General features: G+C 62.0%; 191 protein-coding genes, 5 tRNA genes, 2 pseudogenes and 2 riboswitches (2 of these 200 only partly in view). Of the genes and pseudogenes, 103 read left to right on the top strand and 95 right to left on the bottom strand.

The annotated features are described in order from the left end of the window. Window positions 1–482, bottom strand: partial view of an ABC transporter substrate-binding protein gene (locus AB5Y91_RS17820; protein WP_368170436.1) — the start only. Its footprint begins 493 nt before the window's first position; 482 of the gene's 975 nt are visible here — the first part of the coding sequence; it begins with the start codon at window positions 480–482; its stop codon lies beyond the left edge, outside the window. Between the two features lie 432 nt (window positions 483–914). On the opposite strand from AB5Y91_RS17820, the gene nrdD reads away from it, so the two are divergent. From nrdD to AB5Y91_RS17795, 5 genes are all read left to right on the top strand, one after another. Beyond that, the gene (gene nrdD, locus AB5Y91_RS17815; RefSeq protein WP_368170416.1) at window positions 915–3,032 is read left to right on the top strand and encodes an anaerobic ribonucleoside-triphosphate reductase; all 2,118 of its coding nucleotides are present in this window, start codon (window positions 915–917) and stop codon (window positions 3,030–3,032) included. Window positions 3,033–3,071: 39 nt separating this feature from the next. After that, window positions 3,072–3,368 (top strand): hypothetical protein, encoded by a 297-nt coding sequence (locus tag AB5Y91_RS17810; RefSeq protein WP_240455275.1) that lies wholly within the window; start codon window positions 3,072–3,074, stop codon window positions 3,366–3,368. Continuing rightward, window positions 3,365–3,880: an anaerobic ribonucleoside-triphosphate reductase-activating protein gene (nrdG, locus tag AB5Y91_RS17805; protein ID WP_368170415.1), complete on the top strand. Its 516-nt coding sequence runs from the start codon at window positions 3,365–3,367 to the stop codon at window positions 3,878–3,880. Before AB5Y91_RS17810 ends, nrdG begins: the two co-directional genes overlap by 4 nt. A 250-nt stretch (window positions 3,881–4,130) precedes the next feature. Beyond that, window positions 4,131–4,301 (top strand): YqaE/Pmp3 family membrane protein, encoded by a 171-nt coding sequence (locus tag AB5Y91_RS17800; protein ID WP_025327864.1) that lies wholly within the window; start codon window positions 4,131–4,133, stop codon window positions 4,299–4,301. 165 nt (window positions 4,302–4,466) lie between these two features. Further along, window positions 4,467–4,862, top strand: a complete 396-nt coding sequence (locus AB5Y91_RS17795) for an energy transducer TonB (RefSeq protein WP_368170414.1) — start codon at window positions 4,467–4,469, stop codon at window positions 4,860–4,862. A 62-nt stretch (window positions 4,863–4,924) separates the two neighbouring features. Here the strand turns inward: AB5Y91_RS17795 and AB5Y91_RS17790 are convergent, their stop codons facing one another. The 5 genes from AB5Y91_RS17790 to slyA all read right to left on the bottom strand — a co-directional run bounded on the left by AB5Y91_RS17790 (window position 4,925) and on the right by slyA (window position 9,321). Next, window positions 4,925–5,284 carry an MliC family protein gene (locus AB5Y91_RS17790; protein WP_111909957.1) on the bottom strand — a complete coding sequence of 120 codons (360 nt, stop codon included), beginning with the start codon at window positions 5,282–5,284 and terminating at the stop codon, window positions 4,925–4,927. Between the two features lie 109 nt (window positions 5,285–5,393). Beyond that, a complete protein-coding gene (locus AB5Y91_RS17785) occupies window positions 5,394–6,266 on the bottom strand; it encodes a beta-1,6-N-acetylglucosaminyltransferase (protein WP_303809191.1) in 873 nt (290 codons plus the stop codon). A gap of 485 nt (window positions 6,267–6,751) precedes the next feature. Continuing rightward, complete coding sequence (locus AB5Y91_RS17780) at window positions 6,752–7,780, bottom strand: DUF2955 domain-containing protein (protein WP_163153503.1); 1,029 nt, start codon at window positions 7,778–7,780, stop codon at window positions 6,752–6,754. A gap of 10 nt (window positions 7,781–7,790) precedes the next feature. Beyond that, window positions 7,791–8,846 carry an HlyD family secretion protein gene (locus tag AB5Y91_RS17775; RefSeq protein WP_368170435.1) on the bottom strand — a complete coding sequence of 352 codons (1,056 nt, stop codon included), beginning with the start codon at window positions 8,844–8,846 and terminating at the stop codon, window positions 7,791–7,793. A 1-nt stretch (window position 8,847) separates the two neighbouring features. After that, a complete protein-coding gene (slyA, locus tag AB5Y91_RS17770) occupies window positions 8,848–9,321 on the bottom strand; it encodes a transcriptional regulator SlyA (protein ID WP_042040713.1) in 474 nt (157 codons plus the stop codon). A gap of 218 nt (window positions 9,322–9,539) precedes the next feature. Between slyA and AB5Y91_RS17765 the strand changes: the two genes are divergently transcribed. Genes AB5Y91_RS17765 through AB5Y91_RS17750 form a run of 4 tightly spaced genes read left to right on the top strand, consistent with a single transcriptional unit; the run spans window position 9,540 to window position 14,702 of the window. Then, window positions 9,540–10,850, top strand: a complete 1,311-nt coding sequence (locus AB5Y91_RS17765; RefSeq protein WP_042649492.1) for a 2-hydroxycarboxylate transporter family protein — start codon at window positions 9,540–9,542, stop codon at window positions 10,848–10,850. A gap of 22 nt (window positions 10,851–10,872) precedes the next feature. Then, window positions 10,873–12,423, top strand: a complete 1,551-nt coding sequence (locus tag AB5Y91_RS17760) for an NAD-dependent malic enzyme (RefSeq protein ID WP_368170413.1) — start codon at window positions 10,873–10,875, stop codon at window positions 12,421–12,423. Between the two features lie 17 nt (window positions 12,424–12,440). Next, a complete protein-coding gene (locus AB5Y91_RS17755) occupies window positions 12,441–14,006 on the top strand; it encodes an ATP-binding protein (protein WP_368170412.1) in 1,566 nt (521 codons plus the stop codon). Window positions 14,007–14,009: 3 nt separating this feature from the next. Continuing rightward, window positions 14,010–14,702, top strand: coding sequence for a response regulator (locus AB5Y91_RS17750; RefSeq protein WP_042649489.1), 693 nt, complete (start codon window positions 14,010–14,012; stop codon window positions 14,700–14,702). A gap of 77 nt (window positions 14,703–14,779) precedes the next feature. On the opposite strand, the gene AB5Y91_RS17745 is transcribed toward AB5Y91_RS17750, so the two are convergent. Then, a complete protein-coding gene (locus tag AB5Y91_RS17745) occupies window positions 14,780–15,667 on the bottom strand; it encodes a DMT family transporter (protein WP_368170411.1) in 888 nt (295 codons plus the stop codon). 96 nt (window positions 15,668–15,763) lie between these two features. On the opposite strand from AB5Y91_RS17745, the gene AB5Y91_RS17740 reads away from it, so the two are divergent. Continuing rightward, window positions 15,764–16,558 carry a helix-turn-helix transcriptional regulator gene (locus AB5Y91_RS17740; RefSeq protein WP_368170410.1) on the top strand — a complete coding sequence of 265 codons (795 nt, stop codon included), beginning with the start codon at window positions 15,764–15,766 and terminating at the stop codon, window positions 16,556–16,558. A gap of 60 nt (window positions 16,559–16,618) precedes the next feature. On the opposite strand, the gene AB5Y91_RS17735 is transcribed toward AB5Y91_RS17740, so the two are convergent. After that, on the bottom strand, window positions 16,619–18,136 hold the full coding sequence (locus AB5Y91_RS17735; protein ID WP_042649486.1) for an aldehyde dehydrogenase family protein: 1,518 nt from the start codon (window positions 18,134–18,136) through the stop codon (window positions 16,619–16,621). A gap of 227 nt (window positions 18,137–18,363) precedes the next feature. Here AB5Y91_RS17735 and AB5Y91_RS17730 point away from each other — a divergent pair, with 227 nt between their 5' ends. The 18 genes from AB5Y91_RS17730 to AB5Y91_RS17645 all read left to right on the top strand — a co-directional run bounded on the left by AB5Y91_RS17730 (window position 18,364) and on the right by AB5Y91_RS17645 (window position 36,599). Beyond that, window positions 18,364–20,019, top strand: a complete 1,656-nt coding sequence (locus AB5Y91_RS17730) for a sigma-54-dependent Fis family transcriptional regulator (RefSeq protein ID WP_368170409.1) — start codon at window positions 18,364–18,366, stop codon at window positions 20,017–20,019. Between the two features lie 317 nt (window positions 20,020–20,336). Next, the gene (locus AB5Y91_RS17725; protein WP_368170408.1) at window positions 20,337–21,617 is read left to right on the top strand and encodes a GGDEF domain-containing protein; all 1,281 of its coding nucleotides are present in this window, start codon (window positions 20,337–20,339) and stop codon (window positions 21,615–21,617) included. A gap of 130 nt (window positions 21,618–21,747) precedes the next feature. After that, window positions 21,748–22,158, top strand: coding sequence for a VOC family protein (locus AB5Y91_RS17720; RefSeq protein ID WP_368170407.1), 411 nt, complete (start codon window positions 21,748–21,750; stop codon window positions 22,156–22,158). 102 nt (window positions 22,159–22,260) lie between these two features. Then, window positions 22,261–22,950, top strand: a complete 690-nt coding sequence (gene phoB / locus AB5Y91_RS17715) for a phosphate regulon transcriptional regulator PhoB (RefSeq protein ID WP_041206225.1) — start codon at window positions 22,261–22,263, stop codon at window positions 22,948–22,950. An 8-nt stretch (window positions 22,951–22,958) separates the two neighbouring features. Continuing rightward, window positions 22,959–24,254: a phosphate regulon sensor histidine kinase PhoR gene (gene phoR, locus AB5Y91_RS17710; RefSeq protein WP_111909968.1), complete on the top strand. Its 1,296-nt coding sequence runs from the start codon at window positions 22,959–22,961 to the stop codon at window positions 24,252–24,254. Between the two features lie 289 nt (window positions 24,255–24,543). Beyond that, on the top strand, window positions 24,544–25,518 hold the full coding sequence (locus tag AB5Y91_RS17705; RefSeq protein WP_025327848.1) for a PstS family phosphate ABC transporter substrate-binding protein: 975 nt from the start codon (window positions 24,544–24,546) through the stop codon (window positions 25,516–25,518). 165 nt (window positions 25,519–25,683) lie between these two features. Next, on the top strand, window positions 25,684–26,493 hold the full coding sequence (locus AB5Y91_RS17700; RefSeq protein ID WP_042648620.1) for a M48 family metallopeptidase: 810 nt from the start codon (window positions 25,684–25,686) through the stop codon (window positions 26,491–26,493). After that, window positions 26,481–26,987: an N-acetyltransferase family protein gene (locus tag AB5Y91_RS17695; protein WP_368170406.1), complete on the top strand. Its 507-nt coding sequence runs from the start codon at window positions 26,481–26,483 to the stop codon at window positions 26,985–26,987. The genes AB5Y91_RS17700 and AB5Y91_RS17695 overlap by 13 nt, the downstream gene beginning before the upstream one ends. Before the next feature lie 110 nt (window positions 26,988–27,097). Next, entirely contained in the window at window positions 27,098–28,000 is a 903-nt protein-coding gene (locus tag AB5Y91_RS17690) for an ROK family protein (protein ID WP_368170405.1), read from the top strand. Window positions 28,001–28,041: 41 nt separating this feature from the next. Further along, window positions 28,042–28,767, top strand: a complete 726-nt coding sequence (locus tag AB5Y91_RS17685) for a copper homeostasis protein CutC (protein WP_025327844.1) — start codon at window positions 28,042–28,044, stop codon at window positions 28,765–28,767. 181 nt (window positions 28,768–28,948) lie between these two features. Beyond that, on the top strand, window positions 28,949–29,560 hold the full coding sequence (locus tag AB5Y91_RS17680; RefSeq protein WP_368170404.1) for an FKBP-type peptidyl-prolyl cis-trans isomerase: 612 nt from the start codon (window positions 28,949–28,951) through the stop codon (window positions 29,558–29,560). 145 nt (window positions 29,561–29,705) lie between these two features. Beyond that, complete coding sequence (locus tag AB5Y91_RS17675) at window positions 29,706–30,587, top strand: ABC transporter ATP-binding protein (RefSeq protein ID WP_111909971.1); 882 nt, start codon at window positions 29,706–29,708, stop codon at window positions 30,585–30,587. Window positions 30,588–30,672: 85 nt separating this feature from the next. Beyond that, window positions 30,673–31,686, top strand: coding sequence for an ABC transporter permease (locus AB5Y91_RS17670; protein ID WP_368170403.1), 1,014 nt, complete (start codon window positions 30,673–30,675; stop codon window positions 31,684–31,686). Beyond that, window positions 31,683–31,982 (top strand): DUF2845 domain-containing protein, encoded by a 300-nt coding sequence (locus AB5Y91_RS17665; protein ID WP_139438182.1) that lies wholly within the window; start codon window positions 31,683–31,685, stop codon window positions 31,980–31,982. Before AB5Y91_RS17670 ends, AB5Y91_RS17665 begins: the two co-directional genes overlap by 4 nt. A 481-nt stretch (window positions 31,983–32,463) precedes the next feature. Continuing rightward, window positions 32,464–33,483: an amino acid ABC transporter substrate-binding protein gene (locus AB5Y91_RS17660; protein ID WP_106886125.1), complete on the top strand. Its 1,020-nt coding sequence runs from the start codon at window positions 32,464–32,466 to the stop codon at window positions 33,481–33,483. 67 nt (window positions 33,484–33,550) lie between these two features. After that, window positions 33,551–34,738 (top strand): amino acid ABC transporter permease, encoded by a 1,188-nt coding sequence (locus AB5Y91_RS17655; protein ID WP_234571033.1) that lies wholly within the window; start codon window positions 33,551–33,553, stop codon window positions 34,736–34,738. Window positions 34,739–34,747: 9 nt separating this feature from the next. Further along, window positions 34,748–35,842: an amino acid ABC transporter permease gene (locus AB5Y91_RS17650; protein WP_368170402.1), complete on the top strand. Its 1,095-nt coding sequence runs from the start codon at window positions 34,748–34,750 to the stop codon at window positions 35,840–35,842. Between the two features lie 13 nt (window positions 35,843–35,855). Continuing rightward, on the top strand, window positions 35,856–36,599 hold the full coding sequence (locus AB5Y91_RS17645) for an amino acid ABC transporter ATP-binding protein (protein WP_005328952.1): 744 nt from the start codon (window positions 35,856–35,858) through the stop codon (window positions 36,597–36,599). Window positions 36,600–36,701: 102 nt separating this feature from the next. On the opposite strand, the gene AB5Y91_RS17640 is transcribed toward AB5Y91_RS17645, so the two are convergent. Then, window positions 36,702–36,917, bottom strand: coding sequence for a DUF1107 family protein (locus tag AB5Y91_RS17640; protein ID WP_163136583.1), 216 nt, complete (start codon window positions 36,915–36,917; stop codon window positions 36,702–36,704). Between the two features lie 196 nt (window positions 36,918–37,113). Here AB5Y91_RS17640 and yfcD point away from each other — a divergent pair, with 196 nt between their 5' ends. The 3 genes from yfcD to AB5Y91_RS17625 all read left to right on the top strand — a co-directional run bounded on the left by yfcD (window position 37,114) and on the right by AB5Y91_RS17625 (window position 39,428). Then, window positions 37,114–37,614 (top strand): NUDIX hydrolase YfcD, encoded by a 501-nt coding sequence (gene yfcD / locus AB5Y91_RS17635; RefSeq protein WP_368170401.1) that lies wholly within the window; start codon window positions 37,114–37,116, stop codon window positions 37,612–37,614. Between the two features lie 252 nt (window positions 37,615–37,866). After that, window positions 37,867–38,340 (top strand): peroxiredoxin, encoded by a 474-nt coding sequence (locus AB5Y91_RS17630; RefSeq protein ID WP_368170400.1) that lies wholly within the window; start codon window positions 37,867–37,869, stop codon window positions 38,338–38,340. 122 nt (window positions 38,341–38,462) lie between these two features. After that, the gene (locus tag AB5Y91_RS17625) at window positions 38,463–39,428 is read left to right on the top strand and encodes a calcium/sodium antiporter (RefSeq protein ID WP_111909978.1); all 966 of its coding nucleotides are present in this window, start codon (window positions 38,463–38,465) and stop codon (window positions 39,426–39,428) included. A gap of 75 nt (window positions 39,429–39,503) precedes the next feature. Here AB5Y91_RS17625 and AB5Y91_RS17620 read toward each other — a convergent pair whose 3' ends face one another. Continuing rightward, window positions 39,504–40,652: a type III PLP-dependent enzyme gene (locus tag AB5Y91_RS17620; RefSeq protein WP_163153472.1), complete on the bottom strand. Its 1,149-nt coding sequence runs from the start codon at window positions 40,650–40,652 to the stop codon at window positions 39,504–39,506. A 507-nt stretch (window positions 40,653–41,159) separates the two neighbouring features. Continuing rightward, window positions 41,160–41,275: riboswitch (glycine riboswitch) on the top strand. Between the two features lie 249 nt (window positions 41,276–41,524). Between AB5Y91_RS17620 and AB5Y91_RS17615 the strand changes: the two genes are divergently transcribed. Then, a complete protein-coding gene (locus tag AB5Y91_RS17615) occupies window positions 41,525–42,901 on the top strand; it encodes an alanine/glycine:cation symporter family protein (RefSeq protein WP_368170399.1) in 1,377 nt (458 codons plus the stop codon). A gap of 119 nt (window positions 42,902–43,020) precedes the next feature. Here the strand turns inward: AB5Y91_RS17615 and AB5Y91_RS17610 are convergent, their stop codons facing one another. Together AB5Y91_RS17610 and AB5Y91_RS17605 are read right to left on the bottom strand one after the other, a co-directional pair. Beyond that, entirely contained in the window at window positions 43,021–43,737 is a 717-nt protein-coding gene (locus tag AB5Y91_RS17610) for a protein ligase (protein ID WP_368170398.1), read from the bottom strand. A gap of 100 nt (window positions 43,738–43,837) precedes the next feature. After that, window positions 43,838–45,235, bottom strand: a complete 1,398-nt coding sequence (locus AB5Y91_RS17605) for a nucleobase:cation symporter-2 family protein (RefSeq protein WP_368170397.1) — start codon at window positions 45,233–45,235, stop codon at window positions 43,838–43,840. 243 nt (window positions 45,236–45,478) lie between these two features. On the opposite strand from AB5Y91_RS17605, the gene AB5Y91_RS17600 reads away from it, so the two are divergent. Beyond that, the gene (locus AB5Y91_RS17600) at window positions 45,479–46,618 is read left to right on the top strand and encodes a diguanylate cyclase (RefSeq protein ID WP_111909983.1); all 1,140 of its coding nucleotides are present in this window, start codon (window positions 45,479–45,481) and stop codon (window positions 46,616–46,618) included. Between the two features lie 27 nt (window positions 46,619–46,645). Here AB5Y91_RS17600 and AB5Y91_RS17595 read toward each other — a convergent pair whose 3' ends face one another. Both AB5Y91_RS17595 and AB5Y91_RS17590 read right to left on the bottom strand, forming a co-directional pair. Continuing rightward, entirely contained in the window at window positions 46,646–46,894 is a 249-nt protein-coding gene (locus AB5Y91_RS17595; RefSeq protein ID WP_025327828.1) for a DUF2498 family protein, read from the bottom strand. 133 nt (window positions 46,895–47,027) lie between these two features. Then, entirely contained in the window at window positions 47,028–48,407 is a 1,380-nt protein-coding gene (locus AB5Y91_RS17590; protein WP_163147743.1) for an MATE family efflux transporter, read from the bottom strand. A 120-nt stretch (window positions 48,408–48,527) separates the two neighbouring features. Here AB5Y91_RS17590 and AB5Y91_RS17585 point away from each other — a divergent pair, with 120 nt between their 5' ends. Further along, window positions 48,528–49,385, top strand: coding sequence for a helix-turn-helix transcriptional regulator (locus AB5Y91_RS17585; RefSeq protein ID WP_368170396.1), 858 nt, complete (start codon window positions 48,528–48,530; stop codon window positions 49,383–49,385). Window positions 49,386–49,440: 55 nt separating this feature from the next. Continuing rightward, complete coding sequence (locus AB5Y91_RS17580) at window positions 49,441–51,135, top strand: NAD-dependent malic enzyme (protein ID WP_368170395.1); 1,695 nt, start codon at window positions 49,441–49,443, stop codon at window positions 51,133–51,135. A gap of 74 nt (window positions 51,136–51,209) precedes the next feature. Here the strand turns inward: AB5Y91_RS17580 and AB5Y91_RS17575 are convergent, their stop codons facing one another. The 4 genes from AB5Y91_RS17575 to AB5Y91_RS17560 form a co-directional block, all read right to left on the bottom strand. Then, entirely contained in the window at window positions 51,210–52,283 is a 1,074-nt protein-coding gene (locus tag AB5Y91_RS17575) for an OmpA family protein (RefSeq protein ID WP_368170394.1), read from the bottom strand. A gap of 229 nt (window positions 52,284–52,512) precedes the next feature. Beyond that, on the bottom strand, window positions 52,513–53,514 hold the full coding sequence (gene ompA, locus AB5Y91_RS17570) for a porin OmpA (protein ID WP_368170434.1): 1,002 nt from the start codon (window positions 53,512–53,514) through the stop codon (window positions 52,513–52,515). 416 nt (window positions 53,515–53,930) lie between these two features. Beyond that, complete coding sequence (locus AB5Y91_RS17565; RefSeq protein WP_368170393.1) at window positions 53,931–54,953, bottom strand: OmpA family protein; 1,023 nt, start codon at window positions 54,951–54,953, stop codon at window positions 53,931–53,933. 308 nt (window positions 54,954–55,261) lie between these two features. Continuing rightward, a complete protein-coding gene (locus AB5Y91_RS17560) occupies window positions 55,262–55,855 on the bottom strand; it encodes a hypothetical protein (RefSeq protein WP_368170392.1) in 594 nt (197 codons plus the stop codon). A 258-nt stretch (window positions 55,856–56,113) separates the two neighbouring features. Between AB5Y91_RS17560 and AB5Y91_RS17555 the strand changes: the two genes are divergently transcribed. Both AB5Y91_RS17555 and AB5Y91_RS17550 read left to right on the top strand, forming a co-directional pair. Next, window positions 56,114–56,380 (top strand): DNA-binding transcriptional regulator, encoded by a 267-nt coding sequence (locus AB5Y91_RS17555; RefSeq protein ID WP_005298604.1) that lies wholly within the window; start codon window positions 56,114–56,116, stop codon window positions 56,378–56,380. Window positions 56,381–56,575: 195 nt separating this feature from the next. Beyond that, window positions 56,576–57,937 carry a sodium-dependent transporter gene (locus AB5Y91_RS17550; protein WP_368170391.1) on the top strand — a complete coding sequence of 454 codons (1,362 nt, stop codon included), beginning with the start codon at window positions 56,576–56,578 and terminating at the stop codon, window positions 57,935–57,937. Window positions 57,938–58,006: 69 nt separating this feature from the next. On the opposite strand, the gene AB5Y91_RS17545 is transcribed toward AB5Y91_RS17550, so the two are convergent. Both AB5Y91_RS17545 and AB5Y91_RS17540 read right to left on the bottom strand, forming a co-directional pair. Beyond that, complete coding sequence (locus AB5Y91_RS17545; protein WP_368170390.1) at window positions 58,007–58,870, bottom strand: patatin-like phospholipase family protein; 864 nt, start codon at window positions 58,868–58,870, stop codon at window positions 58,007–58,009. Between the two features lie 33 nt (window positions 58,871–58,903). Further along, window positions 58,904–60,460: a sensor domain-containing diguanylate cyclase gene (locus AB5Y91_RS17540; RefSeq protein WP_163147747.1), complete on the bottom strand. Its 1,557-nt coding sequence runs from the start codon at window positions 60,458–60,460 to the stop codon at window positions 58,904–58,906. A 210-nt stretch (window positions 60,461–60,670) separates the two neighbouring features. Between AB5Y91_RS17540 and AB5Y91_RS17535 the strand changes: the two genes are divergently transcribed. The 4 genes from AB5Y91_RS17535 to AB5Y91_RS17520 all read left to right on the top strand — a co-directional run bounded on the left by AB5Y91_RS17535 (window position 60,671) and on the right by AB5Y91_RS17520 (window position 67,872). Then, a complete protein-coding gene (locus tag AB5Y91_RS17535) occupies window positions 60,671–61,723 on the top strand; it encodes an efflux RND transporter periplasmic adaptor subunit (RefSeq protein WP_163153455.1) in 1,053 nt (350 codons plus the stop codon). Continuing rightward, window positions 61,723–64,860 (top strand): efflux RND transporter permease subunit, encoded by a 3,138-nt coding sequence (locus tag AB5Y91_RS17530; RefSeq protein WP_368170389.1) that lies wholly within the window; start codon window positions 61,723–61,725, stop codon window positions 64,858–64,860. The genes AB5Y91_RS17535 and AB5Y91_RS17530 overlap by 1 nt, the downstream gene beginning before the upstream one ends. A 94-nt stretch (window positions 64,861–64,954) precedes the next feature. Then, a complete protein-coding gene (locus AB5Y91_RS17525; protein ID WP_106886146.1) occupies window positions 64,955–65,326 on the top strand; it encodes a hypothetical protein in 372 nt (123 codons plus the stop codon). 101 nt (window positions 65,327–65,427) lie between these two features. Beyond that, complete coding sequence (locus AB5Y91_RS17520; RefSeq protein ID WP_111909993.1) at window positions 65,428–67,872, top strand: YgiQ family radical SAM protein; 2,445 nt, start codon at window positions 65,428–65,430, stop codon at window positions 67,870–67,872. A gap of 121 nt (window positions 67,873–67,993) precedes the next feature. Here AB5Y91_RS17520 and AB5Y91_RS17515 read toward each other — a convergent pair whose 3' ends face one another. The 4 genes from AB5Y91_RS17515 to AB5Y91_RS17500 form a co-directional block, all read right to left on the bottom strand. Continuing rightward, window positions 67,994–69,955 carry a hypothetical protein gene (locus AB5Y91_RS17515; RefSeq protein WP_368170388.1) on the bottom strand — a complete coding sequence of 654 codons (1,962 nt, stop codon included), beginning with the start codon at window positions 69,953–69,955 and terminating at the stop codon, window positions 67,994–67,996. A gap of 558 nt (window positions 69,956–70,513) precedes the next feature. Then, window positions 70,514–71,347 (bottom strand): hypothetical protein, encoded by an 834-nt coding sequence (locus AB5Y91_RS17510; protein ID WP_111909995.1) that lies wholly within the window; start codon window positions 71,345–71,347, stop codon window positions 70,514–70,516. 2 nt (window positions 71,348–71,349) lie between these two features. Further along, window positions 71,350–72,957 carry a hypothetical protein gene (locus AB5Y91_RS17505; RefSeq protein WP_111909996.1) on the bottom strand — a complete coding sequence of 536 codons (1,608 nt, stop codon included), beginning with the start codon at window positions 72,955–72,957 and terminating at the stop codon, window positions 71,350–71,352. 17 nt (window positions 72,958–72,974) lie between these two features. Beyond that, window positions 72,975–74,531 carry an OmpA family protein gene (locus AB5Y91_RS17500; protein ID WP_111909997.1) on the bottom strand — a complete coding sequence of 519 codons (1,557 nt, stop codon included), beginning with the start codon at window positions 74,529–74,531 and terminating at the stop codon, window positions 72,975–72,977. 666 nt (window positions 74,532–75,197) lie between these two features. Here AB5Y91_RS17500 and AB5Y91_RS17495 point away from each other — a divergent pair. The 4 genes from AB5Y91_RS17495 to aqpZ all read left to right on the top strand — a co-directional run bounded on the left by AB5Y91_RS17495 (window position 75,198) and on the right by aqpZ (window position 78,183). Then, window positions 75,198–75,437, top strand: a complete 240-nt coding sequence (locus AB5Y91_RS17495) for a hypothetical protein (protein WP_111909998.1) — start codon at window positions 75,198–75,200, stop codon at window positions 75,435–75,437. Window positions 75,438–75,486: 49 nt separating this feature from the next. Beyond that, entirely contained in the window at window positions 75,487–76,395 is a 909-nt protein-coding gene (locus tag AB5Y91_RS17490) for a Gfo/Idh/MocA family protein (RefSeq protein WP_111909999.1), read from the top strand. Between the two features lie 263 nt (window positions 76,396–76,658). After that, entirely contained in the window at window positions 76,659–77,180 is a 522-nt protein-coding gene (gene ruvC / locus AB5Y91_RS17485) for a crossover junction endodeoxyribonuclease RuvC (RefSeq protein ID WP_106886154.1), read from the top strand. A gap of 316 nt (window positions 77,181–77,496) precedes the next feature. After that, complete coding sequence (gene aqpZ, locus AB5Y91_RS17480; RefSeq protein WP_025327805.1) at window positions 77,497–78,183, top strand: aquaporin Z; 687 nt, start codon at window positions 77,497–77,499, stop codon at window positions 78,181–78,183. A gap of 120 nt (window positions 78,184–78,303) precedes the next feature. On the opposite strand, the gene AB5Y91_RS17475 is transcribed toward aqpZ, so the two are convergent. After that, entirely contained in the window at window positions 78,304–79,002 is a 699-nt protein-coding gene (locus tag AB5Y91_RS17475; protein WP_368170433.1) for a lytic transglycosylase domain-containing protein, read from the bottom strand. 309 nt (window positions 79,003–79,311) lie between these two features. Here AB5Y91_RS17475 and AB5Y91_RS17470 point away from each other — a divergent pair, with 309 nt between their 5' ends. Continuing rightward, the gene (locus AB5Y91_RS17470; RefSeq protein WP_106886156.1) at window positions 79,312–79,770 is read left to right on the top strand and encodes a GNAT family N-acetyltransferase; all 459 of its coding nucleotides are present in this window, start codon (window positions 79,312–79,314) and stop codon (window positions 79,768–79,770) included. On the opposite strand, the gene AB5Y91_RS17465 is transcribed toward AB5Y91_RS17470, so the two are convergent. After that, entirely contained in the window at window positions 79,761–80,312 is a 552-nt protein-coding gene (locus tag AB5Y91_RS17465; protein WP_368170387.1) for a DUF1439 domain-containing protein, read from the bottom strand. The two genes, AB5Y91_RS17470 and AB5Y91_RS17465, sit on opposite strands and share 10 nt — an antisense overlap. A gap of 96 nt (window positions 80,313–80,408) precedes the next feature. Between AB5Y91_RS17465 and cls the strand changes: the two genes are divergently transcribed. Beyond that, complete coding sequence (cls, locus tag AB5Y91_RS17460) at window positions 80,409–81,890, top strand: cardiolipin synthase (protein ID WP_106886158.1); 1,482 nt, start codon at window positions 80,409–80,411, stop codon at window positions 81,888–81,890. Between the two features lie 107 nt (window positions 81,891–81,997). After that, entirely contained in the window at window positions 81,998–83,266 is a 1,269-nt protein-coding gene (locus AB5Y91_RS17455) for a DUF945 family protein (RefSeq protein ID WP_368170386.1), read from the top strand. A gap of 74 nt (window positions 83,267–83,340) precedes the next feature. Here AB5Y91_RS17455 and purU read toward each other — a convergent pair whose 3' ends face one another. Next, the gene (gene purU / locus AB5Y91_RS17450) at window positions 83,341–84,177 is read right to left on the bottom strand and encodes a formyltetrahydrofolate deformylase (RefSeq protein ID WP_005326970.1); all 837 of its coding nucleotides are present in this window, start codon (window positions 84,175–84,177) and stop codon (window positions 83,341–83,343) included. 209 nt (window positions 84,178–84,386) lie between these two features. Next, window positions 84,387–84,546: riboswitch (FMN riboswitch) on the top strand. A 104-nt stretch (window positions 84,547–84,650) separates the two neighbouring features. Here purU and ribB point away from each other — a divergent pair. Both ribB and AB5Y91_RS17440 read left to right on the top strand, forming a co-directional pair. Next, window positions 84,651–85,304 (top strand): 3,4-dihydroxy-2-butanone-4-phosphate synthase, encoded by a 654-nt coding sequence (gene ribB, locus AB5Y91_RS17445; RefSeq protein WP_368170385.1) that lies wholly within the window; start codon window positions 84,651–84,653, stop codon window positions 85,302–85,304. A gap of 223 nt (window positions 85,305–85,527) precedes the next feature. Then, entirely contained in the window at window positions 85,528–85,770 is a 243-nt protein-coding gene (locus AB5Y91_RS17440; RefSeq protein WP_025327798.1) for an Lpp/OprI family alanine-zipper lipoprotein, read from the top strand. 132 nt (window positions 85,771–85,902) lie between these two features. Here AB5Y91_RS17440 and AB5Y91_RS17435 read toward each other — a convergent pair whose 3' ends face one another. Together AB5Y91_RS17435 and AB5Y91_RS17430 are read right to left on the bottom strand one after the other, a co-directional pair. After that, complete coding sequence (locus tag AB5Y91_RS17435) at window positions 85,903–86,751, bottom strand: tetratricopeptide repeat protein (protein ID WP_290027643.1); 849 nt, start codon at window positions 86,749–86,751, stop codon at window positions 85,903–85,905. Then, entirely contained in the window at window positions 86,748–87,470 is a 723-nt protein-coding gene (locus AB5Y91_RS17430) for a 4'-phosphopantetheinyl transferase superfamily protein (protein ID WP_368170384.1), read from the bottom strand. Before AB5Y91_RS17430 ends, AB5Y91_RS17435 begins: the two co-directional genes overlap by 4 nt. 276 nt (window positions 87,471–87,746) lie before the next feature. Between AB5Y91_RS17430 and AB5Y91_RS17425 the strand changes: the two genes are divergently transcribed. The 3 genes from AB5Y91_RS17425 (at window position 87,747) to AB5Y91_RS17415 (ending at window position 90,304) form a co-directional block, all read left to right on the top strand. Beyond that, window positions 87,747–88,235: a C40 family peptidase gene (locus AB5Y91_RS17425; RefSeq protein ID WP_025327795.1), complete on the top strand. Its 489-nt coding sequence runs from the start codon at window positions 87,747–87,749 to the stop codon at window positions 88,233–88,235. A 152-nt stretch (window positions 88,236–88,387) separates the two neighbouring features. Continuing rightward, complete coding sequence (gene rlmF / locus AB5Y91_RS17420; protein WP_368170383.1) at window positions 88,388–89,329, top strand: 23S rRNA (adenine(1618)-N(6))-methyltransferase RlmF; 942 nt, start codon at window positions 88,388–88,390, stop codon at window positions 89,327–89,329. Window positions 89,330–89,581: 252 nt separating this feature from the next. Then, the gene (locus tag AB5Y91_RS17415) at window positions 89,582–90,304 is read left to right on the top strand and encodes a MaoC family dehydratase (protein WP_163153423.1); all 723 of its coding nucleotides are present in this window, start codon (window positions 89,582–89,584) and stop codon (window positions 90,302–90,304) included. 63 nt (window positions 90,305–90,367) lie between these two features. Here the strand turns inward: AB5Y91_RS17415 and AB5Y91_RS17410 are convergent, their stop codons facing one another. Then, complete coding sequence (locus AB5Y91_RS17410; protein WP_106886165.1) at window positions 90,368–91,366, bottom strand: DUF481 domain-containing protein; 999 nt, start codon at window positions 91,364–91,366, stop codon at window positions 90,368–90,370. 19 nt (window positions 91,367–91,385) lie between these two features. Continuing rightward, complete coding sequence (locus AB5Y91_RS17405) at window positions 91,386–92,303, bottom strand: L,D-transpeptidase family protein (RefSeq protein ID WP_368170382.1); 918 nt, start codon at window positions 92,301–92,303, stop codon at window positions 91,386–91,388. Window positions 92,304–92,676: 373 nt separating this feature from the next. Between AB5Y91_RS17405 and AB5Y91_RS17400 the strand changes: the two genes are divergently transcribed. Beyond that, window positions 92,677–92,766 (top strand) — tRNA-Ser (locus AB5Y91_RS17400). 483 nt (window positions 92,767–93,249) lie between these two features. Here the strand turns inward: AB5Y91_RS17400 and AB5Y91_RS17395 are convergent. The 4 genes and pseudogenes from AB5Y91_RS17395 to AB5Y91_RS17380 all read right to left on the bottom strand — a co-directional run bounded on the left by AB5Y91_RS17395 (window position 93,250) and on the right by AB5Y91_RS17380 (window position 98,380). Next, window positions 93,250–94,311, bottom strand: a complete 1,062-nt coding sequence (locus AB5Y91_RS17395) for an NAD(P)-dependent alcohol dehydrogenase (RefSeq protein WP_368170381.1) — start codon at window positions 94,309–94,311, stop codon at window positions 93,250–93,252. A gap of 100 nt (window positions 94,312–94,411) precedes the next feature. Next, window positions 94,412–95,605 (bottom strand): MFS transporter, encoded by a 1,194-nt coding sequence (locus AB5Y91_RS17390; RefSeq protein ID WP_368170380.1) that lies wholly within the window; start codon window positions 95,603–95,605, stop codon window positions 94,412–94,414. Window positions 95,606–95,637: 32 nt separating this feature from the next. Beyond that, window positions 95,638–97,050, bottom strand: a pseudogene (locus tag AB5Y91_RS17385) (cyclophilin-like fold protein). A gap of 193 nt (window positions 97,051–97,243) precedes the next feature. Continuing rightward, window positions 97,244–98,380, bottom strand: a complete 1,137-nt coding sequence (locus AB5Y91_RS17380) for an alpha/beta hydrolase (protein WP_368170379.1) — start codon at window positions 98,378–98,380, stop codon at window positions 97,244–97,246. 207 nt (window positions 98,381–98,587) lie between these two features. Here AB5Y91_RS17380 and AB5Y91_RS17375 point away from each other — a divergent pair, with 207 nt between their 5' ends. Further along, window positions 98,588–99,472 carry a LysR family transcriptional regulator gene (locus AB5Y91_RS17375; RefSeq protein ID WP_111910013.1) on the top strand — a complete coding sequence of 295 codons (885 nt, stop codon included), beginning with the start codon at window positions 98,588–98,590 and terminating at the stop codon, window positions 99,470–99,472. A 454-nt stretch (window positions 99,473–99,926) separates the two neighbouring features. Continuing rightward, window positions 99,927–100,769, top strand: coding sequence for an SPOR domain-containing protein (locus AB5Y91_RS17370; protein WP_368170378.1), 843 nt, complete (start codon window positions 99,927–99,929; stop codon window positions 100,767–100,769). A gap of 23 nt (window positions 100,770–100,792) precedes the next feature. On the opposite strand, the gene AB5Y91_RS17365 is transcribed toward AB5Y91_RS17370, so the two are convergent. Then, window positions 100,793–104,230 carry an ATP-binding protein gene (locus AB5Y91_RS17365; RefSeq protein WP_368170377.1) on the bottom strand — a complete coding sequence of 1,146 codons (3,438 nt, stop codon included), beginning with the start codon at window positions 104,228–104,230 and terminating at the stop codon, window positions 100,793–100,795. 248 nt (window positions 104,231–104,478) lie between these two features. On the opposite strand from AB5Y91_RS17365, the gene AB5Y91_RS17360 reads away from it, so the two are divergent. Together AB5Y91_RS17360 and AB5Y91_RS17355 are read left to right on the top strand one after the other, a co-directional pair. Further along, window positions 104,479–104,554 (top strand) — tRNA-Gly (locus AB5Y91_RS17360). A gap of 57 nt (window positions 104,555–104,611) precedes the next feature. Then, window positions 104,612–104,685, top strand: a tRNA-Cys gene (locus AB5Y91_RS17355). Between the two features lie 72 nt (window positions 104,686–104,757). On the opposite strand, the gene AB5Y91_RS17350 is transcribed toward AB5Y91_RS17355, so the two are convergent. Continuing rightward, the gene (locus tag AB5Y91_RS17350; protein WP_368170376.1) at window positions 104,758–105,051 is read right to left on the bottom strand and encodes a hypothetical protein; all 294 of its coding nucleotides are present in this window, start codon (window positions 105,049–105,051) and stop codon (window positions 104,758–104,760) included. A 214-nt stretch (window positions 105,052–105,265) separates the two neighbouring features. Here AB5Y91_RS17350 and AB5Y91_RS17345 point away from each other — a divergent pair, with 214 nt between their 5' ends. After that, window positions 105,266–105,466, top strand: a complete 201-nt coding sequence (locus tag AB5Y91_RS17345) for a YbfA family protein (RefSeq protein WP_025327782.1) — start codon at window positions 105,266–105,268, stop codon at window positions 105,464–105,466. A 192-nt stretch (window positions 105,467–105,658) separates the two neighbouring features. Here AB5Y91_RS17345 and AB5Y91_RS17340 read toward each other — a convergent pair whose 3' ends face one another. The 4 genes from AB5Y91_RS17340 to AB5Y91_RS17325 form a co-directional block, all read right to left on the bottom strand. Then, entirely contained in the window at window positions 105,659–108,871 is a 3,213-nt protein-coding gene (locus AB5Y91_RS17340; protein WP_368170375.1) for a transporter substrate-binding domain-containing protein, read from the bottom strand. 161 nt (window positions 108,872–109,032) lie between these two features. Further along, the gene (locus tag AB5Y91_RS17335) at window positions 109,033–109,800 is read right to left on the bottom strand and encodes a class III extradiol ring-cleavage dioxygenase (protein ID WP_368170374.1); all 768 of its coding nucleotides are present in this window, start codon (window positions 109,798–109,800) and stop codon (window positions 109,033–109,035) included. Between the two features lie 246 nt (window positions 109,801–110,046). Further along, on the bottom strand, window positions 110,047–110,517 hold the full coding sequence (locus AB5Y91_RS17330; protein ID WP_106886177.1) for an FKBP-type peptidyl-prolyl cis-trans isomerase: 471 nt from the start codon (window positions 110,515–110,517) through the stop codon (window positions 110,047–110,049). A gap of 152 nt (window positions 110,518–110,669) precedes the next feature. After that, entirely contained in the window at window positions 110,670–111,824 is a 1,155-nt protein-coding gene (locus AB5Y91_RS17325; protein ID WP_368170373.1) for a Na/Pi cotransporter family protein, read from the bottom strand. A 296-nt stretch (window positions 111,825–112,120) separates the two neighbouring features. Between AB5Y91_RS17325 and AB5Y91_RS17320 the strand changes: the two genes are divergently transcribed. After that, window positions 112,121–112,576, top strand: a complete 456-nt coding sequence (locus AB5Y91_RS17320) for a hypothetical protein (protein ID WP_290071627.1) — start codon at window positions 112,121–112,123, stop codon at window positions 112,574–112,576. A gap of 94 nt (window positions 112,577–112,670) precedes the next feature. Here AB5Y91_RS17320 and AB5Y91_RS17315 read toward each other — a convergent pair whose 3' ends face one another. The 4 genes from AB5Y91_RS17315 to AB5Y91_RS17300 all read right to left on the bottom strand — a co-directional run bounded on the left by AB5Y91_RS17315 (window position 112,671) and on the right by AB5Y91_RS17300 (window position 118,998). Beyond that, window positions 112,671–114,020: an APC family permease gene (locus AB5Y91_RS17315; protein ID WP_162520059.1), complete on the bottom strand. Its 1,350-nt coding sequence runs from the start codon at window positions 114,018–114,020 to the stop codon at window positions 112,671–112,673. A 396-nt stretch (window positions 114,021–114,416) separates the two neighbouring features. After that, on the bottom strand, window positions 114,417–115,796 hold the full coding sequence (locus AB5Y91_RS17310) for an APC family permease (protein WP_106886180.1): 1,380 nt from the start codon (window positions 115,794–115,796) through the stop codon (window positions 114,417–114,419). 207 nt (window positions 115,797–116,003) lie between these two features. Next, complete coding sequence (gene gabT, locus AB5Y91_RS17305) at window positions 116,004–117,302, bottom strand: 4-aminobutyrate--2-oxoglutarate transaminase (protein ID WP_368170372.1); 1,299 nt, start codon at window positions 117,300–117,302, stop codon at window positions 116,004–116,006. A gap of 232 nt (window positions 117,303–117,534) precedes the next feature. After that, the gene (locus AB5Y91_RS17300) at window positions 117,535–118,998 is read right to left on the bottom strand and encodes an NAD-dependent succinate-semialdehyde dehydrogenase (RefSeq protein WP_368170371.1); all 1,464 of its coding nucleotides are present in this window, start codon (window positions 118,996–118,998) and stop codon (window positions 117,535–117,537) included. 309 nt (window positions 118,999–119,307) lie between these two features. On the opposite strand from AB5Y91_RS17300, the gene puuR reads away from it, so the two are divergent. Further along, complete coding sequence (gene puuR, locus AB5Y91_RS17295) at window positions 119,308–119,919, top strand: HTH-type transcriptional regulator PuuR (protein ID WP_111910023.1); 612 nt, start codon at window positions 119,308–119,310, stop codon at window positions 119,917–119,919. Between the two features lie 49 nt (window positions 119,920–119,968). After that, on the top strand, window positions 119,969–121,246 hold the full coding sequence (locus AB5Y91_RS17290) for an FAD-binding oxidoreductase (protein WP_234691624.1): 1,278 nt from the start codon (window positions 119,969–119,971) through the stop codon (window positions 121,244–121,246). Between the two features lie 457 nt (window positions 121,247–121,703). On the opposite strand, the gene AB5Y91_RS17285 is transcribed toward AB5Y91_RS17290, so the two are convergent. The 5 genes from AB5Y91_RS17285 to AB5Y91_RS17265 all read right to left on the bottom strand — a co-directional run bounded on the left by AB5Y91_RS17285 (window position 121,704) and on the right by AB5Y91_RS17265 (window position 126,119). After that, on the bottom strand, window positions 121,704–122,897 hold the full coding sequence (locus AB5Y91_RS17285; protein WP_368170370.1) for a transporter: 1,194 nt from the start codon (window positions 122,895–122,897) through the stop codon (window positions 121,704–121,706). Between the two features lie 62 nt (window positions 122,898–122,959). Next, complete coding sequence (locus AB5Y91_RS17280; RefSeq protein WP_106886186.1) at window positions 122,960–123,619, bottom strand: hypothetical protein; 660 nt, start codon at window positions 123,617–123,619, stop codon at window positions 122,960–122,962. Between the two features lie 7 nt (window positions 123,620–123,626). After that, window positions 123,627–124,304 carry a C39 family peptidase gene (locus AB5Y91_RS17275; RefSeq protein WP_106886187.1) on the bottom strand — a complete coding sequence of 226 codons (678 nt, stop codon included), beginning with the start codon at window positions 124,302–124,304 and terminating at the stop codon, window positions 123,627–123,629. A gap of 54 nt (window positions 124,305–124,358) precedes the next feature. After that, window positions 124,359–125,453, bottom strand: a complete 1,095-nt coding sequence (locus AB5Y91_RS17270) for a hypothetical protein (RefSeq protein ID WP_253264985.1) — start codon at window positions 125,451–125,453, stop codon at window positions 124,359–124,361. Between the two features lie 87 nt (window positions 125,454–125,540). Further along, window positions 125,541–126,119, bottom strand: coding sequence for a hypothetical protein (locus tag AB5Y91_RS17265; RefSeq protein WP_368170369.1), 579 nt, complete (start codon window positions 126,117–126,119; stop codon window positions 125,541–125,543). Window positions 126,120–126,488: 369 nt separating this feature from the next. Between AB5Y91_RS17265 and AB5Y91_RS17260 the strand changes: the two genes are divergently transcribed. Then, window positions 126,489–127,790 (top strand): sigma-54 dependent transcriptional regulator, encoded by a 1,302-nt coding sequence (locus tag AB5Y91_RS17260; protein ID WP_106886188.1) that lies wholly within the window; start codon window positions 126,489–126,491, stop codon window positions 127,788–127,790. 134 nt (window positions 127,791–127,924) lie between these two features. Here AB5Y91_RS17260 and ybaL read toward each other — a convergent pair whose 3' ends face one another. Then, window positions 127,925–129,556: a YbaL family putative K(+) efflux transporter gene (ybaL, locus tag AB5Y91_RS17255; RefSeq protein ID WP_368170368.1), complete on the bottom strand. Its 1,632-nt coding sequence runs from the start codon at window positions 129,554–129,556 to the stop codon at window positions 127,925–127,927. 361 nt (window positions 129,557–129,917) lie between these two features. Then, on the bottom strand, window positions 129,918–131,699 hold the full coding sequence (ggt, locus tag AB5Y91_RS17250; protein ID WP_368170367.1) for a gamma-glutamyltransferase: 1,782 nt from the start codon (window positions 131,697–131,699) through the stop codon (window positions 129,918–129,920). A gap of 115 nt (window positions 131,700–131,814) precedes the next feature. Here ggt and AB5Y91_RS17245 point away from each other — a divergent pair, with 115 nt between their 5' ends. After that, on the top strand, window positions 131,815–132,429 hold the full coding sequence (locus AB5Y91_RS17245) for a GDSL-type esterase/lipase family protein (RefSeq protein ID WP_368170366.1): 615 nt from the start codon (window positions 131,815–131,817) through the stop codon (window positions 132,427–132,429). An 82-nt stretch (window positions 132,430–132,511) separates the two neighbouring features. On the opposite strand, the gene rdgC is transcribed toward AB5Y91_RS17245, so the two are convergent. Further along, window positions 132,512–133,423 carry a recombination-associated protein RdgC gene (gene rdgC / locus AB5Y91_RS17240; protein ID WP_106886192.1) on the bottom strand — a complete coding sequence of 304 codons (912 nt, stop codon included), beginning with the start codon at window positions 133,421–133,423 and terminating at the stop codon, window positions 132,512–132,514. Window positions 133,424–133,603: 180 nt separating this feature from the next. Here rdgC and AB5Y91_RS17235 point away from each other — a divergent pair, with 180 nt between their 5' ends. The 3 genes from AB5Y91_RS17235 (at window position 133,604) to AB5Y91_RS17225 (ending at window position 139,118) form a co-directional block, all read left to right on the top strand. Beyond that, window positions 133,604–134,032 carry a GNAT family N-acetyltransferase gene (locus tag AB5Y91_RS17235; RefSeq protein WP_106886193.1) on the top strand — a complete coding sequence of 143 codons (429 nt, stop codon included), beginning with the start codon at window positions 133,604–133,606 and terminating at the stop codon, window positions 134,030–134,032. Window positions 134,033–134,136: 104 nt separating this feature from the next. After that, on the top strand, window positions 134,137–135,363 hold the full coding sequence (locus tag AB5Y91_RS17230) for an exonuclease SbcCD subunit D C-terminal domain-containing protein (protein WP_368170365.1): 1,227 nt from the start codon (window positions 134,137–134,139) through the stop codon (window positions 135,361–135,363). Then, window positions 135,360–139,118: an AAA family ATPase gene (locus AB5Y91_RS17225; RefSeq protein ID WP_368170364.1), complete on the top strand. Its 3,759-nt coding sequence runs from the start codon at window positions 135,360–135,362 to the stop codon at window positions 139,116–139,118. Before AB5Y91_RS17230 ends, AB5Y91_RS17225 begins: the two co-directional genes overlap by 4 nt. A 69-nt stretch (window positions 139,119–139,187) precedes the next feature. On the opposite strand, the gene AB5Y91_RS17220 is transcribed toward AB5Y91_RS17225, so the two are convergent. The 5 genes from AB5Y91_RS17220 to cysK all read right to left on the bottom strand — a co-directional run bounded on the left by AB5Y91_RS17220 (window position 139,188) and on the right by cysK (window position 144,000). Beyond that, window positions 139,188–139,733: a cytochrome b gene (locus AB5Y91_RS17220; protein ID WP_111910031.1), complete on the bottom strand. Its 546-nt coding sequence runs from the start codon at window positions 139,731–139,733 to the stop codon at window positions 139,188–139,190. 275 nt (window positions 139,734–140,008) lie between these two features. Next, window positions 140,009–140,518: a PTS glucose transporter subunit IIA gene (gene crr, locus AB5Y91_RS17215; protein WP_005325875.1), complete on the bottom strand. Its 510-nt coding sequence runs from the start codon at window positions 140,516–140,518 to the stop codon at window positions 140,009–140,011. A gap of 43 nt (window positions 140,519–140,561) precedes the next feature. After that, window positions 140,562–142,289, bottom strand: a complete 1,728-nt coding sequence (gene ptsI / locus AB5Y91_RS17210; protein ID WP_234691719.1) for a phosphoenolpyruvate-protein phosphotransferase PtsI — start codon at window positions 142,287–142,289, stop codon at window positions 140,562–140,564. A gap of 44 nt (window positions 142,290–142,333) precedes the next feature. Next, window positions 142,334–142,591 carry an HPr family phosphocarrier protein gene (locus tag AB5Y91_RS17205; protein ID WP_005303128.1) on the bottom strand — a complete coding sequence of 86 codons (258 nt, stop codon included), beginning with the start codon at window positions 142,589–142,591 and terminating at the stop codon, window positions 142,334–142,336. Window positions 142,592–143,031: 440 nt separating this feature from the next. Continuing rightward, window positions 143,032–144,000, bottom strand: a complete 969-nt coding sequence (gene cysK, locus AB5Y91_RS17200; RefSeq protein WP_368170363.1) for a cysteine synthase A — start codon at window positions 143,998–144,000, stop codon at window positions 143,032–143,034. Window positions 144,001–144,163: 163 nt separating this feature from the next. On the opposite strand from cysK, the gene AB5Y91_RS17195 reads away from it, so the two are divergent. From AB5Y91_RS17195 to AB5Y91_RS17185, 3 genes are read left to right on the top strand one after another with little or no spacing between them, the layout of a single operon-like run. Then, a complete protein-coding gene (locus tag AB5Y91_RS17195) occupies window positions 144,164–145,006 on the top strand; it encodes an AAA family ATPase (protein WP_368170362.1) in 843 nt (280 codons plus the stop codon). Next, window positions 145,007–146,170, top strand: coding sequence for a VWA domain-containing protein (locus AB5Y91_RS17190; protein WP_368170361.1), 1,164 nt, complete (start codon window positions 145,007–145,009; stop codon window positions 146,168–146,170). Window positions 146,171–146,225: 55 nt separating this feature from the next. Then, on the top strand, window positions 146,226–147,347 hold the full coding sequence (locus AB5Y91_RS17185) for a beta-ketoacyl-ACP synthase III (protein WP_368170360.1): 1,122 nt from the start codon (window positions 146,226–146,228) through the stop codon (window positions 147,345–147,347). Between the two features lie 71 nt (window positions 147,348–147,418). On the opposite strand, the gene tsaA is transcribed toward AB5Y91_RS17185, so the two are convergent. Beyond that, window positions 147,419–148,123 carry a tRNA (N6-threonylcarbamoyladenosine(37)-N6)-methyltransferase TrmO gene (gene tsaA / locus AB5Y91_RS17180; protein WP_263684347.1) on the bottom strand — a complete coding sequence of 235 codons (705 nt, stop codon included), beginning with the start codon at window positions 148,121–148,123 and terminating at the stop codon, window positions 147,419–147,421. 209 nt (window positions 148,124–148,332) lie between these two features. Between tsaA and AB5Y91_RS17175 the strand changes: the two genes are divergently transcribed. Beyond that, complete coding sequence (locus tag AB5Y91_RS17175) at window positions 148,333–149,325, top strand: NAD-dependent epimerase/dehydratase family protein (RefSeq protein ID WP_368170359.1); 993 nt, start codon at window positions 148,333–148,335, stop codon at window positions 149,323–149,325. Window positions 149,326–149,396: 71 nt separating this feature from the next. On the opposite strand, the gene AB5Y91_RS17170 is transcribed toward AB5Y91_RS17175, so the two are convergent. The 4 genes from AB5Y91_RS17170 to cydD form a co-directional block, all read right to left on the bottom strand. Beyond that, window positions 149,397–149,783, bottom strand: coding sequence for a DUF488 domain-containing protein (locus tag AB5Y91_RS17170; protein ID WP_368170358.1), 387 nt, complete (start codon window positions 149,781–149,783; stop codon window positions 149,397–149,399). 9 nt (window positions 149,784–149,792) lie between these two features. After that, entirely contained in the window at window positions 149,793–150,164 is a 372-nt protein-coding gene (gene rcsF, locus AB5Y91_RS17165; RefSeq protein ID WP_005325859.1) for an Rcs stress response system protein RcsF, read from the bottom strand. A 156-nt stretch (window positions 150,165–150,320) separates the two neighbouring features. Further along, on the bottom strand, window positions 150,321–152,066 hold the full coding sequence (gene cydC / locus AB5Y91_RS17160) for a cysteine/glutathione ABC transporter ATP-binding protein/permease CydC (RefSeq protein ID WP_368170357.1): 1,746 nt from the start codon (window positions 152,064–152,066) through the stop codon (window positions 150,321–150,323). Beyond that, complete coding sequence (gene cydD / locus AB5Y91_RS17155; protein WP_368170356.1) at window positions 152,059–153,828, bottom strand: cysteine/glutathione ABC transporter permease/ATP-binding protein CydD; 1,770 nt, start codon at window positions 153,826–153,828, stop codon at window positions 152,059–152,061. The genes cydC and cydD overlap by 8 nt, the downstream gene beginning before the upstream one ends. Before the next feature lie 201 nt (window positions 153,829–154,029). Here cydD and AB5Y91_RS17150 point away from each other — a divergent pair. Both AB5Y91_RS17150 and AB5Y91_RS17145 read left to right on the top strand, forming a co-directional pair. Further along, window positions 154,030–154,103: transfer RNA gene (locus tag AB5Y91_RS17150), tRNA-Gly, on the top strand. Window positions 154,104–154,207: 104 nt separating this feature from the next. Then, window positions 154,208–154,282 (top strand) — tRNA-Gly (locus tag AB5Y91_RS17145). Between the two features lie 121 nt (window positions 154,283–154,403). Here the strand turns inward: AB5Y91_RS17145 and arcA are convergent. Then, a complete protein-coding gene (arcA, locus tag AB5Y91_RS17140; protein ID WP_010673581.1) occupies window positions 154,404–155,123 on the bottom strand; it encodes a two-component system response regulator ArcA in 720 nt (239 codons plus the stop codon). Between the two features lie 385 nt (window positions 155,124–155,508). On the opposite strand from arcA, the gene AB5Y91_RS17135 reads away from it, so the two are divergent. Then, the gene (locus tag AB5Y91_RS17135) at window positions 155,509–155,907 is read left to right on the top strand and encodes a DUF3293 domain-containing protein (protein ID WP_368170355.1); all 399 of its coding nucleotides are present in this window, start codon (window positions 155,509–155,511) and stop codon (window positions 155,905–155,907) included. Window positions 155,908–156,022: 115 nt separating this feature from the next. After that, window positions 156,023–156,502, top strand: coding sequence for a putative 4-hydroxy-4-methyl-2-oxoglutarate aldolase (locus tag AB5Y91_RS17130; protein ID WP_025327745.1), 480 nt, complete (start codon window positions 156,023–156,025; stop codon window positions 156,500–156,502). Window positions 156,503–156,506: 4 nt separating this feature from the next. On the opposite strand, the gene AB5Y91_RS17125 is transcribed toward AB5Y91_RS17130, so the two are convergent. Next, window positions 156,507–156,983, bottom strand: a complete 477-nt coding sequence (locus tag AB5Y91_RS17125; protein WP_111910040.1) for a hypothetical protein — start codon at window positions 156,981–156,983, stop codon at window positions 156,507–156,509. 167 nt (window positions 156,984–157,150) lie between these two features. On the opposite strand from AB5Y91_RS17125, the gene AB5Y91_RS17120 reads away from it, so the two are divergent. Then, complete coding sequence (locus AB5Y91_RS17120) at window positions 157,151–157,540, top strand: META domain-containing protein (protein ID WP_111910041.1); 390 nt, start codon at window positions 157,151–157,153, stop codon at window positions 157,538–157,540. A gap of 83 nt (window positions 157,541–157,623) precedes the next feature. Here the strand turns inward: AB5Y91_RS17120 and aceK are convergent, their stop codons facing one another. Next, window positions 157,624–159,351 carry a bifunctional isocitrate dehydrogenase kinase/phosphatase gene (gene aceK, locus AB5Y91_RS17115; RefSeq protein WP_368170354.1) on the bottom strand — a complete coding sequence of 576 codons (1,728 nt, stop codon included), beginning with the start codon at window positions 159,349–159,351 and terminating at the stop codon, window positions 157,624–157,626. Between the two features lie 194 nt (window positions 159,352–159,545). Here aceK and AB5Y91_RS17110 point away from each other — a divergent pair, with 194 nt between their 5' ends. The 6 genes from AB5Y91_RS17110 to AB5Y91_RS17085 all read left to right on the top strand — a co-directional run bounded on the left by AB5Y91_RS17110 (window position 159,546) and on the right by AB5Y91_RS17085 (window position 167,696). After that, window positions 159,546–160,235, top strand: coding sequence for a tRNA/rRNA methyltransferase (locus AB5Y91_RS17110; RefSeq protein ID WP_368170353.1), 690 nt, complete (start codon window positions 159,546–159,548; stop codon window positions 160,233–160,235). Window positions 160,236–160,498: 263 nt separating this feature from the next. Next, entirely contained in the window at window positions 160,499–162,958 is a 2,460-nt protein-coding gene (gene thrA, locus AB5Y91_RS17105; RefSeq protein ID WP_368170352.1) for a bifunctional aspartate kinase/homoserine dehydrogenase I, read from the top strand. 40 nt (window positions 162,959–162,998) lie between these two features. Beyond that, window positions 162,999–163,967: a homoserine kinase gene (gene thrB, locus AB5Y91_RS17100; protein ID WP_368170432.1), complete on the top strand. Its 969-nt coding sequence runs from the start codon at window positions 162,999–163,001 to the stop codon at window positions 163,965–163,967. Beyond that, complete coding sequence (thrC, locus tag AB5Y91_RS17095) at window positions 163,964–165,238, top strand: threonine synthase (protein WP_368170351.1); 1,275 nt, start codon at window positions 163,964–163,966, stop codon at window positions 165,236–165,238. Before thrB ends, thrC begins: the two co-directional genes overlap by 4 nt. A 118-nt stretch (window positions 165,239–165,356) precedes the next feature. Beyond that, window positions 165,357–165,758 (top strand): SgcJ/EcaC family oxidoreductase, encoded by a 402-nt coding sequence (locus tag AB5Y91_RS17090; RefSeq protein WP_368170350.1) that lies wholly within the window; start codon window positions 165,357–165,359, stop codon window positions 165,756–165,758. Between the two features lie 360 nt (window positions 165,759–166,118). Beyond that, a complete protein-coding gene (locus tag AB5Y91_RS17085; RefSeq protein WP_368170349.1) occupies window positions 166,119–167,696 on the top strand; it encodes an ATP-binding cassette domain-containing protein in 1,578 nt (525 codons plus the stop codon). Between the two features lie 305 nt (window positions 167,697–168,001). Here AB5Y91_RS17085 and AB5Y91_RS17080 read toward each other — a convergent pair whose 3' ends face one another. After that, window positions 168,002–170,023, bottom strand: a complete 2,022-nt coding sequence (locus AB5Y91_RS17080) for a BCCT family transporter (protein ID WP_303805901.1) — start codon at window positions 170,021–170,023, stop codon at window positions 168,002–168,004. 245 nt (window positions 170,024–170,268) lie between these two features. On the opposite strand from AB5Y91_RS17080, the gene AB5Y91_RS17075 reads away from it, so the two are divergent. From AB5Y91_RS17075 to AB5Y91_RS17035, 9 genes are all read left to right on the top strand, one after another. Beyond that, complete coding sequence (locus tag AB5Y91_RS17075; protein ID WP_368170348.1) at window positions 170,269–170,628, top strand: hypothetical protein; 360 nt, start codon at window positions 170,269–170,271, stop codon at window positions 170,626–170,628. Between the two features lie 345 nt (window positions 170,629–170,973). Further along, complete coding sequence (locus AB5Y91_RS17070; RefSeq protein ID WP_025327732.1) at window positions 170,974–171,237, top strand: DUF2282 domain-containing protein; 264 nt, start codon at window positions 170,974–170,976, stop codon at window positions 171,235–171,237. 61 nt (window positions 171,238–171,298) lie between these two features. Then, the gene (locus tag AB5Y91_RS17065; RefSeq protein ID WP_368170347.1) at window positions 171,299–172,141 is read left to right on the top strand and encodes a DUF692 domain-containing protein; all 843 of its coding nucleotides are present in this window, start codon (window positions 171,299–171,301) and stop codon (window positions 172,139–172,141) included. Further along, on the top strand, window positions 172,134–172,886 hold the full coding sequence (locus AB5Y91_RS17060; RefSeq protein WP_368170346.1) for a putative DNA-binding domain-containing protein: 753 nt from the start codon (window positions 172,134–172,136) through the stop codon (window positions 172,884–172,886). Before AB5Y91_RS17065 ends, AB5Y91_RS17060 begins: the two co-directional genes overlap by 8 nt. After that, the gene (locus AB5Y91_RS17055; protein ID WP_368170345.1) at window positions 172,883–173,338 is read left to right on the top strand and encodes a DoxX family protein; all 456 of its coding nucleotides are present in this window, start codon (window positions 172,883–172,885) and stop codon (window positions 173,336–173,338) included. The genes AB5Y91_RS17060 and AB5Y91_RS17055 overlap by 4 nt, the downstream gene beginning before the upstream one ends. Before the next feature lie 62 nt (window positions 173,339–173,400). Further along, complete coding sequence (locus AB5Y91_RS17050; protein ID WP_368170344.1) at window positions 173,401–173,865, top strand: GNAT family N-acetyltransferase; 465 nt, start codon at window positions 173,401–173,403, stop codon at window positions 173,863–173,865. 192 nt (window positions 173,866–174,057) lie between these two features. Then, window positions 174,058–175,353 carry a methyl-accepting chemotaxis protein gene (locus tag AB5Y91_RS17045; protein WP_368170343.1) on the top strand — a complete coding sequence of 432 codons (1,296 nt, stop codon included), beginning with the start codon at window positions 174,058–174,060 and terminating at the stop codon, window positions 175,351–175,353. 161 nt (window positions 175,354–175,514) lie between these two features. After that, the gene (locus AB5Y91_RS17040) at window positions 175,515–176,072 is read left to right on the top strand and encodes a DUF3332 domain-containing protein (protein WP_368170342.1); all 558 of its coding nucleotides are present in this window, start codon (window positions 175,515–175,517) and stop codon (window positions 176,070–176,072) included. A gap of 87 nt (window positions 176,073–176,159) precedes the next feature. Beyond that, the gene (locus tag AB5Y91_RS17035; RefSeq protein ID WP_368170341.1) at window positions 176,160–177,533 is read left to right on the top strand and encodes an HD-GYP domain-containing protein; all 1,374 of its coding nucleotides are present in this window, start codon (window positions 176,160–176,162) and stop codon (window positions 177,531–177,533) included. Between the two features lie 73 nt (window positions 177,534–177,606). On the opposite strand, the gene AB5Y91_RS17030 is transcribed toward AB5Y91_RS17035, so the two are convergent. The 3 genes and pseudogenes from AB5Y91_RS17030 to mobA all read right to left on the bottom strand — a co-directional run bounded on the left by AB5Y91_RS17030 (window position 177,607) and on the right by mobA (window position 180,124). Then, window positions 177,607–178,683 (bottom strand): FUSC family protein, encoded by a 1,077-nt coding sequence (locus AB5Y91_RS17030; RefSeq protein WP_368170340.1) that lies wholly within the window; start codon window positions 178,681–178,683, stop codon window positions 177,607–177,609. A 157-nt stretch (window positions 178,684–178,840) separates the two neighbouring features. Next, window positions 178,841–179,498 (bottom strand): annotated as a pseudogene (gene mobB / locus AB5Y91_RS17025) (molybdopterin-guanine dinucleotide biosynthesis protein B); the annotation flags it as partial. Next, window positions 179,495–180,124: a molybdenum cofactor guanylyltransferase MobA gene (gene mobA, locus AB5Y91_RS17020; RefSeq protein WP_368170339.1), complete on the bottom strand. Its 630-nt coding sequence runs from the start codon at window positions 180,122–180,124 to the stop codon at window positions 179,495–179,497. The pseudogene mobB and the gene mobA, both read right to left, overlap by 4 nt. Before the next feature lie 268 nt (window positions 180,125–180,392). Between mobA and AB5Y91_RS17015 the strand changes: the two genes are divergently transcribed. Beyond that, a complete protein-coding gene (locus tag AB5Y91_RS17015) occupies window positions 180,393–182,102 on the top strand; it encodes an NAD-dependent malic enzyme (protein WP_368170338.1) in 1,710 nt (569 codons plus the stop codon). Between the two features lie 103 nt (window positions 182,103–182,205). Here AB5Y91_RS17015 and AB5Y91_RS17010 read toward each other — a convergent pair whose 3' ends face one another. Next, window positions 182,206–183,354, bottom strand: coding sequence for a Hint domain-containing homing endonuclease (locus AB5Y91_RS17010; protein ID WP_368170337.1), 1,149 nt, complete (start codon window positions 183,352–183,354; stop codon window positions 182,206–182,208). 295 nt (window positions 183,355–183,649) lie between these two features. On the opposite strand from AB5Y91_RS17010, the gene AB5Y91_RS17005 reads away from it, so the two are divergent. The 3 genes from AB5Y91_RS17005 to AB5Y91_RS16995 all read left to right on the top strand — a co-directional run bounded on the left by AB5Y91_RS17005 (window position 183,650) and on the right by AB5Y91_RS16995 (window position 186,868). Then, window positions 183,650–184,888 carry a uracil-xanthine permease family protein gene (locus AB5Y91_RS17005; protein WP_162520060.1) on the top strand — a complete coding sequence of 413 codons (1,239 nt, stop codon included), beginning with the start codon at window positions 183,650–183,652 and terminating at the stop codon, window positions 184,886–184,888. Window positions 184,889–185,310: 422 nt separating this feature from the next. Then, window positions 185,311–186,051 carry a dienelactone hydrolase family protein gene (locus AB5Y91_RS17000; RefSeq protein WP_368170336.1) on the top strand — a complete coding sequence of 247 codons (741 nt, stop codon included), beginning with the start codon at window positions 185,311–185,313 and terminating at the stop codon, window positions 186,049–186,051. 250 nt (window positions 186,052–186,301) lie between these two features. Further along, complete coding sequence (locus AB5Y91_RS16995) at window positions 186,302–186,868, top strand: YSC84-related protein (protein ID WP_106886231.1); 567 nt, start codon at window positions 186,302–186,304, stop codon at window positions 186,866–186,868. Window positions 186,869–186,940: 72 nt separating this feature from the next. Here the strand turns inward: AB5Y91_RS16995 and AB5Y91_RS16990 are convergent, their stop codons facing one another. From AB5Y91_RS16990 to AB5Y91_RS16920, 15 genes are all read right to left on the bottom strand, one after another. Then, complete coding sequence (locus tag AB5Y91_RS16990; RefSeq protein WP_368170335.1) at window positions 186,941–187,951, bottom strand: beta-propeller fold lactonase family protein; 1,011 nt, start codon at window positions 187,949–187,951, stop codon at window positions 186,941–186,943. Between the two features lie 97 nt (window positions 187,952–188,048). Then, window positions 188,049–188,657, bottom strand: coding sequence for a LysE family translocator (locus AB5Y91_RS16985; protein ID WP_368170334.1), 609 nt, complete (start codon window positions 188,655–188,657; stop codon window positions 188,049–188,051). Between the two features lie 129 nt (window positions 188,658–188,786). Further along, window positions 188,787–192,107, bottom strand: coding sequence for a mechanosensitive channel MscK (mscK, locus tag AB5Y91_RS16980; protein WP_262110941.1), 3,321 nt, complete (start codon window positions 192,105–192,107; stop codon window positions 188,787–188,789). A 148-nt stretch (window positions 192,108–192,255) separates the two neighbouring features. Then, window positions 192,256–193,668: a pyruvate kinase PykF gene (pykF, locus tag AB5Y91_RS16975; protein WP_025327713.1), complete on the bottom strand. Its 1,413-nt coding sequence runs from the start codon at window positions 193,666–193,668 to the stop codon at window positions 192,256–192,258. A 380-nt stretch (window positions 193,669–194,048) separates the two neighbouring features. Next, a complete protein-coding gene (locus AB5Y91_RS16970; protein ID WP_163135381.1) occupies window positions 194,049–195,179 on the bottom strand; it encodes a cupin domain-containing protein in 1,131 nt (376 codons plus the stop codon). 152 nt (window positions 195,180–195,331) lie between these two features. Continuing rightward, a complete protein-coding gene (gene purB, locus AB5Y91_RS16965; protein WP_111910240.1) occupies window positions 195,332–196,702 on the bottom strand; it encodes an adenylosuccinate lyase in 1,371 nt (456 codons plus the stop codon). 190 nt (window positions 196,703–196,892) lie between these two features. Further along, window positions 196,893–197,504, bottom strand: coding sequence for a high frequency lysogenization protein HflD (gene hflD, locus AB5Y91_RS16960; RefSeq protein WP_041205352.1), 612 nt, complete (start codon window positions 197,502–197,504; stop codon window positions 196,893–196,895). 23 nt (window positions 197,505–197,527) lie between these two features. Continuing rightward, a complete protein-coding gene (mnmA, locus tag AB5Y91_RS16955; protein WP_163154137.1) occupies window positions 197,528–198,634 on the bottom strand; it encodes a tRNA 2-thiouridine(34) synthase MnmA in 1,107 nt (368 codons plus the stop codon). 260 nt (window positions 198,635–198,894) lie between these two features. Further along, a complete protein-coding gene (locus tag AB5Y91_RS16950; protein WP_368170333.1) occupies window positions 198,895–199,362 on the bottom strand; it encodes an NUDIX hydrolase in 468 nt (155 codons plus the stop codon). Beyond that, window positions 199,359–200,306 carry a pseudouridine synthase gene (locus AB5Y91_RS16945; protein WP_368170332.1) on the bottom strand — a complete coding sequence of 316 codons (948 nt, stop codon included), beginning with the start codon at window positions 200,304–200,306 and terminating at the stop codon, window positions 199,359–199,361. Before AB5Y91_RS16945 ends, AB5Y91_RS16950 begins: the two co-directional genes overlap by 4 nt. Before the next feature lie 131 nt (window positions 200,307–200,437). Continuing rightward, on the bottom strand, window positions 200,438–201,205 hold the full coding sequence (locus tag AB5Y91_RS16940) for a PTS sugar transporter subunit IIA (RefSeq protein WP_368170331.1): 768 nt from the start codon (window positions 201,203–201,205) through the stop codon (window positions 200,438–200,440). Then, on the bottom strand, window positions 201,206–201,511 hold the full coding sequence (locus AB5Y91_RS16935) for a PTS fructose transporter subunit IIB (protein WP_368170330.1): 306 nt from the start codon (window positions 201,509–201,511) through the stop codon (window positions 201,206–201,208). 226 nt (window positions 201,512–201,737) lie between these two features. Next, on the bottom strand, window positions 201,738–203,144 hold the full coding sequence (gene uhpT / locus AB5Y91_RS16930; protein WP_368170329.1) for a hexose-6-phosphate:phosphate antiporter: 1,407 nt from the start codon (window positions 203,142–203,144) through the stop codon (window positions 201,738–201,740). A gap of 448 nt (window positions 203,145–203,592) precedes the next feature. Further along, window positions 203,593–205,500 carry a fructose-specific PTS transporter subunit EIIC gene (locus AB5Y91_RS16925; RefSeq protein WP_368170328.1) on the bottom strand — a complete coding sequence of 636 codons (1,908 nt, stop codon included), beginning with the start codon at window positions 205,498–205,500 and terminating at the stop codon, window positions 203,593–203,595. An 875-nt stretch (window positions 205,501–206,375) separates the two neighbouring features. Continuing rightward, window positions 206,376–206,789, bottom strand: coding sequence for a hypothetical protein (locus tag AB5Y91_RS16920; protein ID WP_234678303.1), 414 nt, complete (start codon window positions 206,787–206,789; stop codon window positions 206,376–206,378). Window positions 206,790–206,887: 98 nt separating this feature from the next. Between AB5Y91_RS16920 and AB5Y91_RS16915 the strand changes: the two genes are divergently transcribed. Continuing rightward, window positions 206,888–207,760 carry a LysR substrate-binding domain-containing protein gene (locus tag AB5Y91_RS16915; protein ID WP_368170327.1) on the top strand — a complete coding sequence of 291 codons (873 nt, stop codon included), beginning with the start codon at window positions 206,888–206,890 and terminating at the stop codon, window positions 207,758–207,760. A 545-nt stretch (window positions 207,761–208,305) separates the two neighbouring features. Here the strand turns inward: AB5Y91_RS16915 and AB5Y91_RS16910 are convergent. Together AB5Y91_RS16910 and AB5Y91_RS16905 are read right to left on the bottom strand one after the other, a co-directional pair. Next, entirely contained in the window at window positions 208,306–208,587 is a 282-nt protein-coding gene (locus tag AB5Y91_RS16910; protein ID WP_368170326.1) for a hypothetical protein, read from the bottom strand. 130 nt (window positions 208,588–208,717) lie between these two features. Beyond that, the gene (locus tag AB5Y91_RS16905) at window positions 208,718–209,932 is read right to left on the bottom strand and encodes an ROK family protein (RefSeq protein ID WP_368170325.1); all 1,215 of its coding nucleotides are present in this window, start codon (window positions 209,930–209,932) and stop codon (window positions 208,718–208,720) included. Between the two features lie 119 nt (window positions 209,933–210,051). Here AB5Y91_RS16905 and AB5Y91_RS16900 point away from each other — a divergent pair, with 119 nt between their 5' ends. The 4 genes from AB5Y91_RS16900 to AB5Y91_RS16885 all read left to right on the top strand — a co-directional run bounded on the left by AB5Y91_RS16900 (window position 210,052) and on the right by AB5Y91_RS16885 (window position 218,314). Next, window positions 210,052–213,330, top strand: a complete 3,279-nt coding sequence (locus tag AB5Y91_RS16900) for a DUF5107 domain-containing protein (protein WP_368170324.1) — start codon at window positions 210,052–210,054, stop codon at window positions 213,328–213,330. Between the two features lie 81 nt (window positions 213,331–213,411). Next, window positions 213,412–214,863: a sugar porter family MFS transporter gene (locus tag AB5Y91_RS16895; protein WP_368170323.1), complete on the top strand. Its 1,452-nt coding sequence runs from the start codon at window positions 213,412–213,414 to the stop codon at window positions 214,861–214,863. Continuing rightward, complete coding sequence (locus tag AB5Y91_RS16890; RefSeq protein ID WP_368170322.1) at window positions 214,860–215,717, top strand: aldose 1-epimerase; 858 nt, start codon at window positions 214,860–214,862, stop codon at window positions 215,715–215,717. The genes AB5Y91_RS16895 and AB5Y91_RS16890 overlap by 4 nt, the downstream gene beginning before the upstream one ends. 275 nt (window positions 215,718–215,992) lie before the next feature. Next, window positions 215,993–218,314 (top strand): Ig-like domain-containing protein, encoded by a 2,322-nt coding sequence (locus tag AB5Y91_RS16885; RefSeq protein WP_368170321.1) that lies wholly within the window; start codon window positions 215,993–215,995, stop codon window positions 218,312–218,314. 111 nt (window positions 218,315–218,425) lie between these two features. Here AB5Y91_RS16885 and AB5Y91_RS16880 read toward each other — a convergent pair whose 3' ends face one another. The 3 genes from AB5Y91_RS16880 to AB5Y91_RS16870 all read right to left on the bottom strand — a co-directional run bounded on the left by AB5Y91_RS16880 (window position 218,426) and on the right by AB5Y91_RS16870 (window position 221,789). Then, window positions 218,426–219,241: a hypothetical protein gene (locus AB5Y91_RS16880; RefSeq protein ID WP_368170320.1), complete on the bottom strand. Its 816-nt coding sequence runs from the start codon at window positions 219,239–219,241 to the stop codon at window positions 218,426–218,428. 100 nt (window positions 219,242–219,341) lie between these two features. Next, window positions 219,342–219,632 carry a hypothetical protein gene (locus AB5Y91_RS16875; protein ID WP_368170319.1) on the bottom strand — a complete coding sequence of 97 codons (291 nt, stop codon included), beginning with the start codon at window positions 219,630–219,632 and terminating at the stop codon, window positions 219,342–219,344. Window positions 219,633–219,887: 255 nt separating this feature from the next. Beyond that, window positions 219,888–221,789 carry a PTS fructose transporter subunit EIIC gene (locus AB5Y91_RS16870; protein WP_368170318.1) on the bottom strand — a complete coding sequence of 634 codons (1,902 nt, stop codon included), beginning with the start codon at window positions 221,787–221,789 and terminating at the stop codon, window positions 219,888–219,890. A 674-nt stretch (window positions 221,790–222,463) separates the two neighbouring features. On the opposite strand from AB5Y91_RS16870, the gene AB5Y91_RS16865 reads away from it, so the two are divergent. Further along, window positions 222,464–222,613: a hypothetical protein gene (locus AB5Y91_RS16865; protein ID WP_106886253.1), complete on the top strand. Its 150-nt coding sequence runs from the start codon at window positions 222,464–222,466 to the stop codon at window positions 222,611–222,613. A gap of 99 nt (window positions 222,614–222,712) precedes the next feature. Here AB5Y91_RS16865 and AB5Y91_RS16860 read toward each other — a convergent pair whose 3' ends face one another. Both AB5Y91_RS16860 and manA read right to left on the bottom strand, forming a co-directional pair. Beyond that, on the bottom strand, window positions 222,713–223,801 hold the full coding sequence (locus AB5Y91_RS16860; protein WP_368170317.1) for an alpha/beta hydrolase: 1,089 nt from the start codon (window positions 223,799–223,801) through the stop codon (window positions 222,713–222,715). A 164-nt stretch (window positions 223,802–223,965) separates the two neighbouring features. Beyond that, window positions 223,966–225,165 (bottom strand): mannose-6-phosphate isomerase, class I, encoded by a 1,200-nt coding sequence (manA, locus tag AB5Y91_RS16855; RefSeq protein ID WP_368170316.1) that lies wholly within the window; start codon window positions 225,163–225,165, stop codon window positions 223,966–223,968. Between the two features lie 129 nt (window positions 225,166–225,294). On the opposite strand from manA, the gene AB5Y91_RS16850 reads away from it, so the two are divergent. Further along, a complete protein-coding gene (locus AB5Y91_RS16850; protein WP_162520191.1) occupies window positions 225,295–226,170 on the top strand; it encodes an AraC family transcriptional regulator in 876 nt (291 codons plus the stop codon). A gap of 190 nt (window positions 226,171–226,360) precedes the next feature. Continuing rightward, window positions 226,361–227,614 (top strand): NADP-dependent isocitrate dehydrogenase, encoded by a 1,254-nt coding sequence (gene icd, locus AB5Y91_RS16845; protein ID WP_106886257.1) that lies wholly within the window; start codon window positions 226,361–226,363, stop codon window positions 227,612–227,614. An 84-nt stretch (window positions 227,615–227,698) separates the two neighbouring features. On the opposite strand, the gene AB5Y91_RS16840 is transcribed toward icd, so the two are convergent. Both AB5Y91_RS16840 and AB5Y91_RS16835 read right to left on the bottom strand, forming a co-directional pair. Further along, window positions 227,699–227,875, bottom strand: coding sequence for a hypothetical protein (locus AB5Y91_RS16840; RefSeq protein ID WP_106886258.1), 177 nt, complete (start codon window positions 227,873–227,875; stop codon window positions 227,699–227,701). A 325-nt stretch (window positions 227,876–228,200) separates the two neighbouring features. Next, on the bottom strand, window positions 228,201–228,220 hold the 3' portion of the coding sequence (locus tag AB5Y91_RS16835) for a D-serine ammonia-lyase (RefSeq protein ID WP_368170315.1). 1,312 nt of this gene lie beyond the right edge of the window; the window shows 20 of its 1,332 coding nt (coding positions 1,313–1,332); its start codon lies beyond the right edge, outside the window; the stop codon is at window positions 228,201–228,203.

The raw sequence follows: 228,220 nt of genomic DNA, 5'->3' as shown, positions 1-228,220 counted from the left end.
CTCGCATCGAACAGCACCAGCGCCTTGCCCAGCCCCCCCATCAGCTGGCTCATCTCGCTGATGTTGCGCTTGAGCAGAGGCCGCTCCAGCACGCCTGTGATCTGGGGATGGCCGACCAGCCCCTTGGGGCGGGGATTCTCGTTCATGCCGAGAAACACCACAGGGGTGCCCAGGGCGGCGATGGGGCGGGCGAGGGCGTTGATGGCGTTGTCATCGCCGAGCACCACCAGGGCCGGCTTGCGCGCCTGATAGGCCGCCATCCCCTGGCTGACGAGCTGCTCACGGGTCTGGTGAGGCTGACGCTTGGTATCCAGGTAGAAGTGGCTGATGTGGTGCTCGCCCTTGAGGTGCTTCTTCAGGCCGGCGCTATAGCTCTGATCCCACAGATTGGCCTGATGGTAGCTGCTGATCACCAGGATCTCGGCGGCCATCAACTGGAGCGGGAAAAGGGCTATCAGGAGCAACACCTTGGTCACGTTCATCTTCCATTGGCAGGACACTGCACCCATTATGTGCGTTCCGGCTCCTTGATGCCTTAGTCAATTGTTGTCAGATGGTGCCATTCTTTCTTGGCACCCCTCATCGGGCGCCAGCCCGCACCCCGTCTGGGATGCACGAAAATAGCCTCTTTTGGCGCTGGTTGTGAACTGCGCCACTCCTTCCAAAACCTGTCCTGGATCAAGAAACGGGCAATCGCTTTGGGGCCTAATAGCTACCACATATAGGGGTTATCATAAAAAAAACACCCATATATAGTGTTATCAAGCTGTGCATAAGTCGTCTCTCTCTCAGCGTCAGCCCGGGCCTCTCACGCCTCGGCTGAATGCATGTGCGCCGGGGATAGGGTGTGGAGAAGGGGACTCAACAAGGGTGAGCCCAGGGTGGCTGCCAGGCCTTTAATGCGGGGAAAATCGATGAAACCGGTAGTGATCAAACGTGATGGATGTCGCGCACCATTCAATGGCCAGCTGATCGCCGAGGCGGTGAGCCGGGCGGCGGAAGCGGTCAATCAGGCCAATCCGGCGCTGGCCGAGCGTATCTCAAGCGCGGTCAGTCAGGAGCTGGAAGGGCGGGGTGAGGTGGATATCCACGAGATCCAGAACCGGGTCGAGAACCACCTGATGGCTTCCGACGACAAGGCCATCGCCCGCGCCTACATCGAATACCGTCACGACCGGGATCAGGCTCGCGAGGCCCGCGGCCGGCTGGCCCAGGAGATCCGTGGCCTGGTGGAGCAGACCAACGCGGCTTTGCTCAACGAGAACGCCAACAAGGACTCCAAGGTGATCCCGACCCAGCGTGACCTGCTGGCGGGCATAGTCGCCAAGCACTACGCCATCAGCCACATGCTGCCCCGCGAGGTGGTGCAGGCCCACGAGAGCGGCGATCTGCACTTCCACGATCTCGACTACTCCCCCTTCTTCCCCATGTTCAACTGCATGCTGATTGACTTGCAGGGGATGCTGACCCACGGCTTCAAGATGGGCAATGCGGAGATAGATACCCCCAAATCCATCAGCACGGCCACCGCCGTGACCGCCCAGATCATCGCCCAGGTGGCGAGCCACATCTATGGCGGCACCACCATCAACCGCATCGACGAGGTGCTGGCACCCTATGTGACCATCAGCTGGCAGAAGCACCGTGAAGTGGCCGAGGAGTGGGGTATTGCCGATGTGGGCGCCTATGCCATGGCCCGTACCGAGAAGGAGTGCTACGACGCCTTCCAGTCCCTGGAGTACGAGGTCAACACCCTGCACACCGCCAACGGCCAGACCCCCTTCGTTACTTTCGGTTTCGGCCTAGGTGACAGTTGGGAGTCGCGGATGATCCAGGGGGCCATCCTCGGCAACCGCATCGCCGGCCTTGGCAAGAACAAGAAGACCGCCGTCTTCCCGAAACTGGTGTTCGCCATCAAGGATGGCCTCAACCACAAGCCGGGGGATCCCAACTACGACATCAAGCAGCTGGCGCTGGAGTGTGCCTCCAAGCGGATGTACCCGGACATACTCAACCATGACCAGGTAGTGAAGGTGACCGGCTCCTTCAAGACCCCCATGGGCTGCCGCTCCTTCCTCGGCGCTTATGAGGAGAATGGCGAGCTCATTCATGAAGGGCGCAACAACATAGGGGTGGTCAGCCTCAACCTGCCGCGCATCGCCCTCAAATCCCGTGACGAGGCGGATTTCTGGGACAAGCTGGATGCGGCCCTGCGAGTGGCCAAGCAGGCGCTGATGTACCGCATCGAGCGACTGGATGGCGTCAAGGCGCGGGTCGCCCCCATCCTCTATATGGAAGGTGCCTGCGGCGTGCGGCTCAAGGCCGACGACAACGTCAGCGAGATCTTTAAAAATGGCCGCGCTTCCATTTCCCTGGGCTATATCGGGGTGCACGAGACCATCAACGCCCTGTTCGGCACGCAGACTCATCTGTTCGATAGCGATGTGCTGCGGGAGAAGGCCATCGCCATCATAGCGCGGCTCAAGGCGGCCACCGACGAGTGGAAGGAGGAGACAGGCTACGGCTTCAGCCTCTACTCCACCCCGAGCGAGAACCTCTGCACCCGCTTCTGTCGCATCGACGCCAAGGAGTTCGGCGTGGTGGCCGGGGTGACCGACAAGGGTTACTACACCAACAGCTTCCACCTCGATGTGGAGAAGCAGGTCAACCCCTACGACAAGCTGGAATTCGAGGCGCCCTATCCGCCCATCGCCAGCGGCGGCTTCATCTGCTACGGCGAGTACCCCAACATCCAGCACAATCTGGAAGCGCTCGAGAACGTCTGGGACTACAGCTATGACAAGGTGCCCTACTACGGCACTAACACTCCCATCGACGAGTGCTACGACTGCGGCTTCACCGGCGAGTTCGAGTGTACCTCCAAGGGCTTTACCTGCCCCCGCTGCGGCAACCACGACCCCGCCAAGGTGTCGGTGACCCGCCGTGTCTGCGGCTACCTCGGCAGCCCGGATGCGCGCCCCTTCAACGCGGGCAAGCAGGAAGAGGTCAAGCGCCGGGTCAAGCATATGTAAATCGCTAAAGACTCCCTGTGATACAGGGAGTCTTACTTTATGAAGGTTGAGCTCATGTTTCTAAAACCGATGTCGGAAAAAATGCTGAGGCAATGGGTAGCGCGAGACACTTGGCATGAAGCGCATATTAATGACACCCAATTTTTCTATCGTTTTATTCATGCCTATGTGTCAGAGCATGGCTACGCACTAGATGAAGAATTGCTGCGGGATAAGATCTTGTTCATGTTGAACCGGAGTGAAGATCAGTATTTCCAGACACTTGCTAGTGAAAGAGTCCGTTTTATGAGTGATCTGCTGGAATACCTCAAATACACCCAGAACCTTCAATCATGAATTATCACCAATACTACCCGGTCGATGTGGTGAACGGCCCCGGCACCCGGGCTACCCTGTTTGTCTCGGGCTGCGAGCACCAGTGTCCGGGTTGCTACAACCAGAGCACCTGGCGCCTCGATGGAGGCAAGCCGTTTGATGAGGCGATGAGCGATCGCGTCATTAGCGACCTCAACGACACGCGCATCAAGCGGCGAGGTCTGTCGCTCTCCGGCGGCGATCCGCTTCACCCTGCCAATGTGCCCCAGGTGCTGGCGCTGGTGAAACGGGTGCGGGCAGAGTGCCCCGGCAAGGACATCTGGTGCTGGACCGGCTACCTGCTTGGCGAGCTCATCCCGGCCCAGCGCGAGCTGGTCGCCCTGCTGGATGTGCTGGTGGACGGCAAGTTCGAGAAGGAGCTGGCCGACCCCGGCCTGCTCTGGCGCGGTAGCAGCAACCAGATCATCCACGATCTCAACGCCTGGCGTGAGCAGGAGTACAAAAGCCGGATCCCCTGCCAGCTGCTGGCGTGACGATAGCGGCAACCAGATCATCCACGACCTCGACGCCTGGCGGGATCGGGAGCACAAGAGCCGGATCCCCTGCCAGCTGCTGGCCTGATGATTGCGCTTCCTGGGTGCGCCGACCTCCGTCAGCTGAACCCTGGCTCAATCCCGGGTGAGAAAGGCGCGAAAGGTGTCCGCTGTGGTTTGCAGTTGTGGGCAAGGCTGTTTATGGTTAGCCCATCCGAATCACATGACATCTTTCATGAGGAACCATGAGATGAACAATCTGCTCAAGATCCTGCTGGCCATCTTCCTGCCGCCGGTCTGTGCCTTTATCCAGGTGGGGCTCAGCCTGCACTTCTTCATCAACATAGTGCTGACCCTGCTCGGCGGCCTGCCCGGCATGGTCCACGCGCTCTGGCTGGTGGTCAGCGACAAGCGCGCCTGAGTCATCCCCATGCGAACAAGGCCAACCCCAGGGTTGGCCTTTTTATTGCGTGCGAGACTCGTCTGCCAGATGGGGGATTCCTGAATGAGGCTGATTGGTTGACACTGCCCCCTGGTCAAGCCGACCGTTCAAGGAGCCGAGCGGTCACAAGACAAGGAGTGTTGCATGGGTTTGAAGATAGCGCTGCTGGGGGCCGCCCTGATGCTGGGTGGCTGCGCCAGCCCCAGTCCCACCGTGAAGCTGAATCAGCCGCCACGGGAGGTCTCGGAGGAGGAGCTGTGTCTCTACTGGGTGCAGGAAGGGGAGGTGACGCAGTTCAACCTGCCCCTCAAACGGCCTATGAAGGCGCCGGTTGAGGGGTTCGTGGATATTCGCTACCTCATCGACTCCAATGGCAATCTGTTCAGCCCCGAGATACTGGCGGCGGAGCCGGCTGGGATGCTGGAGCTGGCCGCCCTGACGGCACTGTCAAAGATGCGCTATCGGGTCGCCGAGCAGAATCCGGAGGCTATCCCCGTCCAGGTGGTGCAGCGCTTCCGGCTCAAGGGGACGCCCCAATGACAAAGACCCCGGCCTTGGCCGGGGTCTTTGTCATTGTGCGGGGGAGCTGTTGCTGTCGGGGCTTATTGCTCCTTGCAGTCGTTGTAGCGGCTCTGCCATTCCCCGGCTTCATCGCGCATCTCCACGAAGCCTTCCTTCCCCTTGTTCCACCAGACCACCTCGTGATCGTCGGTGTAGCGGGCCCCGGAGGCGGAGACAGCCTGAGGCAGGGTGTAGTCCTTGCCATCGGGCAGGGAGAGCTTGACGAAGTTCAGGCTCTCGTCCGAGAGGGAGAAGTAGCGCACCTGCACCTTCTGGTTCTGCTCGCACAGATAGGTGACAGGATCGCCCCCTGTGACCCCCAGCTTGCCAGCGCCCAGATCGCAGCCGCTCAGCAGGGTCAGGGTACCCAGACCCAGTAGTGCCAAATTGGCCTGTTTCATGTTGTCTCCTTAATCGGCGTCATATGGCATTGAGCCTAACAGTTTGGGCCAGCGTCGCAATCTTGATGAGTGCTGGCCGCGTCGGTAAGTGTCCGGATGCATCTATGAGTCAGGCCGGTACGGGCTGGCGGATGTCCGGTGTGGCGAGGGGGCACATCATGGCGCGCTCCAGTATATCCAGGATGTCGCTGTCTATGGTCTCGTCAAACTTGCGGGCGAACAGGTGCTCGCTTTGCTGCAGGGCGTCAGCGTCATCCACCGTGTAGTCGCGCGGGCGCAGCTTGATGTCACCCATGGGGATCCAGTCGATGGCGCGTTTGTCATCGTTGACTATCTGGCCCTGATAGCTGGTGTTCATGATCACCGTCTGGAAGAAGCCCTCGTCGGCGATCAGGGTGTGGCGGTAGAAGGCCTTGAAGCGATCGACCTCCGGGCTGTGGCTGACGAACTCACAGAAGGCCCGGCTCAGTATCATCCACTGGTTGCCAATATAGGGGGTCACATTGTCCAGATAGGGGCGGGTCTTCACCGGCTCGCACAGCAGCTCCTGGGCGGTTTCGGTCACATAGTGATCGATGCGGTGCAGGGTGTCGGGCCTGTGCTGGCGCTGATCCGCGACCTTGAGGAAATCCTTGCCCCTGTGCTCGCGCAGGAAGTCGTGAATGTCGCGCTGGGATCTCAGCGGGAAGTCCTGGGCGCTCAGGTTGATGAAGAACTCCCACTCCTGGTTCTGCTCCAGCAGCGCCGCTATGCCGCGCAGCTCCGCATCCACCAGGCTGTAACCGCCCCAGAGCGCATTCTTGCTGGGCAGCATGGCGGCGTTGGGGTAATCGGCCAGAAAGTCGGCTATCTCCTGCTGCAGCTCGGGGCCAGAGCGCTTGTCCACGTGGATCAGGTAGTGGTTGCTGTGGTGGTAAATCGCCTTGAACAGGCGCTTGAACTGATCGGGATAGCGATGAACCAGAATGAGGTAGGCAATCATGTCTATGTGTCCTGTGTGGGCGGCAGGGCGGCGCCAACCAGAACACAGCCTCAGGCCGCAGGCTTGATGCCGGTTCTCGTGGTCTGGCCGCTGTCGCAGAAAACGGATGGATGCAGATAACAACAGTGAGAGCCGGCTGCGACAGGGAGGGATGCGCCTTATGGCATCGGGTCGATACAGCGGGTCTGGCGACATCAGGTTGAGGGTGAGAGGTGGGCAAGGGCTGCCCTGGCTGGCGACTCTTTTGCATGACAAGCCTGTCATCAGGTGCAGAGCGCAATCGGCCGGTGAGTGAGGGGCCACAGTAGCACGGTTCCGGCCAGGTTCGGCATTTATCGCCTGTGCGGCAAAATCCTCACTCAATGGAGCCAAGATCAGCTCTCCATATTCACCGCAGTCTCATAGGCCAGCACCTTTGCCACAAAAAAACGCCCCGCAGGGTTGCGGGGCGAAAGACAGCACATCCTTGGCCATTGGAAAGGGGATCAATAACCGAATCGGGTCGCCTCGAAGCGGTTGAGCAGACGGTGGATGAGGTAGCAGGCCAGCAGGGTGGCGACGATGGCGAACATGATGCTGCTCACCCGGTAGAGGGCGCTGAACACCAGATCGTTGCCCGGGGTCAGGTACTGGCCAAACAGTATGCCGAGGGTGGTGAGGGCGCCGAAGCCGACCCCGGAGCCGCTCGCCTCCTTCACATGGGCATGGCTGAACAGCATGGCCCCGAGCCAGAGCAGGGGGGTGACCAGCAGCAGCAGACCAGACCAGTCGTAGAGCACCAGCTGGCCCAGGATACCGAAACTTACCCCCAGCAATGTGCCCATGGCGCGCTTGCGGGCGTAGCTCAGGGCCCCGTCCCAGTGCATGGGGAAGAGCACCAGCAGTGTGGTCGCCTGGGCGGACATGGAGTCGCGCAGATCGAACAGCTGGAATACCAGGAACGACAGGGTGGCGATGCTGGCACCTAGCAGGGCCTCGTGGCGCATCCGGTGGGGCGCCTTGGGAGAGGGGGCGGGGGCGGGCCGCGCCTCCACATCCGGGATCAGGGCCGTCATCAGGTAGGCGATGAGCACCGACAGTATGCTGGCCCAGAGGTTGCTGAAGATGAGATCGTTCAGATCGGTTCCGGGATAGCTGGCAAAGTGCAGCATGATGCTGAGGCTGAGCACGCCGTTGGCGCCAAACAGGAAGAGGCTGCCCCGGGACATGGCGGCGAAGCGGTAGAGGAACAGCAAAAAGACCAGGGGGGTCATCAGCCCGGGATGACCGCCGAACAGGCCGCCCAGCAGGCCGACCTCCAGCCCGCACATGGCGGCGGAGGCGATAAGCTGGCGGGCGGCGTGGCCGTTCATCACCGGGATCATGCCGAGCAGCAATACCGGGGTGACGGTGAAGAAGACCCCGTTGCTCCAGCCGAAGATCTTGCACAGTACAAACCCCAGGGTGCAGCCGAAGGCGATGCGCAGACACTGGCGCAGCTCGTTGGCGGTGAGGGGTCTGTGCCACAGGTTCATGGTCGTCATCTCAGTAGATGTAGTGCAGCAGGCTGAGCAGGCGGATCTGGCCGCGGGCAAAGAGCGCGCTCAGGGCGTTGTCCGGCAGCAGCTGGACGGTGGCGCGGGCCCCGGCCGGCAGATGGGCGGGCAACTGATCCAGGGTCAGGTGCAGGCGCAGTCGCTGGGCATCCCGCACCCAGCGATCGGACTCGATGGGGTTGGCCAAGAGGCCGTTGGCGTCGAACTGGCCGGCGCTGACCCCGGCGTCCAGGCTGGCGACCCGGGCGGCATAGAGGCGGCCGGGCTCGCCGTCGAAGGCGACCAGCGCGCGGCTTTCCGGGGTGATGTTGCGCAGGCTCTTCTCGCGAAAATCGGCGATCACGTCCACCTGCTCCGAGACCAGGGCCAGCAGGGGAGAGCCCGCCGTGGCCACGCTGCCAGGCTTGAGCTGCAGGTTGGTGATGATGCCATCCTGGCTCGCATGGACCTGGCTGTAGGTGAGGTTGAGCTCTGCCTGGGCGAGGCGGTTGCGCGCCTGGCGCAGCAGCAGGTTGTCATCACCGGCCAGGCCACGGTTGACGCGAGCCTGCTCCATGCGGGCCTGGCTGGCCAGCAGGTTGGCACGGGCGGTGCGGGCGGCGCTGTCTGCGTCATCTTTCTGCTGCTCAGACACCATGTGGCGGCGATAGAGGGTATCGATGCGCTCGGCCTCCCGCTGTTTCTGGGCGGTCTGGGTCTGCAGCGAGCTGAAGTCGGCGGCGGCGGCGTTCAGGGTCGCATCCAGCTGGCGATTCTGTTGCTCGGCCTGATCCAGGGCGAGTCTGGCCTGCTCGACCGCGAGCTCGAAGGGGGCCGGATCCAGCATGAACAGCAGATCCCCCTGTTTGACGTGCTGGTTGTTCACCACGGCAACCTCGACCACCTTGCCGCTGACCTGGGGCGCCATCTTGGTGACGACCCGGGTGGCCATGGCCTGGGGGGTGAGGGGCATCTTGATGTCGGCCAGCAGGAAGTAGCCGAACACCAGGATGAAGCAGGCCATGGCCCACTTGATCCAGCGTTTGAATTGTTGATCCGGGGTCATCTTATTCTCTCTCTTCATGCTGGGCACCGATCTTGCCGAGGGCATTGGCGGAGATGCGGTGCACTATCTCTTCAAACTGGGCCAGCTCCTGCTGGCTGATGCCTGCCAACAGATCCCGGCGGACCTCCATGATGCGATCCTCGATCTTGTCGAGCAGCGCCTTGCCGGCCGGGGTCAGGGTGACGATGCGGGCGCGCTTGTCCTGGCTGCAGCAGTGGCGCTCGATCAGCGCCAGCTCTTCCAGCTGACCCAGGGTGCGCATCAGGGAGGGCAGCTCTATCTCCAGCGCCTCGGCCAGGGTCTTCTGGCTGAGGTGGCCGCCGAGGCGGCTCAGCTTCCAGAGCGCGGTCCAGCGCGGATGGGTCAAACCCAAGGGGGCCAGCTCGATATCGGCCACGGTGCGCCACAGCCGGTGCAGTCGCCCCAGCTGTTCGGCGAGGGAGAGCTCGCGCAACATCTCCAGATCCTTTTTCATGGCAGATACCTCACATACTTAGCCTGCTAAGCATTATATTTATTTCGCAGGCTAAGTAAAGTGTGATTCAGCTCACATTCAGTTTCGGGGGCTGGGGACGCGGGGAGGGCAATGGTGCTTAAGGTTTCAATGTTTTTATATGGCTTTGCAGGCCCGCTAACCGACAGCGCAGGAGGGGATACGTAGAGTGGCGCCACACCACAAGCTGGAGCATAACAATGAAAAACCTCTCTACCCCCGAAGTACAGATGAAGGGCGCCTGGAGCGACCAGCAGATCGCCGGCATGCCCATGATGATCTTCCTGGGGCTTGCCACCTGCGTCCTCTACGCCGGCTGGAACGGCTCCCTGCCGCTCGGCATGGTCGGCGCCCTGGCGCTGATGTTCGTGCTCGGCACCCTGCTGAGCGAGCTGGGCGAGCGGATCCCCCCCATAAGGGAATACCTGGGGGGCGGCACCATACTCGCCATCTTCGGCGGCGCCGCGCTGTTCGAGTACCGGATTCTGCCGGTCGAGGCCGGTGAGGTGATCACCCGCTTCATGAAGGAGGGGGGCTTTCTGAACTTCTTCATCGCCAGCCTGGTGACCGGATCTGTGTTCGGCATGAGCGGCGCCCTGCTGAAAAACGCCGCCATGCGTTACCTGCCGGTGATCCTGGGGGGCGTGGCCCTGGCGCTGCTGAGCGTCGGCCTGGTCGGCTCCCTGATGGGGTACGGCTTCAAGAATGCGGTGCTGCTCATCGGTCTGCCCATCATGGGTGGCGGCATGGGCGCCGGCGCCGTGCCCCTGGTGGAGATCCTCTCCGGCCCCTTGCAGATGTCCAGCGCCGACCTGCTGTCGCGCATGGTGCCCGCCGTGGTGATCGCCAACACCCTGGCCATACTGGTGGGCTCCCTGCTGGCGCGCCTCGGTCGTCGTTACCCCTCCCTGACCGGCAACGGCAAGCTGATGGTCAAGGAAAACAGCCAGAGCGTGGCCGACGAGCAGGCCGAGGCGCCGACCTTGCAGAGCCTGGGTCTCGGGCTCTTCATCAGCTCCAGCATGTTCGTGCTGGGCTCCCTGCTCGGCAACTTCATCCCCATGCACCCCTTCGCCCTGATGATACTGGCGGTGGCCTTTATCAAGGTGAGTGGTGTATTGCCCCGTCGTTATGAACAGGCGGCCGCCGACTGGTATCAGTTCGTGGTGAGCAACCTCACCCCCTCCCTGCTGGTGGGCATAGGGGTGGCCTACACCAGTATCCCCGAGCTCATCGGCGCCTTCTCGGTCAACTACTTCATCATGGTGCTGACCACTGTGGTCGGCGGCGCCCTGGGGGCGGCCCTGGTGGGGCGCATGATAGGTTTTTATCCCATAGAGGCGGCCATCACCGGCGGCCTGTGCATGGCCAACATGGGGGGCACCGGCGACGTGGCCGTGCTGTCGGCAGCCCAGCGCATGAAGCTGATGCCCTTCGCCCAGATCTCTTCTCGCCTCGGCGGGGCAGTGATGCTGATCCTGGCCACCGCCCTCATCTCTCTGCTCGCGTGACGACCGGATACAGGAAAACGACATGAACGACATCATGATGGGCACCAGCCTGCCCTATGCCGAACGCAAGCGTCAGGGGCTGATGGGGCGCATGCCCCACAAGGAGGAGTCCCTCTCCCAGCAGCGCCGCCGCATCTACCGCCTGGTCTCGGCCATGCAGAGCCCCTTCGATCAGCACCTGCTGCTGCGCCAGTTGCAGGAGGACAACCCTGTGCTGTTTTACGATCTGGTGCGCCACCACCTGCCGGAGCTGCTGCCCATCATCTACACCCCAGTGGTGGGCGAGGCCTGCCAGCGCCACAGCGATCTCTACCTGCGCAGCCACGGTCTCTACCTCTCCTGGCACGACAGGGACGAGCTGGACGCCATCTTCGCGGCGGTGGAGCAGGAGGTGGACGTCATCGTCATCTCCGACGGGGAGCGGGTGCTGGGGCTCGGCGATCTCGGCATCGGCGGCATGGGGATCTGCATCGGCAAGCTGGCGCTCTACAGCGCCGCCGGTGGCATCAACCCGGCCCGCACCCTGCCCCTGTGCGTGGACGTGGGCACCAACAACCCGGCCCTGCTGGAGGATGACTCCTACCTCGGCTGGCAGGCCCCGCGCATCGACGGCGAGACCTACTACCACTTCATGGACAAGGTAGTGGCGGCCATTCGCATGCGCTGGCCCCAGGTGGTGCTGCAGTTCGAGGACTTCGCCGGCAAGCATGCCGCCAACCTGCTGGCCCGCTACCGGGACGAGCTCTGCATGTTCAACGACGACATCCAGGGCACGGCGGCGGTCGCCTCCGCCTGCGTGCTGGCGGGGTTGCAACAGGCGGGAAGCACCCTTGCCGACACGCCGGTGCTCATCGTCGGCGCGGGCTCGGCGGGCTGCGGCATCGCCGCCATGCTGGCCCGGCTGGCGGGCAGTCCAGAGCAGGTGCAGTTGTTCGATCAGGACGGCCTGGTCTGCCTGGACAGGGCCAACCTGACCCCCTCCCAGCAGCCCTTCGCCCGCCCGGCAGAGGAGGCCTGCGGCTCCCTGCCCGAGCTCATCGCCCGGCTGAGGCCCGGGGTGCTGATCGGGGTGAGCGGCCAGGGCGGACTCTTCACCGAGCAGGTACTTGGCGCCATGGGGGAGGCGTGCGAGCGCCCCGTCATACTGCCGCTCTCCAACCCGACCCGCAGCGCCGAGGCGACCCCGGAGCAGGTGTGGCGGGCCACGGGCGGGCGCGCCCTGCTCGCCACCGGCAGCCCCTTCGCCCCGGTCGAGGTGGCTGGGGAGGCGCGGGTGGTCTCCCAGTGCAACAACGTCTATGTCTTCCCGGGCATTGGCCTCGGGGCCTGCGCGGTCAAGGCGCGGCGCATCAGCGATGGCATGTTGCTGGCCGCGGTGCGGGCTGTGGGTGCCTATCCGCTGGTGACGGGTCGGTTGCTGCCCCCTATCGAACAGGTGGGAGAGGTGGCCCGCGCCGTGGCCAGGGCCGTGGCCCTGACCGCCCGTGAGGAGGGGTTGGCGGATTTTGACGGTGATCCCGCGCCGCTCATTGACCAGACCTGGTGGCGCCCGCACTATTGGTCCGCCTCCTGAGCTTGCAAGGTTAATCGATGAAACTGCGCCACCAACTGGTCACCCTCTCCCTCGGGCTGTCACTGCTGCTGATCCTGATCCTGGGTGGCCTGCTCGCCCTCTTCATCCGCCACCTGCTGGAGAGCAATCTGGAGGAGAAGGGGAGCGATCTGGCCCGGGTGCTGGCGGCGGACAGCCGGGTGGTGGAGGCCCTGCAGCAGGGCAATGATCCCGGCCTGCGGGACTATGTGCAGGGGATCTGCAGCCGCACCGATGCCGCCTACATGGTGGTGACCGACGAGCATGCCCGCCGCCTGAGCCATCCGTCGCCCGAGCTGGTCGGTGCGACCTTCCGTGGCGATGACATCTGGCCGGCGATCCAGGAGCGGCGCAGTTACTGCTCCAGGGACAAAGGCACGCTCGGCCCGGCCATCCGCTGCTTCTCGCCCGTGATAGGGGCGGACGGACGCGCCATAGGGGCGGTGGCGGTGGGCTATCTGATGCGGACTGTGGAGGGTATCTATCTGGAGCGGATAGCCCTGCTCATCAGCGCCATCGGTGCCGTGCTGGGCTGCGGCCTGCTGCTGGCGCTCTGGTTGCAGCACCGGCTGCGTCGCACCCTGCTGGATCTGGAGCCGGAGACCATAGTCAACCGCTTCGCCCAGCAGGATCTGGTGCTGGAGGGCATCTCGGAGGGGATAGTGGCCCTCGATGGCAACCATCGCATCAAGATGCTCAACAGCGCGGCCTTCTATCAGCTGCGGCTACCGGGCACCGGTCGCCACGCCCTGCTGGGGCAATCCCTGGCCGAACTGGCCCCCAGCCTGTTGCCCGCCCTGAACCAGCAGGGGGGGGTGAACTTCACCGTGCAGGGGGAGGCCTTCGTCGGTCACTGGCAGGATCTCAGCGGCCGCGAGCCGGGCCGCATGCTGATCTTCAGCCGACCGGATGGCACCGGCAGCCTCGGGATGCAGGTGACTCACTTGCGCCAGTATGCCGAGATGCTGCGGATCCAGACCCACGAGTTCGCCAACAAGCTGAGCAGCCTCTCCGGCCTGCTGCAGCTCGGTCACGTGGATCAGGCGGTGGAGCTGATCCAGCAGGAGAACGAGGCCTGCCAGACCATGTTGCAGGATCTGCTGCGCTCCATCGAGAACAAGCCGGTGGCCGGCCTTATCCTCGGCAAGTTCAGCCGGGCGCGGGAGCTGGGGGTCGAGCTGGTGCTGGATCCCGGCTCGGCCCTCGGGGAGTACCCGGCCGAGGTGTCGGCGGATCTCATCACCTGCATCGGCAATCTGCTGGACAACGGTATCAGGGCCGCCTGGGCGAACCGCCAGCGGTGCGCGCCCCGGGTGCTCATCTCGGTGGATGACTTCGGGCGTCGGCTGGTGATCGAGGTGGAGGACAGCGGCGAAGGGGTGGACGAGGCGCTGGCGGATCACCTGTTCGACTATGGGATCAGTCGCCAGACCGGCGATCATGGCGTAGGTCTCTTCCTGGTCAAGAAGACGGTGGCCCGCCGTGGGGGTGTGATAGAATGGCGCCGCACCGCCGAGCAGACCACCTTGTTCGGTATCTATTTGAATAAAAACCAATTGGTGTGAGTCATGAAGCCAATTTTCACTCTTGTTATCGAGGACGACGAGCGGATCGGCGCCATCCTGGCGGAGCTTATCTCCTCGACTCCGGGCTACTCCCTGCTGGGGCGGGCCGAGAGCCTGGCCCAGGCCGATCTCATGATGCGTGCCACCGAACCCCAGTTGCTGGTGGTGGACATCTCCCTGCCGGACGGCTCGGGTCTCGAGTGGGTGAACCGGCTGCGCAGCCACAATCGGGAGGTCTTCGTGGTCATGGTGACCGCCTCCTGCGACGTGGAGACCATACAGCAGGCCCTGAATCTCGGAGTGCAGGACTACATCATCAAGCCGCTGCGGCTGTTTCGCATCCAGCAGAGCCTGGACGAGATCCTGACCCTGCATCGCCGCCTGTGCGAGCGCGGCCTGCTGGAGCAGAGCGATCTCGATCGCCTGATGGGCAAGGGGCGGATTCAGCCGAGGGAGGTGCGCGACACCCCCAAGGGCATAGACGCCATCACCTTGCGCCAGGTGCTGGAGCTGCTGGCGGGGGAGCCGGACACCGCCTTCTCCACCGATACGGTGGCGCTGCGCCTGTCACTCAGCCGCACCACGGCGCGCCGCTACCTGGAGTTTCTGGAGTCCGAAGACAAGCTGGACGTGGATCTCAACTACGGCCAGCGCGGTCGCCCAGAGCGGCGCTACCACTGGCGCCGGAGCAGCTGAGGCCGCTCTAACCCGCTGATGAAAGAAGGGAGCCCGAGGCTCCCTTCTTTCATTGCGCAGCAACGGCGTTCGCCAGCTTATGCCCCTTCCACCAGGGCGGGGCGTGCCCTCGGCTTGAACTGGGAGATCATGACGCCGGTCAGGATCAGGCCGCCGCCTATCAGGTGATGGCCATGGATGGGCTCCCCCAGGGAGATGACGGCGATCAGCGCCGTGCACAGGGGCATCAGGTTCATGAACACAGAGGTGCGCTCCGCCCCCATGGCGGCGAGGCCGCGCATCCAGCAGTAGGCCGCCAGCAGGGAGGAGGCGAGCCCGGCGAACAGCACCAGACCCCAGCCTTCGGCGGGCACCGCCAGGGAGTCAGCACTGAGGGCGACCGGGATCAGCAGCAGCACCGCCAGCAGGATCTGCAGATAGAGGTTGAGCCAGGGGCCGAACGGCAGTTGCCAGCGGCGGATCAGCAGGCCATAGAGCGCATAGCTGGCGGAGCCCAGCAGCATGAGGCCATCCCCCGGATTGATGCCGTCGTGCAGCAGGGCCAGGGGGTTGCCCTGACCCAGCAGCCAGAACACCCCGAACAGGGAGAGGCTCATGCCGAGCAGCGCCTGCTTGCCCGGACGTTGGCCGAAGAAGAGGGCGCTCTGCAGCAGGGTCAGCAGCGGTATGAGGGAGCCGATGACCCCCATGTTGGTGGCCGAGGTGCTGTGGGCGGCGTAGTAGGCCAGGCACTGATAGAGCACCATGCCAAGGGCCGCCAGCACCAGCAGCTTGCCGAGCCAGGGGCGGATCTCGGCGCGGCGGCGCCACAGTTGCGGCAGGCAGAAGGGGGAGAGCGCCAGGGCGGCGATCACCCAGCGGTAGAAGGAGATGGCGGCGGGATCCAGCACACCGGCGGCGGCCTTGGAGACCACGGTATTGGCGGCCCAGATCAGGATGGCGAGCAGGGGGAAGAGAAAGGGCATAGGCACTCCTTGATACGATGACGAGAGTCTAGCCTTGTCTTGAACGATGCAAGTAGCGTAAATAAGACATGTCATAACCGCTTTGGGACAATCTTCATGGGCAGCCTCACCCTGGCCGAGCAGGATCGCCTGCTGGCCGACCCCAACCCCCTCTATTTTCGCTACCGCCAGATTCAGGGGGGCAACGCCTGCGCCGAGCATACCCACCCCTGGGGCCAGCTCAGCCTCATCAGCCTGGGGGTCATGGTGGTGGAGGTCGAGGGAGAGCGACTGGTGGCGCCGGCCGACTACCTCATCTGGGTGCCGGCCAACCTGCCCCACAGCGCCTTCAACGAGCAGACCCTGGATTACACCTCCATCTACGTGAGCCACGCGCTGGCGCCGCGCCTGCCAAGGGAACCCCAGCTGCTGGAATTGACCCCCTTGCTGCGGGCCCTGCTGGAGGACTTTACCCAGCGCCGGGTCGGCCATCTGGAGGACGAGTGGGACGCGCGCCAAGGGGAGCTCTTCATCGAGAAGCTGGCCCGCACCCGCTGCCAGCCGAGCTACCTGCCCCAGAGTCGCGATCGCCTGCTGGCCCCGCTGCTGGCCGCCCTGCACGCAGCTCCCGAGGACAACCGCACCCTGGCTGAATGGGCCAAGGTCTTGCACAGCACCGAGCGCACTCTGGCGCGGCGCTGCCAGAAGGAGCTGGGCATGAGCCTCGGCCAGTGGCGCACCCGGCTGCGCATGGTCAAGGCGCTGGACTGGCTGCGGGGGGAGATGCCGGTGCAGGAGATAGCCTGGCGCCTCGGTTACACCTCGACCTCGGCCTTTATCGCCATGTTCAACCGGGAGCTGGGCTGCTCCCCCCAGCGTTATCGCCAGCAGCTGGGCCAGCCAGGGGGTTGATGAGCCTGGTGGAAAAAGAGAGGGCGCCCATGGGCGCCCTTGTCATCAGAGGTGGCAGGTTCAGAAGAAGCCGAGGGGGTTGATGTCGTGGCTCACCAGCAGGTTCTTGGTGTTCTGGTAGTGATCCAGCATCATCTTGTGGGTCTCGCGGCCTATGCCTGACTTCTTGTAGCCGCCGAAGGCGGCGTGGGCCGGGTAGGCGTGGTAGCAGTTGACCCAGACCCGGCCAGCCTGGATGCCGCGCCCCATGCGCCAGGCCAGGTTGCTGTCCCGGGTCCAGAGACCCGCCCCCAGGCCATACTGGGTGTCGTTGGCAATGGCCAGGGCATCCGCCTCGTCCTTGAAGGTGGTGACCCCGAGGGCCGGCCCGAAGATCTCCTCCTGGAACACCCGCATCTTGTTCTGACCCGAGAAGATGGTGGGCTGGATGTAGAAGCCCCCCTCAAGGCCGCTCACTTTGGCCGGGCCGCCGCCTATCAGCATCTTGGCCCCCTCGCCGCGGCCAATCTCCATGTAGCTCAGTATCTTGTCGAACTGCTCCCGGGACGCCTGGGCGCCCACCTGGGTCGTGGTGTCCAGGGGGTTGCCCTGCACTATTGTGCGGGCGCGGGCCAGCACCCTGTCCATGAAGTCGTCATAGATGCTGGCTTGCACCAAGGCGCGGGAGGGGCAGGTGCACACTTCGCCCTGGTTGAAGAAGGTCATCAGCATGCCTTCCACCGCCTTGTCGATGTAGCTGCTCTCATGCTGCATCACATCGGCAAAGTAGATGTTGGGGGACTTGCCGCCGAGCTCGACGGTGGAGGGGATCAGCTTGTCGGCGGCGCAGCGCAGTATATGGGCGCCGACTTCGGTCGAACCGGTAAAGGCCAGCTTCTGGATCCTGTCGCTGGTAGCCAGCGCCTGACCCGCCTCGGCGCCGAAGCCATTGACCACGTTGACCACGCCGGGGGGCAGTATGTCCTTGATGAGATCCATCATCAGCATGATGGTGACCGGGGTCTGTTCGGCGGGCTTGAGCACGCTGCAGCAACCGGCCGCCAACACAGGAGCCAGCTTCCAGGCTGCCATCAACAGCGGGAAGTTCCAGGGGATGATCTGGCCGACCACGCCTATGGGCTCCTTGAAGTGGTAGCTGACGGTGTGCTGATCCAGCTCGGCGGCCGAGCCCTCCTGGGCGCGGATGCAGCCGGCGAAGTAGCGGAAATGATCCACCACCAGCGGCAGGTCGGCGGCCAGGGTCTCGCGCACCGCCTTGCCGTTCTCCCAGGTCTCGGCGACGGCGAGCACCTCTATGTTCTGCTCGATGCGATCGGCGATGCGCAGCAGCAGGTTGCTGCGCTCGGTGACGCTGGTCTTGCTCCAGCTGGCAAAGGCCTTGTGGGCGGCATCCAGCGCCAGCTCTATGTCGGCGGCGTCGGATCTGGCCACCTCGCAGAACACCCGGCCATCCACCGGCGAGACGTTCTCGAAATAGCGGCCGGCGCGGGGGGCCACCCAGTCGCCACCGATGAAGTTGTCGTAACGGGACTTGAAGCTGACCAGGGCGCCTGCCTGACCGGGAGCGGTGTAAATCATCTCATCATCCTTATGTGTGTGGTCCTGACCGGCCGGGGCCGGTGACCAGCTGCTATCGCAAGGGCCGTGCCAGAGGGTCTGACCAGAGGGACGAAAGTTAATAAAACGTTATCAAACGGGGTGCGGCGGCGTATCTTGATTAACCAGTGACCCCGGTCGTGGCGATGAGACTGTGCCGTTTCTGGACAGTGGTCGTGACACTGTGCCCTTTGTGAACAGGAGGCGTGATGAGCGAGTTACCTCAGTCCAGTCCCAGCCCGATCCAGCGCTCCTGGCAGCGCTGCCTGCATCAGGGCCTGCTGCGCCAGCAGAGCGCCGAGCTGGACTTGCTGCCCCAGGGGGAGCTGTCGGCCCGCCAGGAGCAGCACAGAACCCTTATCACCTGCTTCCAGCGCTTCGTGTTGCCGCTGTTTGCCCAGTTGCTGGCGGGCAGGCCCTGTCGCCTGCTGCTGTGTGACGGTGAGGGGGCCATTTTGGCCGCCAGCGGTGACGATGGCTTCGCCCGCCACGCCGAGCGGATCTTCTTGCGCAGCGGTGCCCGCTGGGGGGAGGCGAGCAAGGGCACCAATGCCATAGGCACAGCGCTCGCCGAGCAGAGCGAGGTGCAGGTGCTGGGGGCCCAGCACTTCTTCGCCCAGCACAGCTTCCTCAGTTGCAGCGCCTGCCCCCTGCTCGGGCCGGACGGGCAATTGCTCGGGGTGCTCGACATCTCCACCGATGCGGCCCACCACGACGGCGACATGCTGGGCACTGTGCGGCTCCTGGCGATGACCCTGGAAAACGCCCTGCTGGCGCGTCAGCCGGGCTGGCTGGTGGATCTCGATCCCCAGAGTCTCTGGTCCGCCCGCCTGCTGCTGGGAGAGGGGGGCGAGCTGCTCGGGGCCAACCGGGCCGGACGGCTCTGGCTCGGCCAGCACCCGTTTGACGGCAAGCAGCTGCTGCGGGATCGCCGCGGCCTGCGGCTGGAGCCCGAACCTGTGGTGATTCAACCCGAAAACCAGCCCCAGCCAGCCGTTACCGCCGGGGTGCCCCTCAAGATGCTGGAGCGGGGCATCTCCCTGCTCATCGAGGGGGAGACCGGCAGCGGCAAGGAGCACCTGGTGCGTGCCCTGCACAGTCAGTCGAGCCGACGGGACAAGCCCCTGGTGTGCGTCAACTGCGGCGCCCTGCCCGCCGAGCTGGTGGAGGCCGAGCTGTTTGGCTACGTGGGCGGGGCCTTCAGCGGCGCCCGCAGCCAGGGCAGCCAGGGTTATCTGCGCGCCGCCCACGGCGGCATCCTGATGCTGGACGAGATCGGCGAGCTGCCGCTGCTGGCCCAGACCCGGCTGCTGCGGGTGCTGCAGGAGCGCAGCGTGACGCCGGTTGGCAGCCACAAACCAGAGCCGGTGGACTTCTGGCTGGTCAGCGCCAGCCACCGGGATCTTACGGCCATGGTGCAGGATGGCGGCTTTCGCGAAGACCTCTATTACCGCATCTGTGGCTGGCGCCAGCAGCTTGCGCCGCTGCGGGCCTGGCCCCAGGGCGAGCGCCTGGGGGTGATCCGGCGCCTGCTCTCGGAGATGGACCCGGCCCTGCAACTGACGCCGCAGGCGGAGCGGCAACTGCTGGCCCATCCCCTGCCCGGCAACGTGCGCCAGCTCAAGCAGGCGCTGGAGGTGGCCTGCGTGCTGGCGGAAGGGCAGGGCTGGATTGAACCCGCCCACCTGCATCTGCCCGAGGTGGCCGCCATGCCGGCTCCCCGGGGCGCCACCACCTTGCGCGAACAGAGCCGGCTGCGGGTGCAGCAGACCCTGACGGAGTGTGGCGGCAACGTGAGCGAGGCGGCGCGCCGCCTTGGCATCAGCCGCACCACCCTCTACCGGGCGCTGCGGGAAGAGGGATAGGGGTGTTGCCGCACCGCTTGCTTGTGTAGACTGGGGCTCTGCGATGATTTTTCTTTATTTTTCCATGGCATGGAGCGCTCAGTGGTGAAAGGAATGATGACATCGGGAACCCGTTTCCCCAGGAGCTGGCGTCCGCCTCTTGCGGTGCAATGCCGACAGGATACAGCCCGGCGGATGGCAGGCGACGCCCTGTACACGGGCTGATCCGACCAATGCCCCGGCGCCCATGAGGGCGCGTGTAATAACCTTGGATCTGGATCAGCACGGTGCAGAATTACAAGGTGTAGAGTAAAAGCTCTTTTTCAGGTGTGATCGCCATGACCCCATCCTATTCCCGCGTGACCAATATGTTGTTCTGGAGCCTGCTGCTCGGCAGTCTGCTGGCCATACTGGTGTTCGAGTTCGGGCCAGAGCGGCGGCTGGACATCCTGAGCCAGGCCAGCCTGGCCGCCAGGGCCCAGGATGATCGCGCCCATGGCGGCCAATCAGTCACCACACTGATCCCTGGGGGCGACAAGCCCGCCATCGACTGCAAGCTGCGTGCGGGCCACAGCTCCCCCTTCTGTGAACTGATCCTGACCCTGTCAGCCCCGGAGTGGGGGCTGGATCTCTCCCACTTCAACGGCGTGCGGGTCAAGCTGAGGGTGGAGGGGAGCGAGCCGCAGAGCTGGCGCCTCTATCTGCGCAACTATGATCCCGCCTACTCGATAGCCGGGGACGAGATCTCCCACAAGTTCAACGAGGTGCTCTTTCGTCCCGACGATTACGGCCGCATCCAGGACGTCCCCCTCAAGGTGTTCGCCCCCAGCTCCTGGTGGGTGCAGCAGTACCGGATCCCGCTGGCGCAGCAGGGGGCGGATCTACACCATGTCTATGCCATCGAGCTTGCCACCGACGACAGGATGCAGCCGGGGGACTACAGGTTGATCCTGGAAAAGCTGGAGTTCTATGGCCGCTGGGGCAAGCCGGGGGACTTCTACCGCCAGCTGCTGCTGGGCTGGCTGATATACGGAATACTGCTGTTTCTGACCCAGTACCTGCTGATGGGGGACAAGCTGCGCAAGGCTCGCGAGGCGCGGCTGGCGGCGGAGGCGCTCAGCCAGAGCCTGTCCGAGCAGTACCGCCGCACCGAGGAGGAGGCCCGCTACGATCCCCTGACCGGGGCCCTCAACCGGCTCGGTGGCGAGAAGCTCTTGAGCGAACTGGGGGAGATGCCGCTCTCCTTCATCTATATCGACATAGACCACTTCAAGGGGGTCAACGACACCCACGGCCACCCCATGGGGGACGAGGTGCTCAAGCACATGGTGAGCGAGCTGCTGCGCCATTGTGACAGCCTGTGCCGCCTGGTGCGCTGGGGAGGAGAGGAGTTCGTGCTGGTCTGCCTGCACCATGAGCAGGCGAGGGCAGAGCGGCTGGCCGAGCGGCTGAGGGGGGGGCTGGAGGCCTACAGGGAGTGGCCCCTCGGGCTCAGGATCACCGCCTCCTTCGGGGTGGCGGAGCGGCGCGGGGACTCCCTTGAGCTGACCCTCAAGCGAGCGGACGAGGCGCTCTATCAGGCCAAGGAACGGGGTCGCAACCGGGTCGAGGTGGGCTAGGGTGCAGCCCTGCCCACCGACTAAGGGCCTTGCCTTCGCTAAGGTGATTGCGGCTGGAGCCCCGGCCTCCCAGCCGTTATGATGCGCGCCAGCCGGGGCGCGGGCCCCCTCATCAGTCAAGGAGTTTCCCATGTCCCAACACCTAGGTGCCCTGACCCTGCTGGTGGCCGACTACGATCAGGCCATTCGCTTTTTTACCGAGGGGCTCGGATTTGAGCTGCTGGAAGACACGCCCCTCGACGAGCCGGGCAAACCGGGCAAGCGCTGGGTGCGGGTTGCCCCTAAAGGTGCCCCAGGGTCGGCCCTGCTGCTGGCCCGGGCCGCCAATGCGCAGCAGCAGGCCGCCATCGGCCAGCAGGGGGGCGGCCGGGTCTTCCTGTTTCTCGAGACCGACGATTTCTGGGGCGACTACCAGCGCATGCAGCAGTACGGCGTGCATTTTTGTGAACAGCCCCGCCACGAGCCCTATGGCACTGTGGTGGTGTTCGAGGACATCAGTGGCAACCGCTGGGACCTGCTGCAATGCATTGCTGCCAACTGAATCTGAAAACGTTTATCATCCCGCCTGTCATAAAGTCATAAAAGTGTCACAGAAAGTTCTAATAATTGGCGCACCCATCTTCACAGAGGAGAGAGAAGGGATATGGCTAAGCGAATTCTGGTGGTCGAGGACGAGGCACCAATCCGCGAGATGCTCTGCTTCGTGCTCGAGCAAAAAGGATATGAGACGGTTGAGGCAGAAGATTATGCCGATGGACTGGCGAAGGTGCGTGAACCTTACCCCGAGCTCATCGTACTGGACTGGATGATGCCAGGCGGCAGTGGCATCCAGTTCATCAAGCAGCTCAAGCAGGACGAGGTGACCCGCCAGATCCCCGTGGTGATGCTGACCGCCCGTGGTGAGGAAGAGGACAAGGTGCGCGGCCTCGAGGCGGGCGCCGACGACTACATCACCAAGCCGTTCTCTCCCAAGGAGCTGACCGCCCGTCTGCACGCCGTGATGCGCCGGGTCTCCCCCACCTCGGTGGACGAGGTGATCGAGGTGCAGGGGCTCAAACTGGATCCTGTCTCCCACAGGGTCAGCGCCGAGGAGAAGGCGCTGGACATGGGGCCGACCGAGTTCAAGCTGCTGCACTTCTTCATGACCCATCCCGAGCGGGTCTACAGCCGCGAGCAACTGCTCAACAACGTCTGGGGCACCAATGTGTATGTGGAAGACAGGACGGTGGACGTGCACATCCGTCGCCTGCGCAAGGCGATCGAAGAGACCGGGCACGACAGATTGATCCAGACGGTGCGTGGAGCCGGATACCGCTTCTCAACCCGTCTCTAGGGGATAACATGTTGCAACCTTACGCCTGGCGGCGACAGTTGTGGCGAATGGCGTTCTTCTACGCCCCCTTCGTCTTGGTAGGTTGGTTGATAGAACACCTCTCCCTCTGCCTGCTGGTGGCGACCGTGCTGCATCTGGGCTGGCACTACCGCTTCCAGAAGCGGCTGTCGGACTGGCTGTGGCACGATCGCAGCCTGGTACCGCCCCATGGCAGCGGCAGTTGGGAATACATCTTCAATGGCATTTACAAGTTGCAGCAGCGCCACCGTGCCCGGCGCCGCGAGCTGGCGGGCCTCATCCGCCGGTTTCGGGAGGGGGCAGAGGCCCTGCCCGACGCCGCCGTGGTGTTTCGCACCGACGGCAGCATCCTCTGGTGCAACCGGCTGGCGGAGCAGCTGCTCGGTTTTCGCTGGCCCGAGGATGCCGGCCAGCACATCGGCAACCTCATCCGTCACCCCGGCTTCGTCGCCTACCTCGGCAAGGGGCAGTATGACGAGCCGTTCGAGATGAGCTCCCCCATCAACGAGGAGAAGTTTCTCGAGTTTCGCATCATGCCCTATGCCGAGGATCAGGCCATGCTGGTGGTGCGGGACGTGACCCGGCTGCGCAGCCTCGAGAAGACCCGCAAGCACTTCGTCTCCAACGTCTCCCACGAGCTGCGCACCCCGCTTACCGTGCTCAAGGGGTACCTGGAGATGACCGAGGAGCCGCCGCCCCCCGCCATGTGGGCCAAGGCGCACAAGGTGATGATGGAGCAGACCATTCGCATGGACAACCTGGTCAACCAGCTGCTCACCCTGTCGCGCATCGAGGCGGCCCCGACCGTGGATCTCTCCCATCTGGTGGACATGCCCGCCATGCTGGGGCTGCTGGAGCAGGAGGCGCGGGCCCTGTCGGGAGAGAGTGCCCATCAGATCGAGTTTCAGGTGCAGTCCAATCTGTTCGTGAAGGGTGACAGGGACCAGCTGCGCAGCGCCGTCTCCAACCTGGTCTACAACGCCATTCACTACACCCCGGCCGGTCGCAAGATCACTGTGGAGTGGCGCAAGCAGGGGGCCATGGCGCTCTTTGTGGTGCAGGACCAGGGGGAGGGGATAGCCCCGGAGCACCTGGCGCGGCTCACCGAACGCTTCTATCGGGTCGACAAGGCGAGATCCCGCCACACCGGCGGCTCCGGCCTTGGCCTCGCCATCGTCAAGCATGCCCTGAGCCATCACGATGCCCAGCTCGAGATAGAGAGCCGGGTCGGCCAGGGCAGCCGTTTCAGCTTCCTCATTCCTGCCAGGATGGTGGTGGTAAAATAGTCTTTATTGACAAATGGTTAGCAATAAAAAAGGGGGCGGCGAGAGCGGCCCCCTTGGCATTTGTTCCGCGCTGGGCCCATGTCATCAAAGTGTCATATAAATTCCATAAATTTGTCACTGCCAGGTCAGATACTGGCGCCGTCTTAAGAACAGACCCAGCGTCACCTTGGGAAAGAGGGGACGGATAAAACTCAACAAGCTGACTGACGCAGTCAGCTTGATCACCGCAAGACAGTGTTAATCGGCGCCATGTATTGGCAATTGCCTTCTGTAACTTTGGAGAGATTGGATGAAACTCAACAAACTGGCTGGTGTAATCGGATTCACCGCAGCAACCCTGTTTTCTGTCAGCGCCCTGGCTGCCGGTGTGGATAAAGATCTGCCGGATTACACCCCGACCAGTGGCATCTCGGGCAACCTGTCCTCTGTCGGCTCGGACACCCTGGCCAACATGATGACCCTGTGGGCCGAAGAATTTAAGCGCGTCTACCCCAACGTCAACGTGCAGATCCAGGCCGCCGGTTCTTCCACTGCCCCGACCGCACTGACCGAGGGCGTCGCCCAGTTTGGCCCCATGAGCCGTGCCATGAAGGCCGGTGAAGAGGAAGCATTCGAGAAGCGCTACGGCTACAAGCCGACCGCCATCCGCGTCGCGGTCGATGCCCTGGCGGTGTTCGTGAACAAGGACAACCCCATCAAGGGGCTGACCATGGAGCAGGTTGACTCTGTCTTCTCCAGCACCCTCAAGTGCGGCGAAGCCAAGGCCGCCACCAAATGGTCCGATCTGGGTCTGGATGGCAACTGGTCCAGCAAGGATCTGCAACTGTTCGGTCGCAACTCGGTCTCCGGTACCTATGGCTACTTCAAGGAGCACGCCCTGTGCAACGGTGACTTCAAGAGCGGCGTGAACGAGCAGCCGGGCTCCGCCTCAGTGGTGCAATCCGTCTCCGCTTCCCTGAACGGCATAGGTTACTCCGGCATCGGCTACGTCACCTCAGGCGTGCGTGCCGTACCGCTTTCCAAGGATGGCAAGACCTTCGTTGAAGCGACCGCAGAGAACGCCTTGACCGGCAAGTACCCGCTGTCGCGCTTCCTGTACGTTTACGTGAACAAGGCTCCGAACAAGCCGCTCTCCCCGATGGAGCAAGAGTTTGTGAAGATGATGCTCTCCAAGGCCGGTCAGACCATAGTGGCGAAGGATGGCTATGTGCCGGTTCCCGCCAAGATTGTTCAGGCCGACCTGAAGAAGCTGGGTATCATGTAATCCCGCTTTCGCACTCTATACAGACGAGCCTCCAAAACGAGCCCAAGCGGGCTCGTTTTTATTTTGGCGCCACGGGATCTTTTTGGTCGCATGGGGTGGCGCCTGGCTTGCACCGGACGGCGGCATTCCCGAGAATAGGGCAACTTCACGGTAAAGGACCCTCTCATGCGTGCATCTTCCCTGTCCAAATTCGGCCTGGCGGCCTTGTGTAGCGCCCTGCTGGCCAGTTGTGCCCAGTCGCCGACCGGCCGCAGCCAGATGCTGCTCTTCTCCCCCCAGCAGATGAACCAGCTGGGGGCCGACTCCTTCGAGCAGATGAAGAAGCAGGAGAAGGTAAGCAAGGATGCCAAGGTGAATGCCTATGTCTCCTGCGTGGCCAAGGCGGTCACCGCCCAGGTGCCTGCCAGCTATGGCATCACCAGCTGGGAGGTGGTGGTGTTTGACTCCAAGGAGGTCAACGCCTTCGCCCTGCCCGGGGGCAAGATCGGCGTCTACAGCGGCCTGCTCAAGGTCGCCAAGAATCAGGATCAGCTCGCCACCGTCATCGGCCACGAGCTGACCCACGTGCTGGCACAGCATTCCAACGAACGCCTCTCCCGGGATCAGCTGACCGGCATAGGGCTGGCGGTGGCCGATGCCGCCATCGGCAGCAGCCAGGGGGGGGGGGCCACCATGGCGGCGCTCGGGCTCGGGGTTCAGGTGGGGATCGCCCTGCCCTATGGCCGGGCTCAGGAGAGCGAGGCCGATAGGTTGGGGCTGGATCTGATGGCTCGCGCCGGCTTCAATCCGGCCGAGGCGATTCCCCTGTGGCAGAACATGAGTGCCGCAGCCGGGGGCAAGGCACCGCCCCAGCTGCTCTCTACTCACCCGAGCGATGAGAACCGCATTACCGAGTTGCAGGCCCAACAGGCTCAGGCAGAGCCCCTGTATCGGCAGGCCCGTGCCGCTGGGTTGACTCCCCAGTGCAAGGCATAACACTGCGTCTGGCCCGTCCCGCCGATGCTGCCGCCATGACGGTGATGCAGCGGGCCAGCTGGCTGGCGGCCTATGGCGGCGTGCTTGGTGAGGATCTGCTGGCCCAGCTGGCGGTCACCGAGCATCTGCAGATCTGGCGCCGCCGGCTCGCCGAACCGGCCCCCATCCCCATGCTGCTCTGTCAGGACGAGGTCGTCATCGGCCTGCTCTATTGGCACCCTGTCCATGAGGAGGGGCTGATGACGGCGCGCATCCGGGCGCTCTATCTGCACCCGGATCACTGGCGTCGGGGCCATGGCAAGCGGCTGTGGCAGGCGGTGGCGGTGCAGATGCGCCGTGCCGGTTGCGAGTGCGTCAGGCTATGGCTGCTCAATGGCAATCATATCGGCGAGGGGTTCTACCTGCGTCGCGGCTTCGTGTTTGACGGCCAGGAGCGCACCCTGACGAGCCTGGGACAACCCTGTCTGCAGCGGCAAATGTTCCGTTTGCTTTGAGCTGGCTCCCGTTTTTCGCCCATGGTCACTTTATTTTTTTGGCGAATTAATACAATGTGCCCCATCTGGACAGACTGAGGTGACCCGATTCACCGGCAAGGGAGTGTGGCATGTATTACGGATTTGATATTGGTGGCACCAAGGTTGCCTTCGCGGTGTATGACGGTGGCCTGAACCTCTGTCACGAAGAGCGCATGAGCACCCCCGGCAATGATTACGAGGGGCTGTTGCAGCTGATCCTGACGCGGGTCGAGGCGGCGGACGCCCGCTTCGGCGCGAAAGGCGCCGTCGGCATCGGGTTTCCCGGCATCATCAATCGCCTGGATGGGAGCATAGTGGCGGCAAACCTGCCCGCCATTCATGGTCGTCATCTGGGAGCGGATCTGGCCGCACGACTGGCACGCACCGTCAGCGTCGACAACGACGCCAACTGCTTCCTCTGGTCCGAAGTGCACCAGGGGGCCGCCGCCGAGGCCGAGAGTGCGCTGGGAGTGACCATTGGCACCGGCATAGGTGGCGCCGTCTATCTGGCGGGCAAGCTCATCCAGGGCCGCAACTGGCTGGCGGGGGAGATAGGCCATTACCCGCTGCCGGCCACCATATTGATGAAGTATCCCGACCTGCCCCGTCCCCGCTGCGGCTGCGGCCGCCTGGTCTGTTTCGAAACCTATGCCTCGGGCACCGGCCTGGAACGGCTCTATCACCACTTCAACGGCGAGCGCGCCAGTGGTCACCAGATAGTCGCCCGTGCCGAGGCCCGGGAATCCGCGGCGCTCTCGGCCATCGACTGCTGGCTGGAGATCCTGGCCGCCGGGCTCGCCACCGCCATCTCGGTGATAGACCCCGAGGTGGTTGTGCTGGGGGGGGGCCTCAGCGCTCTGCCCGCCCTGTATGAAGAGCTGCCCAAGCGTCTGCCCGGCCACCTGCTGCCCGGCGTCGCCCTGCCGGCGATCCGCCAGGCCCGCTTCGGCGGCGCCGGTGGCGTGCGTGGCGCCGCCCTGCTGAATTTATGAGATCAGGCACTGGGTCTGATCTCCCCGGATAAGGAGTCATCATGACCCGTCTTGAAATCTGCATCGACAACCTGGAATCCCTGTTCACCGCCCAGCAAGCCGGGGCGGATCGCATCGAGCTCTGCTCTGCGCTGGGGCTGGGCGGTCTCACCCCCTCCTATGGTTTCATGCAGCAGGTGGCGCGCCACGCCACCATTCCCGTCTACGCCATGATCCGCCCCCGTGCCGGGGATTTCTGCTTCAGTGCCGCCGAGTTCGAACTCATGTTGCTGGACATCGCCGCAGCCCGGGCAGCAGGCTTGCAAGGTGTGGTGGTGGGTTTGCTGGACGAGGGGGGCAGGGTGCCTGCCGCCCAGTTGCAACAACTGGTCGAGGCGGCCGGTCCCCTGGGGGTCACCTTCCATCGCGCCATCGATCTCAGCTCCAACTGGCGCGCCGATCTGGAGACCATAGTGGCAGCCGGCTGTGAGCGTATTCTGAGCTCCGGCCATGCCCCGACCGCACTGGCGGGTCTGGAGACACTGCAGGCGATGCAACAGACCCTGGCGGGCCGCGCCAGCCTGATGCCCGGCGCCGGGGTCAATGCGGACAACGTGCGCACCATACTCGAGTTCACCGGGGTGAGCGAGGTGCACATGTCCGGCATGGGCTGGCGCGGCGGCATGGTGCCCCACGGAGTGAACATGGGCACCTCGGACGACGGCCGGGTCAATATCACCGACGGCGCCAAGGTGGCAGCGGTGCGGGCTCTGCTGGATCGCGCCTGAGTCAGGGTGTTGTTGGGTCGTCTCCTCTCCCTTCTCCCCTCGCGGGAGAAGGGCCGGGGATGAGGGGGATGTGAAGTCTCTCCCACGGGCGGGGAAATCAGGACGGCAGCCGGCAGCACCTCGCCAAAAAGTCTGATATTATCTCGACTCTTTTACTCTCAGGACCCGGAGCAACATCTCAATGTCCCAATACGACTCTATCGAACAGAAGGCCAGCTATGGCATCGGCCGCAACATGGGTGATCAGCTGGCGCAACAAGCCTTCGCCGGTCTGGATATCCCTGCCCTGCAACAAGGTCTGGCAGATGCCCTGAATGGCCTGGAGTTCGCGGTCAGCCGTGACGATATCAATGATGCCTTCCAGGTCATCACCGCCCGCATGCAGGAAGAGCAGGAAGCCGTTGCCAAGGCCGCCGCCGCCGATGGCGAAGCCTTCCTGGCCGACAACGCCAAGCGTGCCGAGGTGAAAGTGACCGACTCCGGTCTGCAATACGAAGTCATGGTAGAAGGCAACGGCGCCGTGCCGGTGGCCGGTCAGTCCGTGCGCGTGCACTACCACGGTACCTTCACCCACGGTGGCGTGTTCGACAGCTCGGTCGCTCGCGGCCAGCCTGCCGAGTTCCCGGTCACCGGCGTCATCGCCGGTTGGGTGGAAGCGCTGCAGATGATGCCGGTTGGCTCCAAGTGGAAGCTCTACATTCCGCAGGATCTGGCCTACGGTGCCCGTGGCGCCGGCTCCATCCCGCCCTACTCCGCACTGGTATTCGAAGTGGAGCTGCTGGACATCCTGTGATCCGGCTGGCGTGATGCAAACGGCGACCCCTGGGTCGCCGTTTGTTTTTGCGCGCCGCCACGCCCTGGTGGATGAGCCATGGTCTTCTCGGGAGATTTGGATATAGTCAGGACGTCGCACTCTCGGCCACCCAGGGAGACAGGCCATGGCTGCCATCATTGAAGTCGTCGATCTCATCAAGCACTTTCCCGGTGTCAGGGCGGTGGACGGACTCAGCTTTGCCATTCCCGCCGGTAGCTGTTTCGGCCTGCTTGGTCCGAACGGGGCGGGCAAGACCACCACCATAGAGCTGCTCGAGGGGATCCTCACCCCGGACAGCGGCCAGATCCTGTTTCATGGCGCCCCCCGCGGCCCCGACTATCGCTCCCGCATCGGCATCCAGTTCCAGCACACGGCGCTGCAGGATTTTCTGACGGTGCGCGACACCCTGCGCCTGTTCGCCAGCCTCTATCCCAACCCCCTGCCACGGGAGCTGCTCATCGAGCTGTGCGCCCTTGGCGAGTTCATCGACAGGGACAGCCGCAAGCTCTCCGGCGGCCAGCGTCAGCGCCTGCTGCTGGCCCTGGCCCTGCTCGGCGACCCCGAACTGCTGTTTCTGGACGAACCCACTACAGGGCTGGATCCCCAGGCCCGTCACCACTTCTGGCAGCGGATCGAGGCGATCAAGGCCCAGGGCAAGACGGTGGTGCTCACCACCCACTACATGGACGAGGCGCAGCAACTGTGCGACCGCATCGCCATAGTGGATCACGGTCATCTGCTCAGCCTGGACACGCCGGCGGCCCTGCTGGCGAGGCACTTCGACGGCGTGCTGGTGCGCCTGGCCGATCACCCGGCCCTCGCCAGCCTGGGTTATCCGCTGCTGCCCCACGGGGACCAGGTGGAGCTGAACTGCCCCGACGTGGCGGCCTTGCTGCCACGGCTGCTGAGCCTGGGGGTACCGCTGACCGGCATGCAGGTGCGCTCCCCCAATCTGGAAGATCTCTTCCTGCACCTGACCGGCCACAGCCTCCGGAGCGGCGCATGAAAAATCCCATCAAGCGCAGTGTCGTCGCGCTCTGTTACCCGCAAGCCTTGTTATCTCGACGGGGTTCGAGCCCGAGGAGGGGAACATGAAGGGAGCATTCAAGCGCATAGGTGCGCTCTTTTACGCCCGCACCCTGGAATTCGTGCGCGACAGGGCGGCCCTGGTCTGGAACCTGCTTTTTCCGCTCTTGCTGGTGATCGGCTTCTCCCTCATCTTCTCCGGCCCTCCCAAGCCGCTGGTGCAGATAGGGGTGGTGGGGGAGCTGACGACGGCCTATCAGCCCCTGACCCATATCCCGCTGCTCAAGCTCATCCCCTATGACGACGAGGCGAGAGGCGTCCTCAAGGTGCGCCACCATCAGCTGGACTTGCTGCTGTCACCGGCGCGCGGCCACTACTGGGTCAACCCGGACGCCCCCCAGGGGGCCATGGCCGAATACCTGCTGCGCCAGGCGGTGCAGGAGCCCTTGCAAAGAGAGGCCCAGAGCGGACGGGCCATCCGCTATGGCGACTGGTTGCTGCCCGGGGTGATCGGCATGAACCTGATGTTTTCCGGCCTGTTCGGGGTCGGGTTCGTCATAGTGCGCTATCGCAAGAACGGTGTGCTCAAGCGCTTGCGAGCGACCCCGCTGTCGGCGGCCGAGTTTCTCTGTGCCCAGTTGCTGTCGCGGGTGCTGATCACCCTGGTGGTGAGCCTGCTGGTCTTCCTGGTGGCTTACTGGCTGCTGGATGTGCCCCTGCTCGGCTCCGGCTGGCTGCTGCTCTTCATCGCCCTGGTCGGCGGGACCGCCATGGCCTCCCTCGGGTTGCTCATCGCCGCCCGCATTCAGAACGAGGAGCTGGCGAGCGGTTTGCTCAATCTCATCAGCTTGCCCATGATGTTCTTATCCGGCGTCTGGTTCTCGCTGGAAGGGTCTCCCCCCTGGTTGCAGGCCGTGGCAGCCCGCTTGCCCCTTAGCCAGATCATAGAGGCGGCCCGCGCCGTCATGCTGGAAGGGGCGGGCTGGCAGGCGGTGGCGGGGATGCTGGCCCAGGTCATGGTGTTTGCCCTGGTGTGCATCACGCTAGGGGCGGCATTATTCAAATGGAGCGCAAAATGAAGCCAATACTGTGGTTGCTGCTGGTGGCGACGCTGCCGGTGGATGCCGGCACCCTGCGCTGCAAGAGTGCCCTGCTCACCGAGGGGGACACCACGGCCGAGCTGCTGATCCGCTGCGGTCAGCCGATGCTCAAGGAGGATCTGACCCGCTACGAGGAAAACGGCTTCGGGGCGCGGATGACGGTCAAGTATGCCGAGCGCTGGACCTACAACTTTGGCAGGAGCGAATTCATGCAGTTCGTCACCGTCGAAAACGGCGTCATCACCGAGATTGAAGACGGTCCCCGCGGCGGTTGAGCCGCGTACCGACCTCGGGTCGGTGCCCCGAACTTGAGGCCCCTTATCCCGGCCTCGCTTCCCGCCAGAAGGCTCCTCTTGGTACCTGATTATCCCCCCGCCATAGCACCAGATCGACGCCGCCCAATATTTGTTCACTTCCACCCGTGTTGGGGCTTGCCGAGAGAAAAGTGAGCCTGATGAGTCAGTTGGAGTCCGATTTCGCTGCCCCATCCCGGTGCGTCCCATTTTTTTGTGAAAATAATCCTCACAGTGGGAATGGCTTTTAACAGCAGGCTATTTGGTGAATAAGGGTCTACTTTTGATTCTGAGAGTGCATATCGCCCCGCGCGAACATTTTGTGCTGTTGCACCACTGTTGTGCCGGGTTGCACCGATTGACAGGTTTTTAAGGCGCTGGATAAGCTGCAAAAAAGCAGGGAAACGATGGCATCTTGCTCGGTTTGGGTGCCAATTCGAATCAAACCACAGGGAAGAGTGACATGAAGCAGATACACAAGGCGGGTATGGTGATAGTGCTGTCGCTGGCGGCAGCCAATGTCTGGGCAGAGGGTACTCTGGATGCCGTGAAGAAGAAGGGGTTCGTGCAGTGCGGGGTCGGTGATGGCCTGCCCGGGTTCTCCAACCCGGACGCCAAAGGCACCTGGACCGGGCTGGACGTGGACGTGTGCCGGGCCGTCGCCGCGGCCGTGCTCGGGGATGCCGGCAAGGTCAAGTATGTCTCCCTCACCGCCAAGGAGCGTTTCACCGCCCTGCAATCCGGCGAAGTGGACTTGCTGTCGCGCAACACCACCTGGACCCTGACCCGGGACGGCTCGCTGGGCCTGACCTTCGCCGGGGTGAACTACTACGATGGTCAGGGCTTCCTGGTCAACAAGTCTCTGGGCGTCAAGAGCGCCAAGGAGCTGGACGGGGCCGCCGTCTGCATCCAGTCCGGCACCACCACCGAGCTCAACCTGGCGGATTACTTCCGCGCCAATGGCGCCATGAAATATACCCCAGTGGTGTTCGACACCTCGGATCAGACCGTCAAGGGCTTCGAGGCGGGGCGTTGCGACGTGCTGACCTCGGATCAATCCCAGCTCTACTCCCTCAAGATCAAGCTGACCAAGCCGGAGGATGCCGTGGTGCTGCCCGAGGTCATCTCCAAGGAGCCGCTGGGCCCGGCTGTGCGCCAGGGTGACGAGCAGTGGTTCAAGGTGGTGCGATGGAGTCTTTACGCCATGCTCAACGCCGAAGAGGCCGGTGTGACCAGCGCCAACGTGGACGAGATGCTCAAATCCACCAACCCGGACATCCGTCGCCTGCTGGGGCTGGAAGAGCCCAAGGGCGCCGTGCTGGGGCTGGATGACAAGTGGGCTTACAACATAGTCAAACAGGTCGGCAACTACGGCGAGTCCTTCGATCGCAACGTCGGCGCCGGCTCCCCCCTCAAGATCGACCGCGGCATCAACGCGCTCTGGAACAAGGGTGGCCTGATGTATGCCCCGCCCATCCGCTAAATAGACTGCAGTCGGGGGGCCTGGCCCCCCATTTCCCCCTTGCCCTGGCTTTGTCGGAGTCATCCTCATGGCGATACAAGCATCAAACCATAGGAAAGAACAGGGCCGCTGGTGGTATGACGCTAAGGTGCGGGCGCAGATCTTCCAGTGCCTGGCCATTGCGGCCGTTCTCGCGTTTCTGTTCTACATCATCAACAATGCCCTGACCAATCTGGCAACCCGTGGCATCACCACAGGTTTCGATTTTCTGGGCAACACCGCCGGGTTCGGCATCTTGCAGAGCCTGATCCCCTACGACGAGACCTATACCTTCGGTCGCACCTTCGTGGTCGGCCTGCTCAATACCCTGCTGGTCTCGGTGCTCGGCATCCTGTTTGCCACCCTGCTCGGTTTCGTGCTCGGGATAGCGCGCCTGTCCCGCAACTGGCTGGTGGCCAAGATAGCCACCGTCTACATAGAGACCTTTCGCAACATTCCGCTGCTGCTGCAGATCTTCTTCTGGTACTTCTCGGTGCTGCGCACCCTGCCGTCTCCCCGTGAGAGCGTGGAGCTGGGAGGGCTCGCCTTCTTGAACGTGCGGGGCTTCTATCTGCCCAAACCCTTGTTTGAAGAGGGATTTGGCTATGTGATCTGTGCCCTGCTGCTGGCAGTCGTCCTGAGCTGGGGGCTGAGCCGTTGGGCAAGGCGCCGTCAGGCGCTGACCGGCAGGATCTTCCCGTTCTGGCGCTGTGTGGCCGCTCTGGTGATCCTGCTCCCCGCCATCGCCTTCCTGCTGGCAGGCAGCCCGCTCTCCTGGAGTGTGCCCATACTGCAAGGCTTCAACTTCCGGGGCGGCTTGACGGTACTGCCCGAACTCGCGGCGCTGCTGCTGGCGCTCACCATCTATACGGCGGCCTTCATCGCCGAGATAGTGAGATCCGGCATACTGGCCATCAGCAAGGGGCAGACCGAGGCCGCTTCCGCCCTCGGGCTCTCGCCCACCAAGACGCTGCGGCTGGTGGTCATTCCCCAGGCGATGCGGGTCATCATTCCCCCGTTGACCAGCCAGTATCTGAACCTCACCAAGAACTCCTCGCTGGCCACCGCCATAGGTTATCCGGATCTGGTCTCTGTGTTCATGGGCACCACCCTCAACCAGACCGGGCAGGCCATCGAGGTGATCGCCATGACCATGGGGGTCTATCTCATCATCAGTATCACCACCTCAGTCCTGATGAACATCTACAACCGCAGGATGACGCTGGTCGAGCGCTAGGGAGCTGTCATGTTTGTGAACGAGTTGCAGGAGGCGTTGCCGCCTCCCAATCATCGCCGGGGGCTGGTCGCCTGGATCAGGCAGAACCTCTTCCCCAACTGGTGGAACGGCCTGCTGACCCTGGTGCTGGCCTATCTGCTGCTGCCACTGCTCTGGTCGGCGCTGGACTGGGCTATCTTCTCCGCCAACTGGCAGGGGAGCAGCCGTGCCGACTGCGTGCAGGGTGGTGCCTGCTGGGTCTTTATCGAGAGCCGCCTGGGGCAATACCTCTACGGCTTTTACCCGGCCGACCAGTATTGGCGCATCAATCTGGCCTTCGCCGGTCTGGCCGTGCTGCTGGCGCTGCTGATCTGGCCGCGTACTCCGCGCAAGGGCTGGCTGGCGCTCTTCACCCTGCTGGTGTTCCCTGTCATCGCCTTCGTGCTGATCCACGGCGGGGCGGGTCTCGAGGTGGTGGAAACCAACCGCTGGGGCGGCCTGATGCTGACCCTGGTGCTGGCGGTGGTGGGCATAGTGGTTGCCCTGCCATTCGGGATCCTGCTGGCGCTGGGGCGCCGCTCCCACATGCCGGTCATCTCCAGTCTCTCCACTGTCTACATCGAGTTCTGGCGGGCTGTGCCGCTCATCACAGTGCTCTTCATGGCCTCCGTCATGCTGCCGCTGTTCATGACCAGCGAGGTGGAGCTCGACAAGCTGCTGAGGGCGCTCATCGGCATCATTCTGTTCCAGGCGGCCTATGTGGCCGAGGTGGTCAGAGGGGGGCTGCAGGCGATCCCCAAGGGGCAGTACGAGGCGGGTGAGGCGCTGGGGCTCTCCTACTGGAAGGTGATGGGACTGGTCATCATGCCCCAGGCCCTCAAGATCACCATTCCCTCCCTGGTGAACACCTTTATCTCCCTGTTCAAGGACACCAGCCTGGTGCTGATCATAGGGCTGTTCGATCTGCTGGCCATCTCCAAGGTGGCGCTGGCGGATCCGGCCTGGCTGGGCTTCTCCACCGAGGCCTATGTGTTTATCGCCATGATCTTCTGGATGTTCTGTTTTGGCATGTCCCGCTACTCCATCTATCTGGAGCGCAAACTCAACACCGGTCACAAGCATTAGGAGTAGTTTCGAGATGAAAACGGACGCTGTGGTAGAACTCAAGGACGTCAACAAGTGGTACGGTGAGTTTCATGTGCTGCGCAACATCAATCTGCAGGTTGGCAGGGGGGAGAAGATCGTCATCTGCGGGCCATCGGGCTCGGGCAAGTCCACCATGATCCGCTGCATCAACCGGCTGGAGGAGCATCAGAGCGGGGACATCCTGGTCAAGGGCACGGCCCTGACCTCGGATCTCAAGAACATAGAGACGGTGCGCCGCGAGGTGGGCATGGTGTTCCAGCACTTCAACCTCTTCCCCCACCTGACGGTGCTGGAGAACTGCTGCCTGGCCCCCATCTGGGTCAAGCAGTTGCCGCGCAAGGAAGCCGAGGAGATCGCCATGACCTTTCTGCGCCGGGTCAGGATCCCGGAGCAGGCCCTCAAGTACCCGGGCCAGCTCTCTGGTGGCCAGCAGCAACGGGTCGCCATCGCCCGCAGTCTCTGCATGAATCCCCAGGTGATGCTGTTTGACGAGCCGACCTCAGCGCTGGATCCCGAGATGGTGCGCGAGGTGCTGGATGTCATGGTGGAGCTGGCCCACGAGGGGATGACCATGCTCTGCGTCACCCACGAGATGGGCTTTGCCAAGCAGGTGGCGGACAGGGTGATCTTCATGGACCGCGGCCAGATCATCGAGGAGAACGTACCGGACCAGTTCTTCGACCATCCCCAGTCGGAGCGGACCAAGCTGTTTCTCTCCCAGATCCTGCAGCACTGATGAGGATAAGACGCGGCCCGTCCCATGGAAAATAGCCCGCACGCTCGGTGAGCGGCGGGCAAAGACATGCATGAAAGCAGACTACAAACGGAAAGGAGTATGTCAGCCCGGCAACAGGGTGGTAGTGCGCAGATCGCGCACGGCCAGATTGATCTGCCGGGCCAGGCTCAGCGCCTGACGGCAGTCCAGCGTCTTCACATCGATGACTCCCCCTTGAAACTCGAATCGTCCCAGTGCCTCGACCATGAAGCTGCCGTGATGGAAGCTTTTGATATAGCGGGCAATTCGACGAGGAGACAACTGCTTGAACACCTTCATGGCAAGACACCCTGTTGTTTGGACAGGGCACACTATGCCGCCTCACCGTGACACTGATGTGACATTTTATAAAGGTTTGTATGAATCCTTGTTATGGCGGGCTGGCGTCCTGTTCCCGGCGTTGAAAAAGTAGTGCCGTCCCTGGCCCCGGCCCCGATATACTGCGGCCATCGCTGTATGGACAAAGGGACCGCACGTGGAGTGGGTGGACGTAGTAGACGAGCAGGACAGGGTGATCGGGGTGGCCGAGCGCGCCCGGGTGCGTCAGGAAAATTTGCGCCATCGCGCCAGTTACATCCTGGTGCTCGATGAGGCCGGTCGAATCCTGGTGCAGCGGCGCACCCCGAGCAAGGATTTTTGCCCCGGCATGCTGGACGCCTGCGCCGGTGGCGTGGTGACCACTGGGGAGGCGATGGAGCCTTCCGCCCGGCGCGAGCTGGCCGAGGAGCTGGGTATCTTTGATGTGCCCCTGCACGACTTCGGCACCTTCTACGCCGAGGGGGAGGCGAGCGGGGGAAGCTATCGGGTCTGGGGCGGTCTGTTCAGTTGCCAATATCAGGGGCCGCTGCAACTCCAGGCTGAGGAGGTGAGCGAGGTGCACTGGATGAGCCTGGCCGAGATAGCCGAACGGGCCGCCGAGTTCACGCCGGATTCCCTCCTCGCCATCGCAACTTGGCAGGCACGGCGGCACGGGTGAGGGAGCGACGTGAGACGTCGAGTTCCCCCTGGGTTTCCTGCTCGCCATCGCCACCTGGCAGGCGCGGCGCTTGCAGTAAAGGCGAGGTGCGGGCCGCCGAATGCAGGTTGAACTCCCTGTTCGTTATGGCCACCTGGCAGGCACGGCGCTCGCAATAAGGGCGAGGTGCGGGCGGCGACAGGAGAGCCGGTGTCGTCTCTTTCCGGGTTGGAGTAGACTGGGCCTCTTTCAGTCACTTAAGGACGAGACAACATGATCACGGTCGGACAATCCCTGCCTGCGGGGGAATTTACCTTTATCACCGCCGAGGGCAAGCAGGTACAAGACAGCCAGGCCCTGTTTGCGGGCAATAAGGTGGTGTTGTTCGCGGTGCCGGGGGCCTTCACCCCCACCTGCTCCAACGCCCATCTGCCGGGCTATGTGGTGCTGGCGGATCAGTTCAAGGCCAAGGGCGTCGATGCCCTCTATTGTCTCTCGGTCAACGATGCCTTCGTGATGAAGGCGTGGCAGGCTGCCCAGAATGCCGACGCCATCACCATGCTGGCGGATGGCGGCGGCAGCTGGACCCGGGCACTGGGCCTTGCCAAGGAGACAGGCGCCTTCGGCGGTCTGCGTGCCCAGCGCTTTGCCCTGATCGCCAATGACGGCGTGGTCGAGCAGCTGTTCGTGGAGGCTCCCGGCAAGTTCGAGGTGTCTGATGCGCAGAGTCTGCTGGCCGCCTTGTGAATTGTTAATCATCGTTTGATTTCAGCTTGAAATAGCAAGGCGGCTCGCTACACTGAGCCACCTTTGGATGGAGCCAGGCTGACCCCTGGCTCTCGTGTTTGCAGCCGATGAGATGGAAGAATATGACCCTGGCATTTGTTGCCCTGATTGCCGGACTGGCGTTGCTGGTCTGGAGTGCGGATAAATTTGTGGACGGCGCCGCCGCCACCGCCCGTTATGCCGGCATGCCGCCGCTCTTGATCGGCATGGTGATCATCGGTTTTGGTACCTCGGCCCCCGAGATGGTGGTCTCGGCCCTGGCATCCATGCAGGGTAACCCGGGCCTGGCCCTGGGCAATGCTTATGGTTCCAACATCACCAACATCGCCCTCATTCTCGGTCTGACAGCCCTCATCAGCCCCATTGCCGTCTCTTCCCAGGTGGTGCGCAAGGAGATCCCCATACTGCTCGGCATCACCCTGCTGACCGGTGCCTTGCTCATCGATGGTCACCTGGGGCGTGGCGATGCGCTCATTTTGGGTGGCGTCTTTATCGTACTGCTGGGCTGGTCCATCTGGACCGGGATCAAGGGCAAGGGAGACGCCCTGGACGAAGATGTGAACGTGGAGATCGACAGCGAAGCCATGCCGCTCAAGAAAGCCATCTTCTGGTTGATCGTGGGCCTGGTACTCCTGGTCGGCGCTTCACGCCTGCTGGTGTGGGGCGCGGTGACCATAGCCCAGGCATTCGGCATCAGCGACCTGGTCATCGGTCTGACCATAGTGGCGGTGGGCACCTCGCTGCCTGAGCTCGCCTCCTCCCTGATGGCCATCAAGAAGAAGGAGCACGATCTGGCCCTCGGCAACGTGCTCGGCTCCAACCTGTTCAACACCCTGGCGGTGGTCGGCATAGCCGCCGGCATAGCGCCCCTGGATGTGGATCCTGCGGTGCTCTCCCGCGATTGGAGCCTGATGATGGGGCTGACCCTGCTGCTGCTGGTGATGTGCCTGGGGCGCAAGGGACAGGGCCGCATCAACAGGGTGGAAGGGGGCATCTTGCTCTGCATCTTCGTCGCCTATACAGGTTGGCTGTTGACCAGCCAGTTCTGATGCAGGCACGACCATGCACACAAGAAGGGGAGCCAATGGCTCCCCTTCTCTATGCTGCTGGCGTGGTCAAAGCGTTCAGGCCACCGCCACCAGTTTCTGCTTCTGGGCGCTGTCCAGAATGAGGATGCTCGCCTTGGGGAAGAAGTTGAAGGTGGAGGCCGACGCCCAGGTGTAGGCCCCCATCACCCGGCCTATGACCAGCTCGCCGATGGCCAGATCCGGCAGCATGATGCCGTCGCGAATGACATCCACGCTGTCGCAGGTGGGGCCGGAGAGCACGGCATTGTGCAGCGGGCCTTGGGCGTAGGGAGTGCTCACCGGGTAGGTGACGTGGTCATAGAGCTGACCGTTGTAGCTGCCGTAGAGGCCGTCATCCAGGTAGTACCAGATCTTGTCGCCGCGGTGGGCCTTGCCCATCACGCTGGACACCGAGGTCATGGCTGGCGCGCTGATGAAGCGGCCCGGTTCGGCAATCTTCTGCACTGTGGCGGGCAGCTTGGCCAGCGCGGCGCGGATCGGCGCACAGAAGCCGTCGATGTCGAACTCGCCGCCATCATAATCCACCGGGAAACCGCCGCCGATGTCCAGCACCCAGGGCTTGAGCCCCAGATCCCAGGCCTGCTCCATGATCTCGCGGCAGGCGTCGATGGCCTGCACGTGGCGACGGGCGTGCGGCACCTGGGAGCCGACGTGGAACGACAGCCCCATCACCTTGATCCCCTTGGCCTGGGCCAGTTGCAGCAGCGGCAGTGCCTGCTCCGGGGTGCAGCCGAACTTCTTGGAGAGATCGACCTTGGTCTCGGGATTCGGGAAGCTGACGCGCAGCAGCAGCTTGACCTCATCCTTGTAGGGCAGGAACTTCTCCAGCTCCAGCGGGTTGTCATAGACGAACACTGTGCAGCCGAATTCCAGCGCATAACGGATGTCGCTGTCGCGCTTGATGGGATGGGTGTGAATGCAGCGTCCCGGGCGAACCCCTTGGCTGCGCACCAGATCCACTTCGCCATTGGTGGCCAGATCGAAACAGGCCCCCTCTTCCTTCAAGACAGAGACCACGGCCTCATGGGGCAGGGGCTTGAGTGCATAATGCAAGCGCACATCGGGCAGGGCGGCGGCCAGGGCCCGATACTGTTTGCGGACGGCTGCCTTGTCGAGCAGCAGCAGGGGGGAGCCAAATTGTTCAACCAGCTGACGGTAATCTTGTGCGACCAGGGTCTCGTTCATTCTCTTTTGATCATCCTTAGGGGGCGTGATATGCCCAAGCCATATGCGATTGAACCGGCGACGGCCGGCTCAGGCGAGTGGTCCGGAGGGACCGACCAGGCACAATGCATAACTCCCTTGCAAAGTGCTTAGTTATGCGCGGGATTATCGACTTATTGAGTTTGTGTGCAAGCATTTTGATTGGATATGTTGGCAAGTATTTCTGGTCGAGACGAAACATCATCTTGATATGGAGAAGTCTGTCCCTGCTTGTGCGCGCCATTGGCAGAGATGTCCTCATAAGCTATTGATAGTTAACGAACATTTAACATGTGTTCCGCTCATGGCCGGGGCAGAAAAAAGCGGCGCTGAGGCCGGCCGAGTGGGAGACAGCTCACATTTTTTGGATTAACATGCCCGCTTCCTAATCCAAACTAGTTCGGATGAAGGTAGCAGGAGAGCGATGGGGGACCATCCACCGAAGAAGTGAATCTTTCAGGTACCGGGCAACCGGTGTGGACTGCTACTGGACGATACTCTGGAGAGACCCGTTAGATCGGGCGCCGAAGGAGCAAGGCACCATGACGACCCGCAAGGGCTGGCTGGCGCCGGAAACTCTCAGGCAAAAGGACAGAGGGGATGGGATGGTTGTACCTGAGCTTGGAACTGTTCACGATCTGTAACGAGAGGTCGTCAGCAAGGTAAAGAGCAGCGCAGGAACCGGAGCGTATAGACATACGTGAGGATTCCGAGCAGCGCATGAGCCTTGATCACGGCCTCGCAGTAAGAGTGTGAACACGTTCTTGGCCCGCATCCGATCGCCTCTGGGGATCGCGACACCTATGGGAAGATCATCCTTCTCCTCCTTAATCGTTGTTTTTTAAGGAGGATGCATGTCATCAATTCAATCGGCGCTCGCCGCCATCGATAGCTTTGTCTGGGGGCCGCCCCTGCTGATCCTGCTGGTCGGGACCGGTATCTATCTCACCCTGCGTCTGGGTCTGCTTCAGGTGGTGCGCTTGCCGCTCGCCCTCAAGCTGGTCTTTGGCCGCGATCAGGGCCAGGGCAAGCAGGGGGATGTCTCCAGCTTCGCCGCCCTCTGCACCGCTCTCTCCGCCACTATTGGTACCGGCAACATTGTCGGGGTTGCCACCGCCATCAAGCTCGGCGGCCCCGGGGCCCTGTTCTGGATGTGGATGGCGGCCCTGTTCGGCATGGCCACCAAGTACGCCGAGTGTCTGCTGGCGGTCAAGTATCGCGAGCAGGATGCCAACGGCCAGATGGCGGGCGGCCCCATGTACTATCTGGAGAAGGGGCTCGGCTCCAAGCCGCTGGCCAAGCTGTTTGCCTTGTTTGGCATAGGCGTGGCCTTCTTCGGCATCGGTACCTTCCCCCAGGTCAACGCCATCTCAGACGCCATGAGCCTCTCCTTCTCGGTGCCCCGTGAGGCGACCGCCGTGGTGCTGACCCTGATAGTGGCCCTGGTGACCCTGGGGGGTATCCAGTCCATCTCCAGCGTGTCGAGCAAGGTGGTGCCCTTCATGGCCATCTTCTACATACTCGCCTGTGCCGGTGTGCTGGTGAACAATGCCAGCGCGCTGCCCGATGCCGTCATGCTGGTGATCGAGAGCGCCTTTACCGGCCATGCGGCCACCGGCGGCTTCGTCGGGGCCGGCATCATGCTGGCGATCCAGTCCGGGGTGGCGCGCGGGGTCTTCTCCAACGAGTCCGGGCTGGGCTCGGCCCCCATAGCCGCGGCGGCGGCCAAGACGGATTCGTGCGTGGAGCAGGGGCTGGTCTCCATGACAGGCACCTTCATCGACACCATCATCATCTGCACCATGACAGGCCTGACCCTGGTGGTGACAGGGGTGTGGAGCGGGGACTTGAGCGGCGCCGCCATGACCAGCCAGGCCTTTGCCCAGGGGCTGGATGCCCACATAGGTCAGTATCTGGTGAGCATAGGGCTGCTGTTCTTCGCCTTTACCACCATCCTCGGCTGGAACTACTACGGCGAGCGCTGCACCGAGTATCTGTTCGGGGTCAAGGCGATCAAGCCCTACCGCCTCATCTATCTGGTGCTGGTAGCGAGCGGTGCCTTCCTCCATCTGGACATGATTTGGCTCCTGGCAGATATCGTCAACGGCCTGATGGTGGTGCCCAACCTCATCGGCCTCATCGGCCTGCGCCACGTGGTGATCGCCGAGACCCGGGCCTACTTCAGCCGGGATCTGGATAGTGAAGCCGAGCCGGAGCCGCAGACGGCCTGAACTCCTCAGCTCGTTTCACGTTCGCCTTGAAAAGAACAAGCCACGACTCGGGTCGTGGCTTTTTTGTGCGCGGCGTTATTTCCATGGACGGGCGTTTTCCCTCTCCCTCCGGGAGAGGGTCAGGGTGAGGGAGATGGCCCCTCGCTCAGCAGGCTATCCAGACGTGCTCGCACCTTGTCCACCAAGGCCTGGTCACCACCGAGCCAGCCAATGCAGCTTGCCAGCGTGGTGGAGGTTCCTGCCATGAAACGCAGCTCCCCGCCCGCCAGCTCGTAGAAGCGGCTCGCCATCCGGGTGCCCTCGTCCACATCACCCGCCACCAGCAGCATGGCTTGCGCCAGCACGGCGCCGCCATGATCCTGGCCCGGCGCCAGCCAGCGCTGGGCTGTGCCGGTGATCTTGCGACCCCCGATCACCAGATTGTACTGGCCGTCGCAAAAGGATCCGGGCACGAAGTCATAGCTCCCCTCTAGGCCATGCTCCTCCAGCAGGGCCAGCAGCGGCGCCCCCAGCAGTCGGTAGTAGTGAGCCAGATCCGTGGTGGTGCGGGGCAGCAGCAGGGAGAGATTGAGGACGCCGGCCCCGTGGGGCACTGCGGTGCCGCCGCTGTCGCGCACATGGACGGGCCAGCCTTCGCTGGCGAGCTGCTCGCAGGCCACCTGATAGCGGGGCAGACGCATGTCCTTGCGGGTGACAATCAGGCATTGGGGCGCCTGCCAGAGGTGGGCGCGGGGCAGGCCGTCATGGGCACAGTCCCGCAGCCAGCGCTGCTCCTCGGCCAGTATCTGATCCGGGGTGTGGCGGGTGGGCAGGGGGGGAAGCAGGGTATAGGGCATCAAGGGCATCCTGAGCAGAGGCTGCCCTGCACAGTACCCGGGGCGGTAAACAAGGTAAAGCCCCGCACGGCGGGGCGCTACCTGTTTGTTGACGAGAGAGTCAGGCCTGTACGCCGCCGCGCTTGGGCAGCAGCAGGTTCATCACTATGGCGGTGATACCGCCGGTGGCGACGCCGTAGGAGAGCACGCTTCTGGCCAGCTCCGGCAGGTGCTGCAGCACCTCGGGCACCTGGGCGACCCCCAGCCCCATGGCCAGCGACACCGCCAGTATCATCAGGGCGCGGCGGTCGAGCTCCTCGCGGGAGATGATGCGCACCCCGGCGGCGGCTATGGTGCCGAACATGACGATGGTGGCACCGCCCAGCACGGGTTCGGGGATCTGCTGCACCAGGCTGGCGACCGCCGGGAAGAGGCCGAGCAGGGCCAGCATGGCTGCGATGAAGAGGCCGACGTGGCGGCTGGCGACCCCGGTCAGCTGGATGACGCCATTGTTCTGGGCGAAGGTGGACATGGGGAAGGTGGAGAAGAGAGCCGCCAGCATGGAGTTGGCGCCATCGGCCAGCACGCCCCCCTTGATCCGCGCCATGTAGACGGGTCCGTCCAGCGGCTCGCCCGAGATGTCCGAGGTGGCTGTCATGTCGCCTATGGCCTCCAGCGCCGTCACCACGAAGATGATGGCGAGCGGCACGAACAGCTGCCAGTCAAAGCCGATGCCGTAGTGAAGCGGAATGGGCACCATCACCAGGGGGCCCTCGAAGGTGGGAGGGCTGACCTTGCCCAGCAGCAGGGCGACGGCGTAGCCCGCCAGCATGGCAATCATGATGGCGGAGAGGCGCAGCCAGGGGTTGCGGCTGCGCTGCAGCAGTACGATGAGGCCGAGCACCAGCATGGAGAGGAAGAGGTTGCTGTGGCTGGCGAAGCTGCCGTCAGAGAGGGCCGCATAACCGCCCCCCATGCTGATGAGGCCCACCTTGATCAGGGTCAGGCCGATGAGCAGCACCACTATGCCGGTCACCAGGGGGGTAATGATGCGCTTGACCAGATGGAGGAAGCGGCTCATCACCACTATGGTGAGGGCTGCCGCCAGCATGGTGCCAAACAGGGTGCCCAGCAGATCCTCGGTGGGCATGGCGGCCTGCTTGAGGGCGAGACCGGAGGCGATGATGGGGCCGAGGAAGTTGAAGCTGGTGCCCTGCACCGAGAGTAGGCCCGAGCCGAGGGGGCCGAAGCGGCGGGTCTGGATGAAGGAGGCGATGCCGGACATGACCAGGGACATGGAGACTATGTAGCGAGTGTCGGCGGCCGGGAGGCCCAGGGCATTGGCGATGATGAGGGGAGGGGTGATGATGGCGACAAACATGGCGAGCATGTGCTGAAGGGCGGCGAACAGGGTCTGGGGCAGGGGGGGGACTTCGTCGATGCCGTAGATGAGTTCGCTGTGGGCTCGCCTGGGGGGGTGGGTCTCTGGGGTCGCACGCACGGCGGCAGCCTGTTCCATAAATACCTCTAAGTGTGGGGAGGGGGAGAAAATTGGGCGCTATTCTAGTGGCTTAGCCTGGGCTGACCAGCGCTAATTGGAGCAATAAAGGGTTTATTTTTCGATGGGTTGAAACGTTTGCGCGCGGCGATTATGATCCGCCGGTTTGTGTGAGGCAGTTCTCGTTATAAATAGGGGACATGCTGATGCATCCAGGGAGGGACGGTGTAGAATGAGCCCTCAGTTGTAAAATGGAGGCTCTGGATGCTGAAGCTGTCGGAGTTCTGGAGTGCCCGTGCCCACTCCGAAGATTTCACCCTGACCCGCATGGGCTTTATGACGGTGCGTCTGCGCCTGCTCACCTGCCTGTTGATGGTGGGGCTGCCCGCCTGGGCGCTGGTGGATTGGCTGACCCTGCCCGCCACCCAGTTTGACGAACTGTTTCAGGTCAGGATCTTCTGCCTGCTGGCCCTCTCTCCCCTGATCCCTCTTTCGTATCTCATCCATTTCAAGCGCGAACGCATGAGGCTGGCACTGGGCTACCTGATGGCGGTGATGATGCTGTTCTCCCTCATCTGTCTGCACAGCTTCGGGACGGATCAGGAGCTGCAGGCGGGCTACATGGCCTTCCCCTATCTGCTCATCAGCCTGTTTGCCATCTTCCCCATACCGCTCTCCCTCAGCCTGCAACTGGCGGGGGGCATTCTGATCACCATGCTGGCGGGCAACTGGCTGCTGGTGGGCCAGCCGCTGCTGAGCGTGCAGACCCTCAACCAGGTCTGGCTGCTGGGGCTCTTCACGGTGGCGAGTGCCTGGGTGCAGTGCGGTCAGCTCAACATGCTGCTGCAGCTCTATCGGGAGTCCACCACGGACGAGCTGACCGGCATGATGAACCGCCGCCTGCTGATGAAACAGCTCGAGAAGGCCAGGGTCACCATGATCCGCAAGCAGGCATCCTTTGCCGTGCTGCTGCTGGATCTGGACAGGTTCAAGCGCATCAATGACAGCTTCGGCCATCTGGCGGGGGACGCCGTGCTCAAAGAGGTGGCGGCGACCCTGGCGGAGCAGCTGGAGCCTGGCATGGTGCTCGGTCGCTACGGTGGCGAGGAGTTTGCCATTCTGCTGCCCAACTGCGCCGATCTGGCCCAGGCGAAACGGGTCGCAGAGCGACTTAGGGTGGCGGTGGAGGCGCGGCTGGTGAAGAGCCCGACGTCGGATGAACTGCTGGAGGTGACTGTGAGCATAGGCCTGACCCTGTCCCTGCGCGGGGAGAGCGTCGAGGAGCTGCTCAACCGGGCGGACGAGTGTCTCTACATGGCCAAGATGGCGGGGCGCAACTGCGTGGTGGGTGAGCTGGCGAAGACGCCGGGCAAGCCCGGGCCCACAAAGACGGATGCCGCCTGAGGGCGGCATCTTGTCTGAAGGGCTATATCAGTTCAGCCGGTACTTGCCTGACAACTGCTGGGCCAGCAGCTTGAACATGTTGAACACCGCCATTGTCTTGCCGGTCGGGGTGCCATCCTCGGCCAGGAAGAACTCCCCCTTGAACACCAGGATCTCCCCCTTCTGCTCCACCGAATCGGCACGCATGCCGTGGATGAAGTCTTCGTGGCTCTTGATGATGCCGTTGGCCATCTCCAGCAGGGCAGTCTCGGTGATCAGCTCTTTTTGTGGTTGCATGTGCGTCTCCTTAAACGACTACTGGCAGGGCGTGGTGTGCCCCGCCGCTGATTGAAGAGGCGGTTAGCATACTGCAAGGGGGGATTTTCTGTCATTGATATGACCCCGCTTTTTGCCCGGCTGCGGGCAGCCGTCACCCCATCACCAGATTCTTGAGCCAGTGACGCTGGCGGATCCTGCGCTGCACCAGCAGCACCTTGCACAGCTCCTCCAGCAGCACCACGGCCACCACCCAGGAGAGGGGCCAGCCCAGCAGGCTGACCGCCGCCCAGGCGAGCGGCAGGCCTATGCACCACATGGCGACCATGTCGATGAAGATGCTGTAGTTCACATCCCCCCCCGAGCGCAGCACCCCGACTATGCCCACCATGTTGAACACCTTGAGCAACATGCCGAGGCACATGATGGCAAGCACCTGGCCCGCTTCTCCCATCAGTTCGCCCGGCAGGTTGCCGACCCACTGCAGCAGGTTGGCCTGCAGCAGCCAGACGGCTATCCCCACCAGCAGGGCGCCTATGGGGGCGAGCAGCAGAAACAGCTGGGAGTGCTGCCAGGCCGCCTCGTACTCCTCGGCCCCGAGCCGGTGGCCGAGCAGGGTGGAGCAGGCCACCGCCAGCCCGAAGAAGAGGGAGATAAGGATGCTCTCCAGGGTGCCAAGCGTGGTCATGATGGCCAGGGAATCCGTGCCGAGGTGGGCATAGAGGAAGCCGTAGAGCAGCATGCCGAAGGCCCAGAGCCCGTCGTGGAACAAGAGCGGCAGGGCGATCAGGGTGAAGCGCACCACCTCCTTGCGTCTGAAGGCGTCCCACCAGTCCTGTTTACGCGGCACCAGCCGGGGCTCCTGGCGCCACACATAGGCAAGCAGCAGCGCCGTCTGCAGCAGTCGTGAAATCGTGGTGCCCCAGGCCGAGCCTGCGACTCCCATGGCCTCGAAGCCGAAGTTGCCGAAAATGAGGGCGTAGTTGAGGATGACGTTGGCGATGATGGCAATGATGCCGATCCGGGTCGGCGCCGCCGCGTTGCCCACGGAGCGCAGGGCCGCCTCCAGGGGCACGACTATGGCGGTGCAGAGGATGGTGGCACCAGTGATCATCAAAAACTCGTCGGCCAGCAGGCGCAGTGCGGGATCCTGGCTGGCAAAGCCGAGCACGCTGCCCGGCGAGAGCACATAGATGAGGGCAAACGGCAGGCTCACCAGCAGGGCACCCACCAGGGCCAGCGCCAGGGAGCGGCGCACCCCGGCCAGCTCGCCCCGGCCATAGTATTGGGCCGCCAACACCGAGACCCCGCCAGAGAGCCCCGCTATCACCAGCAGATTGAAGAAGAAGACCCGGTTACCCAAGCCGACCGCCGCCACAGCCGTGGTGCCAAGCTGGCTCACCATCATGATGTCGATGAGACCGAGCAGGGAGAACATCATGGATTGCAGCGACACCGGCAGGGCCAGTCGCCACAGTCGGGTCATGAACTCACGATCGGTGGTTTGTTTTAAAATCGCTTGCCAATAATTCATTAGTGTTAACCGGGTTTGAGAAAAGCAAGGTTTGTCATGGGTATGATAGGGGCATGTCGGGGCGTTCTCACTGTGAGTGCCTCTCGGTTTTCTTGTGCAAAACTATCCTGTTGAGGTGTTATGCCATTTGCCAGCGAGTGTCTGGAGATAGCACCAGCCTGTGAAGAGCAGATGCTGGGACGTGAAGGGCTGCCCCTGCTCGGCGAGGCGGGGATCTTCCTTAGCGGGCTTTCGAAGATCCGCGATCACTACCTGATCCGCCGCAATCGCCCCGAGTTTCACATCCTGATGGTGAGTCATGACGAAGGGGGAGCGCTGCTCACCGACGAGGGGGAGCAAGCCATTCCGGCCGGGTCGCTGATTTTCCTGCCCGCCGCCGTGCCCGGTGGCTTGCGGCTCACCGGCGAGCACTGGCAGATCAGCTGGATTTTGCTGGACGACGTGCCGCGTTGGCAGCACCTGCACCGGCTTGGCCATCGCATCTGGCAGGGGGAGGAGGGGGATCAGCTCTATCATCTGCTCAGCCTGATGCAGGGGGAGGGGGTGAGATCCCCCTTGCAGCCGCAGTTGCTGAGCCTGCTGCTGGCCTTGCTGGACAGGACCCTGCAAGGGGAGGTGCGCGGCACTCCGGAGCTGCGCTTGCAGGCGCTGTTTCGCCGGGTGGAGGCGCGCCTCGATGAGCCCTGGAGCGTGGTCCTGCTCGCCAGCCAGATGGCTTGCTCTGTGCCCCATCTGCATCGACTCTGCCAGCAGCTGTTTGGCATGGGACCCATGGCGAAGGTGACCGAGCTCAGAATGAACAAGGCGCGTCAGTTGCTGCTCTATACCAATTGGCCCCTCGGTGAGCTGGCCAGCCGGGTCGGTTACAGCGACGGCGCGAACTTTGCGAACCGCTTTCGCCGCCTCACTGGTCAGACCCCCGGCGCCTTTCGTCGCCTGGGTCGCAAACCTGTTGCCACTGATGTGCAAACCCTTTGAAATTGTTGGTCCAAGCCCATAGGATCGACGGGCCACACAGTCAAGGTACAGATCCATGTTTGAAGATAATAATCAGAAACGCCCCCTCTATATTCCCTACGCCGGTCCGGCCCTGCTGGAGACCCCGCTGCTCAACAAGGGCAGCGCCTTCACCAGCGAGGAGCGCAGCAGCTTCAATCTGGAAGGCCTGCTGCCCCAGAACATCGAGACCATCGAAGAGCAGGCCGAACGCGCCTATCGCCAGTTCATGGCGTTTGGCAACGACATGGACAAGCACATCTATCTGCGCAACATCCAGGACACCAACGAGACCCTGTTCTATCGCCTGCTGACCAACCATCTGACCGAGATGCTGCCGGTCATCTACACCCCGACCGTGGGCAAGGCGTGCGAGGAGTTCTCCAACATCTACCGCCGTGCCCGCGGCCTCTTCATCTCCTATCCGGACAAGGACAGGATCGATGACATGCTGCAGAACGCCACCAAGCAGAACGTCAAGGTGATCGTGGTCACCGACGGCGAGCGGATCCTGGGCCTCGGTGACCAGGGCATCGGCGGCATGGGCATCCCCATCGGCAAGCTGTCGCTCTACACCGCCTGCGGCGGCATCTCCCCCGCCTACTGCCTGCCGGTGGTGCTGGACGTGGGCACCAACAACCAGCAACTGCTCAATGACCCCTTCTATATGGGCTGGCGTCATCCGCGCATCTCGGGCGAGGAGTACGACGAGTTCGTCGATGCCTTCATTCAGGCGGTCAAGCGCCGCTGGCCCGAGATCCTGTTGCAGTTCGAAGACTTCGCCCAGGGCAATGCCACGCCGCTGCTCAACCGCTACAAGGACGAGCTGTGCTGCTTCAACGACGACATCCAGGGCACGGCCGCCGTGACCCTCGGCAGCCTGATCGCCGCCTGCAAGGCCTCGGGGGCCAAGCTCTCCGAGAAACGGGTCGCCTTCCTCGGCGCGGGCAGCGCCGGTTGCGGCATCGCCGAGCAGATAGTGGCGCAGATGAAGGCCGAAGGGCTGAATGATGCGGAGGCCCGTGGCCGGGTGTTCATGGTGGACCGTTTCGGCCTCATCACCGACAAGATCCCCAACCAGCTCGACTTCCAGCGCAAGCTGTCCCAGCCGCTCGAGCGGATCAAGGAGTGGCCGGTGGGGGACAACATCTCCCTGCTGGAGGTGATGGAGCACGGTCGTCCCGACATCCTGATCGGGGTCTCCGGCCAGCCGGGCCTGTTCACCGAAGAGGTGGTCAAGACCATGCACAAGCATTGCTCCCGCCCCATCATCTTCCCGCTCTCCAACCCCACCTCCCGGGTGGAGGCGACGCCGGCCGATCTCATTCGCTGGACCGACGGCCAGGTGCTGGTGGCCACCGGCAGCCCGTTCGCGCCGGTGGAGTACAAGGGCAAGCGCTACGTCATCGCCCAGTGCAACAACTCCTTCATCTTCCCGGGGATAGGCCTTGGCGTCATCGCCTCCGGCGCCACCCGGGTGACCGACGCCATGCTGATGTCCGCCAGCCGGGCGCTGGCGGAGTGCTCTCCCCTGGTGAAAGGAGAGGAGGGCTCCTTGCTGCCGGATCTGGCGGATATCCATCGGGTGTCCCGCTACATTGCCAAGATGGTGGCCAAGACCGCCATGCTGCAGGGCAAGGCGGTGCAGACCCCGAATGATGTGATAGACCAGGCCATCGAAGCGAACTTCTGGCGCCCGGAATACCGCCGTTATCGTCGCACTTCGTTCTGAGCGAAGAGGCCGCAAAAAGCAGAAGGGATGCGCAAGCATCCCTTTTTTTGTGCACGGCAGAGGCGGATGAGGGGTTATTGTGCCGGTTGTTCGGCAGCGGATTCGGCCACGGGCTCGGTGGCCGCTGGTGCGGCTTCCTGCACGCCGGTCACCCGGATCTCGACCCGGCGATCCGGGGCCAGGCAGTCGATGAGGGCGGCTCTCGCCTTGACGTCATCGCACTGTGTGCCGGTGACCGGATTGCTCTCGCCATTGCCCTGGATGCTCACCTTGTCGGCGGGCAGCCCCTTGCCGATGAGGAAGTTGGCCACGGTGCGTGCACGGGCTTCGGACAGCGCCTGGTTGTTGGCGTCCGAGCCGATGCGGTCGGTATAGCCCATCACCATGGCGTTGCCGTCCTTGGGCTTGACGTCGACGATCTGCTGGTAGAGGTCGTCCAGCGCGGCCATGCCTTCCGGCTTGAGCTCCGCCTTGCCGAAGGCAAACAGCACGTCAGAGCTCAGGTTGAAGGTCTGATCCACCGGCTCGGGCGGCGGCGGGGTCACCACCAGGGGGGCCGCCACCGGCACGGCGGCCACGGTGCGGTTGGGGTGCAGCACCAGCTCTATGGTGGCGGTGCTGATGTCGCTAACCCAGCGCTGGGTACCGCTGCCCACCTTGTCGTTGTCCGAGTCATCCCCCACCCGCACCATGTAGCGATAGCGGGCCTGGATGTCGATCCAGTCGTGCAGCCTGGCGGTCATGCCGAGTCCGGCCAGCGGCGCCAGGTTGTCCTCGCTGCCGTTGATGGACTTGACGCTGTAGAGGTAGCCACCACCCTCGGCAAACACCGAGAAGATGTCGTTCAATGGCAGGCGGCCCAGGATCGACAGGGTCGCCCCCTGGTTGCTGAATTCGTGACCATTGACGTCCCAGTCCCCGCCCGAGAGATAACCCAGTTCGGCCCCCAGGTTTTCGGTGAAGTTGTAGCCGGCGAAGGCGTTGTACGCGGTGTCGTCGTTGCTGACATCCTTGCTGAAGTCATCGAGATCATGGGCCCATGCCCAGCCTGCCCCCGCGCCTATATACCAGTCATGAACAGGTGCCGCCTGTGCCGCTCCCGTCGCCAATACCAGTGCAATCCATACCGGTTTCAGTCTTATGTTCATCGCGTTTCCTCGTCGATGTTGGGTGTTATAGGGCTCCCAGCCCTTTGTTATGTATAACCAACATTATGTATAGGCCATATGAGACGTTTAACCACTTAAGTGGCGACCCTGTATGGAAAATCTGTGAGGAGGATGACAACTATTTGGTCCCCGTGAGAGGGTGTGGAGGGCGGTGCAACGAATAAAAAAAGGGGCCGAGTGGCCCCTTGTTTTGCTGCGGGTTGACCGCTTACTGTTGCACTTCCTGCACGCCGGTGACGCGCACTTCGACGCGGCGATCCGGCGCCAGGCAGGAGATCAGCTGGTTCTTGCCCTTGACGCCGTCACACTGGGTGCCGGTGACCGGGTTGGCTTCACCACGGCCCTCGATGGAGACCTTGCCCGCCGGCAGACCCTTGCCAACCAGGAAGTCGGCCACGGTGCGAGCACGGGCTTCGGACAGCTTCTGGTTGTAGGCGTCAGAACCGATACGGTCGGTGTAACCCACCACCACGGCGCTGCCATCTTTTGGCTGGACGTCGACGATCTGCTGATACAGGGTGTTGAGGGCGGCAGTGCCTTCCGGCTTCAGGGTGGACTTGCCGAAGGCAAACAACACGTCAGAGCTCAGGGAGAAGTTCTTGTCGACCATGACGGGCTCGGGGGCCGGCTCGGGAGCCGGTGCGGCTACAGGTGCCACATAGGCTTTGCGGTTCGGGTGCATCACCAGTTCCAGGGTGGTGACGCTCATGTCGGTCTTCCAGGTCTTCTGATCGTCACCCAGATCCCAGATGTAGCGATAGCGAGCCTGCAGGTCGAGCAGATCGGTGAGCTTGGCGCTCAGGCCCAGACCGGCCAGCGGCGAGGTGCCGTTGTCGCTGTCACCGTTGCCGTTGACGTGGTTGAAGTAGGCACCGCCTTCTGCGAACACGGAGAAGATGTCGTTCATGGGCAGGCGGGCGATACCGGACAGGGTCCCCCCTTGGGTCTTGAAGTCGACGCCGTCGACGCCACCCTTGCCGGCATAGAGATAGCCGAGCTCGGCCGCGTAGTAATCATTGAAGTTGTAACCGCCGAACAGGGAGATCGCGGTGGCGTCCTTGTCGGCATCCAGACCGAAGGAGTCCAGGTCATGGCCATAAGCCCAACCTGCACCCATACCTGTGTACCAGTCATCGGCCGCCTGGGCGGTGGACGTTCCCATGGCTGCAATAGCCAGAGCAATCAGGGTTGGAGCCATTTTCATTTTCATCATTTTATCCTCGTTGAGTTGCCGTGCTACGGGCGTACTGCGCACTCTTTGTTATACCGATCGCAGATGACATTTCATGATGCGATTCCGTGACCTGGTCACGGACGGCTTGAATAAAAAATGGATGGTAACCTGGATTCTCATGAAGCTGTTTCTCCATGGACAACTAACCGGGCAATGGGCACTTTTAATAGTTCATCCAATGTCTTACAAGCGTTGCTACTGTATTCTTTTGAATCGGCTTGATCAAGTTTCTGCACAGATATGCAGCGATGGGGTTGGTGCGACGAGGATGCGGACTGACCAGAGAGGGAGGGGGAGACAAGGTGGTGAGACAAGAGGTGACGTTTGCGGTGACAGACATGCAAAAGGGGATGCCGTGGCATCCCCTTTTCGCGTTATCTGAGCGAATCAGATTACTGCTGAACTTCCTGTACGCCGGATACGCGCACTTCTACGCGACGGTCCGGGGCCAGGCAGGAGATCAGCTGAGCCTTGGCGGTTACGCCGTTGCACTTGGTGCCGGTAACCGGGTTGGCTTCGCCACGACCTTCGATGGCAACCTTGCTGGCAGCCATACCCTTGCTGACCAGGAAGTTGGCAACGGTGCGGGCACGGGCTTCGGACAGCTTCTGGTTGTAAGCGTCGGAACCGATGCGGTCGGTGTAACCAACGACAACGGCGTTACCGTCTTTCGGCTGGAACTCGACGATCTGCTGGTACAGAGCGTTCAGGGCTTCCACGCCTTCGGCCTTCAGGCTGTCTTTGCCAAAGGCAAACAGCACGTCGGAGTTCAGGGCGAAGTTCTTCTCAACGACTTGCGGAGCAGGAGCCGGAGCTTCTTCAACAACCGGAGCCGGAGCCGGTGCTACGTAGGAAGTACGGAACGGGTGGTAAACGGCTTCCAGGGTCGCAACGCTCTGGTTGGACTTGTAGTTCACACCAGCGTCGGTGGTCAGATCAGCCACGTCCCACATGTAGCGGTAGCGAGCTTGCAGATCCAGCGCGTCGTTCACCTTGTAGGTCACGCCTACGCCAGCCAGCGGGGAGACTTTGCTATCGGTGATACCCAGGCCGTGAGTATGGGCCCAGTAGGCGCCTGCTTCACCGAACAGGGAGAAATCGTTGCCCAGCGGCAGACGAGCGATACCGGACAGGGTGGCACCCTGGTTCTCGTAAGCGTTGCTGTTAGAGTTGCCACGGCCAGCGTACTGGTAACCCAGTTCGGCGCCGAAGTTCTCGTTGAAGTTGTAACCGGCGAAGGCGTTGCCAGCGAATGCGTCTTCGGTACCATGCTCAACGCCTTCGACGTTGTTCAGGCCGTTGAAGTGAGCAGCACCCACACCGGCACCGAAGTAGATGTCGTCAGCGGCGTGTGCAGTAGTTGTACCCAAGGCAGCCATAGCGATGGCGATCAGGGAAGGAGCCATTTTCATCATAAAAAAATCCTCGTTGAGATGGCACGTTGTTCACGTGCTTCGCAGTTTTTAATTTATGTAAGCTGCAGGCTCTGCCGAACAACGATCGTTGCGTCGGGCAGGGATCCTGGATCCCTCCAGGAGGCACCCAAGATGAGCGCACAAGTGAACGGGTTGCATTGTCACAATGCGTTCACCCCTCCACGAACAGCCGATGTCATTCCGATGACGTGGCGCACTTTATGCTCATTTCAAAACATGATCAAGCTCACAGATAATCTGTGGGGCAGATTGTGTCGTATGGATAACTGGCTGTTTATCTGGATTTATTAGTGATCCAAGTAGGCGCGATGCAGCTTTCTCTCAAGCTTCATATAGGCCTCAGCCCAAGCGTGCTGCGGGGTGGCGATGGCGGCCCTGGTCGCGAAAACCGCGAGATAGTCGGCCTCAGTTGCTTCGCACAGCAAGGGTGTGAAGCTGAGTAAATAATGGCGGGCGAGATAGGGGTCCAGGGGCCAGATATTGAGGATGGCCCTGGCGACCGGCTGAATCGCGGCTGAACAGATGAAATGTTGATGACCGGCGTCCAGCCACTGGGCCATCTCGCACAGGCCCTGTTCGGGCACCAGTCCACCATCCCCCTTTTCCGTCGACAGTGTCATGCGGTTACCATTGCCAAGCAGCAGGGAGCCATCTTCCAGAAAGACCCCATCGTGGCTGCGCAGGGACAGCGTGGCGGGGTGCTCGAGATAGAGGCTGCACTTGTCCGGGAGGGAAGCCAGCACGGGAGCGGCCTCGCTCTGCATGACGGCGGGTAGCAAGAATGCCTCGGCCCGGGTTTGCTGACCCTGATGGAGCTGGCGGGGGAGGGAATCCGGGTCTGAATCCGGGTGAAGTCGCGAGATGATGCCGGGGAATGCCATGCTGAATACTCTTTAAGGGATAACTGGCGAATTATACGAGTTATGGCCGTGGCAACAATAAAGGTTTCTCTTCGAGACTGTTTACCTGAGGCGACTCTGCGATTACCATCCCCGAGGTTTGTTAGGGTTGTCGTCGAAAGACGCTTATTAAAGATAGAGGCTCGACCATAACGAGTCCGTTCAAAACTGATACACTTGACTACGAGTCGTCGCGAAAAATAAAGGTGGAGTGAATCCGCCGAACGGAGTATGGAACACATGAATTCAAATATCGTAACTGTTGGCAAGAAGATCCGTCAGATCCGCGAAGCGGTTGGCCTGAGCCGTCCCAAGTTTGCCGATCTGCTGGGCGTCCCCCCGACTACCCTGAAGAACTATGAACTGGGTTACCGTGAAGTTGGAGGCGCCTTCCTGGTCGCCCTGGCTCATCACCCGGAACTGCACAAGTTCACCCTCTGGTTGCTGGCCGACAAGAAAGTCGCCGAAATCGGCCAGATCGGTCCGGACGATATTGCCAAGGCTTGATTGCCTGAGCCTTGATAAAAATGCCGCCCGCGAGGCGGCATTTTTTATTTGTCAAAACAGACAGTTATTTAAATAAGTAATGTGTTGTGTGCTTCATGTGGCGATTTCAACCAAATCATCTTGGCAAGCTGGATTAATCCCCGGAAAATTCCGACCCTTTAATTTCAGGCCCCTGATCCACAGAGCGAGACACGCATGAGCAATACCCTTCCCAAAGCCAGAGATGGCTTTACCAGCACCTTCGGCGTGCTTGCCGCGACCCTGGGCTCGGCGGTCGGCCTTGGCAACATCTGGAAGTTTCCCTATCTGACCGGGGAAAACGGGGGCGCCGGTTTTCTGCTGGTCTATGTCATCGCCACCCTGCTGGTGGGGCTGCCGGTGATGATCTCGGAGATCATGCTGGGCCGTCAGGCAAAATCCGATGCGGTGAGCGGGCTCATCAAGCTGGCGCCCAAGGGGCAACCCTGGTGGCTGATCGCGGCCATGGGGGTGACGGCGGCCTTCCTCATCATGTCGTTTTACTCCGAAGTGGCGGCCTGGGTGTTTGCCTACATCTTCAAGGCGGCCAGCGGCGAGATCCTCTCGACCGATCCCGCCGTCACGGGGGCGGCCTTCAATTCGCTCATCACGGATCCCTTGCAGAGCCTGCTGTGGCAGTGGCTGGTGCTGGCCCTGATGGGGGGCATATTGCTGATGGGGGTGTCGAAGGGGATCGAAGCGGTCACCAAGCGGCTGATGCCGGTGCTCTTCATCCTGCTGCTGGTGATCGGGGTGCGCAGTCTGACCCTGCCCGGGGCGAGCGAGGGGCTGAATTTCCTGTTCTCCCTTGATTTTTCCAAGGTCACCGCCGGCGTGGTGCTGACGGCCATGGGGCTGGCCTTCTTCAAGCTCTCCATCGGCATGGGCTGCATGATGACCTATGGCAGCTATTTTCGGGACGATCAGCACATACCGCTCACCACGGTCCGGGTGATGTGCGCCGACCTCTTCGTCTCCATGCTGGCGGGGATCGCCATCTTCCCGGCGGTGTTTGCCTTCGGCTTCGAGCCGACCGCCGGCCCTTCCCTGCTGTTCATCACCATTCCGGCGGTGTTTGCCAGCATACCGTTCGGTCACCTCTTCATGGTGCTCTTCTTCGTGCTCTCCGCCATAGCGGCGACGGGGGCCATGCTCTCCATTCTGGAAGTGCCGGTCTCGGTGCTCTCCGAGCGTTTCCACATGAGCCGAAGAAGGGCGACCCTGATCAACCTGCTGGTGCTGGGGGCGGTCGGATCGACCTGTGCGCTCTCCAACAGCACGTTGGCGGACGTGCAGATAGCGGGCAAGACCTTCTTCGATCTGTTCGACTTCGTCTCTTCCAATGTGTTGATGCCCCTTGGCGGTATCTTCCTTTGCCTGTTCGTGGGCTGGGTCTGGGGCTTCGAGCGGATGAAGACGGCGCTGACCAATGGGGGCGAGCTGGAGCTGGCCATCCTCAAGCCGCTGTTCTTCATCATCCGTTACGTGTCGCCGCCGCTCATCCTGATCGTCATGCTCAAGGGACTGGGGCTGTTCTGACCCCGGGGTCCGGACAAAAAAAGAGCGCCTTATGGCGCTCTTTTTCATTGGCGTGTCCCGATGGCGCCGTCAGAGTAGGCCGAGTCGGGAGAGCTCCTCCTTGAGCTGGTCCAGGTTGCGCTCGACGCAAGCCTCCCCCTCGTTGATGGCATCGCTGGCGCGGTGGAAGTCCATGATGGAGAGGCTGCCAAGGCGCGGACATAGCTGGATCTCGGGGGGATCCCCGGCCATGCGGGCACGGGTGATACGCTCCTGCATGATGTTGATGGATCCCGTCATCACCCCCCACATGCCGGGTGTGCTGGGTTCTCCCCGACCCAGCCACTGGCTAAAGAGGCCTCCCGGGGCGGGTTCGTCCGGCTCGTCTGTCCAGGGCTGATGCAGGTCGGTGTTGAGGTTGACGGCGATCACCACCTCTGCCCCCATGGCCCGGGCCAGGGAGATGGGGACAGGGTTGACAACGGCGCCATCCACCAGCCAGCGCTCATCAACCCGGGTCGGGGTCAGAATGCCGGGCATGCCGCAGGAGGCGCGCACGCACTGGCGCAGGGGCCCCTCTTGCAGCCAGATCTCGCGGCCGGTATCGAGCTCGGTGGCGACGCAGGCGAAGGGCAGCGGCAGGCTCTCGATGGCGGGATCGCCGAGGTGGTTGGCGGCGATGCCAAACACCTTGTCACCGCGGAACAGGCCGCCGGAGAGGGCGGGGTCGAGCAACCCCATCACCTGCAAGCGGCTGAAGCCGCGCACCCAGGACTCCAGTTTGTCCAGCTCGCCGGCGGCATAGGCGGCACCGACGAAACTGCCGATGGAGCAGCCGGCCACCAGATCCGGTTTGACACCGAGGCGCTCCAGCGCCCGTATGATGCCGATGTGCGCCCATCCGCGGGCGGCGCCGCTGCCAAGGGCCAGGCCCAGGCGGGGTTTTCGTGCCACTGTGCGTCTCCTGTTGTGAGTTGGGGTTCCAGCTTACTCCTGCTTCTCCTGTGCGTCACCCTGCCAGCCTTCGCTGCGATTGCGGCCATTGGCCTTGGCCTGATAGAGGGCAATATCGGCACGGCGAATGACTTCCTGCAGGCGAACGTCGGGGCCCTGGCGGCAATGGCCCAGGCTGACGGTCACCCTCAGTTCGGGGGCTATCTCGGTCCAGTCGTGTTCCGCAATGCGCCGCCGCAGCTGTTCGGCAAGCTGAGCCAGGGGGAGATCCTTGCCTGTGACCAGCAGCAGAAACTCCTCGCCGCCCCAGCGGATCAGGGTGCAGCCCAGGTCCTGCAGAGGCTGGCAGAGCTGAACCAGACGGATCAGCACCTGATCCCCCACCCCGTGACCGAAGCGATCGTTGACCAGCTTGAAGTGATCGCAGTCGAACATGATGGCGCCTATGTGGCGGCTGCCCGCCAGTATGTGGCGGCGCTCGAAGGCATCGAAGTGGTGGCGGTTGAAGGCGCCGGTCAGCGCGTCATGGCTGGAGAGGTAGTTCAGCCGACGATTGAGACGGCGGGATCGCAGGCTGGAGAAGATGGCCACCACCAGACAGAGCAGGGTGAGCAGCGCCGTCGCCGATTGCCACAGCAGCATCTCGAGCAGGGGCAGCAGCGCGATGCGGTGGATCAGGATAAGCGGCGTGTCCGGGACGGGATGGACGAGCTGGAAGGCGCCCTGCTGCCAGTGATAATCCGCCCGTGATGCCTCCTGTTTCAGGGGCGGCGCCGTGCCGGACTGGCTGCTGGCCAGGATCTGCCGGTGCTGATTGACCAGAAACAGGGTGCCGCTCTGGGGGGAGAGTCGGCGCAGGGTCTGCTCCAGGGTCGCTATCTCTATGTCGATGCTGAGCAGGCCTATGATCTGCCCGACCTGGGTGATGGGCTGGGACAGGGTGATCATCTGCCCTTTGCCGGCAAAATCCTGATAGGGCCGCGACAACGTGGCGTGCTCGGCGGGCGGGTGGCGGGTCAGTGCCTCCTGCCAGTAAGACTTGTGGTAGATGCCGGGGTCGAAACGAAATTGATTGGAGGGCACCCAGGGGTAGAGATAGATGAAGTTGTCGGTGCTGGTGAAATAGATCCAGGCCACGGCCTTGTCCAGCAGCTTGCTGGCGGTCGCGAGCAGGGGAGAGAGGCTGAGCGCCAGGTGTATTCGGGCCTCCCGTTCGCTGCCCGGGGCGGGCAAGGGGCCCAGCCCGGTCAGGTTGCCGATGAGGGCGGGGGGCAGATCGACGGGGATGCGATCCAGGCTGAGGTTGCCGCTCGAATCGGCTTGCAGCGCCGGATAAAGCTGGCGAGAGAGGGCCGACTGGGGGTTGCTGCGCAGCCGCTCTTCGGCCTGGCCGCGCATGGCCTCGAGAAAGGCCTCCATTCTCTGGTGCTGGCTGCTGAGCTGGGCCGCGGCATTGATGACGTCACGCCTGTTCAGCTCGGTGATCTGGCGCAAGGCGTGCTGCAGGGCGAGCAGCAGCAACAGCATGCTCAGTCCCAGCAGCAGCCACTGCAACCGATATTTGGCAAAGGCATGGGGCAATGTGGGCATGGGGCACCGGGAAGATGACGGGAGCGGCACATCAGTGTAAGGCAGAAAAAAACCGCAGTCTCAACTGGATGTGATTTTGATGATCTATCCCCCGGGCTGTTACGTTTTGTCACATTTATACATAGTCACGGCATAGTCAGGGGGTAACATGATGCCATCATTGATGATGTTCCCTCTTCTCCTTATCTCTTACCTTGCATGGATTGTTTGATGAAAATGCGCGTATGGCTGTGGCTTGTTCCTCTTCTCCTGCTGCTGGGGGCCGGCACCTGGTATTTCCGGCAGGCCAAACCGGTCAGCAAGCCCGAACCCAGACAGGTCAACATCAGGGCGGAAACGGTCAGGCAGAGCCTGGCAGAGCCCTCCATCAAGCTGGTCAGCAAGCTGGCGGCCAATCGCTCCGTGGTGGTCAGCCCCGAGGTCACGGGGCGCATCGTCAGGATTGCGGTGCGATCCGGTCAGCGGGTCAAGCAGGGGGAGACCCTGATCGCCCTGGATGCGGGCAAGCAGCAGGCTGAACTTGCCGAGCAGAGCGCCAGCGTGCGCGACGAGAGCCGCAAGCTGCGGGACATGCGCCGCCTGGTGGCGCGCGGTGCCATCACCACCTCGGAGCTGGAAGGGCAGGAGGCGACAGTGGCCCAGGCCCAGGCCAGGGTCGACGCGGCGCGCTATGAGTTGTCATTGCGTACCCTGGCTGCCCCCTTCGACGGCACCGTCAGCCTGATCGATCTCAGCGAAGGGGCCCTGGTCAACAGCGGCGACGTGCTGCTTCACCTGGACGAGCTGGCCAGATTGCGGCTCGATCTGGCGGTGCCGGAGCGCTACCTCTCCCTCCTCAAACCCGGCATGACGGTGACGGCCACCAGCTCTGCCTGGCCGGATCAATCCTTCTCCGGCGTGCTGGAGACCCTCGACAGCCGCATCTCCAACGAAACCCAGAACATCAAGGCGCGGGTCATACTTCCCAACCCCGGCGGCCAGCTGAGGCCCGGCATGCTGATGAATGTAGATCTTTCCCTGCCTGCCCAGAAGATGACCCTGATCCCCGCCCAGTCGGTGGAGTATGCGGGGGAGCTTCGCTTCGTCTACCGCCTGGAGGCGGACGGCCGGGTGAAACGCATTCCGGTGGAGCTTGGCGATACCCATGGGGAAGAAGTGTGGGTGCTCAAGGGGCTGAACGTCGGCGATCGCATCGCGGTGGAGGGGCTGGTCAACCTGCGTGACGGCGCCCTGGTCCGTGATCTGACCGAGGTAAAAGGCTGATGTGGCTCTCCGATATGTCAGTGCGCCGCCCCCTGGTGGCGGTCGTCATCAGTGCCCTGCTCACCGTATTCGGCCTGGTGGCCTTCGCCAAGCTGACGGTGCGGGAGATGCCGGACGTGCAGACGCCGTCCGTCTCCATCACCACCACCTATGAGGGGGCTGCCCCCGAGGTGATGGAGAGCCAGGTCACCAAGCCCATCGAGGATCAGCTCTCCGGCATCAGCGGCATCAAGAACATCAACTCGGTGACCCGCAAGGGGCGCTCCTCCATCACTGTGGAGTTCAAGCTCGGCTGGAACATGCTGGAGGGCACCTCGGATGTGCGTGACGCCATCTCCCGCGCCCGGCCCAAGCTCCCGGACGAGGCGGACGAGCCCATGGTCACCAAGGACAACGGCAACGGCGACGTGGCTATCTGGCTCAACTTCAGCAGCACCCAGATGGACCGCACCGCCATGACAGACTACGTCAACCGCATGCTGGTCGACTCCTTGAGCCTGGTGGACGGGGTGAGCGAGGTGTCCCTCTCCGGTGACCTGACTCAGGTGATGTATGTGAGGCTGCGCCCCGCCGACATGGCGGCCCGCGGCATCACGGTCGCCGATGTGCAGGATGCCCTCAAGCGGGAGAACATAGAGCTGCCCGGGGGGGAGATCCGCAACAACAGCATGACGATGGCGGTGCAGATAGCCCGCCTCTACCACAGCGCCGAGGATTTTCGCGGCCTGCCGGTGAAGACGGCCGTCAATGGTCAGAGCATCTACCTGGCGGACATCGCCGATGTTGAGGTGGGGGCCAAGAATGAAGACAGCGCCTATCAGCGCAACGGCCGCGAGAGCTTAGGCATTGGCATAGTCGCGCAATCCACCGCCAACCCCCTGGCGGTGGCCCAGGGCATAGAGCGCAAGATGACAGAGATGCAGCGCTTCCTGCCAGCGGGGGCCACCCTGGAGGTGGACTATGACTCCACCGTCTTCATCAAGCAGGCCATCGACGAGGTGTACGAGACGCTCGCCATCTGCGCCGTGCTGGTGGTTGCCGTGCTCTACCTCTTCCTCGGCCAGGGGCGCACCACGCTGATCCCGGCCATCACGGTACCGGTGTCGCTTATCTCCGCCTTCATCGGCGCCTGGTATCTGGGGTTCTCCATCAACCTCATCACCCTGCTGGCGCTCATCCTCACCATCGGTCTGGTGGTGGATGACGCCATCGTGGTGGTGGAGAACATCCACCACCACCTGCAACGGGGCGAATCCCCCCTGATGGCGGCCTGGCACGGTACCCGTGAGGTGGGCTTTGCCGTGGTGGCCACCACGGCGGTGCTGGTGATGGTGTTCGTGCCCATCGCCTTCATGGATGGCATGGTCGGACGGCTCTTCACCGAATTTGCCATTTTGCTCTCCCTGGCGGTGCTCTTCTCCTCCCTGGTGGCGCTCACCCTGACCCCGGCCATGGGCTCCTGGCTGATGCGCGCCGTGGACAAGCCCAATGCCCTGACCGCGCTACTGGATCGTGGCCTTGGCCGGGTGGAGACACAGTACCGCCGCCTGCTGGGCGCCGTGCTGCGCCGCTCCGTCTGGATGCCGCTGGTGCTGCTGCTCTGCCTCGGCGGCATCGGCACCCTGTTTGGCAAGCTGCCCGCGAGCCTGACCCCGACCGAAGACCGGGGTGTCATCTATGTGTTCGTGAAAGGGGCCGAGGGCACCAGTATCGAGCGGATGAAGCGCAACATGCAGCAGGTGGAGGCCGCCATCATGCCGCTGCTCGGCAAGGGGGTGGTGCAGGCCATGAGTTTCAGCACCCCGGCCTTCGGGCGCGGCGGCGATCAGACCGGGATGGTCATCATCCAGCTCACCGACTGGGCGGTGCGGGACGAGACCGCCACCGAGTTTGGCCGCAGCTTGAGCGGGCGGCTGGCCGGCATTCCAGATGTGATGATCCGCACCTTCCAGCCCGGATTCAGGGGAGGCTCCACCGCCGCCGTGCAGTTCGTGCTGCAGGGCTCCGACTATGGGGAGCTCTATCAGCAGGGGCTGGCACTGCAACAGGCCGCCGGCCAGAGCGGGCTGATGCTGACCCCGGATCTCGACTACGCCGAGAAGACCCCGGAGCTGCAGGTGACCATAGAGCGGGAGCGGGCCAGCCAACTCGGCATTCCGGTCTCCACAGTGGCGAGCTCCCTGCAGGCCTTGCTCGGCGGCGTCAGCCAGACCACCTATGTGGACAGGGGCGAGGAGTATGACGTCTACCTGAGAGCCAACCAGGCCCAGTTCAATGGCATCTCGGATGTGAGCCGCATCTATCTCAGGGCCGCCAGCGGCGAGATGGTGAGCCTCTCCACCCTGGCGACCGTCACCCAGGTAGCGAGCCCACAGCGGCTCAACCACTACCAGCGTCAGAAGGCAATTGCCCTGACCGCGGACGTGGCCCCCGGCCACACCCTGGGGGAGGCGCTCGACTTCCTCGATGGCTGGGCTGCGGATCACCTGCCCACCGGCATGACGGTGGATTACGCCGGTGAGTCCAAGGATTATCGCGACAACCAGGGGGAGATGGTGATGGTGTTCGGCCTCGCCCTGCTGGTGGTCTATCTGGTGCTGGTGGCCCAGTTCGAGAGCCTGCTGACCCCGGCCGTGGTGATGGTGACGGTGCCGCTCGGCATCTTCGGCGGCCTGCTTGGCCTCTGGCTGACGGGACAGGAGCTCAGTATCTACAGCCAGATAGGGATGATCATGCTGATCGGCATGGTGACCAAGAACGGCATCCTCATAGTGGAGTTCATCAACCAGCTGCGCCAGCGGGGGGAATCCTTCGAGGAGGCCATCATAGCCGCCTCGGTGCGCCGTCTGCGCCCCATACTGATGACCTCACTCACCGCCATCATAGGCGCAGTGCCCCTGATGGTCTCCATGGGGGCGGGGTATGAGAGCCGGATGGCCGTGGGGACTGTGGTCTTCTTCGGGTTGTCGCTCGCGACCCTGGTCACCCTGCTGATAGTGCCGGCCATCTATCACCTGATCGCCAGACGGGCGGGGATGACGGGGGCGCGGGATCTGCTGGTGGACGAGGCGCTGGCCGAGGGGAACGCCCCGGTCAGCGAGGCCGCCCCCGAGAGCCGGGACAAGCCGGCGGCCTGATCCTGCCCCCCATCCGGGGGGCGGGATGCAAAAGAGGTGGCGGCCGAGGCCGGGCTGGTTAGCATATGACCAGTTCCCACAGGGGTCATCCTTCATGCTGCCATCCGCCATCTACGAGCCGTTGCCTTTTCTCTATCTGGGCAGCGGCTTGCTGCTGTTGAGCCTTGCCGGGCAGCCTGCGCTGCTGCTGGCCGGGCTGGCCTTCTATCTGGCCGGGTCGCTCGCCTGGTTCAGGCGAAGTGCCCATCGCAGGCCAGACAAGTCTCGCCAGCCGCGGCGGCGAGGTTGGCCGCAGTGGCTCTACGAGAGCCGCCCCTTCGCCCTCATCCTGCTGGGCCTGTTGATGCTGCGCCTTGCCACTCACCCCATCTTCCTGGCGCCAGCCTTCATCTGGTGCCTGCTCGGTGGCTATCAGCTGCTGCTGCGCCACCACCACAGGTTTATGCTGGCCCGCCCCTCTCTCTGAGGGCGGCCGCTTCTCCCCTTGTTCTATGGGGGCAAAAAGCCATCGCCCCCGCCTTGCTCTGCCGGTATAATGCGCGACCCGAATTGTTCCAGGTGTTCAAAATGCAGCCGGTTACCCACCTTTTCTCCTATCCCCGCTACTGGGCCGAGTGCTACGGCACTGCGCCCTTCCTGCCCATGTCCAGAGCGGAGATGGACAAGCTCGGCTGGGACAGCTGTGACATAGTCCTGGTGACCGGTGACGCCTACGTGGATCACCCGAGTTTCGGCATGGCGGTTATCGGCCGCATGCTGGAGTCCCAGGGCTTTCGGGTCGGCATCATTGCCCAGCCGGACTGGTCATCCAAGGATGACTTTATGCGCCTGGGCAAGCCGAACCTCTTCTACGGGGTGACCGCGGGCAACATGGACTCCATGATCAACCGCTACACCTCCGACAAGAAGCTGCGCCACGACGACGCCTACACCCCCGGGGATGTGGGCGGCAAGCGGCCGGACCGCGCCACCCTGGTCTACACCCAGCGCTGTAAAGAAGCTTTCAAAGAGGTGCCGGTCGTCATAGGCGGCATAGAGGCGTCCCTTCGCCGTATCGCCCACTACGACTACTGGTCCGAGACCATACGTCGCTCCATACTGCTGGACGCCAAGGCCGACATCCTCATCTATGGCAACGCCGAGCGGCCGCTCATCGAGGTGGCGCACCGCATCGCCAACGGCGAGACCATAGAGACCATGCAGGACATTCGCGGCACCGCCGTGATCCGCAAGGAGCCGCTGCCGGGCTGGCGCGGGGTGGATTCGAGCAAGCTCGACCAGATTGGCCGCATCGATCCCATCATGAACCCCTATATGGAAGGGGCGCCCTGCTCGGACGACGAAGGCACGGCGCCGGTGGAGCAGGAGGCCAAGCCGGTGCTGGTGCAGCCGCCCAAGCAGAAGCCCTGGGAGAAGACCTACGTCAAGCTGCCGGCGTTCGAGCGGGTGAAGGAAGACAAGGTGCTCTACGCCCACGCGTCGCGCATCCTGCACCACGAGACCAACCCGGGTTGTGCCCGCGCGCTCTCCCAGGCCCACGGCGATCGCATCATCTGGGTCAACCCGCCCGCCTTCCCGCTGGAAACCGACGAGATGGACGGCGTGTTCGGCCTGCCTTATCAGCGGGTGCCGCACCCGGCCTATGGCAAGGAGAAGATCCCGGCCTACGAGATGATCAAGACCTCGGTCAACATCATGCGTGGCTGCTTCGGCGGCTGCTCCTTCTGCTCCATCACCGAGCACGAGGGGCGCATCATCCAGAGCCGCTCGGAAGAGTCGATCATCAAAGAGATCGAAGAGATCCGCGACAAGGTGCCGGGCTTTACCGGCGTCATCTCGGATCTCGGCGGCCCCACCGCCAACATGTACAAGCTGCGTTGCAAGAGCCCCAAGGCCGAGCAGACCTGTCGCCGCGCCTCCTGCGTCTGGCCGACCATATGCCCGCACATGGATACCGACCATACCCCCACTATCGATCTCTATCGCAAGGCGCGGGATGTGAAGGGCATCAAGAAGATACTGATCGCCTCCGGGGTGCGCTACGACATAGCGGTGGAAGATCCGCGCTACATCAAGGAACTGGCCAAGTACCACGTCGGTGGCTACCTGAAGATCGCGCCGGAACACACCGAGGAGGGTCCGCTCTCCAAGATGATGAAGCCGGGCATGGGCAGCTACTACAGCTTCAAGGAGCTGTTCGACAAGTATTCCAAAGAGGCGGGCAAGCAGCAGTACCTGATCCCCTACTTCATCTCGGCCCACCCGGGCACCACGGATGAAGACATGGTGAACATGGCGCTCTGGGTCAAGACCAACAGCTTCAAGCTGGATCAGGTGCAGAACTTCTACCCGTCGCCACTCGCCAACGCCACCACCATGTATTACACCGAGAAAAACCCCCTCAACAAGGTGAGCCGCCAGGGCGGGGATGTGTTCGTGGTGAAAGGAGAGCGTCGTCGCCGCCTGCACAAGGCGCTGCTGCGCTACCACGATCCGGCCGGCTGGCCCATGATCCGCGAGGCCCTGCTGGAAATGGGCAAGGGTCACCTCATCGGCAACGGCCCCAACTGCCTGGTGCCGCCGGAAGGTCGCGGCGAAGCCAAGGCCGAGCGCAGCATCAACAAGGGGCTGAAACCGGCCCTGACCCGCCATAGCGCCATCACCCATCAGCGCAGTAATGGGGCTGGCAACAAGGCCACTGGCGGTAAGGGTGCAGGCGCGCAAGGGGCCGCCGCCTCCCAAGGCAAGCCTCGCAGCGACACCCCTGCCGCCAGCAAGGGCGGCAAGGCGGGCAATGGCAAGCCGGTCGGCTCCCAGCTCAGCAAAGGGGCTGGCAACGGCAAACCCGCCGCACAAGGGGCAGCTCAAGGTAAACCGGCAGGGCAGGGGAAACCCGCTCACAAAGGCAAGGCGCCCACTCGCGCCGGCTCTGCCAAGCCGGGCGCCAAACCCGCCGTTCAAGGCGGCAAGCCTGCTGCCAAAGGCAATGGCGCCAAGCGACCGACGCGGTGAGTTTTCCTGATTAGGAAGGCGATAGAAACAACAAGGGCGACCCTGATGGTCGCCCTTGTTATTAATTTGTATGTATTCGAAAATATACCATTTAAATCCCCCCCACCTTCTATAAAATACTTTATTCTATTTGATAACGACGTTGTATATCACTAATTTTAATATCCAAATTATTTTGTATTTTACGACCAACAGTTTTATTGAATATTTCTTCTGGGATAACCCAAGTCATAAAAAATCCTAATGCCATGCCTATTAATGTGCGTATTGGCTGAGATTCTATAATTACATTCGAAAACGTTCCTGCGACCGAACAAATAACAATGATTAATATTTTTGATAGCAGCACTAACATGCTTGTTCTTTTTTTTGCATTTGTTATTTCTGTATCTATAAGTTTTCCAATGTGCTTTTCCATATTTTTTACTTTTTCTTCGAGAGCAATCTTTTCATTTATAGCACTATCTTTTTCACGTCTAGCATCATGGATGTCTTGTTTAGCCGCTTCAAGTAAGTCTTCATTTTGTCGATGCATTGAAACAAATTTTTGCTTATACATACGCTTTATTTTTTCAGCTTCTATCTCAGATTTTTTATTTATAATTTCATCTAGATAGTGTTGAATATTATCATCTTTCAAAAACTGGACGTCAGCATGAGTGATGTCAATAAAGTCATTAAGTAGGGTATCTGAGTTAAGCAGACCAAGAATCATTTTATTATCTTTATTTTCATTTATTTTTCGTAAGAAATCTTCATACTGAAACTTTATGTAGTTAGTTACCTTAAGACAAGAACTTAGTAAATGGCCTGCATCAATTTTTTTTGACTTATCTCCTATTTTTATCCATAAAAGAGTTGCTAGTTTTCTTTCGGTAAGGACAAACTTGGAGTCATGCTTATTAACAATACCCAACTCTAGTAGAGCGTTATTTGCTCTATTTACTACATCGTGGTTGCTTGATATATAAACATTTTTGTATTTGGAAATATTACTTTGACTCTTTAAAGAGTTATTTATTACCACAGTGCTTATGCATTTAGCATCTATATCCCTAGCCTTTGTATTTTGGTTTGGATTTAGTTTTGAGTATATTTTCTCATGTATCATATTAGCTTTAATAGAGCTTAGAGATACATTTATTATATTTGTTGTTGACAATCCCACATGTTGTAGTGATGCATCGAAATTATGTAGAACAGATTGACATATAGTTTTTGTCTGCGGTTCTAAAAATAATGTTCTATCAATCTTTGATTTTCTAGCGCTTCCATGTCTGTGGTTTTCTAATGCTGCTCTGACTGTATCAAGGACTTCGTTTTTATACAGGTCAGTGGTTGTTAATTTGGCGCCAGCCGAACTTAATAGAGCTATAAAGTCTATTGCAGCCTTTTTCTCTGTCTGACCATGTAGTCCCAATAATGATAATATAACCGGTGTGTCAATTATAAATGTTGTATTTTTGAAATTTATTTCTTCCTTTGATGCGGGCTCTTTAAGGCTTAATATAACTTGAGAAAGCAATATTCCTGCATACAATTCGTTTATTGCAAATGAATAATGTTGATCATCCTTGGACTGTAAAATGAATCTTGAGAAAGAAAAGTTTAACCTTACTGAAAGGGGAGGGAGTTGTTCTTCATCTAGAATATTTAAAGCCATTCTTCCATATAGCTCATCCGCAAACTTTATTCCAACAGCATGGTCCTCCGGATAAATAGCAAGGTGAGTTTCTTCATACTTTGAGACTAATGACTCAAAAGTGCAATCTCGCTTTTCATTATGCTCAAATTTATCTACATGACCAGTATAGTAAATTATATTATTTTCTTTTTTAAGCCACCCTTTAGAAACCATTTTTACTGCAATGTGTTCAGACACATATGGATGAATTTCTAATCCATATGCATTTTTAACCTTTGTGGAGAACTCGTGAGAGTTAAAAATAGAACCTTTATTTCCATCTAATAGTGGGGCAAACAATGGTAGTAGACCAGAAATCAAATCGCTATTTTCAATTATTTCATCCTGTATAAAGGAGAAATGTATAAGGTAAGGCGTTATTTTTTCATCAGAACTCATAAGAAAATCCATTTTAAATTATAAGTGAAATCGAGATGGGTTTTGCAAACCGGAAATCAGGGACACCCACCTTTTTGAGCTAGGCAGTAATACTGCTGAATCTCACGCTACCGCCCGTGGATTACAGCTTCCAATATGCTCCATTGACCCGCGCTGATAGCAACCCATCGCAGCTCAACAGGTTCTGGATGGCTATGGTAAGTCATACGAAGCTGTGCCAGCGAGCACAAAACTGAGGCAACCATCAGAAAATCATCGTTTTTTGAACTGCGTCATCAATGCGTTTAAGCAGGTGCGATAAAGGCGCGCAAGCTGGTGCGGCTTTGCTATCTTGCTCGGCCTATGGGGAAGGGGGTGGATGATGGCCTCCCTTGCGGAGCTTTTACGAGAGTCGACAAATATGGGGGGCCCTCCTTTTGCTCACATGATCAAACCTGATACCAGGCGGCTGGCTCGCCGATATCCCTGATGTGGGCTGCAACGGAAATAACAAGGGCGACCAGTTGGTCGCCCTTGTGTTTTGGGACTAAAGCGCGAGGCTCGCCCTGAATGTCACTCTTATTGCAAATCCGTGCTCAGGCTGGGGGCACCGAAGTTCACCAGGCTGGCATGGGAGTGCTCGAAGTACTGTGACCAGAAGTCACCGAGGGCATCCATGGTCTTGCCGGAACGATAGGCGTGTTTCACCGCGTCGGTCACCAGTCCGGCCCCCGTGACATAGACGCGAGCCCCTTGCAGATCGGCAAACAGTCCCTTGCTCTTGGCCTGTTTGAGCTCGTCACCGACATTGAGCTGCTTGATCTTGTTGGTGGCATAGAAGCTGGTGTAATCGGAGTGTTCCAGCATGTCCGAAATAAGGAACACGACCCGATCGTTGACGCCTTGCTCGGCCTTCATATCCTCGCCCACCTTTCGCAGCGAGTTCATGATCTCGCTCTTGGGAATGTCCTGGCGGGCGTCACGCAGCGCTTTCACGAACTGTTTGCCAAAGCCGTTACGAAAGACTTTGGTCTGTGTCGCCAGGCAGGTGTCCAGACTGCGCAATTTGCGCATGTTGACATCGTCCCGGATCTCTCCGTTCAGCGGCATATCCAGTTGCCCCGCGTAGGCCAGACGAAGGTATTCGCCAGGCAGGAAGGCGGAGAAGGTATAGAGCTTGACGCGATCACCGGCCTGCACGAATCGTTCGATCTGCCCCCAGCTGCTGCGCTGCAGATCGTCGGGCATCGGAATGGTCTGGTCTATGATGACCACCAGCTCGCGGCCTGTGCCCGCGGGCTTGATGTCGGTCAGGCCATTGCGCTCATAGCAGCTCTGTATGTCGTTACGGTCGGCGGCCAAGGCTGCGCAAGGCAGCGTCAACGCCAGTAGTAATACCTGGGTGATCTTCACGGTTAGGCACTCTGCTTGGTGGGGAAGAGGCCCAGGGTCTTGAGGGCCATCTGCTGTTCACGGATATCACGCAACTGCGCTTCGTCCACCCCCAGCGCGCGGCTGGCCGCGGCCAGGCTCTCTTCGGGCAGGCCAGTGACATCATGAAAATCGGCGGCCTTGAGGACAGTGCCGGTCTGGCCGGGGGCCTCTGTGTTGGACGGGAGCGCCGCCTCTGCCTGAGCAACTACCTGAGCAACTGCCGGTTGCACGGCAGGCGCCGGCTCGGCTTGCGCAGTCTGTGCTGCCTGAGGCGCCGCCTGAGGGGCGGGCTTGGGTGGCACAGTGCCCGCCTTGTACTCGATAAAGGCCAGGAAGTTACGATGGGCGGATTTCTCCCCTTCCAGCGCACCCAGCACACCTGAGTTGGTATGGTCACGGCTCGACAGCAGGGTCTGCAAGCGGCGGAGCTTGTCATCGGCATGGCTGGCAATGGCGGTGCGTTGCTGGTCCATGGCGTCCAGCATCTCCTCGGCGGTCGCGTATTCGTGAGTCAGACGCCAGGCAGTCTGTGAGTGAGTACCGGCAAAGTAGTATTTGCTGGCAAGCCAGATGCTGATCCCCTGGATGGCGATGTAGATGAGCGACAGCATGACGTAGGTGGTCAGGCTGGCCTCACGGATGGCCTGCATCTTGTCGTCTATGGTGGCCTCTTCCGCCTCGCTGTTGATTGCCTGGGACTCCTCCGGCAGATCAAAGGGCGATGCCATGCTGCTGTCGCTCTGTGCCGTCGCCTCTGCGCGCATGCTGTTCACCATCTCGGTCTCTATGCTGTCGAGGGTGGCTGAACGCACCACGAAGGCACCAACGGCCATGCAGGCGACAAATACAGCGCAGACAATCAGCCAGACAAACTTGCGGGTAACGCCCGAGTTCACATCTTTCAGTCGTGCCAGCAGCTGTTCATAGTCAGGTTTGTCAGAGTCAGAGAAGGAGTCTTCCAGATTGATGGCCTTGTTTGCCTTGAGGGTACGAGAGCGTTTGGAAGGCTCTTCCCCTTGCCACCAGTGGCGGGCGCGGGCGATCAGGCTGTTGTGATGCAGGGAGTGACCGGCCACTTCGGCGAAGAACGCCGATGCGACGGCGAGCAGCAGTGCCGTACCTGCCGTCAGCAGATGGCGGTCATTGGTTGACGCATCCATGTTCATCCAGCCTGCGAGCACGTAGGCAAACCCCATTGCCTCGACCAGCACCAGTACCAGCACCAGGGCAAGCACCCATGCCGGGCGCGGGGAACGACCTGCCTCTCCTGCCTTGGCCAGGTAGTCGAGGGAGGCATTGTAGGCATCCGGCCCCTTCAGGTGTTTCTTGTACTCGCGGTAGTACACATTCGACAGGGTCACTTCATGGTTGATCCAGCCATCACCATCGACCGAGGCGGGCTTGCGCGCGAGGCGAGCCACAGTGCCGATTAGGGGCAGGCTGTGCCATACCCGGATCAGGAAGTAGGAGACATTCTCCCAATGCCGCCACACAACAACGGCGCTGATGAGGAATGAAATAATGCCAACGGTCAGCATCTGGTTGGCGAGGATCAGCGCTTTGAGCGCTGCCAAAGAAAAGTCTTCCACTAAGTTTCTCCGTTTTCTTATTTGGAATGGGTGGCGGGAATGGGCATGTAGGAAGCCACATAAGCCTCGGAACCTGCCGGATAGAACAGGGCCCCCTGGCTTACCTTGGCGTTGCCTTTACTGAACACGAGATCCATGCAGGAGACGGGCGCCTTGGGATCGCTGGTGAAGACGCGGTAAAGCACTTCACTCTCGCCCTCGTAGGTGTTGGCCACCGCCTTGAGGGATTGGGCTTTCTTCTGGCTTGAGGACTTGTAACCCTGAACCACCTGCAGGATCGGCTGGCGATCGACCTTGGCGTTATCCCGCAGGATGGAAACCGGAGAGACAGTCACCAGGTGGCCGTTGACGGTATTGGCCCAGACGCGGTTGTTGTAGCCGGGCATGTACTCCTTGGTGGCATGGCGTGGGAGAGGCTTGTCGTCTGCCATGCTCAGCACCTGGCCCGCACTGCGCGGCTTATCCGCCTCACAGCTCGACATCGGCATATCGCTCGCGTAGGCGCTGCTGATCAGCGCAAAGCCGCTCGCCTTGGGCTTGATGTTCTGGGCCATGTTCCACTGGTAGGTATTGGCAGGTGCGCCGCCAAAATCCACCGCTGCCTTGGCGTTGGGCGCAGCCTTGGCCGTGTTGCTGTCAGGTGCGCTCTGTTTGGCTGTGGCTTGACGAGGGGTGGCTTGCGACCCGGCCGCCACCTTGCTGGAACTGCTTGCGGACTGAGCAGCGGGTTTAGCCGCAGCCACACGAGGCTTGGCAGTATCGGAAGCGCCATAACGCAGATATCTGGTGTTGCCCTCTTCGGACTGAGCCCGCATCACCAGGGCCTGCTCGTTCGCGAGTTCAACGATCTCGACCCGGCGATTCTGACCGCGCAGCAAGGGGTCACTGTTGTCTGCGATGGGGCGCGAAGAGCCCGCTCCTTGGTAATAAATGGAGGTGGCCGGGATCCCCGCTTTTACCAGAACCTTGCCGACAGCCCTGGCCCGTTGCTCGGACAGTTTCTGGTTGAATTCTGCAGGGCCGGTCGCATCGCTATGACCGACGAGGAGGATGCGGCGCTCTTGACGCTCAGTGGATGCCTCGGCTTGAGTGGCGGCGGGGGGAGTGGCATACACCTGAGCCAGTTTGGTCACCACCCGTTGACCGCTTTCCGTCAGTTGGTCAGAACCAATGGCGAACATGCCCGAATCGGGTATCTGGGCAACCAGACCCGCATTCTGAGGCACATTGGTCGCGACCGCGGGTTCGGCAAGGGTCAGCTGTTCTGTGGTTATCTTGAGATTCTCTTCCTTCGCGATACGGTCAAGCTCTTGCAGCCGGGATTGCCACACATAGCCTGCCGCACAGCCCAGCACGCCGCCGATGGCCAGCCCTGCGACGGCCCCTTTTTCCCCGTTAAGAGCGTAACCCGCGGCCCCACCTGCGATCATGCCTGCGCCACAGAGCACGGGCATACCATAATCTTTGCCGATGTCATTGACCGTCGATTTGAAACTCTGCATCTGCTGAGAGCTGCAGCCAACGGCAGCAATCAATACACAGCTGAGGGGCGCAAGACGAAACGATTTATCCATAGCTATTCCTTGCCATTCTTATTTAATGCCGAGATTCAGGCATGCAAAAAATGCGCAGAGAAAGTGACCTCTCAATACGCGGTAAAATAATCGACGATTATTGATACGAAAGGCATTAGTGGTGAGTTTTTTGAATATCGGCCCACAACGCGCTCATTCTCGTAAATAACGGCTTCCTGTTTGCCCTATTTGTCAGCAGAGGCAATCGCCCATGTCGTTGAATAGGCATCAAGTGGCAATGATAAGCCAAACGAGGCTGATTAAGCGAGCGCAAAAGTGATGCAAGCATCAGAAAAACATCGTTTTTTAATTATGTTGCCAAGTTGTTTCTTTCTCGGTGATAAAGGGGGCGAGTGGCTGTCAGGCTGTTTGTGAGGGGGCGATCTGCCGTTGTGCCCTATTGGGTCGCGGCACGGCAAGATGGAGAACAGGAGGTTGTATCTGACGTTCTTATCGCTATGTGTTGGCGAAAAAATATGCGTCAACAGGATAAAACATGGCATTGATCGCAGTTGGTGAATTAATTATCGAGAGGGGCTGTCGAATTGTGGCGGCATTGCTATCTTGTGCTGCTAAATAATATCGATAGAGAGAGGCCGCATGCTTGCCTCTCTTGTAAATCCTTCACGAACACTTCAGCAGGGTTATCTGCATCGGGAGACATAGATGGCGGTTAAGGTCAGATCCAGAAGAGAGAAGATTGGCAGCGGGCTCGGGCTGGTGCTCGGGATCATTGCCTTCAACCTCATGGTGCCCCTGCTGTTTGAGAAGCAGGCGAACTTTGATTTCAACCAGCTGCTCTGGGCTGTGGTCAGCGCCATGCTCTGCTCCGAGTTGGGGGCCAGAGTGGGCAAATGGCTGGATGCCAGAGAGCAGGCCAAAGAACTGGCGAAAGAGTCTGAATAGAAAGGCCGGATGTTACCCTGTGCCATCGCACTCATCACAAGGAGTTCCCATGCGCATTGCCCTGATTGGCCTAGGTGATATCGCCCAGAAGGCCTATCTGCCACTGCTCGCGAGCGACGAGCGGGTCACTCCGCTGCTCTGCACCCGCAATCCCCAAGTGCTGGACAAGCTGGCCCGCCAGTACCGGATCGCCGAGTGCTTCACCGAGGTGGATGCGCTGCTCGCGAGCCGCCCGGACGCCGTGATGATCCACGCCGCCACCGCCGTGCATGGCAAGCTGGCGGAGCAGTGCCTGCGCGCCGGCATCCCCACCTTTGTGGACAAGCCGCTCTGTGACAACGCCGCCGAGGTGGAGGCGCTCGCCAACCTGGCCCTGGCGCAGGATTGCCCGCTCTTTGTGGGCTTCAACCGCCGCTATCTTCCTGCGATGAGCGAAGCCCGCAGCCAGCCGCTCACCGAGCTTCACTGGCAAAAGCACAGACACGCCTTGCCGGGGCTGCCGCGCCAGTTCCTGTTCGACGACTTTATCCATGTGCTCGACAGCCTCTGCTTCTATGGCGGCGCCCCGAGCGGGGATCTCCATGCGGTGCTAAGGCGCAGTGCCCAGCAGCCCGAGCTGCTGGCCGGGGTGAGCGTCGCCTGGCAGAGCGGGCAGGCGGCGGTGAGCGGCAGCATGAACCGCAGCGCCGGCCTCACCGAGGAGCGCATCGATGCCTATGGCGACAACCTGTCGCTCCACCTGGAGAACTGCACCCGGGGCACCCTGGCCCAGGGCAAGGTGGTGCAGACCCTGACCCCCGATGACTGGCAGCCGGTATTGGCGAGCCGGGGTTTTGTCGCCATGCTGGCCCACTGGTATCAGCAAATTGAAACAGGCAAGGCAGATGGGGGACTTATCGAGAGCTATCTGCACAGCCACCGGCTGGCGGAGCGACTGGTGGATCTGGCGGGGGAGTGAGCCCGGCTTGCCCTTCCCATGGGCTGCCGATGGACAGCAGGGGCGAGAAAACAACCGAAGTACTGTACAAGATGACGCATCCCTGCGCGGTTGGCAGGGGAGGGCGCCGCCGCGCGAGCCAAGGGGACGCTTGTTTGCTATCTTGGCGCCCATGAAAGATCTGCAGAGCAACAGAGTGTGATGAGCAACGTTTCGCAAATGGCGCCGGGCCTGCCACGGGCCGCTGATAAGCGCCCGGTCGCGGCGGACAAGGTGATCCCTTCATGAGCATTATTCTGGGCATAGACCCCGGTTCGCGGATCACCGGCTACGGCGTCATCCGCATAGTCGCGGGCAAGGCGGAGTACCTGGGGTCGGGCTGCATCCGCACCGACCTGGGCGAGCTGCCGTCACGCCTCAAGCAGGTGTATGACGGGGTGAGCGAGATCATCACCCAGTTCAAGCCCGATGACTTCGCCATCGAGCGGGTCTTCATGGCCCGCAACGCCGATTCAGCCTTGAAGCTAGGTCAGGCGCGGGGCAGCGCCATAGTGGCGGCGGTCAACGCCCTGCTGCCGGTGAGCGAATACTCGGCGACCCAGATCAAGCAGGCGGTAGTGGGCACGGGTGGGGCAGCCAAGGAGCAGGTGCAGCATATGGTGACCCATCTGCTCAAGCTCTCTGCCACCCCCCAGGCGGATGCGGCGGATGCCCTCGGGGTGGCGCTCTGTCACTTCCACACCCGCCAGAGCCTCATCAAGATGGCGGGGCGTGCCACCAGCTCGGTGCGTGGCCGTTACCGCTGATCCCCAGACGGGCTCTGCGAGGACGCCCCACCGCGCCAGGCACAAGCCTGTTGCCCGGCGTGCTGTTGTCAAAAGCGCTGATTGGGTCACAAGCTGTCGCACGATCAGGGGGGACTCTGATGAGAAATGGGTGCGGCTCGGGTGCAGAAGCTCCCGTTTAATCAATAACTTGTGACGCGCATCACACATTTTGCGTAAATAAAGCCAGCTTCGTCTTACTCCACCACACTCCCATAATATGGCGCCTGTTGAATAGCAGTGTCCGTATGAGCCTTTTTCCAGGCTCCTGTTCTAGTCATCATCGGGAGATATGAGAGTGAAACCATTTGCAGCTGAATTTATGGGCACCTTCTGGCTGGTGCTGGGGGGTTGTGGCAGTGCCGTGCTGGCTGCCGCTTTCCCGAATGTGGGGATAGGCCTGCTGGGTGTGGCCCTGGCGTTCGGTCTGACCGTGCTGACCATGGCCTTCGCCATAGGTCACATCTCTGGTTGTCACCTGAACCCGGCCGTGACCCTGGGTCTGTGGGCCGGTGGCCGTTTCCCGGCATCGGGCGTCGTGCCTTACATAGTGGCTCAAGTCCTTGGCGGGATCGCTGCGGGTGGCGTGCTCTATGTGATCGCCAGCGGCCAGGCCGGATTTGACGTGAGCGCCGGCTTTGCCTCCAACGGTTATGGTGAGCACTCACCGGGCGGTTACAGCCTGCTGGCGGCACTGGTGTGTGAAGTGGTGATGACCGGCTTCTTCCTGTTCGTCATCATGGGGGCCACCGACAGCCGCGCACCGGCGGGCTTTGCCCCGATCGCCATCGGTCTGTGCCTGACCCTTATCCACCTCATCAGCATCCCGGTGACCAACACCTCGGTGAACCCGGCTCGCAGCACGGGTGTGGCACTGTTCGTGGGTGACTGGGCCGTCAGCCAGCTCTGGCTGTTCTGGGTCGCTCCCATCGTCGGTGCCATTCTGGGGGCATTGGCCTATCGCGTGATCGCCACCAAAGAGTGAGCAGTTACTGAACTATGTGTGGTATCGACACGCCTGCGGGCGTGTTTTTTTGTTTCTGGAGGGCAGCAAAACCGGGATGACCCCGGTGTTATCGGTTGGCTGAATAGAGGGGGGAGGGGCTTACAGGCCCCTGGCGCTCAGCATCTCTTTATAGCGTTGGTGCAGCAGCTTGACTCGCGCCACATAGGCGCGAGTTTCGGCGTAGGGCGGTATGCCACCGTGTTTTTGCACCGCACCGGCCCCGGCGTTGTAGGCGGCCGTGGCCAGGGCAACGTTGCCGTCATACTGCTTGAGCAGGCCCGCCAGGTATTTCACCCCGCCAAAGATATTCTGCTCGGCCATCAGGGCATTGCCGACCCCGAGCTCGCGGGCAGTCGCCGGCATCAGCTGGGTCAGCCCCATGGCCCCCTTGCGGGAGACGGCCAGCGGGTTGAAGGCGGACTCGGCGTGGATCAGCGCCCGGATGAGGGCAGGCTCCACCTGATAGGTCTTGGCCGCCGCCTGTATGGTGCTGGCATAGTCGTAGAGGAAAAGACCTGTGGTGCGCCAGTTGACCCTGGAGGCGGGATCGCAGGCGTAGCAGTCATTGAACAGCAGCAGCTCGTAATGACCCTGCTCCGGCATCATGTCGGAATAGCGCACCACACCGTTCTTTTGCACCGACTTGTAGACCTGGATCTGGCGCGCGGCGGGGGGCGGTGCGGGCTCTGTCACCTTGGGGGACGGGATCGACTCGGATGTCAGGACCACCACCTCGGCTGGTGGCGGCGTCTGACTCCAGGCACTGAGGGGGAACAGCAAAATGGCTCCCAGCAACATCCATGCTTTCAACGGCTTGCTCCTTAAGCCTTGTTAGCCACGTTGAGTAAAGCATCCGGGGCGAGGCAGAACAAGGGCCCCGACGAGGAGTCACAAGAAAAGCCCGGGCAGAAGGGGGCCACTGGCTCCCCGAGGCGGTGGCCGCAGCCTCGCAAGGGGCAGTGGGCGGTGCCGCAACTCCCCAGCTGGCTATTGGCTTTTTTGTAAGTTAAAGGCGTGTTATCTTGCTGTTGCTCCACTCTGGTCTGATCTCTTCGTGGGGCCGGTTGATGGGTCAAGAGAGGGCCAGGTGGCCAGAGCGAAATGGGTATGAGAAGCAGGCGGGCGATGGAGCTCAGATTCGAAGAGTACTGTGATGCGGATCTTTCCCTGATCAGGGACTATTACGAGACGACGTTTTCCCACTATGTACCGGATCTGGCCGAACGGATCTTCGTGGTACGGGATGCCCATTGGCTGGTGGGGGCCGTGCGCCTGCGCGACGAACAGGACTATTACCACCTGTGCGGTTTCCGGTTGTTGCCGCACTACCAGTCACTGGGGCTGGGCTCCCGGCTGCTGCAGCACGCCTGCAGCGATCTGCTGGACAAACCCGTGATCTGCCACGCCTTGCCCTTCGAGAAACCCTTCTACCTCAAGGCGGGCTTTGCCCACCTTCCTTTGCATGAACTCGATGGACCGCTTCATACCCTCTATCACCAGCAGCGCGAACAGGGTTACCAGATCGAGCTGCTGGTGCGTCAGGCGACGGCCACTGTCTACAACTGATCCTTCGGCTTGGTCAGCAGGCGGATCTTGCCCGGTGACAGCTCCAGCCCCAGCAGGTTCTCCTTGAGCCAGGCCTGGTTGGGATCCTTGTCGTCGAGCTTGTAGACGGGCTGGGTCTCCAGCCGCTTCTCCATGCTCTGCAGCAGCATCCTCAGCATGAAACCGAACTTCTGCTCGGCCGCCGCGGGCTCCAGCTTGTAGTCAATCAGCTTCATGTTGTCGAGGAAGAGCGCGCTCTGGGCCTTGTCGTAGCGCGGCCTCGCCTCATAGGTCATGTTCAGCAGGGCATCGTACTGGGTCTGGTCCGGCTGGGAGATCTTCAGCTTGCCCTTGCCAAAGACCCTGGCGGTATCCGGACTCTGGCGGCCGATCTGGACATCGCTCTGCTCGAGCTGGACATGGGCCTTGATGATGCCGGGCAACTCCAGCTGTTTGTCGACTTGCACCTGGGATTGCAGGTACTGGTTTATTTGTTGCTCATTGATGTCATATGAGCCTTGACCTAGCATGGCCAGACTCAGCAGCATAGATTGCAGGATCATGCTAACGACCTGATAGAATGGGTTTGTCCCACAGCATACCATTGTGGCCCTGTGGGATCTGCCCATGCCCTTTGTTCATTACACCAAGGAGTCGTCTTGCTCGACGGTCTGGAATACGACATTCAGTTGCTGTTCTCCCGCTTTCTCGGCTGGCTGTTGCTGTTGTTTCACACCGTGATAGTGGCGGGGATCTCCCTGCGAGTGGTGATGAAGCGGCGCCCCATAGGGGTATCCCTCGCCTGGCTGGCGCTCATCTATGCCATCCCGTTTGCCGGGGTCGGCTTCTATGTGCTGTTTGGGGAGATACGGCTCGGCCGCAAGCGGGCCGAACGTGCCCAGGCCATGTACCGCCCTTACGCCATCTGGATCCGCCAGCTCGCCCGCCTCTTTCCCCAGCACTGCTGTGAGGTGGGCAGCAAGGCGCGCCCGCTCCATGATCTGATCCAGGGGCGGCTGGCCATGCCCATGCTCTCGGGCAACCGGATGACACTGCTGCACAAGCCTGACACCATCATTCAGGAGATAGTGCGCGACATCCGCGGCTCCTCCCAGTCCTGCTACCTGGAGTTCTACATCTGGCATCCAGGCGGGGACGTGGACGCGGTGTGCGAGGCCCTTGTCGAGGTGGCGGCGCGCGGCGTGGATTGTCGCGTGTTGCTCGATTCCGTCGGCAGCAAGACCTTCTTCCGCTCCGGCTGGCCTAAGTCGCTGCGGGCGGCCGGGGTCAAGGTGGTGGAGGTGCTGCCGGTGGGGGCCTGGCGCATCCCGTTCCAGCGCCAGGACTTGCGCATGCACCGCAAGCTGGTGGTGATAGATGACAGGGTGGGTTACACCGGCTCCATGAACATGGTGGATCCCCGCTTCTTCAAACAGGATGCCGGTGTCGGCCAGTGGGTCGACATCATGATCCGGGTGCAGGGGCCAGTGGTGCCCCTGATGTGGTCCACCTTCGTCTGGGACTGGGAGATGGAGACCGGCGAGCGGCTGCTCGACAGCCTGCAGCACGAACCCGAGGCCTGGCCGCAAACCAACTATCGGGCCCAGCTCATCCCCTCAGGCCCCTTCGTCGGCGGTGACTGCATCCAGCAGAGCCTGCTGCTGGCCATCTACCAGGCGCGCCATCATCTGGTGCTGACCACCCCCTATTTCGTACCGGACGACCCCCTGGCGGCGGCGCTCTCCTCTGCGGCGGCGCGAGGCGTGCTGGTACAGTTGGTGCTGCCGGCGCGCAACGACTCCCTGATGGCCAACCACGCGAGCAACTCCTTCATGGAGGATCTGCTGGCGGCCGGGGTCGAAATTTACCGCTATGATGCCGGTCTGCTGCACACCAAGAGCGTGCTGGTGGACGACGACTTCGCCCTGGTGGGCACGGTCAACCTCGACAGACGCAGCCTCTGGCTCAATTTCGAGATAACCCTGCTCATCGACAACCCGGTGTTTGTCGCCGAGATGAATCAGCTGGTGCAGGGCTACATGCTGGAGGCGACCCCCATGTCGCTGACCCAGTGGCGGGCCCGTCCCTGGTACAAAAAATTGCTGGAGAACATCTTCTACCTGTTCAGCCCCTTGCTGTGACAGTCGAGAATGGGCCATGAGCCGGGATCTGGCTTGCTTGTGTTCCCATACTCCCCGTAGAGTGCGCCTATGCACCCGCCATAGAAAAATCAGGAGTAAGAGAGCAGATGAAAAAGACAGTGGCCATGGCTGCCGGAGCGGCATTGGTGGTGGGTGGGCTGGGCGCCTGCTGGTACACGGGCAATGCCTTCGATCGCATCCTGGGGGAGCAGATCGCCAGGGCCAAGCAGGAGAGCGGCGTCGAGATCACCTGGTTACCCACCAGCGAGAACCTGTTCACCCGTGATGGGGTGCTCAAGGTGGTGGTGACGCAGGAGACGCTGGCGAGTTTCGATCCCCAGATGGCGGGAAGCGAGCCCATAGAGCTGCAACTGCGCGTCAACAGCCGCCTGCTGCCGCTCTATATCAAGAGCAACATGCTGCTCGACACCTCGGCGGGGACCCTGGCCCCGGTCTTCACCGCCCTCGGCATGCAACAGTGGCAGCTTGGCCTGGAGTCGGCCAGCAGCCTCTGGACCATGAGCAACAGCTCCCGTTTCTGGGCCAGCGACTTCAAGGTCAAGGAGGGGCTCAACGAGTTCAGCTTCCTGCCCCTGAGCGGGGATTATCGCGGGGATCTCGATGGCAATGGCCACTTGGTCTTCCAGTGGCTGGGCATGACGGTTCACGATGCCCAGAGCAAGATGGATCTGGCCCTGGCGGATCTCAAGGGCAGTGCCGACATGGCCGAAATCAGCGGCATCTGGCTATCTCCTAACAGCGAGATGACGCTGTCCGCCCTCTCCTTGCAACTGCCGGAGAGCGTCAAGCTCTCGTTGCAGGGGGTCAGTACCAACACCCAGCTGGCGGGGGATGATGCCCAGACCCTCTCCAGCCGCTATCAGATGAAGGTGGCGACTCTCAACCTGGAGAACGAGAGCGACAGCCTGGCACTGACCCAGGGGAGTCTGGATCTGGCGCTCAAGGGGCTGGATCTGGAGGGCTATCAGACCCTGCAGGAGGCCAGCAGCCAGCGGGTGGACGAGGCGGCTGTCCAGCAGGCGCTGGACAAGATGCTGCAACGGGGCGCCACGCTGGAGCTGACCGATCTCAGCGCCCAGCTCAACGGCGAGCCCGTCAGCCTGAAAGGGGAGGCCAAGCTGGCGCCAACGACCCTGGCACAGCTGATGGGAAGCGAAGAGGGGATGCAGGCCCTGTCCGGACTGCTCAATGCCAGCCTCGGGGATCAGCTGGGCAAGGCGGTGCCGCAGCTGGCGCCCATGCTGGCCCAGTTCACGGCCCTGGGTTATCTGAAGGCGGAGCCGGCGCACCTCAATGCCGAGCTCAAGCTCGACAAGGGGCTGGTCACCATCAACGGTCTGCCCCTGCCTCAATAAGCGCAAATAAGCGCAGCCAGACGAAAAAGGCTCCCTCGGGAGCCTTTTTGCTGGGCGTCGAACGACGGACAGGGTTACTTGAACACCACAGTCTTGTTGCCGTAGACGAAGACCCGCTCGTTCAGCACCAGCTCCAGGGCACGGCTCAGCACGGATTTCTCCACATCCCGTCCCGCCTTGGCCATGTCGTCGGCGCTGAAGGCATGGCCCACGTGGATCACGTCCTGCTCTATGATGGGGCCTTCATCCAGATCGTCGGTGACGAAGTGGGCGGTGGCACCGATCAGTTTGACCCCGCGATCGAAGGCCTGACGATAGGGGCGGGCACCGATGAAGGCGGGCAGGAAGGAGTGATGGATGTTGATGAGCTTGCGTGGATAGGCTTCCACGAAGCTCGGGGTCAGCACCCGCATGTACTTGGCCAGGATCACGTAATCCGGCTGGTAGCCGTCGATGAGGGCGCGTACCTGCTCTTCGTGCTCGGTGCGGCTGAGATCTTCATGGCTCACGGCATGGAAGGGGATGTCGAACTTGCCCGTCAATTCTGCGAGCGTGTCGTAGTTGCCGATCACCGCCACTATGTCCATGTCCAGCGCGCCGGCGTAGTTCTTCATCAGGATGTCGCCGAGGCAGTGGGTCTCCTTGGTGACCAGGATGACGATGCGCTTCTTGCCCGCCTTGACCAGACGGCGCTGGGCGCCCGCCGGCAGGGCGTCGTCGAGATCCGCCAGCAGGGTTTCGTCATTGAAGCGACCCTCCAGCTCGGTTCGCATGAAGAAGCGGCCGTTTTCGTGATCCACGAACTCGTCGTTCTTGTTGATGTTGAGCTGGTGCTTGTAGCAGATGTTGGTGATCTTGGCGATGAGCCCCTTGGCGTCGGGGCAATCGGTCAGCAGTATTTTCTTTTCCATCTCTGTCATGATTCCGTTTGTGGTGTTGGCGCCCGAGTCTGCGCGGGCTGCACATTTTTGCTGGCACTATGCCATAAACAAAATCAGAAAGGACAGCGCGCCGTGCAGCTGAGTGGCAAGTCGCCAGCGGGCGGCGGTGCGCGGCATCCTATTCATCTTTGATGGGTTTTGGGCTGGTATCCTGCGTTTTTTTTCTTTAGGCTGTCTGCGCTTATTCTCAGGGCGGGGTGAAATTCCCCACCGGCGGTATCCCGATCTGACTCGGGGAGCCCGCGAGCGCCCGACCTTGGTTTGGAACCTGGGTCGGGGTCAGCAGATCCGGTGAGATGCCGGAGCCGACGGTCACAGTCCGGATGAAAGAGGATAAGACAGATATTGCAGTCATGGCTCCCGCGGGCCGGCTGCTGCATACCTATCTCTGTCTGCCTTTCCATGCCCTGATTCTGGTCCTTGTCTTATTTAGGAGTCTTACCATGAATCAGTCTCTACTCAGTGAATTTGGTGATCCCCTTGCCCGCGTCGAAGCCGCGCTGGCCGCATTGCGTGCCGGCCGTGGCGTGCTGGTGGCCGATGATGAAGATCGGGAGAACGAGGGCGACCTCATCTTCGCCGCGCAATCCATGAGCAACGAACAGATGGCCATGATGATCCGCGAGTGCTCCGGCATAGTCTGCCTCTGCCTGACCGACGAGCGGGTACGCCAGCTCGAGCTGCCCATGATGGTGGAGGCCAACTCCAGCCATTATCAGACCGCCTTCACCGTGACCATAGAAGCGGCACAGGGCGTCACTACGGGTGTCTCCGCCGCCGACCGCATCACCACCATCCAGGCCGCCATCGCCGACGGCGCCCGGCCATCGGATCTGCATCGCCCAGGCCATGTCTTCCCGCTGCGTGCCCGCACCGGCGGCGTGCTGACCCGGCGCGGCCATACCGAAGCCACTGTCGACCTGATGCAGCTGGCCGGCCTCAAGCCTTACGGGGTGTTGTGCGAGCTGACCAAGGCCGATGGTTCCATGGCCAGGTTGCCCGACCTGGTAGCCTTTGGTCGCCAGCACCGAATGCCGGTGCTGACCATCGAAGATCTGGTGCAATATCGTCAAATGCTGTCAGAACGTTCGGCTTAAGCTTCATACGAAATTGTAATAAGGGCATTTTTTGGTTACGCTTGGTGCGAACCTCATCCAGAGCACTCGTTTTTGACTTAGATTTGCACAGAAAGTGTGCGTTTAAAAAAAAATGAGGGTTTTAATGCATTTATCTGTGATGGGGCCTATCCAAACTCGTATTTATTTGTGCCATAATCACGCCGCTTGCTAAACGTCTGGCGAGTTAAAGGGAGCTTTAAAAATGAAGAAAATGTTGTTGGTAGGTGTTGTTGGTCTGTCTGCCCTGCTGGGCGGTTGTGCAAACACCAGCGAACTGGAAACTTCCGTTCAGAATCTGTCTAACAAAGTTGACCAACTGGCTCAAGATGTTAGCGCAGTTCGTGCTGATCAATCCAAGATGGCTGCTGATATCGCAACTGCTAACCAAGAAGCAGCTCGTGCTAACCAGCGCATCGACAACATGGCTACTTCCTACAAGAAGTAATCCATGCGAAAAAATGGCGCATTTTAATGCGCCATTTTTTTTTGCCTGAAATTCGTCATTTCCCTTATTACTGCACTGCCCGCCTGAACAAGGCAATGCCGATTGCTCGGCATCCCCTGATATCTTCATCGATCAATAAAGCAGGCTATAGAGCTTGCGACGATAACTCTGCGCAGCCGGGTGTGCCCCCATTGTGGTCAGGATATCGAGATAGATCTTCTTGGCATCGCCAAACGTCAGATCGCGCTTGAGAATGTTGAACAGCAACGCCAGGGCTTCTTCCTGACGGCCGACCTGACTGTATTGCACCGCCAGCTCCTGGCTGAGGGCGTCGTCGTCCGGTGTCTTTGCATGACGCTGCTCCAGGGCGCGCAGCTCGGGGCTGTCGCTGGCTTGTAGCGCCAGGGCCAGACGGGAACTCAGGGTCTGATAGTGATCATCCTGCGCCACCATGGGAATGGTCGCGAGCAGGGCCTGCGCCTCATCTAGCAGAGCCAGATCCAGCGCCGCCTGCACCAGCCAGAGGCTGATGTCGTGACGCTCGGGCGCCAGTCGGTGGGCCTGGGTGAGATGCGCATGGGCCACATCTGCCTGACCCTCAGCCAGGGCTTGCTGACCCTGCTCGAGCAGCAGCTCCTCTTCCTTGGGGGCGAAGGCGGCGAAGTACTGGCGCAATGTGGCCTCATCTTGCGGGCCTTCCAGGATGGCCTGCTCGTCCGGGCGCCCCTGATGGAACAGCACCAGTGCGGGCAGAGCGCGCAGACCCAGCTGGCTGGCCAGGGGTTGCAGCTGGGGATCGTTCATGTCGACCTTGGCCAGGGTGACTGCGGGATTGGCCGGGCCGACCAGGGTCTCCACCAGCGGGGTCATGCCCTGGCATTCTGGCATCTGCGGGGCGTGGAAATAGATGACGACCGGCTTTTTCATGGACGCATCGATCAGTTCGGCGTGGAAGTTCTGGGGATTGATGTCGACGATCATGAGGCTGACTCTCGGAAAATGGTGTGGATCAACATGGGGTCCAGGGGCGTGGATTTCAAGCGCTCGTCCAGCAGGTAGCCATTGATCTGGCGAGTCGGAGCGGCGAGGCTCAGCCAGCCGCTGCCAAAACGCCAGTCCAGCACCTGATAGCTCCGGGTATCGAGCCGGTTGTCCAGCCGCCACCCCTCTTTTGGCACAAAACGCACCTTGTCGAGCCCGGCGGCAATGCCGGTCCCCTGGGCTTTCAGCACCGCCTCCTTGCGTGACCAGAGCCGATAGAAGGCCGAGGCCTGCTCCCGGGATGGCAGGGTGCACAGCCACTGATATTCGTCAGGGGCATAGAAACGCTGGGCCAATGGCAGGACGGGGCGCTGGCGCAAGCCCATCTCCACATCCACGCCGAGGGGGCCTTGCTGGCAGAGGGCGAGCACCAGCCAGTCCCCGCTGTGGCTGAGATTGAACTGCCAGTCATGGCTGACCAGGGTGGGCTTGCCGTGCTCGCTGGTGCGAAACACCAGCGTATCGGGCGGACAGCCAAGCCGCTCGGCCAGCAGGCGGCGCAGCAGTATACGGCCGAGCAGGTACTCTCGCTGGCGGCCAGGCTGGCGGATCTCATGCCAATGGCGATATTCGTCCGGCGAGAGCTCTGATTGCAGCCCGATCAACTGCTTGGCGTCGATGAGCGCCGGTTTTAACAAATAGAGATCCGCATAGAGCATAATATTTCACTTTAAAATGAGGTCGAAACAGCGATAACGATCCGTTTTGACAGGGCAAAACCGCTACTTTTGCGATTGTATATTGTTTGGCCATGATCACATTAATCATGCAAAACAGTGCATTTCCTTGCAAAAATGTGAGGTCGATAGGGATTTTCGCTTGCCTCGATAGAATTCTTGGATATAGTCGGGTGCTGTTGCCTTATAAATTGCCCTGTCGGGCTGCATTTTAACAAGTTTCACTCTATTTGCGGGGATAAAGGATTGCGCCACCTGATGCTACTGCTGGTCGCGCTCGGAATGGTGGGTTGTGCTTCTGCACCCCAGACCGAGGTCGCGAGCAAGATCGAGGTTTCCATGATGGAACCCGTGATTGAACCCGAAGTTTCACCCACACCAGATGTCAACGAAATCCTGACCGTATACAAAGAGTGGCGTGGCGTCCCTTACCGCATGGGGGGCAGCAGCCAGCGAGGCATAGATTGCTCCGCCTTCGCCCGTGAAGTGTTCCGCAATGCCGTCGGCATCGAATTGCCCCGCGATACCCGCTCCCAGGTTCATGAAGGCACCCGCGTTTCCAAGCAGGATCTGGTGGAAGGGGATCTGGTCTTCTTCAAGATCAACCGCCGCCTCAATCATGTGGGCATCTATGTCGGCAACGGTGAATTCATCCACGCCTCCACCCGCGCCGGGGTGACCCGCTCCAAGCTAGACAACTCCTATTGGCGCAGCAAGTTCTGGCAGGCTCGCCGGATCGAGATCTGAGTCAGGCTGGACAAACGGCTCGCAGTACGGACTGTTTTTCCAACCTCACTTGAACCGGGCTCCACGAAGCCCGGTTTTTTTATGGCCCTCGTTTAGACTTTCCCTGGCCGACTCTCTATAGTGTGGCCCCCTCGATCCTCGGCAGGCCCAGCATGAAGACCCAGCACAAATCCGGATTGCATCCGCGCAATCGCCACCAGACCCCTTACGATTTTGACGCCCTCTGTCAGCGTACCCCCGAGCTGCTGCCCTTCGTGTTCGTCAACGAGCATGGCACCCGGACCCTGGATTTCGCCGATCCGGCCGCCGTCAAGGCGCTCAACCGGGCCCTGCTGGCGTTGCACTACGGCATACAGCACTGGGATCTGCCGCCGGGCTACCTCTGTCCCCCCATTCCGGGCCGGGTCGATTACCTGCATCGGGTGGCGGATTTGCTGGCCGAGAGTGCGGGGGAGGTGCCAAGGGGCAAGGGGGTGCGGGTGCTGGACATAGGTGTCGGGGCAAACTGCATCTATCCCCTGCTGGGGGCCCGTGAGTATGGCTGGCGCTTCGTGGGATCGGATATCGACCCTGTGTCGGTCAAGGCGGCGACCCTGCTGGCGGCGAGCAATGGCCTGGGCAGCCAGATAGCGTGCCGCCATCAGGACAACCCCAAGCAGATCTTTCGCGGCATCCTGGGGCCGAAGGAGCGCTTCGCCCTGACCCTGTGCAACCCGCCGTTCCACGCCTCTCTGGCGGAGGCGAGCAAGGGGACTGAGCGCAAGCTGCGCAACCTCGGCAAGGCGCTGACAGGGGCTCCAGTGCTCAACTTCGGCGGACAGAAGGCGGAGCTCTGGTGCGAGGGCGGCGAGGCGGCGTTTCTGACCGGCATGATAGAGCAGAGCAAGGAGTTTTCAGGCCAGTGCCTCTGGTTCAGCTCGCTGGTGTCGAAAAAAGAGAATCTGCCTGCCGCACGAAAGGTGCTGGCTCGGGTGGGGGCGCAGGATGTCAGGGTGATCGACATGGCGCAGGGCAACAAGGTGAGCCGGATCCTGGCCTGGAGCTTCCTGGACGAGGCTAGCCGCACCGCCTGGTGGTCTGCCCCCGGCCGCTGAGGGAAAGGGGGTGTTGAGAGCAAAAACACCCCGAACCACGCCCTTTGCCAGCCCCGAGGTTTTCCGTCCCGTTCCCCTTGCTGCAATCGTTTTTCTGCTTTGTGCCTGCCCGTTTTTCCCTGCGTGTTAGTGACCACTTTCATCCCCGGTACAGTTGTACGCCGAGATTTTTTTGTACTTACCTGTGAAACTTTCATAAAATGGGACTGGTTAGACCTCTTTACAGGCTTTGAATCGAATAGGGATCGGTACATGAAAGTTGTCGATTTTCTGAAGCACAAGCGCGAAATCCTTGCGCAGCACCCCTTTGAGCTCAAGGATTGGCTCTCTCCGGCGATCCGTGACTACTGGCGTGAGTTTCAGCAAAAGGCACACCTTCACCCTTTGCTGGGACGGGTGCTGGATCTCCAGGCGGAGCAGTCGCAGGTGCGGCAGCAGCGCGCATCCCAGGCTCAGGCGGTCAACAGCCAGCCGACCCTGATCGAAGAGAATGCGGTGGAGCTGAGTGGCGAAGCCGCCACCCTCTACGCCGAGCTGCAGGCCCGGATCGGGGAGGAGACCCATGTGGGTGAGTGGTTGCAGATCAGTCAGGGGTTGATCGATCAGTTCGCGGCGGTGACCGGGGACCATCAGTGGATCCACACCGATCCCGAGCGTGCGGCGGCCGAGTCGCCGTTCAAGACCACCATTGCCCACGGTTTCCTGACTCTGGCCCTGCTGCCCCAGCTCACCGGCTCGGTGGACGAGGCGACGCCGGAATTCCCGAGTGCCCGCATGGTGGTGAATTTCGGTCTGGAGCAGGTTCGCTTCCCGTATCCCATCAAGGTGGACAGCAACATCCGTGCCCGTACCAGGCTGTCCAGAGTGACCCCCATCAAGGGTGGGCTCGAGCTGCTCAAGGAGATCAAGATTGAGATCGAGGGGATCCGCCGCCCTGGCTGCGTCATCGAGTCGGTCACCCGTATCTATTTCTGACGCCCGTCCCTCACGGCGATACACACAGGCCCACTTCGGTGGGCCTGTGTCGTTTCCGGGTCCCTAGAAGCTGGCGCCCAGGGTGATGATATGGCGCCACTCCTTCTCGCTCAGGCTGGTTCTTGCGTCCTGATAATCGAGCCAGGCGTCGTCCCAATCCAGCTCGCTCGACCAGGAGAGGCGCAGGTGATCGTTGAAATAGTAACGAAGCCCCAGGCTGCCGCTGATGGACTGCCGTCTGGTCAGATAGGGTGAGGGCTGGTCGATGAACTTCTCGTAGCGCCCCTTGCTGAAGAGTTCAAACTTCTCCTGCCACAGCTCGAGGGGCTGGCGATAATCCCAACCCAGGCTGAGGAAGGGGTAGTTGATGATCCGCTCGTCGAACAGATCCGAGTTGCTCCACACATCAGGGGTGAAGTAGGCCCGCTCCAGACCCAGTTGGCTAATAAGCTCCAGGCGGCGTCGCTTGTCATTCCAGAAGCGGTAGCCGGGGCCGGAGGCATAGTCGATTTCAAGGTATCCGGCCTCGATCAGGTTGTAGTCGATGTCGATGGAGGAGCTCAGGAACCAGTGGTCGTCGAAGAAGAAGTCGAGCTTGGGCTTGAGCTTGTATTCGTGGCTGTCGGTGATGTTGTTCGCCGTCTCGTAGATATATTCCCCATCCAGGCTGTAACGCCAGTCCAGATTGGCCAGCTCGGTGGAGACCTTGAGGTTGACGTTGTTGGTCTTCTTGGTGTTCTCCTTGAGCTTGATGTTCAGATCGCTGGTGCCGGTCAGGAGCCAGGCATTCACTTCGTCAGGGGAGTCCAGCAAGGGTATCCCCGTCTTGGTCAGGGGCTTGGGTTTCTCCTGTTTGTCCAGGCGCCAGCGCTTGATGGCATGGCGCTGGACGGTCAGGGCCTTGCTATAGGATGGTTTGATGCGGATCTGATCGTCCGTGATCTCTTCTATGGTGCCTGTCAGGCGATCGCCGTTCTGCATCCACAGTATGTCCGCCAACGCCGCTGAGCCCGGCAGCAGGGTCAACAGGAGCGCCAGCAGGGGAAGGCCGCATCTCGTCATGGTGATCTCCGGGAGAGTCTTAGCCGCTGATGGGGCGGGGCAGCCCGTTCTTGTCGTCGAGCAGGGCCGTCACCCGGGAGCCATCTATCTCGGGGGCCGCGATGAACTGCTCGACCTCGGGGGAGAGCACCAGCGGGGCACCCTCGGACATCTCCTCCTCGGTGCGGGAGAGGGGGGAGTGCACCTCCAGCCAGCGGCGACCGTCCGGCTCCAACGCCGTCTTGACCGGCTGGTTGATCACCTGTACCCGGGTACCGACAGGCACCAGGCTGAACAAGGTCTCTATGTCGTCCGGGCGCAGCCGGATGCAGCCCGCGCTGACCCGCAGACCGACCCCGAACTCCTTGTTGGTGCCGTGAATGAGGTAGTCCTTGTTGCCATAGCCCAGCCGCATGGCGAACTTGCCGAGGGGATTGTCCGGGCCCGGGGGGACCACGGCCGGCAGGTCTATGCCCTTTTGCTCCAGCCAGGACTTGCGCACCATGGGGCCGGGCACCCAGGTCGGGTTGGGGTTTTTCGCGATGACTGTGGTGGTCATCTCAGGGGTCTCGCGGCCTATGTCACCTATGCCGATGGGCAGAACCATCACCTCCGCCTTGTCCTTGGGGAAGTAATAGAGTCGCAGCTCCGGCAGGTTGATGACGATGCCCTCCCGCGGCACATTGGGCAGCAGCATCTGGGTCGGCAGGGTCAGCCGGGTGCCTGGGGTGGGCAAATAGGGGTCAACCCCCGGATTTGCCTCGAGCAGCGCCAAAAAGCCAATCTGGGTATGTTTGCCAACCAGCTCCAGATGATCGCCTGGTTGGACTATGTAGTCTTCCAGCTCACCGATGAGACGGCTGTCCGCTGGCGGAAGCGGATAGGTTTTCGACCAGGCCGGCGTGGTCCAGAGGCTGGCAACGGCCAGCAGCAGTGAGACGATACGGGTATTGTGCATGGTGTTTCCTATCGGCAGTTCTCGAGGGAAGCGCTTCCCTCCCCAAAAATGAGCGGAGATTGTCAACCAATCGACCGGGGATTACCAGCGCCGGACCACCCTTCTCCCGGGCCCTATTGAGGCAGGTTGAGGGGGATTTTCGGCCCTCAGCCCCCGGTTTGTCGGGGAAAGGCGGATAAGCCTGAGTCGGTGCCGGGGTGGTCGGCCCTGAGACCATGTCTGACACCTTGGCGCCGCACGTCGGCAAGCAGGCCTGGGCCTGGCAAGGGGAGGGGGAGTCGGCACAGGCTGACGGTTTAATAGCCAGTCGTCTGATCTGCAACGAGATTTACGTTGATTTCCCGACTCGGGTTGGGTCAATATGAGGGCCCGTGGAGAGATGCCGGAGTGGCCGAACGGGATTGACTCGAAATCAATTGTGGCAGCAATGCCACCCAGGGTTCGAATCCCTGTCTCTCCGCCATTTACCAAACCCAACTTGTCAAACAGGTTGGGTTTTTTATTTATGTGCTGTTTATGGCGTGCGACCAGAGCGCATGGCATTGAGCCTGAGGCATGACACCCGCGAGGAAGTGGTGGTAATACCAGCGCCAGCTGCCGTACTCGGTTCTGTGAAATCCACATATCTTCATCGCCTGCGCACTCCTCATTCACCTGAGGGCAGCCCCTTTACCATCGGCAAGCGGCAAAAAAACAGCCGCAAGGCGGCTGAAAAAGCGAGTCATCGACCATGACCCGGCTGTAGGCATTCGATCAAACCGGTTGCACTGCGGCGCGCCAGGGCATCGGCATGCAATGGGGGCCTGCTCCAGGCCCCTTGAATATCAGAGATGCCATGACTGTGCAGGTCATGGCTTCACAGCAATCGCCACTGTGTGACTGGGCGCTCTTCTTCTCATGTGCGAAGACCCGAGCGGCCGCCACCTCGGAAGGCCGCCCGGGATTGTCAGGCTTCCACCTTGAGGGAGGCCATGTCGATGACGAAGCGGTACTTCACATCGCTCTTGAGCATCCGTTCATAGGCATCGTTGATATCTTGCATGGCAATCACTTCCACATCCGACACTATGTCGTGTTGGCCGCAGAAATCGAGCATCTCCTGAGTCGCAGCCATACCACCAATCATGGAAGCCGCTACCGCCTTGCCGCCGATCACCAGGGGCATGCTGTCCAGGGCCGGTTCGAGCGGGCCAAGATAACCCACCAGCACCAGAGACCCCTTGAAACGCAGGGTGGGAATGTAGGCATTGAGATCGTGCACATAGGGCACGGTATCGACGATGAGGTGGAAGTGACCCGCAACCTGAGCCATCTGGGCGGCATCGGTCGAGATGACGACCCTGTCGGCGCCGAGCCGATGGGCATCCTCTTCCTTGCCGGGCGAGCGGGTAAACAGCGTCACTTCGGCACCCATCGCCTTGGCCAGCTTGATGGCCATATGGCCGAGACCGCCGAGTCCCACGACGGCGACCCGGCTGCCGGGGCCGATGTCGGCGTTTTTCAGGGGTGACCAGGTCGTGATGCCGGCGCACAGCAGCGGCGCCGCCCCCTGCAAGGCGAGGTTATCGGGAATGCGCACGACGAATCCCTCCTTGACCACGACCTTCTCGGAATAACCGCCTTGGGTCAGGCTGCCATCGATACGGTCGGGGGCGCCGTAGGTGTAGGTTGCTGTCTCGCTGCAGTGTTGCTCATGGCCCTCTTCGCACGCCTCGCAATGACCGCAGGCGTCCACCATGCAGCCGACCCCGACCCGATCGCCAACCTTGAATCTGCTGACCTGGCTGCCGATGGCAACCACCCGGCCGATGATTTCATGGCCCGGCACTATGGGATAGCGGGTCCAGCCCCAGTCATTGCGGGCGGTGTGCAGATCCGAATGGCAGACGCCGCAGTAGAGAATGTCGATCTCCACATCATCGGGGCGTGGCAGTCGGCGAGTGATGGGATGAAGTGCCAGCGGTGCCGTGGCCGAGGCGGCCGCATATGCGTTGACGGATTTAATCATGGTGTTCTCTCCGATGGGGTGGCAACAGTTGCCGGGGTATCTCTGTGCAACGCAGGGGCTGCACGGCGTCTTGAACGGGTTGAGTCACGGGATCGGAACCTCATCCGTTCACCTGGGAGGGGTGCAGCCGCTTGCCGCTGCCGACCACCAGCGTGGCCACCATCAACAGGGCGGCGCTGCCAATCAAGGTGGCGCCTATGGTGTAGTGATCGAGCAGCCAGCCACCGATGCCAGCCCCCAGCATGATGGAGAGCTGGATGGCGGCAACGATGAGGCCGCCGCCACTCTCGGGGGCATCGTGGATCCCCCGGGCTATCCAGGCTGACCAGGCAACCGGAATGGCGGCATTGATGGCACCCCACAGGGTCAGCATCAGCGCGACGCCCCAGAAGGAGTGCTGCATGGCGAGCAGGCCAAGGGTGATGAGTGCAAGCATCATGGGCAGCCACCGCAGCAGCCGATAGAGGTGACGATGCAGGGTGGCGCTGGCCACAGTGGTGCCCACGAATCCGGCCATTCCCAGTGCCAGCAGCAGGGAGGAGAGTTCCGGCAGGCTGGTTTGGGTACGCGTCTCCAGAAACGGTCGGAAGTAGGTAAACGCACAGAAGGCGCCAGCAAAGGTGAGCATGACGCCGAGCATGGCCATCGCCACATTGGGTCGCTTGAGCAGCCCCAGAACCGGATCAGCACTGTGCTTGCTTCGCATCGAGGGCAGGCTGACGGCCATCCACAGCAGGTTCAGCACCACCAGCGGAGTAAGCAGCCAGAACACGCCCCGCCAGCCGATGATGCTACCCAGATAACTGCCGAGCGGAGCGGCAAAGGCGGTCGCGACGGCATTGCCGGTGTACATGAGGCCGAGGGCCCTAGGCACCGAGTCGGGGGACACCAGCCTCATGATGGTGGCGGTGGCCAGTGCCCAGAATCCACCGACCACCACGCCCAGCAGGGCCCGGGCCAGCATCAGCAGCGCAAAGTTGGGGCTCAGTGCGATCAGGATCAGGGAGAGCAGCATCACCAGTGCCAATACCATCAGCACATGACGCCGCTCATGGTGGGCGCAGACCCGGGTGACCAGCAGGCTGGCGACGACGGCGAAGAGACCCGAGATGGAGATGGCAAGGCCCGCCTGGCCATCGCTGGCACCGAGATCGCTGGCGATCGGGGTCAACAGGCTGACCGGCATAAACTCGGCGGCGATCAGCAGAGCCACGCAGAGGGACATGGCCCCCACGGCCCCCCAATGTTCTTGTACTGCGGGGAGGGATTCGACAGCGGCATGATGAGTCTTCATTTTACGACCTGATATTGAAGGATGGAGGTGCGTCATTTGACGGCTTCAATGGTGAGGGTGCCCGAAGGCTGGGCGGTCAAGGCATCCAGACCCGATGTAAGGCGTCCCAGTCGGATGAGGCCGCTCGAGTAACCGAAGTCCCGGTAGTAGATCGCCAGATTGCCCCAGGGTGCGTAGTAAGCGATGTCTCCGACTTGCGGGTCTATCCCCTCTGGCGCCGCCTGAGTCGTCAGCTTGCGCGGCAGGTAGGCAATTTTCTCCGTCTGCGCGTACTCCTCCAGTGCCAGGGTCAGGGGGAACTGGGAGAAAAAGTCCCGGGCGCTCGGCGTATCGTCGAGCGTCGCCACGGCCGTGCGGCCATTGATGGTCATCTTGATGCGCATGTTGTCTTGTCCGTTGAGGCTGAGGGTGACGTTTTGAGCGAACTCCTGCTGCCACCAGGCCGTGGTGTCGGGGAGGCTAGCCATGGCGAGGGGTTGGCCGATTCGTGGTGTCAGCAAGCGATAGGGCTTGCCGTCGCTGGCAAGGCTGATCCGATCCAGCGGCGCCATCCAAGGGTGGTTGGCCAGGGCAAATTTGCCCAGATGAGCTGGCATCAGGGCACGGGCTTGCAGATCCTCTGCTGCCTTGGCAGCTTCCTCCGGTGTCATGTGGATCAGTGGCCAGCGCGGGTCGTATTGCCCCATGTCCAGCACGGCCAGGTCGATTGGCCCCAGGCGCCGGCCGATATCGGCAAAGTGGCGACCGTAGCCGCTGTCACCGCTGAAGAACAGGGTTTGCCGGGCACTCTTAAGGGCGAAGGCGACCCAGAGCGTCTGGTTCTTCTTAAACAGTCGCCCGGAGTAATGACGTGCAGGCAAGAGATGGATGGTCAGTTCGGGATCCAGTTGCAGGGGGCTGTTCCAATCCGCCTAATGGATGCGGGCCTGTGGGTAGCCAAAGCGCTCCAGATGAGCGCCGACACCGAGTCCGCTGACCACCGCCTTGACCCTGGGCAGCAGTGCCTTCAGGGTTGGGTAGTCGAGATGATCCCAGTGATCGTGGGTGATCAGCAGGTAGTCAATGTCGGGGAAATCCCCGGCGCTATACGGATTACTGCCTGCAAAAGCTTCATTGGCATAGGGCAGGGGGGCAGCATTGTCACTAAAGACGGGATCAATCAGGATGCGCTTGCCCGCCAACTGGACGTAATAGGAGGAGTGTCCGAGCCAGATCACCAGATCCGCATGGCGGTCGAGACGGTGAAGGTCGGTCTTGACGGCAATGAGGGGGGTGGTGGGAGTCAGATCTTTGGCAGGATTCAGCCACCCCGACAGGATGATCGAGAGGGTACTGCTGTCACCGGTCAGTACAGGTGTGGGCTCTAGATTCTGAAATTCACCGCCTCGGTAATGGGGTGAGCGGGTGATGGCATCAAGGTGTGCGCCTGAAGGGATTGCCCCCATCTGCGGTTGCCCGATAAAGAGCATGGCCGCGACGGCCAGTGCCGCCGCGATCAACAGCAAGGCCGGCAGTATGGTGCGTGTTTTAGTGGTCATTGCCGATCTCCCGACATCAGCTTTCGTGCAGCAGACACGTCATGTGACACCGCATCCGATGGAAAACGCGCGGCGGTATGGCCCGCCGCGTGCTTGGTCTTTACTTCAGGTTGGTCTTGAAGAACTGCTCAAACTGACCAAAGGGGATCTTGCCTGCCACGTTATCGTAGAGATCCACATGGTTGGCGCCCGGTACCACGACCAGTTCTTTTTGCTGACTTCCCACGGCCTTGAAGGCATCTTCGGCAAAGTAGCGCGAGTGGGCGTTCTCGCCGGTGACTACAAGCGTAGGAATCGTGATCTCGCTGGCATAGCTCAACAGCGGCATGTTCATAAACGACAGCGGCATGGTGGTGGTCCAGGCACCGTTAGAGTTCACCGAACGCGCATGGAAACCGCGCGGGACACGGTAGTAATCGAAGAACACCTTGAGGACCGGATGCGGATTGTCCGGCAGGGCCTCTGGCAGGGTCCGGCTGGCTGCCGTGACCTTACCCTTCTGATCGACATAGAGATCGTGATTGCTATGGGCAAAAGAGCCACTTTCTGCGTCTTGCCAGCGTTGTTCGTTCAGGTGTTTCAATATGGCGCGGCGATCGGCAGTGGTGTAACGATCCTTGCCATCGCCCACCCCATGCCCCATGGCTCGACTCATGTCATACATCACGCTGGTCGCCACGGCTTTGACGCGAGTATCGGCGGCGGCGGCATTGAGGGCCATACCACCCCAGCCGCAGATCCCCAGCAGACCGATCCGGGTACGGTCCACCTCCCCTTGCAGGCCAAGGAAATCGACGGCGGCACTGAAATCTTCGGTGTTGATGTCGGGTGAGGCCACATCGCGCGGTTGGCCGCCGCTTTCGCCGGTGTAGGAGGGGTCAAACGCCAGAGTGACGAACCCGCGCTCGGCCAGGGTTTGGGCATAGAGGCCGCTCGACTGCTCCTTCACCGCGCCAAAGGGGCCGCCCAGGGCAATGGCCGCCAGCTTGGCGTTTCCCCGGTTCTTCGGCAGATAGAGGTCAGCGACCAGGGTGATGCCATAACGGTTCTTGAAGGTCACCTTGCGATGCTCGACTTTGTCGCTCTGGGCAAAGGTCTTGTCCCATTGGGTCACCATGGAGACGGGTTCAGTGGGATTGGCAGTTTGGGCATGGCTCATGGTGGAGACTCCGGTCAATGCGGCGCCCAGCAGCAGGGCAGACGCGATAGCGGTCAGCTTCTTGGGGATAACATTCATGGTAAAGCTCCTTGAAATCGGATTTCTGATTCGTGGTCCTGAGGGTGGTTTGATGGTGTTGTGAACCATGAGCTGCATTCTAGTTAGAACTATTGATGATGATTAGATCGGGTTTTTTGATAACATTGATGCGCTTGTGTTCTTAATTAGGGCGTCCAATGGACGTTGAACAAACTCTGGCTGGCTGAAAAATGTGGGTGGAACAAGATGACAAGCCGCGAGAATTACAACGATCTCCACGTCTTCATGCTGGTTGCCCGGGAAGGCAGCTTTACCCGTGCGGCTGCCAGGCTGGGGCTGGCCCAGTCCGGGATCAGTCGTACCATCCGGGATCTCGAGGCCAGGCTCGGGGTGCAACTGCTGGTGCGCACCACCCGCAGCCTGTCACTGACCCAGGCTGGCGAGCAGTTATACCGCACGGCACAAAGCGGCTTTCAGTCTCTGGATGCGGGGCTCGCCACCCTAGCCCATTTTCGCGACATCCCTTCCGGCACTGTGCGGATCAACGCCAGTCAGCACGCCATCGACAAGGTGCTGCTGCCCAAGCTGGCCCTCTTCAGGCAACACTATCCGGATATCCGGCTGGAACTCATCAGCGAGAGCCGCTTCGTGAACATCATCGATGAGCGCTTCGATGCCGGCGTGCGGCTGGGGGGGGAGGTGGACGAAGGAATGGTGGCCGTGCGCATCACCCCGGATATGGAGATGGTGATGGTGGCGACGCCGGATCACTTTCTGCAATACGGCTTTCCGCAGACACTGGCCGAGCTGGCGGTGCATCCCTGCATTGCCTATCAGTTTGCCGATGGCAGCCTCTATCAGTGGGAGCTGTGGCAGGAGGGCAAACTGGTCAAGCATAGGCCAGAGGGGCAGTGGGTCTTCTCCGACAGCTACATGGAAGCGGCGGCAGCAAGAATGGGGTTGGGATTGGCCTATGTCCCTGAGGAGCTGGTCGCCGATGAACTGGTGCGCGGAACCCTGATCCGGGTGTTGCAGCGGTTCAGCCACCGCCTGGATGGCCTCTATCTTTACTACCCCCATCGCAACGTGTCGCCCGCCTTGAGAGCCCTCATCGACACGCTGAAACTGTGAGGAGAGAAGCCAGATGCCTTGGCATATGGCGCCGACAGGGTGAACGCCATGATGCCTCAACCCTGCTCGCAGGATGGACTCGGGCACTGATGGCGACATCGCCCATCAGGGCGTTTTTGGACAAATACCAGAGGAAACAAACTCCTGGTCAGGGGCAAGGCCCCTGGATAGGCGCAGGATTCAGGCCAAGTTCAGCGCTACCCCGGTATGGTGCTCGGCGTCGATGGGAGGCAACGAATGGCAAGCGAGGTGGCAGCAGGTTGAGCCCTGCCCGTTTCTCTTCAAGCCCACCAAGACGCTGAGGGACGGCGGCATGGGGTGACATCCTGACTCGGGCTTGGTCTCACGGACGACGTCCCTTTTCTGCCGCGACGAGCGGCCGTCCCCATGCCGGTCCATGATCTCTTTCTGCCGCACCGGCGGCCCCCCATTCTCATGCCGTTCAGGAGGATATATGACCGAATGCCATCTGCCCAAGTGCAACCCCGCCTCTCTCATTCGCCAGATAGGGATAGGTCTGGCGGCCGGCGCCCTCTGCTTGCTGATGTTGAGCTATGTGAGCCCTGCTCGACAGAGCGCGCCCGAGACGGCCCCCGCGCCAGCAGAAACCTCCTCGCTCCAATCCCGGACGAGCGGCGCCGCGGCAACCGCCCGCCAAGGGGATGAGGCGAGCTTCCCCCTGCCTGCGCTGACGGCCGGGGCTGATGGAGAGAAAGGGGAGGGGATGACAGCCGGGTTGACAGTCACCCCCATGATGGGCGAGCCGAGTGCGGCCGTCTTTACAGCGCCGCAAGAGATAGCGGCGCAAGAACAGGTGGCCCATCAGCCGCCCATGGGGATACCGGCGAGCCTCCCCCCAGCAGCTCCTCAGCCTGTGGCCAAGGATCCCGTCCCCTCTTCGCCTGGGCCCAAGCCCGCTGCCAAACCGGCGCCCACGTCCGATAGCAAGCCCGAGATAAAGCCTGCGGCCAAGGCGCAAGCCACGGCGCCCGGCAAGGTGAGCCTGACGCCGGCCAAGGTCCTGCAACAGAAGAACGACAACCACCTCAGCGTTCAACTGATGGGGTCCCGCAGCCTGGCGGCCATAGAGCAGTTTGTGCTCGCCAACCGGCTCGCTGGCCAGGTGTGGGTCTATCAGACCCTGTTCAACGGCAGCCCCTGGTACGTAGTGCTGAAGGGGGAGTATGCCGGCATGAGCCAGGCCCAGGCGGCCATTCGCACGCTGTCGCCAGCCCTGCAGAAGGCGGATCCCTGGCCCAAGTCATTCGCCCAGGTGAAGCGCGAATTGCAGCAGTAGCCCTGCTGCCTGGATGACGGGGCTCAGCCCTTGCGGCTGGCGAGCTGGCGCAGCAGCTGGGTACTCTGGTGCAAGCTCTGCTGCTGCACCTCGCTCAGGGGGCACTGCTTGAGCACGTATTCGGCGCTGGCCACCACCGTCTTCCAGCGCGGCGCCTTGGGCAGGGTGTCCAGGCTCAGGTATTTGTCGAGGGTGCGGGTCTGGGGGCTGGATCTGTCCATGTAGACGCGCCACAGCTTGCTCTTCTCCGCCAGCACTATCTTGCCCTTGCCGGTGCTCTGCTGCCAGGTATCCAGGGTGAGGCGCATGGTGTCCACCAGAGCCCGGCGCAGGGGCTCGTCATCCTGCTGGCGAATGAGGTTGTCCGCGAGCGATCTGAACTCGCCTCCCAGCCGGCTCAGTTCCCCCAGCAACTGGCCATCTTCGATGATGGCCTGGCGTGACAGGCTCTTGAGGGCGTTCTCCAGCGCCATCACCCTGTTGTCATCCTGGCGCTGCTCGGTGCTGAGGGTGAGGGCGAAGGCGTGCTGACCCCCCAGGCTGATGGGCAGGGCCCGGGCATTAAGCCCATCCTTCTGGCCCGCCACCAGGAAGCTCAGATCCTGCTCCGGCCGCGCCGCCATGTCGGGCCACTGGCTCGCCAGCGGGGTCGCCAGCCACTCGTCGAGGGGCAAGCCTTCCATGGCTTCCGGCTCCTGGCCCAGCAAGCGGGCCAGGGCGCGGGAGGCAAACAGCACCACACCCTGCTCGTCGATGAAGACCATGGGATCGGCCCCTTCCCCGAGCAGCGCCAGCAGCCGCTCCTGATCCTGATGCAGCTGGGCCTGCAGGCGCAGGCGGTGCTCTATCTCCTGCTTGAGCAGGTGATTTTCCACCAGGGAGGCACGGCCGGCGCTGGCCTCCAGCAGGGCCCTGACCCGGGCAAACAGCTCCTCCTTGCAGAAGGGTTTCACCAGATAGTCGTTGGCCCCGGCGTTGAAGCCCTCTTCGATGTCCTTGGGCTGGTTGAGGGCGGTGAGCAGCAGCACCGGCAACTTGTCCTTGGGATGCTGCTGGCGCAGGCGGCGGCAGACGTCGAAACCAGACAGGGTCGGCATCATCACATCCAGCAGTATTAGGTCCACCGGCTCCTGGGCCAGCTTGGCCAGGGCGTCGTGGCCGTCGCTGCTCGGCAGTATGCGATAGCCGCAGGGCTGCAGCAGGTGGCGCAGTATGTGCAGATTGATGGGCTCGTCATCCACCACCAGGATGAGGGGCGCGCCTGGTGGGGGTGGGGGCAGATCGTCGCTCTCCCAGTCCGGCAGTATGAGGGGCTGTTGGCGCACCAGCTGGTGCTCTATCTGGCGGCTGTCCAGGGTCAGGCTACCCGCCTTGCCGCTGGCAAGGGGCAGGGTGAAGGCGAAGGTGGAGCCGACGCTCGGCTCGCTCTCCACGAAGAGCTCACCCCCCATCAGGTGCACCAGCTGGCGGGTGATGGAAAGCCCGAGCCCAGCCCCCTGCTTGCTCACTTCCGGGCTCATCTGCACCAGGGGTTCGAAGATGTGCTCCAGATGGTCCTTGGCAATGCCGATGCCGGTGTCTGTCACCCTGATGCGCAGGAAGTTGCCCTCCACTAGGGCGCTCAGCACCACCTTGCCCTGGGGCGTGTACTTGATGGCGTTGCCCACCAGGTTGTAGAGCACCTGTTCGAGGCGCTGCTCGTCCGCCAGCACCGGCGGCAGCTCCGCCGGGCTTATGTCCACCAGGGTGAGGGGCTTGGCCTGCACCAGGTGCTGGCAGAGATCCAGCACCAGCCGGATCACCCCCTTGGAGGATACGGGCTGAGGATGGATCTCCAGCTGGCCGTAGCGCATCTGGTGGTAGTCGAGCAGATCGTCCACCAGCCGGGCCAGGCCATCGGCGCTCTTGATGATGAGGCCGAGCTGTTTCTGCTGGCCCTCGGTGAGATCCTGCTGGCTGGCGAGCATGGACTCGGCCATCCCCTTGATGCCGTGGATGGGGGTGCGCAGCTCGTGGGAGGTGTTGGCCAGTAGTTCGTCTTTGAGCTTGTCCGCCTGCTGCAGGCTGAGGTTCTGCTTGTGGGTCAGCTTGACCTGCTGTTGCAGCTCCTGGGTCTGGCGTTCGATGAGCTCTATCTTGTCTTTCACCGAGCGCTGCATGTGACGGAATGCCTGGGCCAGCCGGTCGATGTCGTCGTCGGTGCGGGGAATGGTGATGGGGTGCTCCAGGGCGCCATCCGCCACCTGCTCGGCGGCGGCGGTGAGGGAGCGCAGCGGCGCCGTGATGGAGTGGGAGAGCCAGCGCGAGAACAGGATCAGCAGCAGCAGGGATCCCGCCCCCAGCAGGATCACCAGCGTCTCCAGCTGGCGTATGGGGGCATAGGCCTCGCTGGTGGAGACCTCGGCGATGAAGGCCCACTCGGTGTCGAATACCTTGACCTGGGTGTAGGCGGCCAGCACCTCGTCATCGTGATAGGAGAGGAAGGGGCCGACCCCCTGCTCGCCGGAGAGGGCCTTGATGACGAGCGGCGTCTGCAACGGCCGGAAGTTGGGGCTGAAGCTGTTCTCCACGCTGAATTCGGGGGCCAGCCAGGCGTTGGCGCGCATCCGCTTGTCCGGGCCTATGAGGATGGTCTCGCCGGTCTCGCCGAGCCCCTCCCGCTCCGCCATGATCTGGTTGAGCTTGTCCGGCAGCAGCTCGAAGATCACCACGCCGCGCACATAGTCGTATTGCATCACGGGGGCGGCCAGATAGGCGACCACCTGGCCGGTCAGCTCGTTGCGGCCAAAGTCGGTGAACTCGAAGATCTGCTGGGGTTTCTGGCCGCCGTCGAGGCGACGCTTGATCTTGGCGAAGGTGTTGCCAAGGCCGCTGGCCTGATAGGGGCCGGAGAGCAGGTTGGTGGCGAAGTTAGGGTGCTTGGTGACCGAGTAGACAACGTCACCGTTGAGATCCACCAGAAAGATGTCGCTGTAGTTGGACTTGCGCACCATGTCGGCGTAGCCGCGGTGAAAGCGCTGGTGCACCCGGCCATACATCTCGTCTGCCAGGATCAGGGCGCTGATGGAGGGCTCGATCTCCACCTGGCTGTCCGGTTGTTGCAGCTTGTCCCAGGAGCCGGGCACATAGCGGGCCTGGGCACGGGCGCGGGCCTCCTGGGGCGTGGTGCCGAGCTTTTCGAAGGCCCCGGTGAAACCGTAGAAGCGACCGATACTGTTGCCGGCAAAGTCCTGCTGGGAGAAGTTGATGATCTGCTCTTTGAGGTTGCCGAAGTAGTCTTCCAGCTGGCTCTTCTTGATGTTGCGCACCGAGACCAGGTGGTTGGAAGTCTGGGTGGTGAGGTCCTTGCCGTGGCTGTAGAGGAAAAACAGGGTGACGACCAGGAAGGGCACCAGGCCCAACATGAAGAAAGCCAGCATCAGCTGCGGTCTGAGCCCACGAGGCCTGAAGATCCATTTCATTGTGTGATTTTCAATTGAGAATCCAGTTACTAAGCGCAGTGAGTTTCTGACTAAAGACTAACTATTTCAATGGCTTTATCTTAAATTCGCTCGTCGGGTCACAGGGAGTGGCGGGAATTTTGAGCAAGGCGTTTAAAGCCTGAGCAAACGCTCCGGAAAAGCGCGCAAAGTCATAAAAAAGGGTTGTGCCCGGGCTCGGGGTACGTATAATGCGCCTCGTTGTCAGGCAACTGGCATCAGGCAGTCAGGCGGGAATAGCTCAGTTGGTAGAGCACGACCTTGCCAAGGTCGGGGTCGCGAGTTCGAGTCTCGTTTCCCGCTCCAATTTTCCATCGCACCAACGGTGGATATCACTTTCAAGACAATCAGTCTTGTCAGCATGGCGCGTTAGCAAAGCGGTTATGCAGCGGATTGCAAATCCGTTTAGTCCGGTTCGACTCCGGAACGTGCCTCCATCTTCTTCAGTTTCACTCTTGTTCCATGCCCTGTTTCATCCCGGAAACGTGTTTCGGCATATCCCCTTGCGTTCAATATCCTTGCTGATTCAATAACAGCTCGCATCCCTGCTTGCGCCACTCTCTTTGCAGATAGTGACTTATCTCGTCGAGGGATTGCCCCCGATATTGAAGTTGCAGCTCGGCGGCGTGGCCGGTCAGATCGGCCATCTTCTGCTTCAGCTGACCGCACTGCCACAGGCTGACGACGGGCACTCCCTGGTACGCCAGCGTGATGGCGTCATCCCGATTGAGTCGCCACTCCTGCCACTGTGACCAGGCGAGCAGACCCAGCACGCTCAGGACAGCAACATCTGCCAGTTTCATGTGCTTCTCCCCCCATTCATCTGCCCATGTTCTAACTCTTGCCCAAGGCGTGGTTTTTGCCAGCCTTGTTACTCTTTGGTTAAATAATGTAACCCAGTTTCACTTTCTGGTTTTTAGGCGGTTTTTTTATAAAAAAAGGGGCTTGTTGGTGTAGTAATCCTACAGCTTGTGGAGTAATCTTTGCTCAGTGGTCTTACCAGTGAGGCGTTAAATCATGTTTCATCCCTTCTCCCTGACTCAGATAATCCTTCGCCGCATCTTCGTACTGATGGTGGGTCTGCTCGCCTTCCCGGTGATGCTGTTTCGCCGCGATCGCGCCCGCTTCTACAGCTACCTGCACCGGATCTGGAACAAGACCAGCACCAAACCGGTGTGGCTCAAGATGAGCGAGCGGGGCGAGCGGATCTTCTACTGATCCCCTGCCCACAATGAAAAAAGACAGCCCAGGCTGTCTTTTTTTATGGCCGGCCCCCGGCATGGGCCTCTTTCCCGCATGGCTGAGAAGTCAGCCCCTGGCTTGCACCAGGGCGGGATTCCACCGCGCTTATCCTCACCCAACGCCTCTCTCTTTCCCCTTCACACCCGCGACTGCCCCGATGGCGCCCCGTCATGCCTCCCGGCCGAGTTCGGCCAGCGCCGCGCGCAGGCGGGCTAGGCCTATAGGCTTGAACAGGCAGTCGTTCATGCCGGCGGCCAGGCAGAGCTCCCGCTCGCGAGGCAAGGCGTGGGCGGTAAAGCCCCAGACCGGCAGCTCATGGCCACGGGCACGCAGGTTGCGCGTCAGTTCGAAGCCGTCCATCACCGGCATCTGGCAGTCGGTGATGACGAGGTCGAAGGGGTGGCTGCCGACGGCGCGCAGGGCCTCCAGCCCGTTGCTGCGCACGCTCACCTCGTGTCCCAGGTGCTTGAGCTGCTGGCGCAGCAGGATCTGGTTGGCATGGTTGTCATCCACCACCAGTATCCGCAGCCGGGGCCCTGGCTCCCGGGGAGGGAGGGGGGCCGTCACCTGCGGGAGATCCGGGGTGGCCAGGGTCAGGGGCAGTTTTATCTCGAGGCGGGTCCCCCGTCCTGTCTCGCTGTCGATGCCTATCTCTCCTCCCATCATCTGGCACAGGATGCGGGTCAGGTTCAGGCCAAGGCCGCTGCCCGGGTACTGCTCGGGGGAGTGTGCACGGTAGAAGGGGGTGAACAGCTGGGGCAGCTTGTCCGCCGGGATGCCGACCCCGGTATCTGCGATGACCAGGTGCAGCACGGGGGCCAGCAGGGGGTCTCCCGCCAGGGTGGCGCTGATGCTCACCTCGCCCTGCTCCGTGAACTTGATGGCGTTGCCGATCAGGTTGAAGAGGATCTGGCGCAGTCGAAGGGAATCGATCAGCACAGTCGGCAGGGGGGCGCCGGGCAGCTCGACGCTATAGGCCACCCCCTTTTGCCCGGCCATGCCCCCGAACACCCGGGTGACCGACAGCAGCAGCGGCGTCAGTTCGCAGGGGGTCGGGGTCAGGGTCATCTGGCCCGCCTCTATGCTGGCGATATCCAGGGTATCCCCGAGCAGATCCAGCAGACCGTTCGCCGAGTCTGCGGCGATGCGCAGCAGCTCGGCGCTGTGACGACTGAGGGCGGGATCCTCGGTGGCGAGCTCCAGCATACCGAGGATGGCGTTCATGGGGGTGCGGATCTCGTGACTCATGGTGGCGAGAAAGTCGCTCTTGGCCCGGCTCGCGCTGTCGGCCTGCAGCTTGGCCTGGCGCAGGGCCTCCTCCAGCTGCTTGCGGTCCGTGATGTCGATCCAGCCGTCGATCACCCCGCTGATGACCCCCTCGGCATCGAAGTAGGGCACCATCCAGTGATAGATGTGGGTCTGGCTCCCTTCGCGATTGAAAATCCGATCGGCAAAGATGGGCTGGCCATGCTGCAGCACCTTCGCAAAGTCCTGCTCCAGGGTTGAGATGCTCCGGGAGTCGATCAGCCCTTCCAATCCCTGAGCGAAGGGCTGGCCCATGACCTCTTCCGGGCGGGCTCCTAGCTGGGCCAGGTATTTGCTGTTGCACAACAATACCTTGCCGCTCTTGTCCCGCACCACTATGGGGTGGGGCTGACTCTCCCCGAGCGCCTTGATGAACCTCACGTGGGCCTCCAACTGCTGGCGGGATGCCTGCTCGGCGCGGGCCAGCCGCTTGAGCATGAGGTTGCGATAGAGCAGCACCAGGGCCAGGGCGAGGAGCACCGCAAACAACAGGTAGAAGGCGTGGGCGTGGCGCTCGATGAAGCCGGGCACCGGCAGTTTGCGGTTGCGCCACTCGTAGCTCGTCATGGCCAGCTCGTTTGGCGGGATGGCGAGCAGGGTCTTGTCGAGGATATTCATCAGCATCTCGTTGCCGGGCTGGCTGGCAAAGCCCATCCGGATGGGCTCGTCATCGGCGGGCCCCGCGATGCGCAGCCGGGTTCGCGGATCATTGTCCAGGGCGTGGCGGGCAAAATAGAGCGGCACTATGGCGGCATCCAGCCTGCCCCCCTCGACGGCCTGCATCGCCTCCTCGGCGCTCTCCATGATGGTGAGACTGCTGCCCTCCAGCTGATCGGCGAGCGGGGTGTAGCGGGTCATTCCCACGCGCTTGCCCGTCAGACTCCGCAGCGAGTCCATGCTCTCCTCGCCCTGATGGGTGAGGATCACGTAGATGTCGTCCGTGGCATAGGGAACCGAGGGGCGCAGGCCATAGCGCTCGGCCACGGGCCGGGAGATGGCACCGATGAGATCGAGGCGCCCCGAGCGGATGGCCTTGTCCCGCTGCCGGTCGGAGTCGAAGCGGATGAACTCGAAGGAGAGGCCGGTGCGCTTGCTCACCTTGGCCAGCATGTCGACCGTCATGCCGGTGAGCTGGCCGTCGTGATCCATGGCGCCATAGGGGTAGAGGTTGTCCATCAGCCACACCTTGATGGGGGGAGACTGGCGCATCCAGGCCAGCTCGGCGGCGTCATAGCGCTCGCTCGCGCTGTCATTCATGTCACGTATGGGCCCGTTCCACTGGCTGAAGATGGCATTGCGGGTTCCGTCGTCGATGGCCTCCAGGCCGTGGTTGATGAGGCCGAGCAGGGCCGGTACGCGGGCGGAGACCGCGAAGCGAAAGTCGGCCGGTGCCAGGCTGGGTTGTGCCTCGCCGCGCTGCCTGAGGTGGTCGAAGCGCTCGCTGTTGAGGTAGTGCATGGCGTGGGTGTCGCTGAGCAGTATCTCCTGGCGGCCGAAGAAGACGGCGTCGAAGGCCTCCATGTTGGAGGGATGGGTCACCAGGGTGAGGGTGGGGTAGTAGAGCATGAACCTCTGGGTATCAATCTGCCCCGCTACGGCGGCGACGCGCTGGCCCGGTGCCAGCAGGGGGTCCTGATAGGGTTTGGGGGTCGAGAAGACCAGGGTGCTGCTGAAGTAGGGGTTGCTCAGACGGATCTTGGAGGCCTCGGTGTCCGCCAGGGTCAGGTTGCCGAGGTTGACCAGATCGATCTCTCCCCGGCGCAGGGCGAGCAGGGCGCTCTCCTTGTCGGCGAAGAGGTGCAGTGACAGGGGCTTTTGCAGTAGATGGGCGAGGATGCCGAGGTAATCGGCGGAGATCCCCTCGAACCTGTGTTTTGAGACGATCATGCTGAAGGGGCGATAATCCTCTGCGAGGAGGCCGACCCGCAGTTGCCTTGCCTGCCGCAACCAGCCCTGCTCGGCCTTGGACCAGCGGGGAGGGGCTATCTCGGGGTCGTGACGGCTGTGCAGCGTCAGCGCCAGCGCAGGCTGGATGAACAGCAGACAGAGCAGGATCAGTGATCGATAGAGGTTCATCATGCCACCTGGAACGGGACAGCCATCCTTGCCGGGTCTGGGCCAAAGGCGGCCATTCTACCGGAAAATGGCTATAACGAGTCCCTTATTTGGCCGCAGCCAGCATGAAAGGCACAAAGATGGCGGCGTGAGCCGCCATCCGTACCCAGGGGTTGCCGGGATCAACCGAACCTGTAGGCACCCATGTAGAGGCTGCCATAGTCCCAGCTCTGGTGCAGCCTGGTCGGCCTGTCGCTTCCCGCCGCCCCGAGCGCCACGAACAGCGGACGCAGGTGATCGTCATGGGGATGGGATTCCACGGCGCCAGGGGCCCGGGCCCGATAATCTTCCAGCGCCGCCCTGTCACCCTGATCCATGGTCTGCTCCAGCCAGTGCACGAAATCGCTCGCCCAGCGGGGCACAGGGCTGTCGTCCGGCCCGAGCGCCCTCAGGTTGTGGGTGATGGCGCCGGAGGCGAGGATGGCGATGCCCTGCGCACGCAGGCCCTGCAGCGCCTCCCCCAGTTGCCACAGCTGGGCCGGGGTGAAGCCGGCCGGGATGGAGAGCTGCACCAGAGGGAGTTCGCTCTGGGGATCCATCAGGGAGAGGGGCGACCAGACCCCGTGATCCAGCTCGCGGTGTACCGCAGTGGCGGGCAGGCCCGCCAGCAGCAGCTGATCGCCCACCGCCTCCTGCAGCCACTGGGGGCTCTTGGCCGGCCAGCGGATTTGATAGAGGGGTTCGGGGAAGCCGTAGAAGTCGTACATCAAGGCCGGGTTCGGCTCGACGTTGAGCTGCAGCTCGCTGCGGCTGAACCAGTGGGCCGAGAGAACCACCAGCCCCCTGATACCCTCAAGGCGCAGCTGTTTCAGGAATTGGGTGGCAGGCTGATCCCGCAGCACCAGATCCGGGGCGCCGTGAGAGATAAACCAGACGGGGGCGATAGCCATGACAGACTCCATATGCGTTGTGCCGATGCGTGCTGCGCACCGAAAACCCGAGGTCAGGGCGACATGCCGCTGACGATGTGGTCATTATCTGCCCCAATGGTTGGGTTAACAATCAGGCTTTATGGATAAGCACCGTTCACTTTTGGTTAATAGTCTGAGCTGCAAGGGCGAACGAAATGGCGCAGAAACGACAAAGCCGGCGCACTGAGCCGGCTTTGTCGTCAAGGCCCGTCGGGCGGCGGCAGCTTACTGGATACCCAGCAGTTCCACGTCGAAGATCAGCACCGAGCCAGGTGGAATTTTACCAGCGGCACGGTCGCCGTAGGCCAGGTTGGCGGGGATGTAGAAGCGGGTCTTCTCCCCTTCCACCATCAGCTGCACCCCTTCGGTCCAGCCCTTGATCACCTGATTGAGGCCAAACTCGATGGGCTCGCCGCGGGCGACCGAGCTGTCGAATACGGTGCCGTCCAGCAGCTTGCCCTCGTAGTGCACCTTCACCTTGCTGGTGGCGGTGGGGTGAACAGTGCCGCTGCCCTGGGTCAGCACTTCGTACTGCAGGCCGGAGGCCGTGGTGGTCACCAGGGGCTTCTCCTTGTTGCTGGCGAGGAACTCGGCGCCCTTGCGCACGTTCTCTTCGGCCAGTTTCTTGTTGTTGCTGCTGGAGTAGAAGTAGTAGGCCACCCCGGCGACGAGCAAGGCTATCAGAATGAATTTCATCGGTTTTCCTATTCCCTGAAATGCAAAGAGTGCAATGAGAACGGCATCTTATCCCAGTCGGGGAGGGAGGGCGAGTGGGACGCAGGAGGATGTGACGGGGCTGACAGAGGACGAGGGGGCCAGAACCTGGCCCCCTCGTCTCATGTGGCGGATTACTTCACCGCCACCATCATCAGGGCGGGCAGGGCGAAGAAGAGCCCGGCCACATAGCCCAGCGCCAGCAGCTTGTTCTCGCTGCCCACCCGGGCCAGGGTCTCGGCGGCCTTGATGGGCAGCTCCCGCAGGAAGGGGACCCCGTAGATGAGCACCACGGCAAACAGGTTGAACAGCACGTGGACCAGGGCTATGGTCAGCGCCAGCTGGGCACCGGCACCGCTGATGGCGGTGGCGGCCAGCAGGGCTGTGATGGTGGTGCCTATGTTGGCCCCCAGGGTGAAGGGGTAGAGCTGGCGGGTGTTGAAGACACCGCCGCCGGCCAGGGGGATCATCAGGCTGGTGGTGGTGGAGGAGGACTGCACCATCACAGTCACCAGGGTGCCGGATGCGATGCCGGTGAGCGGGCCACGGCCCAGGGCCTTGTGCAGCAGCTCCTTGGCACGGCCCACCATGACCTGTTGCAGCACCTTGCCGAGGCTGGTGACGCAACCCAGGATCAGCAGTATGCCGATGACTATGGTGGCGATGGCAGGGCCCTTGCCCGGCAGGAAGGCGACGGCACCGTCGATGAGATCCAGGGACGGGGAGATGAGGGGTTTCATGAAGTCCATCCCCTTCATCGACATGTCGGCGGAGCCCAGCAGCAGGCCGGAGATCCACTCAGCGCTTTGCTGCAGCAGGCCGAACATCAGTTCCAGCGGCAGGAAGATGAAGACCGCCAGCAGGTTGAAGAAATCGTGTACCGTGGCGGCGGCGAAGGCGCGGCGAAACTCTTCCCTGTCCCGGATGTGACCGAGGGAGACTATGGTGTTGGTGATGGTGGTGCCGAGGTTGGCCCCCATCACCATGGGGATGGCCATCTCCATGGGCAGGCCACCGGCCACCAGGCCGACGATCACCGAGGTGACCGTGCTGGAGGACTGCACCAGGGCGGTGGCCAGGATGCCGAGCAGCAGGGCAACGAAGGGGTTGTTGGCGAAAGCGAAGATCTGGGCCGCGCCCTCGGCGCCGCCGGAGAAGCCCTTGAAGCCGTGGGAGACTGCGCCAACGGCGACCAGGATCAGGTAGATCAGCGTGATCACCGCGAGCCAGTTGAACAGGGGGCCGGGACGACGGATCTGCTGGGGTGCGGAAGATGCGGTGCTGTGCATATGGCCTCTTGGGGTCGTTCTGCGTTGAAATGGACGGGCGCATTACAACAAGGCTCCATGACAGAAATATGACAAAGTGACACTTTTATGATGTTTTGGTGACAGTGAGCCTCCGGTGGATCTCTGCCGTGCATTTGTTCTGTTAAATTTTATTATTATGGTGGATTGAACTGGTGTTTCGGTGGGTTGCGTTAGAAATTGACGCGTGCAGGGCGAGATGACAGGGGTTCAGGTAACACTCTCCTCCCCGCAGGGGTAGACTGTCTGGTCATGTTATTAGCAATGGTGAGTCAGTCATGATCATGAAACCTTGGTCCCTTCTCCTCTTTCCCTTGGCCCTGCTCTCTCTGCCGTCCCAGGCGAACCCCCTCTCTTCCGGTTGCAGCGCCGAACAGGTCGCGATCGGTTCTGCCGTCAACAGTGCGACCGGGGTGAACAGTCGCTGCTCGGCGGCGAGTGCCAAGCAGCGGGTAGACAATGTCGTCAATGATCCCGCTGACTATGCCAAGCGCAAGGCGGCCCAGGCCACCGGGGTGGACGAGGCTTACAACAAGGCGCGCAACACCAAGGCGCGGGTCGAGAACGCGGTGGATGACCCCGCCGACTACGCCAAACGCAAGGCGGCTCAGGCCACCGGGGTGGACGAGACCTACAACAAGGCGCGCAATACCAAGTCGCGGGTCGAAAACGCGGTGAATGATCCGGCGCAGGCGGCGGGCAGGGCTGTGCTGCGTAAAACGGGCGTCTACTGAGCATCTGCTCGCCAGCGACATGGCGGCGCAATCGGCCAGGTCAGGATAAAAAGAGGGGAGCAGCTAGCTCCCCTCTTTCTTTTGGTGACTGGACTTACTGGCCGTCGGCCGTTTCCTCGTACTGACGGAAGGGGATGCGGAACACCGCCAGGCGCAGGAAGAGGTAGGTAACCCCGATCCCCGCCCAGATAAGGCCAAGCTCCAGGGAGCTCTGCTCCAGGTTGATCCAGAGCGCGCCTATGGTGGCGGCCCCCAGCAGCGGCAGCACCAGGAACAGCAGGTGATCCTTCAGGCTCTTGTTGCGCTTCTCGCGTACCCAGAACTGGCCGATGACCGACAGGTTGACGAAGGTGAAGGCCACCAGGGCGCCGAAGTTCACCAGCGCCAGCGCCATGTCCAGATCGAACGACACCGCGGAGAGGGCCAGGGCCCCCACCAGCAGCACGTTGATGGCCGGGGTGCGCCAGGTGGGGTGGATATAGCCGAACACCCGCTCCGGGATCATGCGATCGCGCCCCATCACGTAGAGGATGCGCGACACGCCGGCGTGGGCCGCCATGCCGGAGGCGAGCACGGCCGCCGTGGTGCACACCAGTACCACGCTCTGGAACAGGGTGCCGCCGACGTAGAGGGCGATCTCCGGCAGCACGGCGTCCGGCTCCTTGAAGCGGGCCAGGTCCGGGAAGAAGAGCTGCAGACTGTAGGAGACGGTGACGAAGATGATGCCGCCGATGAGCGCTGTCAGCACTATGGCGCGCGGGATCACCTTGCCGGCGTTCGGGGTCTCTTCCGACAGCGAACTCAGGCCGTCGAAGCCGAGGAAGGAGAAGCAGAGAATGGTGGCGCCGGTGAACAGCGGCAGCATGCCGGCGGACTCCAGGTGGAAGGGGCGGCTGCTCAGCAGGGTGCCGGTTCCTTCGCCGTGCAGCAGTCCCCAGGCGATGAGGCCGAGGAAGGTGAGGATGATGGCAACCTGGATAAACACGATGAAGCCGTTGAGGTTGGCCACCAGCTTGATGCCGCGCAGGTTCAGGAAGGTCATCACTGTCACCAGGCCGAAGATGAAGATCCAGGGATCGACGTTCGGGAACATGGCGGTCAGATAGATCTTGGCCAGCAAGATGTTGATCATCGGCATGAACATGTAGTCGAGCAGGGAAGACCAGCCCACCATGAAGCCCACATAGGGGTGGAACACCTTCTGGGCATAGGTGTAGGCGGAGCCTGCGGACGGGAAGCGGCGCACCAGGTGGCCGTAGCTGAAGGCGGTCAGCAGGATGCCGCCGAGCGCCAGCAGGTAGGCGGTAGCGACCCGGCCCTCGGTGATGTCACCGACGATGGCGAAGGTGTCGAACACGGCCATGGGGGTCAGATAGGCCAGGCCCATCACCACCACTTGCCACATGCTGAGGGTTTTTATCAGACGAACGGGTTGCTGGCTCACTCAGGCTTCCTCCTTGCACGGCAGGCAGGAGGTGGAATGGCGTGAGGCCATGGGACTGGTTTCTCGCATCCGCAGCGGATCGGTATGCAAACCACAGACGTTGGTCGCGCGGCGACCAAAGCAGGTTCCGGCGACAACCGGAGACAAAGCCAATAAGAGCCCCATGTTTTTCCTCATTGCGGCATTAGGTCCATCTGAACCTAGATATCATTTCCGGAGTGGTTCCGGCCTCGAAGTAGACACTTGTTTTCAAAATGAAAAATAACCGATGTGAGGATCACATCGGTTATTCAAATCGGCGCGCATTTTGCCCCAGATGGGGGGGGATGACAAGCCAGGATCGGCATTCCCGGCAAGAGAATGCATAAGGACAGGGTTTACATCAATAAACCACGCCTATTCCGGTGTCGACGGCAGGGGTGCCAGCCCGCTGCTGGCAAGGCTTTGCGCCGGTTGGCTCGGCAGCGAGACGCGCCAGACGGTGGTGCGCAAAAACAGGTAAATTCCGCCGATGGCGGCCCAGATCAGCCCCAGCATCAGGGAGGTCTGCTCCAGGTTGAGCCAGAGTATGGCCACTGTCCCGGCTCCGAGCAGGGGCAGCACCAGGTATTGCAGGCGATCCTGCCAGGTTTTGTTGCGCCCCTGACGCAGGTAGTAGCAGGAGATCACCGACAGGTTGACCACGGTGAAGGCCACCAGGGCGCCGAAGTTGATCAGCGCCAGGGCGATCTCCAGATCGAAGCTGATGGCCGACAAGGCCAGCAGGCCCACCAGCAGTATGTTGAACACCGGGGTGCGCCACTTGGGATGGATATAGCCAAAGGTGCGCTGGGGCAGCACCTTGTCCCGTCCCATCACGTAGAGGATGCGGGAGACCCCGGCGTGGGAGGAGAGCCCCGAGGCCAGCACAGCCACGCAGGCGCAGACCAGCACCACGCTCTGGAACAGCTTGCCGCCGACATAGAGGGCGATCTCCGGCAGCACGGCGTCCGGCGCCTTGAAGCGGGAGGCATCCGGGAAGTAGAGCTGCAGGGCATAGGCCACCACCACGAAGATGAGGCCGCCAAGCAGGGCGGTCAGGATGATGGCTTTGGGGATCACCTTGCCGGCCTCCGGGGTCTCCTCGGAGAGGGCGCTCAGGCTGTCGAAGCCGAGGAAGGAGAAGCAGAGGATGGTGGCCCCGGTCAGCAGCGGCAAGATCTCTGTGCTGCTGCTGTAGATGGGCTGCAGGCTGAGGGTGCCGACCCCTTCCCCCTGATAGACCCCATGAGCGATCAGGCCGAGGAAGACCAGCATGATGGCCACCTGGATGAAGATGATGAGGCCGTTGAGGTTAGCCACCAGATCGATGCCGCGCAGGTTGATGGCGGTCATCAGCACCGTCATGCCGAGGATGAAGATCCAGGGCTCGACGCCGGGGAAGAGGGCGCTCAGATAGATCTTGGCCAGCAGCATGTTGATCATCGGCAGGAAGATGTAGTCGAGCAGGGAGGACCAGCCCACCATGAAGCCCACCACGGGGGAGAACTCCCGCTGGGCATAGGTGTAGGCCGAGCCCGCGATCGGGTAGTGACGCACCATCTTGCTGTAGCTGGAGGCGGTGAACAGCACCCCGACCAGGGCCAGCAGGTAGGCGGTGGTGACATGACCCTGGGTGATGTCGGTGACGATGCCGAAGGTATCGAACACCACCATGGGGGTCATGTAGGCCAGGCCCATCACGACCACTTGCCACAGGGTCAGGGTTTGTTTCAGTCGCGCGGGGCGTGGGGCCATGGGGCCTGTCTCCTAAGAATGCAGTGGTGAAGGGCCCGCCTGCCGGGCAGGGATAGGGCCCCATGACAGGGTGAGGGGTCACAGAGGGAGCCAACTGCTCCTGCCATCATTTTTGGGGGCGAGATGATACCGTATAAGCAGGCCATCCGCGATGGACGGCCTGTCGTTATCTGACGATATTGTTCGTGCCAGCTAGAAACGCGGGCACTAGCCCTGACTGGCGGCGGCCAGCGCCTGCTCCAGCAGGTCGAGTCCCTCGTCGATCAGCGCCGGGGAGGTGGTGAGGGGGGCGAGGAAGCGGATGACGTTGGCACGCACGCCGCAGGCCAGCAGCACCAGGCCCCGTTTGCCTGCCTCTGCCACCAGCCGTTTGGTGAGATCCGGGTCCGGTTTGGTGGCATCGCGCCCCTTGACCAGCTCCATGGCCACCATGGCGCCGGGGCCGCGGATGTTGCCTATGCTGTCAAACCGCTCCGCCAGCTGGTGCAGGCGCGCCTTGATCTGCTCCCCCTGCACCAGGGCCTGCTGGTTCAGGCGCTCCTCTTCGATCACTTCCAGCACCGCCAGGGCGGCGGCGCAGGCGATGGGGGAGCCCGCATAGGTGCCACCCAGGCCACCGGGTTTGGCGGCATTCATCACCTCGCTCTTGCCCACCACGGCGGAGAGCGGGAAGCCACCGGCCAGGCTCTTGGCCAGCGTCATGATGTCCGGCTCGACGCCGCTGTATTCGGTGGCGAAGGTCTTGCCGGTGCGACAGAAACCTGTCTGGATCTCGTCGCAGATGAGCAGTATGCCGTGCTGATCGCAGATCTTGCGCAGCGCTTGCAGGAAGCTCGGGGAGGCGACATAGAAGCCCCCTTCACCCTGCACCGGCTCTATGATGATGGCGGCCACCCGGGCCGGCTCAATGTCGGCGCTGAAGCAGAGATCCAGTGCCCCCAGGGCATCGGCCTCGCTCACCCCCAGGTAGTCGGCCGGGAAGGGCAGGTGATAGACCTCCCCCGGGAAGGGGCCGAAGCCGGTCTTGTAGGGCACTACCTTGCCGGTGAGCGCCATCCCCATCATGGTGCGGCCGTGGAAGCCGCCCTTGAAGGCGATGGTGCCGCTGCGGCCGGTGTGGGCGCGGGCTATCTTGATGGCGTTCTCCACCGCCTCGGCACCGGTGGAGAGGAAGAGGGTACGCTTGGGGGTCGGGCCCGGCACCAGGGCGTTGAGCTTCTCGGCAAGTTCGATATAGCCCGGGTAGGGGGTGACCTGGAAGCAGGTGTGGCTGAACTTCTCGAGCTGCTCGCGCACGGCGGCGACCACCTTGGGGTGGTTGTGGCCGGTGTTGAGCACGGCGATGCCGGAGGCAAAGTCGATGTAACGGTTGCCCTCCACGTCCCACAGCTCGGCGTTTTTCGCCCGGTCGATGAAGACCGGCAGCAGAGTGCCGACGCCCTGTACCACGGCCGCTTCGCGGCGCGCTTGCCACGCCTGGTTTGAATGCTGTTCTGACTGACTCATCTTTCCTCCCTGAGGGGCATGGACCCCTGATATTCCTGTGCAATCTGCTCATCGATTGAACCGCGCACTGCCATCTGGCAGGGCGGCATGTCTGGTGCGGGACGCGGGTGGCGTACCGCAGGGCGCCATCGAGGCTCTCGTGAGGCCGAGCTGGCGCCCATATCTATCTATAAAAGCGATGGACGGGTGTCAGAGGCATCTTTTTAAGCGATGCCTCTGCGGGGCATGGGCATCAACGGATGCCGCCAAAGCAGAGGTATTTGGTCTCGAGGTACTCCTCCAGCCCCTCTGCCGCCCCTTCCCGACCCAGTCCCGACTCCTTGATGCCGCCAAAGGGGGCCAGCTCGGTTGAGATGATCCCCTCGTTTATGCCCACCATGCCGTATTCCAGCTGCTCGGCCACCCGCCACACCCGGGCAATGTCCCGGCCATAGAAGTAGGCGGCCAGGCCATAAGGGGTGTCGTTGGCGATGGCGATGGCTTCGGCCTCGGTCTCGAAGCGCACCAGCGGCGCCACCGGGCCGAAGATCTCCTCCTGCAGTATGGGGTTGTCCCGGGTCACGCCGGTCAGGATGGTGGGGTGGTAGAAGAGCGGGCCGGCGGGGTGGGCTTGCCCCCCCACCAGCACGCTGGCCCCGGCGGCCTCGGCCTGGCTGACCAGGGAGGCGACCTTGTCGGCGGCGGCGGCATTGATGAGGGGGCCTATCTGGGTGCCTTCACCCATGCCATCCCCCACCTTGAAGGCGCGCACTGCGGTGGCCAGCTTCTCGGCGAAGGCGTCATGGACACTGGCCTGCACCAGGATGCGGTTGGCGCAGACGCAGGTCTGGCCGGCGTTGCGGTATTTGGAGGCGAGCGCCCCGGCCACGGCGGCGTCGAGGTCGGCATCGTCAAACACGATGAAGGGGGCGTTGCCACCCAGCTCCAGAGAGAGCCGCTTCATGGTGTCGGCGCACTGGCGCATCAGCAGCTTGCCGATGCGGGTGGAGCCGGTGAAGGAGAGCTTGCGCACCTTGGGGTTGCGGCACAGCTCGTCGCCCACGACCGAGGCCTGATGGGAGGTGACTATGTTGATGACCCCGGCGGGGATGCCCGCCTGCTCGGCCAGGGCCGCCAGCGCCAGCGCACACAGGGGCGTCTCGGCGGCGGGCTTGATGACTATGGTGCAACCGGCGGCCAGTGCAGGGCCGGCCTTGCGGGTGATCATGGCGATGGGGAAGTTCCAGGGGGTGATGGCGGCGACCACGCCCACCGGCTGCTTGATGGTGGCCAGGCGCCGGTCGCCGGAGAAGCCGGGAATGGTGCGGCCATAGGCGCGCTTGCCCTCTTCCGCGAACCACTGGATGAAGCTGGCACCGTAGGCTACCTCGCCCTTGGCCTCGGCGAGGGGTTTGCCCTGCTCGCAGGTCATGATGCGGGCCAGTTCATCCTGGTTGACCATGATGAGTTCGAACCAGGAGTGGAGCCTGCTGCCGCGCTCCTTGGCGGTGAGGGCGGCCCAGGCGGGCTGGGCATTGTGAGCCGCCGCTATGGCGAGCCGGGTGTCCGTCTCGTCCATGTCGGGTACCTGGGTGATGAGCTGGCCGGTCGCCGGGTTCAGGACCTCGAAACTTTGTCCGCCATGGGCCTCGCACCAGCGGCCATCTATATAGGCAAGGGACTTGATCAAGGAGAGTGCGGGTTGTGATGCTGACATAGATAGGAAGCCTCGATTGTGGGTCTGGGTGGCCAACTCATCCCGTGGTGCCACCGTATAGAATAATAAGCACGTAACGACCATAAAGTGAGCCGAAATGTTTTTCAAGTGTTAAATATATTTGAGTGAATGGTGCAGTGCATGCTAGAAATGGGGCTCTCAGGACGATTCTAGCGTTTCTCATTCGGTGAGGTGTGCAAAATAATGAACGCTCTCGGCTGTGCAGGATAGCGAACAGGGTGCCGGGATTGACGCATTATTTTAACCAGCCGCCACAAGGTATTCGAATAGCCATACAAGGAGGTGGGGATGCAGCAACCACAAGGTGAGGTCCAGTGGCAGACCATGACGGATAACCCCTTGTCTGACAAAGGGATGGATAAAACCATGGGGGAGCGGCTCGCCCTCCTTCGCCGTCGCCTCGGGCTCTCCCAGCGCCGGGCCGCCGAGCTGAGCGGCCTGACTCACGGCGCCATCTGCATGATAGAGCAGAACAAGGTGAGCCCCTCGGTCGCCTCGTTGCAAAAATTGCTCAGCGTCTACGAGCTGCCGCTCTCCCGCTTCTTCGCCGAGGAGGAGGCGCGGGCGCCGAGCGTGGTGATCAAGGCCGAACAGCTCATCGAGCTGGGCAGCCAGGGGGTCTCCATGAAGCTGGTGCACAACGGCAACAATCGTCGCCAGCTCGGCTTCATGCTGGAGACCTATGCCCCAGGCACGGACACCGGGGGGCAGGTCAAGCACCTGGGGGAGGAGGTGGGCACAGTGCTGGAGGGCTCTGTCGTGCTGAGCCTGGCCGGGCAGACCTATCAGCTGTGCGCCGGGGACAGCTATGTGATCGACACCGGCGAGCCCCACAGCTTCAGCAATCCATCGGGGCAGGTCTGCCGCATCGTCAGCGCCCACACCCCCGCCAGCTTTTGACATTGAACAGCGCGAACATTGGAAACGAACCGGTAAGGAAGCAGGGATCATGACCGAACATGTAAAGAGTTACTACGCAGCCAGTGCCAACCAGCACGCCCCCTACCCGATGCTCACCGAGCAGCTTGAGTGCGACGTCTGTGTCATAGGGGCCGGGTATACCGGCCTCTCCAGCGCCCTGCACCTGGTGGAGAAGGGCTACAAGGTGGTGGTGCTGGAGGCGGCCAGGGTGGGGTTTGGCGCCAGCGGCCGCAACGGCGGCCAGATAGTCAACTCCTACAGCCGTGACATCGACACCATAGAAGCGAACTGCCCGCCGGATCAGGCCAGGCTGCTCGGCTCCATGTTGTTTGAGGGGGGAGACATCATCCGCGAGCGGATCCAGCGCTACAACATCCAGTGCGATCTGCAGCAGGGCGGTGTCTTTGCCGCCGAGACCCAGAAGCAGCTCCACGAGCTCAAGGCACAACATGCCCGCTGGCAGAAGTGGGGCAACGATCAGCTGGAGCTGCTCGATGCCGAAGGTGTACGCGAGGTGGTGGCAAGCGATCGCTACATCGGCGCCCTGCTGGACAAGCGCGGCGGCCATATCCACCCCCTCAACCTGGCGCTGGGGGAGGCGGAAGCCATCCGCGCCCTGGGAGGCCGCATCTTCGAGCAATCCGCCGTCACCAGCATCACTCCGGGCCAGATTGCCCTGGTGAAGACGGCCAAGGGGGCGGTGAAGGCGCGCTTCGTGGTGGTGGCCGGCAACGCCTATCTCGGCAACCTGGTACCTGAGCTGGCGAGCAAGAGCATGCCGTGCGGCACGCAAGTCATCGCCACCGAGGTGCTGGGGGAGGAGCGGGCCCGCGCCCTGCTGCCGCAGAACTACTGCCTGGAAGATTGCAACTACCTGCTCGACTACTACAGAACCACAGGGGATCACCGGCTGATCTACGGCGGCGGCGTTGTCTATGGGGCGCGGGATCCGGCAGACATAGAGCGGCTGATTATCCCCAAGATGCAGAAGACCTTCCCCCAGCTGGCGGACGTCAAGGTGGAGTACACCTGGACCGGCAATTTCCTCTTGACCCTGTCGCGCCTGCCGCAGTTTGGCCGTATCGGTCACAACATCTACTACATGCAGGGTTACAGCGGCCACGGCGTGACCTGTACCCATCTGGCGGGCAAGCTGCTTTCGGAAGTGCTGAGTGGCCAGGCGGAGCGCTTCGACGCCTTCGCCAAGCTACCACACTACCCCTTCCCGGGCGGGCGTCTGTTCCGCATCCCCTTCACCGCCGCGGGGGCCGCCTGGTATACCCTGCGAGACAGGCTGGGGGTGTGACGCCCATAAAGGGCATAGCGCTATGGCGTCATGACGGCCGAATAGTGAAGGGCATGAGCTTCTGGTGATTCGGCGGCCGCATAAGGGGGAGTGGCAAGCCATCCCCTGCGCCGCAGGAGACTGCTTACCCTGCTGGGCAAACTTGGGGATCCCATAACGGCGCCCGCGTTATAGCGTCATGACCGCCGAGTGGTGAAGGACATAAGCTTCTGGTGATACGGCGGCCGAATAGGGGGAAGCCACTCTCTTTTAGGTTGAGGTGCGTTGAGTGCGAGGGCTCCCCAGGCTCTCCTCTCAGGGGATGAAGCTGCCAGCAGGTGAGCGCTGGCAGCCAGAAGGCAGATGAAACGACAGAGGGAGGCGTCATGCCTCCCTCTGTTCTGGGTGAACAACCTGGATCAGCTTCAATGGTGTGGCGCCATCATCAACCAGCTCAGGCTGCATCGACTCGCCGGTCTCAGAATCTATAGGGGAAGCGCAGCCCTATGCTGTAGTCGGGCGCATCCGTGGTGAGCCCTGCCGACCAGTTGACCGCCATGGAGAGCTTGTCCGTAATGGCCCAGGTTGACCCCATCCCGAAGCTGGCGGCGTTGGCATCGGAGCCGGTGACCTTCTCCATGTCAAAGCCTTCGGCTCCCTGGCTGGATTCGAGGGTGATGCGCTGGTTGATGTTGAAGGAGAGGCTGAAGCGCTCGTTCAGTGCAAACGCGACCCCCAATCCATATTCATACCAGTCACCGAGCTGGATGCTGCCTGGCTGATCGCCGGGCTGGTAGGAGACATCGTCAAAGTCTTGCTTGAGGCTGTGACCATAGTTGAGGTTGGCGAACAGTATGGCGGGGTCCATGGTCCTGACCAGGGAGAAGCCGGTGGACAACTGCCAGAGCCCGTTGCCGGTGGCGAGATCCTTGGGGACCATCAGGTTGCCGGACTCCGAGGTCATGATCTCTATCCCGTAGGGATCCTTGCCTGTCGGCGCCTTGGCCCGCAGGTTCCAGACCAGATCCGGCCAATCTTCATCCTCGGCCAGGACCCTGTAGTAGATGGCGAGACTGAGATCGCCAAGCCCGCCATCGCTGACGGTCTGCTCCTCAAACTCACGGCTGGAGTTCTCCTTGCCGGTGCTCTGGTAGTTGGTGTTGCGGTACATATAGGGCACGGCCAGTTCCAGCTGCCAGCGATCATTGAGGGTGTAACGGGTCACCAGATCTGCCGTCCATTGATCGGAACGGACTCTGTCCAGATTGATTTCACCAAGGAAGATGGCGTCCAGGGCAAGAAAACCGCGCAGGGCGAGATCCTTGCGATTGTAGTGCTGATAAGAGAGGCCAAAATCGAGGGTCAACGCACGATCAAACACGTTGTGCTGCTCGATCATCAGGTCTTCGGTACTGCGACCGACTTCGGGGGCCCGGCGAGCCGGGTCAGGCTGGGAGGGGGCCGCGGCGGTAGCCCCTTCTGCGGCGACCGCGGTCGCACCGGTGGCCTTGACGGCTTCCAGGCGGGCCTGTAACTGATGGAGTGCCTGATTTTGCTGGATCAATTGCTGACGCAGCTGATCAAGCTGTTGTTGTAGGGCCTCTTCCTCTGCGGTCGCGCCCCAGCAGGCGAAAGGGGTCAGTGCAATCAACAGCACGGTAGACTGTTTCATCGAGATACGTCCTTGTTGTTTATTATCCTTTTTATAGTTCAGTCCATGGGATTCATCTGTTCTCAGCGAGAAAGCCAGATCCTGGTCTGATTGAGCGTCTGCAAACCGTCACCCCTGACTCTATTGAGTTGCAGCAGACCTCGACTGAAATCGGTTCCTCTCAGACTCTGTTCCAATCGGACTCGTCCATCGGACGAGTTTAGTTGCAGCCCGGCATAATTGCCTGAAACGCGGTAACTAGCAGTGCCAAGGTTCCCCTGATGCTCGTAGTTGCCCGCGGAGACGATCTGCCCCGTCATTTCGGGGGCCGTCAGTGTAATACCCGCCTGGTTCACCGAGCTGTTGCCGCTCCCCTCCAACTGCACGACCTGCACCAAGCCAGCGCCTTGTACGGGAGCACTCGGAGGCGTCGTTGTTACTGTCTTGACCTCATCCTTGATGCGTACATCCAGTTTGGGTTTATTTTGCACCACGCTCAGGGCCAGGTTCATGGCGGCAGTTTGCTGGGCCTGAGCCGTCGTCAGGGTTGAAATGAACTCGATGCCGAAATAGCTGATCCCGTGGGTACTGACATAGCGACCGCGTAAATGGGCCAGCTCTCCATCGGCCAGTTCAGGAGCAAAATGGTCTGACAGCAGTGCCAGAGGATCCGAATCGGCCAGCAGTGGGCAGGCAAAGCCACCCAGACTGCAGATGAGGCATATAGCGGGTCGGGTATTCATGATGACCTCACATTAGCTCTTTGTGCTGAAAACCAAATTCCAGCAAGGATGTTTCATTGACGGGGGCGAACAGCCCATCTTTTCCTCTGGCTGAGAGTGGAGGAGAAGGATTGGCCAGAGGCGCATCCGGGCGATAACCGGCACCAATAACGGCGAGCAGTATGCCGTTCCAGCTTTCCTTGAACTCCTGGAACGTAATGACACGATTTCCGAGGGCCGGATCTGCCAGATAGACACGGTCGTGGCGATCGATGGCACGCAGCACGGCAAAGTGCTGATAGCCGCGAATATTGAGCAGCACTATGGTGGGTACTCTCACCTGCCGCAATTTTTCATCTCCCAGGCGATACCCTCTGACGCGCATGCCGAGCATTTGCAAATATTGCTTCATGTCGAGCATGGAGAAGCCATAGTGTTTGACCTGTGCCGGGTCTGCCATGGCCAACATGCCATCCATCACCCAGCGTTCATTGGTTACATGGCCGTAGGAGTAGCGCAGTATGGTTGCGACGGCGGCAGCCCCACAGCTGAAATCTGTATGTTGGCGCTCGATATTGGCATAACGGCGCTCCAGAATGCTCTGTACCGGTTTGTTGAGATCCCCCAGTGCCGGGAGATGTTCTCCCAATGGCATATTGGCTGACCAGGCAGCAGGGCAGAATAACAACAGCAGTAGCCAGCGCATTGAGACCTCCATGTCCTGAAAAAAAGGGGGCGCAAAGGCCCCCTCTGAAGAGCATTACTTGGCAAAACCTGCGGCCAGCGAGAGGTTGTTCGCTTGCAGGTTGTTGGTGCCCGACGACACGTTCACCCCGATGTTGCCCACGGCACCGTTGAAGGCGCCGCCATCGATGGTTGCCCGGTTGAAGGTTTCGCGGCTGGTGTAGGTATTGACCACGGGGATGAAGCCAGTTGCATAGCCACTGAGCTTGATATCACCCTCTTCCTCGAACTCGAACTTGCCAGGATTTTTCTTGTTGTCATTGTCGAAGTCGATGTGACCAAGCTGGCGTTGTGCTCCAGGATTGTGATCCCCGTCGACCCAGACTTCCGGATAGACGTCGTTGGACTGCTTGCTGGTCCCTTCGTACTCACCCTCGGCTTTGAGCTTGAGGAAGATGGGGTTGTAGTCCACGGTTCTGGTGGCGCTCAGGCTCTTGTTCTCGGTCATGTTCTTGGACACGCTCTGGCTGTTTGCCACTGTGGCCACGGCCATGTTGCCGGTGGACACCGAGGCCGCCATGTTGTTGGCCTGAACATTACCCGAGCCAGACGTCACGTTGGCACCTATGTTGCCCGCGGCATCCTTGAATGCCCCATCGCCGATCCCGGCCTTGTTCTGATGACCGTGGTTGGTAGTCCAGTTTTGGCTGGCACTTTGGGTGGAGAAGATCTCGGCATCCGAAGATCCACCAGGCATGCCTTGTTGTTGGCCGCGGCCCATGATGAACTCGGCATCCACTTCGTCATAGGCTGCCAGGGAAGCGCTGTTGCCTTGTACGTTGGAGTCACCGGCTGCTACGTTGGCGCCGACGTTACCGGATGCACCCTTGAACGAGCCGTCAATCTTGCTCGTGTTTTCTGTTCTTGAATTACCAGTGCCGATCATGGAGCTGGATTGTTGGTTGTCCACCACCGCCATGCCGAGTTTGTTGACATTGATGTAGCCGCCGACACGGACAGTGCCTTCGTACTCTACATCGACCTCTGCCTTGACCTTCTTGGTCAAGGTTGCCCCTGTCTCATCCCTGTCACCGCGGTAATCGGCGGAGGCGGTGCCCGACATGGCCATGACAACCGCAGCGGCTAATGAGCTATAAATAAGTCCACGCATAATGAGTCTCTCCATTGAACTTTCTGTGGAAGATTTGCCCATCGGCTGAACCTACGCCCCCGGACTCGGCTTCCGATCCCTGCGACATCATGGGGATGTCGTTACTGCGCCAGCCAGAGGCAGGGAGACCATGTTGACTGCCTGGTTTCCCTGTCCCGTGACCTGGTTCACCTGGATGACGCCTTTACTGCCCGTCAGGGCGCTGTCATCCAGGTAGATACTGGTGGTTGTGTTGGGAGGCACCTTGCCTGAAGGTGTCTTTGCAACACTGGTGCTGAGGTTGATGTCGGTCACCACACCGATGCCGCTGTCATCCAGCGACAAGGCGAAGGCATTGAGCTGCTGGTTGGCTTCACCTGCGCCCTGATTGATCCCGACCAGCCCCTGACTCTGGCTCAGCGCCGAGCCCAGAATGGCCACGCTCTGGTTGCCATTGAGATTGGTAGTGGATTGATTCTGTTGGCTAAATTGAACGATGGCCGGCCCTGATAGCGCTATGGCGGCGAGGTTGCCCTGCTGGTTGTTATTACCGGCAACCATATTGACACCCATGGCGCCACGAATATTGCTGAGCGCTTGCGAGCCGAGATCAACACGATTCTCTGCTTGCGACTGCTGTGCGAATGCGGGAAGGGAAATAATTGCCAGTGCAATATATGTTTTCATGCTCTGTCTCCATATGCCAGGAGGGCTTATTAGAGAGAGCAATGAATGTGCCAGTTAGTAACTTATTGATATATAATGTTTTTGTATTTGAGCTATTTGTGTTTAAGTCTCAGTTTTGATAATGAACTTTTATATAATTCATCAACATATTGTTTATCAATGACTTTATTGTTTCTCACCGTTAATTTTGCTGTCTCATTATTGTGGTGTCATCAGTCTAAATGCGGGATGGTTTATAGTTATCATCGTCTGGTTACTTGGAGTTGGCGTCATTTGATGAACGTCATGCTCTGTCCAGATGAAGGCGTGAGCCTCAAAGAGCAATGGTCAGACTCTCTCGTGCAGAGGCTATAACAAGGAGTTTTCCCTATGACAGAAACGGCATTGTTACTCATCAATTCATGTGCCGTGCTGGAAAGCCTGCTGATAAAAAGCGAATGGCAAGTGGAGCAGGCAAGTTCCCTGGCGGTGGCAGAACAGAAATTGCAGGAAAAGACTTATCCCCTGGTGCTGGTGGCCATCAAGCCGGATCAGCATGACGCCTTGTATTCCCTGATTGGCCAACACTCCAGCAGCCTGTGGATTGGCCTGATCGAGCGTGATTGCCTGGCCAGCGAGGCCCTGCGCAACCTGCTTGCAGCCTGTTTCCATGACTTCCACACCTTCCCGCTCGATCAGGAAAGACTCTCCCACAGCTTGGGTCATGCGTTGGGAATGGCGCAGCTCATCCGGCGCCATCGCCCCAAGATGCCGGCTCAGCTGCGCTTCATCCAGGGTGAGAGCAGCGCCATTCGCCAGTTGCGCGAGCAGATCATGCGGCTGCAACATTGTCGCCTGCCCGTGCTGGTGACCGGGCCCAGCGGAACCGGCAAGGAGCTGGTGGCTCGTGAGCTGCACTACAGCACCTTCGGCGAAGACAGTCCCTTTGTGGCCGTCAACTGCGGCGCCATGCCCCATCAGCTGATCCAGTCCGAGCTGTTCGGCCACGTCAAGGGCGCCTTCACCGGTGCCCAGAGCCGCAAGATAGGCAAGATTGAGGCGGCCGATGGCGGCACCCTGTTCCTCGACGAGATCGGGGAGTTGCCACTGGAGGATCAGGCGACCCTGCTGCGCTTCTTGCAGGAGCAGAGCATAGAGGCCGTGGGCAGTCATCTGACACGGAATGTGGACGTAAGGGTCATCGCCGCCACCAATATCGATGTGGAGCAGGCGGTGGCCAGCGGTGGATTTCGCATGGACCTCTACTATCGGCTCAACGTGGTGCGGTTGCGTACCCCTGCCTTGTGCGAACGGGCGGAGGACATCCAGCTGCTTGCCGACGATATCCTGGCAGAAGTGCGGGGAGGGCGGATGCTGAGCTTTACCCACAAGGCGCGTCAGGCCATGCAGTCCTATGGCTGGCCTGGCAATGTCAGGGAGCTGCGCAACCGGGTGCAGCGGGCAGCCGTCATGAGTTCTGGCCCCTTCATCGAGGCCGATGACATGGAGCTGACCAACATGGACTCCCTGTTGCTCGATGGCTCGCTCAAGGCCGTGCGTGAGGCGGCAGAGCGCCAGGCGCTGCAACGGACGCTGGCCCGTTTCCCTGACCAGCTGGAGGAGGTGGCGCGCACCCTGGACATCTCGCGCGCCACCCTCTACCGGCTGCTGGACAAGCACGATCTGCTGTAGTTCCCGTCATTGCGTGCATGGCGGCCTTTGCCCCTGCCGTTCAGTGCCAAGCCCGGGCAACAGGCCCGGGTTTTTATTTGTGCAAATGTGCGCAAACCGGTTTGGCGACGGATGTGCTAGGGGGTATGTCGCCGTCAGGGGGCGTGCGTTGCCAGCTGGCACAGACGGCGCGCCGCTTCCTCTTCACTTTGGACCACCTGATGGGCACCGCGGATCAGCAGGTGATGCACCTCTTCCGCCTGGTGACCACAGGCGGCAATGCGCAGCAGGTCTCCCTGCTCACGGGCTCTCGCGGCGATTTCTCCGGCCAGCAGGCTGTCATCCAGGGTGATGAGCAACCAGCTGGCATCGGGGAGCGCCACCGAGAGCAGGTCGTTCTGGATGGGGTGGCCTGCGAGACAGCGGATCCCCTGAGCGCGCCAGGGTTCCAGCAACTGCTCATCCGGATCTATCACTACCATCTCCCTTCCTAGTTCGTGCAGTTGCCGAATCAAATGGCTGCCGATGCCGTCGGCCCCGACCACCACCACATGACCCTGCAGGGGACAGAGGGAAGTACCGGGCTCGACCCGGGGCTCAGGCTTGCTTCTTAGCCAGCGCTCGACCTGGTTGAACACCAGCGGATTGAGCATGATGGAGAAGCAGGCGCCCACCAGCACCAGATCGCGTGCCACATCGGGCACCAGACCAAGCATGGCACCCAGCCCCATCAGGATGAAGGAGAACTCCCCCACCTGGGCCAGGCTGGCCGAGATGGTCAGTGCCGTGCGCACGCTGTGGCCAAACAGGCGCACTATGGCGAAGGCCGCCACCGATTTGCCGATGACGATGACAAAGATGGTTGCCAGCACCGCCAGCGGCTCGCGCAGCAAGATGGTGGGGTCAAACAGCATGCCCACAGAGACGAAGAAGAGCACGGCGAAGGCATCCTGCAGTGGCAGGGTATCGTTGGCAGCCTTGTGGCTGAGGTGGGAGCTGTTCATCACTACCCCGGCGAAGAAGGCGCCGAGGGCGAAGGAGACCCCGAACAGCTTGACCGCCCCGAAGGCGATACCCAGGGAGCAGGAGAGCACGGCCAGGGTAAAGAGTTCGCGGGAGCCGGTGGCGGCGGTGCGGGCCAGCATCCAGGGGATGAGGCGGCGTCCCCCTATGGTCATCAGTGCGATGAAGGCGGCCACCTTGGCCAGGGTGAAGCCCAGATCCCGGAGCACATGGGCCAGGGTCAGGGTCTCGCCTCCGGTCTGCAGGTTCGCCAGTATGGGGAGCAGCACCAGGGCCAGCACCATCACCAGATCCTCGACGATGAGCCAGCCGATGGCGATGCGCCCCTCCTTGGTATCCAGCTGCCCCCGGCTCTCCAGCGCCCGCAGCAGCACCACTGTGCTGGCGGTGGAGAGTGCCAGCCCGAACACCAGGCCGGCGGTGATGCTCCAGCCGAGCAACTGGGAGAGACCGAGCCCGAGCAGGGTCGCCAGGGTGATCTGCACTATGGCGCCCGGGATGGCGATGTGTTTGACCGAGAGCAGATCCTTCAGGGAGAAGTGCAGGCCGACGCCAAACATCAACAGAATGACGCCGATCTCCGCCAATTCGGGGGCGAGTCTCAAATCGGCCACATAGCCGGGGGTGAATGGGCCGCACACGACCCCGGCCGCCAGATAACCCACCATGGGGGAGATGCGCAGGCGTTGAGCCAGCATGCCAAAGAGATAGGCGAGCACGAAGCCGCCAACCAGGGTTGTGATAAGGGGGAGTGAGTGGTCCATGTCGTCACCTCGCTAATGGCAGTCAGGGGCTACCAGATCACCAAGAGGCGAAGAGGGCAGCTGTCAATGAGCAGGGGGCGAAAGAGACAGAAGTTGGCCGCATCAAGCACAATATCTTGGGGGCAACAGATGCCGTTTCCATTGAAAAATAATGTAATTTTACTGCTCGAGCAACACTTATCCAAGTTTCAGATCTAATTTGATATCAAACATATATAAACCATTGTTTTGTGAGTGGTTAAAAAGTCTTTCCCGGTAAATATTGGCAGGAGTAATCAATCCTTGATGGGTTTTGGCTCGCCGGGGAGCCCAGATGATTGAGGCGGCCTTCGGGCCGCCTCCGTTGATGTGCGCCAGGGGATCACTCGCCCCTGGCAACCCCCTCCCGCCTAGGGTCTGCGGCGCCAAACCAGCCACCGGCATTGCGTTGCACCCCCTGCAAGCCCGAGGTCTGCTCGCTGAGCACTATCTCGTGCCCCCTGGCCTTGAGCCCCTGGATAACGGACTCGGGCGTGCGTCCCTGCTCCAGCTCGGTGGGGCCGTTGCGGCTGCCGAAGTTGGGCAGGTCGATGGCCTGCTGCAGGTTCAGCCCCCAGTCCTGGGTGCCGAGCAGCGCCTTGCCCACGTAGTTGATGATGGCCGAGCCACCGGGGGAGCCCAGGCTCATCTCCAGCTCACCGGTCTGCTTGTCAAACACCAGCAGGGGCGACATTGAGGAGCGCGGGCGCTTGCCAGGCTCCACCCGGTTGGCCACCGGCAGACCGGCGGCATCCACCGAGGTGAAGGAAAAATCCGTGAGCTGGTTGTTGAGCAGGTAGCCGTTGACCATCAGCCGGGAGCCGAAGCCATCCTCGATGGAGCTGGTCATGGAGACCGCCATGCCGTCCCCATCCACTATGGAGACGTGGCTGGTGGAGGGCAATTCCGGGGTGGCATCCTGACCACGGGTCAGCGCCAGTGGCGGCGTGCCCGGTTGGGCGACGCCCATGGACTTGGCGCCGATGAGCCGGCTCCGCTCGGCGAGATAGCCCTTGTCCAGCATGCCGCGCACCGGCACCTCGACGAAGTCTCCGTCCGCCACGTACTGGTTGCGGTCGGCGAAGGCGAGGCGCGCCGCCTCGCTGTAAAGGTGGATGGCGTCGCTTGAGGCGGCCAGCCGGCCGTCCGCCCCCTGCACCGGCCTGAGGGCCGCCATGTCGCGGCTCTCCAGCATGCCGAAGATCTGGCCGAGGGCCAGGGTGCCCGAGGAGGGAGTCGGGAAGCCGCACACCTCGCTCTGGCGATAGTCAAAGCAGAGGCCGTCCCGCAACCTGGCGCTGTAGCTGGCCAGATCCGCGACGCTCAGCACCCCGGGGTTGGTGGGATGGGCATGGACTTTGGCCACCATGGCCTCGGCGATGGGCCCTCGATAGAAGGCATCGGCCCCATCCCGTGCCAGCGTTCTGAGTACCCCGGCCAGTGCCGGGTTGGTGAGGCGGGTGCCCGCCGCCTTGGGGCTGCCATCCGCCTGGTAGAAGTAGGCCCTGGCCTCGGGGTCTTTGGCCAGATAGGGATCCTTTGCCAGCAGGGTGGCCAGACGAGGGCTGATGATGAAGCCCTGCTCGGCGAGCGTGATGGCGGGCTCGAACAGGCTGGCCCAGGGCAGCTTGCCATAGCGGGCGTGGGCCAGCGCCAGGGCGCGTACAGTGCCGGGGGCGCCGACCGAGCGACCGCCCACCACGCCGTCATAGAACGCCATCGGCTTGCCATCCTTCATGAACAGCTGATCCGTGGCCGCCGCCGGTGCCGTCTCCCTGCCATCCACGGCCGCCACCTGCTTGCCATCCCACACCAGCATGAGGGAGCCGCCGCCGATCCCGGAAGATTGCGGCTCCACCAGAGTCAATACCAGCTGGACGGCGATGGCCGCATCGACGGCGCTGCCACCCGCCTTGACGATCTGGTAGCCCGCATCCACCGCCAGCGGGTTGGCCGCGGCCACCATGAAGTCGCGCCCCTGCCAGCCCGGCTTGTCGGTCCAGCCGCTGGCCGCCTCGGGGGCTGTCAGGGTCTGGGGAGGGGGGACATAATGAAAGGCGCTCTGGGGGGCGCAGCCGGTGAGCAGGCCGAAGGCCACCAGCAGGGCGAGGGGTTTGAGGGACATGACAGGCTCCTTGTCGGTTTCTTGTACAGTCATCGGAATGTGGCACAGTTGGAGCCCGATTGAAAGATTGTCTTTATACTCATATGGTTACAAAAATATCAAGGAGGGGCCCAGGATGCACAAGGAGGGACTGGTGAGGCGTTGCGTGACGGGGCTGCTCTGCCTGCTGCTGACCGCCTGTGGCGAGCCGGGGTTCAGACCCCTGGCGGCGGGGGAGACCATATTGGCGTTCGGAGACAGCCTGACCGAGGGGCGCGGGGTCAGTCCGGCCCAGAGCTACCCCAGCGTACTGGCGAGCTTGAGCGGCCACCCCGTCATCAATGGCGGGGTGTCGGGGGAGTTAAGCCGTGCCGGGCGAGCCCGCTTGCCGGCGCTGCTGGCCGAGCACAGGCCCGCGCTGGTGATCTTGCTGGAGGGAGGCAATGACATGCTGCGCGGCAGCGGGGAGGGGGCGCTCAAGGCCAATCTCGCGGCCATGATAGAGGCGGCGCAGGGCAGCGGCGCCCAGGTGCTGCTGGTGGCCGTGCCTCGCAAGTCCCTGTTTGCCGATGGTGCGCCCCTCTACGGGGAACTGGCACAGCAGTACGGACTGGTGCTGGACGAGGACAGCATTGGCGAGCTGCTGCGCACTCCCGGGCTCAAGTCCGACGCCGTGCACTTCAACGCGCAGGGATATGGCGCCTTGGCCGAGCGGCTTCACCGGCTTTTGCAGGAGCACGGCGCTCTATGAGGCCGCTGCTCCTGCCGCGTCGGCAGGATCGCCCGGGATCAAAAAAAACCGCCGAGGCGGTTTTTTTACAGGCAAGGACAACTCAGAGGGACTGCTCTTCGCCACCCAGGGCGGCAAACAGCGCCGGGATGAACTGGGCCAGCTCGGCGGTCACCAGAGCGAAGTCCGCATCCAGGCGGGCGGCGGGATCCTCGCTGGTGACGTCGTCGTTCTGCTCGCGCAACTCTTCGCTGAATTTCAGGCGCTTGATGGAGAGATCGTCCCCCAGCACGAAGCTCAGGGTCTCGCCCCAGTTCAGGGCCAGCTTGGTCACCAGCTTGTCGTTGGCCAGGTGATTCTTGATCTCGTCGCTCATCAGATCCTGCTGCTTGCAGCGGATGATGCCGCCGTGCTCCATGGCACTGCGCAGCTCGGCCTCGTCTTCCAGGGTGAAGCTGGCGGGCAGATTGCCCTCGTTCAGCCACTCGGTCATGGTGATCTCGGGCGGGTTCTTGAGGGCCACCGGCACCACGGGCAGGGTACCTATGCTCTTGCGCAGCAGCGCCAGCAGATCGTCCGCCTTCTTGGCGGAGCCGGCGTCCACCACCATCAGGTTGTCGGCCGGGTTGATCCAGGCGAAGGTCTGGCTGGTGCGGCTGAAGGCGCGGGGCAGCAGGGTATGCATGATCTCCTCCTTCAGCGCCTCCTTCTCCTTCTTCTTGAGGGCGCGGCCCTGCTCGAATTCGATCGCTTCGACCTTCTCCGCCAGCATCTCCTTGACCACTGTGCCCGGCAGCATCTTCTCTTCCTTGCGGGCGCAGAGCAGGATATGGCCAGAGGCGCTGTGAGTCAGGGTGGAGCCGAATTTGCCGAGGGGCTTGACCCACCCGAACCGGGAGATGTCCTGACTGCCGCACGGGGTGAAGGCACAGGCCTCGAGCTGGGTTTCCAGCTGATCCACGGTCAGGTCAAAGGGGCGGGTAAAGCGATAAATCTGCAGGTTTTTAAACCACATGGCGTCCTCGGTCTCATAGATTGTCCGGCGGGCATTGTACTAGAGAGGCGCTTTGTGATCAGCCAATCATTCTCGCTAAATAAAGGGCGATCGACTTCACATGGCCTCATCTTGACCGCCCGTCTTGTCATCGAACTCCCCTAGACTGCGAGTGTTCAAATTGTTAACAAGGATGCGAATATGTTGAGAGCGAGCCGGCCGGAAGACATGGAAGAGATCGTCGAGATCTGGCTGCTGGCATCCTTGCAGGCCCATGATTTCGTTGACGCTTCCTGCTGGTGGCAGGCTCAGGAGGAGCTGCGTACCCGCTACCTCGACCACGCCCGCATCTGGGTGTTTGAAGAGCGCGGGGAACTGCTCGGTTTCATGGCCCTGGTGGATGACTACCTGGCCGCCCTCTTCGTGCGACCCGACCGCCAGGGACGCGGGGTTGGTCATGCCCTGCTGCAGGAGGCCAAGCAACAGGTGGGGGCGCTCCATACCCGGGTCTTCGTGGAGAACGAGCCGGCGGTGCGCTTCTATCGCCGCCACGGGTTCAGGATCGGGGGTGAGGTCTCGGATCCCCTGACCGGTCATCCCCAGTACCAGATGCATTTCCAAGCCGTCTGAATCTGACGTCACCGGCCTGTTTTGCTTGAAAAAAGAGGGTCGTATCCTCATCTTGTCCTCATCGGGTAGCACTGCCCCCCCTCTTATCTTTCGAGCCGCTTTTCATGAAGATCCTGCACACTGCCGACTGGCACCTTGGCCATCAACTCCATGGTCATGAGCGCCGCTTCGAACACGATGCCTTTCTCGACTGGCTGACCGACACCATCAAGACGCGGCAGATCGACGCCCTGCTGGTAGCAGGGGATCTGTTCGATACCGCCAATCCTCCCGCCAGCGCCTGGCAGCAGCTCTATCGCTTCCTGGCCAGGCTGCGCGCCGAGATGCCCCGTCTCAACATGGTGCTGATCGGTGGCAACCACGACTCTCCCTCCAAGCTGGACGCCCCCCACGAGCTGCTGCGGGCCTTCGACCTGCATCTGGTGGGCAGCATCAGCCGGGACGGGGAGGGCAGGCTCGAAACCGATCGCCTGCTGGTGCCACTGCAAGACAGGGAGGGCAAGGTTGCCGCCTGGTGCGCCGCCGTGCCTTTTCTTCGCAGCAGCGACCTGCGGGTGGAGCCGCTCGAAGAGGGGCAGGATCGGCTGATCGAAGGGGTTCGCCAGATCTACCAGGAAGTGCTGGCGCAAGGCCGTGCGCGCTGCGAGCCCGGCCAGGCGCTGATCGCCATGGGCCATGCCTACCTGGCGGCGGGTCAGCTCTCCGAGCTCTCCGAGCGGCGGGTGCTCGGCGGCAATCAGCATGCCCTGCCTGCCGACATCTTCGCCACCGCCGACTACACCGCCCTTGGCCACCTCCATCTGGCCCAGAGCCCGGCCGAGGGCGTGCACTACAGTGGCTCGCCGCTACCGCTCTCCCTCGCCGAGGCCAACTACAACCATCAGGTGCTGGAGGTCAGGTTTGAGGGGGGCAAGTTGGCGGGGCTGGAGCGGATCCCTGTGCCCCGTGCGGTGGAGATGATACGCCTGCCCCAGAGCACACTCGAGGAGGCGCTCACCGCCATAGAGGCGCTCTCCCTGCCCGACTGTCCCCAGGAGGCGCAGCCCTTCCTCGAGGTGCGCCTGCTGCTGCCCAAGCCCGAGGCCCGCATCCGCGAGCGCATTCTGGCGGTCATGGCGGGCAAGCCGGTGCGTCTGGCCCGCATCAGCACCCAGTATCAGGGCTCGGGGGAGGGGCTGGCCGATGGCCGCGAGCGGCGCAGGCTGGATGAGCTATCCCCCCCAGAGGTGTTCCGTCTCTGCTATCAGCGGCAGTTCGAGGGGGAGCCGGCGGCCGAGCTGGTCGCCTCGTTTGAAGAGATCCTGGAGCAGGTCAAGGAATCCAACACATGAAAATCTTGTCTCTTGCAGGGGAAAACCTGGCCAGCCTGACCGGCGCTTTCACCATCGACTTCGCAGGTGGCGCTTTGGGGGCTGCCGGGCTCTTTGCCATCACGGGCAACACGGGTGCGGGCAAGAGCACATTGCTCGACGCTATCTGTCTCGCCCTCTATGACGAGATGCCGCGCTTTATCGCCAATCGCAAGAATGTTGAGAAAATTGGCCGAGCGGATGAAGACGAAAAAGAAAAATTAACCGCCAATGATGTGAAAAATATCCTCAGCCGCGGCCACGCCAGCGGCTATGCCGAGGTGCAGTTCCGCGGCTGTGACGGCCGCATCTGGCTGGCGCGCTGGGCGGTACGGCGGGCACGCAATCGCTCGGAGGGGCGCTTCCAGGCCCAGGAGCGCAGCCTGACCGACGTCGAGTCGGGGCAGGTCTTTTCCGGCAGCAAGCGGGAGCTGCAGGATCGCATCGACGAGCTGGTGGGCCTCTCCTGGGAGCAGTTCCGCCGCGCCGTGATACTGCCGCAAGGGGAGTTTGCCGCCTTCCTCAAGTCGAGCGCCGATGAGCGCTCCGCCCTGCTCGAGCGGATGACGGGCACCGAGCTCTACTCCGCCATCTCCATCCAGACCCATGAGCGGGCGCGGGCCGAGCAGCAGGCGCTGGCGACCATACAGCAGCGGCTCGGCGACGTGGCCCTGATGGACGACGAGACACGCGAGCGCTGGGTCGCCCGGCAGCTGAGCCTCTCCACCAGCCTCAAGCACGAACAGCAGCAGCGTCAGCTGTTGCAGGACTTGCGGGATCTCAACGGACGGATTGCCGCCCAGTTGCAGGCCTGCCGGGAGGGGCAGGAGGCGCTGGCCGCCGCCGAGGCGGCCCATGGCGAGGCGGCGTCCGGGCGGGAAGAGTTTGCCCGCGCCGAACAGGCTCAGGTGGCCCGCGCCGATCACGACGAACTCGCCCGCCTCACCCTGGAGGTGCAGCAGCAGGAGCTGCAGATAGGCCAGCTTGTCCCCGAGCTGGAGCAGGTTGAACCTGTGTTGCAGCAGGCCGCGCTGCGCGAGCAGCAACTGCTGGCCGACAAGATTGCCGCCGAGCGGGAGTGGGGGGCCCTGCAACCCGAGCTCAAGCGGGCGCAGGAGCTCGATACCCGGCTCAAGGAGAAGGGCCAGCAGTTGCAGGAGACACGGCAGCAGGGGACCCAGGCACGGGCCCTGCAACTGGCGCTGCAGCAGGAGTGGCAGCAGCAGGCGAGTCGGGTCGAGGCCCTGACGGTGCGCCGTCAGCAGTGGGCTCTCTGGCTAGAGGAGCGCAAGGCCCTGGCCCCGCTGGCGCGCCAGTGGCAGCCTTTGCTTGCGGCCATCCAGGACTGGGCGGCGGACAGGGAGTTGTTGCAACGGGTGCTGCAAAGCCGTGAGCACAAGGGCCATGCCCTGCGGGATCTTGCCAGCCGGCTGGAGCAGGGGCAGCAGGAGCGCGACTACTGGCAGCAGGAGCGCACCCGATTGCAACAGCTGCACGATGAGCTGCAGGCGCAGGAGTGGGACGCCGAGGTCGCCAGGGCGCAGGAGCAGCGTCAGGCCCAGACAGAGCAACTGGCCCGGATTCGCCAACTGCTGGAGCTGGCCCAGGCGGGCCGCAACCACAGCGAGCAGCAGGAGCGGTTGCAGCAGGAGATGACGCTGCTCGAGCAGCATCTTGCCCGGCTGAAGGCCCAGCATGAGGAGCTGGCTCCGGCGCTGGCGCGGCTCGCCACCCAGCGCGGCGAGGCGCGCCATGCCCTGGAGCAGGCCCGCGCCGTGGCCAGCTTCGAGCAGTATCGCCACGTGCTGAGCGATGGCACGCCCTGCCCGCTCTGCGGCGCCGAGGAGCATCCCTACACCCGGAGCCAGCCCCAGGTGGCCGGCATACTGGCGCAACTGGCCGAGCGTGTCTGCCAGCTGGATCTGGAGTGGGAGCAGCTCAACCATCAGCATATTCAGGGGGAGAGCGAGCGGGTCGAGCTGGCGCGACAGCTGGTCGCCCGTCAGCAGCATCAACCCGAGCTGGAAGCGCGCTCCGAGCAGATGGTCCAGCGCTGGCTGCAACTGGGAGGGGATGCCCTGCTGGGGCAGGGGCTGCCCTTGCGGCAAAGCCCGGCGCAGTGGACCGAGCTGCTGGCTCGCCTGCTGGTGCAGGGGGAGACTCTGGAGTCGGATCTCGTGGCCGGGCAGCGGCGACTGCAGCAGGCCCAGCAGGGGCAGCAGAGGCTGCTGGGGCTGCGCAGCCAGCTGACCGAGCTGACCGCCCGCCATCAGCAGTTTGAGCAGCAGTGGCAGGAAGCCGAGCGGCAGAAGATTGAGTGGGAGGCCGAGCTGAAGGCGCTGGCCGAGCAGGAGGCGTCACTGCGCCAACGCCTGGCACTGGGGGAGGCCCGTCTCGATGAACAGATGGGGGCCGAGCCCTGGCGCCAGTGGCTTGGCAGCCGGCAATGGCAGGAGTGGCAGCAGACCTGCGAGGAGTATCTGCGCGGACAGAGCGAATGGGAGCAGCTAGGGGGCGAGCTGGCCACACTGACCCCTGCCTTGAGCGCCCAGGAGGCGCGGGTACAGAGCCAGAACGAGCTGCTACACAAGCTGGAGCGCGATTACAAGGAGCATGAGCAGCAGCGTCAGGGGCTGCTCGCCAGCCGGGAGGCCTGCCTCGGAGGCCGTGCCATCGCCCTGGTCGAGCAGGAGTGGCAGCAGCGGCTGCAACTGGCGGCCAGTCAGCTCGAGGAGGCGGTGACCGCGCTGCGGGTCGCCCGGGAGAAGCAGACCGAGCTCAAGGCCAGGTTGACCCATCTCGAGCAGGACAGGCAGGTGAGCAGCCGTCGTCGCCGCGAGGCGCTGGGGCGCTGGGCGGCCCATGCCGGCACCCTCGGCATCGCCGAATATGATCTGCGTCGGCTGCTGGCCATCACGCCGGATGAGCTCAGGGCTCGCCGCACCGCCTTGCAGCGTCTGGACGATGCCCTGGCCGAGGCCCGCACCCGGCTGACCGAGCGTCAGCGTGCGCTGGCTCAGGAGGAGGGCAAGCTGGCGCGCTATCGGGAGCATCATGGGGAGCTGGCCGCCCTCACGGCCGAGGCCCTTGCCGAGCGTCTGGGGGCCTGCGAGGCCCGCTGCGGCGAGCTGGAAGAGCAGTTGTTCCAGTGCAAGAGCACCCTGGCTCAGGCCGAGGCGGCGGCGCTGAAGGCGGGGAGCCTGCAGGAGGCACTGGCCGCCCAGCAGGCGGTGGCGGATCACTGGCTGCAACTGTCCGAGCTTATCGGCTCCGCCAGCGGCGCCAAGCTGCGCACCTTCGCCCAGAGCCTAACGCTCGAACGTCTCTTGTTGGAGGCCAACGCCCAGCTCGGCGAGCTGTCGCCGCGCTATCGGCTGGAGCGGGTGCCCGGCACGGATCTGGCGCTGCAAGTGGTGGATCTGGACATGGGGGACGAGGTGCGGTCTGTGGACTCCCTCTCCGGCGGCGAGAGCTTCCTGGTGTCGCTGGCGCTGGCGCTGGCCCTCTCCAGCCTCTCCTCCCGTCAGACCCAGGTCGAATCGCTGTTCATCGACGAGGGGTTCGGCACCCTGGATCCGGACAGCCTGGATCTGGCGCTCTCCAGTCTGGACTCCCTGCAGGCGGCCGGCCGCCAGATCGGGGTCATCTCCCACGTTCAGACCCTGGTGGAGCGGATCGGCGTGCAGATCCGGGTCGAAGCCCTCGGCGGCGGCGAGAGCCGGGTGGTCTTGCCCTGAGGGTGACGCTTCAGCCATAACAAAAAGGCTCCGGTATCGGAGCCTTTTTGTTGCTGTTGTCCGCCCGGGCTATTTTTTCTCGGGCAACATATTGGTCAGTGTGTTGTCCTTGAGCACATGATGGTGATAGATGGCCGCCGCAGCATGCAGGGCTATCAGGGCATAGCCTATGTTGGCCAGCGTCTCGTGCAGCTCTTTTATCGTTCCCTTCAAGCCATCATCCGGCGCGATAAGGGCGGGCAGTTCTAATCCGAAGAAGGGGATGGGCTTGCCACCCGCGCTCAGCAGCAGCCAACCCAGCAGCGGCGTCAGGATCAAGAAGCCGTACAGGGCCAGATGGGCGAGGTGGCCGAGCTTGAGCATCAGGGGGGAGGGGGCGGGCACTATGCGTGGTGAGGGGCTGCCAAAGCGCACCAGCAGCCGCGCCACCACCAGCGCCAGAATGAGCAAGCCCACCATGAAGTGGTACTCCTTCATCAGGTCGCGTCCGGCCGAGCCCTTGGGGAAAATATCCCTGAACTCCATCAGCCCATAGACGGCCACCATCAGCAGCAGGGTCAGCCAGTGCAACCCTATGCTCAGGCTGCCATAACGTTGTTCCGTATTCTTTAGCATCTTCATCTCCTTCCGGAGGGCGCATTGCATCGCCCTGGTCCATCCCGTCACGCACGGCGCCGGGATCCCGTGGTTTCCACACCCATGCTACAAGGCCTGTCGGACAATGCCTTGATCTTGACCGCGCTTTTGCATCGGATTGCCCTTGCCCGGTCAGGGAACCAGCTAGCCCCAGATGGCTAAGGGGCAGGCGGACCCAAGGTGTTGCCCATAAAAAAACCGAAGCCCAAGGCTTCGGTTTTTTGTTGCAGCAGCTGGCACCAGCCAGCGTTGCATTATTTCTTGATGCGGATAACCGGGGTCTCGCCCACGGTCACTGCGCCAGTCATCTTGATCAGCTCTTTGATCTCGTCCATGTTGGAGATGACGACCGGAGTCAGGGTCGACTTCGCCTTGGCTTCCAGTACGGCCAGATCGAACTCGATGATGGTATCACCGCGCTTGACCTTCTGACCTTCCTGGGCGATGCGGGTGAAGCCTTCGCCTTTCAGCTCGACGGTGTCGATACCGAAGTGAACGAACAGTTCGATACCAGAGTCGGATTCCAGAGAGAACGCGTGGTTGGTCTCGAAGATCTTGCCGATGGTGCCGTCGCACGGAGCAACCATCTTGTTGCCAGCCGGCTTGATGGCGATGCCGTCACCGACGATCTTCTCGGCGAAGACAACGTCAGGCACATCTTCGATGGGCACGATTTCGCCAGACAGCGGAGCGAAGATTTCGATGCCGCCGGTGTCAGAACTGTCATCGGAGACCAGTTTCTTCAGTTTATCAAACAGACCCATAGTAAAAGCTCCTAGAGATGATTGTCGCTGTTTGCAGCCGATCTTAGCAGACTGCCTTCTGCTTAATAAAGTTATCTACACAGGCTTCGATTTCGGCGGCGGTCGCATAGCTCAGAGCTTGGTCTGCCATTGCCTTCACATCTTCGAAGTTGGTGTTGCGGATAAGCTTCTTGATACGCGGTACAGAGATGGCGCTCATGGAGAACTCATCCAGACCCATACCCAGCAGCAGCAGGGTGGCGCGTTCGTCACCAGCCAGTTCACCGCACATACCGGTCCACTTGCCATTGTCATGGGAAGCGTCGATTACCATCTTGATCAGGGTCAGGACGGAGGGTGACAGCGGGTTGTACATGGCGGAAATCATCTCGTTACCACGATCGACAGCCAGGGTGTACTGGGTCAGGTCATTGGTACCGATACTGAAGAAATCCACTTCCTTGGCCAGATGATGAGCCATCACGGCAGCAGCCGGGGTCTCGATCATGATACCCACTTCGATGGATTCATCAAAGGCTTTGCCGTCGGCACGCAGTTCGGCCTTCAGCTGTTCCACGGTTGCCTTGAGGCTGCGGAACTCTTCGACGGAGATGATCATCGGGAACATGATGCGCAGCTTGCCGAAGGCAGAGGCGCGCAGTATGGCCTTCAGCTGGGCGTGCATGATGTCTTCGCGATCGAAGAAAATACGCACGGCACGCCAGCCCAGGAAGGGGTTCATCTCTTTCGGGAAATTCATGTAGGGCAGTTCTTTGTCGCCGCCGATGTCCATGGTGCGGACGATGATCGGCTGATCCGGCATGGCCTCTGCCACTTCTTTGTAGGCCTTGAACTGTTCCTCTTCGGTCGGCAGCGCATCACGGTCCATGAACAGGAACTCGGTGCGGTACAGACCCACGCCTTCGGCGCCATTACGGATGGCACCCTCGGTATCCTTGACGGTACCTATGTTGGCGCAGACTTCGACCTGATGACCATCCAGCGTGATGGCGGGCAGATCTTTCAGCTTGGCCAGTTCGTCCTTCTCGGCCTGGAACTGGGCCTGGAATTTCTTGGCTTCAGCCAACTGCTCGGCGGTCGGGTTGATGATGATCTGGTTGTTGATGCCATCCAGAATCAGCATGTCACCGTTGTTGACGCGCGCAGTGATGTCGTTGGTGCCCACTATGGCCGGCAGCTCCAGGGAGCGGGCCATGATGGAGGTGTGAGAGGTACGGCCACCGATGTCGGTGACAAAACCCAGCACGTATTTCAGGTTGATCTGAGCGGTTTCGGACGGAGTCAGGTCTTTGGCGACCAGGATGACCTCTTCGTCTATGGTGCTCAGGTTGACAACGGCGATGCCCAGCACGTTCTTCACCAGACGGGTACCGATGTCACGGAAGTCGGTGGCGCGCTCGCGCAGATAGGGGTCATCCAGCTCGGCCATCATCTTGGCGTACTGTTCGATCACCTCATAGATGGCTTTGTCGGCGGACGCCTTGTTGTCTTTGATGAAGGATCTGATATCCCCTTCCAGCTCCTCATCTTCGAGCAGCATGATGTGGCCTTCGAAGATGGCCTCTTTTTCTTCACCGAAGGTACGACCGGCCATCTCTTTGATGGCTTCCAGCTGTGCGGCTGACTTGGTGCGGGCTTCGAGGAAGCGGTTGATCTCGACGTCAATCTGGTCAGCAGAAATCTTGCCCTGATTGATAACGATTTCATCTTCTTTTAGAAGAAGCGCCTTACCGAATGCGATACCGGGGGACGCAAGAATGCCAGATATCATAATCCTTCCTATTAAAACGACTGTGGGGGAGGAGTAAAGCTGGATTACTCCAGCTCGTCCATCAGGGCAACCAGCTTCTCAACGGCTTTCTGAGCGTCCGGGCCGTCGGCCTGGATGGTCACGTTGGTGCCTTTGGTCAGGCCCAGGGTCTGCAGCTTGAACAGGCTCTTGGCGCTGGCGGATTTGCCACCGGAGACCACAGTGATCTCGCTTTGGAATTCTTTGGCTTCTTTCACGAACTGAGCTGCGGGACGGGTGTGCAGGCCGTTTTCAGCAGTAATAACAACAGACTTCTCGTACATGGTTTCACCCCATATTATTGATATTGTGTGGAGAGATGGTCGCTAATGAGGCTTCCTGTCTCACCGTGTCAGTATGGATATGTTGTAAAGTAACGAAATCAGACCTGCAATGGTTTAATCCAGGTCAATTTTCTGTGCAGTATTCGGCGTCCAGGCTAAGTCTTTTCGTTATCGGGCTGAAAGCCGCGTCAGGACTGGCCTGAAATTAATTTATAACGAAAAATAACACTTTGTTACCTTGTGATACCTAGCCGGTAAACACCTCGTGACGCGGCACAGGATATGAGATTTATCACAGAATGTCTGCTTTTTTTGTCAGGCCCAAGTTTGTTATTTTACCCCAAAAAATAAGGGGCCGACTGACACTGATGGCTACTGAGTTTAGCGCATAATGAAAACGGCGCCCCAGAGGCGCCGTTGTTTTGATGTAAGACGATCAATTACTGCTGCAGTTCCTGCTCGCTGAACACGCCGGCGAAGAGGGCGCTGGAGAGGTAGCGTTCGGCGGCGCTTGGCAGCACGACCACTATTGTCTTGTCCTTGAACTCCGGCAGCTCGGCCAGACGGGCGGCAGCCACCACGGCGGCGCCTGAGCTTATCCCCGCCAGTATGCCTTCCTCTTCCATCAGGCGGCGAGCCATCTCGATGGACTCCTCGCTGCTCACCTGTTCGACGCGGTCCAGCAGGGTCAGATCCAGGTTGCCCGGAATGAAGCCGGCGCCTATGCCCTGGATCTTGTGGGGGCCGGGCTTGATCTCTTCACCCGCCAGTTTCTGGCTGATGACGGGGGACTCGGCCGGTTCGACCGCGACCGAGATGATGGCCTTGCCCTTGGTCTGCTTGATATAGCGGGAGACCCCTGTGATGGTGCCGCCGGTACCGACACCTGCCACAAACACATCCACCTCGCCGTCGGTGGCATCCCAGATCTCGGGGCCAGTGGTCTGCTCATGGATCTCGGGGTTGGCGGGGTTTTCGAACTGCTGCAGCAGCACATACTTGCCCGGCTCGGATTCCAGGATCTCGTTGGCCTTGGCGATGGCGCCCTTCATGCCCAGGGGCCCTTCGGTCAGCACCAGGTTGGCGCCGAGCGCCTTGAGCAGCTTGCGGCGCTCCAGGCTCATGGTGGCCGGCATGGTCAGGGTGATGGGATAGCCACGGGCCGCTGCCACGAAAGCCAAGGCAATACCCGTGTTGCCGCTGGTAGGCTCGATGATCTCCTTGCCCTTGGTCAGCATGCCGCGTTTCTCGGCATCCCAGATGAGATTGGCGCCGATCCGGCACTTGACGCTGAAGCTCGGGTTGCGGCTCTCGATCTTGGCCAGCACGCGGCCCTTGGTAACACGGTTGAGACGAACCAGCGGGGTGTTGCCTATGGTCTGGCTATTGTCCTCAAAAATTTTGCTCATGGTGCTATCCCTGTGTTTGTTAAGGCGATGAAACAAGATTACCCTGTGGTTTCTGAATGAGAAGTGACGAATCGTTATAACAATATGTTATTACAACATATAGAACTTATTCTCTCTCGCCGAAGGACCCTGAGGTTCTCCTGCGACCAAAGGAATGGATCTCATGGGATTTGCAGGAAGCGATCGCTATCTCGCATCAAGGTCACTGAGTATGGCCGTCAATGCCGCCATAGTGCTGGAGAAGCCGCTGCTGATCAAAGGTGAGCCGGGCACCGGCAAGACGGTGCTGGCCGAGGCGGTCGCCGAGTCGCTCGGTGCCGACCTCATCAGCTGGCACATCAAGTCCACCACCAAGGCCCAGCAGGGACTCTATGAATACGATGCGGTGGCACGGCTGCGGGACTCCCAGCTCGGCGATCCTCGGGTGGAGGAGATCCACCACTACATTCGCCGCGGCAAGCTGTGGCAGGCGTTCGCGGCCGAGCAGCGCCCTGTGCTGCTCATCGACGAAATTGACAAGGCCGACATCGAGTTTCCCAACGATCTGTTGCTGGAGCTGGATCGGATGGAGTTCGACGTCTACGAGACAGGGGAGCGCATCAAGGCCCGGCAGCGTCCCGTGGTCATCATCACCTCCAACAATGAGAAAGAGCTGCCGGACGCCTTCCTGCGCCGCTGCTTCTTCCACTACATCCGCTTCCCCGACAAGGCCGAGATGCAGGCCATCGTTAAACTCCACCATCCCAACCTCAAGGAGAGCCTGCTCGGCGAGGCGATGGATCTCTTCTTCGAGCTGCGTAATGTGGAGGGACTGCGCAAGAAACCCTCCACCTCAGAGCTCTTGGACTGGATCCGCCTGCTGCTGGCCGATGACATAGCCCCCGAGGCGCTGCGCAGCCGGGAGCCGGGCAAGCTGGTGCCCGCCCTCTATGGCGCCCTGCTCAAGACGGAGCAGGACTTGCACCTGTTCGAGAAGCTGGCCTTTCTGGCGCGGCGCGGCGGCTGAATGCTGATCGACTTCTTCACCCATCTGCGTCGTCACAAGTTGCCCTGCAGCCTGCGCGAGTTGCTGGATCTCCATGGTGCCCTGGCGGCCGGGCTCGCCAGCGTGGACATGGACGACTTCTATCGCTTGTCCCGCTGCCTGCTGGTGAAGGACGAGGCCCACCTCGATCGCTTCGATCGTGCCTTCGCCGAGTACTACCAGGGGCTGGAAGCCATCCCCCTGCTGCCCGAGACGCTGCCGGATGACTGGCTGCGCAAGGAGTTCGAGCGGCTATTGAGCTCTGAGGAGAAAGCCTTGCTCAGCTCCCTCGGCGGGCTCGACAAGTTGCTGGAGACTCTCAACCAGCGCCTGCGCGAACAAAAGGCGCGCCACGCCGGCGGCAACAAGTGGGTGGGCACAGGGGGCAGCAGCCCGTTCGGCCATGGCGGCTTTCACCCGGAGGGGATCCGCATGGGAGGGGAGGGCCAGCATGGCAAGGCAACCAAGGTGTGGGAGGCGCGCCACTACCGCAACTTCAGCGACGACTCGCCGCTCGGCCAGCGGGCCATCCAGCTGGCCCTGCGCAAGCTCAGGCGCTGGGTGCGCAAGGGCAATCCCTCGGAGCTGGATCTCGACGACACCATCAGCAGCACGGCCCGTCAGGGCTGGCTCGATGTGAAGCTGCGCCCCGAGCGTCACAACGGGGTCAAGCTCTTGGTGTTCTTCGATGTCGGGGGATCCATGGATGCCCACGTGGCCGAGGTGCAGCGCCTCTTCAGTGCCCTGCGCCACGAGTTCAAGCACCTGGTGTTCTTCTATTTTCACAACTGCCTGTACGACTTCGTCTGGCAGGACAACAGCCGCCGGGCCCAGGAGCGCGTCGATACCCTGAGCTTGCTGCGCACCTACGGCAGCGACTATCGGGTGATTTTTGTGGGGGACGCCAAGATGGGCCCCTACGAGATCACCTGGCCCGGCGGCAGCGTGGAGCAGTGGAACGAGGAGCCGGGCCAGGTGTGGCTCGAGCGCCTGCAGCACCACTTCCCCAGGCTGGTGTGGATCAACCCTGTACCCAGGCAGGAGTGGCTCTGGCACCCTTCCATCAAGTTGATGAATGACGTGATTGGCGGGCGCATGCACCCGCTGACCCTGGCTGGTCTCGCCGCAGCGATCGATCAGCTATGAACCTCTGAACCCAAAAAAACAGACAAGCCGGGATTGCACCCGGCCAGGAGCAAAGATGACCTCTATCGTAATCAGTGGCTCAGGCCTCTATACCCCGCCCTTTGCCGTCAGCAACGAAGAGCTGGTGGCGGCCTTCAACCAGTATGTGGATCTCTACAACGAGGAGAACGCCTCCGCCATCGACGCCGGCCAACTGCCCGCCAAGCAGCATTCGAGCTGCGAGTTCATCGAGAAGGCCTCGGGTATCAAGAGCCGCTATCTGGTGAGCAGGGAGGGGGTGCTGGATCCCGACATCATGCAGCCCCTGCTGACGGAGCGCCCCGATGACCAGCCCTCCATCATGGTGGAGATGGCGGTGGCCGCCGCCGAGCAGGCGCTGATCGCCGCCGGTCGCGAGCCCGGCGAGATAGATCTGGTCATAGTGGCGGCCTCCAACATGCCGCGTCCCTATCCGGCGCTGGCCATCGAGTTGCAGCACTATCTGGGGGCGAGCGGCATGGCCTTTGACATGAACGTGGCCTGCTCTTCCGCCACCTTCGGCATCAAGACGGCGGCGGATCTGTTGGCGGCCGGTACCGCCAGACTGGCCCTGGTGGTGAATCCCGAGATCTGCTCGGGGCATCTCAATTTCCGCGATAGAGACAGCCACTTCATCTTCGGCGACGCCTGCACCGCAGTGCTGCTGGAGCGGGAAGAAGATTGCAAGGTGGCCAACCCCTGGCAACTGGTGGCGAGCAAGCTGGTGACCCAGTACTCCAACAACATCCGCAACAACTTCGGCTTCCTGAACCGCTTCAGCCCGCGTACCCGCTATGGGGATGACAAGCTGTTCCGCCAGCAGGGGCGCAAGGTGTTCAAGGAGGTGCTGCCCCTGGTGTGCGACCAGATAAGCGCTCAGCTCGATGGGCAGGGGTGGGCGGCAGACTCCTTGAGCCGGCTCTGGCTCCATCAGGCCAACCTCACCATGAACCAGTTCATCGGCCGCAAGCTGCTGGGCCACGACGCCAGCCAGCAGGAGGCGCCGGTGATCCTGGACAGCTACGGCAACACCAGCTCGGCGGGCTCAGTCATCGCCTTCCACCTGTTCAACCAGGACTTGCCGAGCGGGGCCCGCGGCGTGCTCTGCTCCTTCGGCGCCGGTTACTCCATCGGCAGCCTGCTGTTGCAGCGCCTCTGAGTGCCGCCATCCGGTGGCAGCAAAAAACCACCCGGGCGGGTGGTTTTTTTATGGGCCTGGGCTGGCGAAGATCAGGCGGGCTCTATGGCCGATACTAGGCAATCAGGCTCGCTGATGCGAAAACGCACATTGAGGTCGAACAGCCTGACGCCGTACTCCTTGTCGTCCGGCTTGCCCTTCTTGTAGGCGGGGCGGGGATCCTGGGCCAGAACCTCGCTCACCAGCTGGCGGAGCTCGGGGTGGGCCCTGAGCCAGGGCATGAGTTGCTGCTCCGCCTCCGGGGTGAAGCTCACCGACAGCGGCGGTGTGGGGGCCTCGGGGGCGAAGCCGCCCCGGGCGTGGGGCAGGCTGTCGGCATAGGGAATATAGGGCTTGATATCGACCACTGGGGTGCCGTCCAGCAGATCCACGGCGCCGAGATCGAGCCACAGCTTGCCCCGCTCTCGGCCCACCCCGTGCAGCTCGACCACGGAGAGGCCGAGGGGATTGGGGCGGAAAGTGGAGCGAGTGGCAAAGACCCCGACCCGCTCGTTGCCGCCGAGGCGCGGCGGACGCACCGTCGGGTGCCAGCCCTGGGCCATGGTCTGGTGAAACACGAAGCTGAGCCAGAGGTGGGAAAACTGCTCTATGCCGCGCAGCACGTCCGGCTGATCGTAGGGAGGCAGCAGCTCAAGGCGGGCGCGGGCCGATTTGACCAGGCCTGGCTGGCGGGGGATGGCGAACTTCTCCTTGTAGGGAGAGCGGATGATCCCTAGGGTGTCGATGTCGAACTTCATGGCGGATCCTGGCTGAAAACCCCGGCAATGTAGCACAGGCGGACCGAAAACGCAGGCGTCGCCACAGGAGGGAGCCCTTGCCGCCCGCTGTGATCCCGGTCGCAGAGCGTGGCATCTGAGGCTGTGCCCAGGCGTCAACTTGCGTAGGGTGGGGGGGAAGAAAGGGATTGGCCGGGGTCATGGCACCGCGGCGCACAGGAGAGACAGGGATGAAACTGCTTATTATCGGCGGCACCGGGTTCTTGGGCCGCCACCTCACCTCGCTGGCCCTGGATTGGGGTCATGAAGTGACGCTGTTCAATCGGGGTCACCGTCAGCACCCTGACTGGCGCGAGCTGACCCAGTTGCAGGGGGACAGGGATCAGAGCCTGGACCCCTTGCTGGGGGAGGGACTGCACTGGGATCTGGCCATAGACACCTGCTGCTATGACCCAGCGCAGGCGGCCAGCCTCTCGGCGGCCCTGCTCGGGCGCTGCGAGCGGCTCATCTTCATCTCCACCATCAGCGTCTATCGGGACTTCGCCCGGCCAGAGATGGACGAGTCGGCGCCGCTGCACGAAGTGGCCCCCGGCGAGTCAGCCAGTGACTATGGTCCGCTCAAGGTATTGTGCGAGGCCGAGTATCGGGCCCGCTGGGGGGAGCGGCTCTGCATACTGCGCCCCGGCGTGCTGTGCGGCCCCTTCGACCCGACCGGCCGCCTGGCCTGGTGGGTGCAACGGGTGCAACAAGGAGGATCCTGGCTGTTGCCGGGGGAGGGGCAGGACAGGTTGCAATACCTGGACGTGCGCGATTGCGCCGAGTTCGTGCTGCGGGCCGCCGAACAGCGGCTGGAGGGCTGCTTCAACCTCGTCAAGCCCGGCATCTTGCTGGTGGACTGGGTGGAGCGTCTGGCGGCCCGCCTGATACCGGCTTCCCCCCTGCAACCTGAGTGGACCCCCTGGCCCGCCCTGATCGCGGCCGGGGTCGAACCCTGGCAGAGCTATCCCACGCTGTTGCCCAACACCCAGGCCGAGTTTGCCGGCTATGGCAACATCAGCGCCGAGGCCGCCATCGTTCATGGCCTGAACTTCCGGCCGCTGGAGGAGACGGTGGCCGATCTGGTGGCGTGGCTGGCGAGCAACGAGCAGACGCCCCTGGCTGGCATGACCCTGGCCGAGGAGGCGGCGTTGCGGCAGCGGGTGCGGGAGCTCTCACCGTCATAGGTCGGCAGGGGGAGCGCAGAGGCAAACGAGAGAGGGCACCCCCGGGTGCCCTCTCTCGTTTTTCCCTGACGTCAGCGCAATTGTGCGCCGCAGCCGACCAGCAGCTCTTTCAAGATGCTGCGATGACAGCGGGACTCCTGCTCGCAATAACAGCCTACCGACAGCTGGGTGTGGTGGGAGAGGGCCGCCAGCAGCGCCAGATCGTGCCTCGCGGCCGGGGCCGCCATCTCGGCCTTGTACTGCTTGCAGAAGGCGGCCCACTGGGCCGGGGTCTCGGCGGCCTGACCGAGCTTCATGGTTTCGGGACAGGGGGCCAGGTTGGGGAACCAGACGTCGTACCAATCCTGGCTGGCAAAATCGCTCTTGGGCACGCCGCGAGGCGGACGGCGCACTGTGCCGATGCGCAAGCCTTCACCCTCGAGACGAGGGCTGCCGAGGCGGACTATGGCGATTGCCATGCCGAGACCTTACTTCTCTTCGGCCACTTTCAGCGCCTGGCCGTAGCAGATCACCTGCTTCAGGCAGCCCGGCACGTCGCTGAATTCGGCGCACTTGTCGAAGCTGACGCCGTTGCCGCCCATGTCGGCCACGCGGCGGCGCGCCAGGGTGCGTGCCTCACCGGCATTGGGCACCGCCTGGTTGGCATCGGCCTGGCAGGATTCGCCCTCGACTGTGCCGAGGTAGAGGTAGTTGAGGTCGGCGAGCTGGTTCTGCTCATAGATCCGGACGCCGCCCGGCTTGAAATACTCGTCGAAGTTTTCCTTGTCCAGATTGCTGTTGAAGGCGAAGTCGGCACAACCGGAGGCAATCAGGGGCATCATCAGGATCAGGCGTTTCATGTCGAGGTCTTGTTGAACAGTGAGGGGGCCATTATAGGGGTCAGTCGCTGCCTGCGACCAGCCCCATTTTTCGCCCGGGAGGCGAGGTGTGACGGGGATCTTGGCACTATCCACAAGAGAAGGGGCACATCAGTGCCCCTTGTTCATTTGCTTTCATCAGGCGGGAGCCAGCCGCTGGTGCAGGCTGCGGTAGTAGTCATCTTCCAGCAGTGCCTGGTGCGGGGCGCAGAGGCGGATCTTGCCCTCTTCCATCAGGGCCACCCTGTCCATCTGCTCCAACCCCAGCAGGCGGTGGGAGATGAGCAGCAGGGAGCGCTCTGCCCCCAGCTTGAGCAGCAGGGCCATGATCTCCCGCTCGGTCTGGCTGTCGAGGCCTTCGGTCGGCTCATCCAGCAGCCAGAGCGGGGCGTCGTGCAGCAGGGCGCGGGCGATGCCGATGCGGCGGCGCTCGCCGCCGGAGAGGGGGCGGCCGCCATCCCCGAGCCAGGCGTCCAGTCCGCTCTCGGCCTCTTCATCCTCGCCTGCCAGCAGGGTGGCGAGACCCACCTGGGTGAGGACCTCGATCAGTCGCTCGTCGCTGGCGTCGGGGGCGGCCAGCTTGAGGTTGCCGCGCAGGGTATCGGCAAACAGATGCACCCGCTGGCTGACCACTGAGCAGGAGGCGCGCAGGGCCACTTCGCCATACTGGGTCAGCGGTTTGCCATCCAGCAGTATCTCGCCGGTCTGGGCAGTCCACTCCCGGGTCAGCAAGCCCATCAGGGTGGACTTGCCACACCCCGTCTGCCCCAGCAGCGCCAGCTTCTCGCCGGGGTTCAGTTGCAGGGTACAGCCTCGCAGCACGGGGCCGTCCTGGCCCGGGTAGGTGAAGTGGAGATCCCGTATCTGCAAGGCGCCTTGAGTCGCGGGCGCTTGCTCCTCTCCCCACTCTGGCGCTTTGGCCTCTTGCAGTATCTCGTTGAGACGACGGGCCGAGGTGAGGCTGGTGGAGAGGTGCTGGAAGGCACCCGCCAGGGGCAGCAGCGCCTCGAAGCTCGCCAGGGTGGCGAACACCATCAGCGCCGTGATGGGATCCGGGGTGCCACCGCCGACGCCGTGACCGGCCAACCACAGCATCAGGGTCAGGGTCCAGCCGCTGAGCAGTTGGACCGAGAAGCTGGCGAGGCCGCTCACCCTGGCCATGCGGGCCTGGGCCTGGATCAGGGCCTGCTCGGCCTGTTGCAGCTCGGCCAGCGCCTTGGGGGCGGCGGCGAACATCTGCAGCTCGGCATGGCCGTCCAGGTAATCCACCATGCGGGTGCGCATGGTGGATTTTTCGGCGATGAGTCGACGACCGGGGGCCCGACCGGCGAAATAGAACACCAGCGGCAGGGCCAGCATGCCGAAGAGCAGTATGGCCCCCAGGGTCAGCGCCAGGCGGCTGTCGAAGAAGGAGAGGAAGAACACCAGCCCGGCGCAGCTGAGCAGGGCCGCCCCTATGGGGGTGACGAGGCGCAGGTAGACGTGATCCATGGCGTCGATGTCGGCCACCAGACGGTTGAGCAGATCCGCCTGACGAAAACCGGCCAGGGTGCCGGGGGAGAGGGGGGAGAGTCGTTGCCAGAACCAGACCCGCAACCGGGTGAGCACCCGGAAGGTGGCGTCGTGGCTCACCACCCGCTCACCCCAGCGGCTGGCGGTGCGCACTATGGAGAAGAAGCGCACCCCACCGGCCGGGGTCATGTAGTTGAAGGTGTCCCGGCTGGCGACCGCCAGCCCCGCCACGGCGGCGGCGGAGAGGAACCAGCCTGATAAAGAGAGCAGCCCCATCCCGGCCACCAGGGTGACCAGGGCCAGCAGCAGGCCGAGGGAGAGGCTGAGCCAGTGCTGGCGGTAGAGACGCAGGAACGGCAGTAGATCAGTCATCGAGAGAATCCCCTGAACGTTGGGATAGCAGACGGGCGAAGGGCCCCTGTGCCTGGCAGAGTTGTGCGAACTGGCCTTGCTCCACCAGCTGGCCGCGCTCCAGCACCAGTATGTTGTCCATCTGGCTGAGCTGATCGAGGCGGTGAGTGATCATCAGCAGGGTCTGGCCCACCGCTGCCTGTTCGAGTGTGCTCATGATGGCGCGCTCGGAGTGGCGATCCAGGCTGGCAGTGGGTTCATCAAGCACCATCAACTGGGTGGACTTGAGCAGGGTGCGGGCCAGGGCGAGACGCTGGGCCTGACCGACGGAGAGGCCACCGGCCTGATCTCCGACCGGGTAGTCGAACCCCTTTTCTTTGGCAAATTCCCAGGCCTGGGCCCGCACCAGGGCCGCTTCCAGCTCGGCATCGCTGGCCGTGGGCCTGGCCAGCAGCAGGTTGTCTCTCAGGGAGGCGTGGAACAGCTGGGGGTTCTGGGAGAGCCAGCCCAGTTGCAGCCGCCACTGGCTCATGTCCAGCTCGGCGAGCTCCTGGCCGTTGACACGGAGCGAACCGCGATAGGGGGCAAAGCCGAGCAGGGCGTTGACCAGCGAGCTCTTGCCCGCCCCGCTGATCCCGACCAGGGCGGTGCGCGTGCCTGCCTCAAGGGTGAAATCTATGGGGCCGACCAGCACCTTGCCCTCGGCGCTCAGCACCTCCAGGGCGCGTGCCTCCATCCTGATGGGGCCATCGGCCTGGAAGGGGGCACTCCCTGAGGCCGGTTCGCTGACTTCGGCCTCGAGAAACTCCAGCAACTGCTCGGCGGCGCCTATGGCCTGCGCCTTGGCGTGGTAGTGGGCGCCGAGTTCCCGCAGCGGCGCGTAAAACTCGGGAGCGAGAAACAGCACGAACAGGCCGGTAAAGAGCGTCACCTTGACGCCATAGTTGCCGAAGTTGAGGTGATCTATGTAGGAGAAGCCGAAGTAGACCGCCACCAGGGCCACCGCGATGGCGGCGAAGAATTCCAGTACGGCTGTGCTCAGGAAGGCGAGCCGCAGCACCTCCATGGTGCGCTCCCGAAAATCTTCCGAGGCGTCGCGAATGGCCTCACCTTCCGCCTGGGTGCGCATGAAGAGCTGCAGGGTACGCAAGCCCTTGAGGCGATCGAGGAAGTGGCCGGAGAGCCGCGCCAGGGACTGGAAGTTGCGGCGGTTGGCATCGGCGGCGCCGACGCCAACCAGGATCATGAAGAGCGGAATGAGGGGCGCTGTGCCGAGCAAGATGATGCCGGCGGCCCAGTTTACCGGGAACACGGCCACCAGGATCACCAGGGGGATGAAGACGGCTATGGCCATCTGGGGCAGATAGCGGGAGAAGAACTCCTGCATGTCTTCAATCTGCTCGAGCAACAGGCTGGCCCAGCTGCCGGCGGGGCGGCGCTGGATATAGGCCGGGCCGAGGCGGGCGAGGCGGGTGAGCACCAGTTCGCGGATGGCCTGGCGCACCGCACTGCCCGCCTTGAAGCTTGCCACCTCACGGCCATAGGCCAGCGCGGCCTTGGTCAGGGTCACCAGCAGCAGGGTAATAAAGAGGGGAATGGACTGCTCGGGCGTGGTGCCCTCTATGATGAAGCCGTGGAGCAGGGTGGCCAGCAGCCAGGCCTGCATCACCATCAGTATGCCCTGACCCATGCCCAGACCAATGGAAAGGCCGATCCAGCGCAGGCCATGGCCCGATTGTTTGCGCAACCAGCCATAGAGATGTTTCTGCTTGTTCTTGTCCATTACCACCCTCCTCGGTCGAGTGGCGCAAGACTATCGTCGCCCCCACGGCTTGGCAACCTCGCAGATCCGGGAGTGTGAACGTCTTTGTTTGAAAAAGCAGCTTCATGCTCAATAGTTGGTCGAACAGCTTGATTTATGGCAAAAAACACGAAGGCGGTGATTGCGCTCGTCGGCAAAATGCATATAGTAGAGGCCACTGACGCGGGTGTAGTTCAATGGTAGAACGGTAGCTTCCCAAGCTGCATACGTGGGTTCGATTCCCATCACCCGCTCCACATTCTGATACCCGGTACCTGTCCCGTCTCGTTGCTGCCTCCTTCTGGCACGTCTCTTCAGACGCTGATTCCATGCCTTGTATCTACTGCGTTCTTGATGCCTTGCGGGCATCGTATAATGGCTATTACCTCAGCCTTCCAAGCTGATGATGCGGGTTCGATTCCCGCTGCCCGCTCCAGCTTTCATGCAAAAAGCCCACTCGACTGAGTGGGCTTTTTGTTTTGGCGGGCTCGCGCGGTGGCGCCCGCCACAAACAGAAGAGGCGCCCACAGGCGCCTCTCGCTTAACCGGGCAGGGGATTATTCCTGCTCCAGCTCGCCACAGAAGCGGTAGCCTTCGCCATGAATGGTGGCGATGATCTCCGGAGTGTCGCCCACGCTCTCGAAGTGCTTGCGAATGCGGCGTATGGTGACATCCACTGTACGGTCGTGGGGCTTGAGCTCACGGCCTGTCATCTTCTTGAGCAGCTCGGCACGGGTCTGGATCTGGCCCGGGTTCTCGCAGAAGTGCAGCATGGCGCGGAACTCGGAGCGGGGCAGCTTGAACATGTCGCCCGCCGGGCTGACCAGGGCACGGCTGTTGATGTCCAGCGCCCAGCCATTGAACAGGTAACGCTCCACCAGCTTCTTCTCTTCGCCACCGGCGGCCACGTTCATGGTGCGGCTCAGCAGGTTGCGGGCACGAATGGTCAGCTCGCGGGGGTTGAACGGCTTGGTGATGTAGTCATCGGCGCCTATCTCCAGCCCCAGGATCTTGTCCACTTCGTTGTCACGGCCGGTCAGGAACATCAGGGCTATGTTGTCATCTTCACGCAGCTCGCGTGCCAGCAGCAGGCCATTCTTGCCCGGCAGGTTGATGTCCATGATCACCAGGTTGATGGTGTGGCTGGTCAGGGCTTGATGCATCTCGTCGCCATTGTTGGCTTCCAGCACTATGTAGCCTTCGGCCTCGAAGATGCTCTTGAGGGTGTTGCGGGTGACCAGCTCGTCTTCGACGATCAGAATATGTGGTGTTTGCATGAGTATTCCCAGATTCTTATCAGTTAATTATCGAAATTTTAACACTCTTTGGCGTTATCCGACCGGTCCTGAAAATTTATTACGTCATCCTGGGTATGAATATCAGGTCGAATCATCGCGAATTTGGTATCTATGTTGGCAAACATCCCTGTGCCGCACATAGGCTCTCAACAAGTCTGATCGAGAGAAGCCTGGAAGGGTAGTCCATTACAAAAGTTGCTGCATTTTATCAGTTAACAGGCGCATAACAACACTCTTTGCCGTCAGATAGCAACTTTTTAACTCAGGTTTGATATAAGTCAATCCCGAGGTTCGCTGCATCATACTTGGGCTGGCCCGCTTTTTCGCCCTTAAGAAATGTAATGGGATGCAACATGTGGTTGACATGACTTTGTGGGAAAACTACAGAAATGTGTGTTTTATTGCCCCCTTCGCCCCGCCCCCCTGGCCTGCCTATGCCATCGTCACGGCCTGGAATCCGGCCAGCCGGTGGGTGGGGATGCGCCGCAATGCCCGGCGTCAACGCGCCTTGTCACGCCAGCTTGCCGATGTCCTGGTGATGGGGCCTGTGTGGGGTAGCGATCCGGATGAGCGATGGCAGGAGGCATCCCTGTTGCTGCGTCTCCCTCGGGCCGAAGCCATGCGGCTGGCCGCCCGCTTCGGGCAGAACGCCCTCTACTGGGTGGAGGAGGGGGAACTCTGGCTGGTGCCCGTCCTGCTGAAGGGGGCGCCATGTCACCTTGGCAAACTGGGGTCCCGCTGGACTCTCAGATCCTCTGCATGATGAGAGGCTGAACGGGCCACACCATACGGGGATAGCTGCTGTTCGCTGGATTGTCAGCCTGTCCACATGATGAAAGAATGAGCGGACTCATTCACTCCATGGAAGGATGCTGACAATGCTGGATCTACTGCCCGACCTTTGCGATCAACATGGCGATGCCCTGCAGGTGGCAGAGCCGCTGTTTCACGATTATGGCGGCAAGCCGCTATTTTACGGCCAGGCGGTCACCCTCTCCTGCTTCGAGGACAACAGCCTGGTGCGCGAACTGGTTAACCGTCCAGGTCATGGCAAGGTGATGGTGATCGATGGGGGCGGATCCCTGCGCCGGGCGCTGCTGGGAGACCAACTGGCCATCAAGGCGGTGGAGCAGGGATGGGAAGGGATCCTTATCCACGGCGCCGTGCGGGATCTCGGTACTCTGGCGACGCTGGCGCTGGGGGTCAAGGCGCTGGCGGCCTGTCCGGTCAAGACCGAGAAACGCGGACAGGGGGAGCTGGATGTGGTGCTGTCGTTTGCCGGGGTCAGCATAGCGCCAGGGGATTATGTCTACGCCGATCTCAATGGCGTGCTGGTCAGTGGCGCCAGGCTCCTCTGATCCCTCAGAAGTTGAACCCCACCCCCAGGGTGAGGAAGTGCTCTGTGCTGAAGGCACTGAGGCCGTAGTTGGCCGTGATGGCCAGTTGCGGCGTCACCAGCAGGCTGCTGTTGAGCTCCACCAGAGTGCTGGCCTTGCTCACTTCCAACTGTTTGAGCTGGCTGCCGATGTTGAGCGAGGGGGAGAGGCGGTAGCGCACCCCCGAGCTAATATTGAAACCGGCCTGTTCGCTGCGCCGGCCCACTGCGGGCCCGGCCTCCATGTAGAGGCTGATGTCATCCTCTACCGGATACTGGTAGCCGGTGTTGATGAGCCAGATATCGAAATTGTCGCCGGTATGGGTCTGGTTGCCGAGCAGTACGCCGGAATAGCTTTTCACGTAGAGCTGGCTGTCTGATTCGGTCTGGAGAAAACTCCAGTCGGCAGCCTGGGCCGAAAAGGCGAGGCTTGATGCGAGTGCGATGACGAGAGACTTGACCATTCGTTTCCCCTCCCTGGGTCCGAACAGGACTACAAGCATGGCACATGCCAGCAGGGAGTAAAGGGAACCCCGATCACAATAAAAGAGTTTTAATCGACGCCAGAGTCGTGCTAAACAAGCCCCCTCACTCTGTGTCTTCACGACTTTCTCCATCACGAGGTGAACTCATGAACAAGAAACTGACCCTGCTGGCCGCGCTGGCCCTGGGAGGCTGTGCCATGGCAACGGGTTCCACCCTGGCAGAGCTGCAAGCATCTACCTGGCAGTTGCAAGGGGCGAGCGGTGATACCTTCACCCTGCAGGTCGCCGGTGACAAGGTGGCGGGCAAGGGCGGCTGCAACCGCTACTTTGGCGGCATCACCCAGCAGGGCGACGGCGTATTGACGCTGGGCGCCATGGGCTCGACGCGCATGATGTGCGCAGGGGATCTGGCCGGCAAGGAGATGAACTACCTGCAGACGCTGGAGAAGGTGGCGAGCTTCCAGATAAGCGGCAAACAGCTGGTGCTGAAGGATGCCGGCAAGGCCACGCTGCTGACCTTCGATGCGGTGAAATAAGCAGGCTTGTCGTCAGGGGCTGTCGCAGCCTGACGCCAGAAAAAGGGACGCCACGGCGTCCCTTTTTGCTGCTTCAACCGGGCTCATCCCCCCCGTTGAAAACGAAAGCGCTTCTTGCGCCTGTAGGGATAGACATCCTCGAACACCCCCTCCTTGATGTTGCCCTGCAGCATCTTCCAGTAGTTGGCATCGAACAGCTCCTTGTGTACCTGCATCATGATCTCCCGCACCTGGGGCTTTTGCAGCAGGAAGGTGGCGAACTCCTCGGGGAAGATGTCGTTCGGGGCCACCGAATACCAGGGCTCGGCGCTCCACTCATCCTCCGGGTAGCGCGGCGGCGGGATCTGGCGGAAGTTGCACTCCGTCATGTAGCAGATCTCGTCGTAGTCATAGAAGACCACCCGGCCGTGGCGGGTCACGCCGAAGTTCTTGAACAGCATGTCACCGGGGAATATGTTGGCCGCCGCCAGCTGGCGGATGGCGTTGCCGTACTCCTCCAGGGCGAGCCGGGTCTGCTGCTCGTCCGCCTGATCCAGATAGAGGTTCAGCGGGATCATCTTGCGCTCTGTGTAGAGGTGCTTGATCACCAGCTTGTCGGCTGTGATGGTGAGCGCAGAGGGCGCCACCGACTTGAGCTCGGCCAGGAGCTCGGGGGAGATGCGGTCCAGGGGAAACTCGAAGTTGGTGAACTCCTGGGTGTCGGCCATGCGGCCCACCCTGTCGTGCTGTTTCACCAGCCGGTATTTCGCCTTCACCTGGTCGTGGCTCACATCCTTGGGCGGGGTGAACTCGTCTTTGATCACCTTGAACACCACATCGTAGGAGGGGAGGGTGAACACGCTCATCACCATCCCCTTGATGCCGGGGGCGATGACGAACTGCTCCCGGCTCTGGGCCAGGTGCTGCTGGTAGTGGCGATAGAGCTCTGTCTTGCCGTGCTTCTGGCAGCCGATGGCGTTGTAGATCTCGTAGTCCGGCTTGCGGGGCATGATCTGGCGCAGGAAGAGCACGAACAGGGCCGGCACAGGGGCATAGACCATGAAGTAGGCGCGGGCGAAGCCGAATACGATGGAGGCCAGCTCAGGCTCGAAGATGACGGTGTCCACATAGATGCTCTGGCCGGTGCTGAGCAAGGGCAGGATGAAGGGATGCACCTCGCCTTTCACCCGAATGAGCCCCACCAGATAGGCCCCCTTGTTGCGGTAGAACACCTCCTTGAGCAGCTCGATGGCGAACGGCTCCTCGTGCAGTATGGCCGGGCCGCTCTCTGCCAGGTGACGGTGAATGTCGATGATGTCCCGCTGCTTGTCCTCAAAGGGCAGGGTGAAGCTGTAATCCCCGAGCAGCTGGCTCAGGGTCTGGGGCAGGTGGGCAAGGTCGGTGCGATAGACTCGCAGCAGAGCGCTCAGATCCGGGTGCTCCCCCCGGCTGCGAAAGGGGTGGATGTAGAGGTTCTCGTCGCGGATGTTGCGATGGCGGAAGATCCGGCGATAGACGGAGTTGAAGAAGGACTCCGCCACCTCGAAGTTCTCACAGCGGGGCAGCAGATCGCTGAAGGCTCCCTTCACCTGCTTGAGCAGGGCCTGAGTCGGCAACTGCTCCCCCATCATCTGCTTGATGAGGGCCGTGGTGGCGCCGACATGATGATCATAGAGGCGAATACGCTCGCGCCCGGCGAGCTGCACCCCCAACCAGTCGCTGTTCTCGAAGCGGCTCTTGCTGCCCTGGGTTATCTCGAGAAAGCGGCTGTAAAACGATTCGAAACGCTGCAAGATCGTCTCGGCGACCGCCTGTTCCAATGGCTGCTGCATCTCTCTCTTCCTTGTGATGTATCGGGCCCATGGCGTCTGTGCCGGTAGGCAAGGGGCTCACTCGTCCGGCCACTATGGCAACATCCAAACATCTGTTCAAGTGGCAATGTTCGGGGATAAACGGTAGATTGCGCCCCTGTTTTGCCGGCGGTTTGCTGCAGTTCGCGGCGCTGGCCCTGTTCAGGAGAAACCCGATGAAACTCTATTTTGTACTGGTGGCCCCCGCTCGCGCGGCGAACGTGGGGGCGGCCGCCCGCGCCATGAAAACCATGGGCTTCGATGCCATGCGACTGGTAGGGAGCCGGGTACACGAAGAGGAGGAGGCGAGCTGGGTCGCCCATGGCGCCCAGGAGATCCTGGCCGAGGCAGCAGCCTTCGACACCCTGGAAGAGGCCCTGGCCGACATGGATCTGGTGGTCGCCACCACGGCCCGCCAGCGCGGCCGCTATCAGCACTACCTCACCCCGGCCGAGATCCGCGATCAGATCCGCGCCAAGCCTTCCCTTGGGAAGGTGGCCATCGTCTTCGGCTGCGAGGAGTCGGGTCTCTCCAATGAACAGCTTGCCCAGGTGGATCTCATTAGCTACCTGCCCCTCAAGGTGAGTTATCCCTCTTTGAATCTGGGGCAGGCGATCATGCTGTATGCCTACGAGATGAGTCCGCTGCTGGACGAGCCCCAGGCGGTAGCAGAAAATTTTGATGGTGCCGGGCAGGTTCGCGTACTCAAATCAAAAACAGCAGAATTACTTGGTGAACTCGGAGTTTCTCAGGATGAAAAACTGCATCAATGGGTGATGGACCGAGTGCCCATGCTGCCGCAGCGGGATCTGAATATGCTGCATCTGCTCTGCAAAGACCTTGCGCGCCGATTTGGGCGTGAGTAGCAAAGAGGTTTAGGTTGACAGCCCAAGGTCCGGCAAGGTATTGCTAACAACCAGTTTCGTTCAAGAGTGTTCGTCATGCAGCTATTCACCAACATCACCACCACCACCATTATTACCGGTACCACCACAGGTGGCACTGGGGCCGGTTGATGCGCTGACGAACAAGCACAGAAATCTTAAAAGGCCCGTACCCACCCAGTACGGGCCTTTTTGTTGGATTGGTTTTTAGATTGAATTTCATAGATTTACAGGGAGAGAAAGCGATGAGAGTGTTGAAATTTGGCGGGTCGTCACTGGCCGACGCAGAGCGTTTCTTACGGGTCGCCGATATTGCGGTGAACACCCACGGCCAATCCCAGGTTGCCCTGGTGCTGTCGGCACCGGCCAAGGTGACCAACCACCTGGTCGCCCTGGTGGAGCAGACCAGTCGCGGCATGGATGCAAGCGCCACCCTGTTCGAGATCAACGGCATCTTCTCCCGCCTGCTGGCGGGCCTGAAGGCGGCCTACCCGGCGCTGGATGACAAGGCGCTGCAGGCTCGTCTCACCAATGAGCTGGATCAGGTCGAGCGCCTGATGCAGGGCATCCGCCTGCTGGGCCTCTGCCCGGACAACGTCCAGGCCCGCATCCTGAGCCGGGGGGAAAACCTCTCCATCGCCTTCATGCACGAGCTGCTGCGGGTCCGTGGCCTCGAGCTGGATCTCATAGTGCCGGAGCAGTTGCTGGTGACCGACGGCGGCTACCTCGAAGCCCATGTGGACATCGAGGCTTCCCGCCTGCGCTTTGCCGCCAAGGGGCTGCGCACCGATTGTCTCTACCTGATGCCGGGCTTCACCGGTGGCAGCGACAAGGGCGAAACAGTGCTGCTGGGCCGTAACGGCTCTGATTACTCCGCCGCCGTCTTGGCCGCCTGCGTGGACGCCGAGTGCTGCGAGATCTGGACAGACGTGGAAGGTTGCTACAACTGCGACCCGCGCCTGGTGCCGGATGCCTACCTGCTCAAAACCCTCTCCTATAAAGAGGCGATGGAGCTCTCCTATTTCGGCGCCAAGGTGCTGCACCCGAAAACCATAGCCCCCGTGGCCCAGTTCCACATTCCCTGCCTCATCAAGAACAGCTTCAACCCCCAGGGGCCTGGTACCCTGATCGGGGTCGATCAGGGGGATGATGACCTGAAAGTGAAGGCCATCTCGGATCTCTCCGGCATGTGCATGTTCAACGTCTCCGGCCCCGGCATGAAGGGCATGGTGGGCATGGCCGGTCGCATCTTCTCCGCCGTCTCCCGCGCCGGGGTCAGCATAGTGCTGATCACCCAGTCATCCTCCGAGTACAGCGTCAGCTTCTGTATCCACAGCTATGACAGCGACAAGACCCGCAAGGTGCTGGAGCGCGAGTTCGAGCTGGAGTTCAAGAACCAGCTGCTGGATCCGCTGGAGATCATGAGCGATCTCGCCATCATCTCCCTCATCGGGGATGGCATGCGCACCAGCAAGGGGATGGCGGCGCGCTTCTTCACCTCCCTGGCCCAGGCCTCCATCAACATAGTCGCCATCGCCCAGGGCTCGAGCGAGCGCTCCATCTCTGCCGTGGTGCGGGATCGCAAGGTGGCGGAAGCCATCAAGGCGTGCCACCAGAACTTCTTCGGCAGCCAGCAGTTCATCGATCTCTTCGTGGTCGGTGTGGGCGGCGTCGGCGCGGCCCTGGTGGATCAGATTGCCCGCCAGCAGCCGGTGCTCGCCGAGCAGGGCACCGGCCTGCGGGTGGTCGGCATCGCCAACAGCCGCCAAATGGCGGTCAACAAGGATGGGCTGAGCCTCGCCAACTGGCGTGAACAGCTGGTGGAAGCCCGTGACAGCTTCAGCCTGGAAGCGGTGAAGAAGCTGGTGGAAGAGAGCCACCTCATCAACCCGGTGATCGTCGATTGCACCTCGAGCGAGGCCGTCGCCGTACAGTATGCGGACTTCCTGGCCGCCGGTTTCCACGTGGTCACCCCGAACAAGAAGGCCAACACAGGGTCGCTGGATTACTACAAGGCGCTGCGCCGCACCGCCCGCCAGACCCGCCGCAAGTTCCTCTATGAGACCAACGTGGGCGCGGGCCTGCCGGTCATCGAGAACCTGCAGAACCTCATCAAGGCCGGTGACAAGCTGCGTGCCTTCGACGGCGTCCTGTCCGGGTCGCTCTCCTTTATCTTCGGCAAACTGGACGAGGGGATGGCTTTCTCCGAGGCGACCAAGATTGCCCGTGGCAACGGCTTCACCGAGCCGGATCCCCGTGACGATCTCAACGGCATGGACGTGGCGCGCAAGCTGCTGATACTGGCCCGCGAGGCCGGCATGGCGCTGGAGCTTTCCGATGTGGAAGTGGAGCAGGCGCTGCCACCTGGCTTCGATGTGAGCGGCGATGTGGAGTCCTTTATGGCTCGTCTGCCCGAGGCCGATGGCTGGTTCCGCGATCAGTTCGCCCTGGCTCAGAGCGAGGGCAAGGTGCTGCGCTACGTGGGCTCCATCGAAGGAGGCAAGTGCAAGGTCGCCATCAAGGCGGTCGGTGCCGACGAGCCCCTGTTCAAGGTGAAAGACGGGGAGAACGCGCTCGCCTTCTTCTCCACCTATTACCAGCCCATCCCCCTGGTGCTGCGTGGCTATGGCGCAGGGACCGAAGTGACTGCCGCCGGTGTCTTCGCCGACGTGCTGCGCACCCAGAACTGGAAGCAGGAGCTGTAACATGAGTTCAGCGATGAACCCCGATTTTGAACAAGATGCCATGGTGCAGGGCGGCAGCGTGGTCGCCTATGCCCCGGCCTCCAGCGCCAACCTGAGCGTGGGATTCGATGTCCTGGGGGCGGCGCTCGCCCCCGTGGATGGCTCCCTGCTGGGGGATCGCGTCCAGGTAAAGGCTGCCGATGTGGCGTTTGCCCTCTCCTCCGTGGGCCGCTATGCCCACAAGCTGCCCGATGATCCCAAGAAGAACATCCTCTATGACTGCTGGCTTGCCTATGGGGATGCCCTGGAGAAGCGCGGCCTGGCCCTCAAGCCGCTGGCGATGGTGTTGGAGAAAAACCTGCCGGTGGGCTCGGGCCTGGGCTCCAGCGCCTGCAGCGTGGTGGCGGCACTGGAAGGGCTCAACGCCTTCCACGGCGCCCCCCTCAATGAACACGACATGCTGCTGCTGATGGGGGAGATGGAAGGCAAGATTTCCGGCTCGGTCCACTACGACAACGTGGCTCCCTGTTATCTGGGGGGTATGCAGCTGGTGCTCGAAGAGCACGGCGTCATCAGCCAGGGCATTCCGGTGTTCGAGCAGTGGTACTGGGTGGTCTGCTACCCGGGCACCGTGGTCTCCACCGCCGCCGCCCGCGCCATACTGCCCGCCCAGTATCGCCGCCAGGACTGCCTCACCTATGGCCGTCGACTGGCCGCCTTCGTGCACGCCAGTTACACAGGGCAGGAGGGATTGGCGGCGAGCGTGCTCAAAGACGTGATTGCCGAACCCTACCGCGCGGCGCTTATCGAAGGCTTCAACGAGGTGCGGGCCCAGGCGGCTCAGAACGGGGCCCTGGCCACCGGCATCTCGGGCTCAGGCCCCAGCGTCTTCGTGGTGATGAAGGATCTGGCCCAGGCCGAGCGCATGAAGGATTGGATGGATGCACATTTCGTGCAAAACGAAGATGGATTTGCCCGGGTCTGCAAACTGGACATGGCCGGGGCACGGGTAACAGGAAGCGAGCTATGAATCTTTACAATATCAAGGACAAGAGTGAACAGGTGAGCTTCGCCCAGGCGGTGCGTCAGGGTCTGGGCCGAGAGCAGGGGCTCTTCTTCCCCGAGGTGATTGCGCCCCTGGCCGATGTGGATGCCCTGCTGGACTTGCCGCTGGCCGAGCGCTCCGCTCGCATCATCAGCCACCTGCTGGGGGACGAAGTGCCTGCGGCCAAGGTGAGCGAGCTTATCGACGCCGCCTTCACCTTCCCGGCGCCCCTGGTGAAGCTGAAAGACGGCACCTATGCCCTCGAGCTGTTCCACGGCCCGACCCTGGCGTTCAAGGATTTCGGTGGCCGCTTCATGGCCCAGTGTTTGGCCGCGTTTAGGACCAACGACAAGATCACCATCTTGACCGCCACCTCCGGCGACACCGGCGCCGCCGTGGCCCACGCCTTCTATGGCCTGGAGGGGATTGAGGTGGTCATTCTCTATCCCAAGGGCAAGATAAGCCCCCTGCAGGAGGCGCTCTTCTGCACCCTCGGCGGCAACATCCGCACCATCGCCATCGACGGCGACTTCGATGCCTGCCAGGCGCTGGTCAAAGATGCCTTCGACGACGAGGCGTTGAAACAGGCGATTGGCCTCAACTCCGCCAATTCCATCAACATCAGCCGATTGCTCGCGCAAGTTTGCTACTACTTCGAGGCGCTGGCCCAGTTGCCGCAATCCGAGCGCCATAAGGCGGTCATCAGCGTGCCGTCCGGCAACTTCGGTAACCTGACCGCAGGCTTGATTGCCAAGGCGCTGGGGCTGCCGGTGAAGCGCTTTATCGCCGCCACCAACGCCAACGACACTGTGCCTCGCTACCTGAAAACCGGCAGCTGGGAGCCGCACCAGACGGTCGCGACCCTGTCCAACGCCATGGATGTGAGCCGCCCCAACAACTGGCCGCGAGTGGAAGAGTTGTGCCGCCGTGAAGGCTGGGCGCTGGAGACCTTGGGCTCTGGCATGCGCAGCGATGCCGAGACTCGCGATGCGCTCAAACGCCTGCACCAGCTCGATTACCTGTGCGAGCCCCACGGCGCCATCGCCTGGGATCTGCTGAACGAGCAGCTTAGGCAAGACGAGGTAGGGGTCTTCCTCTGCACAGCCCATCCGGCCAAGTTCAAGGAGTCGGTGGACGAGATCCTGGGGCTGGACGTGCCGCTGCCGGGGCCCCTTGCCAAACACGCAGTCCTGCCGCTGCTGTCCCACAACCTGCCCGCCGACTTTGGCCGCCTCAAGGCCTTCCTGCTCGGTTAAGTACCCATGAAAAATGAAAATCCCCCGCCTTTTTGCAAAGAGCGGGGGATTTTTTATTTCCGGCATAGGGGCGGGAAACCTCGCCCTGGATGATCCCCCTGAAACAAAGGAGCACGGTATGAGCCAGCATCCCCTTCGCGCATTAATCGAGACCTGTGACGCCGCCATCTCCCGGCGCGACTTCGACGCCCTGATGGCCTTCTACGCCGAGGACGCCGCCCTGGTGGTCAAACCCGGCATGGTGGCGCGCGGCATTCCCGCCATTCGCCGCGCCTTCACCGCCATCTCCGATTACTTTGACGGCCAGCTTGAGGTGACCCAGGGGGCCATGGAGGTCATAGAGGGGGCCGATAACGCCCTGGTGATCATGGAGACCCGGCTGCGTTATCCCGACGGGCATGGTAGCTGGCTCGACGAGAACCGCCGCGCCACCTATGTGTTTCGTAAAGAAGCGGATGGGCAGTGGCGCTGTACCATAGATAACTCCTATGGCACTGCGCTGTTGGTGGCAGTCCCATAACCCCTGCGGCTCAACGTCGCCACAGCTGGCTGGATCCTTGGTCCGCTCGCGCCCATAGCTAGCCCTTGGATCGGGGCTCCGGCTCGCTCTCCAGGTTAGTCGCCGTGGCGCACGGGTTGATCTTGTTGGGGCATTTGGTTACCGTTACCGCTCTTCTGATCCCAAGAGTACTTCCTCCGATGCGCATTTAACCTGTCCGCACCCCGCTTTTGATTCCTCTCCCGCCTGGGAGATCGGGTGCGTCTTACCGTGACAGGTTGATGCTGATTCCTCTGCTGTTTTCCCATTCGTGGACACGCGTCCCTGTCATTTGGCTTGGCTCTTGGCCTGCGGCTCTCGCACTGGCCCACAGGAGTTCAGATGACCCATATCGCATGTCATATCAACGCCTTGCAGCTGCCCTTCGGCGCCTGCACTGTGCCCCTTACCTTCACTTTGCCCACTGCGGGCTGCACCCTGATCGGCCCTAACGGGATCGGCAAGAGCCTGCTGCTCGAATTGCTGGCGGGCCAGCGCCGCCCCGCTGCGGGCAAGATCGAGTGGCTGACCCCCATCAGCTGGTTGTCCCAGTTTGCACCCCCTCAAGATCATGACGGCGCAGCCAGCGTGGCCGACGTTATCGGCTGGGGCGAGCCGCTGCGGGCCCTTGAGCGCATTGAGCAGGGGAGCTGCGCCCTAGACGATTTTGAGTTGCTGAGTGATCGCTGGAACCTGCGCAGCGATCTTGCCGACCTGCTGGCAGAGGCGGGCCTCAGACTCGATGTCCATGCCTCGGTCAGTGCCCTGAGCGGTGGCCAGCTCACCCGCTTGCGCCTGCTGGCACTGTTTGCCAGGCCAGATCACTTCCTGCTGCTCGATGAGCCGGACAACCACCTGGATGCCAGTGGCATCGAGTGGCTGAGCCAGCGATTGGCCAGCCACAGTGGTGGCTATCTGCTGGTGAGTCACGACCGGCGCCTGCTCAATCAGACCAGACAGATTCTGGAGCTGAGCGAGCAGGGGCTGCAGAGCTCCCACCTGTCGTTTGAGGCATTTTTGGCGCAGCAGGCCGAACTGCAGGCTGCTCGCAGTGCCCGGCTGGCGCAGGCGGAGCGCAGTGAAAAGGCGGCGGCGCGCAGCTTGCAAAAGGTGCGTGAGCAGGCGGCCAAGCGGGCCAGTCAGGGGCGGCGAGAGCGCGGCTCCCAGGCCAGGATCCTGCTCGATTTCAAAGCGGATCAGGCGGGCAAATCCCTTGGCAAGGTGCTGGATCGCCACGAGCGGGGCCACAGTGCGCAGATGGAGGCTCGCGCCGAAGCCGCGGCCGCGCTGGCGGCGGTGCAGCCGCTGATCATGCAGTGGCCGGCGGGAAGCGAGTGCAAGGGGGCGGCCCAGCCGCTGGTGATCACGGCTGCGTGCCACAGGCGTTGGCACGATCAGCAGGTAGACCTGGTGTTGCAACGGGGCGAACGCTGTTTGCTGGCCGGTCGCAACGGCAGCGGCAAGTCGAGCCTGCTGCAGATGCTGCGCGGGGAGCTGGTACCTGATGCGGGCAGCTTTCGCATCAATGGCCGGCTGGCCTGCCTTGATCAGGGGCTCAGCCTGATTGTGCGAGACCTCAGCCCGCTGGCCAACCTGCTGGCGGTTGCACCGACACTTTCCGAGAGCGACGCAAGAACCCGACTGGCGGGCATAGCGCTGCGCGGTGATCGCGCCCTGATGCCCTGCCATGGTCTGAGCGGTGGCGAGCGGCTAAAGTTGGGTCTGCTGATGGTGCTGGCGCAACTGCCCGACCTGCTGCTGCTGGACGAACCGGACAACCACCTGGATCACCCTTCGCGCCAGTTGCTTATTCAGGTGTTGGCCGACTACCCGGGCACCCTGCTGCTAGTCTCCCACGATCCCGACTTTGTGGCCGGGGTGGGGATTGGGCGGGAGTTTTGGTTGGAGGAGGGGAGCTAAGTTGTGAGCCAGCCGAGTAATGGCTGGCTCAGAAAGGTGGATGTCCCAGATTGTATGTCGAGTAAGGCCACGCAGATTTGGGATCCGGTCGTGGCGAACGGCGGTCTGCTATCTCGGTCGTTGGTAGCTGTCGGGTAAAGGTGTCGGCTACTTTGTCGTGGGTTGCCCTCTGGGGCGCCGTCGACTAGCCAAATGGCCGCCAATAAAAATCCCCCTTGATGGGGGATTTTTATTGCTCGGGTTGGGCGCCAGCGTGACCGACTTGTTGGACCCTGGGCGCTACCCGTTTGCCCATTACAGATCCATCAGGCCCCGGTTTCGGGCGGGGTATGCTCGGGGGCGCCGCTCAGCAGATCCTGCCCCTGGTCCTGACTGAGCACCAGATAGCGTTCGTACTGGCGCAAGACGTCGGCGCTCAGCTCGTCCCGGGTCAGGTACTGGATGTCGTAACCGGCGCGGCCGTCGGCGAAGAAGGTGATGGGCTCGAAGATGCGGGCCTCGGGGTCGTGGTTGTGGGTCGCCTCCAGAGGGTTGAAGGCGGGGGCGGGGCGGGCCTCGATACGCACCCCGTAGCAGAAGTCCCGCCGTCCCTCCTGAGGCACCAGCAGGTGACACTGATCCGCATCCTGCTCGACCCGGCTGGTGAGCCCGCGGGCCTCGAACTCCCGGCACAGGGCGGTCAGGGCGGGCAGGGCTGTCTCCCTCAGGAAGCGGCGGGCGTCCGCCTCGGTGGAGGGGCTCAGCAGGTGATCCATGCGGGTACGCCACTGCTTGCCGTTCCAGAAGTCGGTGGCGGGGGAGAGGCGCCTGGCCGAGTGCTCCTTGTCCGCGATGAGGCCGCGCACCAGACCGAGGCAGAGCAACACCATGATGAAGGCGAACGGCAGGGCGGCGATGAGTGTCATGGATTGCAGCGCCGCCAGCCCCCCCGTGCTCATCAGGGTGCCCGCGGTGACACCGAGCAACAGTGCCCAGAACAGGCGCTGCCAGATGGGGGAGCCCTCCTTGCCCTGGGTGGCGATGTTGTCGATGACGAAGGCCCCCGAGTCGGCGGAGGTGACGAAGAAGACGCTGATGAGGATCACCGCCAGCGCCGAGGTGATGTCGGCCCCCGGCAGCAGATCGAAGAAATTGAACAGCAGGGTGTCTATGTTGCCGACCGAGTCGATCAGGGTCTGGCCCCCCGCCTGCTGGCTGGCCCAGATGGCCGCGTTGCCGAACACCGTCATCCACAACAGGTTGAAGGCGGTGGGCACGAACAGCACCCCCAGGATGAACTCGCGCAGGGTGCGGCCGCGGGAGATGCGGGCGATGAAGAGGCCGACGAAGGGGGACCAGGAGATCCACCAGGCCCAGTAGAGCAGGGTCCAGTTGCCAAACCAGCCCGCCTGGCGGGTCTCGCTGTAGGTGAAGGTGCGGAAGGTAAGCTGGCTCAAGGAGGAGACATAGTTGCCTATGTTCTCTGACAGGGCCCCCAGCAGGTACTGGGTGGGGCCGGCCACCAGCACGAACAGCAACAGGACTATGGCGAGAAACAGGTTCAGCTCGGAGAGGCGCTTGACCCCCTTGTCGAGCCCGGTGACCGCCGACAGACCGGCCAGGGCGATGACGACCCCGATGAGGCCAAAGCGGAACAGCTCCCCCGAGGTGTCCATCCCGGTGAGCCGGGTGATCCCCGCCGACAGTTGCAAGACCCCGTAACCGAGCGTGGTGGCGATGCCGAAGATGGTGCCCACCAGGGCGAAGACGTCCACCGCGTGGCCGAGTGGCCCGTGGATCTTCTCCTTGAAGATGGGGTAGAGGCCTGAGCGTATGGTCAGCGGCAGGTTGTAGCGAAAGCCGAAGTAGGCCAACACCAGGCCGACGATGGCGTAGATGGCCCAGGCGTGAAAGCCCCAGTGGAAGAAGGTGGTGACCATGGCCTCGCGGGCGGCCACCGGGGTCAGGGGCGTCGCCTGGGGCGGGGAGACGAAGTGGGTCATGGGCTCGCCGACCCCGAAATACATGAGCCCTATCCCCATGCCGGCGGCAAACAACATGGCGAGCCAGGAGGTGAAGCTGAACTCGGGCCTGGCGTCGTCCGGCCCGAGCCGGATGTTGCCGTAGCTGCTGAAGGCCAGCACTAGCAGCAGGATCAGGAACATGCCGACCACCAGCACATAGAACCAGCTGAAGTGCTCGGCGATCCAGCTCTGGCCGCTGCCGAAGAAGCGGGCGGCCGCCTCCGGCGCCAGGGAGCAGACGGCCAGTAGCCCCAGGATGAAGAGCAGGCCGGGAATGAAGATGGGGAGCGACAGTGTGCATCTGGGAGGGCGAGGAGCGTTCATGGGGCACCTTTGGGTAGAGGGACTCAAGACACTATAGGGCCATTGTTCGCAAAAGAGACTAAAAGAGCGGGCATTCTGGTCAGTCCCCCCCAGGTGCGCCCGTTCCCGTCTCTGGCGGAACACAGGGGGGCAGCTTGGTTGTCTTCAAACGGGGCGACTATAGTGCAACCTGAAAGGAGAGGGGCGCTGAGCCTTGTCCCTTTGTCGCCAGAACCACAATCAAATCAACAACGAGGGTTTGCCAGATGAAATTCATTGCCATCCTGATGACGGTATTTTTGTTCGGTATGGGGACTGCCCACAGCGCGGCGCAGCAGGAGTGCGAGGCGCAGGCTGCGGCCAAAAAGCTGGCGGGGGCCGCCAAGACCAGCTTTGTGGGCAAGTGCGTCAAGGATGCCTCGGCCAACGGCAAGGCAGCCCAGTGTGAACAAGCTGCCGCCGACAAGAAGCTGGCGGGGGCGGCCAAGAACAGCTTTATCCAGAAGTGCGTGAAGACGGATGCCGCCGCCGACAAGGCGGCTCAGTGCGAGAAGGCAGCCGCCGACAAGAAGCTTGCCGGGGCGGCCAAGAACAGCTTCGTGCAAAAGTGCGTCAAGACCACCTGAGCCCTGGGGCCAGGGGTGAGCGAGCGCCTTGGGAAGGGGCTCGCCTAAGGGATAGAGAGGGGCCATGGGCCCCTCTCTTGTTGTGATGCCGGTGTGATGCCCAAGCAAGATGGACGTTATCCCGGCGCCCTCGGCAAGGGCGGCGCAAGGCCCCCTTGGTGAGGAGTGGTCGCGCCGACCTTCTTTTTTTGATTAAATTTATATCCCTTAAAAAACAATTGCTTGCTGGTTTTTTTCAGGTTTTTTCAATTTTGGGGAAATCTTTTCTCCCCTGGGCCGGTTCTATTGGACGTAACCGGATGACATCCGCCGGAGACACCACTCTAGACAACAAGGAATATGGATATGAACGTGAAAAAGAGTACTGCCATCGCCTCTGCCATGACGGGTCTGCTGGCCCTGGGTGCCCAGTTCATCGCCGCGCCAGTCATGGCGGCGGACGACAAGGAGAAGTGCTACGGCGTGGTCAAGGCGGGCAAGAACGATTGCGCCACCAAGGGCGGCTCCTGCGCCGGTACCGCCAAGATGGATGCCCAGGGCGATGCCTTCGTGGTGATGCCCAAGGGCCTGTGCGAGAAACTGGCGGGCGGGTCGCTGCAACCCAAGTAAGCCCAGTGCCATGGTGTGGCGCCCGCCACATCATGGCCCCTTCTTTTGAGAGAGCCCTGCCATGAACCCCTTGATCGGTATAGGTTTACGCCCCCCCCACTACGACGAGATCCGCCAGACCCTGCCCGGGGTCGGCTGGCTCGAGGTGCACAGCGAAAACTACTTCGAGCGCCACACCAAAGGCTTTGAGGTGCTGGCCGAACTCGCCGGGCATTACCCCGTCAGCCTGCACGGGGTCGGCATGTCGCTGGGTTCCGCCGACTCGCTTGACCCTGCGCACCTGCGCCAGTTGGCGGCCCTGGTGGCGACCATAGCGCCGGTGCGGGTCTCCGAGCACCTGAGCTGGGGCAGCATAGGCGGGCGCTATTTCAACGATCTGCTGCCCATGCCCTACACCCGTGAGGCCCTCTCGCACATGAGCGACAAGGTTGACAGGGTGCAGCAGGCTCTGGGCCGGCAACTGCTCATCGAAAATCCCTCTTCCTATCTGCAACTGCCCGGGGAGATGGGGGAGGCGGCGTTTCTGGCCGAGCTGGCGCGGCGCAGCGGCTGCGGCATCCTGCTCGATCTCAACAACCTCCATGTCAGCAGTGTCAATCACGGCTTGGATTGTGCCGACTACCTGGCCGCCATCGACCTCGAGACGGTCGGGGAGATCCACCTGGCCGGTTTTACCGACAAGGTGCTGCCCCAGGGGCTCCTCTATATCGACACCCACAGCACCCCGGTGGCGCCCCCAGTGTGGGCGCTCTATCGGCAGCTGTGCCAGCAGCGCGCCATCCCCACCCTGATCGAGTGGGATCTGGAGATACCCCCGCTGCCTGTGCTGTTGGGGGAGGCGCAACTTGCCAGCGAGATCCTGAGCGCGGCGCAGCGAACATCCGAGGAGCCCGCCCATGTCTGAGCTTGCTTCCCTTCAGAGCGCCTTTGCCAGCGGTCTGCTCGGCCAGGATGACGTCATCCTCGGACACATCCAGCCTGGGCGCTTTGCCCCCGACGCCGTGCAGCAGATCTATCGCAACAACGTCATCCTCGGCCTCACCGAGGTGCTCGCCAGCAGCTATCCCGCCGTCGCGGCCATGGTGGGGGAGGAATTCTTCGCCGCTGCGGCCCGGGGATTCGTGCTGGCCGAGCCCCTTGAGGAGGGGAGCGTCATGCATTATGGGGCGGGCTTTGGCGACTGGCTCACCCGCCTGCCGACCACCCAGGCCCTGCCCTGGCTCGGGGAGCTGGCCCGCTTCGAGTGGCTGCTGGAGCGCGCCTCCCTGCTGGCGCCCGAGGCAAGGCGCTGGCCTGCCGAGCGGCTCGCCGCCCTTGCCCCGAGCCAGTGGGATCGGCTGGTGCTGCATCCCGCCTGCGATCTGCTGCTCCTCGAGAGCCAGCATCCTGTGCTGGCGCTCTGGCAGATGGCCCTGCACGGCGGGGAGACGGTCAGCGAGCTGGATGCCCCCTGCTGGCTGGCCCTTAAAAAACGCCCCGGCCACAGGGTCGAGCCCGTTCCTCTGGAGGCAACCCCCTGGCGCCTGCTGCAAGGCTGCCAGCAGGGCAGGCCGCTGGCCAGCCTGCTGGCACAGGATCCGGCCATGGCCGAGCACCTGGCCCCCCTCATCACCCTCGATCTGCTGGTCGATCTGGAGCTTGCCCCATGACAACACAGACTCTCTCCAAGCCGCTTGGCCACTTTGCCGAACGCATCCTGCCCTGGTGCAGCGGCGCCCTGCTGCTGCTGGCCAGACTCTGGGTCGCCGCCGTCTTCCTGCGATCCGGCTGGCTCAAGTTCACGGCCTGGGATTCCACCCTCTACCTGTTCGAGTTCGAGTACCAGGTGCCCCTGCTGCCCTGGCAGTGGGCGGCCTACGCGGGCACCGCGACCGAGCTGCTGCTGCCGCTTTTCCTGCTGGCGGGCCTCTTCACCCGCCCGGTCGCCTTGCTGCTGTTTGGCTTCAACGCCATGGCGGTCATCTCCTATCCCACCCTGTGGGCGGGGGGCTTTCACGATCACCAGCTGTGGGGCTGGATGTTGCTGACCCTGGCGGTGTGGGGCGCAGGCCCCCTGTCATGGGATCACTGGCGCCTTGCCAGGGGACGCAGCGGCCATTAACGTGGCTGCCAGATGAAGGGGCCTGTGGGCCCCTTCTTGTCATGCCACCCGAGGAGAAAGAGATGATGGTTCGCGAGGCCCTGGCCGCCGATATTCCCGCCCTGGTGCGTCTTCGCATGGCGCTGTTTGGTGAACTGGGGGAGATCGATGACCCGCAGGCGAGCGATGCGCTGTGGCAGGCGACCCAATCCTATTTCAGCGCGGCACAGGCGGATGGCAGCGCCCGCTCCTGGCTGGTGGAGGTCGAGGGGGAGGCGGTGGCGTGCGGCACCCTGGCCCTCTTCGTGCGCCCACCCTATCCGGGCAACCTGGCGGGGCGCGAGGCCTATCTGCTCAACATGTATACCTTGCCGGCCTGGCGCAAGCGGGGCATGGCGAGCGCCCTGCTCGACGCCATGGCGGCCCATGCCCGGGAACAGCGACTGGGCAAGCTGTGGCTGCACGCCAGCGAGCAGGGGCGTCCGCTCTACGAGCGACTCGGTTTTGTCTCCAATCCGGCCTGCCTGGAGTGGTGTCCCGCCCCCTGAACTAGCCGCAGTGATCCTCGGCAGATTCTTTTACGTACTGGCAGCCCTTGGCGGCCTAGTCGCTTTTCTATACACTGCGCGCCCCCATGACCCAAGGTCATCTGACCACTCATATTGGGACTTGCGGGGCCGATACAGTCAGTGGGGGGAGGCTGTGGTGCCGATCCGGATCGTCAACGAGGTAGGAGTGTCATGTTCAATCACAAACTCAAGGCGCAGTTGCAGGCCTGTCAGGCCCGGCTCGATGAAGAGCAGGGCTTCGCCCAGGGGATCAAGGGCGGTGCCGCGACCATCATCTTCAGTCCGGACGGGGAGATCCTGGAGGTCAGCGACCCCTTCCTGAGCCTGATGGGATATGGCGCTGGCGAGCTGCTTGGGCGTCACCACAGCCTACTCTGCCCTAAGGGCTGGACCGGCTCCACCGACTATCAGCAGTTCTGGAGCCGCCTGCGGCAGGGTCAGCCCCAGTCTGGCATCTTCGAGCGGGTCAACCAGAAGGGCGAGACCCGCTGGCTGGAGGCGAGCTATTTCCCGGTGAAGACCCAGGGCAGGGTGACCCGGGTGGTGAAGCTGGCCAGCGACGTGACGGCCAGGCATCAGCGGCTGCAACACCTAGAGGCGCTCTCCCAGGCGCTGGACCGCTCCCGGGCCATGATAGAGTTCACCCCGAGCGGCGAGATCATCAGCGCCAACGCTAACTTCCTCGATGCCATGGGCTATCGTCTGAACGAGATTGCGGGCAAACATCACAGGATCTTCTGTGACGAGGCCTTCCTGCGCGAGCAGCCCAAATTCTGGGAGGAGCTGGCCCGTGGCCAGTTCAAGTCCGGCCTCTTCATGCGCCACAACAGCCGGGGGGAGGCCGTCTGGCTGGAGGCCAGCTACAACCCTATTCGCGATCAGAGCGGCAAGGTGGTGAAGGTCGTCAAGTTCGCCAGCGACATCACGGCCCGCATCGAGCAGAACCACGCCACCCGGGAAGCGGCCCGCCTCGCCCACTGCACGGCGCAGGAGACCTTGAGCAGCGCCGAGGCCGGTGCCGAGCGGCTGCGCGCCGTGGTCGATACCTCTTCCCTGATCGCCGCCCAGGTGGATCAGGCCATCGCCCTCATCGGTCAGCTCAACGAGCAGTCCAGGAGCATAGAGGCCATCGTCTCCACCATCAGCGCCATCGCCGATCAGACCAACCTGCTGGCCCTCAATGCGGCCATAGAGGCGGCGCGGGCGGGGGAGCAGGGACGGGGCTTTGCCGTGGTGGCCGACGAGGTACGCCAGCTGGCGGCCCGCACCTCTCTTTCCACCGCCGAGATAGCCAAGGTGGTGCAGAAGAACCGCGAGCTGACCGCCAGGGTGACTGACGACATGGCCGGGGTGGCGGGCAGCGCCGAACTCGGCAAGCAGCAGATAGCCGAGGTGGACAAGCTGATGAGCGACATCCACCAGGAGGCGAGCCGGGTCTCGCAGACGGTCTCGGCACTCTCCATCTGACCTCCCTGCTCTGGCGACACCCTCTGACGAGATCGCCAAAAGAGTGAGCGAACGAGCCCCCAAGCTGAACCCTGGCTGTATGACCCCGGCCTTGTGAATTGTGGCGATTCGCCGCCTTGTTTAGGCTGCCGCCTCATTTTTCATTGAGCGGGTAGAAAACAATGGCAGTACGACACAAAGGCAGGGCCCTGGCCCTGCTGCTGGGGACGGTAGCGAGCATGGGGCTCAGCGGTTGCATGGGGCAGATGGGCCTCTCCTCCATGGTGACCAAAGGCAACCTCAGCGTGGTGGACAATCGCTACGGCCGTGCCGGTGTCTTCGTGCTGCTCTCCCCCGTCTATGGCCTGGCGGCGACGGCGGATCTGTTCGTGTTCAACACCATCGAATTCTGGTCGGGCAAGAACCCCATCACCGGCAAGTCGCCGGCCCTGGTGGATCACAAGGCCGATGCGGTGATCAAGGTCAACCAGCATCTGGATCCGGCCCTCAACAAGGTGCCGCTCGCCATGCTGCCACAAGGGGTGCGCGAGGTGAAGGTGAGCTACCCGGACGAGCGCACGGCCCAGATGGAGATCCACTACATCGACGGTCATCGCGACATGATGCGCGGGGAGATGCGCGGCGAGCTGCTGGACATCTATCTGGATGACAAGCTGGTCTCGACCCTGACCCGCAAGCAGCTGGACGAGAGGGCAAACGCAGGCAAGGTGGCGGTTTAACCTCTTCAGAAAGCTGATCTTTTTTTCTCTGAAAAGGGTATAAACAAGCGGCTGGCAAGATCGCCATTATGTCTAAGGGAGTAGGCTATGACGGTGACCGGATTGCGGTTGGCTGAATTGATTGGTTCCCTCAGCCATGCCCTGGACATGACTGAGGGTCAACCACGGGGGCACTGCATCCGCTGTTGCTGGATAGGTGCCCGTCTGGGGGAGCGGCTGGGACTGGATGCCCGGCAGCGCCATGACCTCTATTACACCCTTCTGCTTAAAGATCTGGGGTGCAGCAGCAATGCCGCCCGCATCTGCGAGCTCTATCTCACCGACGATCTTCACTTCAAGCGCGACTTCAAGCTGGTGGATGGCTCCCTCTCCGAGGTGGTCAACTTCGTGCTGGGTCACACCGGCTTGCAGGCGGATCTGCTCGGTCGTTTTCGCAGCCTGTTCCACATCTTTCGCAACGGCGATCAGATAGCCAACGAGCTGATCCAGACCCGCTGTCACCGGGGGGCGGACATAGCTCGCCAGCTGCGCTTCGGTGACGAGGTGGCCAACGGCATCCTCTCCCTCGATGAACACTGGAATGGCAAGGGGCGACCGCTGCAACTGGCGGGGGAGGCTATCCCCCTCTTCTCCCGCATTGCCCTGCTCTGTCAGGTGGTGGATGTGTTTCACGCCGCCGCAGGCCCGGATGCGGCGCTGAGGGAGCTGCGCGAGCGCAGCGGCAGCTGGTTTGATCCCGCCCTGGTCGGCGAGTTTGAAGCGCTGGCGGACGAGGATTTCTGGCAAGGGCTGGTGGACCCCAGGCTGACCGAGTGGGTCTTCGACCACCCGGCCGGGCAGGGGGAGGTGGCGCTCGATGAAGATTATCTGGACGAGATAGCCGCGGCCTTCGGTCAGGTGGTGGACTCCAAGAGCCCCTATACCGCGGGCCACAGCGGCAGGGTGGCGCTCTATACCGACATTCTTGCCGCCCAGATGGGGCTGCCTGAATCGAGACGGCGCTGGCTCAAGCGGGGTGCCCTGCTCCACGATGTGGGCAAGCTTGGGGTGAGCAACGCCATCCTCGACAAGCCGGGCAAGCTAGATGCGCAGGAGTGGGCCGCGGTGCAGATGCATGCCGCCTATACCGAGGAGATCCTGGGTCGCATAGGGGCGTTCAGGGAGCTGGCCCAGGTGGCCGGGGCCCATCATGAACGGCTCGATGGCAAGGGCTATCCGAGGGGGCTCAGCGGCGCAGAGATTGCTCTGGAGACACGCATCATCACCACCGCCGACATCTTCGACGCCATCACCGCCAAGCGCCCCTATCGCGACGCCATCCCCGTGCCCCAGGCGCTGGAGATGATGGCCGAGCATCTGGGCAGCGCCATCGATCCCGACTGTTTCGCCGCCCTTCAGGCGGGGATCCGGGACTTCTCCCTCTACCTCAGCCCCGAGCAGCTCTTGGCGCAGGCCGGTTAAGGCCGACGGCGTCGTCTTGGCCCGGGTGGCCGGAGACCAAAGACAGGAACGCCCCGCATTGCGGGGCGTTTTGTTAGCTCGGCTTGTTGCCCTGGCTGCGGGGCGGGTTCATCACCAGCCCCAGCAGGCGGTGGAGGTGGGCTATCTGCTCGGTGAGCTGCAGGTTGAGCCAGAGGTAGCCGCTGATGGTGGCCTCGTCATCGGCCCCCGGGCGCACCTCGGCCTGCACCTCTGCGGCGGCCGCCTGCAATCTGGCTATGGCCTGCTCGGCGGCGCTGCTGTCACCGCTCTTGAGCATGAGGGCGAGCTGGATGATCACCGCCTCGGTGGCCTGCTGGCAGGCGCGCAGCCCGGGGTGGCTCTGCATCAGGAAGTGGCTCTGGCGATCGCGCCAGTAGGTGTTGGCCAGCATCTCCAGGGTGCAGAAGGTGTTGCGCATCGTGGTCTGGACGGCCTCGAACAGGGTGCTGTTGAGGCGGGTCTCCTTGACGGCGGGTGCCAGCAGGGGGCGCAGGCTGACTATCTTGGTGAGCAGGCGGGCGTGGCTTTGGGCCAGCCTGGGGCGCTCAAGGATATTGGGGGAGAGGTGGGTGTGATAGAGACGCCCGGCCTGCTGCAGGCTGTCGTGCATCTGCAGCCGCCAGTGGGTGTAGGCCCGCTGGGGGTAGATGCTGCAAAACAGCAGGGCCAGCATGGAACCCAGGATGACGTCGCCGCTGCGCCAGAGCGCCGTCTCTATGTCCCCCGGCACCCCGCCGACTATGACCCCCAGGGTGATGCCGATGAGCAGCCCCACATAGGGGCGCTTGCCGAGCGCCAGGTAGCCGCACAGGAACATGATGGCGCAGCACCAGACCAGCATCAGCGGCAGGGAGTAGAGCTCCAGATAGAGGGCCACCACACCGCAGGCGGCGCCGAAGATGGTGCCGACCACCCGTTGCAGCGCCCGGGAGAGCACGTTGCCCCAGAACGAGATGGGGCCCATCACCACCACTAGCGTGATGAGGGGCCAGGTGCTCTCCGGCAGCTTGAGCTCCCGGGTCAGCAGGAAGGTGAGGGTGAAGGCCAGGGCGATGCGCAGGCCGTGGACCAGGCGGTAGCGACCATAGATCAGCAGATCGAAGCGGGAGAGCGGCGTGTTCAGGCGCAAGGGAGTCGTCTCATGTCAGGTTGATCTTCTCGTGTTGCCGTGCCGGCTGACGCTCGCCATCAGGGCAAGAGGCGGATCCGGACCCGCTCACCTGGGATGATGGCCGATCGGGCGGGGCATTCGATCACGCAGTTGGCCAAGGGCAGGGCAGAGGGCATGAAAGCACTTGCCGGGCGCACCTGCAAGCAGCCGCTGGCATCCTGGCTGAGGTGGCCGGGCAGGCAAGCCTCCCCCGCCGGATTGGCAATGGCCTCCAGGGCCAGGGCGAGCAGGCGCAGCGGCGGCGACAAAGTGGGCTGATTGCTTGCATCCCGGGGCAGCCGGGCGCAGATGAAGTCGGCGATGGCATCCAGGGCCTCGAAACGAAACTGGGGCAGGGTGGTGGCCTCGGGCTCATCGCTGATGAGCGCCACTATGTCCGGGTCGCCTGGGAACAGCAGGGGCCTCCCGAGGGCGCGGCGATGGAGCTCTATCTTGGGAAAATGGTGATGCTTGAACCCCTCGACCAGCAGCAGATCGAGCCGCTCCCAGTCGAAGCGGGCCAGCAGTGCCTCCAGGGAGGGCTCTTGCTCCGGGGTCTCGCAGATCAGGGCGTGGCGCAGGGAGGAGGCCGCCATCACCTGGCGGGCACCGGCCTGGCGCAGGCGATGGCTGTCCTTGCCCGGCTTGTCCATGTCGAAGTGGTGATGGGTATGCTTGAGCACCCCGAGCCGCAGGCCGCGCTGGCCGAGCAGGGGGATGAGGCGCTCCAGCAAGGTGGTCTTGCCGGTGCCGCTCCAGGCGACGAAGCCAAGCAGGGGCCCTGGGGCGCTCATGGTCGCAGGCCCCCCGCCAGCGGCTCGGGATGTGACAGGCTGGCCTCGTAGGCGGCGAGCTCGGCCGGGCTGTTGAGATTGACGAAGGCATCAGGCGCATCGGCAAAGGGCACCACCGTCATCCGGTGGCGGGCAAACCAGGCCCCGGTCTTGCGCTCTCCCTCTGCCAGGGCCAGTTGCAATGAGGGCAGCAGGGCGCGATGGAGCAGGGCGACCACGGGTTGCAGGTGCTGGCCGTCGTGGGCCACCACCAGCTCGCTCTGCGGCGTCATGGCGGCGCGAAAGCGTGCCATCAGATCCCGTGGCAGGGCGGGGCCGTCACAGGGCACGAACAGCACCCAGTCGTGGCGGGCGGCGGCAAGGCCAGCCTGCATGCCCGCCAGCGGCCCCTGAAAGTCGGCCTGCGCATCGCCGATGACGGGGGCCAGCGCCCGGTAGCGCTCCTCGCTGCGGTTGGCGTTGATCAGCACCTCGTCCACCTGGGGGCGAAGGCGCTCGAGCACGTGGACTATCAGGGGCTTGCCCGCCAGGGGCACCCAGCCCTTGTCGTCGCCCCCCATGCGGGTGGCACGGCCGCCGGCCAGGATCACGGCGGAGACGGGGAAGGGGAGGTCGCTGCGGCTCATGGGGCTCCAGGGGTCTGTGAGGTGATATGCCGCCTGTTCAGCGTCTGCTCTAGCAAGGGCGCTGGCGGCATCGAATGTCTGCCGATCTTGCGCCAAGCGCCCCGCCGGGGCAAGCCCGGCGGCCATGAGCCCGGCAGGAGAGGGGGCTTTGGCCGCAGGGTATGCCCAAGCTCACAAAACCGAATCCCCAAACGTCATATGATCCCCTGTAATCTGAGTCTTGCTCTCCTGCCTAATGGCAACATCATGTAAATCAAAGAGAATGACTATGGCTACCGGACAATATCTGCTGTGGAAAGACGCACAGGGAGAGGACTTTCGCCCCGTTGCACTGACAGGCACCGATCTGCTCAACGATCGCAATCTCAACAAGGGCACCGCCTTCACCGAACAGGAGCGGGCCGACTTCGAGCTCGACGGCCTCTTGCCGCCCCAGGTGCAGACCTTCGAGGCCCAGCTGGAGCGGGTCTATCAGGGCTTCCTGAGTGCCTGCAGCGACATCGAGAAGTACCAGAACCTGAGGGCCCTGCAGGATCGCAACGAGACCCTGTTCTACGCCCTGCTGTCGCGCCACGTGGAGGAGATGACCCCCTACATCTATACCCCGACCGTGGGCAAGGCCTGTCAGGAGTTCAGCCACCGCTTCCAGAAGCCGCGCGGCCTCTACATCACCCCGAAGAACGTCGATGACATGGGCTCCCTCGCCCGCCACATGGACGCCAAGGCGGTGCGCATCATAGTGGTCACCGACAGCCAGGGGATCCTCGGCATCGGCGATCAGGGGGTGGGGGGCATGGGCATCCCCATCGGCAAGCTCTCCCTCTATACCCTGGGAGCCGGGATCCATCCCGCCTGCTGTCTGCCCATAGCGCTGGACGTGGGCACCGACAACCAGGCGCTGCTGGATGACCCCATGTACCTGGGTCAGCCCCACAAACGCATCCGCGGCAAGGAGTACGACGACTTCATCGACAAGTTCGTGGCCGGGGTCAAGCGCCACTTCCCCAACGCCGTCTTGCAGTGGGAGGACTTCAGCAAGTCCAACGCCTTCAACAACCTCTCCCGCTACCAGCAGACGCTGCCGTCCTTCAACGATGACATCCAGGGCACAGGGGCCGTGGTGCTGGCGGGCATCATAGGGGCGGTCAAGTCCAAGGGCGAGACCCTGGGCCAGCAGCACTACCTGGTCTATGGGGCCGGGGCCGGCGGGGTCGGGGTGGCGGATCAGATCTGCGCCGGGATGATCCGCGAGGGGCTGGACCCGCAGGCGGCCCGGGATCGCATCTACATCCTGGATACCCAGGGGCTGGTGTGCGACAACCGCGAGGGGCTGGATGAATACAAGCGCCGCTACGCCAAGCCGGGCCTGCTGCTGGCCCAGTGGGATCTGCAGGGCAAGGCGGGGCTGACCGAGGTGCTGCGCCACGTGCCCATCAGCGTGCTGCTCGGCACCAGCGGCGCCGGTGGCGCCTTCCAGGAGGAGCATATCCAGCTGATGCTGGCCCACTGCGAGCGCCCCATGGTGTTCCCCCTCTCCAACCCCACCGCCAACTGCGAGGCGCTGCCAGAGGACATCTTCCGCTGGAGCCAGGGCCGTGCCATCGTCGCCACCGGCAGCCCGTTCAAGGACGTGCACCATGAGGGCCAGACGTTCAGAATCGGGCAGGGCAACAACGTCTTCATCTTCCCGGGGGTGGGGCTGGCCGCCATCGTCAGCCAGATCCGCGAGATAAGCCCGGAGATCTTCACCACAGCCGCCTTCGCGCTGGCGGAGTGCGTGGATGAGGCGGATCTGGCCCGGGGCACCGTCTACCCGCGGATCAGCGAGCTGCGCAGCATCTCGGTGCACGTGGCGACAGCGGTGCTCAAGGACATAGTGCGCCGCGATCCCTCCCACCCGCTGATTGGCCAGGATCTGCAGCAGCACATCCTGAGCCACATGTGGGAGCCCGTCTATCTGCCCTACCGCAGGGTCTGAGGAGAGCGCCGGGCCTGATGGCCGCGCGGATAAAATGAAAGAGGGTGGCCCTGGCCACCCTCTTCTTGTTGACCCGGCTACGCCGGCGCGGGCCGCTCGCCACTCAGGGCTGAGTGGGCGGTGGCAGCAGGCTGTCATCGACGCTGCCGTCACCTCTGAGCTTGTTGCCATTGGCGTCGACGGCGTCCACGCCGTTGTCATCTACGCTGCCGTCACCTCTTAGCTTGTTGCCATTGGCGTCGACGGCATCCACGCCGTTGTCATCTATGCTGCCGTCACCTCTTAGCTTGTTGCCATTGGCATCGACACCATTGTCATCCACCCGGCCACCGGCATGACGCTCCCCGCCAGCATGCTTGTCGCCACCGCCGTGGCGATCGCCGCCAGCATGCTTGTCGCCACCGCCGTGGCGATCGCCGCCGGCATGCTCACCCTGGCCATGGTCATCGCCGCCGTGACCACTGTCGTCACCACCATTGTTTCCGTTTTGGCTACTATTGCCGCCCCCGCCGCTATTGTTTCCAGAATTGCTACTATTGTCCCCGCCACTGTGGCCGCCACCCCCGCTGCCACTGTTGCTGCCGCCACCACCGCTATTGCCGCCTCCGCTGCCACTATTGCCGCCGCTTCCGCCGTCACCCCCTTTGTTGTGAACGATCAGCGAGTTGGCTATATAGCTGTGGCTGCCATCCAGAATGAGGTTGAACAGCGCCGTCGTGGGCGGGCTGTCGACCCAGTAGAGAGACTCGACCAGCAGCTCGGCGGGCTGGGCCGCCAGCGCCAGATTGCCACTGAGCGCGACAGATGCCGGTCCGCACAGGATGCGCATGCCGGTAAAGAGCGGCTGCACCGCCAGGGTGGGCTGCTCGGCACGGGTCATGGCGGGCGAGATGGCCACCCAGCCGCGGGTACTCAAGAAGGGGTGCTCGGCGGTAAAGAAGGGGGGCAGACGATTGAGCCCGTAGAGTCTCCGGTTGCCCAGGATGACGCGCTCGACCGCCAGGATCCGGTTGATCTGGCCATGCTGATCCAGCACCTGTTCACCGGCCTGCAGCGTTTCGATGAGGCGCTCGCTGCCGTCGGCCATCAGGATGCGGGTGCCGGCGACGAAGCAGGACTTGGCATGGGCCTGGTTCGGCTGCCATTGGTGATGGTCGAAGTCATAGCTGAAGGGGGTGGCAAACAGGGCCAGGGCGATGGCCGATCCCACCAGCAGTCGGCGCTGGCTGGGTTTGAACGAGGGCAGTGACATGGGGAGCTCCTTGTCTGGCTGGATTCACGCAGTCAAGTATAGAGGGCAGCCCGCTGAAACCCTTGCCATGCTATCTCGCCAGAAAAACGATTGGCGTCGGCCACAAAAGTGCGTAAAATCGCATACTCGATGCTTGTAGCAACGAATCCCGCCTAAAAAGCCAGTTTCATGCCCTCCCCAAGCAGTGAAAGGTAACGAATGACGCCGAATGGCGCATCTAATGCCTTGAAAAAGTCTTGTGATGACTGAAAAGTGTCAATTATCCCTGTCAGTTATCAAAAAATTAAGGATACCCATGTTTTCCTTGGTCAAGCAAAGCGTCGCCGGGCTGCAAATTCTGTTTGTTGCCTTTGGTGCCATGGTTCTGGTGCCCCTGCTCACCGGATTGAACCCCTCCATGGCCCTGCTTGGCGCCGGTGTAGGCACCCTGCTGTTCCAGCTCTGCACCCGTCGCCAGGTCCCGATCTTCCTCGGCTCCAGCTTCGCCTTCATCGCCCCCATCATCTATGCCACCCAGACCTGGGGCCTGCCCTCCACCATGTTCGGCCTGTTTGCCGCCGGCTTCATGTACTTCATCCTGGCGGCACTCATTCGCGTGCGCGGCATGGGTTTCGTGCACAAGCTGCTGCCGCCCGTGGTGATTGGCCCGGTGATCATGGTGATTGGCCTGTCGGTGGCCCAGGTGGCCTGCAACATGGCCATGGGCCGTGCCGGGGCCGAGCAGGTGGTGGCGCCTGCCACCGCGCTGACCCTGGCGGGGATCTCCCTGGCGGTGACCCTGATCGCGGCCGTGTTCTGCAAGGGCTGGATCAAGCTCATTCCCATCCTCTCCGGCGTCATCGCCGGTTATGTGGCCGCCGTGCTGATGGGTCAGGTGAGTTTCGATGGCATGGTCAACGCCCCCTGGCTGGCGCTGCCCCACTTCGAGACCCCGGAGATCAACTGGGCCGCAGCGCTCTTCATGCTGCCGGTGGCCATAGCCCCCTGCATAGAGCACATAGGTGGCGTGCTGGCCATCGGCGGTGTGACCGGCAAGGACTACACCAAGGATCCTGGCCTGCACCGCACCCTGGCCGGTGACGGCATCGGCGTCTGCTTCGCCGGTTTCATCGGTGGCCCCCCCGTCACCACCTATGCGGAAGTGACAGGTGCCGTGATGATCACCCGCAACTTCAACCCGGTCACCATGACCTGGGCCGCCGTGTTCGCCATCATTCTGGCCTTCTTCGGCAAGTTCAACGCCCTGCTCACCTCCATCCCCATGCCGGTGATGGGCGGCATCATGCTGCTGTTGTTCGGATCCATCGCCGCCATCGGTCTCAAGACCCTGGTGGAGTCCAAGGTGGATCTGGGGCTGGCCCGCAACATCGCCATAGTCGCCGTGACCCTGACGGTCGGTGTCGGCGCGCTGGAGATGAAGATAGGTGACTTCGCCCTGGCCGGTGTCGGCCTGGCCTCGGTGGCCGCTATTCTGCTCAACCTCATCCTGCCCCAGCACTCCGAAGAGGGTGCCATGGAGTCGGCCAAGGACTAAGCGCACTGAGCGACGACCCCTCAGCCGCAGCGATGACAGGAGGCCACCCTTGGGTGGCCTCTCTCTTTCCCGGCGCAACCTCATCCTGCCCCGGCACTGCGAAGAGGTGGCCATGGAGTCGGCCAAGGACTGAGCGCACTGAGCGACGATCCCTCAGCCGCAGCGATGACAAGAGGCCACCCCAGGGTGGCCTCTCTCTTTCCCGGCGCAACCTCATCCTGCCCCGGCACTGCGAAGAGGGTGCCATGGAGTTGGCCAAGGACTAAGCGTGCTGAGCGACGCCCCTCAGCTGCAGCGATGACAGGAGGCCACCCCAGGGTGGCCTCCTGCTTTTGTAGCGCCCGGCCGGGAGAGCCTTGATCCCTCGGGGTTCGGCCCGGCGACTACAATCAGTGGCGTTGTTCACAGTCAAGGAGACGAACATGAAGACGAGATGGATCCTGGCCCTGCTTGGGCTTATCTGGGGGGGCGCGGCCCAGGCCGGTGCTGTGCGCTACCAGGTCGACGGTCAGCCCTTCGAGGGATATTACCTGGCCGCTGCCGACAAGCAGGCGCCCCTGGTGGTGCTGGTTCACGACTGGGACGGGTTGACGGATTACGAGGTCAAGCGGGCCGAGATGCTGGTGGCGCTCGGGTACAGCGTGTTTGCGGTGGACTTGTTCGGGGCAGGCATCAGACCGACCGCCGTGGAAGAGAGGAAGAAGCTCACCGGGGCGCTTTATCAGGACAGGGCCAGGATGCGCAAGCTGTTGCAGGCAGGGCTCGCCGAGGCAGGCAGGCAGGGCGGCCGGCTCGACAATGCGGTGGCGATGGGCTACTGCTTTGGCGGCGCCGCCGTGCTGGAGCTGGCCCGCAGCGGCGCTAGCCTCAAGGGGATCGTCAGCGTCCACGGGGGGCTGGAGACCCCGGCCGGTCAGAACTACGAGCAGACCAGGGCCAGCCTGCTGATCCAGCATGGCAGTGCGGATCAGGCGGTGTCGCTTGGCCAGTTCGCGGCCCTCATCACCGAGCTGGAGAGCGCGGGCATCCGGCATGAGGCGATCAGCTACGGTGGTGCGCCCCATGCCTTCAGCGTCTTTGGCTCGGACAATTACCGCGCCGACGCCGATGCCAAGTCCTGGCAACGCTTCACCGAGTTTCTCGGTGAGGTGACCAAGGGCTAGGGCAGCCTTAGGCGGTGAAGCGGGATCATGCCACCAATAGCCCCGCGTGGCTGGGCACCACTGCTTGCCGGGTCAGCAGAAGTTCAGTGGCGCTGGTTATACTGACTCGATGAGGTACTTGTATCTGGCCAGCGCCCCCGGGGCACCGGACGGTGAATGCTGATAACGGGTCGCAGGGATGGCCTCTGACCCGATTCTGGCGCGGGAGGCCCCCTCAGCCCCCGCACACGAGACACGAAGGAGTAATGACATGCGTCTATGGACTCATATTCTGGCCGTTCTGCTGCTGGTTGGTTGTGCCAAGGGGGATACCCCCGCCGAGCAACGCAACCACATTCAACAGATGCGCCAGCAGACCCTCTCCACCCTGTATGGTCAGGATGCGGGCACCAGACAGGAGGTGGCAAGATCCAAGGGTTATGCCGTCTTCACCAATGTGAACAACAACCTGCTGGTACTGAGCGCCGGCAGTGGCTATGGGGTGCTTCGTGACAACCGCACCGGTCGCGACACCTACATGAAGATGGCGACCGCCGGCATGGGGATCGGCATGGGGATCAAGAAATTCCAGGCCGTGATCATCTTCAACGATGCCGCCGCCCTGGACAGATTCATCACCACAGGCTTCGATGCCAGCGCCCAGGCGGATCTGGCCGCCAAGTCGGCGGACGATGGCAAGGTGGTGGTCAGCGAGGCGGCCAATGCCGACTTCCAGAAGGTGAAGATGTACCAGCTCACCGAGAAGGGGGTGGCGGTGCAGGCCACCATGCAGGGCTACAAATACTGGCCGGATGACGATCTCAACGGCACCAAATAACGCCCAGACATTAATGGCCACTGCGCGGCGCTCATCAGAGCGCCGCGCGCATTTCTGCGGCCTTGAACCTCCCTAGGCGGGCTTGTCCAGCGCCAGCACCCTCACCCACATGGCCCCTTCCCCTACATGTTGGCGGGATGAGAGGCTGAGCTCCCCCGTCTGCGCCGCGATGCGGTGCACAGCCAGGCTGTGGGACTTCTGCCCTGTGGCGATCAGATAGTGGCCGCTGTGGTCGATGGCAAAACCACGGGGGCAGGATTCGGTCGGGAAGTGGCCCAGCAGGGTCAGGGCGCCGTCCTCCTCGTCGACCCCGAACAGGCTGAGCAGGCTGCTGGCCCGCTCGCTGGTGTAGAGAAAACGCCCATCCGGGGTCAGGTGGATGTCGGCCCCCCAGCGCTCTCCCTGATAACCCTCGGGCAGCATATCCAGGCTCTCCCGCGCACCGATGCGACCATCCGCCTCCCTGTGGTAGCGGTTGAGGGTGCTGTCGAGCTCGTTCAGACAATAGAGATCGCCGTTGGTGGGGTGCAGCGCCAGATGGCGGGGCCCGGCGCCGGGGGCGGTGTGGATGTCACCCAGGGGATGGGGGCTCAGCTGACCATCCTCTCCCAGGGTGAAGCGGCGAATGACATCCTCCTTGAGGCAAGCCACCAGCAGCTCCTGCTCGCCCTGTTCCGTTGTCAACAGGGTCACCGAATGGGCAGCCATCAGCCGGTCGATGCGCTGGTGGGGGGCCAGCACCCGGCCAGCGTCGTCCATGGGCGAGACGCTGACATGGTCGAAGGCGTAGGAGGCGGCAAAGAAGAGGCGCCCGGCCCCATCGGTGCAGCTGTGGGAGGCGCTGCCATCGAGCGGCGCCGAGCTGGGCGCTCCGAGCAGGCCATCCGCGGCTATGGGGTAGCTCAGCACCCGAAAGTCGGGGCGTACCCCCGCATAGAGCCAGGCCTTGTCCGGGCTGATGACCAGGGGCTGCACCTCGCCGCCGGTCTGGACTTGCTGCAGCGGGGCCAGCTCGTCTTCTTCCAGTCGAAACACATGGATCAACCCGCTCACCGGGTTGGCCACATACACCACTTGTTCCATTGCACGCTCCAGAGAAAAAGAGTGCCCCGCGAGGGGCAGGAAGAGAGGCCATGGTCCCATGGATGGCGCCCGCCATCCACAGCCTCATGGCGCCGCGTCAGGGTCGGCTCAGGATCTCTTGTATGACGGGCACCACCGAGAGGGCCAGCAGGGCCGCCATGGCATGGTTGAACCGGCGGCGGGCGAGGGCATTGGTCAGCCAGCGTTTGAGCAGGGTGCCACACAGCAGCCAGAGCCCGACGCAGGGGAAAGAGACGATGAAGAAGGTCAGGGCTATGGTCAGGTTCTGCTGGTGGAAGTCGGCTCCCGCGCTGGTGAAGGCGGCGATGGCGCCGGTGGCGACCACCCAGGCCTTGGCATTGACCCATTGGAACAGGGCGCCCTTGAGGAACCCCAGGGGGCGGGCAGAGGCGTCTCCCGTCACCTCGTCGGCGGAGCGGGCAATCAGCCAGGCGAGATAGAGCAGATAGAGGGTGCCTACACACTTGATGACGAAGTGCAGGCTGGGGAAGAGGGTGAACAGCTGGCCGAAACCCAGCCCCACCAGCAACAGCATCAGGGTGAAGCCGACGCAGATCCCCACGAGCAGCGGCAGGCTGCGCCTGACCCCGAAGTTGGCGCCGGCGCTCATCACCATGATGTTGTTCGGTCCCGGGGTGACAGATGCCGAGATGGCAAAGAGCACCACGGCGTAGAGATAGTCCATGAGATCCTCGTGGGTGACATTCCGTTGTCTTCCCTATATTGGGGACCTGCTCCCGCTTTCAAGTCCGGCTGCCCGGGTAAAAAAACAGGCTCCAATATGGAGCCTGTTTGCAGGGGCAGGAGGTCGGCATCAGGCCGGCTTGCCACCATTGGGCGGCGGCAGGGCCGGGCGGGACTCTATCTTCTGCTCGTCCCCTTGCCGGTTCTTGATGTGGACGTCCATCTGGTTGAACGCGATGTCGATGCCGTGTTCACGGAACAGTACGTCGATGCGGCGGTTCAGCTCATCGATGGCCGGGTTGCGATCCCCGAGCTCGCTCACGAAGAAGCGCAGCTCGTGATCCAGGGTGCTGGGGCCGAAGGTGAGGAAGTAGACGATGGGGGCAGGGTCCTTCAAGACCCGGCTGTTCTCCGTGGCGGCCTGCATCAACAGCTTGCGGGTCAGCTCCAGATCCGAACCATAGGCCACCCCGACCCGGGCGATCACCCGGGTGACGGTATCGGACAGGGACCAGTTGATCAGTCGCTCTATCATCAGCTGCTGGTTCGGGATAATCACTTCTTTACGGTCGAAGTCGGTGAGGGTGGTCGAGCGGATGCGGATCTTGTTGACCGTGCCCGAGATGGTGCCGATGGTCACAGTATCCCCGATCCGCACCGGGCGCTCGAACAGTATGATGATGCCCGAGATGAAGTTGGAGACTATCTGCTGCATGCCAAAACCGATACCGACCGAGAGACCGGCGGCCAGCCACTGCAGCTTCTCCCACTGGACCCCCAGCATGGCCAGCGCGGTGAGCGAGCCCATCCCGATCAGCACATAGTTGAGCATGGTGGTGAAGGCGTAGGCCGTGCCCTGGGCGAGGCGCAGCTTGGAGAGCACCAGCACCTCCAGCAGGCCTGGCAGGTTGCGGGCCAGCGACAGGGCCGCCCCGAACAGGAAGAGGCCGGTCAGCACGTCGCTCAGGCTGATGGGATAGAGCACGGCGTTGGCACCAGTGCCCTCGCTCTTGTGCCACAGCACCACGCTGTCGAGGTAGGTGAAGACAGCGACCAGATCGGACCAGAGCCAGTAGAAGGCGACGCCGAACACCAGCAGCAGCATGATGCGGGTCAGGCGCAGGGACTGCTGGCTGACCTCTTCCAGATCCATGGGCTGCTCTTCGATGGCCTCGCCCCCTTCCGCATCTTCCGAAGGCTTGTGCTCGCGCTTGGCGACGGCGCGGCGGTAGGCCAGACGGCGGGCCGCCAGCTCCAGACCACGCAGGGCGGTGCGATAGACCAGGCTCCAGATGATGATGAGGTAGAAGGATTCGATCAGGCGACCGGTCAGCTTCAGGGCTGTGTAGTAGTAGCCGAGGGCCGCCAGCACCATCAGGGCCACAGGCGCCAGCGCCAGGGCGACCGCCGTCATGGTCTGCAGCATGCTGGCCTCACCCTTGATGCGGGCGCGGGAGATGGGCAGCACCAGGTAGGCGGTCAGACCCAGCAGCAGCATGGTCAGCGCCTGGCCGATGACGTCATTGCCGAGCGATGAGGGTTCCACCACCGCCTTGGTCGACAGCATGATGAGGGGCAGCAGGGGCAGCCAGAGGTAGCGCATGCTGGTACGCTTGGCCTGCAGCTCGTCCCGCGGGATGCGGAAGTGGCTCTCGCCGATGCCGCCTGGGCGCATCACCGACAGGTAGACGCTGAACACCAGGTAGCCCAGTGCCAGGTTCAGGGTGATCTGGAAGATGAGGCGCGGGCTCAGCAGGCCGCAATAGGCCAGCAGCAGGCCGGCGGCCAGGATGAAGAGGGTACCCGGCAGGCGCTGCAATACGGTGTAGAGCAGGGCGCGCGGGGTGTGCCACTGGCTGTCTTGGCGGAAGCGGCCGAGATCCTTGGCGATCTTCTGCTGGCGCTTGACCAGGGTCGGGCGTTTCCACAGCAGCAGGCCACCCACCAGCAGCAGCGGCAAGGCGAGCAGGGAGACTGCCAGCAGCATGTCGCCCCAGCCTTGCCAATCCGGCTTGAGCACCCAGTCGGAGACCTGCTTGTAGGCATGACCCGGCCAGTTGATGAACCACTTGCCATCGATGGGCTTGTTGCTGCTGACCCAGAAGATGTGCTGTTGCAGGGTGAATTCGATGGAGGCATAGATGCGCGTCAGCTGCTGCTGGGTGAGCTGCAGGCTGATGGCGTTGGTGAGCTGGGCATCCATCTGGCGGTTGAGCTGATCCAGCAGGCTGATGCGGGTGTCGATCAGCTTGACCAGGTTCGCCTTGTCCTCTTCGCTGACGGTCTCCCTGCTGTTGGCGATCAGGTTGTCCAGATACTGGCCCTTCTGGAACAGCTGATCCCGTTGCTGGCTCAGTTCAAACTGGGCCAGGTGCAGGTCGGCTATCTGCTCTTCCAGGTTCTTCACCAGGGTGGAGGGGGCGGCCTCCAGCTGCTGGTAGAGCTGATAGAGGATGCGGGAGAGCAGCAGGTTGCCCTTGAGCATCTGCACCTGCTCGTTCAGGTTGCGCTCGGTCTGGGTACCGCGCTCCAGCCAGCTCTTGGCCTGCAGGTTTTTCTGTGCGAGCAGGTTGAGGTTGGTGGTGGCGCTGATGAGCTGCTGGCTGAGCTGGTGGTTGATCTCCTGCTCTTTTTGTACCAGCGGGTTGTCCTGGGTGGCGACCAGCTCGCCGGTCTGCTCGGCGGCCTTCTCGGTGTCGCCGAGGCGCTTGGCGCTGCTCTGCTCCTGCAGGGCCTGCAGTTTTTGCTCCTCATGAGCGAGGCGCGCACTCTGGTAGTCGCGCTGCTTGACCGCCAGATCCTGCATGCTGGTGCGGTTGTCCAGATCCTTTTGCAGGTTGGCCAGTTGCAGGTCCAGCAACGCCAGCTCGGTATTGAGCTTCATCTTCTCGGCGCTGCTCACGCCATCCCCGGAGTTCAGGCGAGTGCGGATCTCCTGGCTGCGTTGATAGGCGCGGCTCATGTTGGCCTGGGCCCGCTCCGGCAGGGTTTGCAGGCTGGTGATCTGGCTGCCTATGGTGCCGAGGGCCTCCTGGGCATCCTGCATGTTGGCCAGCACTTCCGGCTGACGGCTCTCCAGCTCCGCCAGGCTCATGCTGGCGTATTCACTCTTGAGCTGCTCGGGACCCTTGTCCTGGGCCAGGGAGTCTATCTTGGCGCCTATCTCTTTCATTTCGCCGGGCAGGGAGCGTACCCGCTGTGTCAGCGCCTTGGCCTTGGCCTGCTCCTTCTCGATGCTGTCGAGCAGGGCTAAGGTATCGGTCAGCAACTTCTGATCCGCCTGCTGGCTGACGGTCAGGGTCTCTGACTTGCCGAGGGCATCGAGCGCCCGCTGTACCGTGGCGCGCTGGGGTAGATCCTGCGCCATGGCTTGGGGGGCGCAGAGGCTGATGAGTAAACAGAGCAGCGGCAACAGGGTGGCCGAGGCTCTTCTGAACTGTATTGAGGGCATAAAACGTCCGGGTGATTATGCGAGATTCGGGAGGTTTCCCACTGGGGGGAAATCCGCGTGGATTCTAGCACCGGCGCGAGAGAGGCAGCAGGGGGGAGAGATAAAAAAAACGGCGCCCCAAGGCGCCGTTTTATCGGTTCAAGACTGATTAGAGTACGTGAACGGAGGCGGTGTTGGTGGTACCGCTCGGTACCAGGGCACCGGAGACCATGACGACCACGTCACCCTTCAGGCCCATGCCGCTTTGCAGTGCCGCTTCTTTGCCGATGCGATAGAAATCGTCGGTAGAGGCGATGCTGTCAACCACGTGAGCAACCACACCCTTGGTCAGGACCAGTTGGGCAGCAGTTTTCTTGTTGGTGGTGATGGCCAGGATCCAGGCTTTCGGGAAGTACTTGCGAATGGCCTTGGCAGACTTGCCGCCTTCGGTGGCAACCACGATCAGCGGGGCGTCCAGCTTCTCGGAGGTCTCGACGGCGCCTTTACAGACGGCTTCGGTGATGCGCAGCTTGTTGCTGTCGTTGGCAGCAGACAGGTTGGACGGCATCACGGCGTCGGTACGCTCGCAGATGGTGGCCATGATGGTCACGGCTTCCAGCGGGTACTTGCCCTTGGCGGATTCGCCGGACAGCATGACGGCGTCGGTACCATCCAGGATGGCGTTCGCCACGTCACCGGCTTCGGCGCGGGTCGGACGCGGGTTCTTGATCATGGAATCCAGCATCTGGGTGGCGGTGATGACCACTTTACGTGCCTTGTTGCACTTGGTGATGATCATCTTCTGGGCGAAGATCACTTCTTCAACCGGAATTTCCACACCCATGTCGCCACGAGCAACCATGATGCCGTCGGAGACAGCCAGGATGTCGTCGAAGTTGTCCAGGCCTTCCTGGTTTTCGATCTTGGAGATGATCTGGATGTTCTCGCCACCGTGGGCCTTCAGGTGCTCACGGATTTCCAGCACGTCTTCTTTCTTGCGGATGAAGGAGGCGGCAACGAAGTCCACGCCCTGCTCGCAACCGAAGATGAGGTCACGCTTGTCTTTCTCGGCCAGGGCCGGCAGCTTGATGGAGACGCCCGGCAGGTTGACGCCCTTGTTCTCGCCCAGATCACCGTTGTTCAGCACCTTACAGATGACTTCACGCTCGGTGATTTCGATGACGTCCAGACCGATCAGGCCGTCATCCACCAGGATGCGGTTGCCGACGCGCAGGTCGTTGGCGAAGCCGGCGTAGGTCACGGCGACTTTGTCCTTGTTGCCAACCACTGTCTGGTCGGTGGTGAAGGTGAAGGTCTGGCCGGCGACCAGAGAGACATCGTTGCCACCTTCCAGCTTCATGGTACGGATTTCCGGACCCTTGGTATCCAGCAGGATAGCTGCGTGCTTGCCGGTCTCGGCCATCACTTCACGCAGGTTGCGGATACGGGTGCCGTGCTCTTCGTAATCACCGTGAGAGAAGTTCAGGCGCATGACGTTCATGCCGGCGTCGAGCATCTTGCCGAGCATTTCTTTGGATTCGGTCTTGGGACCTATGGTGCAGACGATTTTGGTCTTTTTCATGTCAGTCTTCATGGTTAAGGAGTTTCCGCCGTGCAATATACACCAGTTTTTGGATACTTTTTATGATCCAGAAACAACGTTTTGAGCTAAAAACGCCTCAATTTGAAAGATAACGTTTTCGCTCACAGCTGATTTTAGGGGCTAAAATAATTGATTTTCCGCGAGTGAGGCCATTTGGTTCCCATTTCTCGCCCCCTCGATGGCCTGATCCCATGTAGTTAAATGACCAACAAGGGATGAGACCGCCAGCGAGGGAACCTGGGCCCCTTTCCCCCCCTGGCCGTCACCCAGTGTAGTCATTGGGCCGCCACAACGCAGGACGGGCGTCAGCGTCCGACCAGGTGCGCCGCCCGGGCAGGCGGCGCGCCTGTTGCGCAGGCTTAGCCGAAGAACCAGTAACCGCGGTTGATGAGACGGGTCAGCAGTTGCAGGAAGCCGGCCTGATCGGCGAGCTCCACCATGTCGGCCTGGGTGATGATGTCCTTGTCGCACAACAGCGAGATGGCGGCCGCATCGTCGCTCGGCAGGGTCCAGGCCTCGCCGTCGATGTAGCAGCTACGGCTCTCGCCGCTGAACCAGACAGAGCGCAGGCCCGGCACCTTGATGGCGGGCTCGCCCTGGGTCAGCAGGTCGGCCACTTCCTCGGCGCTGTAGTCAGGCTCCATGGGGCTCACGTCCAGATCGTGCTTGGCCTCGGAGATCATGGTGCCGAACCACTCCTTGAACAGGGTCTCGTCATCCAGGGCCTGTTGCATCAGCTCCCGCAGGCGGTGCAGCTCATGGGGCTGGATCTCGCCGTGACGGGCGCGGGGCTTGAGGTCTGCATCGCCGTAACGCTCGGTGCGCAGATCGTTGTCGATCAGGTGATCGGCAAACGACGAGATGAGCGCCTTGGCGTCCGGTGCCCGGAAACCCACGGAGAAGTTCAGTGAGGGCTCGATGGCGTAGCCCTCGTGAGGGAATCCAGGCGGAATGTAGAGGATGTCGCCCGGCTCCATGATGACGTCGATGATCGCCTCGAACGGCTCGCAGTGCAGCAGGGCGGCGTGGGCGGCAAACTCGTTGAGGGGATTGGCATCGCCGACCCGCCAGTGACGCTTGCCCTGGCCCTGGGTGATGAAGACATCGTAGTTGTCGATGTGGGGGCCGACACCGCCGTGAGGGGTGGAGAAGCTCACCATCACATCGTCAAAGCGCCAGCCCGGGATGAACTGGAACGGCAGCGCCAGCTCGTGCACCTCGGGGGCCCAGTGGTTGCAGGCCTGCACCAGCACTGTCCAGTTCTCTTCCCCCAGGTGGTCGTATGACTCGAAGGGGCCGTGGGCAGCCTCCCACTTGCCGTCGAAACGGGTCACCAGGCGGGATTCGATGACCTCCTCCATGGCCAGACCCGCCAGCTCGTCCGGGCTGATGGGATCCTGAAAGTCTTTGAAGCCGCCCTTGATGAGGAGCGGGCGCTTCTGCCAGTAATGCTCGAGGAAGTGGGCAATATCCAGATTGAGTTCGTACATGGTGCTTCTCGTATCTTGTGAGAGATCTTGCCCAAACTTGGCTTGGGCAAGGGCTCTGAAATGGCCCGATAGCCTATGACGCTATCGAATGGGCCAAAATCAACGGGGGCCCTGCCGTCATGACAGAGCCCCCGCCGGTTCGGTTTAGCCGCTTACTTCAGCAGATCGACCAGGCGCTGGGCCTGACCGAGGTAGTTGGCCGGGGTCAGCTTCTTCAGTTCGACCTTGACGGCCTCGGGCAGTTCCAGGGTGTCGATAAAGGTGCGCATCCCTTCGGCATCCACGCGACGACCACGGGTCAACTCTTTGAGCTTCTCGTAGGGCTTCTCGATGCCGTAGCGGCGCATCACTGTCTGGATGGGCTCGGCCAGCACTTCCCAGTTGGCGTCCAGATCGGCGGCCATGGCGTCCGCGTTGGCTTCCAGCTTGGAGATGCCCTTGAGGGTCGCCTGATAGGCAATCAGGGAGTAACCCACGGCCACACCCAGGTTGCGCAGCACTGTGCTGTCGGTCAGATCACGCTGCCAGCGGGAGATGGGCAGTTTGCTCGCCAGGTGCTGGAACACGGCGTTGGCCAGACCCAAGTTGCCTTCGGAGTTTTCGAAGTCGATGGGGTTGACCTTGTGCGGCATGGTGGAGGAGCCGATCTCGCCCGCTATGGTGCGCTGCTTGAAGTGACCCAGGGAGATGTAACCCCACACGTCCCTGTCGAAGTCGATCAGTATGGTGTTGAAGCGGGCCATGGCATCGAACAGCTCGGCGATGTAGTCGTGGGGCTCGATCTGGGTGGTGTAGGGGTTCCAGGTCAGGCCCAAGGAGGTCACGAACTCCTCGGAGAACTGGTGCCAGTCCACTTCAGGGTAAGCGCTCACGTGGGCGTTGTAGTTGCCCACGGCGCCGTTGATCTTGCCGAGGATCTCCACCGCCATGATCTGCTTGTACTGGCGCTCCAGGCGATAGGCGACGTTGGCCATCTCCTTGCCCATGGTGCTCGGGGTGGCGGGCTGGCCGTGGGTGCGTGACAGCAGCGGCATGTCGCGGTACTCATGGGCCAGGCGCTTGAGCTCGCTGATCAACTTCTCGCAATAAGGCTTGATGACCTGGTCGCGGGCGGTTTTCAGCATCAGGCCGTGGGAGTTGTTGTTGATGTCTTCCGAGGTGCAGGCGAAGTGGATGAATTCGCTGACGGCGGCCAGCTCAGGGTTCACTTCCACTTTTTCTTTCAGGAAGTACTCCACCGCTTTCACATCATGGTTGGTGGTGCGCTCTATCTGCTTGATGCGCGCGGCGTCCGCTTCGTTGAAGTTCAGGACTATGTCGTCCAGCAGGGCGCTCGCGGCCGCACTCAGGGCAGGGACTTCCGGGATCCCGGCGTGGCTGGCCAGTTTTTGCAACCAGCGCACCTCGACTTCGACGCGAAAACGCAGCAGACCGAATTCGGAGAAGATGGGACGCAGGGCATCGGCCTTGTCGCCATAACGACCGTCAATCGGGGAAACAGCAGTCAGCGCGGACAGCTCCATGGGGTGAACTCCTGATGATTGGTGTGGGGGATTCTCATCAACTCGCGCTCCTGTTGCGAGGCCGTTATCAAGGCTCATGTGCTGCTCGCTTGTTGGTAACCGAGAGTTCTCATTTATCGACATAAACTCCGGTACCTGCGCTGCGCTTCACCTTGCTTCCGGCCTCTCACGACTGAGCTCGAGCCGATTCTTAAAAACGTTTGGCCAGTTCCACCATCTTCTTGCGGGCGAAGATGATCTGGGTGCGGCTGCCGCCAAGCTGGCGCCACAGCACGGCGGCACGGATGCCTGCCAGCAGCAGGGCGCGCACCTTGTGCTGCACCAGGGGCTGCTGCAGGAACAGCGGGGTACCCGCCACCTGGATCCTGGGGCCAATTGGGCTGATAAGATCGCTGTAGATGCTCGCCATGTTGGCCAGGATCTGCTCATCGAGCAGATCGAAATGCTGTTGCTGGCGGCCGATCTGTCCGATCCGCTCCCCCAGCATGTTGAGAATGTCCTTGCGCTTGGCCAGCTTGCGCTCCAGCGCAATCAGGCTCACCACGTAGCGGGTCAGCTCGGCGTTCTTCTGGCTGCCGTCGGCCCCCAGCTGCTCCACCAGGGCGCGGTAACCGTCGCGGATGGCGAGGTGGCTGCCGAACACTTCCAGCGGCTGCTTGGGATTGGTCACCAGCACGCTTTGCAGGCTCTCGCGCAGGGAGGCCTCGTCGCAGTTGCCGTCACGGGCCACTTTTTGCACCAGATAGGCCGCCTGGCAGATGCCGGCGAAAGCCATGGTTCTGTCTTGGAATTTGTCGCTCACGTCTGCTGCCTTCTGTTAAGGATTCAAACCGGATGGCTGAAACGCTGTTCTATGATGCCGCCGCCCAGGCAGACTTCCCCGTCATAGAAGACGGCGGACTGGCCCGGGGTCACCGCAGCCTGTTTCTCGTCGAAGATGACCCTGATGGTCTCATCATCGATGGGCTGGATGAGGCAGGGGATGTCCTGCTGGCGGTAACGGGTCTTGACGGTGCAGCGAAGTGGTGCGCGGATCGGGGTGCGATCCACCCAGTGCAATTGGCTCGCGATCAGGCCATCGGAGTAGAGGCGGGGATGCTCCCCTTGCGCCACCACTAGCGTGTTGCGCTCCACCTCTTTGTCCACCACGTACCAGGCCTCTTCGGTCGCATCCTTCATGCCGCCGATGCCGAGCCCCTTGCGCTGGCCCAGGGTGTGATACATCAGGCCCTGGTGCGTGCCTATCACCTTGCCGTCCACGGTTTCGATGGGGCCGGGCTGGGCGGGCAGGAACTTGGCCAGGAAGTCCTTGAACTTGCGCTCACCGATGAAGCAGATACCGGTGGAGTCCTTCTTCTTGGCGGTGATGAGCTCGAGCTGCTCGGCGATGCGGCGCACCTCCGGCTTCTCCAGATCCCCGACCGGGAACAGGCTCTGACCCACCTGGGCTTCGCTCAGGGTGTAGAGGAAGTAGCTCTGGTCCTTGTTGTTGTCGAGACCGCGCAGCAGGCGCGGGCGGCCTGTGCTGTCGTCACGGCGCACATAGTGGCCGGTGGCGATGTAGGTGGCACCCAGCTCTTCGGCGGCAAACTCGAGGAACGCCTTGAACTTGATCTCCTTGTTGCACAGGATATCCGGGTTCGGCGTGCGCCCCGCCTTGTACTCTTCCAGGAAGTGCTCGAACACGTTGTCCCAGTACTCGGCGGCGAAGTTGATGGTGTGCAGCTTCATGCCCAGCTTGTCGCAGACGGCCTTGGCATCAGCCAAATCCTGGGAGGCGGAGCAGTACTCGTCCGTGTCGTCTTCTTCCCAGTTCTTCATGAACAAGCCTTCGACCTGATAACCCTGCTGCTGGAGCAGGTAGGCCGAGACGGAAGAATCCACGCCGCCGGACATGCCGACGATCACCTTGATTTGGCTGTTGTCTGTCATTAGTCGAAGTTACCAGTTCGTTTAAACGGGGCGTATTCTACCAGAGTTTTGCGCCCCCGGTCACATCTCCCTGCCGTCGTTCCCCTCGGGAGCCCGGCGTCGGGAAATCGTTTTTCTGTTTGTCGGCACCATGATGAAATAAATGGTGCCAAATGATCCTAAATGGCCTGTTCAGGAGCTGTCACGAGAGGTCGGAAGCTCGGTAAAGAGCAGCACATGAGCCTTGATCACGGCCTCGCAGCAAGATCGTGGACAGGTTCTCAAATAAAGGCCTTGAGCGCCGACAGGGGCAGGCGAGTGCCCCCCAGATAATCCTGGATGCACTGCCACACCAGAGGGCTGCGCAGGGCCGGTTTGCACTCGGCTATCTCCGCCAGGGTGAGCCAGTGGCAGGCCAGCACATCGCCGTCGGGATCCTCTGGATGGTGCTGACCCGGCGCCTTTTCAAGGTCGAAGATGACGGCGGTGCGCACGAAGGTGGCCTCGCTGTCTGCCGGTTTGAACAGATAGACCCCGAGCCAGGCGCTGGGGGCGGCAGTCAGCCCAGTTTCCTCTTTCAGTTCGCGGCAGGCCGCCTCAATCAGGTTTTCCCCCGGCTCCACATGGCCGGCGGGCTGGTTGAAGCGGCGCTGCCCCTTGATCTCCTCTTCCACCAGCAGGAAGCGACCCTGCCAGTGCACCAGGGCGGCCACCGTCAGGCGACTCTGCAGGGGCGGGTGTTCGATCATGATGACTCCTTGTCGCCGGGATGACGGGCGGGTCGGCGGGCCGTGCCCCGGCCGCTGCTGCGGGGTTTGTTCTCGCCCGCCGTGGGTGATCCGGGTTTTCCCGTGCCGCGCGGTTTGTCCCGTTGCTGGGGCTGGCTCGCCCGGCGCGGGGCTTCGCCTGCCGGTTTGGCTGCGCTGCCACTCGCTCGGGGTGATGACGGCTGGCGCCTGGCCGGTGCCAGCTCGGGGGCGGGCAGGCTGTGGCTCTGGCCGGGTGCCAGACCGTCTTCTTGCCAGTTACCCAAGGTCCAGTCGCCGATGGCGTAGCGGATGAGGCGCAATGTGGGGTGGCCTATATGGGCCGTCATACGCCTCACCTGACGATTGCGCCCCTCCACAATTTTTATCTCCAGCCAGCTGGTGGGGATCTCCTTGCGCATCCGTATGGGCGGGTTGCGCGGCCACAGCTCGGGTTCGTCCATAATCCGCGCCCCGGCGGGCAGTGTCATGCCGTCGTTGAGCTCAACCCCGGCGCGCAGGGCGGCAAGTGACGCCTCGCTCGGTACCCCTTCCACCTGCACCCAATAGGTCTTGGGGGTCTTCTCCCCGGGCTGGGTGAGGCGCGCCTGCAGCTTGCCGTCGTTGGTGAGCAGCAAGAGCCCCTCGCTGTCGCGGTCGAGCCGCCCTGCGGCATAGATGCCGGGCTCTTTGATGTAATCCTTGAGGGTTTCGCGCCCCGCCTCGTCGGTGAACTGGCAGAGCACCATATAGGGCTTGTTCAGCAGCAAGAGCTTGCGATCTGCCGGTGCCACCTCTGGTTTTTGCCCCGCCACTCTGGCGTCGCCCGCCTGCCGGGTACCGGCCCGTGAGCGGGCAAGGCCGGGCTTGTGGGCCTCATTCTGTGTGGGGCGGCCAGCGGCGCTGGTGCGGCCGGAGAGGGAGAGGCGGGGACGGGCAGGTTTCATCGCATGCATACCAAAAACAGGGGATGCCGGAGTGTATCACGGAGGCGCTCGCCTTGGGTCATAGGGGCATGGAGGGAAAGGGTTTGGCAGACCCCCTCCCTGCCTCCCCTTCGCAGGGAGAGGGGAGAGATTCAGCTCAGCAGGCTGTCGATGACGATGGCCTGGCGGGCGGGGGCCGAGCTTGCGTGCAGCAGCGCCGTGCTGACCACCTCGTTCATCAGGGCGCGGGCCAGCCGGGTGAGGGGGCGCAACTGCTCGGGGGCCAGAGCGGCCGGAATGGCCAGCAATATGATGATCTGCACATGCCCGAGTGCCGATCCCCACTCGAGGGGCTCATCGCAGCCAAGCAGCGAGAGGGCGGGTTTGGTGATGGCGGGGCAGATCACATGGGGCATGGCGAGGCCTGGCCGGATGATGGTGGCGGCGAGTTGCTCCCGCGCTGCTATGGCCTGCTCCAGCGCGGCTCTGTCACGCACCCGCTCCGCTGGCAGCAGATCCACCAGGACCTGCAACGCCAGGGCCTTGTCGAGGGGCGCCGAGCTGTGGCCGAGCTGGGCGAGGGAAAAGCCGTAGTCGGGCAGGGCGGCGGCCAGGTGCTGCTCGGCCCGGGCCGAGGTGGCGGGGCGCCCCAGCGGCTGGCCCAGCTCCACGCACCAGCAGGTGAAGGCCATGTGGGCCAGCTCCGCATCCAACCCTTCGATCAGCAGCTGGCAGAGATCCCCGGGCTGGGTGGCCAGGGTGAGCAGGGCTAGCTGGCTGCTCGCCTCTGCCCGCTGGCGACGGCTGATGTTGATGAAGAGGATCTGGGATTTGAACAGCCCGGCCAGTCGACAGAGCTGTTTGGCCTGGGTGATGGTCAAGCCCTGGTGGCAGCAGAAGGTGAGCTCGCGGCGGAGCATTCAGGCGCCGGGGGTGGTGGCTTTGAGCACGGCGGCGGCGTCCAGCAGCACGGACTCCAGGGATACCTGGCGCACGGCGCAGCCGAGGAAGCGCTCCTTCTGCTCTATCTCGATGTCGGAGGCGATCAGCACCAGATCCGCGCTGGCGATGTCCCTGGCGGTCAGCACGTTCTCCAGCCCCATGGCGCCCTGGGTCTCCACCTTGATCTTGAGTCCCAGCTTGTCGGCGGCGGTTTGCAGCGCCTCGGCGGCCATGTAGGTGTGAGCTATGCCAGTGGGGCAGGCGGTAACGGCGAGGATCTTCATGGGCTCTCTAGGCAAGTGGGGATGGGGCCACAAGATAGCGCCAAGCGCGCGGGTTTGCCAAAGGTGCAGGGTGAAAGTGGGATCTTGGCCGCGCCCACAGGCCTTGGCTGCGCAAGGGGTGAGCAGAGATGGGGGCATTGGCAGGCGCTTGGCGCCTGGCATGAAAAAACGGCCCGCCAGAAAGGGGGGCCGAATGCACACTACGGAGTGAAATGTGTTGCTGTTATCAGGCGGACTGGGTGGCCAGCTCGGCGGCTCTCAGCTCGCGCTTGATACGGCGGATCTTGCGCTCCTCGGCCACGGCCACGCAGGCCATCAGCACCAGGCAGGCGGCGGCGGCCATGTCCAGCGCCGCGAAGGTGCCGGTCCAGCCGGTCAGGCCGAAGATGGGGGTGCCGTCGGCTATCATGCCCAGACCCAGCTTGGCGAAGCTGTCACCGATGAGGTAGGCGAAGGTGCCCTTGACCCCATCGGCCACGCTGATCCCCTGCTTGGGCACGAAGCCCACGGCGGCCACGCCGATCAGCAGTTGCGGACCGAACACTAGGAAGCCCAGCAGGAAGAGGGAGCCCAGGAACATGAACTGGGTGGTGGCGTGCTGGTAGAGACCCAGGGTGGCGATGATGAGCGCCAGTGCCACGCAGGCCACCAGACCACGGCGACCGTTCGCCAGATCCGAGAGGTAGCCCCACATCAGGGTGCCGACCAGGGCGCCCACTTCGAAGAAGGTGAAGCCCTGGATGGCGACTTCCTTGGAGAAGCCGAGCTCCTGGTGGGCGTAGACGGTGGACCACTGGTCGATGCCGATGCGCACCACGTAGAGGAAGATGTTGGCAAAGCAGAGCAGCCAGATCACCTTGTTCATCAGCACGTACTTCACGAAGATCTGACCCTTGGTCAGTTTCTGCTCTTCGGTGGCGATGTCCTCTTCGCTCGCGACTTCGTCAAACAGCTCCTCTACCTTGCCTAGACCATAGGCTTCCGGCGAGTCGCTGCCAAAACGCAGGCCGACGAAGCCGACGATGAGGGCGATGACGGACGGGAAGATGAACATGCCGAGCACGTTGCCATCGAACAGGTAGTTGGCACCGAACAGCGCCACCCCGGCCGCACCGGCGCCGCCCACGTTGTGGGAGAGGTTCCACATGCCGAGGTAGGTGCCGCGCTTGTTGCGGGGAGTCCACTTGGTGATGGTGGAGTAGCTGCAAGAGCCACCACAGCTCTGGAAGAAGCCGCTCAGGGCATAGAAGAAGATCATGAAGTAGAGGCTAAACCCGGTACCTCCCATGCTGGCACTGAAGCCCAGCATGCAGAGGGCGGAGAGGATCAGCATCAGCGGCAGGAACTGCTTGGTGTTCTTGCCGTCGGCATAGTAGGAGACGACTGTCTTGCCCACCCCGTAGGTGATGGAGAAGCCAAGGCCTATCATGCCGAGCTCGGTCATGGAGAGACCGTACTCCTGGATCATGTCGTTCTGGGCGATGTTGAAGTTCTTGCGGATCAGATACATGGTCAGATAGCCAATGAATACAACCAGATAAGATTGCATGAATGGCTTGAACCAGAGCTTGCGCCGGGCTTCGACCGGCAGGTCCAGGGTGGGGATCCGGACCTGTTCGAGCAGTTTAAACATCTTCGTTCATCCTCTGCGAGATAGACGCTATTCCCGCCGCGTTCCTCATTTGTGTATTGAACTCGTTCAATCTGTTATGGGAGGTCACGCCACGGGAAGGGCGACAGGAAGAGGGCGAACTGCAGAGCGCTCCCCTGTCGATTGAACCCATGCCCGAACGCACCATGGCGTGCCGGGTAACTACATCAGGTAGGTCGACTGTAAAGAGGCGGGCTGTGGATGGCGTGAGAGCCATGCCTAGGGGGATTAGGAAAATTTCCTAGTTTGGCGGCTTGTGGCCGTGAAGCGTGAAGGGGATCACAGAGTTTGCTCAAGAGTCCGAGAGCCTGGATGGGTGCGCCGCCGCAGGGGCAGGCGCCGTCAGGCTCGCAAAAAGGGGGCGTGCAAAAACAAGGAGGCCACCCGGGGGTGGCCTACTGTCATCTCAAGTGCCTGTGGTGGACAAGGTTCAGGCGGTCTTGGCCAGTTCCACCTGGTCGGTTTTCTTCACCCGCAGTTTTTTCAGGGCAACCGCCACCACGCCGGTGACTATGGCGCCACAGATCATGCAGAGCAGGGCCAGCAGCGGCTTGTTGACCGCACCCAGCAGGGCGACGATGGGGCCACCGTGGGCGACGCTGTTGGTGATGCCAAACAGGAAGGCCATCACGGCGGCTGTCATGCTGCCCAGCACGTTGGCGGGAATGACGGCGAGCGGATCGCGGGCGGCGAACGGAATGGCGCCCTCGGAGATACCCACCAGGCCCATGGCACCGGCGGCCTTGCCCGCCTCGATTTCGGAGGCATCGAAGATCCCCAGCTTGCGACCGAGCACGGTAGCGAGCGACATGCCAAGGGGCGCCGCCGGTATGGCGCAGGCCATGGCCCCCATAAACTGGGTCTGGCCCGAGGCAATCATGCCGACCGAGAACAGGAAGGCCACCTTGTTGACCGGACCACCCATGTCAAAGCCCGCCATGCCCCCGAGCACTATGCCCAGCAGCACCAGGCTGCCACCGCTCATGGAGAGCAGCATGGCGTTGAGGCCCGTCATCATGTCGGCGATGGGCGCACCTATGATGAAGATGAAGACCGCCGCGATAAAGAGCGACCCGACGATGGGGGCGATCAGGATAGGCACCAGGGGTTGCACCATCTTGTGGTAGTGGCGGGTCGCTATCCAGCGCACCAGATAACCGACCAGCAGGCCCGCGATGATGGCACCGATAAAGCCGGTCCCGGCGTCGGCGCCGTAGAAGCTGCCGTTGTTGGCGATCCAGCCGCCGATAAAGCCCGGCGCCAGGGCGGGGCGATCACCTATGGCGTAGGCGATATAGCCCGCCAGAATGGGGATCATCAGGGTGAAGGCGGCGACGCCCACGTTGAGGATCTGGTTCCACATGCTTCCTGCCGGGATCTGCATGCCGCTCGGGGTCGGATCGCCGCCGATGGCCAGTGCCAGGGCGATCAGCAGGCCCCCGGTCACCACAAAGGGGATCATGTGGGAGACGCCGTTCATCAGGTAACGGTAGAGATCCGAGCTGCCGCCCGCGCTCTTCTCCTCGCTCTTGCGCTCATCCTTGTCCGCCACATAGGCGGGGGCCTTGAGCGCCTGCTCGATCAGACCCTTGCCATCCTTGATGGGGGCCTTCACCCCGGTCTTGATGAGCGGCTTGCCGTTGAAGCGGGCCATGTCCACCTGCTTGTCACAGGCCACGACTATGGCGCTGGCGCGGGCGATCTCGGCCGCGGTCGGGCTGTTCTTGACGCCGATGGAGCCGTTGGTCTCCACCTTCACCTCGTAACCCAGCTCCTTGGCGGCGCGCTCCAGGGATTCTGCCGCCAGATAGGTGTGGGCGATCCCGGCCGGGCAGCCGGTGACACCTATGATGAGGCCCTTGTCGGCGGCCGGGGTGGCCACTTGCGGTTCTTTCTTCTCGAGCAGCAGGGCCAGCGCATCGGTCGGCGTCCTGGCCGCCAGCAGCGCATCGATAAAGCCCTCTTCAATCAGCTTGGCGGAGAGCTCGGCCAGCACCTCGATATGGTGGTTGGCGCCGCCCGCCGGGGAGGCAATCATGAAGAACAGCCGGGACGGCTTGCCATCCTCGGCGCCGTAATCGATACCGCTGCGGCTGATGCCGATGGCCACCGCCGGAGTGCTCACCGCCGCGCTCTTGGCGTGGGGCAGGGCTACGCCTTCCTCGAAGCCGGTGTTGTCCAGCTCTTCCCGGGCCCACAAGTCCTTGATGAACTGCTGCTCGTCGCTGACCTTGCCTTGGGCGACCAGCAAGCGGGTCATCTCGCTGAAGACCTCCTCCTTGCGGCTGGCCTTTAAATCGAGCGCGATCAGTTGCTCGTTGATAAGGGTGGTGATCATGGCGTTCTCCCTGCTCCCTTGATGGAGCCTGTTGGCATGCCGTGCACACGGCATGCAGACAAAATTGACACGACTATTATCGCGCCGGGGCACACGTCACCCTATCGGACAAATGTGCGAATGACTGGATTTTTGTGCGGTAAAATCCCGAGTGTGAGCGGGATCCCAAAGCGAGGAGTTGGGCACCATTAGCGAATTCAATTGGTTTTTACATATAAAATCATGTCGTTAGCGGGCATTTCCTTGCGGCTATATTGCTGTAGGCCTAGCAGTCTGGACGGGAGAGAGGAGCTTCTTCTGTAAATTTGTGAGGGGGCGATAGGGAGAAAGATGTGAGGCAGCGCACATAAATGGCTGTCATCAGGGGAGCTTGGAGGAGTGCAAGCTGGAGAAATGGGCTTGGCGAGCGGGATTTGTGGGGGCAGCCTACGGAACCGTTATCTGGCGTGATGGCACTTTGTATTAGCCAGCCAATTCCCGCCATAACGGCTGCGACACCGATCACGATCTGATAAAGGCGTCCCACCGCCCGCTAAAGCAAATCCATATGAAAATCCTGCCGGATAAGTTCCGGGTTCAAGCCGAGTGGCGCCGTAATGGCCAGGCTGGATATGAATTTCACAAGCAATCTGGTTTAGTTATTGGGGGACGTCTGTATTGATTCATTCTTGTATAATCCAGTTAGCTCTATTGGCGCAAGGAAGGACATGCTTTAATTTGGATGCTTTTCAGTGTGCTCATTCTAAATGAACATGAGGTGCCATTGAATTAAGCATCCACCTACTCCGCTGAAGGTTGCCGTGGCGTTCGAAAATTCAATATCCAAGATACGCCAATACCCGAATAAGCTTTGCTAGTCGAACCTACGGGCTTTATTATTTACGTGGCATCATCATCCATAGACCGCAGAGGGCGACACCCATGCCCAGCAATCGAGTGACTGAAAAGGTTTCTCGAAAAAACAACAGTCCAATAGGTAAAAGCAAGAGTGTACCTGCCGCATTGGTCAGGAATGAAGATATTCCTAAATGACCACCGGCTCGATATAGCAACAAGAATCCAAGCTCAATCCCCAAAATTCCCAGCGCCACGCCCGCAACACTCCAGTTTAATATTTGGAAGCTGCGACTACCGTCATAAAAATAAATGCCAGGTAAACATAATAAAAGGGCGATGCCATAACTCAAGGACAGAGATAAAAATGGATTGACACCACTAGGTACAAATTTAATCGAAAGGTGGTATACGACCGAACCTGCGATCGCAAGAATGACAGCTAAAACATACATCGTGAACTCCAGCTAAAAAATAAAAGCATGCTCAGTCTAGCGGATGCCACAGTTCATAGGTAGACTGCAAAAATGAATGGCAGTTATAAGATTCTTTTATGACAAATGACTTTGATACCGCACTGCTGCGCTCTTTCGTGAGTGTTGTACGATGTGGCAGCATTAACCGGGCCGCAATATTGCAAGGGAAAACACAGCCAGCGCTTAGCCAGCAAATTCAGCGTTTAGAGCAGCAACTAGGCCATGCATTGCTGCTTCGCTCCAACAGAGGAATACGTTTAAGTACTGAGGGGGAGGCGTTATTACCTTATGCAGAACGTATTTTGAGTCTGACCGATCAACTGAGTCTAAAGCCTGCATCACAAGGTAAGCTGCATTGCAGTATTGGTTTGGTTGAAGATCTTGTGAGTAATCACTTTACCCGCGTACTAGCAGACTTTGCTTGTGTGCATCCTGGATTAAGCTTGCGGGTTGAGGTTGCGAACAAGCAGTCACTATTTGCTGCGTTTGAACGTGGTGAGTTGGATGTGTTGGTCAGCATGCCGATTGCCAATGCGCCAGCACCAATTCAGGAATTCAGTTTTCCACTCTATTGGTTTGCAGCGCATGGGTTCGAACATCAAGGTGAATCATTACCTTTAGTCATATTTAGTCAACCCTGCTCATGGCGTAATCGTATATTAGAGGCATTGAATAGAGAAGGTATTCCTTGGCATATAGTATTTGAGAGCAGTAGCCTTGCAGCTTTACAGGCTGCTACAGAGGCCGGGCTGGGCGTCGTCGCTTTATTTTCTCAAACACCCCCAAAGCATAGCCAGAGATTGACCCAGCTCCCTGCACTCCCAAATATTACAATTGCAGTTTATCGCCAGCGGGGAGAGATGGATGGAACGGTTCAAGATTTAACCAATCTGTTTCTAAGAGAAATGCAGCATAATGTTGTAACGCTAAATGATGATGAAGGACAGTAGAGCACTGAATAAAGGGGGCTCAGCCCAGTTTGTGCGATCAGGAAGCGCTTCATGGGCAAGGTGCCGTCGTTTCGATTGCCGCCTCGTTGGATATATGGCTCATCTCGTATCCTGGGCTAAAAATCTTGGGCGGGTGCTGAACGAAGTGAAGCCAAGGTTTACCGCGAAATGTATCGTCAATTCTGGTGTGCCAATCTCTTGCATCCACGTTTATTCCGCTCTGGCTGGCGCAATAATGCTCGCCTGTCGGGCTTAGCTACGCTCTGCGCCAACCTAAAAACCACGCTACCACCTGTGACGACAGCTTTCAGTCTGCTGCGGTCAACCGGTGATATAGCGGGACATGGCTGTTCGATTACCTTGTCGCGGCACAGGCAGCGCTCCCGAGGGAGCCTGGTTGCAAGCGGGGCATAGCAAGCTGTGGTGGAAGGGGGTAAAACGGCGCTTGGCGAGAAACCGGTCGGGGATCAACAAATGAGTGAGAGTGCGGGCATATTTGTGCGGCAGCAGGCTGGCTATCGCCCCTTGCCGGGGGCAACAGGTACTCAATACTCGAGAAATTTCTCGCCGCAGCGCTCGCAAATCAGGTGCTTCACATGGGTGGCCTGATAGGCCAGGGTCTCGCCAAATGCCCAGTTGGTGAGGGTGCTGGCACGAAAGGCTTGCCAGAAGGCCTTGCGCGGATCCTTGGGCATGATGTCCTGACTGTGATCGCGAGGGACCAGCACCACTATATGGCGGGTGCGCTCCCCGCACTGGTCGCAGCGGTGGATCTCGCTCTGCGCCTGCTGTTCGTTCTGTTTTTGCTGTTTACTCTGGGCTGTCATGATGCTCTGGCTCCCGCTCTGGATGGCGCGCCCATCATATTCCTCTCCACTTGGCTCTCCTATCCCCATGTGGTGTTGGTCCACTGAGTGAGGTAGACCCTTTCTTTGTCGGGGCAGGGGCGACCCGTTTTCACTGGCTAAAGCCTGCCGCATCACGCTGCGCCAATGCCCGCTCCACACAGAGATAGCCGATGCCCATCACCTGCTGGGGGCGGCTGAGTTCGCCAAAGCGCAACTGGGTCGCATTGACCGCATCGCTGCAGTCGAAGGGGTTGGCACCGGTCTGGCTGACGATGGTCTGCAACCAGGGCTCGCCGAAGTCGCAACTGCGGCCATACAGATAGATGCGGTTGATGTTGAGGATATTGAGGAAGTTGTAGAGGCTCAGGCCAATGGCGCGGGCTCCCTCGTCCACCAGGGCGCGGATCATGGCATCCCCCTGATGGTAGAGCGCGAGCAGCTGGGCCGTGTCGAGCTCCCCGCCCGCCGGCGCCGGGTTGTCGGCGCTGGCCTGCTGCTTGAGAAAGACCCTGGCCCGTTTCTTGATGGCAAACAGCGAGGCGACCGTCTCCAGGCAGCCGTAGCGGCCACAGGCACAGGCGCTGCCGTCCGGGTTGATGATGGTGTGACCTATCTGGCCGCTGCCAAAGAGGGCGCCTCTGTAGATCTGGCCGTTGATGATAAAGGCGGAGCCGATGCCGTAGTCGACGTTGATGACGCAAAAATCCCCGCCACTCTCCCGGCCCTGCCACTTCTGGGCCAGCGCCAGCATGATGCAGTCGTTGTCCACCATCACCTCGCAGCCGAGGCGCTCCTCCAGCAGGTATTTGAGCTCGACCGGCGCGTGCCAGGGGGCCTGCGGCATGGTCTGGGATACCCCGGTGGCCGGGTTGACCTGGCCGTGCACCGCCAGCGCCAGCCGGATCGCCAGCCCCTTGTGGTGGCGCTTGTGCTGGTAGTAGTGCGCTTCAATCAGGCGCAGCAGCTCCTCCGGGGTCTGCGGCGCTATCTTCTGGCCGCTGAACTCATCCAGCGGGGTGATCAGGTTGTCAACCAGTATGCTCTCCAGGCTGGTGGGGCTGATGTTGAGGCAGAGGATGGCCCCCTGGCCGCTGGCGATGCGGTAGCTGCCGCCGTTGATGCCGCGCAGGGAGAGGTTTTGCTCGCTGTGGCTGATGGCGCCATCGGCCACCAGCTCGTCGAGGATCTTGCTGACCGCCGGGATGGAGAGCTCGCAGTGGCGGGCCAGGGTGGACTTGCTCGCCTCCTTGAGCTGGTAGAGCAGCGCCAGCAGCACCTGCTTGTTGTGGTGGCGGACTTTCTGGTTGTTCAGGCCGACGATCATCAGTTCACTAAACTCCGCTTACTGTATTGCGTGATCTTTAAGCGAAAATCGCTGTAATGACCATTCTAAACTGGCCTCATCGAAACGTTTACTAATAAATGTTGAATGAGGCGAGATTGATGAGAGCTGATGTAAGAGTCTGGGTAGAAGCCGTCACCCTGCCGACCTACGAGGTCGGTGCCGAAGATCCCAACCCCATGTTTCTCGAGAAGCGGGTCTATCAGGGCTCCTCGGGGGCCGTCTATCCCTATGGGGTGATCGACACCCTCACCGGTCAGAAGCAGATGAAGTCCTATCAGGCGGTCTGGCTGGAGAATGACTTCATCAAGGTGATGCTGCTGCCGGAGCTGGGTGGCCGCATCCACCGCGCCTACGACAAGGTGATGCAGCGCGACTTTGTCTACTACAACGAGGTGATCAAGCCGGCGCTGGTGGGGCTGGTGGGGCCCTGGATCTCCGGCGGCATCGAGTTCAACTGGCCCCAGCACCACAGGCCCACCACCTTTATGCCGGTGGACTTCACCATCCAGGAGCACGAGGGCGGCGCCAAGACCGTCTGGCTCGGCGAGGTGGAGGCGATGCGCGGTCTGCAGGTGATGGCCGGCTTCACCCTCTACCCGGACAAGGCGCTGATCGAGATCACCGGCAAGGTGTTCAACGGCAACGACACCCCGCGCCACTTCCTCTGGTGGTCCAATCCGGCGGTGAAGGGGGGCGATGCCCACCAGAGCGTCTTCCCGCCCGATGTCACCGCCGTCTATGACCACGGCAAGCGCGATGTCAGCGCCTTCCCCATCGCCCGTGGTACCTACTACAAGGTGGACTACTCCGCCGGGGTCGATATCTCCCGTTACCGCAACATCCCGGTGCCCACCTCCTATATGGCGGACAAGTCCAACTACGACTTCGTCGGTGCCTACTGCCATGACGAGCGGGGCGGCCTGTTGCACGTGGCGGATCATCACGTATCCCCCGGCAAGAAGCAGTGGAGCTGGGGCAACTGCGACTTCGGTCTGGCCTGGGATCGCAACCTGACCGACGACAACGGCCCCTATATAGAGCTGATGACAGGGGTCTACACCGACAACCAGCCCGACTTCACCTGGCTGGATGCGGGGGAGGAGAAGGTGTTCGTGCAGAACTTCCTGCCCTACAACACCCTGGGCACCCTGCAAAACGCCAATACCCGCGCCGCCATCAAGCTGGAGCGCACCGATGACGGCCTGCTGTGCGGCGCCTACGCGATCGCGCCGCTGTGCCACGCCCGCTTCGAGGTGAGTGACGAGGGCGGCGTGCTGTTCACCCAGACGCTGGAGTTGCAACCGGGTCAGGCCTGGCTTGAGCCGTTCGCCATCACCAGCGAGGGACGCTTGCAGGTACGGCTGCTGGATGAGCAGGGCCAGCCGATCCTGAGTTATCTCGAGCATTTGCCCGCGGGCGAGGCCCTGCCGGATCCGGCCACGGCGCCTGAGCCTGCCGTCAATCTCGACTCGGTCGACGAGCTCTACTTCATCGGCCAGCATCTTGAGCAGTATCTGCACGCCAGCCGCTCCCCCTTTGATTACTACTTGCGGGCGCTGGAGCTCGACAGTGGCGACTATCGCTGCAACCTGGCGCTGGCGACCCTGGAGTACAACCGCGCCAACTATGAGCAGGCGCTGGTCTACGTCAATCAGGCGCTGACCCGGGCCCATCGGCTCAACAAGAACCCCCAGTGTGGCAAGGCCAGCTTGCTGCGGGCCCACATCGAGGAGCGGTTGGGCCAGTTCGATGCCGCCTTCGACGATTTTTACAAGGCGACCTGGAGCGGCAATTGCCGCGACGGCGGCTTCCTCGGGCTGGCCCGCATCGCCATGGTGCGCCGCGACCCGGTGCAGGCGCTGCAATTTGTCGAGCGCAGCCTGGCGGTCAACGGTACCCACTACGGCGCCATCGCCCTCAAGGGGTTGGCGCTGCTGGAGTGCGGCGAGCGGGAGGCGGCCCTTGCCTATATAGACGAGCAGCGAGTCCGTTATCCGCTCCACTATCAGCTGGCCTTACTGCGCTGGCTGGCGAGCGAACAGGAGGCGGATCTCGAGGTGCTGCGCACCCTGTGCAACGGGCGCGGGGTGAACCTCTGTTTCCTCGCAAGTGACCTGCTGGCGCTGGGTCGCCCCGAGCTGGCGCAGCAACTGCTCTCGCTGCTGCCGGTGGAGGAGACCCTGCCGCTGCTGTTCCAGGCCAGTCTGTTGCCGGAAGGTGAGGCGCAGTATGCCCTGCTGCAACGGGCCGAGCAGGCCTTTGGCCGTAAGGTGCGCTTCCCCAATACCCTGGGGGAGGTGGCCATGCTGGCACAGCTGCCCCACAGCTGGTTTGCCCGTTATCTGCTGGGCTGCTTCCACTACAGCAAGCGCAACTACCCGCAAGCCATCGCCCTGTGGCAAGGGGTGTGCGAGCAGGCGCCCGGGTTTGCCCCGGCCTGGCGCAACCTTGGCATCTATCACTTCAACAAGAGCGGCGATCTGGCGGCGGCCGAGCAGTGCCTGAGTCGCGCCTTCGCCTTGAAGCCGGATGATGCCCGCCTCTTGTTCGAACTGGATCAGCTGCACAAGCGCGGCGCCATGGCCCCCGCCGAGCGGCTGGCGCTGCTGGAGGCACACCGTGAGGTGGCCCTCAAGCGCGACGATCTGACTGCCGAACTGCTCAGCCTTTATCACATCACGGGACAACTGGATGCGGCGGCCGAGATCTTGCGGCTGCGTGAATTCCATCCCTGGGAGGGGGGCGAGGGCAAGGTGACCGGTCAGTACCTCATCAACCAGCAGCGCCGGGCGCTGGCACTGATGGCGCAAGGAGGTCACGAGCAGGCCATTCCGCTGCTGCAACAGGCGCTGCACTACCCCCTCAATCTGGGGGAGGGGCGTCTGGTGGGGCAGACCGACAACGATATCCACTACCTGCTGGCGCTCTGCCACCTCGCCTGTGACAACCAGAGTCTGGCGGCCCAGTGCCTGCAACAGGCCTGCCTCGGTCAGGGGTCGCTGGGGGCCAGCCGCTACTACAACGATCAGCCGGTGGATTACCTCTTCTATCAGGGCATGGCGCTGGCACGTCTTGGTCGGGTTGCGGAGGCGGAGCGTCTGTTTGAAGGCATGGTCGGCTGGGCCGAGCAGGCCATGGGCGAGCGGGTCGAGGCGGACTTCTTCGCCGTCTCCCTGCCCGATCTCATCGTGCTCGATGACGACCCCCAGCACAAACACCGCCAGCACTGCCTGCTGGTCAGGGCGCTCGGCCTCTTGGGGCTGGGTCAGCACTATGGCTGTGAACAGAGCTTGCGAGAGCTGCTCACCCTTAACCCGGCCCACGACAAGGGGCACCTCTTTGCCCTGATCTGCCGTGATCTTTCACTCAACTCATAACACTCATAACAAAAACCGGCGCTTCGCCACGGTGCGAAGCGCCCCAGTACCCTACAATCGACAAGATAGAGAGAGTGCGTCATGAAAAGTTCGCGAAATCAATTGGATACAGGTGGGCTCAATATGGGCTACATCTGGATGATCTGCCTGGTGGCCGCCTGCGGTGGCCTGCTGTTCGGCTACGACTGGGTGGTGATAGGCGGTGCCAAGCCCTTCTATGAGGCCTACTTCGCCATCACGGATCCGGCCCAGTCCGGCTGGGCCATGAGCTCGGCGCTGGTGGGCTGCGTGCTGGGGGCCGCCATCTCCGGCTGGACCGCCGATCGCTTCGGTCGCAAGAAGCCGCTGATCCTGGCCGCCATCCTCTTCACCATCTCGGCCTGGGGCACGGCCGCAGCCGGCAACTTCGATCTGTTCGTGGTCTATCGCATCATAGGCGGCATAGGGATAGGTCTCGCGTCGGCGCTCTCCCCCATGTACATCGCCGAGATAAGCCCGGCCGACAAGCGGGGCAAGTTTGTGGCCATCAACCAGCTCACCATAGTCCTGGGGGTGCTGGCGGCCCAGCTGGTGAACCTGATGATCGCCGATCCGGTGGCGAGCAACGCCACCCAGGCCGACATTCTGGCGACCTGGAATGGCCAGTCCGGCTGGCGCTGGATGTTCGGTGCCGAACTGGTGCCCGCCCTGGCGTTTCTGGTGCTGATGTTCTTCGTACCGGAGTCCCCGCGCTGGTTGGCCAAAGATGGTCAGTATGAGAAGGCCTCCCGCATGCTCGGCAAGATTGGCGGCGATGCCTATGCCAGGCAGACCCTGGCCGAGATCCGCCAGACCCTGATGGGTGAGACCCACAAGGTGTCGCTGTCGGATCTGGGCAAACCCTCGGTGCGCCCCATCCTCATCATCGGCATTGTGCTGGCGGTCTTCCAGCAGTGGTGCGGCATCAACGTCATCTTCAACTACGCGCAGGAGATCTTCGCCTCCGCCGGCTTTGACATCAACAGCACCCTCAAATCCATCGTCGCCACCGGTCTTATCAACCTGCTGTTTACCCTGATCGCGCTGCCCATGGTGGACAAGATCGGCCGTCGCAAGCTGATGCTGATTGGCTCGGCCGGTCTCACCATCATCTACGGCATGATGGCGGCGGCCTATGCCAGCGGCGTGCTGGGACTGCCGGTGCTGCTGCTGGTGCTGACGGCCATCGCCATCTATGCCCTGACCCTGGCGCCGGTCACCTGGGTGCTGCTCTCGGAAATCTTCCCCAATCGGGTGCGGGGGCTGGCGATGTCGGCGGGTACCCTGGCGCTCTGGATTGCCTGCTTCGTGCTGACCTACACCTTCCCGCTGCTCAATGCCGGGCTCGGCGCCGCTGGCAGCTTCCTGCTCTACGGCCTCATCTGCTTCGCCGGCCTCATCTTCATCTACCGCAAGGTGCCCGAGACCAAGGGAGTGACTCTGGAAGCGCTGGAAGCCCAGTTGGCCCAGGGCAAGGTCGAGCTGACCCCCGCCAAGGTGAGCACGGCGGTATGACTGTATACACATTGGGTAACCCGCATCTTCGGATGCGGGTCTCTGCATTGGGGGCCTGCCTGCTGGGGCTGGAGGATGACCAAGGGCGCCCGCTGCTGCGAAGCACAGACCCGGCGCAGCCTTGGCATCCCGGGCAGAGCGCCCTGTTTCCCATGTTGCCCCTGGCCAATCGGGTGGCCGGCAACCGGTTTGAACTGTGGGGAGAGGACTATTCGTTGCCCGAAAGCGAGCGCGATCCCGACTTCTTTTTGCACGGAGATGGCTGGATACAGCCATGGCAGCCAGTGGCGCTGACCGACAGCTCGATGACCTTGCAGCTCACCAGCCAGAATGGCCCCTTTCACTATCTGGCGGAGATCGACTATCGGCTGCAGGGGCCAAGCCTGGTGGCGCGCCTCGGCTTGACCCATCTGGGGGAGGTGCCCTGCCTCTACGGCGCGGGTTTCCATCCCTTCTTCTGGCGTGACGAGCAGACCCGCATCCGCTTTCTGGCTAGCGGCGTCTGGCAGGAGGGGCCGGATCATCTGCCGACTAGCTGGAGCAGCGAATTGCTGTCAAACCTCGACTTTCGCCAGTGGCAGCGGCCACAAGGGTGGCTCAACCACTGTTACGGCGGCTGGCGTGGTCAGGCCGAGATTGACCAACCTGCCCGCCAGCAGCGCCTGCTGGTTTCAAGCGATTGCGCCTTCCTGATGCTCTATCAGCCCGATGAGGGGAGCGGCTTCGTCTGCCTGGAGCCCCAGAGTCACGCCGCCAATGCCCACCACCTGGCCGGTCACCCCGGTTTGCGCCTGCTTGATCGAGGGGATCGCATGAGCCTTGGCATGACCCTCAGCCTGCGCCCGGCGCCATGACTCCGGGCAGGCAATGACAGGGGCCCGAAAGGGCCTCACTCCATGGCGCCTGGCGGGGTTCGGCGACGGATAAAGGGCGGCTGGTCAGGGACTTGGGGGCGGGTTGCCGGGTTTCATCGCGGTTTTCTTAACCCAGGCTGTCTGCGCCGTGGCTTTCGGTGGACGGTAAAATACCCCCTTGCTCTACTCCCCGTCAGGTTCAAACAACCGCAGCGACAGGCGGCCCCGGCAGGCTAAGCGCACCGGGCAAGGGAATGGTTTAGGGAGAAATGGGCATGGCAGTGGGCAAGTGGTTGATAGCAGGATTGGCAGCGCTGGCGCTGCTGGGGTGTGGCAGTGATGACGAGGAGGGCGCAACGGGGGAGGGTCCCACCATCGCCTCGTTGCGGATTAGTCCGGAAGAGATCAGGGTGCCCGTTGGCGTCGAGCAGCAGTTCCAGGTACAGGCGACCTGGGATGATGGCGCCGTGCAGGACGTGACCGGGCATCCCGACCTTGTCTGGAGCAGCAGCGACACCGCCGTGGTCAGGGTGGATGAGCAGGGCCTCGCCACGGGGGTCGGCCCGGGCACGGCCACCCTGACCAGCACGGGTACAGTCAATGGTGAGTCTCATAGCGCCACCGCCAGGGTGGAGGTGATCGATGCCTATGTGACAGAGCTGCAACTGACCCCGGTCACGGCCAGGGTGCCGGTGGGATTGAACCAGCCCTTCGTGGCCATCGCCACCTTCTCCGACGGCCAGTCGCGAGACGTGACCAAGGCCGCAGGTCTGCAGTGGCGCAGCAGTGACGAGGGCAGCGCCCTGGTCAGCAACGAGGCCGGCAACAAGGGCCTCGCCACCGGGGTGGCGGTCGGGGAGCCGAACATTGAGGCCAGCGGCACCCTCAACGGCGTCTCCTTCCAGGCGTCGGCCCCGCTGACGGTGACGGATGCGGTGATCACCGGGCTGGACATCCATGCCCCCGAGGATCCGCTGCCCATGGGGTTGAGTGCGCAGTTGCACGCCTTCGCCACCCTGTCCGATGACAGTGATCCCATGGAGGTGACCGAGCATGATGCCTTGACCTGGCACAGCAGCGATCCTGCGGTGGCGAGCATCAGCAAGACCGGGCTGGTTACCGGGCTGACTCCGGGGAGTGCCACCATAGGGGTGAGCGGCATGATCAACGGTGTCTCCCTCGAGGCGACCGAGCCGCTCAGGGTGAGCTCGGCCGCCGTCATCGGGCTTGAGGTGCAGTCCATGGGGAGCGCCATTGCGGCTGGTCTGCAAACACAATATGTCGCCACGGCCTATCTCACCGATGGCACCTCGTTTGATGTCACCGACAACGCCCTCATTCAGTGGCAAAGCAATCAACCCGGGATAGCGAGCGTCAGCAACCAGGCGGGGAGCAAGGGGTTGGTGACGGGCCAGACGGTGGGAACTGCCACCATAATGGCGAGCGGCACCCTCGACGGCACCGCCTTCACCGCCTCGGCCCCGGTGACCGTCTCATCCGCCGTGGTGACCAACCTGGAGGTAACGCCGGCGGCTGCCTCCGTCATGGTGGGGGACAAGGTGCAATATCAGGCCATGGCCAGCCTCTCCGATGGCAGCAACCAGGAGGTGACGGACGACGACGCCATCCTCTGGTCCTCCGATGCGCCTGCCATCGCGCTCATCAGCAATGCCTCTGGCAGCCGGGGGGAGGCGAGCGGCCTGAGCGAGGGGGTGGCACTCATCAGCGCCAGCCTGGGGGGCGTCACCAGCACGGCGGTCCGGCTGAGCGTGATGCCGACGGCCCCCGAGGCCCCCATCATCATCGAGCCACGGCAAAACCAGTTGGCCTCGTTGCAACTGAGCCCGGAAGCCTTTGCATTCTGGAATACGACCTCCATCAACTCCCTCGAGGGGCAGAGTGCCCTGAAGGATCTGACCGGACAGGTCTACAACCAGTTCAGCGATGCCTTCGACTTCATCACTGTGGTGATGAACAACGACGATGTCCCCGCGGACATGCCCACAGGTGAATATGCCCACGTCAGAAACGATGTGGCGGGCATAGGCCTGGGTATGTTTGATGAGACGGCGGCGTTTCACTCGGATGGCAAGCTGCAGGGGGTTTTCTTCCTCTACAAGAAGAAGTACCTGTCGACCTCGACCTATGGCCCCATACTGCACGAGATGGCCCATCGCTGGGCGAACTGGGTGGTGCCACCCGTTACCGGGCACTGGGCTCCCTGGCTCGGTATCGTCGGCCAGCTGAACAACGTGAGTGCCAACTACGCCGACATCGAGCTCTACCTGATGGGATTGATGGACGCCTCCGAGATGACGGATCCCGCCAGCCTCGATGCCTATGCCCTGATCCCGGCCGACCAGAAGCCCAGGGTGCCGAGCGCGGCCACCTCGCAGAGGGCGTTTCGTACTCTGCTGCTGATCCTCTCTGATCGGCCGCTCACCGCCACCGAGATCCAGAACTACAACAACGGGGCCACCCTGCTGACCCGGACCGACAACCCGTCCCAGCAAGGCACCAACTTCCACAAGATGACCCGAGGCAGAGGCACCCTGACGGTGAACGGGCTGGATACCCTGGTCAAGCCGACCCCTTAATCCGGCTATGTGACAGGCGCGAACGGACGAGTGACACGGCCGATGCCGCCCGCCCGTGAGGGACAATCATCCGGAGCCAGTCGCTGGCGCCGGATTTTTTATGGGGATGGGTCAAGGGTGTACGGGCGCTTCAGATGCCTTGGCTTCGTCCGTAAGGGGAGGTTCAGGCCGGTAACGGGTCTGCTCAATTTGATCGTGTCGCAGCAGCAGGGTATCCCCCTCCTTGAGGCGATAGGCGCAGTAGGTGCCGTTGCAGGCGATGCGGATATGGGGTTCATTCCCCAGCAGGGGCGACTGGCTATGGGCCTCGGTCACTGGCCAGGTGCCTTGCTCAAGGCTGGAAATCTGGCTGCGGGCCAGCTTCTCCCCCATCGAGTTGATGTGTTCGGCAGCCATGATGACCAGCAAGGGGGGAAGGATGAAAATGGCGAATTTCAAGTAGGCACTTTTTAGCCAAATCAAGCAGTTGAAGGTAAATGGGGCGGGATACCGATGGGCAATTTTTACCCCTTTCAGTACGACGGGAAGCAGTACGAAGAAGCGGAACAGCCACCAGGAAAGCGTCAGTCGCCACCTCGCCTTGAAAAACAGAATGCTCAGCATGATAAGCAATCCCCCTACGGTCAAAACAAGGGGGAGCACGTACGGCAGACATAGCTTGATCAGTAGATAAAAACCGAGATGAAGCGTGGTGTCAGCGGGCAGCGAGAACTCGGTGCTACCGAGCCCAAATTGGCCGACATAACCGTGGTAGTAGCGCATTCCCACGAAATACACGGCGGCAGTCAGAAGCGGGATTGCCGCGCAAAGAATGCCGACAAAACGCAGCATTCCCCCTTTCGCTTCCTCTTCGTTATTTGCGGCTCGTAGCTCTTGCAGATGTTTCTTAAGCCATTTCCGCTTCAAGACGGTTAAATCTATCTCCATGTGACGACTCTCTGTCTCAAGTGAGTTGGGTTGTGCTCATCTCTTCATGAGTTCCAGTTCGTGCCATATCAATGAAGAGAGAACGAGGGTTTGGGGCTATTCAACGAGGCTCTTCGGTACGATACAGCGCCTTGCCGCAGGCCAGGCAGGTATGGCGAAAGCGGTTGTCGCCCCAGCCGCTCTGGGGGGGGCCCAGTACCTTGTCCGATCCACAGGCATAGCAGCGGGCGCTGAGCTCATCCCCGGTGGGGCACTCGGGGTGGGCGTTCAAATACTCGGCGCGGGTAGGCAACCGTTGCCAGTCGGGATGGGCATGCCGCCTGTCCCAGAAACGCACGGCATAAAGCGGTGCCCCCATGGCGAGCAGGCCAAACAGTAAGAACAGGTCCATGCAGGGGCTCCGAATGGGGGAAGGATGGCATCAGTATGTTAGCGGCCCGGCAAGGGATACTGCCATCCCCACCTGGGTCGGTTGCAGGCTGTCGATCAGACGCCGATATAACCGCCTCAGGTGATGCTCTGTGGCTGCCCGGCCATATCGGCGGTACTTTAAGAGAGCCAGTTTCGCCTCGCTAGAGGGGGGAATGCTGACATGCAAAAAGGGGCCTGGCGGCCCCTTATGTTCAGCACGGCAAACCCGGCGTCGTCAGGCGACCTTGCTGTTGCCAGCCAGGGTGCGGGCCAGCAATCCATCTGGATTGTGGATAGCATCCTTCGTTTTGACATCGATTATTTCGATATTTGCGAAGCGCTCCCTGTGCTTGATGGCAACGTCGTGGGCCAGGATGACGCAGCGGGCGTTGGCCACGTCTTTGGGGGTGATGTGGTTGATGATGCCGTTGGCGCCCTGGGTCTCCACTTTGAGCTTGATGCCGGCCTTGGCGGCCGCCTTTTGCAGGCTCTTGGCGGCGAGGAAGGTGTGGGCCACCCCTGAGGGGCAGGCGGTGATGGCGAGCACTTCTGCCTCACCTTCCGCTTCGATGACCTCATAACCGCCATCCGGGGTGGTGACCTCTTCCTCGTCGGTCACCGGTTTTTTCAGCAGGTTGACGATAAGGGCCGTGGTCAGGGCGCCGAGCACGGTTCCCAGGATGTAACCCATCTTGCCTTCCACCACTGGCAGCACTATCCAGCCGCCCCAGGGGGCGTGGTTGATGCTGTGCATCATGAAGCCGGTGATGTTGCCGACTATGCCGCCCGCGACTATGGCCGGGATGACGCGCACCGGGTCGGCGGCGGCAAAGGGAATGGCCCCCTCGCTGATGCCGATCATGCCCATGATGGCGGCAGCCTTGCCCGCTTCACGCTCTTCTTTCTTGTAGCGACGGGGGGAGAGCAGGGTCGCCAGTGCCATGCCAAGGGGCGGCACGCAGATGGCGATGCCGACGCCTCCCATCAGCCAGGGCTGGGTGTTGACCTGGGTCTGGGCAAACAGGGTGGCCACCTTGTTGACCGGGCCGCCCATGTCAAAGGCGGTCATGCCGCCGAGGATGGCCCCCAGCATCACCTTGCCGGAGCCCGCCATGCTGGAGAGCCAGTGGTTCATCCCCTCCATCATGGCGGCGATGGGCGCACCTATCACCCACATCACTATGCCGCACACCAGGAAGGTGCCGATCAGCGGATAGATGAAGATGGAGCCGAGCGAACTCATGGAGTCCGGCAGCTTGATGCGTTTGAGCTGATTGACGATGAGGCCGGCGATAAAGCCCACCAGGATGGCGCCGAGAAAACCGGTGTGGAATTGCTGCACCGCTATCCAGGAGCCGATCATGCCGGGGGCCAGGCCTGGCTTGTCCGCCATTGAGTAGGCGATGTAGCCGCCGAGCACGGCGGTAAAGAGGGTGAGCCCGGCGATGCCCATGTCGGCCATGTCCTTGAGCACACCCGCCTCGGGCACGGCGCCCTTGCCGCTCATCATCACCGAGAGCGACAGCAAGACGCCCCCCGCGACGATGAAGGGAATCATGTGGGAGGTGCCAAACAGCAGGTGCTGCTTGAGGGTGTTGAGCTGGCCCTTGATGCTGCGATCCTGGGGTTCGGGTGCGCTGGGTTGCGGCGCCCTGATCTGGGCTGGCTTGTTGCCCGCCGCACTGGCGGGAGCCTGGGCCGCCAGCAGCTTGAGCACCTCGGCCTTGCTGGTGGCTGCTTGCACCTGCGGGATAAAGCCCGGCTCCAGCAGCTTGGTGGAGAGCTCGGCCAGCACCTCGATATGATGGTTGGCGCCCCCTGCCGGGGAGGCAATCATGAAGAAGAGTCTGGAGGGCAAGCCATCTTCGGCGCCGTAGTCTATCCCCTGGCGGCTGATGCCGATGACGATGGCGGGCTGCAGCACCGCCTCGCTCTTGGCGTGGGGCAGGGCGACCCCCTGTTCAAACCCTGTGTTGTCGAGGTTTTCCCGCGCCCAGAGGTCGCGCACGAACTGATCCTGACTGGCTATCTTGCCGCAGGCCTTGAGCCGGGCGGCCAGCTCGACAAAGAGCCCCTGTTTGTCGTTGGCCGCTATGTCGAGGCAGATCAATCCTTCGTCTATCAAGGAGGTGAGCATAGGTGTCTCCTGGCTCCTTCTTGGAGCCGTTGCGATGGGGAACAATTGACCCGCCTATTGTTTCGCTCTTGCCCCAGAGTCGAAATCGGATATATGTGCCCTTTACTGGATTTTTGTGTCATCACCCCCGTCCTGTGACCCCGCTCGCATTTTGAGGTCGTCTTTCCAGTTTGATTGGTTGTTTTTTTAATTCATTTAAAAACAATTAGTTAAGTTTATTTCTGATGCGATTGTCAGAGGTGGGCGACGATATACCTATCCCACACCAGGAGCGCGGGTTGGAGATTTGTGTGCTGTGGCCACGCCCTGAAATGTGAGCGGCCCGGCAAAAGTGCGGCCCGGGAGCGGCTTCGCATGGGCGAAGCGGGCCCAATCGGAGGTCGTGAAAAAAATGTGCATAACCAGAAGCCCCGGGCAAGGGCGGTGACAAGGCCGAGGTGGATAATTTCAATGTATTGATAATCAAAGAAAATATTGAGTTTAACCAGATCGCTTCAGGTGGCTTTTATATGGTTTCATAAGGGGCTGCAAACTGTTTTTTAGATTGGTTTTTGCATAATAAATCGTTTATTTAGTTGGACAATCGGGGAAGACTTGGTGTCCAATCGGGTAGAGCAGGTTGGCCAACAGTGCCGTCAGCCAGTGTGTAACCCGAGATGTAAGGAGACATCCTGATGGAAAAACTTGACCAAGAAATCGACACCATGCGCCAGGAATTTGAGTCACAGGGGCAAAAACAGGCCCATGACAAATGGCAAGCCAGGGTCGATGAACTGCAGCGGGAACGCTCGGAAGTTCCCCAGCCGGAAGCGGCAGAACACTAGCCCCCGACGGCCATGATGACCATCGGTTGAGCAGATAATGAAAAACCACCGCCCTGACTCAGGGCGGTGGTTTTTTTCAAGGTGAAAGGGTGCCCTTATTTACAGGCGGTAGACATTCTGGGCTATGTCGAAGTGCGCCGCACTCTCCCCCGTGCCGCCGTTGAGCACAGTGTGGAAGAAGGCCGCCACCTTCTTGTTGGTGATGGCGTCCCCCTCGAAGTAGGCGTGGGAGTCCCCCACCTGGGGCTGATCGGTGAAGTCGACGTAGGTGGCCGTCCTGGAGTCCAGCTGCTTGGTGTAGTGACCGAGCCGCGCCTTCTGCTGCTCCCCCATCTTCATCCGTGACGCCAGGAGGGCGCTGTCTCTCTCATTGATGGTGATGTAGAGGCGGTTGCGACACTGGATCCGGTCGACCCACTCGGCGTGGTGCTCGTTGTTGGTGTCCGCGGCCACCATGACGACATTGTCGAACAGCAGGTGATTGGCGTTGTAGGTGCTGCTGCCGAGCAGGTGCTTGAACAGGTAGTTGCCCATGCTGTGCAGCATCAGGTTGATGGTGAAGGGGCAGCGCTTGTTCACCTCCTTCGAGAAGTAGCGATCCCAGGCCTCGCCGTTGCCGGCAAACTTCTTCTGGGCCTTGCCCTCCAGCTCGGTCACATACTGGGCATTGAACTCCTCGAGCAGCAACCTCATCTTCTCCAGCACCCGATCCAGGGCCCCGGCAGAGGCCAGCGCATCGCGCTTGTCACTCTTGTAGCTCAATACCCCCTGGGCGCCCCCGCCATTGGCGGGCCAGCTGAAGCAGAGCACCTCGACCCCATACTGGGCTTCGAGGCCGGCCGCCCGCTCCAGCACATCCTTCAGATCGTTGTTGAAGCCGTGGACGAACAGCAGCAGGTGCTTGCCGGTCTTGAGCTTCTGTTTGCCCGTCCCTGTGCCGGCACAGCGCTCCAGCAGCTTGCGCGCCACATAGGCGCTGGCCGGGTAGCTGGCGGCGGGATCCAGCCCCACGCTCTCGGCCATCTCGGGGGTGATCTGGTCGGGCAGCAAGTCCAGCTGCCATTTGTCTCCCTGGCGGCTGGCCTCCGCCAGTCGCAACTCATTCGGGCCTGCCTCCGGCCTGTCGCCGAAGACGCCAAGGGGGGTCTTGCTCCCCTCGTTCACCACACGGTTGGTCACTATAAACACTCTGCTCTCCTTCTCTCGTGCCCTCGTCAAGTGGTCAGTGACTCGTTTGAAATCCTGACCGATGGAGAAGAGCCTAGTCGGGATCCGGCCACTCGTCCTTGGGGCAGAAACGACAAGGGCCATCCGAAGATGGCCCTTGTGGATTCAGGGGGGCATGGCGCTCCCTAGCAGCGGTTGCCGGCGCGGGCGACCCGCCCCTCGGCCAGCAGCCGGTAGCTGCCGGTGGCAGCGGGGACGAAGGCGGATTTCCCCTTCTCCAGGCGCAGTGACTGCTCACCTTGCTGGAGAGTCACTGTGCCATCTATGGCAAACAGTATCTCGGCGCTGGCGGTGGTGAGGGCATGCTCACCGGCCGGGTAGACGCTGAAGGTGAAGTCAGGTACCGGCACCTCGAAGTGCTGCACAGCCCCTTCAAGGTGGGGGGCCAGCAGGATTTGATCGTCCGGCTTGGGCAGGCAGCGGGTGCAATCCAGCAGCTCTGCCACGTCTATGTATTTGGGGGTGAGCCCGGCGCGCAGCACGTTATCGGAGTTCGCCATGATCTCAAGGCCGGTGCCGCGCACATAGGCGTGGGGGGTGCAGGCGTCCAGATACATGGCCTGACCCGGCTTGAGCGTCACCACGTTCAGCAAGAGCGGCGAGAAGAGACCGACATCCCCCGGGTACTGGGCGGCCAGGCTGGTGATCAGCGCAAAGGTCTCGTCATCCTGACGGGCGGCGGCATAGGCCAGCAGGCCAGTCAGGGCCTCTTCCTTGCGCGCGCCGTCCAGGATCAGCATCTGGTGGAAGAAGTGCTGCAAGCCAGCCTCATCCTGTGACTGGCGCAGCGCCGCGGTCAGCTCGGCCAGCGCCGGCAGCGCCATGGCATCGAACAGCGCCAGTATGGCCGGGATGGCGCGAAAGCCGTTCATCGCCTGATAGGGGGTGAGGGCAAACACCAGCTCCGGCTTGTGGTTGGGGTCTTTGTAGTTGCGGTTGGCTGCCTTGGGCGAGATGCCGGCGGCCTCTTCCCTGGCAAAGCCCGCTTCGGCCTGGGCCTTGCTCGGATGCACCTGGATGGAGAGGGCCTTCTCGGCGCACAGCACCTTGAACAGGAAGGGCAGGCTGCCGAAGCGGGCGACGGTGGCGTCCCCCAGCACGGCGGCGGGGGCGCTCTCTATCAGGGTCGAGAGTTTCTGCACATCTCCCGCCAGGGTCACCTCGGAGCAGCCGTTGGGGTGGGCCCCCATCCAGAGTTCCGCCTGGGGTTTGCCAGCCGGATTGGGGATGCCAAACAGTGTGGTGAGGGCGTCATGGCTGCCCCAGTCATAACCTTGAATCGGATTTTGCATCAACAGAAAGGAGGGCAGATCTCGACTGCTCATAAGGGACGCCTCATTTGTCGTGAAGAAAGTGGTTTGAAGAAAAGGGTGGAATTGACGGTCCGGCCCGGACTATAACATGGGCGGCCTTTGCCGCCGCAATCGCTTGCCTCTCTCTTGATCGGGATCATCATGTCACTCATCTTCAGCCAGCTGCTCGACGGCGCACTCCACGACCAGGTTCCCTTTGAACAGATCTGGTTTGCCCAGGATCAGGGGGTGCCGCCCGGCTTCAGCTACCAGGTCAACTTTCCCCGCCTCGAGCTGGTATTCAGCGGCGAATACCTCAACCAGATCTGGGACAGGGAGTCGGGTTGCCAGGAGGTCAGCGTACTGCCGGGGCAGGCGCTCTACATACCCCCGAACGGCTGGAACAAGCCGCTCTGGACCACCGACTGCTCTGTGCTGAGCCTGCTGTTTGGCAAGCGCCAGCTCGGTTTCAGCCTGGTGAGCAAACGCCGGGAAGACCCGGATTTCTTCGATGTGCAAAAGCACAGCATCATGGCCCGGGCCGGCCATGTGAATGAACACATACTGGCGGCACTCAACGTGCTGGTGGAAGACCCGGGTCGCTCCCCCACCGACAACCACCTGTTGCAGGCGCTGCTCACCAGCGCCCGTCAATTGCTGGCGGAGTCCACCTTCGAGCGGCCGAGAGGGGCTGACTTGTTTCACGGCATCTGCATCTATATCCAGGAGAACTTTCACCGCCCCATCACCCGTGACTCCATCGCCCACCGCTTCAACGTCTCGGCGAGCCACCTCTCCCACCTGTTTCGCGAGCAGGGGCACATGCGCTTGGCCGATTACATCAGCTGGGTGCGCATCGATCGGGCCAAGTTCATGCTGAAAAAATACCGGTTTCGGCTAGAAGAGGTGGCCAGCCGCTGTGGTTACAGCGATGTGAACTATTTCTGCCGGGTGTTCAAGCAAAAGACAGGGCTGACCCCCTCCCAGTACCGCGCCCTGAGCCAGCCTCAGGGGCAGAGCGAGAGCCTGACGCCATGACGACGGCGCTCGCCATGACGGAACTGCACGGGCTTGAGCCTCATGGGGAGCGGACGGAAGCGGCGCATTGTGATCCAGTCCCCGACTATGGTCGGACATGCACGCCCGCCATTTGATTATGCAAATGGATGGGCTAAGATGGCCGCGCGCAACGATCAGATTGATAACAAACGGAAGTTAGGAGATGCCGATGGAAAGCAAAGTAGTTATCCCGACCCAGGGTCAGAAAATCACAGTCGATGCCAGCGGCAAGCTGCACGTTCCCCACAACCCCATCATTCCGTTTATCGAAGGGGATGGCATAGGTGTGGACGTGACCCCGGCCATGCTGAACGTGGTGAACGCTGCGGTCGAGAAAGCCTACAAGGGCGAGCGCAAAATCGCCTGGATGGAGATTTATACCGGCGAGAAATCGACTCATGTCTATGGCGAAGGTGCCTGGCTGCCGGCCGAAACCCTGGATTTCATTCGTGAATACTGCGTGGCCATCAAGGGCCCGCTGACCACCCCGGTCGGTGGCGGTATTCGCTCCCTCAACGTGGCCCTGCGCCAGGAGCTGGACCTCTATGTCTGCCTGCGCCCGGTCCGTTACTACGAAGGGACCCCGAGCCCGGTCAAGCACCCCGAGCTGACCGACATGGTGATCTTCCGCGAGAACGCCGAAGACATCTACGCCGGCATCGAGTGGAAGGCGGACAGCGATGAAGCCAAGAAGGTGATCGCCTTCCTGCAAAACGAGATGGGCGTGAAGAAGATCCGCTTCCCCGAGTCCTGCGGCATCGGCATCAAGCCCATGTCCAAGGCCGGTACCGAGCGTCTGGTCCGTGCCGCCATCGAGTACGCCATCGACAACGATCGTGACTCCGTGACTCTGGTGCACAAGGGCAACATCATGAAGTTCACCGAAGGTGCCTTCAAGGATTGGGGCTATGCCCTGGCCCAGAAAGAGTACGATGCCCAGCTGATTGACGGCGGCCCCTGGTGCTCCTTCAAGAATCCGAAGACCGGCAAGACCATCATCGTCAAGGACGTCATCGCCGATGCCTTCCTGCAACAGATACTGCTGCGTCCGGCCGAGTATGACGTCATCGCCTGTATGAACTTGAACGGTGACTACATCTCCGACGCCCTGGCCGCTCAGGTCGGTGGTATAGGCATAGCCCCGGGCGCCAACATCGGCGACGGCGTGGCGCTGTTCGAAGCGACCCATGGCACTGCGCCCAAGTACGCAGGTCAGGACAAGGTGAACCCGGGTTCCCTCATCCTCTCCGCCGAGATGATGCTGCGCCACCTGGGCTGGACCGAAGCGGCCGACCTCATCGTCAAGGGCATGGAAGCGGCCATCGCCAACAAGACAGTCACCTATGACTTCGAGCGACTGATGGAAGGCGCCACCCTGCGCTCCTGCTCCCAGTTCGCCCAGGACATGGTCGACCAGATGTGATCGGAAATCCGAAAAAGCAAAACCGGCGCCATGAGCGCCGGTTTTTTTATGGGTGACAGGCCAGAAAGCCTGAAGGTGCCGCCGTCAGGTGGTCTTTTCCACGTGCTGCTGGTAGAGCTGCTGCCATTTGCTGCTTTCGGCCTCATCCCCCTGCGCCTGCCAGAACTCGCAGATGGAGTTGGCGAGTTCGGAAGCCATGGCGTGATCGCCATCGCGACGGCTCATCAGATATTGTCCAAGCCAGCTTTGATACTGTTTCATAGCCCGATCTCCTTATCTAAGGTGCCCCTGGTGTCGTTCGCCGGCACAGGCCGCCAGCATTGACTCAACCGGGTCACTTGTGGTGCTGCGCCCAAGCTCGTTGTGCCCACCGGACTGGGTGGTGATCTTGCAGGATCAAGGCGACAACGGGGCGCAGATGTCAAAAAACGGCCTCTATCGTATCACAAAATAACCAACTTGGGGGGATTGACGGCAAGGGGAGGGGCACGGGGGGTAGCCAAGCTTGGGCAAAGAGCATGCCATCTTGCTGATCCCAGAAGAGAAAAACCCGCCAGGGTGGCGGGTTTTTCGGTTGAAAAAAAGATCAGAGCTGGGCGGTGGCGA

Origin of the sequence: Aeromonas sp. R4-3, assembly GCF_040908275.1 — a bacterium.
Classification (GTDB): Bacteria; Pseudomonadota; Gammaproteobacteria; order Enterobacterales; family Aeromonadaceae; genus Aeromonas; species Aeromonas rivipollensis.
The sequence above is the reverse complement of the archived record's forward strand: the minus strand, read 5'-3'. Positions and strand labels throughout refer to the sequence as shown.

Bases quoted from the DNA above. Each gene is read 5' to 3' on its own strand.
- nrdG (WP_368170415.1), top strand. From the start codon at position 3,365: ATGAATTATCACCAATACTACCCGGTCGATGTGGTGAACGGCCCCGGC.
- AB5Y91_RS17375 (WP_111910013.1), top strand. From the start codon at position 98,588: ATGACAAGCCGCGAGAATTACAACGATCTCCACGTCTTCATGCTGGTT.
- AB5Y91_RS17195 (WP_368170362.1), top strand. From the start codon at position 144,164: ATGGGATTTGCAGGAAGCGATCGCTATCTCGCATCAAGGTCACTGAGT.
- AB5Y91_RS17050 (WP_368170344.1), top strand. From the start codon at position 173,401: ATGATGGTTCGCGAGGCCCTGGCCGCCGATATTCCCGCCCTGGTGCGT.
- AB5Y91_RS17350 (WP_368170376.1), bottom strand. From the start codon at position 105,051: ATGAAACTGGCAGATGTTGCTGTCCTGAGCGTGCTGGGTCTGCTCGCC.
- AB5Y91_RS17310 (WP_106886180.1), bottom strand. From the start codon at position 115,796: ATGGCCCCACGCCCCGCGCGACTGAAACAAACCCTGACCCTGTGGCAA.
- AB5Y91_RS17070 (WP_025327732.1), top strand. From the start codon at position 170,974: ATGAACGTGAAAAAGAGTACTGCCATCGCCTCTGCCATGACGGGTCTG.
- cydC (WP_368170357.1), bottom strand. From the start codon at position 152,066: ATGACTGATCTACTGCCGTTCCTGCGTCTCTACCGCCAGCACTGGCTC.
- AB5Y91_RS17540 (WP_163147747.1), bottom strand. From the start codon at position 60,460: ATGCCCACATTGCCCCATGCCTTTGCCAAATATCGGTTGCAGTGGCTG.
- AB5Y91_RS17685 (WP_025327844.1), top strand. From the start codon at position 28,042: ATGACCCGTCTTGAAATCTGCATCGACAACCTGGAATCCCTGTTCACC.
- AB5Y91_RS17525 (WP_106886146.1), top strand. From the start codon at position 64,955: ATGCTGCCATCCGCCATCTACGAGCCGTTGCCTTTTCTCTATCTGGGC.
- thrC (WP_368170351.1), top strand. From the start codon at position 163,964: ATGAATCTTTACAATATCAAGGACAAGAGTGAACAGGTGAGCTTCGCC.
- AB5Y91_RS17330 (WP_106886177.1), bottom strand. From the start codon at position 110,517: ATGAAATTCATTCTGATAGCCTTGCTCGTCGCCGGGGTGGCCTACTAC.
- mnmA (WP_163154137.1), bottom strand. From the start codon at position 198,634: ATGACAGACAACAGCCAAATCAAGGTGATCGTCGGCATGTCCGGCGGC.
- AB5Y91_RS16905 (WP_368170325.1), bottom strand. From the start codon at position 209,932: ATGATCGTCGGCCTGAACAACCAGAAAGTCCGCCACCACAACAAGCAG.
- AB5Y91_RS16950 (WP_368170333.1), bottom strand. From the start codon at position 199,362: ATGATCGAACACCCGCCCCTGCAGAGTCGCCTGACGGTGGCCGCCCTG.
- arcA (WP_010673581.1), bottom strand. From the start codon at position 155,123: ATGCAAACACCACATATTCTGATCGTCGAAGACGAGCTGGTCACCCGC.
- ggt (WP_368170367.1), bottom strand. From the start codon at position 131,699: ATGTCCCTCAAACCCCTCGCCCTGCTGGTGGCCTTCGGCCTGCTCACC.
- AB5Y91_RS17780 (WP_163153503.1), bottom strand. From the start codon at position 7,780: ATGAACCTGTGGCACAGACCCCTCACCGCCAACGAGCTGCGCCAGTGT.
- AB5Y91_RS17500 (WP_111909997.1), bottom strand. From the start codon at position 74,531: ATGGATAAATCGTTTCGTCTTGCGCCCCTCAGCTGTGTATTGATTGCT.
- pykF (WP_025327713.1), bottom strand. From the start codon at position 193,668: ATGAAAAAGACCAAAATCGTCTGCACCATAGGTCCCAAGACCGAATCC.
- AB5Y91_RS17560 (WP_368170392.1), bottom strand. From the start codon at position 55,855: ATGGCATTCCCCGGCATCATCTCGCGACTTCACCCGGATTCAGACCCG.
- AB5Y91_RS16900 (WP_368170324.1), top strand. From the start codon at position 210,052: ATGAGAGCTGATGTAAGAGTCTGGGTAGAAGCCGTCACCCTGCCGACC.
- AB5Y91_RS17650 (WP_368170402.1), top strand. From the start codon at position 34,748: ATGTTTGTGAACGAGTTGCAGGAGGCGTTGCCGCCTCCCAATCATCGC.
- purU (WP_005326970.1), bottom strand. From the start codon at position 84,177: ATGGAAAAGAAAATACTGCTGACCGATTGCCCCGACGCCAAGGGGCTC.
- AB5Y91_RS17675 (WP_111909971.1), top strand. From the start codon at position 29,706: ATGGCTGCCATCATTGAAGTCGTCGATCTCATCAAGCACTTTCCCGGT.
- AB5Y91_RS17755 (WP_368170412.1), top strand. From the start codon at position 12,441: ATGAAACTGCGCCACCAACTGGTCACCCTCTCCCTCGGGCTGTCACTG.
- AB5Y91_RS17495 (WP_111909998.1), top strand. From the start codon at position 75,198: ATGGCGGTTAAGGTCAGATCCAGAAGAGAGAAGATTGGCAGCGGGCTC.
- AB5Y91_RS17345 (WP_025327782.1), top strand. From the start codon at position 105,266: ATGTTTCATCCCTTCTCCCTGACTCAGATAATCCTTCGCCGCATCTTC.
- AB5Y91_RS17185 (WP_368170360.1), top strand. From the start codon at position 146,226: ATGACCTCTATCGTAATCAGTGGCTCAGGCCTCTATACCCCGCCCTTT.
- AB5Y91_RS17440 (WP_025327798.1), top strand. From the start codon at position 85,528: ATGAAGAAAATGTTGTTGGTAGGTGTTGTTGGTCTGTCTGCCCTGCTG.
- AB5Y91_RS16890 (WP_368170322.1), top strand. From the start codon at position 214,860: ATGACTGTATACACATTGGGTAACCCGCATCTTCGGATGCGGGTCTCT.
- AB5Y91_RS17785 (WP_303809191.1), bottom strand. From the start codon at position 6,266: ATGATTGCCTACCTCATTCTGGTTCATCGCTATCCCGATCAGTTCAAG.
- AB5Y91_RS17015 (WP_368170338.1), top strand. From the start codon at position 180,393: ATGGCTACCGGACAATATCTGCTGTGGAAAGACGCACAGGGAGAGGAC.
- AB5Y91_RS17405 (WP_368170382.1), bottom strand. From the start codon at position 92,303: ATGCACAATACCCGTATCGTCTCACTGCTGCTGGCCGTTGCCAGCCTC.
- AB5Y91_RS16940 (WP_368170331.1), bottom strand. From the start codon at position 201,205: ATGCTCCGCCGCGAGCTCACCTTCTGCTGCCACCAGGGCTTGACCATC.
- thrA (WP_368170352.1), top strand. From the start codon at position 160,499: ATGAGAGTGTTGAAATTTGGCGGGTCGTCACTGGCCGACGCAGAGCGT.
- AB5Y91_RS17690 (WP_368170405.1), top strand. From the start codon at position 27,098: ATGTATTACGGATTTGATATTGGTGGCACCAAGGTTGCCTTCGCGGTG.
- AB5Y91_RS17775 (WP_368170435.1), bottom strand. From the start codon at position 8,846: ATGACCCCGGATCAACAATTCAAACGCTGGATCAAGTGGGCCATGGCC.
- AB5Y91_RS17490 (WP_111909999.1), top strand. From the start codon at position 75,487: ATGCGCATTGCCCTGATTGGCCTAGGTGATATCGCCCAGAAGGCCTAT.
- AB5Y91_RS17220 (WP_111910031.1), bottom strand. From the start codon at position 139,733: ATGCTAAAGAATACGGAACAACGTTATGGCAGCCTGAGCATAGGGTTG.
- AB5Y91_RS17325 (WP_368170373.1), bottom strand. From the start codon at position 111,824: ATGCACAGCACCGCATCTTCCGCACCCCAGCAGATCCGTCGTCCCGGC.
- AB5Y91_RS17300 (WP_368170371.1), bottom strand. From the start codon at position 118,998: ATGTCAGCATCACAACCCGCACTCTCCTTGATCAAGTCCCTTGCCTAT.
- AB5Y91_RS17795 (WP_368170414.1), top strand. From the start codon at position 4,467: ATGGGTTTGAAGATAGCGCTGCTGGGGGCCGCCCTGATGCTGGGTGGC.
- AB5Y91_RS17410 (WP_106886165.1), bottom strand. From the start codon at position 91,366: ATGACGAGATGCGGCCTTCCCCTGCTGGCGCTCCTGTTGACCCTGCTG.
- AB5Y91_RS17125 (WP_111910040.1), bottom strand. From the start codon at position 156,983: ATGGTCAAGTCTCTCGTCATCGCACTCGCATCAAGCCTCGCCTTTTCG.
- cysK (WP_368170363.1), bottom strand. From the start codon at position 144,000: ATGAGCAAAATTTTTGAGGACAATAGCCAGACCATAGGCAACACCCCG.
- ompA (WP_368170434.1), bottom strand. From the start codon at position 53,514: ATGAAAATGAAAATGGCTCCAACCCTGATTGCTCTGGCTATTGCAGCC.
- AB5Y91_RS17625 (WP_111909978.1), top strand. From the start codon at position 38,463: ATGACCCTGGCATTTGTTGCCCTGATTGCCGGACTGGCGTTGCTGGTC.
- AB5Y91_RS17455 (WP_368170386.1), top strand. From the start codon at position 81,998: ATGAAAAAGACAGTGGCCATGGCTGCCGGAGCGGCATTGGTGGTGGGT.
- AB5Y91_RS16915 (WP_368170327.1), top strand. From the start codon at position 206,888: ATGACAAATGACTTTGATACCGCACTGCTGCGCTCTTTCGTGAGTGTT.
- AB5Y91_RS17225 (WP_368170364.1), top strand. From the start codon at position 135,360: ATGAAAATCTTGTCTCTTGCAGGGGAAAACCTGGCCAGCCTGACCGGC.
- AB5Y91_RS16850 (WP_162520191.1), top strand. From the start codon at position 225,295: ATGTCACTCATCTTCAGCCAGCTGCTCGACGGCGCACTCCACGACCAG.
- AB5Y91_RS17475 (WP_368170433.1), bottom strand. From the start codon at position 79,002: ATGTTGCTGGGAGCCATTTTGCTGTTCCCCCTCAGTGCCTGGAGTCAG.
- AB5Y91_RS16895 (WP_368170323.1), top strand. From the start codon at position 213,412: ATGAAAAGTTCGCGAAATCAATTGGATACAGGTGGGCTCAATATGGGC.
- AB5Y91_RS17435 (WP_290027643.1), bottom strand. From the start codon at position 86,751: ATGATCGTCGACATCAATCCCCAGAACTTCCACGCCGAACTGATCGAT.
- AB5Y91_RS17075 (WP_368170348.1), top strand. From the start codon at position 170,269: ATGAAATTCATTGCCATCCTGATGACGGTATTTTTGTTCGGTATGGGG.
- crr (WP_005325875.1), bottom strand. From the start codon at position 140,518: ATGGGTCTGTTTGATAAACTGAAGAAACTGGTCTCCGATGACAGTTCT.
- AB5Y91_RS17520 (WP_111909993.1), top strand. From the start codon at position 65,428: ATGCAGCCGGTTACCCACCTTTTCTCCTATCCCCGCTACTGGGCCGAG.
- AB5Y91_RS17045 (WP_368170343.1), top strand. From the start codon at position 174,058: ATGTTCAATCACAAACTCAAGGCGCAGTTGCAGGCCTGTCAGGCCCGG.
- AB5Y91_RS16970 (WP_163135381.1), bottom strand. From the start codon at position 195,179: ATGTACGAACTCAATCTGGATATTGCCCACTTCCTCGAGCATTACTGG.
- AB5Y91_RS16945 (WP_368170332.1), bottom strand. From the start codon at position 200,306: ATGAAACCTGCCCGTCCCCGCCTCTCCCTCTCCGGCCGCACCAGCGCC.
- AB5Y91_RS17615 (WP_368170399.1), top strand. From the start codon at position 41,525: ATGTCATCAATTCAATCGGCGCTCGCCGCCATCGATAGCTTTGTCTGG.
- AB5Y91_RS17645 (WP_005328952.1), top strand. From the start codon at position 35,856: ATGAAAACGGACGCTGTGGTAGAACTCAAGGACGTCAACAAGTGGTAC.
- AB5Y91_RS17725 (WP_368170408.1), top strand. From the start codon at position 20,337: ATGACCCCATCCTATTCCCGCGTGACCAATATGTTGTTCTGGAGCCTG.
- AB5Y91_RS16880 (WP_368170320.1), bottom strand. From the start codon at position 219,241: ATGGAGATAGATTTAACCGTCTTGAAGCGGAAATGGCTTAAGAAACAT.
- AB5Y91_RS17720 (WP_368170407.1), top strand. From the start codon at position 21,748: ATGTCCCAACACCTAGGTGCCCTGACCCTGCTGGTGGCCGACTACGAT.
- AB5Y91_RS17605 (WP_368170397.1), bottom strand. From the start codon at position 45,235: ATGGAACAGGCTGCCGCCGTGCGTGCGACCCCAGAGACCCACCCCCCC.
- mscK (WP_262110941.1), bottom strand. From the start codon at position 192,107: ATGCCCTCAATACAGTTCAGAAGAGCCTCGGCCACCCTGTTGCCGCTG.
- AB5Y91_RS17600 (WP_111909983.1), top strand. From the start codon at position 45,479: ATGCTGAAGCTGTCGGAGTTCTGGAGTGCCCGTGCCCACTCCGAAGAT.
- mobA (WP_368170339.1), bottom strand. From the start codon at position 180,124: ATGAGCCGCAGCGACCTCCCCTTCCCCGTCTCCGCCGTGATCCTGGCC.
- AB5Y91_RS17395 (WP_368170381.1), bottom strand. From the start codon at position 94,311: ATGATTAAATCCGTCAACGCATATGCGGCCGCCTCGGCCACGGCACCG.
- AB5Y91_RS17235 (WP_106886193.1), top strand. From the start codon at position 133,604: ATGTTGAGAGCGAGCCGGCCGGAAGACATGGAAGAGATCGTCGAGATC.
- AB5Y91_RS17550 (WP_368170391.1), top strand. From the start codon at position 56,576: ATGAGCAATACCCTTCCCAAAGCCAGAGATGGCTTTACCAGCACCTTC.
- AB5Y91_RS17430 (WP_368170384.1), bottom strand. From the start codon at position 87,470: ATGCTCTATGCGGATCTCTATTTGTTAAAACCGGCGCTCATCGACGCC.
- rcsF (WP_005325859.1), bottom strand. From the start codon at position 150,164: ATGAAACGCCTGATCCTGATGATGCCCCTGATTGCCTCCGGTTGTGCC.
- AB5Y91_RS17120 (WP_111910041.1), top strand. From the start codon at position 157,151: ATGAACAAGAAACTGACCCTGCTGGCCGCGCTGGCCCTGGGAGGCTGT.
- AB5Y91_RS17130 (WP_025327745.1), top strand. From the start codon at position 156,023: ATGCTGGATCTACTGCCCGACCTTTGCGATCAACATGGCGATGCCCTG.
- AB5Y91_RS17580 (WP_368170395.1), top strand. From the start codon at position 49,441: ATGTTTGAAGATAATAATCAGAAACGCCCCCTCTATATTCCCTACGCC.
- AB5Y91_RS17470 (WP_106886156.1), top strand. From the start codon at position 79,312: ATGAGAAGCAGGCGGGCGATGGAGCTCAGATTCGAAGAGTACTGTGAT.
- gabT (WP_368170372.1), bottom strand. From the start codon at position 117,302: ATGAGTCAGTCAGAACAGCATTCAAACCAGGCGTGGCAAGCGCGCCGC.
- AB5Y91_RS16995 (WP_106886231.1), top strand. From the start codon at position 186,302: ATGCGTCTATGGACTCATATTCTGGCCGTTCTGCTGCTGGTTGGTTGT.
- AB5Y91_RS17590 (WP_163147743.1), bottom strand. From the start codon at position 48,407: ATGAATTATTGGCAAGCGATTTTAAAACAAACCACCGATCGTGAGTTC.
- AB5Y91_RS17790 (WP_111909957.1), bottom strand. From the start codon at position 5,284: ATGAAACAGGCCAATTTGGCACTACTGGGTCTGGGTACCCTGACCCTG.
- ribB (WP_368170385.1), top strand. From the start codon at position 84,651: ATGAATCAGTCTCTACTCAGTGAATTTGGTGATCCCCTTGCCCGCGTC.
- AB5Y91_RS17810 (WP_240455275.1), top strand. From the start codon at position 3,072: ATGAAGGTTGAGCTCATGTTTCTAAAACCGATGTCGGAAAAAATGCTG.
- AB5Y91_RS17555 (WP_005298604.1), top strand. From the start codon at position 56,114: ATGAATTCAAATATCGTAACTGTTGGCAAGAAGATCCGTCAGATCCGC.
- AB5Y91_RS17575 (WP_368170394.1), bottom strand. From the start codon at position 52,283: ATGAACATAAGACTGAAACCGGTATGGATTGCACTGGTATTGGCGACG.
- AB5Y91_RS17670 (WP_368170403.1), top strand. From the start codon at position 30,673: ATGAAGGGAGCATTCAAGCGCATAGGTGCGCTCTTTTACGCCCGCACC.
- purB (WP_111910240.1), bottom strand. From the start codon at position 196,702: ATGGAGCTGTCCGCGCTGACTGCTGTTTCCCCGATTGACGGTCGTTAT.
- AB5Y91_RS16840 (WP_106886258.1), bottom strand. From the start codon at position 227,875: ATGAAACAGTATCAAAGCTGGCTTGGACAATATCTGATGAGCCGTCGC.
- AB5Y91_RS17245 (WP_368170366.1), top strand. From the start codon at position 131,815: ATGCACAAGGAGGGACTGGTGAGGCGTTGCGTGACGGGGCTGCTCTGC.
- rlmF (WP_368170383.1), top strand. From the start codon at position 88,388: ATGAAGACCCAGCACAAATCCGGATTGCATCCGCGCAATCGCCACCAG.
- AB5Y91_RS17170 (WP_368170358.1), bottom strand. From the start codon at position 149,783: ATGGCAATCGCCATAGTCCGCCTCGGCAGCCCTCGTCTCGAGGGTGAA.
- nrdD (WP_368170416.1), top strand. From the start codon at position 915: ATGAAACCGGTAGTGATCAAACGTGATGGATGTCGCGCACCATTCAAT.
- AB5Y91_RS16985 (WP_368170334.1), bottom strand. From the start codon at position 188,657: ATGGACTATCTCTACGCCGTGGTGCTCTTTGCCATCTCGGCATCTGTC.
- AB5Y91_RS17175 (WP_368170359.1), top strand. From the start codon at position 148,333: ATGAAACTGCTTATTATCGGCGGCACCGGGTTCTTGGGCCGCCACCTC.
- AB5Y91_RS16885 (WP_368170321.1), top strand. From the start codon at position 215,993: ATGGCAGTGGGCAAGTGGTTGATAGCAGGATTGGCAGCGCTGGCGCTG.
- uhpT (WP_368170329.1), bottom strand. From the start codon at position 203,144: ATGTTTAAACTGCTCGAACAGGTCCGGATCCCCACCCTGGACCTGCCG.
- AB5Y91_RS17260 (WP_106886188.1), top strand. From the start codon at position 126,489: ATGACAGAAACGGCATTGTTACTCATCAATTCATGTGCCGTGCTGGAA.
- icd (WP_106886257.1), top strand. From the start codon at position 226,361: ATGGAAAGCAAAGTAGTTATCCCGACCCAGGGTCAGAAAATCACAGTC.
- AB5Y91_RS17730 (WP_368170409.1), top strand. From the start codon at position 18,364: ATGAGCGAGTTACCTCAGTCCAGTCCCAGCCCGATCCAGCGCTCCTGG.
- AB5Y91_RS16935 (WP_368170330.1), bottom strand. From the start codon at position 201,511: ATGAAGATCCTCGCCGTTACCGCCTGCCCCACTGGCATAGCTCACACC.
- AB5Y91_RS16865 (WP_106886253.1), top strand. From the start codon at position 222,464: ATGGAAAAACTTGACCAAGAAATCGACACCATGCGCCAGGAATTTGAG.
- AB5Y91_RS17700 (WP_042648620.1), top strand. From the start codon at position 25,684: ATGCGTGCATCTTCCCTGTCCAAATTCGGCCTGGCGGCCTTGTGTAGC.
- AB5Y91_RS17035 (WP_368170341.1), top strand. From the start codon at position 176,160: ATGACGGTGACCGGATTGCGGTTGGCTGAATTGATTGGTTCCCTCAGC.
- AB5Y91_RS16875 (WP_368170319.1), bottom strand. From the start codon at position 219,632: ATGGACCTGTTCTTACTGTTTGGCCTGCTCGCCATGGGGGCACCGCTT.
- AB5Y91_RS17000 (WP_368170336.1), top strand. From the start codon at position 185,311: ATGAAGACGAGATGGATCCTGGCCCTGCTTGGGCTTATCTGGGGGGGC.
- AB5Y91_RS17280 (WP_106886186.1), bottom strand. From the start codon at position 123,619: ATGAATACCCGACCCGCTATATGCCTCATCTGCAGTCTGGGTGGCTTT.
- AB5Y91_RS17595 (WP_025327828.1), bottom strand. From the start codon at position 46,894: ATGCAACCACAAAAAGAGCTGATCACCGAGACTGCCCTGCTGGAGATG.
- AB5Y91_RS17760 (WP_368170413.1), top strand. From the start codon at position 10,873: ATGAACGACATCATGATGGGCACCAGCCTGCCCTATGCCGAACGCAAG.
- AB5Y91_RS17205 (WP_005303128.1), bottom strand. From the start codon at position 142,591: ATGTACGAGAAGTCTGTTGTTATTACTGCTGAAAACGGCCTGCACACC.
- AB5Y91_RS16990 (WP_368170335.1), bottom strand. From the start codon at position 187,951: ATGGAACAAGTGGTGTATGTGGCCAACCCGGTGAGCGGGTTGATCCAT.
- AB5Y91_RS17090 (WP_368170350.1), top strand. From the start codon at position 165,357: ATGAGCCAGCATCCCCTTCGCGCATTAATCGAGACCTGTGACGCCGCC.
- AB5Y91_RS17065 (WP_368170347.1), top strand. From the start codon at position 171,299: ATGAACCCCTTGATCGGTATAGGTTTACGCCCCCCCCACTACGACGAG.
- AB5Y91_RS17190 (WP_368170361.1), top strand. From the start codon at position 145,007: ATGCTGATCGACTTCTTCACCCATCTGCGTCGTCACAAGTTGCCCTGC.
- AB5Y91_RS17765 (WP_042649492.1), top strand. From the start codon at position 9,540: ATGAAAAACCTCTCTACCCCCGAAGTACAGATGAAGGGCGCCTGGAGC.
- ybaL (WP_368170368.1), bottom strand. From the start codon at position 129,556: ATGGACCACTCACTCCCCCTTATCACAACCCTGGTTGGCGGCTTCGTG.
- tsaA (WP_263684347.1), bottom strand. From the start codon at position 148,123: ATGAAGTTCGACATCGACACCCTAGGGATCATCCGCTCTCCCTACAAG.
- AB5Y91_RS17290 (WP_234691624.1), top strand. From the start codon at position 119,969: ATGACCGAACATGTAAAGAGTTACTACGCAGCCAGTGCCAACCAGCAC.
- AB5Y91_RS17110 (WP_368170353.1), top strand. From the start codon at position 159,546: ATGAAACTCTATTTTGTACTGGTGGCCCCCGCTCGCGCGGCGAACGTG.
- AB5Y91_RS17705 (WP_025327848.1), top strand. From the start codon at position 24,544: ATGAAACTCAACAAACTGGCTGGTGTAATCGGATTCACCGCAGCAACC.
- AB5Y91_RS17750 (WP_042649489.1), top strand. From the start codon at position 14,010: ATGAAGCCAATTTTCACTCTTGTTATCGAGGACGACGAGCGGATCGGC.
- AB5Y91_RS17085 (WP_368170349.1), top strand. From the start codon at position 166,119: ATGACCCATATCGCATGTCATATCAACGCCTTGCAGCTGCCCTTCGGC.
- AB5Y91_RS17655 (WP_234571033.1), top strand. From the start codon at position 33,551: ATGGCGATACAAGCATCAAACCATAGGAAAGAACAGGGCCGCTGGTGG.
- AB5Y91_RS17270 (WP_253264985.1), bottom strand. From the start codon at position 125,453: ATGCGTGGACTTATTTATAGCTCATTAGCCGCTGCGGTTGTCATGGCC.
- phoB (WP_041206225.1), top strand. From the start codon at position 22,261: ATGGCTAAGCGAATTCTGGTGGTCGAGGACGAGGCACCAATCCGCGAG.
- AB5Y91_RS17340 (WP_368170375.1), bottom strand. From the start codon at position 108,871: ATGAACCTCTATCGATCACTGATCCTGCTCTGTCTGCTGTTCATCCAG.
- slyA (WP_042040713.1), bottom strand. From the start codon at position 9,321: ATGAAAAAGGATCTGGAGATGTTGCGCGAGCTCTCCCTCGCCGAACAG.
- AB5Y91_RS17040 (WP_368170342.1), top strand. From the start codon at position 175,515: ATGGCAGTACGACACAAAGGCAGGGCCCTGGCCCTGCTGCTGGGGACG.
- ptsI (WP_234691719.1), bottom strand. From the start codon at position 142,289: ATGATATCTGGCATTCTTGCGTCCCCCGGTATCGCATTCGGTAAGGCG.
- AB5Y91_RS17425 (WP_025327795.1), top strand. From the start codon at position 87,747: ATGCTACTGCTGGTCGCGCTCGGAATGGTGGGTTGTGCTTCTGCACCC.
- AB5Y91_RS17055 (WP_368170345.1), top strand. From the start codon at position 172,883: ATGACAACACAGACTCTCTCCAAGCCGCTTGGCCACTTTGCCGAACGC.
- AB5Y91_RS17335 (WP_368170374.1), bottom strand. From the start codon at position 109,800: ATGGCTATCGCCCCCGTCTGGTTTATCTCTCACGGCGCCCCGGATCTG.
- AB5Y91_RS17620 (WP_163153472.1), bottom strand. From the start codon at position 40,652: ATGAACGAGACCCTGGTCGCACAAGATTACCGTCAGCTGGTTGAACAA.
- puuR (WP_111910023.1), top strand. From the start codon at position 119,308: ATGCAGCAACCACAAGGTGAGGTCCAGTGGCAGACCATGACGGATAAC.
- cydD (WP_368170356.1), bottom strand. From the start codon at position 153,828: ATGGACAAGAACAAGCAGAAACATCTCTATGGCTGGTTGCGCAAACAA.
- AB5Y91_RS17265 (WP_368170369.1), bottom strand. From the start codon at position 126,119: ATGAAAACATATATTGCACTGGCAATTATTTCCCTTCCCGCATTCGCA.
- AB5Y91_RS17745 (WP_368170411.1), bottom strand. From the start codon at position 15,667: ATGCCCTTTCTCTTCCCCCTGCTCGCCATCCTGATCTGGGCCGCCAAT.
- AB5Y91_RS17660 (WP_106886125.1), top strand. From the start codon at position 32,464: ATGAAGCAGATACACAAGGCGGGTATGGTGATAGTGCTGTCGCTGGCG.
- AB5Y91_RS17740 (WP_368170410.1), top strand. From the start codon at position 15,764: ATGGGCAGCCTCACCCTGGCCGAGCAGGATCGCCTGCTGGCCGACCCC.
- AB5Y91_RS17565 (WP_368170393.1), bottom strand. From the start codon at position 54,953: ATGATGAAAATGGCTCCTTCCCTGATCGCCATCGCTATGGCTGCCTTG.
- thrB (WP_368170432.1), top strand. From the start codon at position 162,999: ATGGTGCAGGGCGGCAGCGTGGTCGCCTATGCCCCGGCCTCCAGCGCC.
- AB5Y91_RS17370 (WP_368170378.1), top strand. From the start codon at position 99,927: ATGACCGAATGCCATCTGCCCAAGTGCAACCCCGCCTCTCTCATTCGC.
- AB5Y91_RS17735 (WP_042649486.1), bottom strand. From the start codon at position 18,136: ATGATTTACACCGCTCCCGGTCAGGCAGGCGCCCTGGTCAGCTTCAAG.
- AB5Y91_RS17285 (WP_368170370.1), bottom strand. From the start codon at position 122,897: ATGAAACAGTCTACCGTGCTGTTGATTGCACTGACCCCTTTCGCCTGC.
- AB5Y91_RS17230 (WP_368170365.1), top strand. From the start codon at position 134,137: ATGAAGATCCTGCACACTGCCGACTGGCACCTTGGCCATCAACTCCAT.
- AB5Y91_RS17320 (WP_290071627.1), top strand. From the start codon at position 112,121: ATGATCATGAAACCTTGGTCCCTTCTCCTCTTTCCCTTGGCCCTGCTC.
- AB5Y91_RS17680 (WP_368170404.1), top strand. From the start codon at position 28,949: ATGTCCCAATACGACTCTATCGAACAGAAGGCCAGCTATGGCATCGGC.
- AB5Y91_RS17080 (WP_303805901.1), bottom strand. From the start codon at position 170,023: ATGAACGCTCCTCGCCCTCCCAGATGCACACTGTCGCTCCCCATCTTC.
- AB5Y91_RS17380 (WP_368170379.1), bottom strand. From the start codon at position 98,380: ATGAATGTTATCCCCAAGAAGCTGACCGCTATCGCGTCTGCCCTGCTG.
- AB5Y91_RS17275 (WP_106886187.1), bottom strand. From the start codon at position 124,304: ATGCGCTGGCTACTGCTGTTGTTATTCTGCCCTGCTGCCTGGTCAGCC.
- AB5Y91_RS17005 (WP_162520060.1), top strand. From the start codon at position 183,650: ATGTTTTCCTTGGTCAAGCAAAGCGTCGCCGGGCTGCAAATTCTGTTT.
- rdgC (WP_106886192.1), bottom strand. From the start codon at position 133,423: ATGTGGTTTAAAAACCTGCAGATTTATCGCTTTACCCGCCCCTTTGAC.
- AB5Y91_RS17640 (WP_163136583.1), bottom strand. From the start codon at position 36,917: ATGAAGGTGTTCAAGCAGTTGTCTCCTCGTCGAATTGCCCGCTATATC.
- AB5Y91_RS17515 (WP_368170388.1), bottom strand. From the start codon at position 69,955: ATGAGTTCTGATGAAAAAATAACGCCTTACCTTATACATTTCTCCTTT.
- AB5Y91_RS17585 (WP_368170396.1), top strand. From the start codon at position 48,528: ATGCCATTTGCCAGCGAGTGTCTGGAGATAGCACCAGCCTGTGAAGAG.
- AB5Y91_RS17010 (WP_368170337.1), bottom strand. From the start codon at position 183,354: ATGTCACTGCCCTCGTTCAAACCCAGCCAGCGCCGACTGCTGGTGGGA.
- ruvC (WP_106886154.1), top strand. From the start codon at position 76,659: ATGAGCATTATTCTGGGCATAGACCCCGGTTCGCGGATCACCGGCTAC.
- AB5Y91_RS16870 (WP_368170318.1), bottom strand. From the start codon at position 221,789: ATGCTCACCTCCTTGATAGACGAAGGATTGATCTGCCTCGACATAGCG.
- aceK (WP_368170354.1), bottom strand. From the start codon at position 159,351: ATGCAGCAGCCATTGGAACAGGCGGTCGCCGAGACGATCTTGCAGCGT.
- AB5Y91_RS17800 (WP_025327864.1), top strand. From the start codon at position 4,131: ATGAACAATCTGCTCAAGATCCTGCTGGCCATCTTCCTGCCGCCGGTC.
- AB5Y91_RS17390 (WP_368170380.1), bottom strand. From the start codon at position 95,605: ATGAAGACTCATCATGCCGCTGTCGAATCCCTCCCCGCAGTACAAGAA.
- AB5Y91_RS17665 (WP_139438182.1), top strand. From the start codon at position 31,683: ATGAAGCCAATACTGTGGTTGCTGCTGGTGGCGACGCTGCCGGTGGAT.
- AB5Y91_RS16920 (WP_234678303.1), bottom strand. From the start codon at position 206,789: ATGTATGTTTTAGCTGTCATTCTTGCGATCGCAGGTTCGGTCGTATAC.
- AB5Y91_RS17535 (WP_163153455.1), top strand. From the start codon at position 60,671: ATGAAAATGCGCGTATGGCTGTGGCTTGTTCCTCTTCTCCTGCTGCTG.
- AB5Y91_RS17610 (WP_368170398.1), bottom strand. From the start codon at position 43,737: ATGCCCTATACCCTGCTTCCCCCCCTGCCCACCCGCCACACCCCGGAT.
- AB5Y91_RS16925 (WP_368170328.1), bottom strand. From the start codon at position 205,500: ATGATCACCACCCTTATCAACGAGCAACTGATCGCGCTCGATTTAAAG.
- AB5Y91_RS17415 (WP_163153423.1), top strand. From the start codon at position 89,582: ATGAAAGTTGTCGATTTTCTGAAGCACAAGCGCGAAATCCTTGCGCAG.
- AB5Y91_RS17465 (WP_368170387.1), bottom strand. From the start codon at position 80,312: ATGATCCTGCAATCTATGCTGCTGAGTCTGGCCATGCTAGGTCAAGGC.
- manA (WP_368170316.1), bottom strand. From the start codon at position 225,165: ATGAGCAGTCGAGATCTGCCCTCCTTTCTGTTGATGCAAAATCCGATT.
- AB5Y91_RS16910 (WP_368170326.1), bottom strand. From the start codon at position 208,587: ATGACAGCCCAGAGTAAACAGCAAAAACAGAACGAACAGCAGGCGCAG.
- AB5Y91_RS17630 (WP_368170400.1), top strand. From the start codon at position 37,867: ATGATCACGGTCGGACAATCCCTGCCTGCGGGGGAATTTACCTTTATC.
- AB5Y91_RS17530 (WP_368170389.1), top strand. From the start codon at position 61,723: ATGTGGCTCTCCGATATGTCAGTGCGCCGCCCCCTGGTGGCGGTCGTC.
- phoR (WP_111909968.1), top strand. From the start codon at position 22,959: ATGTTGCAACCTTACGCCTGGCGGCGACAGTTGTGGCGAATGGCGTTC.
- AB5Y91_RS17135 (WP_368170355.1), top strand. From the start codon at position 155,509: ATGACTTTGTGGGAAAACTACAGAAATGTGTGTTTTATTGCCCCCTTC.
- AB5Y91_RS17365 (WP_368170377.1), bottom strand. From the start codon at position 104,230: ATGAAATGGATCTTCAGGCCTCGTGGGCTCAGACCGCAGCTGATGCTG.
- AB5Y91_RS17060 (WP_368170346.1), top strand. From the start codon at position 172,134: ATGTCTGAGCTTGCTTCCCTTCAGAGCGCCTTTGCCAGCGGTCTGCTC.